Origin of the sequence: Vibrio sp. 2-2(8) (assembly GCF_963888495.1) — a bacterium.
Classification (GTDB): domain Bacteria; phylum Pseudomonadota; class Gammaproteobacteria; order Enterobacterales; family Vibrionaceae; genus Vibrio; species Vibrio anguillarum.
Genome location: NZ_CAWPJM010000022.1, coordinates 115,343 through 346,028, shown reverse-complemented (window position 1 = coordinate 346,028; position 230,686 = coordinate 115,343). Strand labels below are relative to the sequence as shown.

Annotated in this window: 202 protein-coding genes, 1 tRNA gene, 2 pseudogenes, 2 riboswitches and 2 other annotated features (1 of these 209 only partly in view); of the genes and pseudogenes, 113 read left to right on the top strand and 92 right to left on the bottom strand. The window is 44.8% G+C overall.

Translation table 11 applies throughout. The annotated features are described in order from the left end of the window. The 3 genes from dnaX to recR all read left to right on the top strand — a co-directional run. A protein-coding gene (gene dnaX / locus AACV12_RS07975) for a DNA polymerase III subunit gamma/tau (protein ID WP_170900144.1) crosses the window boundary here: on the top strand, positions 1-964 show its 3' portion. The gene continues 1,181 nt to the left of window position 1, outside the view; the window shows 964 of its 2,145 coding nt (coding positions 1,182-2,145); the start codon falls outside the window, past its left edge; it ends in the stop codon at positions 962-964. An 82-nt stretch (positions 965-1,046) separates the two neighbouring features. Continuing rightward, on the top strand, positions 1,047-1,376 hold the full coding sequence (locus tag AACV12_RS07970; protein WP_013857237.1) for a YbaB/EbfC family nucleoid-associated protein: 330 nt from the start codon (positions 1,047-1,049) through the stop codon (positions 1,374-1,376). A 35-nt stretch (positions 1,377-1,411) separates the two neighbouring features. Beyond that, a complete protein-coding gene (gene recR, locus AACV12_RS07965; RefSeq protein ID WP_013857236.1) occupies positions 1,412-2,011 on the top strand; it encodes a recombination mediator RecR in 600 nt (199 codons plus the stop codon). A 77-nt stretch (positions 2,012-2,088) separates the two neighbouring features. Here recR and AACV12_RS07960 read toward each other — a convergent pair whose 3' ends face one another. After that, positions 2,089-2,337, bottom strand: a complete 249-nt coding sequence (locus tag AACV12_RS07960) for a YkgJ family cysteine cluster protein (RefSeq protein ID WP_013857235.1) — start codon at positions 2,335-2,337, stop codon at positions 2,089-2,091. A 159-nt stretch (positions 2,338-2,496) separates the two neighbouring features. Between AACV12_RS07960 and AACV12_RS07955 the strand changes: the two genes are divergently transcribed. Continuing rightward, positions 2,497-2,937, top strand: coding sequence for a YcgN family cysteine cluster protein (locus AACV12_RS07955; protein ID WP_010317229.1), 441 nt, complete (start codon positions 2,497-2,499; stop codon positions 2,935-2,937). Positions 2,938-2,959: 22 nt separating this feature from the next. On the opposite strand, the gene AACV12_RS07950 is transcribed toward AACV12_RS07955, so the two are convergent. The 5 genes from AACV12_RS07950 to gap form a co-directional block, all read right to left on the bottom strand. Further along, complete coding sequence (locus AACV12_RS07950; RefSeq protein ID WP_017044563.1) at positions 2,960-3,310, bottom strand: hypothetical protein; 351 nt, start codon at positions 3,308-3,310, stop codon at positions 2,960-2,962. A gap of 150 nt (positions 3,311-3,460) precedes the next feature. Beyond that, on the bottom strand, positions 3,461-4,384 hold the full coding sequence (locus tag AACV12_RS07945; RefSeq protein ID WP_249371321.1) for a ChaN family lipoprotein: 924 nt from the start codon (positions 4,382-4,384) through the stop codon (positions 3,461-3,463). A gap of 70 nt (positions 4,385-4,454) precedes the next feature. Beyond that, positions 4,455-5,276 carry a 23S rRNA (guanine(745)-N(1))-methyltransferase gene (gene rlmA, locus AACV12_RS07940; RefSeq protein ID WP_017047803.1) on the bottom strand — a complete coding sequence of 274 codons (822 nt, stop codon included), beginning with the start codon at positions 5,274-5,276 and terminating at the stop codon, positions 4,455-4,457. A 118-nt stretch (positions 5,277-5,394) separates the two neighbouring features. Beyond that, positions 5,395-6,279 carry a D-hexose-6-phosphate mutarotase gene (locus tag AACV12_RS07935; protein WP_170900142.1) on the bottom strand — a complete coding sequence of 295 codons (885 nt, stop codon included), beginning with the start codon at positions 6,277-6,279 and terminating at the stop codon, positions 5,395-5,397. Positions 6,280-6,434: 155 nt separating this feature from the next. After that, complete coding sequence (gene gap / locus AACV12_RS07930; RefSeq protein WP_010317219.1) at positions 6,435-7,430, bottom strand: type I glyceraldehyde-3-phosphate dehydrogenase; 996 nt, start codon at positions 7,428-7,430, stop codon at positions 6,435-6,437. Between the two features lie 337 nt (positions 7,431-7,767). Here gap and msrB point away from each other — a divergent pair, with 337 nt between their 5' ends. Continuing rightward, entirely contained in the window at positions 7,768-8,172 is a 405-nt protein-coding gene (msrB, locus tag AACV12_RS07925) for a peptide-methionine (R)-S-oxide reductase MsrB (protein WP_094163341.1), read from the top strand. 47 nt (positions 8,173-8,219) lie between these two features. On the opposite strand, the gene AACV12_RS07920 is transcribed toward msrB, so the two are convergent. After that, a complete protein-coding gene (locus tag AACV12_RS07920; protein ID WP_170900141.1) occupies positions 8,220-9,044 on the bottom strand; it encodes a DUF2989 domain-containing protein in 825 nt (274 codons plus the stop codon). Between the two features lie 101 nt (positions 9,045-9,145). Between AACV12_RS07920 and AACV12_RS07915 the strand changes: the two genes are divergently transcribed. Further along, positions 9,146-9,430, top strand: coding sequence for a YeaC family protein (locus tag AACV12_RS07915; protein WP_013857226.1), 285 nt, complete (start codon positions 9,146-9,148; stop codon positions 9,428-9,430). Positions 9,431-9,522: 92 nt separating this feature from the next. Here the strand turns inward: AACV12_RS07915 and ansA are convergent, their stop codons facing one another. Then, positions 9,523-10,536 carry an asparaginase gene (gene ansA, locus AACV12_RS07910; protein WP_013857225.1) on the bottom strand — a complete coding sequence of 338 codons (1,014 nt, stop codon included), beginning with the start codon at positions 10,534-10,536 and terminating at the stop codon, positions 9,523-9,525. 120 nt (positions 10,537-10,656) lie between these two features. Beyond that, positions 10,657-12,507 (bottom strand): signal peptide peptidase SppA, encoded by a 1,851-nt coding sequence (sppA, locus tag AACV12_RS07905; RefSeq protein ID WP_170900140.1) that lies wholly within the window; start codon positions 12,505-12,507, stop codon positions 10,657-10,659. Between the two features lie 212 nt (positions 12,508-12,719). On the opposite strand from sppA, the gene AACV12_RS07900 reads away from it, so the two are divergent. Next, positions 12,720-14,723 carry an NADPH-dependent 2,4-dienoyl-CoA reductase gene (locus tag AACV12_RS07900; protein ID WP_019282282.1) on the top strand — a complete coding sequence of 668 codons (2,004 nt, stop codon included), beginning with the start codon at positions 12,720-12,722 and terminating at the stop codon, positions 14,721-14,723. Between the two features lie 125 nt (positions 14,724-14,848). Here AACV12_RS07900 and purU read toward each other — a convergent pair whose 3' ends face one another. Continuing rightward, positions 14,849-15,682 carry a formyltetrahydrofolate deformylase gene (gene purU, locus AACV12_RS07895; protein WP_010317194.1) on the bottom strand — a complete coding sequence of 278 codons (834 nt, stop codon included), beginning with the start codon at positions 15,680-15,682 and terminating at the stop codon, positions 14,849-14,851. A 187-nt stretch (positions 15,683-15,869) separates the two neighbouring features. Between purU and AACV12_RS07890 the strand changes: the two genes are divergently transcribed. From AACV12_RS07890 to rnd, 8 genes are all read left to right on the top strand, one after another. Then, positions 15,870-16,070: a hypothetical protein gene (locus AACV12_RS07890; protein ID WP_013857222.1), complete on the top strand. Its 201-nt coding sequence runs from the start codon at positions 15,870-15,872 to the stop codon at positions 16,068-16,070. A 94-nt stretch (positions 16,071-16,164) separates the two neighbouring features. After that, positions 16,165-18,108: an ATP-dependent DNA helicase gene (locus AACV12_RS07885; RefSeq protein ID WP_038148369.1), complete on the top strand. Its 1,944-nt coding sequence runs from the start codon at positions 16,165-16,167 to the stop codon at positions 18,106-18,108. An 8-nt stretch (positions 18,109-18,116) separates the two neighbouring features. Beyond that, positions 18,117-18,818, top strand: a complete 702-nt coding sequence (gene tsaB / locus AACV12_RS07880; protein ID WP_017047797.1) for a tRNA (adenosine(37)-N6)-threonylcarbamoyltransferase complex dimerization subunit type 1 TsaB — start codon at positions 18,117-18,119, stop codon at positions 18,816-18,818. Between the two features lie 53 nt (positions 18,819-18,871). Further along, complete coding sequence (locus AACV12_RS07875; RefSeq protein WP_026028052.1) at positions 18,872-19,177, top strand: hypothetical protein; 306 nt, start codon at positions 18,872-18,874, stop codon at positions 19,175-19,177. A 15-nt stretch (positions 19,178-19,192) separates the two neighbouring features. After that, positions 19,193-19,756, top strand: a complete 564-nt coding sequence (locus tag AACV12_RS07870; protein ID WP_017044575.1) for a Slp family lipoprotein — start codon at positions 19,193-19,195, stop codon at positions 19,754-19,756. A gap of 2 nt (positions 19,757-19,758) precedes the next feature. Continuing rightward, a complete protein-coding gene (locus tag AACV12_RS07865; protein ID WP_170900139.1) occupies positions 19,759-20,613 on the top strand; it encodes an alpha/beta fold hydrolase in 855 nt (284 codons plus the stop codon). Between the two features lie 102 nt (positions 20,614-20,715). Then, positions 20,716-22,410 (top strand): long-chain-fatty-acid--CoA ligase FadD, encoded by a 1,695-nt coding sequence (gene fadD, locus AACV12_RS07860; protein ID WP_026028639.1) that lies wholly within the window; start codon positions 20,716-20,718, stop codon positions 22,408-22,410. A gap of 97 nt (positions 22,411-22,507) precedes the next feature. Next, positions 22,508-23,626: a ribonuclease D gene (rnd, locus tag AACV12_RS07855; protein WP_170900138.1), complete on the top strand. Its 1,119-nt coding sequence runs from the start codon at positions 22,508-22,510 to the stop codon at positions 23,624-23,626. A gap of 56 nt (positions 23,627-23,682) precedes the next feature. Here rnd and minE read toward each other — a convergent pair whose 3' ends face one another. Genes minE through minC form a run of 3 tightly spaced genes read right to left on the bottom strand, consistent with a single transcriptional unit; the run spans position 23,683 to position 25,448 of the window. Then, positions 23,683-23,949 carry a cell division topological specificity factor MinE gene (gene minE, locus AACV12_RS07850; RefSeq protein WP_010317176.1) on the bottom strand — a complete coding sequence of 89 codons (267 nt, stop codon included), beginning with the start codon at positions 23,947-23,949 and terminating at the stop codon, positions 23,683-23,685. Positions 23,950-23,953: 4 nt separating this feature from the next. Beyond that, positions 23,954-24,766, bottom strand: a complete 813-nt coding sequence (gene minD, locus AACV12_RS07845; protein ID WP_013857214.1) for a septum site-determining protein MinD — start codon at positions 24,764-24,766, stop codon at positions 23,954-23,956. 19 nt (positions 24,767-24,785) lie between these two features. After that, entirely contained in the window at positions 24,786-25,448 is a 663-nt protein-coding gene (gene minC / locus AACV12_RS07840) for a septum site-determining protein MinC (RefSeq protein WP_013857213.1), read from the bottom strand. Positions 25,449-25,647: 199 nt separating this feature from the next. On the opposite strand from minC, the gene AACV12_RS07835 reads away from it, so the two are divergent. The 4 genes from AACV12_RS07835 (at position 25,648) to AACV12_RS07820 (ending at position 29,354) form a co-directional block, all read left to right on the top strand. Beyond that, the gene (locus AACV12_RS07835; RefSeq protein WP_017044579.1) at positions 25,648-25,929 is read left to right on the top strand and encodes a YcgL domain-containing protein; all 282 of its coding nucleotides are present in this window, start codon (positions 25,648-25,650) and stop codon (positions 25,927-25,929) included. A 23-nt stretch (positions 25,930-25,952) separates the two neighbouring features. Beyond that, positions 25,953-26,921 carry a lytic murein transglycosylase gene (locus tag AACV12_RS07830; RefSeq protein WP_170900137.1) on the top strand — a complete coding sequence of 323 codons (969 nt, stop codon included), beginning with the start codon at positions 25,953-25,955 and terminating at the stop codon, positions 26,919-26,921. Between the two features lie 61 nt (positions 26,922-26,982). Continuing rightward, a complete protein-coding gene (locus AACV12_RS07825) occupies positions 26,983-27,930 on the top strand; it encodes a LysR substrate-binding domain-containing protein (protein ID WP_170900136.1) in 948 nt (315 codons plus the stop codon). Between the two features lie 218 nt (positions 27,931-28,148). Beyond that, positions 28,149-29,354 (top strand): NupC/NupG family nucleoside CNT transporter, encoded by a 1,206-nt coding sequence (locus AACV12_RS07820; protein ID WP_170900135.1) that lies wholly within the window; start codon positions 28,149-28,151, stop codon positions 29,352-29,354. 179 nt (positions 29,355-29,533) lie between these two features. On the opposite strand, the gene folD is transcribed toward AACV12_RS07820, so the two are convergent. Further along, entirely contained in the window at positions 29,534-30,394 is an 861-nt protein-coding gene (folD, locus tag AACV12_RS07815; RefSeq protein ID WP_010317168.1) for a bifunctional methylenetetrahydrofolate dehydrogenase/methenyltetrahydrofolate cyclohydrolase FolD, read from the bottom strand. Between the two features lie 201 nt (positions 30,395-30,595). Here folD and AACV12_RS07810 point away from each other — a divergent pair. From AACV12_RS07810 to AACV12_RS07780, 7 genes are all read left to right on the top strand, one after another. Continuing rightward, positions 30,596-30,672: transfer RNA gene (locus AACV12_RS07810), tRNA-Arg, on the top strand. Positions 30,673-30,897: 225 nt separating this feature from the next. Continuing rightward, positions 30,898-32,613: a class I SAM-dependent DNA methyltransferase gene (locus AACV12_RS07805; protein ID WP_170900134.1), complete on the top strand. Its 1,716-nt coding sequence runs from the start codon at positions 30,898-30,900 to the stop codon at positions 32,611-32,613. Further along, positions 32,603-33,889, top strand: a complete 1,287-nt coding sequence (locus AACV12_RS07800) for a restriction endonuclease subunit S (RefSeq protein WP_170900133.1) — start codon at positions 32,603-32,605, stop codon at positions 33,887-33,889. The genes AACV12_RS07805 and AACV12_RS07800 overlap by 11 nt, the downstream gene beginning before the upstream one ends. Then, complete coding sequence (locus AACV12_RS07795; protein ID WP_170900132.1) at positions 33,886-34,908, top strand: DNA-binding protein; 1,023 nt, start codon at positions 33,886-33,888, stop codon at positions 34,906-34,908. Before AACV12_RS07800 ends, AACV12_RS07795 begins: the two co-directional genes overlap by 4 nt. Continuing rightward, the gene (locus tag AACV12_RS07790) at positions 34,908-35,357 is read left to right on the top strand and encodes a type II toxin-antitoxin system death-on-curing family toxin (RefSeq protein ID WP_010317163.1); all 450 of its coding nucleotides are present in this window, start codon (positions 34,908-34,910) and stop codon (positions 35,355-35,357) included. Before AACV12_RS07795 ends, AACV12_RS07790 begins: the two co-directional genes overlap by 1 nt. A 188-nt stretch (positions 35,358-35,545) precedes the next feature. Then, on the top strand, positions 35,546-36,562 hold the full coding sequence (locus AACV12_RS07785; RefSeq protein WP_170900131.1) for a Fic family protein: 1,017 nt from the start codon (positions 35,546-35,548) through the stop codon (positions 36,560-36,562). After that, positions 36,559-39,804 (top strand): type I restriction endonuclease subunit R, encoded by a 3,246-nt coding sequence (locus tag AACV12_RS07780; RefSeq protein ID WP_170900130.1) that lies wholly within the window; start codon positions 36,559-36,561, stop codon positions 39,802-39,804. The genes AACV12_RS07785 and AACV12_RS07780 overlap by 4 nt, the downstream gene beginning before the upstream one ends. A 116-nt stretch (positions 39,805-39,920) precedes the next feature. Here the strand turns inward: AACV12_RS07780 and AACV12_RS07775 are convergent, their stop codons facing one another. Together AACV12_RS07775 and AACV12_RS07770 are read right to left on the bottom strand one after the other, a co-directional pair. Beyond that, positions 39,921-40,460 (bottom strand): DUF3332 family protein, encoded by a 540-nt coding sequence (locus AACV12_RS07775; RefSeq protein ID WP_170900129.1) that lies wholly within the window; start codon positions 40,458-40,460, stop codon positions 39,921-39,923. 408 nt (positions 40,461-40,868) lie between these two features. Then, on the bottom strand, positions 40,869-41,282 hold the full coding sequence (locus AACV12_RS07770; RefSeq protein WP_013857204.1) for a VF530 family protein: 414 nt from the start codon (positions 41,280-41,282) through the stop codon (positions 40,869-40,871). 331 nt (positions 41,283-41,613) lie between these two features. Here AACV12_RS07770 and AACV12_RS07765 point away from each other — a divergent pair, with 331 nt between their 5' ends. The 3 genes from AACV12_RS07765 to AACV12_RS07755 all read left to right on the top strand — a co-directional run bounded on the left by AACV12_RS07765 (position 41,614) and on the right by AACV12_RS07755 (position 45,581). Then, positions 41,614-42,945, top strand: coding sequence for a ferredoxin reductase family protein (locus AACV12_RS07765; RefSeq protein ID WP_170900128.1), 1,332 nt, complete (start codon positions 41,614-41,616; stop codon positions 42,943-42,945). Positions 42,946-43,159: 214 nt separating this feature from the next. Next, positions 43,160-44,059, top strand: a complete 900-nt coding sequence (locus AACV12_RS07760; RefSeq protein WP_017044584.1) for a homocysteine S-methyltransferase family protein — start codon at positions 43,160-43,162, stop codon at positions 44,057-44,059. Continuing rightward, positions 44,046-45,581: a BCCT family transporter gene (locus AACV12_RS07755; RefSeq protein ID WP_170900127.1), complete on the top strand. Its 1,536-nt coding sequence runs from the start codon at positions 44,046-44,048 to the stop codon at positions 45,579-45,581. Before AACV12_RS07760 ends, AACV12_RS07755 begins: the two co-directional genes overlap by 14 nt. A 97-nt stretch (positions 45,582-45,678) precedes the next feature. Here AACV12_RS07755 and AACV12_RS07750 read toward each other — a convergent pair whose 3' ends face one another. After that, a complete protein-coding gene (locus tag AACV12_RS07750; RefSeq protein ID WP_170900126.1) occupies positions 45,679-47,460 on the bottom strand; it encodes an alpha-amylase family protein in 1,782 nt (593 codons plus the stop codon). Between the two features lie 197 nt (positions 47,461-47,657). Next, positions 47,658-48,896, bottom strand: coding sequence for a DEAD/DEAH box helicase (locus AACV12_RS07745; RefSeq protein WP_026028635.1), 1,239 nt, complete (start codon positions 48,894-48,896; stop codon positions 47,658-47,660). A 324-nt stretch (positions 48,897-49,220) separates the two neighbouring features. Between AACV12_RS07745 and AACV12_RS07740 the strand changes: the two genes are divergently transcribed. Then, positions 49,221-49,994 carry a hypothetical protein gene (locus AACV12_RS07740; protein WP_019282010.1) on the top strand — a complete coding sequence of 258 codons (774 nt, stop codon included), beginning with the start codon at positions 49,221-49,223 and terminating at the stop codon, positions 49,992-49,994. 47 nt (positions 49,995-50,041) lie between these two features. Here the strand turns inward: AACV12_RS07740 and AACV12_RS07735 are convergent, their stop codons facing one another. Continuing rightward, positions 50,042-51,409 (bottom strand): L-serine ammonia-lyase, encoded by a 1,368-nt coding sequence (locus AACV12_RS07735; protein ID WP_026028818.1) that lies wholly within the window; start codon positions 51,407-51,409, stop codon positions 50,042-50,044. Positions 51,410-51,532: 123 nt separating this feature from the next. Here AACV12_RS07735 and AACV12_RS07730 point away from each other — a divergent pair, with 123 nt between their 5' ends. The 7 genes from AACV12_RS07730 (at position 51,533) to AACV12_RS07700 (ending at position 60,352) form a co-directional block, all read left to right on the top strand. Beyond that, positions 51,533-53,002 carry a protein adenylyltransferase SelO family protein gene (locus AACV12_RS07730; protein WP_170900125.1) on the top strand — a complete coding sequence of 490 codons (1,470 nt, stop codon included), beginning with the start codon at positions 51,533-51,535 and terminating at the stop codon, positions 53,000-53,002. Between the two features lie 117 nt (positions 53,003-53,119). Beyond that, positions 53,120-53,848, top strand: coding sequence for a response regulator (locus tag AACV12_RS07725; RefSeq protein ID WP_026028047.1), 729 nt, complete (start codon positions 53,120-53,122; stop codon positions 53,846-53,848). A gap of 2 nt (positions 53,849-53,850) precedes the next feature. Further along, positions 53,851-55,305 carry an ATP-binding protein gene (locus AACV12_RS07720; RefSeq protein WP_170888657.1) on the top strand — a complete coding sequence of 485 codons (1,455 nt, stop codon included), beginning with the start codon at positions 53,851-53,853 and terminating at the stop codon, positions 55,303-55,305. Between the two features lie 147 nt (positions 55,306-55,452). Beyond that, on the top strand, positions 55,453-56,706 hold the full coding sequence (locus AACV12_RS07715) for an ABC transporter substrate-binding protein (RefSeq protein ID WP_026027514.1): 1,254 nt from the start codon (positions 55,453-55,455) through the stop codon (positions 56,704-56,706). Positions 56,707-57,171: 465 nt separating this feature from the next. Then, the gene (locus tag AACV12_RS07710) at positions 57,172-58,167 is read left to right on the top strand and encodes a TRAP transporter substrate-binding protein (protein ID WP_064624926.1); all 996 of its coding nucleotides are present in this window, start codon (positions 57,172-57,174) and stop codon (positions 58,165-58,167) included. A gap of 133 nt (positions 58,168-58,300) precedes the next feature. Further along, positions 58,301-58,987 (top strand): TRAP transporter small permease, encoded by a 687-nt coding sequence (locus tag AACV12_RS07705; protein WP_094165740.1) that lies wholly within the window; start codon positions 58,301-58,303, stop codon positions 58,985-58,987. Between the two features lie 3 nt (positions 58,988-58,990). Beyond that, on the top strand, positions 58,991-60,352 hold the full coding sequence (locus AACV12_RS07700; RefSeq protein ID WP_013857190.1) for a TRAP transporter large permease: 1,362 nt from the start codon (positions 58,991-58,993) through the stop codon (positions 60,350-60,352). Between the two features lie 49 nt (positions 60,353-60,401). Here the strand turns inward: AACV12_RS07700 and AACV12_RS07695 are convergent, their stop codons facing one another. Both AACV12_RS07695 and AACV12_RS07690 read right to left on the bottom strand, forming a co-directional pair. Further along, positions 60,402-61,742, bottom strand: a complete 1,341-nt coding sequence (locus AACV12_RS07695) for a sigma-54-dependent transcriptional regulator (RefSeq protein WP_013857189.1) — start codon at positions 61,740-61,742, stop codon at positions 60,402-60,404. A gap of 49 nt (positions 61,743-61,791) precedes the next feature. After that, positions 61,792-63,579: a sensor histidine kinase gene (locus AACV12_RS07690; RefSeq protein WP_170894782.1), complete on the bottom strand. Its 1,788-nt coding sequence runs from the start codon at positions 63,577-63,579 to the stop codon at positions 61,792-61,794. A gap of 581 nt (positions 63,580-64,160) precedes the next feature. Here AACV12_RS07690 and tig point away from each other — a divergent pair. The 13 genes from tig (at position 64,161) to pyrF (ending at position 78,319) form a co-directional block, all read left to right on the top strand. Next, complete coding sequence (tig, locus tag AACV12_RS07685; RefSeq protein ID WP_013857186.1) at positions 64,161-65,462, top strand: trigger factor; 1,302 nt, start codon at positions 64,161-64,163, stop codon at positions 65,460-65,462. A 105-nt stretch (positions 65,463-65,567) separates the two neighbouring features. Then, positions 65,568-66,194, top strand: coding sequence for an ATP-dependent Clp endopeptidase proteolytic subunit ClpP (gene clpP, locus AACV12_RS07680; RefSeq protein ID WP_010317461.1), 627 nt, complete (start codon positions 65,568-65,570; stop codon positions 66,192-66,194). 83 nt (positions 66,195-66,277) lie between these two features. After that, the gene (clpX, locus tag AACV12_RS07675; RefSeq protein WP_013857185.1) at positions 66,278-67,558 is read left to right on the top strand and encodes an ATP-dependent protease ATP-binding subunit ClpX; all 1,281 of its coding nucleotides are present in this window, start codon (positions 66,278-66,280) and stop codon (positions 67,556-67,558) included. A 120-nt stretch (positions 67,559-67,678) separates the two neighbouring features. Next, positions 67,679-70,030: an endopeptidase La gene (lon, locus tag AACV12_RS07670; RefSeq protein ID WP_013857184.1), complete on the top strand. Its 2,352-nt coding sequence runs from the start codon at positions 67,679-67,681 to the stop codon at positions 70,028-70,030. A gap of 195 nt (positions 70,031-70,225) precedes the next feature. After that, complete coding sequence (locus AACV12_RS07665) at positions 70,226-70,498, top strand: HU family DNA-binding protein (protein ID WP_026027116.1); 273 nt, start codon at positions 70,226-70,228, stop codon at positions 70,496-70,498. A 157-nt stretch (positions 70,499-70,655) separates the two neighbouring features. Next, complete coding sequence (gene ppiD, locus AACV12_RS07660; protein WP_170900124.1) at positions 70,656-72,515, top strand: peptidylprolyl isomerase; 1,860 nt, start codon at positions 70,656-70,658, stop codon at positions 72,513-72,515. A 136-nt stretch (positions 72,516-72,651) separates the two neighbouring features. Beyond that, positions 72,652-72,951, top strand: coding sequence for a ComEA family DNA-binding protein (locus AACV12_RS07655; RefSeq protein ID WP_017044597.1), 300 nt, complete (start codon positions 72,652-72,654; stop codon positions 72,949-72,951). Between the two features lie 163 nt (positions 72,952-73,114). After that, positions 73,115-73,795 (top strand): (d)CMP kinase, encoded by a 681-nt coding sequence (gene cmk / locus AACV12_RS07650; RefSeq protein WP_013857180.1) that lies wholly within the window; start codon positions 73,115-73,117, stop codon positions 73,793-73,795. A 103-nt stretch (positions 73,796-73,898) separates the two neighbouring features. Beyond that, positions 73,899-75,569 carry a 30S ribosomal protein S1 gene (rpsA, locus tag AACV12_RS07645; protein WP_013857179.1) on the top strand — a complete coding sequence of 557 codons (1,671 nt, stop codon included), beginning with the start codon at positions 73,899-73,901 and terminating at the stop codon, positions 75,567-75,569. A 76-nt stretch (positions 75,570-75,645) separates the two neighbouring features. Next, a complete protein-coding gene (gene ihfB, locus AACV12_RS07640; RefSeq protein ID WP_010317449.1) occupies positions 75,646-75,930 on the top strand; it encodes an integration host factor subunit beta in 285 nt (94 codons plus the stop codon). Positions 75,931-76,071: 141 nt separating this feature from the next. After that, complete coding sequence (locus AACV12_RS07635; protein ID WP_017044598.1) at positions 76,072-76,347, top strand: LapA family protein; 276 nt, start codon at positions 76,072-76,074, stop codon at positions 76,345-76,347. A gap of 19 nt (positions 76,348-76,366) precedes the next feature. Then, on the top strand, positions 76,367-77,536 hold the full coding sequence (gene lapB / locus AACV12_RS07630; protein ID WP_026028046.1) for a lipopolysaccharide assembly protein LapB: 1,170 nt from the start codon (positions 76,367-76,369) through the stop codon (positions 77,534-77,536). Between the two features lie 87 nt (positions 77,537-77,623). Next, a complete protein-coding gene (pyrF, locus tag AACV12_RS07625) occupies positions 77,624-78,319 on the top strand; it encodes an orotidine-5'-phosphate decarboxylase (protein ID WP_038170096.1) in 696 nt (231 codons plus the stop codon). 80 nt (positions 78,320-78,399) lie between these two features. Here pyrF and AACV12_RS07620 read toward each other — a convergent pair whose 3' ends face one another. After that, positions 78,400-79,164 carry a hypothetical protein gene (locus AACV12_RS07620; RefSeq protein ID WP_013857174.1) on the bottom strand — a complete coding sequence of 255 codons (765 nt, stop codon included), beginning with the start codon at positions 79,162-79,164 and terminating at the stop codon, positions 78,400-78,402. Between the two features lie 299 nt (positions 79,165-79,463). On the opposite strand from AACV12_RS07620, the gene cysB reads away from it, so the two are divergent. Both cysB and AACV12_RS07610 read left to right on the top strand, forming a co-directional pair. Continuing rightward, complete coding sequence (gene cysB / locus AACV12_RS07615; protein WP_010317444.1) at positions 79,464-80,438, top strand: HTH-type transcriptional regulator CysB; 975 nt, start codon at positions 79,464-79,466, stop codon at positions 80,436-80,438. Positions 80,439-80,517: 79 nt separating this feature from the next. Next, positions 80,518-81,714 (top strand): methyltransferase, encoded by a 1,197-nt coding sequence (locus AACV12_RS07610; protein WP_170900123.1) that lies wholly within the window; start codon positions 80,518-80,520, stop codon positions 81,712-81,714. A gap of 59 nt (positions 81,715-81,773) precedes the next feature. Here the strand turns inward: AACV12_RS07610 and ald are convergent, their stop codons facing one another. Next, the gene (gene ald / locus AACV12_RS07605) at positions 81,774-82,898 is read right to left on the bottom strand and encodes an alanine dehydrogenase (protein ID WP_170900122.1); all 1,125 of its coding nucleotides are present in this window, start codon (positions 82,896-82,898) and stop codon (positions 81,774-81,776) included. 156 nt (positions 82,899-83,054) lie between these two features. On the opposite strand from ald, the gene lrp reads away from it, so the two are divergent. Both lrp and AACV12_RS07595 read left to right on the top strand, forming a co-directional pair. Further along, positions 83,055-83,549, top strand: coding sequence for a leucine-responsive transcriptional regulator Lrp (gene lrp, locus AACV12_RS07600; protein WP_010317439.1), 495 nt, complete (start codon positions 83,055-83,057; stop codon positions 83,547-83,549). 187 nt (positions 83,550-83,736) lie between these two features. Further along, positions 83,737-86,622, top strand: coding sequence for a DNA translocase FtsK (locus AACV12_RS07595; protein WP_170900121.1), 2,886 nt, complete (start codon positions 83,737-83,739; stop codon positions 86,620-86,622). Positions 86,623-86,727: 105 nt separating this feature from the next. On the opposite strand, the gene AACV12_RS07590 is transcribed toward AACV12_RS07595, so the two are convergent. Next, complete coding sequence (locus AACV12_RS07590; protein ID WP_170900120.1) at positions 86,728-86,895, bottom strand: hypothetical protein; 168 nt, start codon at positions 86,893-86,895, stop codon at positions 86,728-86,730. A gap of 306 nt (positions 86,896-87,201) precedes the next feature. On the opposite strand from AACV12_RS07590, the gene htpX reads away from it, so the two are divergent. The 9 genes from htpX to AACV12_RS07545 all read left to right on the top strand — a co-directional run bounded on the left by htpX (position 87,202) and on the right by AACV12_RS07545 (position 94,351). Further along, complete coding sequence (gene htpX, locus AACV12_RS07585) at positions 87,202-88,065, top strand: protease HtpX (RefSeq protein ID WP_013857168.1); 864 nt, start codon at positions 87,202-87,204, stop codon at positions 88,063-88,065. 220 nt (positions 88,066-88,285) lie between these two features. Next, entirely contained in the window at positions 88,286-88,705 is a 420-nt protein-coding gene (locus AACV12_RS07580; RefSeq protein WP_170900119.1) for a nuclear transport factor 2 family protein, read from the top strand. Beyond that, a complete protein-coding gene (locus tag AACV12_RS07575; protein ID WP_013857166.1) occupies positions 88,702-89,424 on the top strand; it encodes an SDR family NAD(P)-dependent oxidoreductase in 723 nt (240 codons plus the stop codon). The genes AACV12_RS07580 and AACV12_RS07575 overlap by 4 nt, the downstream gene beginning before the upstream one ends. A 30-nt stretch (positions 89,425-89,454) precedes the next feature. Further along, the gene (locus AACV12_RS07570) at positions 89,455-90,729 is read left to right on the top strand and encodes an NAD(P)/FAD-dependent oxidoreductase (protein WP_040122962.1); all 1,275 of its coding nucleotides are present in this window, start codon (positions 89,455-89,457) and stop codon (positions 90,727-90,729) included. Then, positions 90,729-91,469: a DUF1365 domain-containing protein gene (locus AACV12_RS07565; protein ID WP_047690805.1), complete on the top strand. Its 741-nt coding sequence runs from the start codon at positions 90,729-90,731 to the stop codon at positions 91,467-91,469. Before AACV12_RS07570 ends, AACV12_RS07565 begins: the two co-directional genes overlap by 1 nt. Before the next feature lie 57 nt (positions 91,470-91,526). After that, complete coding sequence (locus AACV12_RS07560; protein WP_170900118.1) at positions 91,527-92,774, top strand: SAM-dependent methyltransferase; 1,248 nt, start codon at positions 91,527-91,529, stop codon at positions 92,772-92,774. Further along, positions 92,774-93,271: a DUF2878 domain-containing protein gene (locus tag AACV12_RS07555; RefSeq protein WP_170900117.1), complete on the top strand. Its 498-nt coding sequence runs from the start codon at positions 92,774-92,776 to the stop codon at positions 93,269-93,271. Before AACV12_RS07560 ends, AACV12_RS07555 begins: the two co-directional genes overlap by 1 nt. Continuing rightward, positions 93,249-93,827, top strand: a complete 579-nt coding sequence (locus AACV12_RS07550; protein ID WP_094147159.1) for a chalcone isomerase family protein — start codon at positions 93,249-93,251, stop codon at positions 93,825-93,827. The genes AACV12_RS07555 and AACV12_RS07550 overlap by 23 nt, the downstream gene beginning before the upstream one ends. Next, entirely contained in the window at positions 93,824-94,351 is a 528-nt protein-coding gene (locus tag AACV12_RS07545; RefSeq protein WP_017049908.1) for a DUF3833 domain-containing protein, read from the top strand. The genes AACV12_RS07550 and AACV12_RS07545 overlap by 4 nt, the downstream gene beginning before the upstream one ends. Before the next feature lie 44 nt (positions 94,352-94,395). Here AACV12_RS07545 and AACV12_RS07540 read toward each other — a convergent pair whose 3' ends face one another. After that, positions 94,396-96,690 carry a YgiQ family radical SAM protein gene (locus AACV12_RS07540; protein ID WP_170900116.1) on the bottom strand — a complete coding sequence of 765 codons (2,295 nt, stop codon included), beginning with the start codon at positions 96,688-96,690 and terminating at the stop codon, positions 94,396-94,398. Between the two features lie 213 nt (positions 96,691-96,903). Next, the gene (locus AACV12_RS07535; protein ID WP_249371319.1) at positions 96,904-98,541 is read right to left on the bottom strand and encodes a S1 family peptidase; all 1,638 of its coding nucleotides are present in this window, start codon (positions 98,539-98,541) and stop codon (positions 96,904-96,906) included. Between the two features lie 380 nt (positions 98,542-98,921). Here AACV12_RS07535 and AACV12_RS07530 point away from each other — a divergent pair, with 380 nt between their 5' ends. The 3 genes from AACV12_RS07530 to AACV12_RS07520 all read left to right on the top strand — a co-directional run bounded on the left by AACV12_RS07530 (position 98,922) and on the right by AACV12_RS07520 (position 102,417). Further along, positions 98,922-101,396: a sensor domain-containing phosphodiesterase gene (locus AACV12_RS07530; RefSeq protein ID WP_170900115.1), complete on the top strand. Its 2,475-nt coding sequence runs from the start codon at positions 98,922-98,924 to the stop codon at positions 101,394-101,396. A gap of 70 nt (positions 101,397-101,466) precedes the next feature. Next, positions 101,467-102,147 carry a hypothetical protein gene (locus tag AACV12_RS07525; protein ID WP_017047761.1) on the top strand — a complete coding sequence of 227 codons (681 nt, stop codon included), beginning with the start codon at positions 101,467-101,469 and terminating at the stop codon, positions 102,145-102,147. 69 nt (positions 102,148-102,216) lie between these two features. Next, the gene (locus AACV12_RS07520) at positions 102,217-102,417 is read left to right on the top strand and encodes a DUF4250 domain-containing protein (protein WP_010316942.1); all 201 of its coding nucleotides are present in this window, start codon (positions 102,217-102,219) and stop codon (positions 102,415-102,417) included. Between the two features lie 73 nt (positions 102,418-102,490). Here the strand turns inward: AACV12_RS07520 and metR are convergent, their stop codons facing one another. After that, positions 102,491-103,402 (bottom strand): HTH-type transcriptional regulator MetR, encoded by a 912-nt coding sequence (metR, locus tag AACV12_RS07515; protein ID WP_170900208.1) that lies wholly within the window; start codon positions 103,400-103,402, stop codon positions 102,491-102,493. Positions 103,403-103,712: 310 nt separating this feature from the next. On the opposite strand from metR, the gene metE reads away from it, so the two are divergent. Then, complete coding sequence (gene metE / locus AACV12_RS07510; protein WP_170900114.1) at positions 103,713-106,007, top strand: 5-methyltetrahydropteroyltriglutamate--homocysteine S-methyltransferase; 2,295 nt, start codon at positions 103,713-103,715, stop codon at positions 106,005-106,007. Positions 106,008-106,090: 83 nt separating this feature from the next. On the opposite strand, the gene AACV12_RS07505 is transcribed toward metE, so the two are convergent. The 13 genes from AACV12_RS07505 to AACV12_RS07445 all read right to left on the bottom strand — a co-directional run bounded on the left by AACV12_RS07505 (position 106,091) and on the right by AACV12_RS07445 (position 117,172). After that, entirely contained in the window at positions 106,091-106,480 is a 390-nt protein-coding gene (locus AACV12_RS07505) for a GspS/AspS pilotin family protein (protein ID WP_013857154.1), read from the bottom strand. Position 106,481: 1 nt separating this feature from the next. Next, entirely contained in the window at positions 106,482-106,778 is a 297-nt protein-coding gene (locus AACV12_RS07500; protein ID WP_170900113.1) for a YciI family protein, read from the bottom strand. A 90-nt stretch (positions 106,779-106,868) separates the two neighbouring features. Further along, positions 106,869-107,270, bottom strand: coding sequence for an acyl-CoA thioester hydrolase YciA (yciA, locus tag AACV12_RS07495; RefSeq protein WP_013857152.1), 402 nt, complete (start codon positions 107,268-107,270; stop codon positions 106,869-106,871). A 131-nt stretch (positions 107,271-107,401) separates the two neighbouring features. Continuing rightward, the gene (locus AACV12_RS07490) at positions 107,402-107,968 is read right to left on the bottom strand and encodes a septation protein A (protein WP_017042013.1); all 567 of its coding nucleotides are present in this window, start codon (positions 107,966-107,968) and stop codon (positions 107,402-107,404) included. A 102-nt stretch (positions 107,969-108,070) separates the two neighbouring features. Then, positions 108,071-108,322, bottom strand: a complete 252-nt coding sequence (locus AACV12_RS07485) for a hypothetical protein (RefSeq protein ID WP_017044617.1) — start codon at positions 108,320-108,322, stop codon at positions 108,071-108,073. Positions 108,323-108,550: 228 nt separating this feature from the next. Continuing rightward, positions 108,551-109,810: a dicarboxylate/amino acid:cation symporter gene (locus AACV12_RS07480; protein ID WP_038148379.1), complete on the bottom strand. Its 1,260-nt coding sequence runs from the start codon at positions 109,808-109,810 to the stop codon at positions 108,551-108,553. A gap of 327 nt (positions 109,811-110,137) precedes the next feature. Next, positions 110,138-110,944 carry a tryptophan synthase subunit alpha gene (gene trpA / locus AACV12_RS07475; RefSeq protein ID WP_017044619.1) on the bottom strand — a complete coding sequence of 269 codons (807 nt, stop codon included), beginning with the start codon at positions 110,942-110,944 and terminating at the stop codon, positions 110,138-110,140. After that, positions 110,944-112,134 (bottom strand): tryptophan synthase subunit beta, encoded by a 1,191-nt coding sequence (gene trpB / locus AACV12_RS07470; protein ID WP_013857145.1) that lies wholly within the window; start codon positions 112,132-112,134, stop codon positions 110,944-110,946. The genes trpA and trpB overlap by 1 nt, the downstream gene beginning before the upstream one ends. A gap of 131 nt (positions 112,135-112,265) precedes the next feature. Further along, positions 112,266-113,675: a bifunctional indole-3-glycerol-phosphate synthase TrpC/phosphoribosylanthranilate isomerase TrpF gene (trpCF, locus tag AACV12_RS07465; protein ID WP_170900112.1), complete on the bottom strand. Its 1,410-nt coding sequence runs from the start codon at positions 113,673-113,675 to the stop codon at positions 112,266-112,268. A 5-nt stretch (positions 113,676-113,680) separates the two neighbouring features. Next, positions 113,681-114,679, bottom strand: a complete 999-nt coding sequence (trpD, locus tag AACV12_RS07460) for an anthranilate phosphoribosyltransferase (RefSeq protein ID WP_013857143.1) — start codon at positions 114,677-114,679, stop codon at positions 113,681-113,683. 20 nt (positions 114,680-114,699) lie between these two features. Further along, complete coding sequence (locus AACV12_RS07455) at positions 114,700-115,290, bottom strand: aminodeoxychorismate/anthranilate synthase component II (RefSeq protein ID WP_013857142.1); 591 nt, start codon at positions 115,288-115,290, stop codon at positions 114,700-114,702. A 5-nt stretch (positions 115,291-115,295) separates the two neighbouring features. Next, positions 115,296-116,861, bottom strand: coding sequence for an anthranilate synthase component 1 (locus AACV12_RS07450; protein ID WP_088721136.1), 1,566 nt, complete (start codon positions 116,859-116,861; stop codon positions 115,296-115,298). 124 nt (positions 116,862-116,985) lie between these two features. Beyond that, positions 116,986-117,088, bottom strand: a sequence feature (Trp leader region). Next, positions 117,035-117,172: a hypothetical protein gene (locus AACV12_RS07445; protein ID WP_010318233.1), complete on the bottom strand. Its 138-nt coding sequence runs from the start codon at positions 117,170-117,172 to the stop codon at positions 117,035-117,037. (Overlaps the previous feature by 54 nt.) A gap of 64 nt (positions 117,173-117,236) precedes the next feature. Between AACV12_RS07445 and rnm the strand changes: the two genes are divergently transcribed. The 4 genes from rnm (at position 117,237) to AACV12_RS07425 (ending at position 121,654) form a co-directional block, all read left to right on the top strand. Then, positions 117,237-118,106: an RNase RNM gene (rnm, locus tag AACV12_RS07440; RefSeq protein ID WP_017042022.1), complete on the top strand. Its 870-nt coding sequence runs from the start codon at positions 117,237-117,239 to the stop codon at positions 118,104-118,106. Next, positions 118,103-118,723 (top strand): L-threonylcarbamoyladenylate synthase, encoded by a 621-nt coding sequence (locus AACV12_RS07435; RefSeq protein WP_013857139.1) that lies wholly within the window; start codon positions 118,103-118,105, stop codon positions 118,721-118,723. The genes rnm and AACV12_RS07435 overlap by 4 nt, the downstream gene beginning before the upstream one ends. A gap of 121 nt (positions 118,724-118,844) precedes the next feature. Beyond that, positions 118,845-119,888, top strand: coding sequence for a 23S rRNA pseudouridine(2605) synthase RluB (gene rluB, locus AACV12_RS07430; protein ID WP_013857138.1), 1,044 nt, complete (start codon positions 118,845-118,847; stop codon positions 119,886-119,888). Between the two features lie 275 nt (positions 119,889-120,163). Then, positions 120,164-121,654 (top strand): putative bifunctional diguanylate cyclase/phosphodiesterase, encoded by a 1,491-nt coding sequence (locus tag AACV12_RS07425; RefSeq protein WP_170900111.1) that lies wholly within the window; start codon positions 120,164-120,166, stop codon positions 121,652-121,654. A 230-nt stretch (positions 121,655-121,884) separates the two neighbouring features. Here AACV12_RS07425 and cydC read toward each other — a convergent pair whose 3' ends face one another. From cydC to AACV12_RS07405, 4 genes are all read right to left on the bottom strand, one after another. Then, positions 121,885-123,606, bottom strand: coding sequence for a heme ABC transporter ATP-binding protein/permease CydC (cydC, locus tag AACV12_RS07420; protein WP_170900110.1), 1,722 nt, complete (start codon positions 123,604-123,606; stop codon positions 121,885-121,887). Beyond that, the gene (gene cydD, locus AACV12_RS07415; protein ID WP_088732223.1) at positions 123,599-125,386 is read right to left on the bottom strand and encodes a heme ABC transporter permease/ATP-binding protein CydD; all 1,788 of its coding nucleotides are present in this window, start codon (positions 125,384-125,386) and stop codon (positions 123,599-123,601) included. The genes cydC and cydD overlap by 8 nt, the downstream gene beginning before the upstream one ends. Before the next feature lie 137 nt (positions 125,387-125,523). Next, the gene (gene trxB, locus AACV12_RS07410; RefSeq protein WP_026027123.1) at positions 125,524-126,483 is read right to left on the bottom strand and encodes a thioredoxin-disulfide reductase; all 960 of its coding nucleotides are present in this window, start codon (positions 126,481-126,483) and stop codon (positions 125,524-125,526) included. 133 nt (positions 126,484-126,616) lie between these two features. After that, complete coding sequence (locus AACV12_RS07405) at positions 126,617-128,647, bottom strand: GGDEF domain-containing protein (protein ID WP_170899146.1); 2,031 nt, start codon at positions 128,645-128,647, stop codon at positions 126,617-126,619. 520 nt (positions 128,648-129,167) lie between these two features. Between AACV12_RS07405 and AACV12_RS07400 the strand changes: the two genes are divergently transcribed. Together AACV12_RS07400 and AACV12_RS07395 are read left to right on the top strand one after the other, a co-directional pair. Further along, positions 129,168-129,824: a 2OG-Fe dioxygenase family protein gene (locus tag AACV12_RS07400; RefSeq protein WP_026028039.1), complete on the top strand. Its 657-nt coding sequence runs from the start codon at positions 129,168-129,170 to the stop codon at positions 129,822-129,824. Then, positions 129,799-131,037 carry a cysteine desulfurase-like protein gene (locus AACV12_RS07395; RefSeq protein WP_170900109.1) on the top strand — a complete coding sequence of 413 codons (1,239 nt, stop codon included), beginning with the start codon at positions 129,799-129,801 and terminating at the stop codon, positions 131,035-131,037. The genes AACV12_RS07400 and AACV12_RS07395 overlap by 26 nt, the downstream gene beginning before the upstream one ends. A 55-nt stretch (positions 131,038-131,092) precedes the next feature. On the opposite strand, the gene AACV12_RS07390 is transcribed toward AACV12_RS07395, so the two are convergent. The 3 genes from AACV12_RS07390 to AACV12_RS07380 form a co-directional block, all read right to left on the bottom strand. Continuing rightward, on the bottom strand, positions 131,093-131,842 hold the full coding sequence (locus tag AACV12_RS07390) for a SanA/YdcF family protein (RefSeq protein ID WP_026028037.1): 750 nt from the start codon (positions 131,840-131,842) through the stop codon (positions 131,093-131,095). Further along, positions 131,815-132,138 (bottom strand): DUF3392 domain-containing protein, encoded by a 324-nt coding sequence (locus AACV12_RS07385; protein WP_017042030.1) that lies wholly within the window; start codon positions 132,136-132,138, stop codon positions 131,815-131,817. The genes AACV12_RS07390 and AACV12_RS07385 overlap by 28 nt, the downstream gene beginning before the upstream one ends. A gap of 62 nt (positions 132,139-132,200) precedes the next feature. After that, positions 132,201-133,889, bottom strand: a complete 1,689-nt coding sequence (locus tag AACV12_RS07380; protein ID WP_170900108.1) for an NAD-dependent malic enzyme — start codon at positions 133,887-133,889, stop codon at positions 132,201-132,203. A 438-nt stretch (positions 133,890-134,327) separates the two neighbouring features. Between AACV12_RS07380 and AACV12_RS07375 the strand changes: the two genes are divergently transcribed. Beyond that, on the top strand, positions 134,328-134,705 hold the full coding sequence (locus AACV12_RS07375) for a hypothetical protein (RefSeq protein ID WP_026028577.1): 378 nt from the start codon (positions 134,328-134,330) through the stop codon (positions 134,703-134,705). A gap of 52 nt (positions 134,706-134,757) precedes the next feature. Here the strand turns inward: AACV12_RS07375 and AACV12_RS07370 are convergent, their stop codons facing one another. The 3 genes from AACV12_RS07370 to AACV12_RS07360 all read right to left on the bottom strand — a co-directional run bounded on the left by AACV12_RS07370 (position 134,758) and on the right by AACV12_RS07360 (position 138,298). Beyond that, positions 134,758-135,861, bottom strand: a complete 1,104-nt coding sequence (locus AACV12_RS07370) for a phosphoribosylaminoimidazolesuccinocarboxamide synthase (protein ID WP_170900107.1) — start codon at positions 135,859-135,861, stop codon at positions 134,758-134,760. Between the two features lie 302 nt (positions 135,862-136,163). Then, complete coding sequence (locus AACV12_RS07365) at positions 136,164-137,846, bottom strand: aspartate:alanine antiporter (RefSeq protein ID WP_013857120.1); 1,683 nt, start codon at positions 137,844-137,846, stop codon at positions 136,164-136,166. Positions 137,847-138,031: 185 nt separating this feature from the next. Next, the gene (locus AACV12_RS07360; protein WP_010320195.1) at positions 138,032-138,298 is read right to left on the bottom strand and encodes a GrxA family glutaredoxin; all 267 of its coding nucleotides are present in this window, start codon (positions 138,296-138,298) and stop codon (positions 138,032-138,034) included. A gap of 294 nt (positions 138,299-138,592) precedes the next feature. On the opposite strand from AACV12_RS07360, the gene AACV12_RS07355 reads away from it, so the two are divergent. Then, positions 138,593-139,834 carry an iron-containing alcohol dehydrogenase gene (locus AACV12_RS07355; protein WP_069211934.1) on the top strand — a complete coding sequence of 414 codons (1,242 nt, stop codon included), beginning with the start codon at positions 138,593-138,595 and terminating at the stop codon, positions 139,832-139,834. A 57-nt stretch (positions 139,835-139,891) separates the two neighbouring features. On the opposite strand, the gene AACV12_RS07350 is transcribed toward AACV12_RS07355, so the two are convergent. The 5 genes from AACV12_RS07350 to AACV12_RS07330 form a co-directional block, all read right to left on the bottom strand. Continuing rightward, on the bottom strand, positions 139,892-140,746 hold the full coding sequence (locus tag AACV12_RS07350) for a MurR/RpiR family transcriptional regulator (protein ID WP_010320194.1): 855 nt from the start codon (positions 140,744-140,746) through the stop codon (positions 139,892-139,894). Positions 140,747-141,057: 311 nt separating this feature from the next. Further along, on the bottom strand, positions 141,058-142,701 hold the full coding sequence (gene panP, locus AACV12_RS07345; protein WP_088721145.1) for a pyridoxal-dependent aspartate 1-decarboxylase PanP: 1,644 nt from the start codon (positions 142,699-142,701) through the stop codon (positions 141,058-141,060). Positions 142,702-142,800: 99 nt separating this feature from the next. Then, complete coding sequence (locus tag AACV12_RS07340; protein ID WP_017044636.1) at positions 142,801-143,313, bottom strand: hypothetical protein; 513 nt, start codon at positions 143,311-143,313, stop codon at positions 142,801-142,803. A gap of 86 nt (positions 143,314-143,399) precedes the next feature. Further along, entirely contained in the window at positions 143,400-144,305 is a 906-nt protein-coding gene (locus AACV12_RS07335) for a lysine exporter LysO family protein (protein WP_017044637.1), read from the bottom strand. A 23-nt stretch (positions 144,306-144,328) separates the two neighbouring features. After that, positions 144,329-145,249, bottom strand: a complete 921-nt coding sequence (locus tag AACV12_RS07330) for an HDOD domain-containing protein (protein WP_026028035.1) — start codon at positions 145,247-145,249, stop codon at positions 144,329-144,331. Positions 145,250-145,619: 370 nt separating this feature from the next. Here AACV12_RS07330 and AACV12_RS07325 point away from each other — a divergent pair, with 370 nt between their 5' ends. After that, positions 145,620-146,213 carry a TfoX/Sxy family DNA transformation protein gene (locus tag AACV12_RS07325; RefSeq protein ID WP_013857112.1) on the top strand — a complete coding sequence of 198 codons (594 nt, stop codon included), beginning with the start codon at positions 145,620-145,622 and terminating at the stop codon, positions 146,211-146,213. Between the two features lie 88 nt (positions 146,214-146,301). Here AACV12_RS07325 and AACV12_RS07320 read toward each other — a convergent pair whose 3' ends face one another. The 3 genes from AACV12_RS07320 to AACV12_RS07310 form a co-directional block, all read right to left on the bottom strand. Next, positions 146,302-146,850, bottom strand: a complete 549-nt coding sequence (locus AACV12_RS07320; RefSeq protein ID WP_170900106.1) for a hypothetical protein — start codon at positions 146,848-146,850, stop codon at positions 146,302-146,304. A gap of 182 nt (positions 146,851-147,032) precedes the next feature. Then, positions 147,033-147,530 carry a response regulator gene (locus AACV12_RS07315; protein ID WP_026028033.1) on the bottom strand — a complete coding sequence of 166 codons (498 nt, stop codon included), beginning with the start codon at positions 147,528-147,530 and terminating at the stop codon, positions 147,033-147,035. Positions 147,531-147,560: 30 nt separating this feature from the next. Next, positions 147,561-149,486 (bottom strand): ATP-binding protein, encoded by a 1,926-nt coding sequence (locus tag AACV12_RS07310; RefSeq protein WP_170900105.1) that lies wholly within the window; start codon positions 149,484-149,486, stop codon positions 147,561-147,563. Between the two features lie 174 nt (positions 149,487-149,660). Between AACV12_RS07310 and AACV12_RS07305 the strand changes: the two genes are divergently transcribed. Then, the gene (locus AACV12_RS07305; protein ID WP_170900104.1) at positions 149,661-150,920 is read left to right on the top strand and encodes a DUF945 family protein; all 1,260 of its coding nucleotides are present in this window, start codon (positions 149,661-149,663) and stop codon (positions 150,918-150,920) included. Between the two features lie 143 nt (positions 150,921-151,063). Then, a complete protein-coding gene (serC, locus tag AACV12_RS07300; RefSeq protein ID WP_170900103.1) occupies positions 151,064-152,161 on the top strand; it encodes a 3-phosphoserine/phosphohydroxythreonine transaminase in 1,098 nt (365 codons plus the stop codon). A 100-nt stretch (positions 152,162-152,261) separates the two neighbouring features. Here serC and purB read toward each other — a convergent pair whose 3' ends face one another. Genes purB through mnmA form a run of 3 tightly spaced genes read right to left on the bottom strand, consistent with a single transcriptional unit; the run spans position 152,262 to position 155,446 of the window. Next, on the bottom strand, positions 152,262-153,632 hold the full coding sequence (gene purB / locus AACV12_RS07295; protein ID WP_013857106.1) for an adenylosuccinate lyase: 1,371 nt from the start codon (positions 153,630-153,632) through the stop codon (positions 152,262-152,264). A 54-nt stretch (positions 153,633-153,686) separates the two neighbouring features. Further along, positions 153,687-154,304 carry a high frequency lysogenization protein HflD gene (gene hflD / locus AACV12_RS07290; RefSeq protein WP_013857105.1) on the bottom strand — a complete coding sequence of 206 codons (618 nt, stop codon included), beginning with the start codon at positions 154,302-154,304 and terminating at the stop codon, positions 153,687-153,689. Between the two features lie 20 nt (positions 154,305-154,324). Beyond that, positions 154,325-155,446: a tRNA 2-thiouridine(34) synthase MnmA gene (gene mnmA, locus AACV12_RS07285; protein WP_013857104.1), complete on the bottom strand. Its 1,122-nt coding sequence runs from the start codon at positions 155,444-155,446 to the stop codon at positions 154,325-154,327. 199 nt (positions 155,447-155,645) lie between these two features. Here mnmA and AACV12_RS07280 point away from each other — a divergent pair, with 199 nt between their 5' ends. Then, on the top strand, positions 155,646-155,915 hold the full coding sequence (locus AACV12_RS07280; protein ID WP_013857103.1) for a hypothetical protein: 270 nt from the start codon (positions 155,646-155,648) through the stop codon (positions 155,913-155,915). Positions 155,916-156,017: 102 nt separating this feature from the next. Continuing rightward, positions 156,018-157,322 carry an inosine/guanosine kinase gene (locus tag AACV12_RS07275; protein WP_013857102.1) on the top strand — a complete coding sequence of 435 codons (1,305 nt, stop codon included), beginning with the start codon at positions 156,018-156,020 and terminating at the stop codon, positions 157,320-157,322. A gap of 56 nt (positions 157,323-157,378) precedes the next feature. Here the strand turns inward: AACV12_RS07275 and AACV12_RS07270 are convergent, their stop codons facing one another. Then, a complete protein-coding gene (locus AACV12_RS07270) occupies positions 157,379-157,792 on the bottom strand; it encodes an H-NS histone family protein (protein WP_017043902.1) in 414 nt (137 codons plus the stop codon). A gap of 418 nt (positions 157,793-158,210) precedes the next feature. Beyond that, positions 158,211-158,394, top strand: a riboswitch (Lysine riboswitch). Between the two features lie 116 nt (positions 158,395-158,510). Here AACV12_RS07270 and AACV12_RS07265 point away from each other — a divergent pair. The 9 genes from AACV12_RS07265 to hisIE all read left to right on the top strand — a co-directional run bounded on the left by AACV12_RS07265 (position 158,511) and on the right by hisIE (position 167,690). After that, positions 158,511-160,112, top strand: coding sequence for a Na+/H+ antiporter NhaC family protein (locus AACV12_RS07265; protein WP_026028031.1), 1,602 nt, complete (start codon positions 158,511-158,513; stop codon positions 160,110-160,112). 193 nt (positions 160,113-160,305) lie between these two features. Continuing rightward, positions 160,306-160,442 (top strand) — a sequence feature (His leader region). A gap of 53 nt (positions 160,443-160,495) precedes the next feature. Continuing rightward, the gene (hisG, locus tag AACV12_RS07260; RefSeq protein WP_026027608.1) at positions 160,496-161,392 is read left to right on the top strand and encodes an ATP phosphoribosyltransferase; all 897 of its coding nucleotides are present in this window, start codon (positions 160,496-160,498) and stop codon (positions 161,390-161,392) included. Positions 161,393-161,397: 5 nt separating this feature from the next. Beyond that, on the top strand, positions 161,398-162,696 hold the full coding sequence (gene hisD, locus AACV12_RS07255; RefSeq protein WP_013857097.1) for a histidinol dehydrogenase: 1,299 nt from the start codon (positions 161,398-161,400) through the stop codon (positions 162,694-162,696). Continuing rightward, the gene (gene hisC / locus AACV12_RS07250) at positions 162,696-163,736 is read left to right on the top strand and encodes a histidinol-phosphate transaminase (protein WP_017043905.1); all 1,041 of its coding nucleotides are present in this window, start codon (positions 162,696-162,698) and stop codon (positions 163,734-163,736) included. The genes hisD and hisC overlap by 1 nt, the downstream gene beginning before the upstream one ends. An 80-nt stretch (positions 163,737-163,816) precedes the next feature. Further along, the gene (hisB, locus tag AACV12_RS07245) at positions 163,817-164,890 is read left to right on the top strand and encodes a bifunctional histidinol-phosphatase/imidazoleglycerol-phosphate dehydratase HisB (protein WP_013857094.1); all 1,074 of its coding nucleotides are present in this window, start codon (positions 163,817-163,819) and stop codon (positions 164,888-164,890) included. Further along, the gene (gene hisH / locus AACV12_RS07240) at positions 164,890-165,552 is read left to right on the top strand and encodes an imidazole glycerol phosphate synthase subunit HisH (RefSeq protein WP_170900102.1); all 663 of its coding nucleotides are present in this window, start codon (positions 164,890-164,892) and stop codon (positions 165,550-165,552) included. The genes hisB and hisH overlap by 1 nt, the downstream gene beginning before the upstream one ends. A 13-nt stretch (positions 165,553-165,565) precedes the next feature. Then, positions 165,566-166,303: a 1-(5-phosphoribosyl)-5-[(5-phosphoribosylamino)methylideneamino]imidazole-4-carboxamide isomerase gene (gene hisA, locus AACV12_RS07235; RefSeq protein ID WP_013857092.1), complete on the top strand. Its 738-nt coding sequence runs from the start codon at positions 165,566-165,568 to the stop codon at positions 166,301-166,303. Further along, entirely contained in the window at positions 166,285-167,058 is a 774-nt protein-coding gene (gene hisF, locus AACV12_RS07230) for an imidazole glycerol phosphate synthase subunit HisF (RefSeq protein WP_017044649.1), read from the top strand. The genes hisA and hisF overlap by 19 nt, the downstream gene beginning before the upstream one ends. Continuing rightward, the gene (hisIE, locus tag AACV12_RS07225; RefSeq protein ID WP_017043909.1) at positions 167,055-167,690 is read left to right on the top strand and encodes a bifunctional phosphoribosyl-AMP cyclohydrolase/phosphoribosyl-ATP diphosphatase HisIE; all 636 of its coding nucleotides are present in this window, start codon (positions 167,055-167,057) and stop codon (positions 167,688-167,690) included. Before hisF ends, hisIE begins: the two co-directional genes overlap by 4 nt. 50 nt (positions 167,691-167,740) lie before the next feature. On the opposite strand, the gene AACV12_RS07220 is transcribed toward hisIE, so the two are convergent. Continuing rightward, entirely contained in the window at positions 167,741-168,424 is a 684-nt protein-coding gene (locus tag AACV12_RS07220) for a pseudouridine synthase (protein ID WP_208871742.1), read from the bottom strand. Positions 168,425-168,785: 361 nt separating this feature from the next. Here AACV12_RS07220 and AACV12_RS07215 point away from each other — a divergent pair, with 361 nt between their 5' ends. Beyond that, on the top strand, positions 168,786-171,011 hold the full coding sequence (locus tag AACV12_RS07215; RefSeq protein ID WP_170900101.1) for an NADP-dependent isocitrate dehydrogenase: 2,226 nt from the start codon (positions 168,786-168,788) through the stop codon (positions 171,009-171,011). Between the two features lie 79 nt (positions 171,012-171,090). On the opposite strand, the gene cspD is transcribed toward AACV12_RS07215, so the two are convergent. Beyond that, a complete protein-coding gene (gene cspD / locus AACV12_RS07210) occupies positions 171,091-171,312 on the bottom strand; it encodes a cold shock domain-containing protein CspD (protein ID WP_013857087.1) in 222 nt (73 codons plus the stop codon). Positions 171,313-171,785: 473 nt separating this feature from the next. On the opposite strand from cspD, the gene clpS reads away from it, so the two are divergent. Continuing rightward, on the top strand, positions 171,786-172,106 hold the full coding sequence (clpS, locus tag AACV12_RS07205; protein ID WP_010319243.1) for an ATP-dependent Clp protease adapter ClpS: 321 nt from the start codon (positions 171,786-171,788) through the stop codon (positions 172,104-172,106). Between the two features lie 42 nt (positions 172,107-172,148). Continuing rightward, the gene (gene clpA / locus AACV12_RS07200) at positions 172,149-174,419 is read left to right on the top strand and encodes an ATP-dependent Clp protease ATP-binding subunit ClpA (RefSeq protein ID WP_013857086.1); all 2,271 of its coding nucleotides are present in this window, start codon (positions 172,149-172,151) and stop codon (positions 174,417-174,419) included. Positions 174,420-174,561: 142 nt separating this feature from the next. On the opposite strand, the gene infA is transcribed toward clpA, so the two are convergent. The 3 genes from infA to aat all read right to left on the bottom strand — a co-directional run bounded on the left by infA (position 174,562) and on the right by aat (position 176,279). Further along, the gene (infA, locus tag AACV12_RS07195; protein ID WP_006075347.1) at positions 174,562-174,780 is read right to left on the bottom strand and encodes a translation initiation factor IF-1; all 219 of its coding nucleotides are present in this window, start codon (positions 174,778-174,780) and stop codon (positions 174,562-174,564) included. Positions 174,781-174,861: 81 nt separating this feature from the next. Beyond that, positions 174,862-175,560 (bottom strand): arginyltransferase, encoded by a 699-nt coding sequence (locus AACV12_RS07190; protein WP_017049881.1) that lies wholly within the window; start codon positions 175,558-175,560, stop codon positions 174,862-174,864. Between the two features lie 2 nt (positions 175,561-175,562). Further along, entirely contained in the window at positions 175,563-176,279 is a 717-nt protein-coding gene (aat, locus tag AACV12_RS07185; protein ID WP_170900100.1) for a leucyl/phenylalanyl-tRNA--protein transferase, read from the bottom strand. Positions 176,280-176,484: 205 nt separating this feature from the next. Between aat and aroA the strand changes: the two genes are divergently transcribed. After that, a complete protein-coding gene (aroA, locus tag AACV12_RS07180) occupies positions 176,485-177,765 on the top strand; it encodes a 3-phosphoshikimate 1-carboxyvinyltransferase (RefSeq protein WP_047690889.1) in 1,281 nt (426 codons plus the stop codon). Between the two features lie 60 nt (positions 177,766-177,825). On the opposite strand, the gene AACV12_RS07175 is transcribed toward aroA, so the two are convergent. Then, positions 177,826-178,077, bottom strand: a complete 252-nt coding sequence (locus AACV12_RS07175; protein WP_013857082.1) for a YciN family protein — start codon at positions 178,075-178,077, stop codon at positions 177,826-177,828. A 520-nt stretch (positions 178,078-178,597) separates the two neighbouring features. Between AACV12_RS07175 and topA the strand changes: the two genes are divergently transcribed. The 4 genes from topA (at position 178,598) to AACV12_RS07155 (ending at position 185,493) form a co-directional block, all read left to right on the top strand. After that, complete coding sequence (gene topA / locus AACV12_RS07170; protein WP_017044653.1) at positions 178,598-181,228, top strand: type I DNA topoisomerase; 2,631 nt, start codon at positions 178,598-178,600, stop codon at positions 181,226-181,228. 657 nt (positions 181,229-181,885) lie between these two features. Next, positions 181,886-183,103 carry a glucose-1-phosphate adenylyltransferase gene (gene glgC / locus AACV12_RS07165; protein WP_013857078.1) on the top strand — a complete coding sequence of 406 codons (1,218 nt, stop codon included), beginning with the start codon at positions 181,886-181,888 and terminating at the stop codon, positions 183,101-183,103. 1 nt (position 183,104) lies between these two features. After that, positions 183,105-184,559, top strand: a complete 1,455-nt coding sequence (gene glgA, locus AACV12_RS07160) for a glycogen synthase GlgA (protein WP_094147381.1) — start codon at positions 183,105-183,107, stop codon at positions 184,557-184,559. Between the two features lie 133 nt (positions 184,560-184,692). Next, positions 184,693-185,493 carry an alpha/beta fold hydrolase gene (locus tag AACV12_RS07155; RefSeq protein ID WP_017049877.1) on the top strand — a complete coding sequence of 267 codons (801 nt, stop codon included), beginning with the start codon at positions 184,693-184,695 and terminating at the stop codon, positions 185,491-185,493. Here AACV12_RS07155 and AACV12_RS07150 read toward each other — a convergent pair. From AACV12_RS07150 to torD, 5 genes are all read right to left on the bottom strand, one after another. Further along, positions 185,490-185,807 (bottom strand): putative signal transducing protein, encoded by a 318-nt coding sequence (locus tag AACV12_RS07150; RefSeq protein WP_013857075.1) that lies wholly within the window; start codon positions 185,805-185,807, stop codon positions 185,490-185,492. The two genes, AACV12_RS07155 and AACV12_RS07150, sit on opposite strands and share 4 nt — an antisense overlap. A gap of 8 nt (positions 185,808-185,815) precedes the next feature. Then, complete coding sequence (locus tag AACV12_RS07145) at positions 185,816-186,496, bottom strand: TVP38/TMEM64 family protein (protein WP_094129361.1); 681 nt, start codon at positions 186,494-186,496, stop codon at positions 185,816-185,818. Positions 186,497-186,644: 148 nt separating this feature from the next. Further along, positions 186,645-187,232, bottom strand: coding sequence for a TfoX/Sxy family DNA transformation protein (locus AACV12_RS07140; protein ID WP_013857073.1), 588 nt, complete (start codon positions 187,230-187,232; stop codon positions 186,645-186,647). A 114-nt stretch (positions 187,233-187,346) separates the two neighbouring features. Continuing rightward, positions 187,347-187,432, bottom strand: a riboswitch (cyclic di-GMP riboswitch). A gap of 161 nt (positions 187,433-187,593) precedes the next feature. Beyond that, positions 187,594-188,601, bottom strand: coding sequence for an HTH-type transcriptional repressor PurR (gene purR, locus AACV12_RS07135; protein WP_026028025.1), 1,008 nt, complete (start codon positions 188,599-188,601; stop codon positions 187,594-187,596). A gap of 272 nt (positions 188,602-188,873) precedes the next feature. Beyond that, positions 188,874-189,518, bottom strand: coding sequence for a molecular chaperone TorD (torD, locus tag AACV12_RS07130; protein ID WP_017044658.1), 645 nt, complete (start codon positions 189,516-189,518; stop codon positions 188,874-188,876). A 287-nt stretch (positions 189,519-189,805) separates the two neighbouring features. On the opposite strand from torD, the gene torR reads away from it, so the two are divergent. Next, on the top strand, positions 189,806-190,519 hold the full coding sequence (gene torR / locus AACV12_RS07125) for a two-component system response regulator TorR (protein WP_013857070.1): 714 nt from the start codon (positions 189,806-189,808) through the stop codon (positions 190,517-190,519). Between the two features lie 125 nt (positions 190,520-190,644). Here the strand turns inward: torR and elyC are convergent, their stop codons facing one another. Further along, a complete protein-coding gene (gene elyC / locus AACV12_RS07120; RefSeq protein WP_013857069.1) occupies positions 190,645-191,469 on the bottom strand; it encodes an envelope biogenesis factor ElyC in 825 nt (274 codons plus the stop codon). Positions 191,470-191,557: 88 nt separating this feature from the next. Here elyC and cmoM point away from each other — a divergent pair, with 88 nt between their 5' ends. The 4 genes from cmoM to mukB are packed head-to-tail and all read left to right on the top strand — an operon-like array spanning position 191,558 to position 198,855. Further along, positions 191,558-192,349, top strand: a complete 792-nt coding sequence (gene cmoM / locus AACV12_RS07115; RefSeq protein WP_017044660.1) for a tRNA uridine 5-oxyacetic acid(34) methyltransferase CmoM — start codon at positions 191,558-191,560, stop codon at positions 192,347-192,349. 2 nt (positions 192,350-192,351) lie between these two features. Then, positions 192,352-193,689: a chromosome partition protein MukF gene (gene mukF / locus AACV12_RS07110; RefSeq protein ID WP_017047723.1), complete on the top strand. Its 1,338-nt coding sequence runs from the start codon at positions 192,352-192,354 to the stop codon at positions 193,687-193,689. Then, the gene (gene mukE, locus AACV12_RS07105; RefSeq protein WP_017044662.1) at positions 193,670-194,401 is read left to right on the top strand and encodes a chromosome partition protein MukE; all 732 of its coding nucleotides are present in this window, start codon (positions 193,670-193,672) and stop codon (positions 194,399-194,401) included. The genes mukF and mukE overlap by 20 nt, the downstream gene beginning before the upstream one ends. Continuing rightward, positions 194,398-198,855, top strand: a complete 4,458-nt coding sequence (mukB, locus tag AACV12_RS07100) for a chromosome partition protein MukB (RefSeq protein ID WP_170900099.1) — start codon at positions 194,398-194,400, stop codon at positions 198,853-198,855. The genes mukE and mukB overlap by 4 nt, the downstream gene beginning before the upstream one ends. Positions 198,856-198,934: 79 nt before the next feature. Here mukB and AACV12_RS07095 read toward each other — a convergent pair whose 3' ends face one another. From AACV12_RS07095 to cmoA, 6 genes and pseudogenes are all read right to left on the bottom strand, one after another. Further along, on the bottom strand, positions 198,935-199,912 hold the full coding sequence (locus AACV12_RS07095; RefSeq protein ID WP_019280854.1) for an alpha-L-glutamate ligase-like protein: 978 nt from the start codon (positions 199,910-199,912) through the stop codon (positions 198,935-198,937). A gap of 2 nt (positions 199,913-199,914) precedes the next feature. Next, complete coding sequence (locus tag AACV12_RS07090) at positions 199,915-201,420, bottom strand: inactive transglutaminase family protein (RefSeq protein WP_013857063.1); 1,506 nt, start codon at positions 201,418-201,420, stop codon at positions 199,915-199,917. Between the two features lie 14 nt (positions 201,421-201,434). Beyond that, a pseudogene (locus AACV12_RS18095) lies at positions 201,435-201,866 on the bottom strand (ATP-dependent zinc protease family protein); the annotation flags it as partial. A gap of 125 nt (positions 201,867-201,991) precedes the next feature. Next, positions 201,992-202,187, bottom strand: a pseudogene (locus tag AACV12_RS18090) (ATP-dependent Zn protease); the annotation flags it as partial. Positions 202,188-202,316: 129 nt separating this feature from the next. Beyond that, entirely contained in the window at positions 202,317-203,288 is a 972-nt protein-coding gene (gene cmoB / locus AACV12_RS07080; RefSeq protein WP_170900097.1) for a tRNA 5-methoxyuridine(34)/uridine 5-oxyacetic acid(34) synthase CmoB, read from the bottom strand. 94 nt (positions 203,289-203,382) lie between these two features. Then, positions 203,383-204,114: a carboxy-S-adenosyl-L-methionine synthase CmoA gene (gene cmoA / locus AACV12_RS07075; RefSeq protein WP_170900096.1), complete on the bottom strand. Its 732-nt coding sequence runs from the start codon at positions 204,112-204,114 to the stop codon at positions 203,383-203,385. A gap of 326 nt (positions 204,115-204,440) precedes the next feature. Between cmoA and AACV12_RS07070 the strand changes: the two genes are divergently transcribed. After that, positions 204,441-206,075, top strand: coding sequence for an inositol phosphate phosphatase SopB (locus AACV12_RS07070; RefSeq protein WP_013857058.1), 1,635 nt, complete (start codon positions 204,441-204,443; stop codon positions 206,073-206,075). A 134-nt stretch (positions 206,076-206,209) separates the two neighbouring features. On the opposite strand, the gene AACV12_RS07065 is transcribed toward AACV12_RS07070, so the two are convergent. Further along, positions 206,210-207,076 (bottom strand): DUF72 domain-containing protein, encoded by an 867-nt coding sequence (locus AACV12_RS07065; protein WP_170900095.1) that lies wholly within the window; start codon positions 207,074-207,076, stop codon positions 206,210-206,212. Positions 207,077-207,352: 276 nt separating this feature from the next. Between AACV12_RS07065 and aspS the strand changes: the two genes are divergently transcribed. Together aspS and AACV12_RS07055 are read left to right on the top strand one after the other, a co-directional pair. Continuing rightward, a complete protein-coding gene (aspS, locus tag AACV12_RS07060) occupies positions 207,353-209,128 on the top strand; it encodes an aspartate--tRNA ligase (protein WP_019282187.1) in 1,776 nt (591 codons plus the stop codon). Between the two features lie 120 nt (positions 209,129-209,248). After that, positions 209,249-209,827 carry a thymidine kinase gene (locus tag AACV12_RS07055; RefSeq protein ID WP_026027614.1) on the top strand — a complete coding sequence of 193 codons (579 nt, stop codon included), beginning with the start codon at positions 209,249-209,251 and terminating at the stop codon, positions 209,825-209,827. A 100-nt stretch (positions 209,828-209,927) separates the two neighbouring features. On the opposite strand, the gene AACV12_RS07050 is transcribed toward AACV12_RS07055, so the two are convergent. The 3 genes from AACV12_RS07050 to AACV12_RS07040 are packed head-to-tail and all read right to left on the bottom strand — an operon-like array spanning position 209,928 to position 212,306. Next, positions 209,928-210,560, bottom strand: a complete 633-nt coding sequence (locus AACV12_RS07050) for a YdcF family protein (protein ID WP_170900094.1) — start codon at positions 210,558-210,560, stop codon at positions 209,928-209,930. Continuing rightward, positions 210,553-211,383, bottom strand: coding sequence for an NAD(P)H-binding protein (locus tag AACV12_RS07045; protein ID WP_170900093.1), 831 nt, complete (start codon positions 211,381-211,383; stop codon positions 210,553-210,555). The genes AACV12_RS07050 and AACV12_RS07045 overlap by 8 nt, the downstream gene beginning before the upstream one ends. Before the next feature lie 32 nt (positions 211,384-211,415). Beyond that, a complete protein-coding gene (locus tag AACV12_RS07040) occupies positions 211,416-212,306 on the bottom strand; it encodes a LysR family transcriptional regulator (protein ID WP_010318618.1) in 891 nt (296 codons plus the stop codon). Positions 212,307-212,402: 96 nt separating this feature from the next. Between AACV12_RS07040 and AACV12_RS07035 the strand changes: the two genes are divergently transcribed. Next, positions 212,403-212,846 (top strand): PACE efflux transporter, encoded by a 444-nt coding sequence (locus AACV12_RS07035; protein ID WP_094147084.1) that lies wholly within the window; start codon positions 212,403-212,405, stop codon positions 212,844-212,846. 63 nt (positions 212,847-212,909) lie between these two features. On the opposite strand, the gene AACV12_RS07030 is transcribed toward AACV12_RS07035, so the two are convergent. Further along, complete coding sequence (locus AACV12_RS07030) at positions 212,910-213,143, bottom strand: TIGR02647 family protein (protein WP_010318620.1); 234 nt, start codon at positions 213,141-213,143, stop codon at positions 212,910-212,912. A 302-nt stretch (positions 213,144-213,445) separates the two neighbouring features. Between AACV12_RS07030 and focA the strand changes: the two genes are divergently transcribed. From focA to AACV12_RS06995, 7 genes are all read left to right on the top strand, one after another. Next, a complete protein-coding gene (focA, locus tag AACV12_RS07025; protein WP_170900092.1) occupies positions 213,446-214,300 on the top strand; it encodes a formate transporter FocA in 855 nt (284 codons plus the stop codon). Between the two features lie 641 nt (positions 214,301-214,941). Next, the gene (torE, locus tag AACV12_RS07020) at positions 214,942-215,118 is read left to right on the top strand and encodes a trimethylamine N-oxide reductase system protein TorE (protein ID WP_010318622.1); all 177 of its coding nucleotides are present in this window, start codon (positions 214,942-214,944) and stop codon (positions 215,116-215,118) included. Between the two features lie 51 nt (positions 215,119-215,169). After that, a complete protein-coding gene (gene torC, locus AACV12_RS07015; RefSeq protein WP_170900091.1) occupies positions 215,170-216,354 on the top strand; it encodes a pentaheme c-type cytochrome TorC in 1,185 nt (394 codons plus the stop codon). Between the two features lie 24 nt (positions 216,355-216,378). Beyond that, positions 216,379-218,841, top strand: coding sequence for a trimethylamine-N-oxide reductase TorA (torA, locus tag AACV12_RS07010; RefSeq protein ID WP_170900090.1), 2,463 nt, complete (start codon positions 216,379-216,381; stop codon positions 218,839-218,841). 205 nt (positions 218,842-219,046) lie between these two features. After that, on the top strand, positions 219,047-220,783 hold the full coding sequence (locus tag AACV12_RS07005) for a glycoside hydrolase family 36 protein (RefSeq protein WP_170900089.1): 1,737 nt from the start codon (positions 219,047-219,049) through the stop codon (positions 220,781-220,783). A gap of 210 nt (positions 220,784-220,993) precedes the next feature. Continuing rightward, entirely contained in the window at positions 220,994-221,899 is a 906-nt protein-coding gene (locus tag AACV12_RS07000) for a manganese-dependent inorganic pyrophosphatase (protein ID WP_170900088.1), read from the top strand. Between the two features lie 100 nt (positions 221,900-221,999). After that, positions 222,000-222,392, top strand: a complete 393-nt coding sequence (locus tag AACV12_RS06995) for a DUF2750 domain-containing protein (protein WP_017047713.1) — start codon at positions 222,000-222,002, stop codon at positions 222,390-222,392. A gap of 72 nt (positions 222,393-222,464) precedes the next feature. Here AACV12_RS06995 and AACV12_RS06990 read toward each other — a convergent pair whose 3' ends face one another. The 7 genes from AACV12_RS06990 to pspF all read right to left on the bottom strand — a co-directional run bounded on the left by AACV12_RS06990 (position 222,465) and on the right by pspF (position 230,643). Continuing rightward, positions 222,465-223,904 (bottom strand): hypothetical protein, encoded by a 1,440-nt coding sequence (locus AACV12_RS06990; RefSeq protein ID WP_170900087.1) that lies wholly within the window; start codon positions 223,902-223,904, stop codon positions 222,465-222,467. 399 nt (positions 223,905-224,303) lie between these two features. Then, positions 224,304-225,092: a peptide ABC transporter ATP-binding protein gene (locus tag AACV12_RS06985; protein ID WP_013857043.1), complete on the bottom strand. Its 789-nt coding sequence runs from the start codon at positions 225,090-225,092 to the stop codon at positions 224,304-224,306. Then, positions 225,089-226,084, bottom strand: coding sequence for a peptide ABC transporter ATP-binding protein (locus AACV12_RS06980; RefSeq protein WP_010320232.1), 996 nt, complete (start codon positions 226,082-226,084; stop codon positions 225,089-225,091). The genes AACV12_RS06985 and AACV12_RS06980 overlap by 4 nt, the downstream gene beginning before the upstream one ends. Continuing rightward, positions 226,084-226,971, bottom strand: coding sequence for an ABC transporter permease subunit (locus AACV12_RS06975; RefSeq protein ID WP_013857042.1), 888 nt, complete (start codon positions 226,969-226,971; stop codon positions 226,084-226,086). The genes AACV12_RS06980 and AACV12_RS06975 overlap by 1 nt, the downstream gene beginning before the upstream one ends. Then, positions 226,958-227,920, bottom strand: a complete 963-nt coding sequence (locus AACV12_RS06970; protein ID WP_013857041.1) for an ABC transporter permease — start codon at positions 227,918-227,920, stop codon at positions 226,958-226,960. Before AACV12_RS06970 ends, AACV12_RS06975 begins: the two co-directional genes overlap by 14 nt. Then, complete coding sequence (gene sapA, locus AACV12_RS06965) at positions 227,920-229,539, bottom strand: ABC transporter substrate-binding protein SapA (protein ID WP_038149069.1); 1,620 nt, start codon at positions 229,537-229,539, stop codon at positions 227,920-227,922. The genes AACV12_RS06970 and sapA overlap by 1 nt, the downstream gene beginning before the upstream one ends. A gap of 96 nt (positions 229,540-229,635) precedes the next feature. Next, a complete protein-coding gene (gene pspF, locus AACV12_RS06960) occupies positions 229,636-230,643 on the bottom strand; it encodes a phage shock protein operon transcriptional activator (protein WP_026028021.1) in 1,008 nt (335 codons plus the stop codon). Positions 230,644-230,686: the final 43 nt, after the last annotated feature.

Sequence of the window (230,686 nt, the reverse complement as noted above, 5' to 3'; positions counted from 1 at the left end):
GCCTCTAACTGAACCTAAGCAAACGTCGGCGGCTCCCGTATCGGACAGTCAGGTTAATGAGCCACAAAGGCATGAGGATACTCAGCCTGATTATGGCATCGTTCAAGATTACGATAACCGCTATGCGGATATGAATGATGACATGTCCAGTGCAATGGAATATGCCCCAGAATCGTATGAGCCTGCACCAGTTCCTCAACCATCGGCACCTTCTTCAGCTCCACGTCCCTCACCGATTGCAGGGCTGCGACACCAGTTGCGTTCACAGCGCCAAGGGGTTGCTCTGCCAGCAAAAGGAGTGAATGAAACAAAGAGCAACGGGACAAAAAAGCCTAATGCGGCATCGACTAAATCTGAATCTGTGCTTGAGCGTGTTGCCTCGCATGGAAAATCAGCTCGAGTGTCGCCTTTGTCAACATCCGCTCCTGAAGCTGTCCCAACTTTGGACAACGAGCCTTATCAGTGGCGTCCAACGCTGCAACCTGTGGTGGTTGAACAACAAAAAACAGAGCTGACACCGACACAAATTAAGCAAGCGCTAGAACATATTAAAACGCCAGAGATGGCAGAAAAGTTACTTGCAGAATCGATAGAACAAGATGAGTGGGCAGCTCTGATCCACCAGCTCGATATTGCCAAGTTAGTGGAACAATTAGCACTTAATTCTGTCTACCACAAATCGGGCTCATCAATTGAGCTAGTGCTGCGGCCAAGTCAGGCCCATCTTAATACCGATAAAGCACAAAGCGAGTTGTTAGAAGCGCTCAATGAGACATTAGCTGAAGAGTGCCACCTTAGCGTGACAATTGGTGAGCAAGGTGAGACGCCATTGGAGCTTAGAGAGCGTCTTTACCAACTCAAATTAGAGCAAGCATTGAATAGCTTGGAGGCCGACCCTCACGTAATGTTCTTCAAGCGACGTTTTGATGCGGAACTGGATCGTGACAGTGTGCGGCCGATTTAATCAATTAAGCGAGTGTGGGGTTGAATCTATATGTTATGACCCCACCTTATGTGAAACACTCAATTCAACCAGAGAGATAAACATGTTTGGTAAAGGCGGTATGGGCAACCTAATGAAGCAAGCCCAACAAATGCAAGAGCGCATGCAAAAGCTACAAGAAGAAATTGCGAATATGGAAGTGGTTGGTGAGTCTGGTGCTGGTCTGGTAAAAGTGACCATTACTGGTAGCCACAGCGTACGCCGTGTAGAGATTGATGAAAGCTTAATGGAAGACGACAAAGAGATGCTAGAAGATCTGATTGCCGCCGCTTTCAATGATGCTGCGCGCCGCGTGGAAGAGACTCAAAAAGAAAAAATGGCTTCTGTCACTGGCGGTATGCAATTACCACCAGGTATGAAGATGCCGTTTTAACGAACGACCTTTTTAACAAACAAAATAGGTTACTAATGCGTACCAGTCATATGCTGGAGCATTTGATGGAGGCCTTACGTTGTCTGCCTGGGGTGGGTCCCAAGTCAGCACAGCGTATGGCCTTTCATTTGTTACAGCGCGATAGAAAAGGCGGCTTACAGCTCGCCGATGCTTTAAGCCAAGCCATGACAGAAATTGGACATTGCAGTGAATGCCGAACTTTCACTGAAGAAGAAACTTGTCATATTTGTAGCAACCCTAAGCGGCAGGATAACGGCCAACTCTGTGTAGTCGAAAGCCCTGCTGATATTGCGGCCATTGAAGCTACAGGCCAATATTCTGGACGTTATTTTGTGCTGATGGGGCACTTATCACCTTTAGATGGTATCGGCCCGAGTGATATTGGTTTAGATACGCTGGATTACCGTTTGCAACGTGGTGGCATTGCCGAAGTCATTCTTGCCACTAACCCAACCGTTGAAGGGGAAGCGACCGCGCACTACATTGCGGAATTATGTCGCGCCCATCAAGTCTCTGCGAGCCGTATTGCTCATGGTGTGCCTGTTGGCGGTGAGCTTGAGCTTGTTGATGGCACGACGCTATCACACTCTTTGCTTGGCAGACAAAAGCTGTAGTACCTTTCGAATCATTGCCCTAGCTGCTGGGGCAATTTTGAGTGACGCCATCAATTAAGGCAAACAAAGCAGTGCCATCAAGTGATTTTTTCGAGTTCGGTAATGTTGCTCAAAGCTTCTTGGTTCGTGTTGCCACAGACCATCGGGCAAGGCTTAAATTCGTGGCATACTTTTGGACGTTCAGGCTTACCAAATAACTTGCACAAATTAGCGTCATTAAGTTGAATGCAACGTACACCTGCTGGCTTTCCTTGCTCCATACCCGGGATGGAGGAAGAAATACTAGGGGCGATACAACACGCACCACAACCAAGTCTGCATTCCATAATTGAGTACCAGTAAAAAGAAAAGGGTGACGATCCTAGCAGATGTGACCGAAGTGTACAGCAATAGCTTCCTAAATTAACAAGCCGTTTTTATCCTTGAACTTTGGTTGGTGTGGAGGTATAACACGCACCCCATTCGTTAAGTAAGTATAGAGACTCATGAGCACACCATTCTGGCAAAATAAGAAATTAGAACAAATGACGGAATCGGAGTGGGAGTCGCTTTGTGATGGATGCGGTAAGTGCTGCTTACACAAGTTAATGGATGAAGATAGTGATGAGGTCTATTACACCAATGTCGCTTGCAGTTGGTTAAACAGCGATACCTGCTCATGCAAGGATTATCCAAACCGTTTCAATTCTGGTGAGGAGTGCTTAAAACTGACGCGTGATAAAATTGATGAATTTAACTGGTTGCCGGATACGTGCGCCTATCGTGTACTGTCAGAAGGCAAAACATTGCCGCAATGGCATCCTTTGATTACCGGCTCCAAAGAGGCGATGCACGCCGCGCAAGAAAGTGTTCGCAACAAAGTCGTTTATGAGATTGATGTTATCGACTGGGAGGACCACATCATCAACCATCCAAACCGCAATTAATATCCAATAGAAATCTAAAAGACTAGAGAAGCAGTAACAAACCTCCTACTGTTGCCGCGGCGGAAAAATATTTCCCTGCGGAATAGGAGCTATCATCTTCTTCTGGTTTTTTATCTGGATGATCTAATCCCAAAGCACCATGAGCAAATGATTCCACTTTGCCAGTCACAGTTTTCTCTTTGTTTTCTAACTTACTCTCTTTGTCGAGTTGTTGCAGCGCTGCGAGCAAGGCTTTGCCTTCATCAGACAAAGTGACGGTATTCTGCTCCACTTTGAGCGGGGCAGAGGGGGGGGATGCCGCTGTAGAATTTGCTTGAGCCTTAACTTGCTGGAGTGAATGCAGTTGCGCTGAGCTTGTCCCTACCGGTGTCATACTTCTCTCCTATAAATGCCATCAGTTAATGTATCGACAGATTTATGAAAAACTTGTGCAAAAAATTCGCAATTTGTATGAAGTATGTACAAGCAAAAAACGCGCCTACTTTATATGAAAAGAATAAGCAGGCCCGTTATTCGCCGCTAATTAGTCGCAAGTGAGATCTGTGTTGCGATTCTTTATCTGTTGATAGGCTTGCATACGATGCTCTGCTTGAACATAGGCGGTGGGAATTGGCAGTACAGTGAGTTGGAAATCCGGATACGACGCCTGGGTATCCTCTACGGGCGTGATGATGGCAACCTTTAAATCAGGATTTCGACGAAGGATAGAATGCGCCGTGCCTAAACCCTGCTCGGTGTGGAACTTGCCTGCGATGTGCATCACCTGAGCTGTCGGGTGGTTTTGTAAATAATCCACCATGCTTTCTGCCATCGTTTCATCCCAAGCGACCTGAGCTGCGTACTGTTTTTCAGTTTGCTCTTTTGAACCGTGGTGCATTGATTCCATGAACTTCGCTTTGTATGGAGAGGCTGAGGTGTCAATTTGGTGTGCAACCTGAGCCCGCTCTACTGGCGTTAATTTATCAAGGTATTTGATCCCTACTTTGCCGATACAACGTACGAAAGGTTTAGGCGCATTAGCGGCAATGACATCCAACTGCTGTGATTTTGCAAATTCAACCAGTGGGCGGTAGTCACTTTGGTAGTTTGGCCACGCTCTGGTCTGAGAAATAAGGTATTGTTCGCCGATTTCTCCTGCTAGATAGCGGTTCAGTATCTCTTGCTCATCGCGTGAAAATTGTTCCATAGACAAGGCAACATGGGTGTTTTCGCGGCTGAGTTGTGCCAATAGCTCGGTTTGGAAGCGATGAATGGCTGGGTGTGTATGCCACTCACCGACTAAAATGATATCGGCATTTTTTATCTCATTCGGCAGCGAATTGAGACTCAATGGTTTGCCGCTAGAGGTGGATAATTGGTAATCATAAAAGTGAGCAATGGGCTTCGGCTGGTGCGAAGCACAGCCAAAAAGTGGTAATAGTAGAGCCAGAGAAGTAACTAAGCGCATGAATGTCTCCATTTTGAATTTGGCATAATAATGGAGACACTATGGATTTGCAATATAATGAGAATTATTATCAACTAACTTTGCGGTAAACGCTGATCATAAAATCGGCCTCACAATTAAATTGCTCAGCTTGCTTTAATTGCGCTCTTAGCTCATCACTGGCCCGCCATGCAAACGGCGTCATCTGTAATAAATCAAAAGCATCGTTACCACTTAATGCCATGGTGTAGTGCAGTTTTTGTTGCTCTACTAGTGTAAACCCAGCTATCTCTTCTGCGGTTTCATCATGCAGTTGAACATTAGGATAGATCCCTTCTTTTAACTGATAGAGGTGCCTTGCCGCGGGTGTAACGGTAATCACCACTCCTTGGTTTTGAATGCAGCGGTAAAGCTCTTGCGCTTTACAGGGCGCATAAATTCGTAATATACCGGCTAGGGAAGCATCGTCAAAGGGCAAGCGGTGGCTGGAGGCAACGACAAAGTTGACCATAGGGTAGCGCTTTGCTGCATAACGGACGGCGATTTTAGAGATATCTAACCCATAGGTGACCGATTGTGTCGAGTGTTGTGCAAGCGTTTGAGCGACAAATTGGGTGTAGTAACCTTCGCCGCAGCCGATGTCTAAAAACTGATAAGAAGAATCTTGCAGATACTTACTGCACAACTGAGCGACCGTCTGACGCATCAGATCGTAATGTCCACCTTCAAGAAAACGGCGACGAGCTTGCATCATCTCTTTATTATCACCCGGATCTTTTGAGCGTTTATGATGTGCAGGCATCAAATTGACGTAGCCCTCTTTGGCTATATCAAATTGATGATTATTTTCACATTTCAATATTTGCTGCTGTTGCAACAGAGGTTGCTGGCAAAGGGGGCACAGATACGCCATGAAGATCTCGCTTGAAAAACAAAGGTGCCAGTTTAGCGTCTGCGGCTAGAAATAAAAAGGACAGCGTGATTTCACTGCCCTCAGCATGAGTATGATGACGGAAAATTCGCCAAAAAGCTTAGTTGGAAAAAACCGTCGTGACGAGCTGATGGCTTTCACCTGGTTGCAAGGTTTTTCCAGCGGATAAGCAAGGGGCATGCAGTGTAGATTCAACACACAGCATCGTTTGATAACCATCGTCAGGCATATCTGCCATTGATTGAGCGCCTTGAGCCCATGGATTCCACAAGACGGCAGAGTTGTGCCCAGAGTTTTCAACCACTAACGTGCGATTCAAAACAGGATCTTGGACCTGAATTTGTGCTTCAGGTGCGGTATAGACGCGATCAATCGTATCGGTGAGGACCAGTGTTGAACCACCTTGACACATTTTTGCATCTTGTAAGCTGTCTATATATTCAACGCCCATACCTGTAGTAGTGGTCTGGGTAATATTACCAACCTTGAGGTAGCTGTGCAGCGCTGCAGAAAACGTCCATGCTTTCTCATCCGTATTGGTCGTTTCTAAAGTGACTTTTAACTTGTCACCGATTTCAACATAAAGACGGGTTTGGAATTGAAATGGCCAAATAGTCAGTGTTTGGGGCGAATGGTCGAGCCCTAGCACGATAATGACGCCCTGCTCGTTTTCTCTATGTTCAATCAATGCCCATTCACTGGTGCGTGCGAAACCATGGGCTGGTGCAGCAATACGGCCAAACCATGGCCAACAAACAGGGATCCCGCCTCTTAGAGCGGCTTTACCGTCAAAAATGGCCGTGTCACTCATCCAAATGAGCTCATCTTGTCCTTTAGGAGTGAATGAGATGACATGGCCGCCATGCAGTGTAATTCCGGCGGTTGCTTTGTCATGAATAACGCGAACAATTTTAACGCCCTCTTTCTCAACGATAGTGACGTTGTCAGAAAGATAAGTCAGGGTAGGGAGAGATTGCAGATCCATAAATTCGATACCTCATGCCATTCCTACCGGATAATTGAGTAAGGAATGGCTCGGATTGTCTAACGCAGTCCCATTAATGAAAGGGACAGATACTAAAAAGGCGACACAATGGCCGCCTTTTTGTTCTCAACGAATTTCTTCGCTAAACACTACGATTATTTAGAAACGTGAGCGATTAGGTCTAGAACTTTGTTTGAGTAACCGATTTCGTTGTCGTACCAAGATACAACTTTAACGAATTTGTCAGTTAGTGCGATACCAGCTTTAGCATCGAATACAGATGTGTTGATTTCGCCGATGAAGTCTTGAGAAACAACTGCATCTTCAGTGTAGCCTAGAACGCCAGCGAATTCGTTTTCAGAAGCGCGCTTCATTTCAGCACAAATTTCTGCGTAAGATGCTGGGTTTTGTAGGTTAACAGTTAGGTCAACTACAGAAACGTTCGCTGTAGGTACGCGGAAAGCCATACCAGTCAGTTTGCCGTTTAGTTCTGGGATTACAACGCCAACCGCTTTAGCTGCGCCAGTTGAAGATGGGATGATGTTTTGAGAAGCACCACGACCACCACGCCAGTCTTTCGCAGAAGGACCATCTACAGTTTTTTGAGTCGCTGTAGTTGCGTGAACAGTAGTCATAAGACCAGACTCGATGCCCCACTTGTCGTTAAGAACTTTAGCGATAGGTGCTAGGCAGTTTGTAGTACAAGAAGCGTTAGAAACGATGTCTTGGCCAGCGTAAGAAGCGTGGTTAACACCCATTACGAACATTGGAGTCGCGTCTTTTGAAGGACCAGTTAGAACAACTTTTTTCGCGCCAGCAGTGATGTGCTTACGAGCGGTTGCATCGTCTAGGAATAGACCTGTTGCTTCAGCAACCACGTCAACACCGATTGCATCCCATTTTAGATCTTCTGGGTTACGCTCAGCTGTTACACGTACAGTTTTGCCGTTTACAACTAGGTTGCCAGCTTCAACTTCAACAGTACCGTTGAAACGGCCATGAGTTGAGTCATACTTTAACATGTATGCCATATAATCTACGTCGATAAGGTCGTTAATACCTACAACTTCGATGTCGTTGCGCTCTTGCGCTGCACGGAATACGAAACGACCGATACGGCCAAAACCGTTAATACCTACTTTGATAGTCATTATAGTTGCTCCACAACTTAATTTCTGATTAAAGATAACTGGTAGTAAAATTACAGAATCCAGTAAATGTCTGCAACAGATAATCGGACTTAACTTGTTTAAAGTCAAAAAAAAGCGACGCTTTTTTTCACAATTAATCGTAAGTGATTAAATTTTAAACTTTATACCGCTTCTGTTTACTTTCAGTTGGCGTAAAATACTTTAGCCTTCTAAGGCAGTTAGAAATTACATACCTACCATTTCATGGTGAGAAAGTATGTGCTACAAAGAGTGGAGTATGCAAGTTTTTGACATAAAAAGTACCAGTTCAATATTGAGAAGAAGGGAAGTTTTGTAAGTGAAATCGAAGATTGATAATAATGTTAAGCCTGATGAATACTGGCGTGAAAGACTAACGGATGATGAGTTTTATGTTTGCCGTCAACGCGGTACAGAAGCCCCGTTTAGTGGCAAGTTATTACATAATCGTGACACAGGTGTGTACGCGTGTACCTGTTGCAGCAGCCCGTTATTTGTCTCCAACAATAAGTATGATTCGGGGTGTGGTTGGCCAAGTTTTGATGCACCGATCAATGATACTGCAATCCGCTATCTTGAAGATTTAACGCATGGAATGATTCGAACTGAGATCCGTTGTGCGGTGTGTGATAGCCATCTAGGGCATGTTTTTCCCGATGGACCTCAAACAACAGGTGAACGATTTTGTGTTAATTCAGTGTCGTTAATTTTCAACAAAAAGTGAAAAAGCGGTGAACTTATCACCGCTCTTTGTTTTATGATTACATTTTGTTAGTTGGCAAAGTCGAGAGAAATGAGCTCTGGTTTAAACTGTCCATTTTTGATAGCGTCAACGATTTGTTCGGCGATATCGTCGAGTGCATCAAATTTTTCTTGATCAAACCCGTACAGCAATTTGAGTTCTGTCTCTGAAGCAACCGGCACATTGAATGTTTTTCCTACCATCGCCCAAATGTAAGCTTTTTCTTTCTGTTTGAGAATTTGGTTGGTACTGGCAAGAGATTTGATAGCATCAAGGTTGATACTGCCTTTTGGGCTGAGTCCTAAGGTTCGATGGAGCAAATAGATTGCTTTTTCTCGATCCCGTTGAACATAAAAAGTAGCGAGTGCATACTGCATTTCGGCGTTTTCAAGCTCAGGTTTGCCTTCCAACTGGAGGAATTCCCGGCGAGCTTGCTTGTCCCCAATTTGGCTCCAAAGAAAATAGAGTGTCTCTGGTGAGCGAGATTTGTGAAGCTCATCGACAATAGTCTCTAAATCATGTCCAGCGTTGACCAATGCTTCGAAGCGACGCTGTTTCAATTCGGTTTGATCGATCGCTTGTATTTGAGAAGCAAGCTCTAGACATTTTCGGTAAGCTTGAACTAATCCGTATTCTTTAATCTTGTTGCTATCGCTTGGATTTTTAAGTACTTCAAATCGATGCCAGATGAGGTCCGTGCGTGGAACTCTACATTGCCCATCATTTATATTGAGCCTTTCACAGCGCAAATTAGGATTATCTGCACATAGCTTGTCGGTATCTCTGTTATTCTCAAAGCAGCCACTTATAAGAAGTGATAGGCTGAGAATCATGGGCACTTTTATCAAATTCATAATATTAGCTTGTGATCAAATACACTTATTTATTGGGCTTGTCTTGACTCAATATCATGGCAAGTTATGTTTGTGACGAATTCGTTAATTAAGGATAGACCATGGATGCCGATCAACTCATTAACGCCATCACCCCCGAAGCTTACAAGCGATTAATGCACGCTGTTGAAACGGGTAAGTGGCCTGAAGGTACACCACTTTCACAAACACAGCGAGATTCATGCATGCAAGCTGTGATGTTGTATCAATCTAAGCATAATGTAGAAGCGGACCATATGACAGTTGCCGCTGGTGGAGAAATCAGTTTTAAGTCAAAAAATGAGCTTAAAAAGCGCTTTCAAAACGGACAAGACGATATTGTTCGAGTCAATCCAAACCACGAATGAGTCTATTTGACTTGTACAGAATACAAAAATCCCCAATTCATTGAGTTGGGGATTTTGTTAATGATGGGAAAATATATTGTGGGTGTTTAAAGCTATAAGCTCATTTCACCACGTAATACTTCCTGCATTTTCTGCTTCACTTCTTCATAAGAAAGATTCTGGCTCAGTAAATAGTGAAGCTTGGCTAAAGCGGCTTCGGGTGTCATGTCGTAGCCGCTGATCACGCCTGCTTCTGCAAGTGCACAGCCAGTTGCGTAACCGCCCATGTTGACTTTACCTGCTAAGCATTGAGTTAAGTTCATGACGATCACGCCACGTTCTGAGGCTTCTTTTAAATGCGCTAATAGTTGCGCATTTTGAGGTGCATTTCCCACACCAAAAGTCAGCAAAATCATCGCGTTGACTGGCTGTAATAAGGTATTGCGGATCACTTCGTGAGAGATGCCAGGGTACATGGTAATCACACCGATCGGTTGTGGTGTAATGTTATGAACTCGGAAGGCTCCTTGCGGCTGTTCGCCAACTTTAACGTTACTGCTGATTTGAATATTGATCCCAGCTTCTAACAGCGGAGGAAGGTTCGGCGAGGTAAACGCATTAAAACCATCGGCGTGTGATTTGACACTGCGGTTACCCCGCATCAACTGATTATTGAAGAATAACGTCACTTCATTGATGGGGTAATTAGCGGCGATGTGCAATGCATTAAGTAAATTCGCTTGTCCGTCAGAGCGCAATTCGGCCAACGGAATTTGTGAGCCTGTCACAATGACGGGTTTACCCAAGTTTTCCAACATGAAAGAGAGTGCCGATGCCGTGTAAGCCATGGTATCCGTACCATGTAAAATCACAAAGCCATCGTATTTATCATAATTATCTCGAATATCGTTGGCGATTTGTTGCCAATCTTCAGGCGTCATGTCTGAGGAGTCAATCAGAGGGTCATATTCATGAATGGTGAACTCAGGCATTTCAGGGCGCTGAAACTCAGGCATACCTGCGAGTTGTTTTTCCATGAAGCCCGCAATAGGGACATAACCATGGTCGGATTTTAGCATGCCGATAGTACCGCCAGTGTAGGCGATGTAGATATGTTTTCTTGCCATAGCTAGAAATCACTCGTGTAGGGGAACAGAGCGGGGGATTATAGCGTATTCACTTAATATAAAAAGGGGCGCTCAACACAAAGCGCCCCAATGGTTTTTAGTCATTACAGATTGATATTGCTACTGAACTTGGCAGTTTAGGCAGAACGCATATTGCCCTTTCGGATCATTAAAATGGTTGAGTAAGCTGGCATCTTGCACCCATTGTTTTGCTACAGGTTGCAGCGACGCTGGCACTAGTGTTGATACATCAAAACCGAAGCGAACTTGCACTTGATTCATGATGTCTTGCAAGAATTGCTCAGCGGGTGAAAGGGGTTCTTCTACCCAATAAATATTGTAGGTCTCTAATTTTGCCAGTTGTGCTGCGAGCTTAATGGCATCATCAAAGTCACCTATTTGATCGACTAAACCATGATCCATCGCATCTTGTCCTGTCCATACGCGGCCTTGCGCGACCTGATCGACTTGTGCCAATGAAAGGCCACGGTTCTCTCCCACCAAACTGATGAAACGCTGGTAACCATGGTTAATGCCCAGTTGCAGTGCGTCGGCCACGCCTTTTGTTAGCCCTGTGGTGACACCGACACCAGAAAAAGGTGAGGTTCCTACGCCATCGGTATAAACCCCCAATTTATTGAGTCCTTTTTCGAATGTGGTGATGACACTAAAAATACCAATCGAACCGGTTAACGTGGTTGGCTGCGCGATAATTTTATCCGCACTCATTGAAATCCAATAACCGCCAGACGCTGCAAGGCTCGACATTGAGACGACAACCGGTTTGCCTGCGTCTTTTAACGCTTGAATTTCATTACGAATAACTTCGGAGGCAAAGGCGCTGCCTCCTGGGCTGTCCACACGCAATACGACGGCTTTGACTTTATCATCGTTACGCGCTTGGCGAAGTAATGCGGCGGTGGTATCACCACCGACTGTGCCTCGTGGGTGATCTCCATCCATGATGGTACCACTAGCCACGATTACGGCTACATCGTCCATATCAGCGTTAAACTGTGGCCTAATGGTGGCTTGATATTCGTAGTAATCTACGGCGTTGTAGCTATCTTCTCCATTGCTGCCAAATGTTTCGGCGAGCGATAGGCGCATTTGTTGGCGAGTGGCCAATTCATCCACTAACCCTAATTTTAATGATAAAGCAGCGAGATCACCCTCGGTCGCTTTTAATTGCGTCAGAAATTCATCCATTGATGGGTTTAACGTTTTCCCGTCAATCTTACGGTTGGTCGCTACGTCATCAACGTACGCTCCCCACAACTGCGTTAACCAGCGAGAGGCGGACTCTTTTGCCGCGTCGGACATATCGTCACGAATAAATGGCTCAATGGCTGATTTATAAGTGCCGACACGGAAAACGTGCGTATTGACATCCAGCTTTTCCAACAAAGTTTTGTAGTACATTGAATAGGCACTGTAGCCTTTCAGCATCACTGCGCCATCCGGTGCCAAATAGACTTTATCGGCGTAGCTTGCCAAATAATATTGGCTTTGATTATAGAAATCTCCCACCGCGTAGATGGGTTTGCCCGTGGCTTTAAATTCGTTCAACGCTTTAGCAATGTAACGTAGCTTAGTGAGGTTGGTTTCAGGCATTTCTCCGAGAGCGAGCACAATGCCTGTGATTTTCGCATCGTCTTTCGCATGGCGAATGGTCTCTACTACATCAAATAATACATTTTCTTTGGGTAAGTCTTTGCCAAAAAATGAACCAGTCATTGAATCCATCGGATTGATGTAAGAACTCTGTTCAACAATCGGTCCCGATAAGTTCATTACTAATGCGGACTCTTTTTCTATGGTAGGCAGGGGAGAATCGGCATGCACATACAAGAAATAAATCAGTGCAATACTGAGCAAAAAGAACAGGTTGGTTAAGGCTAAACGAATAAAGGTAATGATTTTCCAAAAACCTTTAAATATCAAACCGATAAATCGAAATAGTGATTTCATTGTTTCTCCACTGCGGCTATTCGCAAGCGTGTTTAAATGAATCAAGGGATTAACCTTGAGATATTAATGGCTTACATCCTACGTGATCTAGTATACCCAAACAACCGCAAGATTGATCGGTGTTACAAAAATGTAAACACTTGTTTGATTTTTTTTGTGGGCAATAATATTCTGGTCAGACCATAACGCATAATTATAAAAGTGAAGTCGCCATGTACCCACATCTGTTAGAGCCTTTGGATTTAGGATTTACTCAGTTACGCAACCGTGTATTGATGGGATCAATGCACACGGGATTAGAAGAGCACAAGGAAGGGCTCCATAAGCTGGCCGCTTTTTATGAAGAGCGTGCAAAAGGTGGGGTTGGGCTGATTGTGACGGGCGGGTTTTCGCCTAATTTGCGCGGTCGACTGCACCCTTTCAGTGCTGAATTTAGCAAGGCAAAACATGCGCGTGCACACCAAGTTGTGACTGAGGCAGTGCATCGCCAAGGTGGAAAAATCGCCTTGCAATTGCTGCACGCAGGCCGATACGCAATGCACCCTTTTGCCCAAAGTGCTTCGGCGATTAAAGCACCTATTGCGCGTTTTGCACCGAGTGAAATGAGTGCTCGTCAGATAAAAAAAACCATTGATGCCTTTGCCAGTAGTGCTGAATTAGCTCACCTTGCAGGATACGATGGTGTGGAAGTGATGGGCTCGGAAGGGTATTTGATCAACCAATTCATCTGTAAACGTACCAACATGCGTTACGACGATTGGGGCGGTAGTTACGAAAATCGTATCCGTTTACCCATTGAGATAGTGAAAGCGATTCGCGCAGTGGTTGGTAAAGAGTTCATCATCATTTTCCGTCTTTCAATGCTGGATTTAGTCGAAGAGGGCAGCACTTTTGAAGAGGTTTTAATGCTCGCTAAGGCACTTGAACAAGCTGGCGTGACCATTATCAATACGGGCATCGGTTGGCATGAAGCGCGCGTTCCAACGATAGCGACTCAAGTACCCCGTGCTGCTTTTACTTGGGTAACGGAAAAGATCCGCCCACATCTCTCTGTGCCCGTCGTGACCTGTAATCGCATCAACACTCCAGAAGAAGCAGAAAAAATATTAGCAACGGGTCAAGCGGATATGGTGTCGATGGCGCGCCCGTTTCTTGCCGATCCAGAATTTGTTGCCAAAGCCGAGCAAGGAAAAGCCGCGCTGATCAATACGTGTATCGGCTGTAACCAAGCCTGTTTAGATAACGTATTTAAAGGCAAACGGGCCAGTTGCCTCGTTAACCCGCGGGCCTGCTATGAAACGGAAATGGTTATTCGCCCTGCGGCTCAGCCGAAAAAAATGGCGGTGATTGGCGCAGGTCCGGCGGGGCTTGCTTGCGCGACTACCTTGGCTGAGCGTGGGCATCATGTTGATCTGTTTGAAAAAAATGATCGCATTGGTGGCCAGTTCCGTTTGGCGATGCAAATTCCCGGCAAAGAAGAGTTTCGAGAAACCATTCGCTACTTTGCAAATCGTATTGATCAAACCGGTGTGCATCTGCATTTAGATACTGACGTCAATTTTGAGATGCTCGAACCGTACGATGAAGTAGTGATGGCGTCGGGTGTCGAGCCGAGAAAAGTAAAAATTGATGGTATTGATAACCTAGAAAAGGTGGTGGATTACCAAACGCTGATCCGTGAAAAAACACCCGTTGGTGAAAAAGTCGCGATTGTTGGTGCTGGTGGAATTGGTGTCGACGTCGCCACTATGTTGACTGAGCCGACAGAGCATACGCTTGATGATTGGCTGCATGATTGGGGCATCGATAAAGAGATTGCTTATCCCGGAGGTTTGTACCCATTTCCCGATTGTATGAGTGAGAAAACGGTATGGCTATTGCAGCGTCGCAAAGGACGAGTAGGTAAAGGCCCCGGTAAGACCACAGGTTGGATCCATAAACGCACCTTAGAAAAGCGTGGAGTGAATCTACTGGGTGGTGTCGGTTATGAAAAAATTGCCGCTGACGGTTTACATATCACGCTTGACGGTAATCCTTTGCTGTTAGACGCCGATAAAATTGTGATTTGTGCCGGGCAAGAATCGGTACGTCCTTTTGAAGATAAATGGGCATCATTGGGTGAGAAGATGCATGTGATTGGTGGTGCCGATTATGCTGGTGAGCTTGATGCTGTGCGTGCGATTCGTCAGGGGGTCGAGCTGGCGATTAAGTTATAATCTATGGTCCAAGCTAGCCGGTGGTGCTATCACTTGGAGTGATCAGCCAGCAATCGTAAAACAACAAAAGGCGCAAATCGCGCCTTTTGTCTTTCCTATGTTCGTGAAGAACACTCTTCGCTTTGCTATAAAATGACCGTTTTGTTGCCATAAACAAAAACGTGATCGTTGATGACTTTGTTCAAGGCTTTACTCAGCACATTTTTCTCAACATCCCGTCCAGCTTGCGCCATGTTTTGCGCGCTGAATGTGTGATCAACCGGGATCACATCTTGCTTAATAATCGGGCCTTCATCTAAATCATTAGTGACAAAGTGCGCCGTCGCACCAATGATTTTCACACCGCGCTCGTACGCTTGCTGGTAAGGTTTTGCACCAATGAATGCCGGTAAAAAGCTGTGGTGAATATTAATAATTTTGTGATGGTACTTATCGACAAAACCAGGAGTGAGTACCCGCATGTATTTGGCGAGGACCAAATAGTCGGCGTGATATTGGTCCAGCACTTCTAATAATTTCTGCTCATGTTCCTCGCGGTTTAGCCCTTCATGAGAAACATGGTGATACGGGATATCAAACTTTTCGGTCAGATTTTGCAGCGTATCGTAATTGCCAATCACTGCAGCAATATCGACATCCAAGCTGCCATCATAATTCTTAATCAAAATATCGCCCAAGCAATGTGCTTCTTTAGTCACCAAAATAACGATGCGTTTGCGCGAAGAATCAATCAGTTTACGCTTTGCGTGTGCAGGCAAGGCTTGGTCAAGGTCGGCTAGAAGGGTGGTGTCGTTAAAGTAGCCTTCCAATTCAGTACGCATAAAAAAGTGACCACTAATGTTATCAACATACTCATTGTTATGAATAATATTGAGTTGATGTTTATAACAAATGTTCGTGATTTTAGAGATAAGTCCGGGCGCATCACTACAATGAGTGAGCAGTGTTTTTCTTTCCATTATTAATTACTTCCGTGCATGATTTTTTTCGTTCTAAAAACTAATTCGTGAGCGTGTGAACGGTGAGGCGCCCCGCAATATAAGGGCTATAATTAATCTATTATTAAGTTGGTTTCAATATATAAACGGGTTCACCGTTAGGCTTTTACTAATTTTCTTCCTCACAGAGTGTCTTAAGGCGGTATTTATGGATAGAGAACTCCTCGCACGAAAGCTGTATATGGAAAGAGTGAGTGCATTGATGGGAGACCATCAAATTGACGAAATCATTTTGGAAGACATGTGGGAGAACCGAGCGTCACCCGCCGAGGCGGCAAAAGCAATGACCCAAACGGAGAATGGGTACGAAGGACCAGCTTGGTTATCTCGTTACCTCAATCGCAAATAGAACACACCTAACTGGCGCGGGTTGCACTTGGATTCGCGCCAGCTCATCAAACCTGACATAATGCCCCGCAACGAACACTTACCCCCACTTTTTGATGATTGCAAAAACCTTCTCTTCACAAGGCGCATTAGGCAAGGCCATTGCCGGTTTTCAAGCTCGACAAGCGCAAATTGACATGGCTGAAGCGGTCGCTAAGGCGATTGCCCAACAATCGCAATTAGTGGTTGAAGCAGGGACTGGTACAGGCAAAACCTTTGCGTATCTGGTGCCTGCGCTGCTCAGTGGTAAAAAAGTCATTATCAGTACGGGTTCTAAAAACCTACAAGAGCAGCTTTTTCATCGTGATTTACCCTTGATGATTGATGCGCTCGGTTTCTATGGCAATGTTGCGCTATTAAAAGGCCGAGCAAACTATCTGTGCCTTGATAGGCTAAGCCGCCAAATGGTGGAAAGCCACACCAACCAATCTGATCCACAGCTATTGACTCAATTAGTGAAAGTGCGTCGTTGGTCATCGGAAACCAAAAGCGGTGATTTAGGTGAATGTGAAGAGTTGCCTGAGGACAGTGCGGTCATTCCAACCATCACTTCAACCAACGACAATTGCCTTGGCAAAGAGTGCCCAAGTTACGTCGACTGTTTTGTCTCTAAAGCACGCAAAAAGGCGATGGATGCCGACGTTGTCGTGGTCAACCATCACCTTTTTCTAGCCGATCTGGCGATCAAAGAAACTGGGTTTGGTGAGTTGATCCCCGAAGCCGAGGTCTTTATCTTCGACGAAGCGCATCAGTTACCGGATATCGCCAGCCAATATTTTGGTCAATCGGTCTCCAGTCGCCAAGTCCAAGAGCTGGCGAAAGATATTGAAATCGGCTATCGCACTGAAGCAAAAGATATGCGCCAATTGCAGAAAGTGGGCGATAAACTGGTGCAATCAGCGATGGATTTACGCATTGTGTTGGGTGAACCCAGTTTTCGAGGCAACTGGCGTGAGGCGTTAGCTTCACCATCGATTTCGCGAGAATTAGCGCGTTTGCGAGACAGCTTAGATTTTGCTATCGATGTGTTAAAACTCGCGTTAGGTCGCAGCCAGTTATTGGATACCGCATTTGAGCGCGCTAACTTAATCAAAGGACGAATTGATCGAGTGTGTGATGTCTCTATTACCGGTTATTCCTATTGGTATGACACCACGCCGCGTCATTTTAGTTTACACATCACCCCACTTTCGGTGGCCGATAAATTTCACGAACAGGTGCAACAAAAGCAGGGCGCATGGATTTTCACCTCCGCAACTTTGGCCGTAAACGACGATTTTAGCCATTTCACTCAGCGTTTAGGACTAAAGCCCCAAGCTCAGTTTTCATTACCAAGCCCGTTTGACTATCAGCAGCAGGCGCGGCTGTGTGTGCCACGCTATTTACCTGAACCCAATAGCCCAGGCCTTGCCGATAAATTGGTGCGTATTTTGTCGCCAGTGATTGAGCAAAACCAAGGCCGCTGCTTCTTTTTGTGTACTTCCCACAGCATGATGCGCGAGTTAGGTGAACGTTTTCGAGAAGTGTTAACCGTGCCAGTGCTGATGCAAGGGGAGACGAGTAAACAAAAAACGTTGGCCGAATTTATGGAATTAGGTAATGCCTTATTGGTCGCGACAGGGGCATTTTGGGAAGGGATAGATGTTAGAGGTGACGCATTAAGCTGTGTTATTATCGACAAACTTCCATTTACCGCACCGGATGATCCGTTGTTGAAAGCGCGAATTGAAGATTGCCGAATGCGCGGTGGAGATCCATTTGCGCAAGTACAACTACCCGATGCCGTCATCACCTTGAAACAAGGGGTCGGGCGTTTGATCCGCGATAAACATGACAAAGGTGTACTGATCATTTGTGATAACCGTTTAGTCACCCGTGACTACGGTGGGCTATTTCTTGCCAGTTTACCGCCCATTCCACGTACGCGGGATTTGGACAAAGTAAAAGATTTCTTAAGTCAAATTTCAGTCACGACACCCGTAACTATTAACAACAATTAGAGACAGTAATGAGCGCAAAGATCCTTGCCTTAGACACAGCAACAGAGAACTGTTCTGTTGCTTTAATGATGAACGGCAAACTGTACGTTCGCAGTGAAGTTGCCCCTCGCGATCACACCAAGAAAATTCTACCCATGGTGGATTCCGTCCTCAAAGAAGCGGGCATCACCTTACAGGAACTAGACGCGCTAGCCTTTGGCCGTGGTCCGGGCAGTTTTACCGGAGTACGGATTGGCATTGGAATTGCACAAGGTTTAGCATTCGGCGCTGATTTACCTATGATAGGTATTTCGACCCTGGCAGCGATGGCGCAAGGCAGCTATCGTTTACAGGGTTACCAGCAGGTGGCGTGTGCAATTGACGCCAGAATGAGTGAGATTTACTGGGGTCGTTATACACGTCAAGAAGATGGCTCTTGGCAAGAGATAGATGCAGAGTGCGTCATTGCTCCTAATACTCTTGCTGAGCAAATCAAAGCTGACAGCATCACTTGGGGCTGCGCTGGAACGGGTTGGGCGGCTTATAAAGAAGAGTTAGATACGTTGCCTATCTCGTGTCAAATGGGGGAAGTATTGTACCCAGATGCACAGGATATGGTGTTTCTTGCTCAGTACGAGTTTGCCAAAGGAAACACGCTAACGGTGGAAGAGTCGAGCCCTGTTTACCTGCGTGATAACGTGGCTTGGAAGAAGTTACCGGGCCGAGAATAATCAGTGAAAGGCAAGGCGTTGCATTCGTCTTGCTCTAATTGAATAGGAACAGTATGGTTTCAATTAATGGTTTACCTCCTGCGATAGTGCCCGGTAGCAATAGGGCTAATCGCGCAAATAAGAACAATGGGGTAAAGAAAGGCGATGCCAAAACCGGAGTAGGCCAACCTACTAAGGTGGCGAATGCTGTTTCTCATTCAATTCGTCATGTCGATCCATCAGAGATTCATCGGGCTAATCTGGAATACGATCTTCCTGAAGGTCGATCAAGAAAGGCGATGGAAGAGTACATGGACGTGATGAACCAAGCAAAAAAAGAGGAACTTGCTCAACTGCTTGGAGTCGATATCTACATCTAATCCAACAAGGTCATTATGATGCGATCTTTTTCCACTTCTAAAACGCTACTATTGTTATCGTCCACATTGCTGCTTGGTGCATGCTCAAGCTTACCGGATGATCTTCGTGCCAGTAGTGATGCCGTGATCACCGATTACGCCACTTGGGTCAATACGCCAACCAATGAGCAAGATGAAGTCCGGCTGGGCGGCGTCATCGCCAGTGTGACTAATTTGGCGGATAAAACACGGATTGAAATAGTCAATTTGCCGATTAGCTCATCAGGCCGACCTGATATCGACCGTGAACCGCAAGGGCGTTTTGTTGGCTATGTTGACGGGTTTGTTGACCCAGTGGCTTATGCGAAAGATCGTTTGGTGACGCTAGTGGGAACCAGCCTTGCTCCAGAAAAGGCCAAAGTGGGTGAGTTTGAATACACTTTCCCAACCATGGTCGTAAAAGGACTACATTTGTGGCGAGTTGAAGAAAGAGTGGTCGTGAATGATCTCGGTACTTATATGTACCCTTGCCACAGCTTATATTGTCGTCAAATGTACATTGGTGCTCGTGAAGGGCGCGTGGTACAAGAAGTGAAATAGCGATGCAACAAAAACAGTACTCTCTTGCGCAAGGAATGATTGCGACTCAAGAGGTGGGAAACGCACAAACGGCCGACTTATCGGTCGTTTTTTTGCATGGTTGGTTAGATAATTCATCCAGTTTTCTTACCGTTATCAAAGCGTTAAGTCACCTTAATCCACAGTTACACCTTTGCGCAATCGATTTACCGGGACATGGCCTTTCAAGCCATAAAGCCGACGGTCATTTTTACCCATTTCATGACTATATTGATGATATTTACTCATTTTTGCTCAACTTATCACCAAACAGGTTAGTGATCGTAGGGCATTCCCTTGGTGCTTTAATCGCAAGTTGCTATAGTGCCGCCTTTCCTGAGCAAGTCGCAGGATTAGTTCAAATCGAAGGAATGGCTCCATTGGCTGAATCGCCACTAGAGAGTGTGGCCAGGCTGCGCAATGGCGTACTCAGCCGCCAGCGGATCCGGCGTAAGCCTCGTCGTAGGTTACCGAACTTAGAATACGCTGTTGCTCGCCGAGCCGAAGTCAACCAGTTAGAAGCAGCCTTGATCCAACCCATCGTTATTCGAGGGGTTGAGCGGCGTAATGACGAGTGGTATTGGCGTCATGACCCACAGTTAAACAGCGATTCCTTGTATCGCATGTCGTATGAGCATGCTCAGCACATAATGGCGCACATCCAATGCCCACAACGTGTGATTCTCGGTACACACGGTTTTTCTGAGTTACGAGCCGCTCGAGGCTATTTCGCCGATGATCGGCAAGAGATGTTCACTATTTCTGGTGGTCATCATTGCCATCTTGAGCAACCTTCGCAAGTCGCCGAACTAATTTTTGGCTTAGTTAACAAAATTTAAACAAGTGTTTGAGTGTTTCGTGCTCAAGCGCTTTGGCTGTGCTGTAATAGCGCACATAAAAATATCGCCGTAGAGCAGCCGCCAATAACGAGGAGTATTACCGTGGAGAAACCTTGGCTTTCACGCTATCCAACTGATGTACCTGAATTCATCAACCCTGATCAGTACCTCTCTTTGGTCGAAATGTTTGAGCAATCGGTTCATAAATATGCCGATCAACCAGCCTTTATGAATATGGGTTCGGTCATGACTTTTCGTAAACTGGAAGAGCGCAGCCGAGCATTTGCCGCCTATTTGCAAAATGAGCTGAAGCTGAAAAAAGGTGATCGTGTCGCCTTAATGATGCCCAACCTATTGCAGTATCCGGTCGCGTTATTTGGCGTATTACGAGCCGGGTTGATTGCGGTGAATGTTAACCCGTTGTACACCCCGCGAGAGCTTGAACATCAACTGAATGACGCCGATGCAAAGGCGATCGTCATCGTCTCGAATTTTGCCAATACCTTAGAGCAAATTGTTGAAAATACCTCGGTAAAACATGTGGTATTGACCAGCCTTGGACAGATGTTACCTAGAGCAAAAGGGACGTTGGTTGATTTCGTTGTGAAATATGTGAAAGGGATGGTGCCAAAATATGACTTACCAGGTGCCATTTCCATGCGTAAGGCGTTGCACAAAGGTCGCCGTTTACAGTATGTGAAGCCTTTTATGTCTGGCGACGACATTGCATTTTTGCAATATACCGGTGGTACAACCGGTGTGGCAAAAGGGGCAATTCTGACCCACCGCAACATGATTGCGAATGTGCTCCAAGCAAAAGGGGCATATGGCCCAGTATTGGCCGAAGGCCGCGAACTGGTTGTGACGGCATTACCGCTTTATCACGTATTTGCACTGACCGTAAACTGTTTACTGTTCGTCGAAATGGGTGGGCGTAACCTATTGATTACTAATCCACGCGATATTCCAGGCTTTGTCAAAGAGCTGCAAAAGTACCCATTTACTGCCATTACGGGGGTGAATACGCTGTTTAATGCGTTGGTCAACAACGAAGATTTCCATGAACTTGATTTCAAAAATCTTAAGCTTTCTGTTGGTGGTGGTATGGCGGTACAGCGCGCGGTGGCCGATCAGTGGAAAAAAGTGACGGGTATCCACCTGCTTGAAGGTTACGGTTTGACTGAATGTGCACCACTGGTGACAGGTAATCCTTATGATTTAAGTGATTATTCGGGAGCCATTGGTTTACCCGTACCTTCAACCGAAGTGCGTATCGTTGATGATGAAGGCAAAGTGTTGGCTTATGATCAAGTCGGTGAGTTGCAAGTGCGTGGCCCACAAGTGATGCAAGGTTATTGGCAAAGACCGGAAGCGACGAAAGAAGTGATTGATGCCGATGGTTGGCTCTCTACAGGCGATATCGTTAAGTTTGATGAGCAAGGAATGGTCTATATTGTCGATCGCAAGAAAGACATGATTTTAGTCTCTGGATTCAACGTCTATCCTAATGAGATTGAAGATGTGGTTGCACTGCATGGCAAAGTATTAGAAGTGGCCGCTATCGGCCAGCCTCATGAAGTGTCTGGTGAAATCGTCAAGATTTATGTGGTTAAGCGTGATCCGAGCTTAACCAAAGATGAAATCATTGCCCATTGCCGTAAACATTTGACTGGCTATAAAGTGCCTAAGTTGATTGAGTTTAGGGAAGATTTACCAAAAAGTAATGTGGGTAAAATTTTACGCCGCGTACTTCGTGAAGAAAATGATGCGGCAATTGAACAAACAAAACGTGCCTAAGCATCAAGTCAGTATGAAAAAATAGTGCTAGAATGCCGACTCAAACCGTCGGCATTTTTATGTCCCCTCTAGTAGGGTTGCCCAAAGTGAGCCATTAGTGAACTACCAAATAATTACCCAGCCTAACGACCTACAACATGTATGCCTTGCCGCGCGAGATGCCGATGTGGTGATGCTCGATACCGAGTTTGTCCGAGTGCGTACCTTTTACCCACAGCTCGGATTGATCCAGCTTTATGATGGTGAAAACCTCTCTTTAATCGACCCACTTGCCTTTGATGACATGGCCCCTTTTGTCGAGCTACTGCAAGACACCTCCGTGCTCAAAGTGCTGCATGCGTGTGGTGAAGATCTCGAAGTGTTTCATAATGCATTTGGCTGCACACCGTTTCCAATGGTCGACACACAAGTAATGGCGGCCTTTCTCGGTCATGGACTGTCTACCGGATTTGCCGCATTGGTCAATGAATTCTTAGGGATTGAAATTGATAAAAGTGAATCGCGTACTGATTGGTTAGCAAGGCCTTTATCGCAAAAGCAGTTGGATTACGCTGCCGCCGATGTGTTTTATTTGCTGCCGATTTACGAGAAATTACTCGATAAAGTGACGCAGGCGGGCTGGTGGCAAGCGGCGCAGCAAGAATCTGAACTATTGAGCGTCAAACGCATTAAACAGACTAATCCCGATTTGGCCTATTTGGATATCAAAGGGGCATGGCAACTAACACCGCAAGAATTAGCGATTCTCAAACCCTTAGCTACTTGGCGCTACGAAGAGGCGGTACGCCGTGATTTGGCGCTCAATTTTGTGGTCAAAGAGACAGATTTGCTGAGTATCGCTCGTTTGGGATTGACGAGTGCAAGCCGTATGATTGATGAAGGGGCCGATCCGAGATCGATTCAACGTCACAGTGCCAAAATCATTGCATTGGTGAAAGCGGGTCAGCAGACTCCGGCTGATCAATACCCACCTAAAATCGACCCTTTGATGGACTATCCCGGCTATAAACAGTTGTTTAAACGGTTGAAAGATGAAGTTAAATCAGTGTCTCAAACCACGGGTTTAGCGACTGAATTTTTAGCCTCTAAAAAACAGCTCAACCAGCTATTGAGTTGGGTGTGGAAGAAAGAGAGAGATCCCGCGCAATTGCCGGATGTGATGCAGAGTTGGCGCTTACCTATTCTCGGTGAACGGCTCAACAAATTGGTTGAGTAAAATTGGTTAGTAAAGAGAAAGAGCCTGCAATTTTGCAGGCTCTTTTATCATAAGGATTACTTTTCTTCGTCTGGCAGTTTCACGTTCAATTCCAGCACAGAGATATCATCATCTTTGTGCTCAAAAGAGACTTCAACCATCGAAGGGTCAACCGCGACGTATTTGGCGATCACCTTGAGAATGTCTTCTTTCAATTGAGGCAAATAGGTCGGTGCAGGGTCATTTTCACTACGACGTTCGGCGACGATAATTTGCAAACGCTCTTTGGCAAGGCTTGCTGAGGTCGTTTTCTTTTGTGGTCGGAAAAACTCAAGTAGAGACATAATATTAACCCCCGAAAAGTCGTTTAAAGATGCCCTTTTTTTGCTCCGTTAGAAAACGAAACTCGACTTCTTGCCCTAATAAGCGCTCGACAGCGTCAGCATAAGCTTGGCCTGCGTCTGATTGATCGTCAAAAATAACCGGAACACCTTTGTTGGAGGCATTAAGCACCGCTTGGCTTTCTGGGATCACGCCAAGTAAAGAGATATGTAAAATCTCTTCAACATCTTCCACGCTCAACATTTCACCTTGTGTCACGCGAGTAGGGTTATAACGAGTCAATAAAAGGTGCTGTTTAACAGGCTCTAACCCTTGCTCTGAGCGCATTGATTTGGAATCCAAAATCCCTAAAATGCGGTCCGAGTCGCGCACGGAAGAGACTTCAGGGTTCGTCGTTACAATCGCTTCATCAGCAAAGTACAAAGCCATCAACGCGCCTTGCTCAATACCTGCTGGTGAGTCGCAAATGACGAAATCAAAGCCCATCGTATCGAGTTCATCCAAAACGCGCTTTACGCCCTCTTTGGTGAGCGCATCTTTATCACGGGTTTGTGAGGCAGGCAGAATAAACAAGTTTTCGGTGCGTTTATCTTTGATCATCGCTTGGTTAAGTGTCGCCTCACCGTTGATGACGTTAACAAAGTCGTACACCACGCGGCGCTCACAACCCATGATTAAGTCAAGGTTACGCAGACCGATATCAAAATCGATGACCGCTGTCTTTTTACCTTTTAAAGCCAAGCCAGAAGCAATTGCTGCGCTTGAGGTTGTTTTACCAACGCCGCCTTTTCCTGACGTTACAACAATAATGCGTGCCATTATGTTTTCCTTGTTAATTTTAAATCGTGAGCGTTTCAAAATGCAGTGAATCATCAACCATGCTGAGCATCACTTTCTTCTGCCAAAACTCACTTTCAATTTGATCGCTAAGCCAATAATTTCCAGCAATGGAGACCAGCTCTGCTTGTAAATCGTGACAAATAATTTTTGCTTCCGTTTGGCCGCTGGCACCGGCAATGGCCCTTCCGCGCAGTGAACCATGAATGTGAATTGAACCATCGGCGATCACTTCGGCCCCCGCGCTGACGTGATTGAGGATCACTAAATCGCTATCTTTGGCATACACTTGCTGGCCAGAGCGAATGGGCGTGCGAATCACCTTGGTTGGCGCGATTTGAGCGGGTGCTTGAGAAGGCGACTTGCTTGCTGCCATCACGGCAAAGCCAGCTTCTGAGGCTAAGTTTTGGCTGCGTTTATCACGGCAACCTGTCACACCGACCGGGATCATTCCCGCTTCAGTGATGCCTTGTTTAAGTATCGCAAAATCAATATCGCCAATCACTTTAGCAATATTGATCACCACAGGTGCAGAGGCAAAAAAAGCAGGAGCTTGGGCGACTTTTTCCTTGAGAAACTCAACGGTATTGGCAACTTCACTGTCGCAAAGGTGTAACACTGACAAAGTAAAACTGCTACCTTTTAGGTCAGGAGTATTCGACATCTTATATTGACCTCAATAACTAATGGCTTCACTAGAAAGGGCGTTGCCTGAAACTAGGGTTGTCATGTTATATTCCCTGACTTAGCTCAGCAAGTTATCTTGCGGTCAAATGTTTGTTTTAATCTCAAATTTGGTAAAAGTTTAACGTTTCTAACTTAATTGGCTCGAAAAGCCAGTTTATTACAATAAAAGGTTTGTCATGCTTTGCTCTATCTACAAAAGCTCTAAAAAAGAAGGTACCTATCTCTATATCCCCAAAAAGGATGACTTTTCACAGGTTCCTGACACATTAATGGCGATGTTCGGTAAACCTACTTTAGTCATGGTAGTGAAACTGGAAGGGCGTACACTTGCCCAAGTGAACATTGAAAAAGTAAAAGAGTCTCTAGAAAATGAGGGCTTTTTCCTACAGTTACCGCCACCGCCACAAAATTTATTAGAACAATATAAGCAGCAAAAGGCTCAGCAAAAAGATAGCTAAGTTTTCAGCTCAAGGAGGACGATTTGAGAAAGTTATTGTCAGTCGTATTGGGATTAAGCCTCTCCACGCCATTGATGGCGAATGAGGTTAGTTTTGAACACTATGTCGAAGGCTTGAAGCAGCAAGCACGAAATGAAGGCATTTCAGAGCAAATTTTAATCGATGCGTTTAAAAATGTGGAGTACAAGCCACGTGCTGTGACGGCCGATCGCAATCAACCAGAAAAGAAACTGACGCTGGATGAATATATCCCACGCGCGGTTCCAGAATGGAAAGTGAACCAAGCAAAGGCGCTGTATGAAAAGCACTATGCAGAGCTTAGCCGCATTGGCGAACAATATGGCGTGCAACCGCGCTTTATCGTGGCTTTGTGGGGCGTAGAAAGTAATTTTGGTGCGTTGACCGGTGGTTTTAGTGTTATTGATGCGCTGACGACTATGGCTTATGACGGTCGTCGAGAAGCATTTTTCCGCAAGGAGACGATGGCCGCGTTGCAAATTCTACAGCAAGGTCATATCCAAGCTGATGAGATGAAAGGGTCTTGGGCTGGCGCGATGGGACAATGCCAGTTTATGCCGAGTTCGTTTTTGGCGTTCGCTTCCGATGGTAATGGCGATGGCAAAAAAGACATTTGGCGCTCAAAGGAAGATGTATTCGCGTCGACGGCCAATTATCTCAGCCAATCGGGATGGGATGATAAATACACTTGGGGCCGTCAAGTTAAAGTTCCGCATGGGTTTGACCGCACTTTAGAAGGGCGACAGCCCGAAAAAGGGAAATCACTGAGAGAGTGGAACAAGCTCGGTATTACCCGTTACGAAGGTAAACCACTGCCTAATTTAGACAACGTTCAAGCTTGGCTTATCATGCCAGATGATGAAAATGGCCGCGTTTACTTGGTATACAACAACTATAATGTGTTGATGAAGTGGAACCGTTCATATTATTTCGCCCTCGCGGTGAGCCATTTGGCGGATAGAATTACCTATTGATTTGAACCTTAATTGAACGCAAAGGGCTCATCATGAGCCCTTTGCTATTTCTGGAGAGCGTGTGCTAGTTGAACGTGCAGGGCAAATGGTGATATTTGCTGCGTTAATCAAACATCGAGGCTTTACCGCTGCGGCCAAAAGCTTAGGCGTATCAGTATCGCATGTTAGTAAGCAGTTGGCCTTACTGGAAGCCTCGCTCGGGGTGAAGCTCGTTCAGCGAACCACTCGCAGCTTCACCAAAACCGAGGCTGGAGAGGCTTTTTATCGCCATTGTATTGCGGTCGTTGGGTTGATGGATGCTGCGCAGTCTGAAATGGAAAGCCAGCGTGATGAGGTGTCTGGGCTGATTAAGCTTGGTCTTTCACAGTCGTTTGGTTCTTTGCACATTTTGCCAGCACTGGAGGCGCTTCGTCAGCGTTATCCAAAACTGCAAGTGGAAGTGCATTTGTTCGATTATCGAGTCGATATGCTCGAAGAAGGGCTTGATTTGTGGGTGACCAACAACGAACATTTGCCGGAAGGGTACGTGGCGCAGCGTCTCGCCGATTGCCAATTTGTGCTGGCGGCGTCACCGGAATACTTATTAAACCATTCACCCCCTAAGACACCCGGTGATCTGTTAGGTCACAACTGTCTTATCTACCGCAGTTGGGAGCGAGATTACACCAGCTGGTCGTTTGCCAATCCAGAGCAAAAGGTCAACATCAATGTGTCGGGTAACTATTCGGTGGATTTAGCCGAAGCCGTGCGTGACGCCGCCGTGGCAGGGTGGGGTGTTGCTTACTTGGCGACTTATTTAATTCGAGATGAATTTCGAACTGGTAAACTGATCCAGTTGTTGCCAGATTGGCACGCAAATCAAAGTATGCCTTTTTATGCGGTTTACCCGAGCCGACAACATATGCCGAAGAAAACCTCAGCCGTGATTGAATTTATCAAGGCTTTAATCGGTACACCTTGCTACTGGGATACTCAGTTAGAGCCTTACATCCGTTTGACAAAAGTGTAATGAGCACGGTTTATTATTTCCCAACTCAGAAACATCTTTTCTATATGGAAAAGATAAGCCTAAGCAATCGTTTAGCTTGTTACAAATCAACAGCTTGAAATAAGAGGCTTAAGGCTGCTATTTTTAAGCACACCTCTGTAACATTTGCGACTTGCGCATTCGTTTTCGCACGATAGAATGCGCGCCTTTCCTATCCCCGTTATCTGGATTGACAGCAAATGAACTCATTACTTGGCGTCGTCGCCATCTTATTTACGGCTTGGCTACTTTCTACCAATAGAAAAAACATCCAATTTAGAACCGTGTCGCTCGCTTTTTTATTGCAAGTAGGCTTTGCACTATTGGTTCTGTATGTCCCTATGGGGAAAGAAGTGCTCAACAGTGTCACGGGTGCGGTATCGAATTTGATCAATTATGGGCAAGAGGGAATTGGCTTTCTCTTTGGCGGTTTAGCCAATGGTAGCGTTGGTTTTGTGTTTGCGATTAATGTGCTTGGCATCATCATTTTCTTCTCCGCTTTGATCTCCGGTTTGTACCACATTGGTTTGATGCCTAAAGTGATTAATTTGATTGGCGGTGGTTTGCAAAAATTATTGGGTACGGGGCGTGCAGAGTCACTGTCAGCCACGGCGAACATTTTTGTCGGCATGATTGAAGCGCCGTTAGTCGTTAAGCCTTATTTAAAGTACATGAGTGATTCGCAATTTTTTGCGGTGATGACGTGTGGCTTAGCCTCGGTTGCGGGTGGAACGTTAGTTGGCTATGCCTCACTGGGCGTTAACCTTAACTATCTTATTGCGGCGGCATTTATGTCAGCTCCAGCCGGTTTGTTGATGGCGAAAATTTTGCTGCCGGAAACCGAAGCGCAAAGTCAGCAGGTGGCCAATGAAGAGGTTGAGATACCAAAAGCAACCAATGTGGTTGAAGCCGTAGCTGATGGTGCAATGTCTGGGCTTCGTATCGCGGTTGCGGTTGGGGCAACGTTACTGGCCTTTATCAGTGTGATTGCGCTACTCAACGGCCTATTGGGCTGGGTGGGCGGTCTGTTTGGCTTAACCCTTAGTTTTGAATTGATTTTAGGCTACCTATTTGCTCCAGTTGCGTGGCTGGTGGGCATTCCATGGAGCGAAGCGATGACGGCAGGCTCACTGATTGGTAATAAAATTGTCGTGAACGAGTTTGTCGCTTTTATCCAATTGATGGACGTAAAAGATTCGCTCAGTGAACATTCTCAAGCGATTGTAACTTTTGCTCTGTGCGGCTTTGCCAATATTTCGACCATGGCAGTATTGATCGGTGGTTTGGGCAGTTTGGTGCCAGAGCGTCGCAGCTTCATCTCTCAATATGGTTTTCGAGCGATCAGCGCTGGCGTGCTGGCTAACTTGATGAGTGCTGCACTTGCTGGGGTTATTTTGTCGCTATAAACGTAGCGTTTCTATTCATCGTTAAAAACTGGCTCGTTAAACATCAGCTCGTTAAACATTAGCTCGTTAAAAAACCCCAGCGCAGTGCTGGGGTTCTTTTTTGGCTCGCTGATCATAGCTATCAATAACCACTAGCAATAATCAATAACAAGAACCACTAGCAATAATCAATAACAAGATCAGTTATTGGGGTGAAATTGCTCGCACGCCAACAGGGTGTTTTCAATCAAACTGGCCACCGTCATTGGCCCGACACCACCCGGAACAGGGGTGATCAAGCTTGCTTTAGTGCGCGCTACATCGTACTCGACATCGCCAATCAGCTTGCCTGACTCCAAGCGGTTGATGCCCACATCAATCACTACGGCACCTTCTTTAATCCATGCGCCGGGAATAAAATTGGGTTTACCAACGGCCACCACCAACAAATCAGCTTGGCGAACATGGTGCTCTAAATCTTTAGTGAAGCGGTGGCATGTGGTTGTGGTGCAACCAGCCAGTAGCAGCTCTAACGTCATTGGTCGGCCGACAATATTGGATGCGCCCACAATCACCGCATGCTTACCACGCAGTTGAACGTTATAGCGCTCAAGCAAAGTGATGATCCCTTTGGGCGTGCAAGAGCGCAGTTTAGGAATGCGTTGGGCTAAACGGCCCACATTGTAAGGGTGAAAACCATCGACATCTTTTTCAGGAACAATGCGTTCAAGCACATGGGTTGTGTCAATCCCAGCAGGTAAGGGCAGTTGCACTAAAATGCCGTCAATTTCAGGGTCGGCATTGAGCTTATCGATTAACGCCAGTAGCTCCTCTTCGCCAGCAGTGGCCGGAAGATCATAGGATTTAGAAACAAAACCCACCTCTTCACAAGCACGACGTTTGCTGCCGACATACACTTGTGACGCAGGATCTTCTCCCACCAGCACCACCGCTAGCCCCGGAGCTCGAAGACCCACTTGAGTGCGAGCTTTTACCCGCGCCGCTACTTCAGAGCGAACCGTCTGGGAGATGAGTGTCCCATCAATATTTTGAGCAGTCATGGCTTTCCTTACACATTGGTCGCAAATATTTTTGGGCGCATTGTCGCAGATATTTAAAGTAACATCTATAAGCAAACGTTTGCCTTGTTCTGTTTTTCGACACTCGGCTACCGAATGGCAGTTTTTTAGGCATTTGAAACCGAATCTTAGAGAAAGCGATTGATTTACGGAGTTCAACTCGTATAATCCTGTCCCTGTAGCGCGCCCTTAGCTCAGCTGGATAGAGCACGTCCCTTCTAAGGATGTGGTCGTAGGTTCGAATCCTACAGGGCGCGCCATTTATTTCAGGGCGCAGCAAGCTAATACTTGCTGCGCCCTTTTTGTTGCGCGATAGCTAGTTGTTGCGCGATAGCTAGCCGCAAAGCAAACGGATTATTCGTTCTTGATTACTCACAAGGCGCTCTCTATCTCATAAAACCACACTTAACTCAGTCATAAAGCGAGGATTTTTGTGCTTCCACTGGTATCATATCGGCAATTTTCCATGTTTTAAGAAATCTGCAATGAACCACCAAGAACAACAATACCTCAAAGCGCTAGAAAGCAAACTCTGGACGGCGGCCGATAAACTGCGCGCCGCGTTGGATGCGTCACAATACAAACATGCGGTGCTGGGGCTGATTTTCGTCAAATACGTTTCGGATGCGTTTAGCTTGCGCCAGCAGGAAATCAAAGCTGAATTGACCAACCCAGAGCACGAATACTATTTAGACCCGCAAGATTTCACCCCAGAAGAATTAGCCGAAGAGATCGCGATAGAGCTAGAGCAGCGCGATTTCTACCAAGAGAAAAACGTGTTCTGGCTACCGCCGGAATCCCGTTGGTCGTTCCTGCAAGATAACGCACCGCGTGTGATTGGCGGCGCAGAGCTGCTGATTGAGGGCGCAAACCAACAAAAAATCACCAAAAAAATCACCTCAGTCGGCCATTTAATTGATAACGCACTGGAAGGGATTGAGCGCGATAACCCCAAACTCAAGGGTGTACTCAACAAACACTATTCAGGCCTTAAAATCGACCAAGCCAAGCTCAATGAACTGATCAACCTGATTGCGACCATTCCGTTTAATCACCAGTCGCTCAGCAGCAAAGACATTCTTGGCCATATCTATGAATACTTTTTAGGTCAGTTTGCGCTGGCTGAAGGCAAAAAAGGCGGCCAGTTTTATACGCCTGCCTCCATCGTTACCTTGATTGTAGAGATGATTGAGCCATTTGAAGGCCGTGTCTATGACCCAGCAATGGGCAGCGGCGGCTTCTTTGTCCAATCGGATAAATTTATTGAGCGCTATGCCAACCAAAAAGAGATCGACCCGCTGACGCAAAAGCAGAAAATCTCGATTTACGGGCAAGAATACAACTACACCACTTGGCAGCTTGCTGGGATGAATATGGCGATTCGAGGGCTAGAGTGTCAATTCGGTCAGCCTGCCAGTACCTATACCAACGACCAGCATCCTGATTTACGAGCTGACTTCATCATGGCGAATCCGCCGTTCAACATGAAAGAGTGGAACATCGGCGTTGATGATAACGATCCGCGCTGGGTATATGGCACTCCACCATCAGGGAACGCCAACTTCGCGTGGATGCAGCATATGCTTTACCACCTTGCGCCGGATGGCTCGCAAGCTTTACTGCTGGCTAATGGTTCGATGAGTTCATCCACCAATAACGAAGGCGAAATTCGCGCCGCCTTGGTCGAGAATGATTTGGTCGAGTGTATGGTGGCGCTGCCGGGGCAACTGTTTACCAACACGCAAATTCCGGCCTGTATCTGGTTTTTAACCAAAAATAAAAAAGCGCGCACCGATAAAGCAGGCCGTAAACTGCGCGATCGCAAAGGCGAAGTGCTGTTTATTGATGCGCGCAACCTTGGCTATATGAAAGATCGGGTACTGCGTGATTTTAGACCAGAGGATATTCAGAAAGTCGCTGACCTGTTCCATGCTTGGAAAACGGGCGAAGAAGTCAATGGCGTCACGTATCAAGACCAAGCCGGTTTTTGTAAATCCGCAACCTTAGCAGAGATTAAGAAACACGATTTTGTGCTCACTCCGGGACGTTACGTTGGCGCGACTGAAGAACTGGACGATGGTGTTCCCTTTGCTGAGAAAATGGCAACGCTAACCGCGAAATTGAGTGAGCAATTTGCAGAGTCAGAAATGCTAGAGGCTGAGATCAAAAAGAACTTAGCGGGGTTGGGTTATGAACTGTAATTGGTCAGTTAAGAAACTTGGCGACCTCGTTAAATTCACCTCAGGGGGAACGCCATCTAAGAGTAATGAAGCATATTGGGGCGGAGATATACCTTGGATAAGTGCATCATCAATGGATAGCACACGGTACTCTGAATCAGATCTAAAGGTTACAACTGAGGGTTCTAAGAATGGAACTCGTTTAGTTCCCAAAGACACCGTATTGTTGTTAGTCCGTGGTGGGGCGCTGCACAATAAAATTCCGGTAGGAATAACAACGAGAGAAGTTACCTTTAACCAAGATGTAAAAGCGTTAGTACCTAAAACTGACGAGATCACACCTTGGTATCTTCTGTTCTGGCTAATTTCTATAAAGAAGACCTTATTGGCTAAGGTGGAAAATACGGGAATTGGTGCTGGTAAATTGGATACAAAAATACTTCAAGAGTTAGAGGTTCCTTTACCACCCAAACCTGAGCTAAAGAGATTAGAAAAGTTCTGTAAAGCTCTTGATGATAAGATCATCTTGAACACTGACACCAACCAAACCCTAGAAGAAATGGCGCAAGCCATCTTCAAGTCATGGTTTGTCGATTTCGATCCGGTGAAAGCTAAGATGAACGGCGAGCAACCAGAGGGTATGGATTCTGCCACTGCCTCGCTATTCCCCGAAAAGCTCGTTGAAAGTGAGTTGGGTTTGATACCAGAGGGATGGGATGCTAGTTCTATGGGGGAGCACTTCAACATCACTATGGGACAGTCACCAAAAGGCGAAACTTACAATGAAGATGGCGAGGGAATTGCGTTCTTCCAAGGGCGTAGAGATTTTGGTTTCCGTTATCCTGATGTTCGCGTCTATACAACAGATCCTAAGCGATATGCTAAAGCTGGTGATACGCTAATTAGTGTTCGTGCACCTGTAGGCGATAAGAATATGGCGGCTATCGATTGCTGCATTGGTCGTGGTGTCGCTGCTATTAAGCACAGGAGTCAATCTCGTTCATTTACGTATGCGTTTGTGAGTCATATTGAGAAGAAGCTTGGTGACAGTGGTTCTTCCGGAACAGTGTTCAGTTCTATAAACCAGAATGAACTTAAGAAAGTTTCATTTGTTGCTCCTCCTCAAGAGCTAATCGAAGCTTTCCATAAATTTGTTGACCCGATAGATCAAAAAATTGAGGTTCTTTCAGGAGAGATTAAGAGCCTTTCAGCAATGCGAGACACACTGCTTCCTAAATTGCTTTCCGGCGAAATCGAGTTAGAAAAAGTCAATCTAGCATCGGGAGATTTATTATGAATCTTGAACTGACTACATCTATGGTCGCAAGACAAAATATCTTAAATAACCAGTATGCATTAACGCAATTGGAAGAACATTTAGATCTTTCTGGACTTGTTCTAGAAGGAAAGATTGTATTTACAAAAACACAAGTTGCTAACTTATTAGCCATTGATGAGCGTACTGTTGAACGTTATTTAGCTAAAGATGATGGTGAGTTAAAGGCAAGTGGCTATCAAATTGTTAAAGGAAAAACTCTTAAAAACATGAAGTTACGCTATGCGGGTGACACTGATGTCGGTCGGATGATTGATCCAAAAGCATCTAGTTTAGGGTTGTTCGATTTTAAAGCATTTCTAAACTTGACTATGTTAGTCACTGAAAGTGAAAGAGCAAAAGCCATACGAAGTCGAATTTTGGACATTGTGATTGATGTTATTGCTCAGAAAGCAGGGGGGCATACTAAGTATGTCAACCAAAGAGATCAGGATTACTTGCCGTCATCATTTCAAGAAGAAAGCTACAGAAAGCAATTCACTAATGCGCTTCGAGATTATTTAGAAATGGGCAATCACAAATATGCGATTTATACCGATAAAATATATCAAGTTGTCTTTTTGGGTAATGCTGCTGAGTATAAGCAAGTTTTGAAACTCGCCGACAAGGATAAGACACGTGACACCATGTACAGTGAAGTGCTTAATGTTATCGCAAGTTTTGAGCATGGTCTCGCGGAGGAAATGGAGCAAGAATATCAAGAAAAAGGCCGGAAGCTATTACCTGTCGAACTTGACTCTATCATCGAAAAAGCGAGTAGAACTCCTTATTTGAAACCTCAGATCGAAGATGCAAGAACTAAAATGGCGAGCAGAGATCTAGGGTTCCGTTCGGCTTTACATCAACGTTTAGAACATTATGTACAGTCAGTGCCTCAAAGTGATTTTGATAAATTTCTTGGAGACAAAAGTCGTTCTTTGGAAGAGCAGTTGAAAGATACGAGAACACTAGATGTTCTCAAGCGCTTGAAGGATCGCTAATGACTTTACCTCTCTTTTATTTTGATGTTGAGCACGCAGTAAAAACTCATGATTGGATCATTGATCACAGTGGTGGGCTGTCGGGGACTAAGAATGTTGGGCAGTTAGAAAGTGTGCTTGATCATATTCAGAATGACCTTTATTACCCGAATCTTGAAGAAAAGCTCACACATTTGGTTTTCTCCATAAATAAGTTTCACGCGTTTAATGATGGGAATAAACGTTCAAGCTTAGTTTTAGGGGCTTACTTTTTAGAGGTTAACGGTTATGACTATTGCCTCAAGAAGTTTGTTTTTGAAATGGAAAATATTGTTGTGTGGGTTGCTGAAAATAAGATAGATAAAGTGTTGTTACAAGAGATCATTACTTCAATCATCATGGATGATGACTACCCAGAAGCATTGAAGCTCAAGATAATTATTGCCACTGAGGAAAACAACGATGAATGAAGCTTTTCCTAAATTGCTTTCCGGCGAAATCGAGTTAGAGACACAGTGGGGGTAATCATGACCTTAGCCAATAAGCCTGATTTTGAATATGACCCAATTGTCCAACCAGCGGTTGGACATGTTCCTTGGCACCTAACTTCGTTAACTCAGAAACGTCAAAAATCAGCGAACCGTTGGTGGAAAAACTAATGCAGCCTCCATTTACCATCAATAACCCAATACTAAAGCTAGTCGCTGACATCAGTGAACGGTTGGGTAAGATCTCTGTGACTCACTCACAAGGCATTGACCTACGTTTAAGGCGCATAAACCAAGTCCGTACTATTCACGGAACATTGGCTATTGAAGGTAACGAGCTAACGGAAGCGCAAGTCACCGCTATACTCGCTGGTAAACGGGTACTGGCACCCGTAAAAGAGGTTCAAGAAGCAAAGAATGCGATTGCGGTGTACGAGAAGCTACCGAATTGGCATCCTGAAACTGAATCTCATTTACTGGCCGCACACAAGTGCTTAATGATGGGGATGATTGATTCGGCAGGGCAATATCGAAACAGTGGTGTTGGCGTGATGAAGGATGGTCAAGTGATCCATATGGCGCCTCCTGCTGATCGCACTCCAACGCTTATGCGTGACTTGTTCGCTTGGTTAAAAGCCAGTGATGATCATCCACTCATTAAAAGCTGTGTATTCCATTACGAGTTTGAGTTTATTCATCCCTTCTCTGACGGTAACGGCCGAATGGGCAGACTTTGGCAAACGTTGATACTGAGCCATTGGCAACCACTATTTGCAGTTTTACCCGTAGAGAATTTAATTTATCAGCATCAGCAGGAATACTACCAAGCCATTAATCAAAGCACGGCTGAAACAGACAGCCGTGCCTTTATCGAGTTTATGTTGGGGATGATAAAGCAAGCTTTGTTTGAGCTAGAGCAAGCCAAGACGAAGAACACCCCTCAAGTAAGCCCCCATGATACCCCCCAAGTTAGTTTGCTGCTTAGTCACATCGATGGGGAGATGAGCCGCGAGCAATTGCAGAGCGCATGTCTGTTGAAAGACCGTAAATCATTTACAGCTAGATACCTAAAACCAGCCTTGGAAGCTGGATATATAGAAATGACCGAGCCTAGTAAGCCAAGAAGCCGATCGCAGCGTTACCGACTCACCGATTTAGGTAATGAGCTGAAACGAGGACAACAATGAAAATTACAGAAGACCAACTAGAACAGCTCTGCCTTGATTGGTTTAAAGCGCTTGGCTACCAATACCAAAATGGCTATGACATCGCACCGGATGGCGCGGTTCATCCAGCCACAGGCGTTCCCGAGCGTGAAAACTATCAGCAAGTTACACTGCAAGCGCGGTTAGTGTCGACATTGGAAACCTTAAACCCTACTGTACCGAGTGACACCTTAATCGAAGTGGCGAAAACCGTTGCCACGCCGCCAACGCCTGTACTGATTAAAAACAACAAACTCTTTCACCAATATTTAATCGAAGGTGTGCCTGTTGAATACTCGGTAATGGAGCAAGAACAATGGGTGACCAAGCATACTCATGTTCGCTTAATTGATTTTGACAACCGTGAGAATAACGAATTCTTAGTGGTCAATCAGTTCACCATTACGGGCAGCAAAGGCAATCGCCGTCCAGATCTCGTAGTATTTATTAATGGATTACCCATCGCTGTCATCGAACTGAAAAACCCCGCCGATGATCACGCCGATATTTGGAATGCCTACAATCAAATTCAAACCTACAAACAAGAGATCGCCGACCTCTTTGCATTCAATGAAGCGCTGGTGATTTCTGATGGCTGGACGGCGCGAGTCGGCTCATTGACCGCGAACAAAGAGCGCTTCCTGCCATGGAAGACGATAGAGAGTGAAGACGATAAGCCGCTACTCGAATTCCAATTAGAAACCATGGTGCGTGGCTTCTTTAAGCCAGAATTGCTGCTCGATTACATTCGCTACTTTGTGTTGTTTGAAACCGATAACGACAAAGTCATCAAAAAAATCGCCGGTTATCATCAATTCCATGCTGTACGTGCTGCGGTGAAAGCGACGGTCATTGCGGCCACCACCGCTGATCAAATCACTGAACCCCGAGCCAATTACGCCAATGTCGTGGTGCCGGGAAGTAAAAAAGCCGGCGTGGTTTGGCATACCCAAGGCAGCGGCAAAAGCATTTCGATGGTCTGCTACGCCAGTAAGTTGCTGCAACAACCAGAGATGAATAACCCAACCTTAGTGGTGGTGACTGACCGTAATGACTTAGACGGCCAGCTATTTAACACCTTCACCATGGCGCAAGACACCTTAAAGCAAATCCCGCAACAAGCCACTGACCGCGATGCATTGCGCGAGTTACTGCTCAACCGTCAGTCTGGTGGCATCATCTTCACGACGGTACAAAAATTTGCGCTGCTCGATGAAGAAACCGCGCATCCTATTCTCTCTGAACGCTCGAATATCGTGGTGGTGTCTGATGAGGCGCACCGCAGTCAATATGGCAATAAAGCGCGCCTTGTTGATGTCAAAGACGAGGATGGCAATGTGGTCGGCCAGCGTTATGTGTATGGTTACTCCAAATACATGCGTGACGCACTGCCCAATGCCGCGTTTATTGGTTTTACCGGCACACCCATATCGCTAGATGACAAAGATACTCGCGGGGTGTTTGGTGATTATGTCTCTATTTACGATATTCAAGATGCGGTCGATGATGGTGCCACCGTGCCGATTTACTACGAATCGCGCCTCGCCAAGCTCGATATTAATCAAGATGAAATCGAAGCGCTTAACGATCAAGTTGAGGAAGAAATTGGCGAAGACGAAGAAACGGAAAGTCGCGAGAAAATAAAATCACAATGGTCAGCACTGGAAAAACTGGTCGGTGCCGAGCCACGCATCCAACAGGTCGCGAAAGATCTCGTCGAGCATTTTACCACCCGCTGTGAAACCTTTCCGGGTAAGGCGATGATTGTCGCCATGAGCCGTGAGATTTGTGTCGATTTATACGATGCGATTGTGGCGATTAAACCTGAGTGGCATAACGATGATCCCGCTAAAGGCGCAATCAAAATTGTCATGACCGGCAGCGCCGCTGATAAGGCCCAAATGCAGCCGCATATTCATGATAAGAAAACCAAGAAGCTGTTTGAGAAACGGTATAAAAATACCGATGACGAACTGCAATTGGTGATTGTGCGCGATATGTGGCTAACGGGCTTTGATGCGCCATGTTGCCATACCATGTATATCGACAAACCGATGAAAGGGCATAACCTGATGCAGGCAATTGCCCGGGTAAATCGCGTGTTTAAGGATAAACCCGGCGGTTTGGTGGTCGATTATATTGGCATTGCCAATGAGCTTAAAAACGCCCTCAAGACTTACACCAACAGCCAAGGCAAAGGCAAACCGACCGTTGATACCGCCGAAGCTTTTGCTGTCTTCATGGAAAAAATCGATATTATCCGCGGCATGTTTGCCACGCCAGTGGATGGTGAGGTGTTTCACTATCGCCCTGATTTTGAAACTCGGCCGCTGCAATTGCTGCCGGGGGCAGTCAACCATATCTCAGGGCTTTGCCACCGGAACAGCAAAGGTGAGCAAGTTCGCGATGGTAAACGTCGTTTCCTTGATGTGATGGCGGCGATGATGAAAGCCTTCTCATTGTGCAGTACGTTGGATGAAGTGAATGGCTATCGCCATGAAATCGCCTTCTATGGTGCAATCAAAACTGCTTTTTTGAAGCACTCGACGGTCGATAAAAAGCGCAGTGATGAGCTGCGAAACTCTGCCCTGCGCCAGATCCTCAATAACGCGATAGTGGCCGATGGCGTCGATGATATCTTTAAAACCGTAGGGCTGGATAAGCCAAACATTGGTTTGCTCTCCGAAGAGTTTCTTGAAGATGTGAAGCACATGAAAGAGAAGAACTTGGCGGTGGAGTTACTGGAAAAACTACTGCGTGATGAAGTGAAAGCGCGGATGAAAAACGATGTGGTGCAAGAGAAGAAGTACTCAGAGCGCATCATGTCGACTCTGCAAAAGTACCATAACCGCAGTATTGAAACCGCGCAGGTGATTGAAGAGCTAATCCAGTGGGCAAAAGAAATGCAAGCCGATGCTGAGATGATGGCTAAGCTTAATCTCTCCCCCGATGAAATTGCCTTTTACCGCGCGCTGATCGCCAATGAAGCCTCAGTACGCACCTTAGGCGATGATAACTTACGCAAACTGGCGATTGAACTGACTCACCAACTGCGTAATTCTGCTACGGTAGACTGGCAGAAACGTGAAAGCGTGCGGGCGCGGATGCGCAACTTAGTGCGTCGTTTACTACGCCGCTGGAAGTACCCACCCGATGCCGCAGAAGAGGCGATTAAGCTGGTGCTAGAGCAAGCCGAAGTGCTTGCTGATGGTTGGTATCAATAGCGCTCACAGAAGTGCATTATTGGTTCGATAATGGTGTTTTTCGGTAAACACCGTTTGCCGACACAAAATAAAACAGGTACTCAATGAGTACCTGTTTTATATCGCATCAAACTCGATTAAGCGCGAGCAGCTACGTAGGCAGCAAGTTCGTCGATGGAGGTCTCAGCAACTACTTCACCATCAATGGAGTAAGTTACGACATCACCTTCACGAACGCCAACCAATGTTGCCGTTTCACCGGTCTGGTAGGTAATTCCCATCTGTACCGTATTCTCGTCCACTTGGAACATCTCACCGCTTTGAATGATACGGTTCTGAGTGATAGGGCCTACCGGTGCTTCTGTTAAAGAGGGATCAAGCTTGTGGTTGATGTCTAGATAAGTCTCTGTCTTGATATCAAAGATATGCGGAGCCCCAGTGAGTGGGTTGCTACCAGTCCAGAACTCTAGTGAGTTGAATATTACGTAATCAGCAGCAATCGTTAGACCGTAAACAGGCGCAAGCAGCATGTTCAAGCCACCTCGAGCGTAACGGTTATCAACGGCCTTAATGTTGAATTTCATTAGGTAGCCCGTTACTGCGTTGCTACCCACACAACCAGATAAAGCAACAGATACCACGGCTAATGCTACTACTTTTGAAATGGTTCTTTTCATTGTTGTCTCGATATTTTAATTTGACTGCCAAAATGGCGCTGAATAATACCAGCAAACTCAGTGGCAAATATCTAGGTTAAGTCAATAAATCGTTAGAAATAATATAAAAAGAAAACGTATTGTCATCAACTCGGTGACAATACGAACGGCTTTGTCACCGGCTTGCTCTTTAACACTGGCTTTGCAAGGCGCGGTAAATTTATAAATGAGTATCGCCGTGTAGGTGCAAAATGACGATTGAGTGTGCTGGATAAATGTCTTCGCCTACTCACATATCCCCTTGCTACTTGAAGCTGCAGGGGTGTTGGCTACGTTCGTTCCCCCCAATCATAGAGTCTATCTATGCTCATGGGGACTCACTCACTTGCCGCCTACCTGCAGCTCCACGTTGTTTGGGTATATCGCTTTTTAACGACGAAACGAACGGTTACGTGCGGAACGCTCTTTATGGGCAGAAGCCGCTTTAGCCTGTGAGTTTAAAATGGAATCAACCGTCAGCTCCATTGGCTCTTTAGGTTTGAGGCCATGTGGGAAAGTGCGCGCGCGCGGTGGCAGATCATATTCTTCAGCTGAAGCGCGTGGCATACGTTTAAAGCGATATAGGTAGAAGTTTTCTACTTTCTCTCTCGCCCAATCGGTTTTATTGAGATATTTCACGCTGCTGGCAACCGATGGGTTGGTATGGAAGCAGTTAAAACGCATTGCCGTATCGAGAATATCCCAACCGTAAAAATCCACTAGTTCTTGCAGTAATGTTTCTAACTTAAGACCGTGTAATGGGTTATTTCTTTGTAATTCAATTCTTTCTTCTTCAGTCATCATAACGAGTTCCTAAGTAGTTCACTAACCGAGGCCAGCAGGGGTGTATGGTTTTCGTTGGTTTTTTATTCAAACAACGTGGCATCACGAATGATCATCTCTTAACACGCTAGTTGAAGGGGCCGCATTCTAACAGAATTCAGTGACCCTCCCTAAGATTATCGTGCGGAAGATCAGCGTTGTTTGATTGGTCAGATTTTTCTGCGTTCAATAAAAAGGATAAGCGCTTAAAGAGCTTGGATTGCCGTCTTTACACAGATTTACTTGTTACTTCATCTACTTTACGTTGTGATTGTTACTCTTATATAACCTTTCTATTTTAGTGGTTATTGTGATGAACAGAGCAAGCAAAATGGTTTTAATGATTATGGCCGTGGTTTCGGTACTCTGGATACAGGCCGAGCCAACGTTTTTTGTGTCTCAAAACCTGTTTCAATGGCGATCGGCTTTTATCCAGTGGTCAGGCATTTTGGCCATTGTGGCGATGTCATTGGCTATGGTACTGGCGCTTCGTTTGCCCCTTGTTGAACAGTGGACACAAGGAATCGATAAAGGTTATCGGATACACAAATGGCTGGGCATTTCGGCTACGTTGCTTGGTTTATTTCACTGGCTTTGTTACCAGATACCGAAATGGATGATCGCACTTGAGCTCCTGACTAAACCTAATCGGCTCAATGGCTCTGGCCCACAGGGGAACTTGTCGGGTTTTGCGCTTTGGGTAAAAGAGATGCGCCCGATTGGGTTAGCCATTGGCGAGTGGGGGTTCTACTCATTATTGCTGCTGGTGGGGGTATCACTGTGGCTAACCATTAAATACAAACCGTTTCGTTTATCGCACCGTTTGATGACGGTGGTGTACCTTTTGTTGGCTGGGCATTCGGTATTTTTTTTGAAAAAGGCGTATTGGGGCTGGCCGATTTATTGGTTAGTGTTGATGTTTATTGCGCTTGGCTCGGCGGCAGCAATCTACAGTTTGCTTGGATTTGTGGGCCGAAATGCACGTTATTCAGCGAAGATTAGCGCATGCCACTACTGTGCAGCGAACCAAACGTTAGATTTAAGAATTAAGATGGAGAAACCTTGGCCCGGACATAAAGCAGGGCAGTTTGCTTATTTGAGTTTTGTTGGCGAAGAGCCACATCCGTTTACTATTGCTTCGTACAATAAGGCTAATGAGCTGCGATTTTTGATTAAAGAGCTTGGCGATTTTACCACTGGCCTTCACAAGAGAATTACCGTGGGTGAGCCGATTGAGGTCGAAGGTCCATATGGACGATTTGAGTTTTATAGTGATAGGCCACAAGTCTGGATTGGTGGCGGTGTCGGCATCGCTCCATTTATGGCTGGGTTAGATTATTTACACACGGTAAAAGCGCATCCGGCTACTTATCTGTTCTGCTGCTGCCATCATGCAGAGCAAGCCCTGTGTGATGAGCTTAAGCAGAAAGCATTGCGTGCAGGTGTCTCCCTCACAGTGATTGATTCAAGCATTGCGCCGCATTTGTCTGCCGAGACTATTGCTCGCCAGTGTGGTGATTTAAGTGGTTTTGAGTTTTTCTTTTGTGGCCCTGTTGCGTTTTCACGGACTTTAAAACAGGCGTTGAAGCCTTACCATGTAGACGTTGAAACTCAGTTCCATGAAGAGTTGTTTATGATGCGTTGAGTATTTGTTGTGAAATGACCAAGCCCCATGTTTTCTAAGAATTACAGCACGAATGACAGCATGAACAACAGATAGTGACCTTGCGAAAAAGAATAGATAAATCAAGTCACTTACTTGAATAAAATTCATATTGCACTTCAATGTTATTCACTATGATCTTGCTCACAGTATGCTTCAATGGCACTGACCAATAAAGCATTATGGATACGATATTATGAGCAAATTAACCCTTCTTGATGGTGGCATGGGGCGTGAATTAAAAAGAATTGGCGCTCCTTTTTCTCAGCCACTTTGGAGCGCGCAAGCGCTGATTGAATCTCCACAACATGTTCGTTTAGCTCACCAAGGATTTATTGATAGCGGTGCCGACATCATCACGGTGAATAGCTATGCGTGTGTCCCTTTTCACTTGGGCGAGTCACTATATCAAACCGATGGTGCAAGGTTAGCGAACTTAGCCGCGCAGATTGCTGCGGAAGTAGCACAACAGTCAGAACGTCCGATTTTAGTGGCGGGTTCTATGCCACCGGCGATGGGAAGCTATCGGCCTGATCTCTTTCAAGCCGAAGTCGCGCGAGCGATTTCACTCACTTTGTATCAAGCACAAGATCCTTATGTGGACGTCTGGTTAGCGGAGACGATTGCCAGTTTAGAAGAGTTGAGCATGATCCAATCGGTGTTTGCCTCATCAACCAAGCCTTGCTATTACGCACTGACTCTGAAAGATGACTCTAATATCGCACAATTGCGTTCTGGGCAGTCAGTGTCTGAAGCTGCAGAACAAATCTATTCTGCGGGTGGGGCGGGTATTTTCTTTAACTGCTCAATACCCGAGGTGATGGCTGATGCCATTCAACAGGCGAAAATGGTGTTGGAAGGCCGAGCGCAAAAGATTGAAATCGGCGTTTATGCAAACAGTTTTACGCCGATTAAATCGGATCACGCTGCTAACGAAACCGTACAAGCCATGCGTGAGTTTAGTGCAGAAGATTATCTCGCATTTGCCAAGCAGTGGTATGCCCTCGGTGCAACCGTGATCGGCGGATGTTGTGGCATCACCCCTCGCCATATTCAAGCACTTTATGAATGGAGGCGCAGTTTTGAAAAATCTTAATTATGGATTGGCTTTTCCTGCGATTGCGTTAGTGCTTGTTTTGTTAACGGTATCTGCGCTTTATCCAGTCACCTCTCAAGCGATGGCGGCGCAAGCTATGGGCTGGGTGAGCCACTGGTTTGGCTGGTTAGTACAGATGGCAAGTTTGGCGTTAGTGGTTTTTTTACTGTGGCTGGCGTGTTCGAAATACGGCCGCATTCGTTTAGGTGAAGAAAAAACCGAATACAGTAATTTTTCTTACGGCGGGATGATTTTTACCGCTGGCGTCGGGGCGTCACTCATTTACTGGGCGATAGGTGAACCGATGTATTACTTACAATCACCGCCGTTATTTGCCGAGCCTAATAGTTATCCTGCTGCGGCATGGGCCGTTACCTACTCTATTTTTCATTGGGGCATTACAGGCTGGGCGATTTACTGCTTTCCAGCGATTCCGTTTGCTTACGCATTTTATGTACAAAAAAAACGCACGTTAAAAGTTTCCAGTTTGTGTTCTTCGGTAGTGGGTGACCATCCTTTGGTGGCAAAAAGTATCGATCTATTGTCTATTTTTGGTACGTTGGCCGCGTTTGCTAGCTCGCTAGCCTTAACTGTGACTTTGGTCAGCGCTGGTGTGGCAGATCTGTTACAGATTGAGAATAGCCTTGGCTTACAAGGTGCAATTATTGTGCTTTTTGTGGCTGCGTTAGTGGTTGTGATGGGGGTTGGTTTTAATCAAGGCATCAACATGATTTCTAACTGGACAGTCAGCATGGCGGTGTTGTTTGCCCTGTTTGTATTATTGGCGACTCAACCTTCTTTCATTCTTAATAGTTTCACTGACTCACTGGGCGTGATGTTGGATAATTTCTTTAGAATGTCATTGTGGACAGACCCTGTTCAGCAAAGTGGTTTTGCACAAGGTTGGACTCAGTACTATTGGTTTTGGTATTACGCGTACTTGATTATGATGGGCCTATTCATCACGCGAATTTCTCGTGGACGAACGATTCGTGAAGTGGTTTTGTACACCATCTCGATGGGCGCTTTGGGTTGTGCATTTTTTATCTCCATTTTTGGTGGCTATGCGGTGTGGGCTCAAATGCTGGGCGGTTTACCCGTTCAGGGCTGGATGGCAGAAGGTGGCTTAACCTACGCAGTGGTTTCATTGATAAAAACCTTGCCTGGGGGAAATGGGGTGCTTGGGCTATTTCTGCTCATTCAGTTTTTATTGATGCTGACCACTATGTCCAGTGCGAGTGTTGCGACGGCGATGCTCACCACCAATGAATTGGCTTTGAATGGTGATCCCGATAACCGAGTAAAATTGCTTTGGGCCTGTGCGATTGGGCTGATCAGTTTAAGTGTATTTTTGGCTGGGGGAGGGATTGAAACCATTAAGTCGCTTTGTGTGGTCGCAGGCCTTCCTATGATGTTCATTTACGCCATCATGCTCAAAACCTTTTTACATACTTTAGGCATTTTGCCCAATCAGCATGAGCGGGAATCTGATCAAGAACCCGTGTTAATGAAAGTCACTTAAAGCAAGCCTTAACCTTATAGCCTTTAGCAAAACAAGCCAGCACGATGAAGATGCTGGCTTGTTGTATTGAAAGAAGACCAATGACTCTCTTTGAGGTTTAAATATTATTGAGAACCATGAAATGGGTCGAAAGTGGGGTGAAGTCGATCATCACATAGCTCTCTTGTTCGTTGACGAAGAGCGTCAGCGTTTGTTGATTTAGCGGGTCGAATAGAGTGTGCTCACCACAGGTTAACTGCCAATAAGTGGTCAATGCTTTAGGTAAATGCAGTTTTACGGTTTTGCCACTTGTGGCACTGAAGTTCGCTGCGATGATCAGCTTTTGTGACGGGTTAGAGCGAGCAAAGGCAAATAAGTAATCTTGTTGGTCGGAGAAGTGTTCAACATTGGCGGCGTACAGATCATGATATTCACCGGTCAGTGCGGGGCTCTGTTTGACTAAATTCAGTAATGTTGAGTAGAAATGGCGCAGCTGCTTCTCGCTCTCGTTTAATTGGCCACCATCAAATGCGCCGTTATTCATCCATTTTTGGTGTTGTGGAACACCGATATAGTCAAAAATAGAGGTGCGAGAAGGCTGGCCAAAGCCGGCATGTTCCGCTCCAGGTTCGCCCACTTCTTGCCCAAAATAAAGCAAGGTTGGTGAGCTGGATAAACAGGCTGAAATCAACATGGCTGGGCGTGCTTTATGTGCTTCCCCTGCAAATTCAGGCGAGGCAATTCTCTGCTCGTCATGGTTTTCCAAGAAATGCAGCATGTGATGCTCAATGTCGCGCAGTTGATATTCAATACGACCAATCTCTTTGGTAGAGCCGTGTCCTTGCATGATGGCTTTGAGACTATCGTAAAGGTCGACTTTGTCGTACAGATAGTCCATTTTCCCGAGCTGGATATAATCGCGGTATAAATCTGGCTGATACACCTCTGCCATTAAAAAAGCATCGGGGGTGTGTAGCTTAATTGCCGAGTTGAGATAGCTCCAAAATTCAATCGGTACCATTTCGGCCATATCATAACGAAAGCCATCCACGCCTTTATCGAGCCAATAAAGAGCGATATCCCTAAATTTACGCCATGAATCCGGGACACTTTTGTCTTGCCAGAAAATGGCGTGTTCAAGGTGAGATAGGAAACGGTATTGCTGCGGAAGCTCGGCAAAATCTTTGCCTCCATCAGGTTTGATGCCGTAGTTTATTTTGACGGTTTCATACCAATCATCGATGTTCGGCTTGGCTAAACGAGATCCATTGCCTGTCCATTTTGCGGGGTGTTCGTAAAACGGGGTGGCTAAATCTGGGTGGCATTCACCGCCCAACGGTAGCAATGAGGTGGGCATATCTGGCAGTTTAAAGGAGGTGTCGGGTAGGTAATAGAAGTTATTGTCCCTGGCGTATTGCACACTGGTATCATCATTTTCACCAAAATCATTGACTCCGACAGGGTTATTGAGCCCTTGATATTGGCGCGCCACGTGGTTAGGGACAATGTCGATGATGACTTTCATGCCCGCTTGGTGTGTACGCTTAATCAAGGCTTCAAATTCGTGATTACGCTGAGCTGGGTCGTCGGCTAAATCAGGGTTTATCGAATAGTAGTCTTTAATGGCGTAAGGCGAGCCCGCTCTACCTTTGACAACACTTGGGTGATCATTCTCTATTCCCCATGCACGGTAATCACCCACCAGTGCGTGATGTAAAACACCGGTATACCAAATATGAGTGATCCCAAGTTGATGAATTGCATTGAGTGCATCGTCAGTGAAGTCACTTAATTTACCGACGCCATTTTGTTCTTTCGTTGCCCAAGGTGTGTAGCAACAGTTTGTATTACCGAATAAGCGCGTGAAAACTTGATAGATAGTGTATTTGTTGTAAGCCATAACGTGTCAACCTAAGCGATGATGGGATGCGAGAAATAGGAGATGAGTTGCAGGCTAATAGAAGTTGATGAAGACAGAATCATCCTTGAGTAGTGATTTTGGGGCGTAGAGAGAAAGAAGGCGTAAAAGTGTGATGCGGGAATGGTTTAGTCAACAAAATCCCACCGGGCGGTGGGATTTGTAAAGAAGCATTATGCTTATGAGCGTTTTTCTTGTTTAGGGCGAGGGCTACGACGCGGTGCACTTGAGTGCTCGTTATCACGCTTTTTCAAGTGGTAATTTAAAATGGAAATAGGCACGTCTTTTTTCGGTGTGAAACCTTCAATTTCTTTACGCACAAGCAAATGTCCTAAGCGGCTTTCAATCATGCACAAGTTTTTAAAATCATCGCGTGATACGAGAGAAATTGCTTCACCGGTTGCACCAGCACGACCGGTTCGTCCAATACGGTGAATGTAGTTCTCCGCAGGATAAGGCAAGTCGTAATTCACCACTCTTTCTAAGTTATCAATATCAATACCGCGCGCGGCAACGCCCGTTGCAATCAAAAATTGCAGTTTACCTGCTTTGAAATCGGCTAATAATTTTTCACGAACTTCTTGGCTACGGCCACTGTGAAACGCCTCTGCCGCAATGCCACGCTTTTCCAGTTGGCTCGCCAGCTTTGCCGCACCGTGTTTGGTTTCGATGAAAATCATCGCTTGTTGCCATTGGTTTTCAGTAATCAAATGGCTCAGTAGTGCAGATTTTTGATCTTTATCGACAGTGATAATCCACTGCTCGATTTGATTTGGCGTGCGGTTGTAACCAGCGACATCAATTTCAATCGGATCATTAATGGCTGATTTGGCCAACTCACGCACTGGACGAGAAAGGGTCGCCGAAAACAGTAAGTTCTGACGGTTTAGTGGCAGGCGATCAACAATTTTATTGATGTCTTCAATGAAACCCATGTCGAGCATGCGGTCAGCTTCATCCATCACCAACACTTCAAGCTCATCAAAATGAACGGCGCGTTGGCCATACATATCAAGCAAGCGCCCCGGCGTGGCGATCAAAATATCCACCCCTTCAATCAAGCGTTGTTTTTGTTTTTGCGAATCGACACCGCCGTACATCGCAAGGCAGGTTAAGGGCAGATACTTGGCGTATTGAGTGACGTTCTCTTCCACTTGCAGAGCCAATTCGCGAGTGGGCGCTAAAATTAATGCGCGAACACGTTTGGCGCGCTGAGTTGTTCCTTGACTAAGCATCTGCAAAATGGGCAGTACAAAGCTAGCGGTTTTACCCGTGCCGGTTTGCGCTGCCGCAATGACATTTTTACCCGTCAAAATGGCAGGGATTGCCTGTTCTTGAATCGGTGTTGGGGCAGAATAGCCGAGTTCGTGAACGGCTTTTAAGATTGGATCGCTCAATCCTAGGTTGGAAAATGGCATGCGGGCTCTCAGAGTTAAAAAGTCAAAACAGTTAGCAAGCGATGGCTTTCTCATCGTAAGGCGCTACGCCCTAATACTTTGAGTGCAACTCATCGCAAATTCGGCGCATTCTAGCATGAACTCTTCAAATGCGGTGAGATACCTCAGTGTCAGCGATCGTCTCTTTATTCAGAATAGCGCCTCGTTGCCGAGTCACTAATATGAGATACCAATAAGATTGTTATCAATGAGTGCAGGGAGTTGGATTGGCATCACAGAGCTTTTAGAACAAGTGGGATCTATTTTCGATATATTAACCTTACTTATTTGTCAGGGAATAGATTCATGGAATATCAGCAGCTACCGATTCAGTATACTGTGGTGAGTGCGTTAAAATTAGTCCAAAAAAATTGGCTGACTCTCATGCTGCAATCTTCACCTTTTTTGGTAGTGAATCTCTATTTCACGATTGGTGTTGTTGACTTTGATGATCCACAACAGTTGTTCACATTAACGAATGTCATTGTTTATGTGCTTTATACGGTAACGGCGGCGATGGCGACAGTGCGCTTGCATCGTTTGGTTCTGTTGGGTGAAAAATCTTGCCGTTTGAGCACGATTTTTTACTTAAGTTCGCGTGAATTGCGCTTTATTGGATGGTGGGCTGCGTTAGGCGCTATGCTGTTTGCCATTCTAATCATACCCATGTTTATCATTGGCTCGCTGGCAAATATAGTGACTATGCCAATGTGGTTAATCCAGCTTTGTACCTATGCAGCAATGCTGCCTATTGGCTGGTTTATCTCCCGCTGGTCATTAGTTTTGCCAGCAACAGCACTAGATCATCAACCTAGAGGTTTGAGTGTCGCGTGGCAAATGTCAAAGCCCCACGCCAAAGCACTATTTGTGCTGATAGGTGTGATCCCCATGCTTATCAACGCACTACTACAGCCCTTGTTTAATCTGCATTTTCTGCCATTGACATTACTATTGTCACTCGTCTGGTTAGTGGTTTGTGCGGTTGAGATTTGTGTGTTGTCGCTCAGCTTTCAGTGGATTGTGCAGCGAGAAGCGATTACCCAGAACCAAGAGTTACGCATTCCTGAATTTACCGCTTAAATAAGCCCTGTATTCACACAGGGCTTGATGAGGATTGAACGGTATTACTATTCACAAGGTGGTGATAGGTGGATTAACGCTAAGCCGCCTAACGAGGTTTCTCGATATTTCCGATTCATATCTTTCCCCGTCTGGTACATGGTCTCAATCACTTTATCTAGAGAAATTAAGCATTTGCTGGTCCGTTTTAGGGCCATGCGTGAAGCGTTAATCGCTTTCACGGCTCCCATTGCATTGCGTTCGATGCAAGGGACTTGAACTAAGCCACCCATTGGGTCGCATGTCATACCCAATGAATGCTCCATGGCAATTTCAGCCGCCATGCAAATTTGTTCGTTGCTGCCACCTCTTAGCGCGGTCAACCCTGCCGCTGCCATTGAGGAAGAGACTCCAATCTCCCCTTGACAGCCTACTTCGGCCCCCGAAATAGAAGCATTGGTTTTGTACAAAATACCAATAGCGCCAGCCACGGCGAGAAAATCTTTCAACTGCTTAGTGTCAAGCTCTCGGATAAAGCGGTGGTAATACATTAATACGGCGGGTATCACTCCTGCCGCGCCATTGGTTGGCGAGGTGACCACTTGCCCTCCCGCTGCATTTTCTTCACTGACCGCGAAAGCAAACAGGTTAATCCAGTCCATGATCTCCATTGGGTCACTTTCAATCGCCGCGTTAGCTTCCAGCTTTTTGAGCAGTGCTGGTGCGCGGCGCGTGACATGCAACCCACCTTCGAGAATGCCTTCCGTTTCAAAGCCGCGCTGCATGCAGAGCGACATCACTTTCCAGATTTGATCGGCTTTGTGGTTAATCGTTTCAAGGTCATGAAATGCTATTTCATTGCGCAAAACGAGACTGCCTAAACTTAAGCCATGTTTTTCGGCTTTAAAGAGTAATTCATCAGCAGAAGTAAAAGGAAATTCGACCTCCACGGGTGCATTTGCACTACCGTGTTCCAACTCTTTGGCGGTAGCAACAAAACCGCCTCCCACCGAGTAGTAAGTTTCAAAGGCTAACGTTTCTCCTTGCGCTCCCAAAGCGGTAATCGTCATACCATTTTCATGTAAGGGAAGATTAGTATTTTGGAAGAGGAGGTCTGTTTTTAGCTGGAATGGAATGAGCTTTTTTCCCGCTAAATTAAGCTCACCGTGTTCAATAGCATGCGCTAGCGCTTGATTGGCGCTGGTGATTTTGATGGTGTCAGGCTTATTGCCCAGCAGACCTAATATCACGGCGCGATCAGTGTGGTGGCCACGTCCTGTAAGTGATAATGAACCGTAAAGGTCAATCTGCACTCTTGCCACTTGCGTTAAATCAGCAATGATTTGGCTAAATTGATAGCCTGCAATCATTGGCCCATTGGTGTGTGAGCTAGAAGGGCCCACACCAATTTTAAAAATATCAAAAATGGATAACATCGACTTCACCTTGAATGTGACCTGTAATAGGTGACAACTTTGCCTAATAATACCCTAGTCTAGAGCTCAAGTATTTGCTAACGTGCAAAAGTCTAACCAAAAACCATATTATGAGGACTTCGCATGTCGATTTGGGATCAAGTAACACTGCACACTCGCTATGGTGAATTACCCTCGGTTTTTTATTCTCAAGTGAACCCAGCGCCTTTAGACAATGTGCGTTGGGTTGCTTGGAATGCCTCACTGGCTGGCGATTTGTCTTTACCAACACAACCTAATGATGAGCTACTGCACAGCCTGTCTGGCCAAGTTATTCCCACGCAATTTAAGCCATTAGCGATGAAATACGCGGGCCATCAATTTGGTATTTATAACCCTGATTTAGGTGATGGCCGTGGGTTACTGTTGGCCGAAATCGAGAGTAAAACGGGGGAAGTGTATGATCTGCATTTGAAAGGTGCAGGGCTTACGCCTTATTCGCGTATGGGGGATGGCCGCGCCGTACTGCGCTCCACTATTCGTGAATACTTGTGTAGTGAGGCGATGGCGGGTCTTGGGATTGCGACCACAAGAGCATTAGCGATGATGAGCAGTGACACGCCTGTTTATCGAGAAAAACAAGAGCGAGGTGCGCTGCTGGTACGTGTAGCGCAGAGCCATATTCGCTTTGGCCATTTTGAACATTTTTTCTATACCAACCAATTAGCAGAGCAAAAGCAACTGGCTGATAAAGTGATTGAGTGGCATTACCCTGATTGCCTTACACAAGAAAAACCTTATGCGGCCATGTTTAGTCACATTGTTGAGCGTACTGCTAAGATGATTGCCGATTGGCAAGCGGTTGGATTTGCCCATGGTGTGATGAATACCGACAACATGTCTATCCTCGGTCAAACCTTTGACTACGGTCCTTTTGCTTTTCTCGACGATTATGAACCGACTTATATTGGCAATCACTCCGATTATCAAGGCCGCTACGCGTTTGATCAGCAGCCGCGTGTGGCGTTGTGGAACCTGTCCGCTTTAGCACATGCATTGTCCCCGTTAGTGGAAAGAAGCGATCTGGAAGCGGCACTCGCTCAGTTTGAAGCGCAGCTAGGCCGTTATTTTAGCCAGCAAATGCGTCGTAAATTGGGGTTGTTGACCTCTCTGCCCGGTGATTCTGTGTTGTTTGAGCAAATGTTTGAGTTATTAACCAAAAATCACACCGACTACACTCGCTTTTTCCGGCAACTATCCAACTTGGATCGAGAAGGGGAGCAACCTGTATTGGATCTCTTCATTGACCGCGCTGCCGCTCAGTCTTGGCTTGAACAGTACCTGGCTCGTTGTGAGCGAGAAATCGACAGTTCGGGGAACGCGATTTCGATTGAGCAGCGCTGCGCAGAGATGAGAAAAGTGAATCCGAAATATATTTTGCGTAATTATTTGGCTCAACAAGCGATTGATAAAGCAGAACAGGGTGATTACCAACAAGTGCACCAATTAGCACAATTGTTAGCCAACCCTTATGCCGAGCAGCCGGAAAAGAGTCATTTTGCCCAGCTTCCTCCTGAATGGGGGAAAAAAATGGAAATCAGTTGTTCCTCATAAGTAACGCATTTTGTGATCTCTATCTAGACAGAATTCAAACTTTACATAAATATCAATAATCAAAAAAATGACCTATAGCTACACTGGGCCGATCAGTTGAAAATATGGATAGTGGACATGCAGGCAAGAACGCGCATTCTAGTCGTGGATGATGACGAAGAGATTCGGCAATTATTAGATGAGTATTTGACGAAGTCTGGTTTTGATATCGTCACCACCGCGGATGGCATCGAGCTATTAGCCTATTTGGAACGTAACAGTTATCCCGATCTTATTTTGTTGGATGTGATGATGCCCGGAGACGATGGTTTTACTTTATGCCAAAAAATCCGTCGTCATTCGAACGTTCCTATCATTATGTTGACCGCGGTTTCTGATGAAACTGACCAAATCATTGGTTTAGAAATTGGCGCGGATGATTATGTGGCGAAACCTTTTAACCCGCGTCAGTTAATGGCGCGCATCAAGGCTTTGCTGCGCCGGGTACAAGTCAATGATGAAAAAACAACCGATGCGTTGCCCAAACAAATTACGTTTGGTGATTGGCAACTCGATACCTTGTCACACCGAATTACACATCTAGAGCGTGCCGATGAGCATGACTTGTCGGGCAGTGATTTTGCACTACTGATGCTGTTTTTAACCCGGCCTAAGGAAGTGCTTGATCGCGATACCATCTCATTTGCTACTCGTGGACGTGAAGCGCTCCCTTTTGAGCGAGGTATCGACGTGCAACTTAGCCGTTTACGTCAGCGATTGGGTGATAGTGCAAAATACCCTCACTACATTAAAACTATGCGTGGCAACGGCTATATTCTGGCCGTTCCGGTCAGTTACGGCCATTAAAAATGACGCTAAGACGTCTCTTTTCACGCTTAAAACCCAACTCTCTTGTCTCACGAACACTGCTGCTGACTTTGTTGGCGGTGGTGATAGCGCAGGGCATTGCAACGGCGATTTGGTACAGCCAATCTAAACAAAAAGAGTTGGAAGGGATCAGTTCCGTTTCTTCTAGCATGGCAGGTATGTTTGCTTCCACCGTGACCTTTTTTCAATCACTACCCGTCAAGTATCGGCATATCGTGCTGGATCAAATTCGCAATATGGGGGGAACCCGTTTTTTTGTCTCATTCAATAAAGAGCCATTGACTGTGGAGCCGATTATCGATACGCCGCTCAAGCGAGCTTCAGTCGATGCAGTGAGGGAAGTGTTGCAACAAAAGCTCAATAACGTTGAGAGTATTCAAGTTGAATTTACCAAACCAGAACATTTGCGGTTACTAAAAAACGATATTTTTCTCAGCGACTTACCCAAGTCGTGGGCCTATCATACACTCACACTTGAACCGCTAAACCCGCCAGTGCTGGTGGTGCAAATCGAACTATCAAGCCATGAATGGGTTTACGTGGCGGCGCTACTTCCCGCCCCATACGTGAAACTGGATGACACTCTATTAAGAAAAGAGCAGATCTTATTTCTCTTTTTTTCCACCACCATTTTGTTAGCGTTGACCTACTTGCTTATGCGCCGCCAAGTTCGACCACTGAGAAATTTAGCCAAAGCGGCGAATGAGATGAGTATGGATATTGCCCAGCGTCCCTTGCGTGAAGAGGGGGCGACAGAATTGATCACAGCGACCCGCGCATTCAATCGTATGCAGCAACGAATTCGACGTTACGTGGCCGATAGAGAGCATCTGTTTTCGGCCATCTCTCATGATTTAAAAACACCCATCACCCGCTTACGCCTAAGGGCTGAATTGCTCGAAAGCGATGTTAAGCGCGAAAAATTTAACCGCGATCTCGATGAGCTAGAGATGATGGTTAAAGGGGCATTGCAGTGCGTGCGAGATACCGATTTACACGAAAATAACAGCAGTATTGATCTCAATGAGATGATTCAGACGATTGCTGAAGGGTACAACTTAACTCGCCAAGTGGTCCATTTTACGCCTACACAGCTTGAACCGATAATCGCTAAGCCTTTAGCTATTCAACGAGTATTGACAAACTTGATTGGCAATGGCGTGAAGTATGGTCAGCAAGTGTGGGTGAAGTTGGAAGAAAATCCAGAGTGGGTGATTATCACCATCCAAGACCAAGGCCCGGGGATCCCGATAGATAAATTAGAAGCGGTCTTTGAGCCCTATTTTCGCCTTGCCGATGATGACCAAGGCCACGGTCTTGGCCTTGGAATATGCCGAAGTATTTTACATGGACACGGCGGAGATCTCATTTTACGCAATCCAGCTCATGGTGGTCTGGAAGCACAAGTCTTTATCCCACCTACGTTAGCGGTGTAGTGTAACGCTTTCGTTACGTTAAAATTACGGTTTGTTTCAACGAAAAAAATTTTCTTTGATTAGACTAGTAGGTAAACGATCAGCACTTTAATGGTTAATAAAAGTTTGCGAATCAGGTTTGCCGAATCAAAACCAAGGAAGATGATGATGAAATTTCATAACACTCTGCTTGCTTTATCTTTCCTCTCTGTCTCTTTCATCCCTTCGACTCACGCTGGTGAAGTGGAAGTACTCCATTGGTGGACTTCCGGTGGCGAAGCCAAGTCGATAGCTGTGCTCACCGAAATGTTGGAGCAGCAAGGCCATAGTTGGAAAGATTTCGCTGTCGCAGGTGGTGGTGGTGAAAGTGCCATGACGGTATTGAAAACGCGCGCGGTGTCGGGTAACCCACCGTCGGCGGCTCAAATTAAAGGACACGATATTCAAGAATGGGCGGGGCTTGGTTTTCTCACAAATCTTAATGATGTAGCCAAACAGGGTGGTTGGGATGAAGTCGTACCACCGATGATCACCAATGTCATGAAGTGGAATGGCCAGTATGTGGCCGTGCCAGTTAACGTGCATCGCGTCAACTGGTTGTGGGTTAACCCTGCGGTACTGGCTAAAGTGGGTGCTAAAGTGCCAACTACGTTAGACGAGTTTTTTGTTGCGGGCGATAAGATCAAAGCCGCGGGTTATGTGCCACTGGCGCACGGTGGTCAACCTTGGCAAGACGCGACGGTTTTTGAAACGGTGGCGTTGAGCGTTCTTGGCTCACAAGATTACGTGAAAGCGTTTGTTGAGCTTGATATGGCTGTGCTCGCGGGCGACAAAATGGTTGACGTGTTTAGCCAGTTTAAAAAAGTTCATGACTACATTGATGTTAACTCTCCAGGCCGTGATTGGAACGTTGCGACTTCAATGGTGATAAATGGTGAAGCGGCGATGCAGATCATGGGCGACTGGGCAAAAGGTGAGTTTACCGCAGCGGGCAAAGTTGCGGGTAAAGATTACCTGTGCGTGGCCGCGCCAGGTACGGCCGATCAATTTATCCATAATGTCGATAGTTTTGTCTTTTTTGAGCTAACTGATGCAGACAATAAGCAGGCGCAAAAAGCGCTAGCCGCCACGATCCTAGATCCTAAATTCCAAGAGGTATTTAACCTCAACAAAGGCTCGATCCCGGTACGCACAGATATGAATATGTCAAAATTTGACCAGTGCGCGTTGGACTCAATGGCGGCCTTTAAAGCGACGGCTAAGTCCAACAACCTTGTGCCCAGTATTGCCCATGGTATGTCGACAACCAGCTATGCCCAAGGCGCGATTTTTGATGTCGTAACGAACTTCTTCAATGATCCGAAAGCGGATCCAAAACAAGCAGCACAAAAACTAGCGAAAGCGGTGAAAGCTGCGATGTAGCCCTAACCCCCAGAGTGGGTAGGTTTTTTAGCCTGCCTGCTCACCTTCTTCTTCTTTTTTGTAGCACACCACTTTCTGTGTGCTACTAACATAATCTGTCGGTTCTAACCAATTAGCGCGCTCTCCGATAAAGAGCTCGGGGGGAGTGCCCAAACTAGGCTTGCTGTTTGGGCGGAGGGTGCGCTTCCTTCCTGTTTCACATTTTTTCGTCATTCTCATCGCCACCCTCTGATGGATTTAGCTGGGTGTCATTTCCCACCCAAAATTCATATTCCTTGGGTCATTTTCTACCCATTTTTGCTTTCTATCATAAGATTCTATGGGTTGTTGTTAACCGAATAGCTGGTGACACCTTATGGTTACTGGCTTGTTAATGAAATGTGTCATGTTGGCTTGTTAATTGCCTTATAGAAAACAACCAGCACCCATTGATGGGGCTGATATGTTCAATCAAGGAGAATAATAATGTTAAAGCCACTGACTTTGCTGACCGCTTCCATTCTTGCTGTAACCAGTTTTAATGCGGCCGCAAATTGCGACCCCGGCGAAATCGTCATTAAGTTTAGCCACGTCACGAATACAGATAAGCACCCTAAAGGTATTGCGGCTTCGCTGCTTGAAGAGCGTGTTAATAAGGAGATGAATGGTAAGGCTTGCCTACAAGTTTTCCCTAATTCAACCTTATACGATGACGATAAAGTATTGGAAGCCATGCTAAACGGCGATGTGCAGCTAGCGGCGCCTTCATTATCAAAATTTGAAAAATTCACCAAAAAATTCCGTATTTTTGACCTGCCATTCCTATTTGAGGATGTGGACGCAGTTGACCGTTTCCAAAACTCGGCTGACGGTGAAAAACTGAAAAATTCAATGACACGTCGTGGTGTGAAAGGGTTGGAGTTTTGGCATAACGGTATGAAACAGATGTCAGCCAATAAACCTCTACTCGTTCCGGCGGATGCAAAAGGATTAAAGTTCCGCGTGCAAGCATCTGATGTACTGGTGGCTCAGTTTGAGCAGCTTGGTGCAAACCCGCAAAAAATGTCTTTTGCAGAAGTGTATGGCGGTTTGCAAACCAAAGTTATTGATGGTCAAGAAAATACATGGTCCAACATTTACGGTAAGAAATTCTTTGAAGTGCAAGATGGCATTACCGAAACCGATCACGGCATTTTGGACTACCTAGTGGTGACATCGAGCAAGTGGTGGGACAGCCTACCAGTCGACGTGCGTGACCAGTTCGCGACCATTTTAAAAGAAGTCACTGAAGCGCGTAATGCGGAATCAAATAAAGTCGAGCTCCAAAATAGACAATATGTATTGGAAGCCGGAGGCGTGATCCGCACTCTCACACCTGAACAGCGCCAGCAATGGGTTACAACGCTGAAGCCTGTGTGGCAGAAATTTGAAAAAGACATCGGTTCAGATTTGATTGAGGCAGCGCTGGCTTCAAACAAATAATCAGCCTCCAACCCCACCTTGCGTGGTGGGGTTGGACTCAACGCGTTTATTGCTCGTCTCATTGATAACTAACCTGAAGCCGTGCGGTGACCTTGAGTCAATTCCGATAATTACTATGAGAGCGATGTATCACATGGAACACTCTTTTTTCTCTAAAGTCGGCCGATTTACCGATGCGATTGAAGAAATGCTGATTGCATTCTTCTTGGGCTCGATGACCTTATTAACGTTCGTTAACGTTGTTTATCGCTATGTTTTTAACGGCAACATTTTATGGGCATTGGAATTAACCGTGTTCATGTTTGCATGGATGGTACTGGTTGGTGCGTCCTATGGGGTAAAGAAACACTTTCACATCGGAGTTGATGTGGTTATTAACATGGTGCCTGCAACCATGCGAAAAGTGTCTGCACTGGTCGCGGTGGCTTGTTGTTTAACCTTTTCTATTTTACTGCTCATCGGTTCGTGGAATTACTGGTATCCGTTTGCGACTGAGCGTGCTTGGTATGAAACCGACGATATTCCTATGCCGGAAATGCTGCAATTTCTCTCCGATTGGCTCAATGAAGGGGAGCGCTATGAAAAAATGCCGCGCTTTATTCCATACATGGCATTGCCTATCGGAATGGGATTACTCACTTTTCGCTTTTTACAAATCGCCTATCAAATTCTCAGCGGTAAGTTAGACAGAATGATTTCTGGCCATGAAGCCGAGGAAGATCTTGAAGCGCTGAAAGCGGAAATGGCACAAGTGAGCGAGACCATATTAGAGCCGAACCGCGAAGCGACCCCGCCTATTGATTCTCGCAAGGAGCGTTAATTCATGGATATTTTACTGCTGTTTGTTATGGTCATCGGCTTTATGTTAGTCGGTGTACCCATTGCTATCTCGCTCGGATTATCCAGCGTTCTGTTCCTACTTTGGCACTCCGATACTTCTTTAGCGTCAGTGGCTCAAACCTTGTTTAACGCTTTTGAAGGCCATTACACTTTGCTTGCGATTCCATTTTTTATTTTGGCTTCCAGCTTTATGTCAACCGGAGGTGTGGCAAAACGCATTATCCGTTTCGCTATCGCTATGGTGGGTTGGTTTCGGGGAGGGCTGGCGATTGCTTCGGTAGTGGCCTGTATGATGTTTGCAGCGCTGTCAGGTTCTTCACCGGCGACAGTGGTGGCGATCGGCAGTATTGTTATTGCTGGAATGGTCAAAAATGGCTACAGCAAAGAGTTTGCCGCTGGGGTTATTTGTAATGCTGGCACATTGGGCATCTTGATCCCACCTTCGATTGTGATGGTCGTGTACGCCGCTGCTACTGATGTATCGGTAGGGCGCATGTTTTTAGGCGGTGTGATCCCAGGTTTATTAGCGGGTTTGATGCTGATTGTTGCTATCTACATTTTTGCACGAATTAAAAACCTACCGAAACAACCTTTTGTGGGTTGGAAAGAAGCGATCTTCGCCGCCAAAGATGCCAGCTGGGGTTTGTTGCTGGTGGTGATCATTCTCGGCGGGATTTACGGTGGTATCTTTACGCCAACCGAAGCGGCTGCGGTGGCAGCGGTATACGCTTTCTTGATTGCCAATTTTGTTTACAAAGATATGGGGCCGTTCGCCGACAAAGAAAATACCAAACCAGCCTTGGTCAAAATTGTGCAAGCCTTTTTCCATAAAGATACGCAAGCGACTTTGTTTGATGCAGGCAAACTGACCATCATGCTGCTGTTTATTATCGCCAATGCATTGATATTGAAACATGTTCTGACCGAAGAGCGCATTCCGCAAATTATTGCCGAATCGATGCTTTCCGCCGGTCTCGGGCCTATAACATTTTTGATTGTAGTCAACATATTACTACTACTTGGTGGTCAGTTTATGGAGCCATCAGGGCTGCTGATCATTGTTGCTCCATTGGTCTTCCCCATCGCCATCGCACTCGGTATTGACCCCATTCACCTTGGGATCATGATGGTGGTGAACATGGAAATAGGGATGATCACACCGCCCGTCGGGTTAAACTTGTTTGTCACCGCAGGGGTAGCCAAAATGTCGATGATGAATGTGGTGAAAGCGGCGCTACCGTGGGTGGCGATCATGTTCCTATTTTTGATGATTGTGACCTACGTGCCTTGGATTTCCACTTGGTTACCAACCACCTTAATGGGGCCGGAAATCATCACTAAGTAACCAAAATGCTGACCTGAAATTTCTATGGCTGCGGCATGTTATTAGAGCTCTATATTTTATAGAGCTCTTTGTCTAATCCGTAACGCTGCATTTTGTCGTACAACGTTTTACGCGGTACGTTGAGTCTTTCCATTGTTTCATTGATACGCCCACCACACTCAATCAATGCTTGTTCAATCACTGATTTTTCAAATTCGGCCACTTGTTCGACTAAATGGGTGGGTAATTTTTGTGATGGCTCGTTGTCGCCTAACTGAGCCAGTTTCCCCAATAGCACATAGCGCTCTGCGGCGTTGCGTAGTTCGCGCACGTTTCCCGGCCAGTCATGGCTGATTAAGCGCTGCATTTCAGGTTGAGAGAGTGCGGTTGCCGCTTTACCGTAACGAGCCGCGGCCACTAACAAAAAGTGATGGAAAAGCGCAGGAATATCCTCTTTACGTTGGCGAAGTGGTGGAATATCTAATGTGACAATGTTTAAGCGATAGTAGAGATCTTGACGAAAGGTGCCTGCTTGAGCTGCTTGCTTTAAATCGACTTTTGTTGCGGCGATGACTCGAATATCAAGAGGAATCAAGGTGTTGGACCCGACACGTTCAATGACTCTTTCTTGCAATACGCGTAATAAACGAATTTGTGCCTGCATTGGCATTGATTCAATCTCGTCCAGAAATAAGGTGCCGCCTTGTGCATGTTCAAATTTGCCAATGCGTTTGGTTTCTGCGCCAGTAAAGGCGCCTTTTTCATGGCCGTAAAGTTCACTTTCTATCAAGTTCTCAGGCACTGCGCCGCAGTTCAGTGCGACGAAATTGAGCTCGCGGCGAGAACTCTGCTCATGTAACGAGCGAGCAACTAGCTCTTTTCCTGTGCCAGTTTCGCCAAACAGTAGAATATCAGCCTGAGTGTCGGCGACATGAGTGATGGTGTCCCTTAACGCTTGGATGTTGCCAGTATTACCGATAATGCGTGGTCCAAGAGTTTGGCTCGCTTTTAAGCTGCGTTTTAGCTGTTGATTTTCTAACGTTAAGTGGCGTTTTTCTATCGCGCGGTGGATGGTTTCTATCAAGCGTTCAGTAGCAAAAGGTTTTTCGATAAAATCGTATGCGCCATCGTGCATCGCTTGTACGGCCATCGAAATATCGCCATGTCCTGTGATCAAAATAACAGGGACCTCAGCATCTTGATGATGAATCGAGTTGAGTAAGCTCTGGCCACTGAGGCCAGGTAAGCAAATATCGCTCACCACCACAAGAGGCAGCCCGTCGGCTTTGGCCGCCAGTAAGGCTTCTTCCGCACTGGAAAATAACCGCGCTGTGAGGTCGGCGAGCTCGAAACTTTGCGCAATGGCGATACGGATATCCGCCTCATCATCGATAAAAAATACATCACACATTGGTTGTCCTTAACTGCTTTTTATCTTTAAACCATACTTTGTCTGTAAATCACACGCTTGGCGTAACGATCGGTAGAGAGACTGAAAATCGTGCCCCACACTGCGGTGAACTGGTCATCGTTAACTCACCGTCCATGCTTTGTATTATCTGCTGTGAAATCGACAAGCCTAAGCCTAAGCCATTTTTTTTCGTGGTGAAAAACGGTTCGAAAAGATGGGCTATTTTTTCTTGTGTAATTCCCGGGCCGTTATCATCAATATGGATCAACACTTGAGAGGCCTTGCACTCAGTGCTCAAACGAACGCATTTTTGATGTTGTTCCTCAAGGGCCTGCATCGCGTTGGTTAGCAAGTTAATCAAGACTTGTTCTAGTTGGATTGGATTGACACGCACCCAAAGATCCATCGCGGGTAATTCCATTTCAAATTGAATCAAATTCGATTTAAATTGCGGTTGCATCAACTCTTTTGTCGACAAAATGATCGGTAATAATTGCGCGTTCACTTTTTCATCGGTGTTACTTTTTCGCGCAAACGATTTGAGCTGTTCACTGATTTTAGCCATGCGTTCGGTGAGCGCTGAAATGCGAGTCAAGTTGTCATCGGTCCGTTCCGGCTTACCATTGGCTAAAAAACGCCGCCCATTGTCGGCAAAACTGCGGATAGCGGCCAGTGGATTATTCAGCTCGTGACTAATACTGGCGGACATTTGCCCAAGCACAGCCAGTTTCGCAGCTTGGATCAATTCATCTTGAGTTTGGCGTAACATGCTCTCTGTTTTACTTCGCTCCGCAATTTCCGCGTGCAGTGCAGAGGTTCGCTCCATCACCAGAAACTCTAATTTTTGTTTTGCTTCAGACTGTAACTGTTCGATTTGGCGCTGTTTGAGTTGGCGGTGATGAACCAGTAATAGCCCTAAGTAGACGATGGCAAACAGCATGCTGTTGATCAGAGTAAATCCAAAGCTATCCCAGAAAATGTTTATTTTGGGCGATAAAACCCGAATGTTGAGCCCGATACTGGGCAGCGGTTTGGTTGAAACGATGAAATCGCCTTTAATCCAAGTTTGATAAGGATTTTCCCATTCGGCAACGGATGCATTGAAATCGCCGATCAATCCGAGTGAGCGAATAGAGGTATCAAGATATTGGCGGCTATTTTGAACCGCAATTCGATCGCTTTCGCTCAGCATGGCAACACTTTTAAACAGCCACTCCGGTTGGCTGGACATGAAAATAATGTTGTTGTTGTCGGTGGCGACAAAATAGCTTTGTTTGCTCTGCCAGTTTTCCTCAATCGCGGAAAGATCCATCTTCACTACCACTACGCCAATGACATCCGCGGCATAAACGATAGGGTAGGAGTAGTAATATCCTCGTTGCCCCGATGTTGATCCTAACGCAAAATATTGGCTCTCTTGTCCAGTTATGGCCGTTTTAAAGTAAGGCCGCCAAGCGAAGTTTCGGCCAATAAATGAATGAGTGAGGTGCCAGTTACTTGCTGCGATCGTGTTGCCATATTGGTCGATGAGGTAGGTGTCAGCGGCTTGAATCACTTCATTGACCTGTTCTAAATAGCGATTAGTGATTTCAATTTGGGCGCTATTGCTGGGGCTGTGTAAAGCGTCAATGAGTTCTTTATCTTTGGCTAGCAATCTTGGGATATGTGCATATTTATCAAGTTTTGTGGTGATGTGGCTAGAGAATCGCTCTAGCTGAGCTTGATGTTCAATCAATAAACTTTGGTAGTTGTGCCGCCAAACAAAATGCGCCCCAGCCGCGGTAGACAAAAGGAATAACGTTACAAAAATAAGGTTTACTCGGCGAATATGTAGCATCCTTTCTCCATGTTCAGCGGCGCGACAAGGGCAGTTCTTTTGCGAGAGATATCCATTTTTGCAAGTGATAATGCTCCCAGCATTGACTCATAATTCTACTGGTTTTCCTTTGGGTGATGTTTAAAAAGAGCGCAATTGTGGGGTGCAAAACAGGAGCAAGATCTCTTTTTACGCTTTTGGGGTAAAAAAAGCCTCGATTCCCTTGAAAAAGCCTTTATTGTCCCCATTTCAAAACTGTGCTTTTTCACGTTGGTGGAATTTTTAGCACTTAGAAAGCAATTTAGGGTACGGAATCATCTCTCTGCGGTGATTGGCTCGACAGCACTGATTCTGGTCGGTAGAATGTCGCGTCTAAATTTTCTGTCCTGAGACTAATCAGAGATACCTTTTGTGATGCATTAGAGTCTCTAAAGATATCGCTTATTAGTCCAATATTGGGTCTTTTGGCCAATGTTGATGCTGGTTTTAATATAAGTGTTCGGATAGAGCACAACACAAGGATGCAGCCAAGCACAAGGCATCGCCTAAGTTGCGGCTCATATTGCTCAGAAATACTGGGCCAGTTTTGAGGTTTATAAATAATGCAAGTTACTGTTGAAACGCTAGAAGGCCTAGAGCGCCGTCTGAATATTACTGTTCCTGCTGCTAACATCGAAGATGCAGTTACAAAAGAGCTACGCAATATCGCTAAGAATCGTCGTTTCGATGGTTTCCGCAAAGGCAAAGTGCCTTTGAAAATGGTTGCGCAAATGTACGGTAAAGCGGTACGTCAAGACGTCATGGGCGAAGTGATGCAACGCCACTTCATTGAAGCTATCGTAAAAGAGAAAATCAACCCAGCAGGCGCACCAACATTCGCACCAGTTTCTATCGAAGAAGGCCAAGACCTTGTTTTCAATGCAACTTTTGAAGTATATCCAGAAGTTGAGTTAAAAGGTCTAGAAAACATCACTGTTGAAAAACCAGCGGTTGAAGTGAAGGAAGAAGACGTTGCTGAGATGCTAGAAACGTTACGCAAGCAACAAGCAACGTGGAAAGAAGTAGACGCAGCTGCGGAAGCGGGTTCGCGCGCGACGATCGATTTCGTTGGTTCTATTGATGGCGTTGAGTTTGAAGGCGGTAAAGCTGAAAACTTCCCTCTAGAAATGGGTGCAGGTCGCATGATCCCTGGTTTTGAAGACGGTATCGTTGGCAAAACCAAAGGTATGGAATTTGAAATCGACGTTAACTTCCCTGAAGATTACCACGCGGAAAATCTAAAAGGTAAAGCGGCGAAATTCGCAATTAAAATCAACAAAGTTGAAGTGCGTGAATTACCAGAGTTAAACGACGAGTTCGTTGCCAAATTCGGTGTCGCTGAAGGTGGCGTTGAAGCGCTGAAAGCTGAAGTTCGCAAGAATATGGAACGTGAACTTAAGCAAGCAGTAAAAAACCGCATTAAAGAGCAAGCGATTGAAGGTCTAGTAAAAGAGAACGATATCAATGTTCCTTCTGCACTGATCGATCAAGAGATCGACGTACTGCGTCAACAAGCTGCACAACGCTTTGGCGGTAACCCAGAAGCGGCCGCTCAACTACCACGTGAATTGTTCGAAGAACAAGCAAAACGTCGCGTAGTGGTTGGCCTACTTCTTGGTGAAGTGATCAAGTCTGAAGAGCTAAAAGCTGACGAAGATAAAGTGAAAGCATTGATCGAAGAGATGGCAACAGCGTACGAAGATCCAGCTGAAGTAATGGCATACTATTCTCAAAATCAGCAAATGATGAACAACATGCGTAACCTTGCTCTAGAAGAGCAAGCAATCGACGCGATCATTGCTAAAGCACAGGTTTCTGAAAAGGCTGTTAGCTTCAATGAGCTAATGAACCAGCAACCTGCTTAATAAGCAATATGTAGCGTAGGTGGTTGACTACAGGTTAACTATTCTGCTAACAATGGTCCGTGTGATACCCATCATTCGGGCCATTTATTTTAGGGACATAACAATATGAGCTACCAAGAAAAAAACGCAATGTCGCCAATTTTTGACGCGCTAGTACCCATGGTGGTTGAGCAGACTTCCCGCGGTGAGCGCTCATACGATATTTATTCTCGCCTACTCAAAGAACGAGTGATTTTCTTAACGGGTCAAGTTGAAGATCACATGGCTAACCTTGTTGTAGCGCAGCTGTTGTTTTTAGAATCGGAAAACCCTGATAAAGATATTTTCCTCTACATCAACTCGCCAGGAGGTAGTGTGACTGCAGGTATGTCAATTTATGACACCATGCAGTTCATCAAGCCGAATGTTAGCACTGTTTGTATGGGCCAAGCTTGTTCAATGGGAGCATTCCTATTGGCTGGTGGCGCTCCGGGGAAACGTTATGTGTTGCCTAACTCACGCGTGATGATTCATCAGCCGTTAGGTGGTTTCCAAGGCCAAGCTTCGGATATCCAGATCCATGCTCAAGAGATCCTTACCATCAAGCAAAAACTCAACAAATTGCTTGCTGAGCATACAGGCCAACCGCTTGAAGTTATCGAGCGTGATACCGACCGTGATAACTTTATGTCTGCTGACCAAGCTGTGGAATACGGTTTAGTCGATGCAGTCTTGCGTCACCGCGGCGAATAACAGTTCTCAGAATTGTTTAACGCATTTTGGCGTAATTTGAGTTACACTCAGACGATTAAAAGTAAAGGCTAAGAGGTTAGCGAATGACAGACAAAAGCAAAGAGAGCGGTAGTAGTAAACTGTTGTATTGCTCTTTCTGTGGCAAAAGCCAGCACGAAGTTCGCAAGCTGATCGCCGGTCCTTCTGTTTACATCTGTGATGAATGCGTTGATTTATGTAACGACATCATTCGTGAAGAGATTAAGGATGTTCTGCCAAAAAAGGAATCTGAGGCGTTACCTACGCCGCATAAGATCCGTGAACATCTTGATGACTATGTGATTGGCCAGGAACATGCAAAAAAAGTGCTCGCAGTGGCCGTATATAATCACTACAAGCGTTTACGAAACGGTGATAAAACGAGCGATGGGGTTGAGTTAGGTAAGAGTAATATTCTTCTTATTGGCCCAACAGGTAGTGGTAAAACACTGCTTGCCGAAACATTAGCTCGTTTCCTAGACGTACCTTTCACAATGGCAGACGCCACCACATTAACTGAAGCAGGTTATGTCGGCGAAGATGTTGAAAACATCATCCAAAAGCTGCTGCAAAAATGTGATTATGACGTTGCAAAAGCGGAACGTGGTATCGTCTACATCGATGAAATTGATAAGATTTCTCGTAAAGCAGAAAATCCTTCAATTACCCGAGATGTCTCAGGTGAAGGGGTTCAGCAAGCGCTGTTGAAATTGGTGGAAGGCACTATCGCTTCGGTTCCGCCGCAAGGTGGCCGTAAGCATCCACAACAAGAGTTTTTACAGGTAGACACATCCAAAATCCTCTTTATCTGTGGTGGTGCATTTGCGGGCCTAGATAAAGTGATTGAACAACGTGTTGCGACAGGTTCAGGTATTGGCTTTGGTGCGGAAGTTCGCTCTAAAGATGAAACCAAAACTATCGGTGAGTTGTTCAATCAAGTAGAGCCTGAAGATTTGGTAAAATATGGGTTGATCCCTGAATTTATCGGTCGTCTTCCCGTAACGGCTACCTTGACAGAGCTGGATGAAGAAGCACTGATTCAAATCCTGTGTGAGCCGAAAAACGCGCTGACGAAACAGTACGCAGCCTTGTTTGAGTTAGAGAACGTTGACCTAGAGTTTCGTGAAGACGCATTGCGCGCCATTGCAAAAAAAGCAATGAACCGCAAAACGGGCGCACGTGGTTTACGCTCAATATTGGAAGGTGTACTACTCGAAACCATGTATGAACTGCCATCGGTAAACGATGTCAGCAAAGTGGTTATCGATGAATCAGTCATTAATGGTGAATCACAACCGCTACTAATTTACAGCGGAAATGAGAGCCAAGCGGCTGGCGCAGAGTAAATCTCAATCAGAAATATTTAAAGGAGGTAGCAAATACCTCCTTTTTTTTATTCTGTTATTGAATCCAGTGAGTTAGCCCCCATATACTCGGTAATCAGTTGAAGCGGAAGAGAGAATAATATGAACTTGGAACGTTCCGAGCGTATCGAGATCCCCGTACTACCTCTACGTGACGTGGTGGTTTATCCTCACATGGTCATTCCTTTGTTTGTTGGCAGAGAAAAATCCATCCAATGCCTTGAAGCGGCGATGGATAACAACAAGCAAGTGTTACTTGTGGCACAAAAGCAAGCGGAAACCGACGAACCGAAAATTGAAGATCTTTTTGAAGTCGGGACAGTTGCAACGATTTTACAACTTCTGAAATTACCTGACGGTACCGTGAAAGTGTTGGTTGAAGGCCAACAGCGAGCGAAAATTGATCGCTTCATCGAGCGTGAATTTTTCTCCGCAGAAGCGCAGTATCTTGTCACTCCTGAGTTGGATGATAAAGAGCAGGAAGTCGTCGTTCGCAGCGCAATCAACCAATTTGATGGTTTTATCAAACTCAATAAGAAAATCCCGCCTGAAGTATTAACGTCGTTAAATGGGATTGATGAAGCAGCGCGTTTGGCTGATACCATCGCCGCTCACATGCCATTGAAATTGATTGAAAAACAAAAAGTTCTCGAAATTGTTGATGTCAGTGAGCGTTTGGAATTTTTAATGGGACAAATGGAAGCGGAGATCGACCTATTACAGGTTGAAAAACGAATTCGTGGTCGTGTTAAAAAGCAGATGGAAAAATCTCAGCGTGAGTATTACCTCAACGAGCAGATGAAAGCGATTCAGAAAGAATTAGGTGAGATGGATGACGCACCTGATGAATTTGAAATGCTGAAGAAGAAGATTGACGATTCCAAAATGCCGCAGGAAGCGCGCCAAAAAACGGAACAAGAGCTGCAGAAATTGAAGATGATGTCCCCAATGTCTGCAGAAGCAACCGTTGTGCGTAGCTATATTGATTGGATGGTCAATGTTCCTTGGGCAAAACGTTCAAAAGTTAAGAAAGATTTGGCAAAAGCTGAAGAGATTTTAAATGCCGATCATTACGGTTTAGATCGTGTCAAAGAGCGTATTTTAGAATATCTCGCGGTACAAAGTCGTATCAACAAGCTGAAAGGGCCAATTTTGTGTCTTGTTGGTCCCCCGGGCGTTGGTAAAACGTCTCTTGGCCGCTCGATAGCGGCGGCAACAGGTCGACAATATACCCGTATGGCGTTAGGTGGAGTGCGTGATGAAGCAGAAATTCGTGGTCACCGCCGTACTTATATCGGTTCTCTTCCGGGTAAGTTGATTCAAAAAATGGCGAAAGTTGGCGTGAAAAACCCACTGTTCCTGCTTGATGAAATCGACAAAATGTCTTCAGATATGCGTGGAGACCCATCTTCCGCATTGTTGGAGGTGCTTGACCCTGAACAAAATAGCACCTTTAACGATCACTATTTAGAAGTGGACTATGACTTGTCTGATGTCATGTTTGTTGCGACATCAAACTCAATGAACATCCCAGGTCCGCTGCTTGACCGTATGGAAGTTATCCGCCTTTCCGGATATACAGAAGACGAAAAGCTGAATATTGCTAAACGCCATCTAGTGACTAAGCAAGTTGAGCGGAATGGTTTGAAGCCTCATGAAATTGTTATCGAAGATTCAGCCATTATTGGTATTATCCGTTATTACACACGTGAGGCGGGCGTACGAAGCTTAGAGCGAGAGATTTCAAAAATTTGCCGTAAAGCGGTGAAGAAAATCTTGTTGAATAAAGACATAAAAACCGTGGTAGCCAACCAAGAGAATTTAAAAGAGTTTCTAGGTGTGCAACGTTGTGATTTTGGCAAAGCCGACGACAGTAACCAAATTGGCCAAGTTACGGGTTTAGCATGGACAGAAGTAGGCGGTGATTTGCTGACTATTGAAACCGAATCAATGCCTGGCAAAGGCAAGTTGACGCAAACTGGTTCTCTGGGCGAGGTGATGCAAGAATCCATTCAAGCTGCGATGACTGTGGTTCGCGCACGCGCCGAGAAATTAGGGATTAACGCTGATTTCTATGAAAAGCGTGACATTCACGTTCACGTGCCAGAAGGCGCAACACCAAAAGATGGCCCAAGCGCGGGTATTGCTATGTGTACGGCGCTTGTCTCTAGCTTGACGGGTAATCCTGTGAAAGCGGAAGTCGCGATGACGGGTGAGATAACGTTGCGTGGTGAAGTATTACCTATCGGTGGTTTGAAAGAAAAACTGCTCGCAGCACATCGTGGTGGTATCACCACCGTATTGATCCCAAAAGAGAATGAGCGTGATTTGGAAGAGATCCCTGCAAATGTGATTGCTGATCTAAAAGTCATTCCCGTTCAATGGATTGATGAAGTTTTGAAGATCGCACTTGAACGAGACCCTTCTGGGGTTGAATTTGAAGCTAAAAAATAGTGATGTGCAGCAAAAATAAGTAAAAGATCACGCTGATAGGCTTAAAAAGGCTTGTCAGCGTTTTTTTTGGGCGCTAACGTAAGCCCCTATAGCTTGCAGCCCAGATGTAATAAGGCTTCAAGCTAGTTTGGGAACTTAATGGAACGAAAAGTCACCGTTAAAAAATAATAATGGGTGACGCAAAGGGGAATCACAGTGAATAAAACACAATTAGTAGAAAAAATCGCAGAAAACGCTGACATCTCTAAAGCATCGGCAGGCCGTGCTCTTGATGCATTCATCGAAGCCGTTAGTGGCACTCTTCAATCTGGCGATCAAGTAGCGCTTGTTGGCTTTGGTACATTTAGCGTTCGCACTCGTGCAGCGCGCACGGGTCGTAACCCTAAAACGGGTGAAGAGATCCAAATCGCAGAAGCAAAAGTACCTGCTTTCAAAGCAGGCAAAGCGCTTAAAGACGCTTGCAACTAATCAAAATCGTTATTTTTTGCGGCTTAAGCGCAAAATTAATTCGAACCTTTTGAAATTATGCGCATCCTACTGATGCGCATTTCTTTTTCTGATATTATCGCGCTATTCAATTTTTAGGCTGAAGTGTGAAGCTTCTTATCCGGAGAGCAGTTAGATTATGATGGATCGATTACGCGAAGGCGTGAACAGCATCGCGGTGAAAATTATTCTAGGAATGATTATCTTATCATTCGTATTCGCAGGTGTCGGTAGCTACTTGGTCAGCGGTGGCAGTAATGCTGCGGCTAAAGTTGGCAATAGTGAGATTGGCCGTGGTGAATTTGAACAAGCGTACCAGAACGAGCGCAATCGCATGCAATCCCAATTAGGGGATTATTTTGCTAACTTGCTCGCTGATCCTCAGTATGTCGAGTCATTTCGTAAGTCAGTGCTTGATCGTATGGTTAACGATTTATTGTTGGAGCAGCATGCACAATCACTAGGTTTACGAGTGAGCGATGATCAGGTTCGTAAAATGATTTTAGACATGCCCCAATTCCAGACTGGCGGTAAGTTTGACCAAGAAATCTATCAAGCGGCTCTTCGCCGTGCAGGTTTCTCTGCTGAAAGCTTTGCAGAATATCTACGTCGTGATCTTATCCGTAACCAGTTACTTAGTGCTATCCAAGGTAGTGAATTTACGTTGCAGGGTGAAGTTAATCAGCAAAGTGAACTGATCTCTCAAACCCGTGATATCCGTGCGCTCACATTGTCACTCAGCGACTTTGCTAAAAATGTTGAGTTGAGTGATGAAGAAATTACTCAATATTATCAACAAAATGCAGAGCGCTATACCCGTCCAGAGCAGGTTAAAGTGGCTTATATCGAGCTTTCTGCCCAACAATTGAAAGACCAAATTGTAGTGTCTGATGAACAGGCCGAGCAGTACTACCAAGAGCATTTAGACAAATACTCCACTCAAGCACAACGTAAAGTAAGCCATATTTTGGTTCAAGGTGATGATAAAACTAAAGCGCAGGCGATTCTCGATGAACTGAATGCTGGCGCTGATTTCGCGACTTTAGCGAAAGAAAAATCAGAAGACGTAGGAAGCGCAGAAGAGGATGGTTCGCTAGGTTGGATTGAACATGATGTGATGGACCCAGCTTTTGAACAAGCAGCCTTTGCTATCGAACAGATAGGGGATATCACAGGGTTGGTCAAATCTGAATTTGGCTATCACATTATCCGTCTTGATGATGTTAAAGCCCCTATCGCACAGCCCTACGCACAGGTTGCCTCTGAAATCAAAGCTGAAATGGTAGACCAAAAGGCCGCTGATCAGTTTTATGAGTTGCAGACTAAGCTAGAAAAAGTGGCATTTGAATCACCTGACTCTCTGGATGAAGCAGCAAACGCTATCTCAGCTAAGATTCAGAAGACCGATTTTATTTCTCAGCAAGATGCGCCTGAAATTCTTAAAAATCCAGCTGTTCTTCAAGCTATTCTAAGCCCAGAGGTAAAAGAAGATAGGCTCAATTCTGAGGTATTAGAAGTTGCCCCAGAACACGTTATCGTTGTTCGTGTTGATGATGCTCGGGAACAAATAGTTCTTCCTTTGGCTGAAGTGAAAGAGCAAGTGGTTACTCAGCTTTCTAAAGTCAAAGGCGAACAACAAGCGATTGAGTTAGCCACAAAATTGATTGATACCCTAAAGCAAGGTGACCAATCCTTATTGGAACAGCGTGGGTTAAAATTTGCTGAGTTGGAAATGATTGATCGTAGCTCTCCATTGGCGAGTACGGTGTTTTCTCTCCCTAAACCCGCTACAGATAGTGTGGTTTACGGTCAAGCGAAAGCAATGAACGGTGATATTGTTCTTGTTGAACTACATAAGGTTGAGGCTAAAGTCACACCTCAGTACAACGATCAAATTACGGCTCAGTTAGAGCGCATCGGTAGCCAACGTGATTTGGCTGCGATACTTACAACTTTGCGTAAAAATACAGACATTGAATATTATGTTGTGAGCCAATAAAGGCTAGTAATGTAATTGATATGAAACTCAAAATGGGCTGCTTATGCAGCCCATTTCAATTTCTACCTTTTTGATTCCCTCTCATTTCCAAGCTCAATTAATATTGGTACCCATTAATAAACAAGGAAATGTTCATATGAAATTGAAAACAAAACTCGGGTTGTTACTTCTAAGTATCGTATTGCCTCTTTCACCGACATTAGCAGAAGAAAAGGTGGTAGAAACGCACCAAGGCATTGAAATTACGGTTAATATAAATCAGGCTTCCGCTGAGGAAATTGCTACTTTGTTGAAAGGTATTGGACTTAAAAAAGCACAAGCGATTGTTGAATATCGTCAACAAAATGGCGATTTTAAAACCAAAGAAGATCTGAGCTTGGTGAAAGGCATTGGTGCCGCTACTGTCAGGCAAAACGCTGAGCGTATCATTTTATAAAAGTCTCTATCAAAAGCGTCGCCCCCTAAAAGCGACGCTTGTATCACTGTGAAATTTCAGTCATATCACCATTCCTTCCTAGCGCCTGTAACGGATAAGCACTATAATTTGTCGCCGACAAAAGCGAGCAAGCAAGCCGCATAAAAACTAAGTGGAGTAAATCATGTCCTCTCACACTCCGGTAATTACCGTAGATGGACCAAGTGGTGCAGGTAAAGGCACTCTTTGTATGTTGTTGGCTAAGAAATTAGGCTTTCATTTGCTCGATTCTGGAGCTATTTACCGCGTTCTTGCATTGGCGGCGATTCACCACGGTGTGGATACGGAGTCGGAAGAAGCGCTTGTTCCTCTGGCGACACATTTAGATGTCCAATTTATCGCAGAAGGCGACTTGGTTAGAGTGATTCTTGAAGGTGAGGACGTATCGAAAGAATTGCGCAAAGAAGAGACAGGAATGGCGGCATCAAAAGTAGCGGCATTGCCTAGAGTTCGTGAGGCATTATTACGTCGCCAACGAGCCTTTGCGAAAGGGCAGGGACTGGTTGCTGATGGACGTGATATGGGCACAGTTGTGTTTCCTCAAGCAGAAGTGAAAATATTCCTCGATGCCAGTGCGCAAGAGCGAGCCCAACGTCGCTTTAAGCAGTTGCAACTCAAAGGGCTAGATGTTAAATTTGACGCCCTTTTAAGCGAGATCCAAGAGCGTGACGACCGAGATCGTAACCGCCCAGTGGCCCCATTACGCCCTGCAGAGGATGCGCTATTGCTTGACTCAACCTCAATGTCTATCGACGAAGTTGTAGAAGAAGCATTACAATATGTAGAATCTAAGCTGGCAGAGTAGTTCTGCTAGGTAAGAGCGTCGGTCGCAAGGATGATGACTGGCGAATTTAATAACCCCATGCGGTAGGATACCCATGGAAGTTTAATTATTGAAGATTAAATAAATGACTGAATCTTTTGCTCAACTCTTTGAAGAGTTTTTAAACGAAACACAATTTCAACAAGGTACAATCGTTAAAGGTACTGTAGTCGCTATCGAGAATGGTTTCGTTCTTGTTGACGCTGGTCTTAAGTCTGAGTCTGCTATCCCTGCTGAACAGTTCAAGAACGCTGCTGGCGAACTTGAAGTTGAAGTTGGTTCTGAAGTAGACGTTGCTCTAGACGCTGTTGAAGATGGTTTCGGTGAAACTCAACTTTCTCGTGAGAAAGCTAAGCGTCATGAAGCTTGGATCGTTCTTGAGAAAGCTTACGAAGAAGCTGAAACTGTTATTGGTATTATCAATGGTAAAGTTAAAGGTGGCTTCACTGTTGAACTAAACGGTATCCGTGCTTTCCTTCCAGGCTCTCTTGTTGACGTGCGTCCTATCCGTGACACTACTCACCTAGAAAACAAAGAGCTAGAGTTCAAAGTTATCAAACTAGACCAGAAACGTAACAACGTTGTTGTTTCTCGTCGTGCTGTTATCGAATCAGAAAGCAGCGTTGAACGTGACGAACTTCTTGAAACTCTACAAGAAGGCACTGAAGTTAAAGGTATCGTTAAGAACCTTACTGACTACGGCGCATTCGTTGACCTTGGTGGTGTTGATGGTCTTCTACATATCACAGATATGGCTTGGAAACGCGTTAAACACCCATCAGAAATCGTTAACGTTGGTGACGAAATCCTAGTTAAAGTTCTTAAGTTTGATCGTGATCGTACTCGCGTATCACTAGGTCTTAAGCAACTTGGCGAAGATCCATGGGTAGCTATCGCTAAGCGTTACCCAGAAGGTCATAAACTATCTGGCCGTGTAACAAATCTAACTGACTACGGCTGCTTCGTTGAAATCGAAGAAGGCGTTGAAGGTCTAGTACACGTTTCTGAAATGGATTGGACTAACAAGAACATCCACCCATCTAAAGTTGTTAATGTTGGCGACGAAGTTGAGGTTATGGTTCTTGATATCGACGAAGAGCGTCGTCGTATCTCTCTAGGTCTTAAACAGTGTAAAGCTAACCCATGGCAGTCATTCGCTGAAGCGCAAGCTAAAGGCGACAAAGTTACTGGTAAGATCAAGTCTATCACTGACTTCGGTATCTTCATCGGTCTAGACGGCGGCATCGACGGTCTAGTTCACCTATCTGACATCTCTTGGAACGTTCCTGGAGAAGAAGCGGTACGTGATTACAAGAAAGGCGATGAAATCTCTGCAGTTGTTCTAGCAGTAGATGCAGAGCGTGAGCGTATTTCTCTTGGCGTTAAGCAAATGGAAAACGACCCGTTCAACGCATATGTTGCTGATAACAAAAAAGGTACTCTAGTTAACGGTACTGTTACTGCAGTTGACGCGAAAGGTGCTACAATTGAACTTGTAGACGGCGTTGAAGGTTACATCCGTGCTTCTGAAGCATCTCGTGACCGTATTGAAGATGCGTCTCTAGTCCTAAGCGTTGGTGACAGCGTTGAAGCGAAATTTACTGGTGTAGACCGTAAAAACCGCGTAATCAACCTATCTATCAAAGCTAAAGATGAAGCTGATGAGCAAGAAGCAATGGCTACACTGAACAAAGCTGATGAAGGTGCGTTTGGTAATGCTATGGCTGATGCATTCAAGGCTGCTAAAGGCGAATAATCTAACTCGCTAAAAGGGGCCGTAAGGCTCCTTTTTTTTCAGTTAGTGCCTACTTTGATAAGTAATGAGGGAAACTATGACTAAGTCTGAATTGATAGAAAGACTCTGTGCTGAGAAAACGCACCTATCTGCTAAAGAAATTGAAGACGCTGTGAAAGATATTCTTGAACATATGGCATCAACTTTAGAAAGCGGAGAGCGAATCGAAATTCGCGGATTTGGTAGTTTCTCTTTGCACTATCGTGAGCCTAGAGTAGGTCGTAATCCTAAAACCGGTGATAAAGTGGTGTTGGATGGCAAATTCGTCCCTCATTTCAAGCCAGGTAAAGAGTTACGTGAGCGAGTTAATGAGAATATCTAAAGCGATTTAGAGAGTATTCTAAAAAACGGCATACAGTTTAAGTATGCCGTTTTTTTAAGAAAGGAATCCATAATAGACATGGTTTGTAAGGCCATTTTCCTGCATAATCAGACCAGATCAATACTGGATAGGTAGTGGCATATGAAAATTATAAAAATCGTTCTAATTCTTGCACTTTTTTTGATTGCTTTAGCATTAGGGGCTCAAAATCAAGCAGTTGTGACGTTTAACTATTTGATCGCTCAAGGCGAATTTCACCTGTCTACTTTACTTGGCACTGTCTTTGTCTCTGGTTTTTTACTTGCTTGTTTGCTTGGCAGTAGCTTCTACTTCAAGTCTCAGTTGCAAGTTAGAAAGTTGAATAAGCAACTGAAAAAGCAAACAGCAGAGAACAGCTCTGTAACAAGTAAAGCGTAGTGAAATAAAGGCTGACTTGATGTTAGAAATTCTCTTCTTGCTATTACCGATTGCCGCCGCCTACGGCTGGTATATGGGAAATCGCAGTGCTCAGCAAGATAAGCAGAAACACTCTCACCAAATTTCTCGTCAGTATGTGACGGGTCTTAACTTGCTGCTTTCTGATCAATCAGATAAGGCCGTTGACCATTTTATCGAGCTACTCCAAGTAGACAATGAAACGATTGATACCCACTTAGCGCTGGGCAACTTATTCCGTTCAAGAGGAGAGGTTGATCGTGCTATCCGCATCCATCAAAATCTCATATCTCGTTCAAGTCTTACTATTGACCAAAAAAATCTCGCCTTACAACAATTGGCAAAAGATTATATGGTGGCAGGCTTTCTCGACCGCGCTGAAAAAATATTTGAACAACTGATTGAAGAGCCTGAACACAAAGAAGCGGCGTTGCAACAATTGGTTTCTATTTACCAACAGACTCGAGAGTGGCATAAAGCTATCGATTACGCTTATGCGTTGGTCAAATTAGGCAGAAAAAGGATGCACAGTGTTATAGCCCATTTTTGGTGTGAACTTGCAATGCAAGAGAAGGCTGAAGGACGCGATAGCAAAGCGATTCAATATCTTAAAAAAGCGCTGTCTGAAGATCCGAAGTGTGTACGCGCAACGATCTCTTTAGGTAAGCTGTATCTTGAAAATGATGACTACCGTCATACAATCCAGTATATGCAGATGGTCTTGGAGCAGGACATTGATTTTATCGGCGAGGTATTGCCGACGCTTGCTGAGTGCTATCACCATATTGGGAAAGAGGGTGAACTTGTTGAGTTTTTACGCGAGTGCATTATCAATGAAGCTGGAGTGTCAGCTGAACTGATGCTCGCACAGTTGGTGGCACAACATGATGGTGCTGGAGCAGCACAGGAACTTTTGACACGGCAATTGGTTAAAAATCCGACCATGAAGGGCTTCTACCGTTTAATTGACTACCATCTCATCGAAGCAGAGGAAGGTCGAGCGAAAGAGAGCTTGTCGACCTTGCAAAAATTGGTAGGTGAGCAACTAAAAGTAAAACCTCACTACCGATGTAGAAAGTGTGGTTTCTCAACCCATTCTCTCTACTGGCACTGCCCATCATGTAAGAATTGGGGTTCAATTAAACCTATCCGTGGTTTGGATGGTGAATAGAGTTCATGTACTGGAGTTACTGATCGACTCGAAAACTGCAGCTTATGAAAGCTGCATTTTTTTAGCTTAATTATTTTAGGAGTGAAAATGAAAGACCAGAGAGTAATTGTCGCGTTGGATTATGAGCAACAAGCGGAAGCGTTAGCTTTTGTTGATAAAATTGACCCCAACAGCTGTCGATTAAAAGTGGGCAAGGAGATGTTTACCCTGTTTGGTCCCGATTTTGTGCGTGAGCTACACAAAAGAGGTTTTTCGGTATTCTTAGACCTAAAGTTTCATGATATTCCCAACACGTGCTCTAAAGCCGTACGTGCGGCGGCTGAGCTTGGCGTATGGATGGTGAATGTTCATGCCAGTGGTGGGGAGAGAATGATGTCGGCGTCTCGCCAGATTCTTGAACCTTATGGTAACGATAGACCACTACTTATTGCTGTCACAGTACTAACCAGTATGGAACAATCGGATCTTCGTGGTATTGGCATCGATGTTGCGCCTAAAGAGCATGTAATGCGTCTGGCTAGCCTAACTCAAAATGCAGGGTTAGATGGAGTGGTATGCTCAGCTCAAGAAGCGCACATGCTTAAGAGCCATCTTGGTCAAGAGTTTAAATTAGTTACGCCAGGGATTCGTCCTATTGGTTCTGAAACAGGAGACCAAAGACGTATTATGACTCCGAGTGAGGCCATAAAAGCTGGTTCAGATTATCTAGTCATCGGTCGCCCAATTACTCAGGCAACAAGACCGGATGAAGTCCTAAAAGCGATAAATGATACGTTAATTTAAATTAATGTTTTCTTTACGTTGTTGTATGAAAAAGGTCGCTTATGCGACCTTAAAAATACTTCCTAATCAAAAATAATGGGCTACCATTTTTTCTTTTCACCAAACAGTGCTTCCATATCACTATTTCTCTCGTTATCTTCAATTTGTTGAAGATCCGTTGCACTTTTTGTTTGGCGTCGTTTTTCTAAGTCATCATACATTGACTGAAGTTTTTCACGAGCTTGATTGGAATAAGCATCATTTTTTGAGCTAAGAACATCGATCCCTTTACGCAATAGCTGAATCGCAGTTCCGGGTTGCCCACGAACGATCGAATCATTTGCCCGCTTAACAACATTTTCAATGTTGATTCGAATTTGTATTGTTTCTAGACGCGCATTTTCAGCGACGTAAGATTGTGTTTCAAAACGTCCTTTATTGTGCTCACTACGAATCGTGTCTCTTAAACGTTTCACTAGTTTAAGCATAATCAAAGCTTGTTTATCGCTGGTGGGTACTTTAAACGTTGTACTGTCACCACCTGGGTGGTTTTCTTGTAAATGCTTAATTTGCCCTTTCATATGCTCAATGCGTTGTGCCAACTGCTTATTTTTCGGGTCAAGCTCATACATACTAAGTAGGGCATCAAGGATACGGGTATTTAAACACACTAAGAGTTCTTTACTAAACGGCATGTGGTGTGCGTTGCCGATAAGGTCTTCTGTCGCATCAATAATGGCGATATATCGAGTCGACTCCTGCTTTTTAGCTGACTCGACCTTTACTTTGTATTGAAGCATGATGTTATAGCCAAGGACTAACACCAGCAAAACTGCTACAAGAGCAATGATTAAACCTATATTCATATAATCCGTATCTTTATTAGAATTCAGTGGCTAGCAATTAAGAATACACGATCCTTAGTTATCACTACACCTTCAAATTGACTATTTTTATTATTCCTGTTTTGACCCCTAAAAACTGCCTTTTATTGCTTAGATTGGGCGATAGTTGGCAAAAATTTAGTCAGCTACGCAAAATACTTACTTTTTTCTTCGCTCTTGAATCATCAAGCTTTGAATTGAGAGTGTTAAGCGTTATAACTAATAATTATAAACTATGATTGAAAGATCTGGATCTTTGATAATGGATTACGGGGCCAATAATGAAGTTACAGCAGTTAAAATATATTGTTGAAGTGGTTAATCACAACCTGAATGTCTCAGCAACTGCGGAAAGCCTTTATACCTCTCAGCCAGGCATTAGTAAACAGGTTCGTTTACTCGAAGATGAATTGGGTATTCAAATTTTTGAGCGTAGCGGTAAGCACCTGACACAAGTCACGGGTGCAGGTGAAGATATTATTCGTATCTCACAAGAGATCCTTTCACGTGTGGAAAGCATTAAGGCCGTGGCTGGGGAGCATACGCACCCTGAGATGGGTACGCTGAATATTTCAACGACTCATACACAAGCTCGCTACGCGTTACCTGATGTAATCAAAGGATTCACTGCGCGTTATCCGAAAGTGTCGTTACACATGCACCAAGGTACTCCAAGTCAGATGTCGGAAGCTGTTGCAAAAGGCACCGCTAATTTTGCGATAGCAACAGAAGCGCTTCATCTGTACCAAGATGCCATCATGCTACCTTGTTATCATTGGAACCGTTCTATTGTTGTGCCTAAAGATCATGCTCTTGCAAAAAAAGAACGGGTAACGATTGAGGATTTAGCCGCGTATCCATTGGTCACTTACGTGTTTGGTTTTACTGGTCGTTCAGAGTTAGACACTGCATTTAATCGCGTAGGGTTAACGCCGCGAGTTGTCTTCACCGCCACCGATGCGGATGTGATAAAAACTTATGTCCGAATGGGAATTGGGGTGGGTGTTATCGCAAGTATGGCGATAGATAAATCACGCGACACCGATCTTATCGCGATTGATGCCAGCCATCTTTTTGGTGCTAGCACGACTAGCATTGGGTTTCGCCGAGGCACATTCCTGCGCTCTTATATGTTTGACTTTATGGAACGTTTCGCGCCTCATCTTACTCGCCCTGTCGTCGAACGGGCTACCTCGTTAAAATCGAATATCGAAATAGAAGAGATGTTTAAAGACATTGAATTGCCAGTTCGTTAAGCAAATTTTGATCATTTAAAACGAAACACTTCCTAATTAAACCATCACCTCCTAGAATTGGCCTTTCTAGGGGGGATGTATGCGCGCGCTTTTCAAACATATCGATGCTTTTTTAATTGAAAATCAACGTTTTTGGCGATTTGAGCCCTTTCATCATAGTGGCTTAGACAGTTCACCTTGGAAACATTCAGACCATAGGCTGGATCAGTGGTTGCAAACGCTATCTTTGGACAGTATCGATAGCTTAAAGTCATCGCCGCAAGTGCTCATTGAGCAACTTAATCCGTATATCGAGGGGTTAAAAGAAGCGGATATCATGATTAGGCTTCAAGATGCCCCTCGTAATACTCAGCAAGCACTCAGCCCTTACTTAGAGAAGGGGATCCCTGGCAGAAAGCTAGAACAAATTCGTTTAATGAGCGAATCACTCCTCTCTAGGCATTCAGGAACGGAATGGCTAGAGTGGTGCGCGGGTAAAGGCTTTTTAGGTCGAATTATCGCAGCGCAGTCAAAACAAAAAGTCACTAGTTTTGAATATCAGTCGCAGCTCTGTCATGCAGGACAAGCTTGCGCCGATGAACATGATCTTCCGATGCAATTTATTCAAGGGGACGCTTTTGAGCCGCAAGCGTTTGGCGTTTTCAATACCAATCAGCATGCCGTCGCTTTACATGCCTGTGGTGATCTCCATGTTCGCCTACTCGAATATTCCGTTGCTCATCGCTTGCCTGCGATTACGTTTTCACCATGTTGCTACCATTTAATCAAAGCCGATAGCTACCAACCCATGTCCAGCTACGGTCGTACTTCTTCTCTTGCCCTGTCCAAAGAAGAGCTACGTATTCCGTTGCAAGAAACCGTTACGGGGGGAGAGCGGGTTCGCCGTCATCGTTTGCAAGAAATGACGTTTCGTTTGGGTTTTGATTTGTTGCTAAGATCTGAGATTGGGCATCATCAATATTGCCCAATTCCGAGCCTCAAAAAATCACAACTAGCCGAAGGATTTTTAGCTTTTTGTTATTGGGCGGCGGCACAAAAAGGCATCGCATTACCAGAAGTGGATTGGCCTGCTTATGAACGTAAAGGCGAGCAGCGTTTTTGGCAGATGGAAAGGATAAGCTTAGTGCAACAGGCATTTCGCCGCATGATTGAGCTTTGGTTGGTATTGGATAAGGCACTTTATCTTCAAGAGCAAGGCTATGAGGTGCAGATTGAGCAGTTTTGCGCTAGGAAAGTAACGCCACGCAATATATTGGTTCACGCTTTTAAAAAATGAAAGCCAAGCGCATGACGCACTTGGCTAAGAATTGAGAGCTTTACCACAAATTGTTATCGTTAGTTAAACAGAGCGATAGCTTCAGATGGGTCAAGATATTCAAGGTTGAAACTCTCGGCGACCTCTTTACAGGTGACTTTACCGTGTATCACGTTTAAACCTTCTAGGAATCCTTTATCCTCTAATAATGCACGTTGATAACCTTTATTGGCCAGTTTAACAATGTAAGGCAACGTAGCGTTATTCAAGGCGAAAGTTGATGTGCGAGCCACTGCGCCTGGCATGTTTGCGACGCAGTAATGGACGACGTCATCAACGATATAGGTCGGGTCATCATGAGTGGTAGCATGTGAGGTTTCAAAGCAGCCGCCTTGGTCAATTGCCACATCAACGACCGCAGAGCCAGGTTTCATTCTAGAAATCAGATCTTTAGTTACGAGTTTAGGAGCTGCTGCTCCGGGGATCAGTACTGCGCCTATTATTAAATCGGCTTCGAGGACGTATTTTTCAATCGCATCCTTTGTTGAATACACGACTTTAGCGTGACCTTGGAATTCTTCATCGAGTTTACGCAGCATATCAACACTTCGGTCGAGAATCGTCACATCAGCACGCATTCCGACAGCAATTCTGGCTGCGTTAGCACCGACTACACCACCACCAATCACCACCACTTTTGCTGGTGCGACTCCGGGTACACCACCCAGTAACAAACCACAGCCCGCGTGTGATTTTTCTAAACACTGCGCACCTGATTGAATAGACATTCGACCAGCGACTTCAGACATTGGTGCTAATAGTGGCAAGCGACCCATATTATCTGTTACAGTCTCGTAGGCTATACAGACAGCTTTGCTCTTGATTAGCTCCTCAGTTTGTGGAAAATCTGGAGCTAGATGTAAATAGGTAAATAAAATTTGGCCTTCGCGGAGCATTGCTCGTTCAGCAGCCTGAGGTTCTTTGACCTTAACAATCATTTCTGCTTTCGCAAAAATGTTAGAAGCAGTAGGAAGAATGGATGCGCCTACAGCGATGTAATCATCGTCTGAAAAGCCGATGCCGGAACCGGCATTTGTTTCAACATAAACTTGGTGACCGTGTGAGACAAGTTCGCGCACGCTTGCGGGAATCATGCCCACACGATATTCGTGGTTTTTGATTTCTTTAGGAACTCCAATGATCATCCTGACTCCTTAGGTTTTTTTGGTTGTTATAACTATATGTAGGGTTGTTGTTTCGAATTTGTGACTAGTATAGATGTGAATGTGTAAAATTTGATACTGAATATTAAAAAGTTGTAGTATATATTTTTGCAAGGAAGTAATAAGGTGGAATAAAAAATGGCAGACAACTATAAAAGGCCGTCCAAGGATTTAGACCGTATCGATCGCAATATTTTGAATGAATTGCAGAAAGATGGTCGTATTTCGAATGTAGAATTATCAAAACGAGTGGGTTTATCTCCAACCCCCTGTTTAGAGCGTGTACGTCGTTTAGAGCGTCAAGGTTTCATTACCGGTTATACCGCGTTGTTGAATCCACAATATCTTGATGCTTCGCTGTTGGTATTTGTGGAAATTACATTGAATCGCGGTGCACCTGATGTGTTTGAACAGTTTAATACTGCGGTTCAAAAACTGGATGACATTCAAGAATGCCATCTTGTTTCGGGTGATTTTGACTATCTTCTCAAAACTCGAGTCTCTGACATGGGGGCGTATCGTAAATTGTTGGGTGATACGCTATTGCGTTTGCCCGGAGTCAATGACACTCGCACTTATGTTGTGATGGAAGAAGTGAAGCAAAGTAACCAGTTGGTTATCAAAACTCGATAACGCCAGATTGTCTGAATAGTGGTACTTCTTTCCACATTCTGACGTTCGCCAATTGGGTTTTTAACCTTGATGTGGTTAAATCACACAACAAACCGAGCGGCTTTTGCCGCTCGGACTGTTTTCACCCAAACCAACGCATCAAGCCGCAATAAACCTTGAGTGTTGGCGTTAATCAGAATCTAGGTTTATGTTCAAAGAGAACCAAAATAAAGTTGAGACCATTATTAAGACCAGCGAAGAGCCTCAGTCTTCACGCCTCAATGGATCGCAACGTCTGAAAGAGTGCGGGCTTATTGTCGCTGTGCTTGCCTCTGTGCTTCTTTCCATCGCTTTATTAACATTTAGTCCCGCCGATCCTTCATGGTCGCAAACCGCGTGGGGAGGCGATATTGAAAATGCAGGCGGTATTATTGGCGCATGGATTGCCGATACCTTGTTCTTTATTTTTGGATCGCTGGCCTACCCAATACCGCTCATGATTACTGTGCTAGCATGGGTTTTTCTGCGTAAAAGAGAAGAGAATGAACCCCTTGATTTTGTGCTGTGGGGAACGCGTTTACTCGGCTTAACCATCTTGATTTTGACCAGTTGTGGCCTTGCGGATATTAACTTTGACGATATTTGGTATTTTTCATCTGGTGGTGTGATTGGGGATGTCTTAACCAGTTTGGCGCTGCCAACGCTTAATTTACTAGGCTCAACCTTAGTATTGCTCTTTTTATGGGGCGCTGGTTTTACGCTGCTAACGGGTATCTCCTGGCTAAGCATCGTGGAATGGTTAGGCACGATGAGTATTTCTCTTGGCGTTGCGTTGATCAATCGATTACGTGGTGAGAAAGATGAAGATATTGCGCCCGTTTTGTCGCCAATGGAGTTGTCGCCGCTTGAATCATCATCCGCAGACTTAGCCGTTGTTGAGTCTAGTTCGCCAAATGAAGAATATGTCAAATCAGCCCTCGATGCGTTTGGGGCCGAGCAATACACGCCTGCGGTAGAGGTTGAAGAAGAGCTGGAACAGACTCACTCGCCAAGACGTTTTAATATTCACATGCCAGCGGCCAAAACTCAGGCTAATACTTCTCCTGAATTCAGTGAAACTCACTCAGATGAAGCGCCATTTGATCGCAGCAAGCAACTTAGTGCAACGATTGAAGAGTTAGAATCTGTTGCGTTGGAAGAGGATGACCTTGCTCTTTCATCGGCAGACTGGGTAGATGAAAGAGCTAATGAGCATCAAGCATTAGCCAGTGCCGACCTCGATGCCAGTCAAGAAGCTCAGCAATATGCATGGGTAGAGGACGAAGAGGTGAGCGATCCGTCGCTTACGATGACAGAAGTTGATCTTGAAGTGTCGCGTGTTGAACCGGTTATTTCCAATTTGGATGTGCTGGATGAAGATGAATCAGATCAAGCGTTGGCTGCTGATCTTGATGTGATGTCAGAAGATGACGAGCCACCGTTAGGCCAGCAAGATAGCGATGTGACGGCTTTTCAGAACATGGTGTCTTCGGCTCAGGCCAATATGGCGGCCAAGCAAAACCCATTTTTAATGCAAAAAGAGACTAACCTGCCTAAACCGACGGAGCCACTACCGACGTTAGAGCTTCTGTATCACCCAGAAAAGCGTGAACACTTTATTGACCGAGAGGCATTAGAGGAGGTTGCTCGTTTGGTTGAATCTAAACTCGCGGATTACAAAATCCAAGCGCAAGTGGTTGATATCTTTCCGGGGCCGGTTATCACTCGTTTTGAATTAGATTTAGCTCCAGGCGTAAAAGTGAGCCGTATTTCTAGCCTATCGATGGATTTGGCGCGTTCTTTATCGGCAATGGCGGTGAGGGTGGTTGAAGTGATCCCCGGTAAACCTTATGTTGGTCTTGAACTGCCAAACATGAGTCGTCAAACCGTCTATTTGTCAGATGTTATAAAAAGCCGTCAATTCCAAGAAGCGAAATCACCCACGACCATCGTTTTAGGGCAAGACATTGCAGGCGAAGCATTGGTCGCGGATTTAGCCAAAATGCCGCACGTGTTGGTGGCTGGTACAACAGGCTCAGGTAAGTCGGTTGGGGTCAACGTGATGATCCTCAGCATGCTTTATAAAGCGAGCCCAGAAGACGTTCGCTTTATTATGATTGACCCGAAAATGTTAGAGTTATCGATCTACGAGGGTATTCCTCACCTGTTAGCTGAAGTCGTGACTGACATGAAAGACGCATCAAATGCTTTACGTTGGTGTGTGGGTGAAATGGAACGTCGTTATAAATTAATGTCTGTGCTTGGTGTGCGTAACATCAAAGGCTTCAATGATAAGCTAAAAATGGCTGCTGCTGCTGGCCACCCCATCCACGATCCTTTGTGGAGAGAAGGGGACAGTATGGAGAGTGAACCGCCACTGCTGGAAAAACTGCCTTACATTGTCGTGGTTGTTGATGAATTTGCTGATCTGATGATGGTGGTGGGTAAAAAAGTAGAAGAGTTGATCGCGCGTTTGGCACAAAAGGCTCGTGCTGCGGGTATTCACCTTATTTTGGCCACTCAGCGCCCATCGGTTGATGTGATCACCGGTTTAATCAAAGCGAATATTCCGACCCGCGTTGCGTTTACCGTTTCGACTAAAACCGACTCAAGAACTATTTTGGACCAAAGTGGTGCGGAATCACTGCTCGGTATGGGCGATATGCTCTATCTACCACCGGGTTCTAGCCACACGATCCGGGTTCACGGTGCGTTTGCCTCGGATGAAGATGTGCATGCGGTGGTAAACAACTGGAAAGCACGCGGTAAGCCGAACTACATAGAAGAGATCACTTATGGTGACCAAGGACCAGAAGCCTTGCTACCCGGTGAGAAGATGGAAAGTGATGAAGAAGTGGATCCGCTATTTGATCAAGTGGTTGAACATGTAGTGGAAACGCGTCGAGGTTCAGTTTCAGGAGTGCAACGCCGATTTAAAATCGGTTACAACCGCGCTGCAAGAATTGTAGAGCAGCTGGAAGCACAAGGTATTGTGAGCGCTCCCGGCCATAATGGTAATCGCGAAGTACTATCGCCAGCGCCGCCGCGAGATTAATCACGGTCATTGTAGGCAACACAAACAAAACAGCGCCACCCATGATGCCATGAGCGGCGCTGTTTCAATTTAGCTAGCATAAACTCTCGCCAGCCTTGCTAACGGCTATTTTTCTTGCATCAGCCCCACCAGTGCTTGTTGCGTGTCAGATATTTGCTGCTGCGCGGATAGTGTACTGCCAATTCCCAATTGTTGTTTAGCTTCATCTTCAGAGAGACCTAAGTGGCAACACAGTAAATCAATCGCCATTTGATAGTTGCTCGTTTCAGCCATGATGCTGTCCTTTGTCCGTCGAAAATGTCTGTTTCCCATGCAATGTAGTCACTTTAGCTGGGACTCTCAATACGACCAAAGTCTTATGCGTTCAATTGCCTACGGCGTGCTGTAAGGGTAGGTTAACCATCTTGCTGTTCAATAACAGATTTTAGAAAACTCGGCGTCAGACATTAAATGTTTCAATTTATCGCTTAACCTTGTTTTTCAAATCTTAGACTATATGTATATGAAAAATTGTGTAGGTTCATGCTAGCGTCGCTTGCAGCCTACACTCATAATAAGCTTTTCATTCGGAGATAAGTAATGAAGCGAGTCATGTTATTTCTAGCAACCAACCTTGCGGTGGTTCTGGTTCTTAGCCTTGTATTAAATATTGTTTATGCTGTGACGGGGATGCAGCCGGGCAGTTTATCTGGCTTGCTCGTCATGGCCGCGTTGTTTGGTTTTGGCGGCTCATTTATTTCATTATTGATGTCAAAGAGCATGGCTCTGCGCTCGGTAGGTGGAATGGTGATTGAAAGTCCACGTAACGAAACTGAGCATTGGCTAGTGCAAACGGTGCGTCGTCAAGCTCAGCAAGCGGGTATTGGTATGCCAACGGTAGCAATTTATGATTCGCCGGACATCAACGCTTTTGCAACAGGCGCTAAACGTGATGATTCTCTCGTCGCTGTTTCAACGGGGCTATTGCACAGCATGACGCGTGACGAGGCCGAAGCGGTATTGGCGCATGAAGTGAGCCACATTGCCAATGGCGATATGGTCACGATGACTTTAATGCAAGGAGTGGTTAATACCTTCGTTATTTTCTTATCGCGCTTTATCGCAAACATCGTGTCGTCTCGTGATTCAGAAGAGGGTGGCGGTAGCAATATGATGGTTTATTTTGGCATCTCTATGGTGCTGGAATTGGTATTTGGCTTCCTCGCGAGCTTTATTACGATGTGGTATAGCCGTCATCGCGAATTCCACGCCGACGCAGGTGCAGCAAAGCTTGTGGGTAAACACAAGATGATTGCGGCGTTAGAGCGTTTAAAAATGGGGCAAGAATCTCAATTGGAAGGTTCCATGATGGCTTTTGGTATCAACGGTAAACGTTCAATGACGGAATTATTGATGAGTCACCCACCGCTTGATAAACGCATCGCCGCTTTGCGCAATAGTTAATCTAAGCTAACTAAAAAGAGAAGGCCAGCGAATTATGCTGGCCTTTTTGATCGTCGTAACTATTGGAATTTTAGTCTTTATTTTCTTTTTTGATCTTAATTCCTTGCAACCACGTATGCATTGAAAAGATACAAAGTTATACAAGAAATATTTTGTATAACTAAGTGACTTGTACTATTTTGTACATGTGAAGTTTTTGTATAACTTATGGAAACGTACAATGGATGTCGAATCGGTTGCTCAAGTTTATCGTCAACTCAACAAAGAGAACTTGCCTTTATTACGTCAGGTTTATCACGACAATGTCCTTTTTGAGGATGCCGCTCATCGAATAGAAGGTTGGCGTGCGCTATCGGATTATTTTGCTCGTTTGTATCAGAACGTAGAGCGTTGTGATTTTACCATCCATGATCACCAGCAAGTCGGTGACTGCGGCTTTCTCACATGGACTATGTCTTTGCAGCATCCTCGGCTAGCTCGTGGAAAACTTATACATGTGCAAGGGATGAGCCATCTCAAGTTTCAAGACAACCAAGTCATTTATCACCGTGATTACTTCGACTTGGGAGAAATGCTCTATGAACACATTCCGCTGCTGGGAAGTGTTATTCGTTCGATCAAACAGAGGCTAGGGCAATGAAGAGTGTACTTATCACGGGAGCCACTTCTGGTATTGGTTATCAGCTAGCTGTTGATTATGCAAAAACGGGTTGGCAAGTTATTGCTTGTGGGCGTAACCAAGCCAAGCTTAATCAAATGCATCAAGAGTATCCGCAGATCCAAGGTATTGCGTTTGATATTACCGATTTTGAGCAAACGAAATCGGCTTTATCGCAACTGCCTTTTACTCCTTCACTGTGGATCCTCAACGCTGGCGATTGCGAATACATCGATCATGGTCAAATGGATTCACTTCGGTTTAAGCGTGTGTTTGACGTAAACGTTTTGGGTTTAGCTCATTGCATTGAGGCGATACAGCATCACTTTGTTGCTAACCACCGTGTGGCGATCGTTGGTTCCATCGCCAGTGAAATCGCGCTGCCAAGAGCAGAAGCCTATGGCGCTTCTAAAGCGGCGGTTAGTTACCTAGCACGCTCGCTCATGCAAGATTGGCGAGCGCAAGGTGTTGCTGTGACGATGATCTATCCTGGGTTTGTTGCCACGCCTTTGACTGATAAAAATAGTTTTTCGATGCCAATGATGGTCAGTGCCGAGTATGCATCGCAGGCGATTCGCCGTGGGTTGGAAAAAGGCAAAACCACCCTCTATTTTCCGGCCCGTTTTACGAGCCTATTACGTTTGATTGGCAGCTTACCTTACGCATGGCAAGGCAAATTAGTTGCGGCATTACTTAAATAACGAGCTGTTTTGTAATTAAAGGAATTGAGTATGAAAATCGCCATTATTGGTAGCGGTATTTCCGGGTTAACATGCGGTTATTATTTGCATAAACATCATGATGTTACCGTGTTTGAAGCCAATCATTACATTGGTGGGCATACCGCCACCGTCGATATCGAGCTCGATGGTCAAAATCATGCAGTTGATACTGGTTTTATCGTGTACAACGACCGGACCTACCCAAATTTCATCGCAATGATGAATGAAATTGGCGTAAAAGGCATTCCGACTCAAATGAGCTTCAGTGTGCGTAATGATGCGAATGGGCTGGAATATAACGGTCATACCGCAACTACGTTGTTTGCACAAAAGCGGAACTGGTTAAACCCTGTCTTTTATCGCTTTATTTTTGAAATCATTCGCTTCAATCGGTTAGCGAAACAGCAAGCAGAACAAGCGCATCAATCGATGCAAACCTTAGGTGATTTCTTATTTGAGCACCAATTTTCTGACTATTTTTGTGAAAATTATATTTTACCGATGGGAGCGGCAATTTGGTCATCTTCCTTGGCTGATATGCGGGTTTTTCCGTTAAGTTTCTTTTTGCGTTTCTTCCTCAACCATGGCCTGCTAGAGATCACTAACCGACCACAATGGTATGTGGTTGAAGGCGGATCGCGTGCGTACATCGAACCCTTAACGCAAGGTTTTAAAGATAAGATTCATCTTGATAGCCCAGTTACACAAGTCAAACGCGGCTCGGCAGGTGTCGAGCTCATTGTTAATGGGCAATCACACCACTTTGATCATGTAATTTTTGCATGTCACAGCGATCAGGCATTAGGTATGTTAGAGCAACCGACAGAGGCTGAACAAGAGGTGCTCGGCGTAATGCACTATCAAGCCAATGAAGTCACTTTACATACCGACACATCACTGCTACCTAAGCGAAAAGCCGCTTGGGCAGCTTGGAACTATTGGCTTGATGGCAGTCCAGATCAAGAGTCGCGTTTACCAGCGCTGACCTACAATATGAATATCTTGCAGCATATTAAAGGCGCTCATACTTTTTGTGTATCGCTCAACAGCGGTGACCGCATTTCTGATGAGAAAGTTTTACGACAGTTTACTTATCACCACCCGGTATTCACCACGCAATCTATCGCGGCTCAGCAACGCAAGCCTGAAGTTAACGGTGTGAATAACACTTGGTACTGTGGCGCTTATTGGCGCAATGGTTTTCATGAAGATGGCGTGACCAGTGCGCTGGATGTGGTGACACAACTTGAAGCGCAAGCGCAGCAGTTAAAAGGCGCGGCGTGATGGAGACTGAGCCCAACAGTTGTTTGATGGTTGGCATGGTACGTCATCGACGCTTTACACCGATTGAACATGCGCTCAATTATCCATTGTTTATGCCGTGTATTGATCTCGATGAACTGGAGCAGCTGAGTGATTCAGTTTGGGGGTTTGGCGAAAAATGGTGGCACTGGGCGCGTTTTCAGCGCGCCGATTATCTTGGTGAAGGGGATTTAAAACAGTGCATACAAGATAAAGTTCATGAGCTGACGGGCGACCGCTGTTCCGGAAAGGTGATGGCAGTATGTCACCTTCGTTATTTAGGAATCTATTTTAGCCCGGTTAATTTCTACTATCTTTATGATCAACAAGGTGAATGGCAATACTTGCTGGCCGAAGTGAGTAATACACCTTGGAATCAACGGCACTACTACGCGGTGAAAGCACAAGCGGGAGAAGAGCAGCAACAGTGGCGTCATCAAAAGGCGTTTCATGTTTCTCCCTTCAATCCTATTGATCAGCAATATCATTGGAAGTTGAAGCCGCTTGGTTCGTCATTGAGTGTACATTTGGAATGCCATAAAGAAGGTAAAGTTTTCGATGCGACTTTATCGATGAAGGCACAACCATTTAATTCAAAAAATTTACTCAAGTTATTGATCAAAACACCCGTGATGGCCGTAAAAGTGACAATAGGTATTTACTGGCATGCTTTAAAGCTGTGGCTTAAAGGAGCACCTTTCTACTCCAATCCACATTCATAAATACGCAAGATCTACACAGAGACAGTGTCTAAATAACAATAACAAGGAGAACGCTCAATGCTTAATTCACAAACTCTCGCGTTGCCCAAGCAACTGACAGGGTTGCAAAAGAGTGCAAGAAGCTTCATTTTTCGCTGTCTACAGCGTTTAGACGTCGGCACTTTAACCATCATTGAAACCTTTTCCAATGAAGGCGCGTCCAGTCAGGAGACTTTTGGCGTACTTAAAGAGCATCAACCCCATGCAACTATTGAAATACATCACCCTCATTTTTATGCTCGTTTATTAAAAGGGGGTAGTATTGCAGCGGGTGAAGCTTACATGGATGGTTGGTGGGATAGCCCGAATTTGACCAGCCTAATGGAACTGATGGCTCGTAATGTCAGTGCATTAGATGGCATTGAAGCTCGCAGTAGTGTGTTGACCAAACTTTTTTATAAAGTAAGCCATTGGCTCAACCGAAATTCAATCGATAAAGCCAAAGAGAATATTCATGCCCACTACGATCTAGGCAATGATCTCTACCACACCTTTTTAGACAGTAATATGCTCTATTCCAGCGCGTTGTTTCTGCATCAGGATGAAACGTTAGAGCAGGCGCAAATTAATAAAATGGAACGTTTGTGCCAGCAGTTGCAACTCAAAGCAAGCGACCACGTGATTGAGATTGGCACCGGTTGGGGTGCGATGGCGATTTACATGGCCAAAACTTACGGCTGTCAGGTCACGACGACGACCATTTCTGAAGAGCAGCATTACTACACCGCACAGCAAATAGAGCGGCAGGGGCTGGAGAGTCAAATCACCTTGCTTAAGCAAGATTACCGCCTGCTACAAGGTCAGTACGATAAATTAGTCTCGATAGAGATGATCGAAGCGGTCGGTAAAGAGTACCTCGCCTCTTATATTGAAAAGTGCCAGTCACTACTAAAACCCAATGGTTTGATGGCGATTCAAGCCATTACCATTGCTGATCAACGTTATGATTATTACAGCAATAATGTCGATTTCATTCAGAAATACATTTTCCCCGGCGGTTTTTTACCCTCAATTACTGCATTGACAACGGCGGCGACACAGCACAGTGATTTAGTGGTTCGCAACCTGTTTGATCTTGGTCCTGACTATGCGCATACGCTTGCTCATTGGCGTCACCGTTTTGAGCTTGCAAAACATCAGGTTTCACAACTTGGGTATGATGAGCGATTCACGCGTATGTGGCGTTACTATTTCTGCTACTGCGAGGGTGGATTTTTAGCAAAATCCATCAGCACTGTACATATGACTTTGCAAAGACCGATGTAATGAAAACGCTGTTTGCTGTCTCTCTTTGGTTTCAAGCGATCTGGTTTGTTGCTGTGTTGGGGACAGAACGTTTGCAGTGGTTGGCATTGGCCATGATGTTAGCCGCATTGATTTTTTCCTTGCGGCACTTCTCTTACTCTTTGGAAAGGGTAATTGCCTTAACCATTGTGGGTATTGTTATCGATGCCCTTAATCAGTATTTCGGGTTATTACGCTTTGCTACCAATGACTTTCCCATTTGGTTAATGGTGTTGTGGGGCGCTTTTTCTTGGTATGTCTCCCATTTAGTGGTGCTGATGAAACGTTATCCATCCAAACTCATTTGTTTGATGGTCGGCGTGTTAGGCAGTTTAAGTTATTGGGCGGCAGAACGTTTAGGCGCTGTACATTTTGATTGGCCATTGGGTTTGACTATGGCCATCTTGTGGTTGCAGTGGATGATGATCGGTGCATTGATACTTAGGGTATTTAGCGATGATGTTAGCAAAGAGAAATAGGCTAAGAAAATTCAACCTGTTAGTTATAGTGATTGCCTTTCACAGCTTGGTGAATAACGCTTTTGCGGCGGTGGCAGACGATAAACTGGCCGAGTGGCAAACTTGGCCAGTGATTGGCCAAGCGAATTTAAGCTGGTTATGGCTAGATATTTATTCCTCGCAGCTTCGTACTCCTTCAGGGCAGTACGAGCAAGGAAGCGATTTATCACCTCATCCCTTGGCGCTTGAAATTGAATATCAGCGCGACATCAGTAGTAAACAGCTGGTGGAATCGACCGCAGAGCAGTGGCAAAAACTCAAATTAACCGAGCAACAAATTGCACCGTGGCTGGTGCACCTATCGTCCATTTTTCCCAGCGTTACTGAGGGCGACCGCTTGATTTACACTTCCGATGGGCAGCAGGGCGCTTTTATTTTTCATCCAAAGAACGGTGTTCAAGCGCAGGTTGGTACAGTAGTCGACGAAGCGTTAAATGACGCCTTTCTCGCGATATGGCTGTCGCCACAGACGCAATACCCACACTTACGCAAACAATTGATAGGAATGCAACCATGAAAGCGATAGCCAGACGCAGTTATCTGTTACTTCTACTTTGGTTAGTGGGGTGCAGCGCTGATCTCACTCAATACCAATCCACGCAACCTAAGTTTGATCTATTTGAATACTTCTCTGGTCGAACGTTCGCATGGGGGATGGTGCAAGATTATACGGGGATGCAAACGCGTCGTTTCGAGGTTGCCATCGACGGAACAGTTGAGGGGAATAAACTCACTTTGGTTGAAGACTTCAATTTTGATGATGGTGAAAAAAGCCAAAGAGTATGGGTGATTGAACGTTTTGCTGATGGAAAATATATCGGTCAAGCGGATGATGTATTAGGCCAAGCCCAAGGGGAAGAAGTGGGTAACGCTTTGCGTTGGCAATATGACTTTTCCTTACCTTATGGTGATTCTACGCTAACCGTTACCTTTGACGACTGGCTTTATCGGCAAGATGAAAAGCGGGTGTTTAACCTGACTAAAATTAAAAAATTTGGTATCGAGGTCGGTAAACTAACGCTGTTCTTTGAAAAACAATAAGGCTCCGTAAGGAGCCTTATTGTGCTGATCATATGGCTTTGGAATTATCGCTGTTCTGCGCGTGGCGCTCTTGGCTTAGAGGCTTGAGTAAACGGTTTGCCTTTACTTGTCGGGCGAGAGTGTGCAGGTTTAGATGCGCCGCCTTGGTTTTTCTTACCGTTGTCTGTCGCGCTGCTAGCGCGTGATTTGCTTGGTGAAGTAGCGCTCTCTTTACGCGGGTTAAGAGCATCAAAGCCCGGCTGAGTTTTGGTGTGTTTGGTCGCAAAACGGTTCGCTCCGTGACGGCCAGATTTACGACGCTGCGCAGGCGTGAGTGCATCGACATCATTCGCAGGCACTAAGCAGTTAGGTTTATCACCAATCAAATGCTTTTTACCCATGTTGATCAAGGCTTCACGGATAATCGGCCAGTTTAATGGGTCATGATAGCGTAACAGCGCTTTGTGCAGCCTGCGTTGACGCTCTCCCTTCGCGACAGTCACTTCTTCACGTTTTTTGTATTTCACCCGTTTGAGCGGGTTAGTCTCTGAGTAATACATCGCGGTTGCATTACACATTGGCGATGGATAGAAGTTCTGCACCTGATCACACTCAAAATTGTTTGATTTTAGCCACAGTGCCAAATTGAGCATATCTTCATCTTCCGTACCGGGATGCGCGGAAATAAAGTACGGGATGAGGTACTGTTTCTTACCTGCTTCAGCGCTGTACTTCTCAAACATCTCTTTGAAGCGATTATAGGTGCCCATGCCCGGTTTCATCATCAGATCGAGCGGATTCTTCTCGGTATGTTCTGGGGCGATCTTGAGATAGCCTCCTACGTGATGCGTGACCAATTCACGTACATATTCAGGAGATTCAATCGCCAAGTCATAACGCACACCAGAGGCGATCATCACTTTTTTAATGCCTTTGACTTTGCGCGCTTCACGATAGAGATCAATCGTATGTTTGTGGTCGGTATTGAGCTTATGGCAAATTCCGGGGAAAACACACGATGGGCGGCGGCAGTTCATCTCAGCTTTAGGATCACTACAACCTAAACGGTACATGTTCGCCGTTGGCCCACCCAAATCCGAAATGGTTCCAGTAAAGCCGGGAACTTTATCGCGGATCTCTTCCATCTCATTCAAAATCGACTCTTTTGAACGGTTTTGGATAATGCGCCCTTCATGTTCGGTAATCGAGCAGAATGAACAACCACCAAAGCAGCCGCGCATGATATTAACCGAGGTTTTGATCATGTCATAAGCAGGAATTTTACTTTTGCCATACATAGGGTGAGGCACGCGTGCGTAGCTCAGGCCAAACACGTAATCCATCTCTTCTGTGGTGAGTGGGATCGGGGCTTGGTTGACCCACAACTCACGGTCGCCATGGCGCTGGATCAGCGCCCGGCCAGAGTAGGGGTTGGTTTCTAAATGCAGTACACGGCTTGCATGCGCGTATAAAATCCGGTCATTATTTAGCTTTTCAAAAGCAGGCAAACGAACCGCTGTTGTCGCGGCATCATGGCGAGAAGGACGAATGGTGATTGGCTTCGCTTCGGCTTCTTTTTCTTGATTAGTTTCACACTGCGTTTCCACCGCGTAAGGGTTCACAGGAACAAACGCTTTACCCGGTTTCTCAATGCGTGATGAGTCAATGATGGTGTAATGCTCAGGCTCAGCGGCCAGGTTCACGGCCGTGCCGCGAATATTGGTCATATCAGCGATGTTATCGCCATTGGCTAAGCGGTGCGCTACTTCAACCAATGCGCGCTCTGCGTTACCAAACAGCAGTATGTCGGCTTTGGCATCAAACAGCACAGAACGGCGTACTTTGTCTGACCAATAGTCATAATGGGCAACGCGGCGCAAACTGGCTTCAATACCACCGAGCACCAGTGGCACATCTTTATAAGCCTCACGACAACGCTGCGAATAGACAAGTGTGGCGCGATCTGGACGTTTGCCCCCTTCATTATTGGGTGTGTACGCATCATCATGACGTAATTTTTTGTCAGAGGTGTAGCGGTTGATCATCGAATCCATGTTGCCGGCTGTGATGCCAAAAAACAGGTTAGGTTTTCCCAGCGCCATGAAGGCATCTTTATTTTGCCATTGCGGCTGGGCAATGATCCCAACGCGAAAGCCTTGCGCTTCGAGTAAACGGCCAATGATCGCCATACCAAAACTGGGGTGATCCACATAAGCGTCACCCGTGACAATCACGATGTCACAGCTGTCCCATCCTAGGGCATCCATCTCCTTTTTACTGGTTGGCAGGAAAGGTGCGGTTCCAAAGCACTCTGCCCAGTATTTTTTATATTGATGAATAGGAGTGACGTTGCTGTGCATATTTTGACCTCTGATTAATGAGCCGCGCATTATAACGACTTGCACTGGTAGTATCTAGCGGAACATTGGCTTTGCGTTCTATTTATAAAGAAAATTATTAATAAAGTGAGTGGTAAGTGTGTCGGAGAGATACTAAGTGATATGTGATAAGAAGGATGCAGCAATAGTAAAAAGGTCAACCAGTAATAAAACGGGTTGACCTTTAGACAAGAGTTAGTGGCTCATGTAACGACGTCGAATCAATAAGGCTGCCAGCATTGACAATAAAGTCATTCCACCAGTACTACCGCCGCCTGAACCTCCTGAAACTGGGGGTAAGGTAAAGGAGTAAGGCTTTTCATATTTCAAATTTTTGATATAAGCCGCATCATTGCCAGTTGCTGTATTTGATGTCTTTACATATTCAAAGCGTATATCGTTGACTTCATCATTCAAATATAACGTTCTGTTGCCACTACGTTCACCATCTTCGATTATGTAAGTGCTACCGTTCACTTTCACAATTAAGGAATCATAAAGAAAAGTAGAGGAGACTTGGAAATCAAAGCTTACTTTTCCTCTAGGGACGTTTTCAAGAAACAAAACCGATCTCGCTTTATCGTTCATAACGGCAGAACGTAGCCAACCACCTTCTTCTAGCCAAGGGTTTACATTCACACTAATACTGCTATTGGGTATGGTAATTAACCCCTCTAGTGATTTTGCAGCAGGTTGTAGAACCGTATTGAGCTTTAGTGATGAGGTGACGGTTCCTAAATTTAGTGGGCTGTTAGTGTCAATCTCTAAGCGCACATCAGCAGGTGTCATTGAATCAATGGTATAAGAAACATCAACATAACATTGGCTACTCGGAGCCAAGCCTTGTGAACAGTTTTCGGCTGTGATATTTGCAGAAGCTGGAGACAGTGTGACGTTGTTTGCGGTAATAGTCTCATCAGAGCCGTTTACAAAATTAAAGCGATGGGTATGAAGCCCATATTTAATCTCGTTTTTGTGTTGAGATTGTCGGAAAGAAACCTTTGATGTTCTTTGAGTCAGCCAATCATTAAAATGGTCGACTTTGGTATAAACGCCAGCCGCGTCTTGTAAGCCGCAACCACGCCCCCAACTAACGACACCATATTGAATAAAATTACCGCCGTCATTGATAAAAACAGGGCCACCGCTATCACCTTGACAGGTATCTTGCGGGTAACTGGTTGCACAAAAAGCGTCATTTCTTATACGAGGGTAGTTACTACCACCTAAAGCTTGACACGTTGGGGTATCCATTAACGATATTTCTGCTTTACGTAATACTTGAGAAGGATTGCTCGATTTATTCAACAGTTGATTGTAACTCGTTGTACCAAAGCCAATGGTCTCTAGAACCGTGTCAGCGGCTAGCGTATCAAGTGCACCAGTATTAGGTCGAGTGACTGCTTGTATTGGTAATGACGTTTCTAATTCAAGGATCGCGATGTCGTTGAATCTTTCGTTATAGTCAGCATGAGTTTCATCATCATAAGCTTCATGATAATAGATTTGTTTGACTTTCACCCGACGACCGGCATTAGTACGTAAGTCATACGCTCCAACCGTCACTTCAATATCCTCTGCATTGAGCGGATTTTTTCCTGTTACGCAGTGAGCAGCGGTAAGTACATACTTATCACCCAAGTAGCTGCCACCACAAAAAGAGCTTTGAAGAGTTGAATAGTGTAAGGCAACCATAAAGGGAAAGTTACCCGCGTCAGCAGGGGTTCCATTGATGATTCTAGTTGATATTCCAGATTCCGTTCCAGAAGCACTGAACTCAAAAGATGTAAACAGAAGCGCTCCTAGCGCGACTGAAAAAAGGGGTTTGTTCATTAGTACCTCGGATTAGTTTTTCCAGCACCTCTTGGGTGTGGGAACGGTACCATATAGGGGCTAATGAATCTCGTCAATCAATGATAATTATCATATCGACAATATATATTAATCAGATAAGGCAAGTTAATGTATTTCAGTAGTTTACAAAATGAACCAATTGGTCATTTTGTATCCATTTTTTTCTTTCGATTACGATAGTTCTAGGCTACTCCTTTTGAGGTGTATTGATGTTCGGCGTTTTTTATATGGCTTGTCTGGCCTAAAATAATAAATAAGCAACTGCATTTACATCATTAGTGCTAACTCACGGCTTGTGATTAAGTTTTGCTCTATGCTGTGCCATTAATGGTAAATCATTTGAATGAGTTGGAGTCTATATGACACAGGTGAAGTCTCAAGAGCTACGAGAAAAGGCAGTGCTTCGAGAACGGCCAGTGGCTCGATATGATGCGATTGATTGGTCGTTTAACCTGACGACTTCCGAGTTTATTTGTGATCTGAAAGCAGCGAATGCGTTATTTCATTCCAGTGTTTCGATAGCCAATATCCAAGAACTCTTGCTCTATATGACGCCGAGCAAAGCTGCAGAGATGAAGCGCTGCTTCAAGTATGTGATTGAAAGTGGCAAAAGCCATGCTTTAAATTGCAACCTTGTTATTTCGGATCAGGCGTTAACTTATGTGGAAATTTTTATCGAGCGTACTTCTCTCACGCAGTTGCAAGGTACGATTCGACCGCTGCTCAAACTGGAATCATTGCAAGAGGTGGCCAAGCTTTTTGAAGGAGTGTTTGATAATACACATCATGGTTTGATCCTAACCGACGATCAAACGCGGGTTTTGGCTTGTAACCACTATTTTGAGCAGCATTCAGGTTTCAAACAAAATGAGCTACTTGGATTAAAAGCCAACCTATTTAATGCAGGCAAGCATTCCAAAGAGTTTTACCAATCGATGTGGCATGACATCAACACCAAAGATCATTGGAGCGGTGTCATTCTCAATCGTCGGGCATCTGGGCTGGTTGCACCACAAGAATTAACTATTCAAAAAATCGTACTGCAAGATGGCAGAGTGTTCTTTGTAGGGATGACGCTTGATTTAGCCGATAATCTTCACCGCGTAGCTGATACGGCACTTGGGGATATCGATCTTTTGACGCAACTGCCTACCGAACAAAAGTTTAAAGCCTTGCTCGAAACATATTGCGTGGAGAACCCCCAAGGCCAAACACAAATTGTTTTGGCTTTTCAACCTGCGTTTGAATCAGATCGACACCATATAGAAACTTTAATGCTTTCCAGTTTTTTGGCGCGCTGTAAAGAAGCTAAGTTGGTGGGCTATGTGGGAAAAGATATTTATTTAGTGAGTTTGAGCTGTTCAGAGTGCCAAAAAAACACAGATTTTCGTCTCATCCAGCATGCGATCCGGCGCTTTATGAAAGAGTTAAAGAACGAATCCAGCTCACATACCGCGATTATTAATGGCCGAATTGGTGTGTCTGTTTTAGGGTTCGATGCAAAAACGCCAGCTCGAATGGTGACGCATGCGATGCAAGCAATGCTTGAACAACATGCAGGGGAAGCGCGTAACATCAGTTTCTATCACAGTGAAATACATCAACAAGTGAAACGTAGAAAAAACTTGGAAGACAGAGTCGCCAAAGCGATTGCGCAGAAGGAATTGGAAATACACTACCAACCGATTGTCGATACTAAAACATGGAACATTGCGAAATTTGAAGCGTTATGCCGTTTTAAGCCTGTGCCCGATTTACCTTTTACCACGCAAGAAATGATTAATATAGCGGAAGAGTTAGATTTGATTGCCGAGCTTGATCGTTGTGTCAGTATTTTGTCTTTGCAAGATTTACCAAAGATAAAAACCTTGTTTGGCCAAGGTGTTGGGGTAACGATCAACCGCTCTTTAAATACCAAAATGGATGCGACGCAGATTTTAGCCAATACCATGGAGATCATTGATCGCTACACGGATACGCCTCAGTCAGTCACCATTGAGCTAACCGAAAGCGCCTATTTTGATAGCCAATCTCATCAGGTAGATGCCCTCAATGCTCTTCGATCGCGCGGCGTAACGGTTGCGATTGATGATTTTGGTACGGGTTATTCCTCTTTTACCTACCTCAGCGATTGCAATTTTGATTATTTAAAAATAGATCGCGAGTTTGTCACGGACATTCAGGTCAACAGCAATAAATACAGTATTGTTAAAATGATCACTGAGCTATCGCACACACTCGGCGTGAAAGTGGTTGCCGAGGGAGTAGAAACAGAGCATGAGGTTTGGGTGCTTAAATCATTGGGCATTGACTACATACAAGGCTATATTTTTTCAAAACCACTACCGCTTAAGGAACTGGTTCGGGCCAAGGAGTATCGTAACCGTTTTGCGTATTCAGGCGCTAAAGTGGAACAAGAGCGAAAGACCAACTGTTTGCTCAATCTGTTCAAAGAGGGGAAACCACATTTGGATCCCAGTGAGCCAATCTCTCTTGCTTATCAGTATATTAAAGCGACTAAAGTTGATGTGTTGCCAGTCGTCAATCAAGGAGAGTGTGTCGGCATCGTCGATGTAGCCTCACTCAATTTATATCTGACGCCGAACATGGGGACCGATCTTGAAACCACGCGTGAAGCGGCCGTATGGCGTAAGCCCGTGAATCAGATCATGAAATTTCATTTCACTCAGCTTGACGCGTACACCGAGCTGAATCAAGTGGTGAATTTGATCGAAAAAGGACATGCGTTTCCATGGGTACTGGTCGATAACACTCGTTACAAAGGCTTATTGACTCAAGCGGACGTGCTGAGGTATTTGGCCGAAAGTCAGTAACCTTCTCTGGGCATCCGCGCTTACTCTTTGCTATTATCGCGCCCAGATGTTTCCAGATGATGTTTAGATTATGATTCAAACCTTACTTTCTGTTTTTTCACCCATGCTGCTCGGTGCGCAAATCTTACTGACGTTAGTGCTGGTCAAAGGGGATATTTGTCCTGGACAACGTGGCCGTATTCATCGCGTCTTGCCAGCCATTGGTGTGCTTTGGTTGGCAGTGGCTTCACTAAAAATTGAAGCCTTTTTGGTCGTCTTTTCCATCTTCTATTTCTATTCACAAGTTCAAACCAAGAAAACTCGAGATGAAGGCCCGTTATGGGCACTGTATTTGGCGAATGGCCTTGCCTTGGCTTATGTCGCGATTCAGATATCAGAGCAGGGTCATTGGTCAGCTTCTATCGCCATGTTGCTGTTGGTTGGTTTGTTGGGCGCGAGTTTCTCGCACCTTCTACTAACGATAGCGCGCTCGCGTTTACAAGCTTTCCATCGAGTTCTACCCGTTGTGGGCATTCTCTGCTCGATGGGCATCGCTTTATGCGTTGTGCCGCACGCGTACGGGTTAGATGACGAAACGTTGGCTCAAGCAACATTGCCGTTACTAACGACATTCGGTTTCATGATTGCAGGTATTATCGTGTGGTGCTGGCATATCCTGTTTGCCAAAAGCGCTGAGAAAATTCAATTAACGGCAGCCTTGTTATTGATGTTGGCAGCCAGTATTTGTTTTCAAGGTTTGTTTAATCTCTAGACCTGGGTCACTCTTTAGTGCGAATTTTACCGCTAGTCTTTAGTGGTCTCTTTGCTATAGGAGTGAGCCATGGATTTGAGTAACGTCAGCCGTTTTGATAGCAATATATTACTTGGCATCGTCAATGAGAAGCTACGCTTAGAGTGTGACAGCTTCGAAGAGCTTGCCAGTATGTATGAAATGGATAGAGAAAATGTAGTCGGTAAGCTGGATGTTTTAGGTTACCAATACGACCCACTGACCAACCAATTTAAAGCGAACCAACGCTAGTGCTAAGCAGCGTGCAGTGACAGTTAACCAACCGCACTGTCATTCAAATAGCCATGTCGACACGACGAATAGTTTAAGCCATCTTGATCCCGTCAAGGTGGCTTTTGCATTGTTGGCGCGCGGTGGCAAAAAAAGCTTGTAAATAGTGGCGATCTTTTTCGCTGTGGCGTGTTGCGGCAAATAGTCGACGCCATAAACCTTTCCCTAGTGGCTTGCTGGTAATAAGCCCCTGCCTAGAGAACTCGCTGATGGCCCAATTTGGCAGTGCTGCCACACCTAATCCAGCAGAGACCATTTGTACTAGCATCAAAGTGTTGTCGGCTTGTTTCCACTTCGCGGGTTCAACACTAGCAGGTTGTAGAAAGTGTTTCACCACATCCAAACGCTGCTTTTGTACGGGGTAAGTGAGCATCGTTTGTGAGGCGAGATCCTCTGGTTCAATCACCGATTTTCCTGCAAGTGGGTGAGTTGTAGAGGTGATAAGGCGCATTTCAAAATCAAAGAGTGGTTCGTAATGTACCTCTGAGCGAGGCAAAATATCGGAAGTGATGACCAAATCAAGTTCGCCGGCCAGCAATGCGGGTAAAGGTTCAAAGCCAAAGCCGGACGAAAAATCTAACGTCACACTTGGCCAAGCAAGCTGGTATTCGCGCAGCGCTGGCATCAACCATTGAAAGCAAGAGTGACATTCAATCGCCATGTGTAAGCGCCCATTGACGTCTTCTTTCAAACTGGCCAAGCCATTTTCAGCTCTGGCCAGCTTTGGCAGGATCTCGTCAGCCAGTTTCAGTAGGATCTCTCCTTCTGAGGTAAATTTCACTGGGCGAGTTTTACGTAGAAACAGTGGCCCGCCAATGCGTGTTTCGAGATCTTTAATCTGATGTGAAAGGGCCGATTGCGTCAAATGGAGCGCGGTAGCGGTTGAGGTGAGTGAGCCACTGTCCCTTAAAGAAACTAAAGTCTTCAGATGCTTAAGTTCAATCATTGCCATTATTTTCCTTCATTCCTTTGAGAGAACGCTGGTTAATACCATATCGTGGGTTGCATCAACACGGTGACCATTCTGCTGTTCTGAGCTAAGTTACGCTTTTAATATGGAGCTGTAAACATCTAGACGTCTATTTATCTTGATGTCAATTAAAGCTCTCTGCAATCAACATGAATTTTTTTAATAAACAAGTTGAATAATTGCACCTTGTCTGTGGGTCAGTTTCGATAGATAGTCTAGCCATCCAGACATCTTTATCTCATGCGATAAAGAATCAGACACGATCAACAGCAAAAGGACTAGGGACATGACAACGACGACTCACATCTTAGGTTATCCACGCATTGGTGAAAAACGCGAACTGAAATTTGCGTTAGAAAAATATTGGCGTGGCGAAAGCGATCAAGCGCAGTTACTGCAAGTGGGACATGACATTCGTCAGAAAAACTGGGCTGAGCAGCAACAAGCGGGTCTGAGTTTTTCAACCGTAGGCGATTTCGCTTGGTATGATCACGTACTCACAACCACATTGCTCCTTGGACACGTTCCTAAACGTCATAAAAACGGCTTTCCTGATTTAGATACACTCTTTCGCGTTGGACGTGGTCAATCACAAGCGGGTTGCGGCTGTAGCGGAAGTGCAGCTTCTGATATGACTAAATGGTTTAATACCAATTATCACTACCTTGTGCCGGAGTTCAGCCAAGACGATACGTTCGAAGTCAGCTGGCCTCAACTGTTTGAGGAAGTCAATGAAGCGTCGAAAGCAGGCCACCAAGTTAAGCCTGTACTGCTTGGCCCGCTGAGCTACCTCTACTTGGGTAAAGAGGTCGAAGAGGGATTTGATCGCCTGACCTTACTGCCTCGTTTATTGACCGCTTATCAAGCAATTTTAGCTAAGCTTGCTAAACAAGGAGTGGAATGGGTACAAATCGATGAGCCTATTTTAGCGTTAGAGCTAGAACCAAAGTGGCAAGATGCATTTAAGTTGGCTTATCAAGTGATCGCTGGTGATGTAAAACTGTTACTGACTACTTATTTTGATTCGGTGCTTGATACGCTCGATAAAATCATTGAGCTACCAGTAAATGGATTGCACATCGATCTCTCCGCTTCTGCCGATCAATTGAACGCGGTACTAGAGAAATTGCCAAAAAATTGGGTACTTTCGGTAGGTGTGGTCAATGGACGCAATGTGTGGCGCGCCGATCTTGCGACGTTATTGGCTCGTTTACAGCCAGTGAAGCAGCAACTTGGGGATCGTCTGTGGATTGCGAGCTCGTGTTCACTCTTGCATAGCCCGGTCGATTTAGATCTTGAGCAGCAGCTCAGTGATGAAGTACAAAGTTGGTTTGCATTTGCCAAACAAAAAGTGACAGAAGTTGCTTTACTTGGTAAGGCACTGGACGGTGATGACGCGGCGATTCTGGCCTGTGAAACTTATAGCCAACCGATACTTGCACGTAAAACGGCAACTCACGTTAATAAACCGCATGTACAGGCGAGAGTCAACAGCATAACGGCGGCACTCTCTGAGCGCAGTGCACCTTATTCAGAGCGCGCTCATCACCAAGCTGAAGTGTTAGGGTTGCCATTTTTGCCAACGACAACCATAGGCTCATTCCCTCAAACGAGTGAGATCCGTCATCAGCGCAGTGCTTACCGTCAAGGTAAACTGGCATACGCTGATTATATCAATGCATTGAAAGGGCACATTGCCGATGCAGTAAAACGTCAAGAGGCACTTGATCTCGATGTGTTAGTGCACGGTGAAGCTGAGCGTAACGACATGGTGGAGTACTTTGCCGAAAACTTAGCCGGTTTCCAGACTACACAATTTGGCTGGGTGCAAAGTTACGGCTCACGCTGCGTAAAACCGGCTATCGTGGTGGCCGATATTGAACGTGAAAAACCGATAACGGTGGAGTGGTCTACTTATGCTCAATCATTGACTGCGAAGCAAATGAAAGGAATGTTGACTGGGCCTGTAACGATTTTATGCTGGACGTTTCCTCGTGAAGATGTTTCTCGTCAAACCATCACACAGCAATTGGCTTTCGCTTTGCGTGATGAAGTGGCAGACCTGCAGCAAGCGGGCATTAACATCATCCAAATTGATGAACCTGCGATTCGTGAAGGATTGCCATTGAAGAAGCGTGACCATCAAGCATATCTGGCGTGGGCAGTTGAGGCATTTAAAATTGCGGCGGCGAGTGCGAAACCCGAAACGCAGATCCACACTCACATGTGTTACAGCGAATTTAATGAAATCATTGACTCAGTAGCGGCACTGGATGCCGATGTGATTACGATTGAAACTTCTCGCTCGAATATGGAACTGCTCAAAGCGTTTGAAGAGTTTAACTACCCGAATGAAATTGGCCCAGGTGTGTACGATATTCACTCGCCAAACATTCCCTCTCAAGAGTGGATTGAAGGTTTGTTGCGTAAAGCGGCGGAAAAAATTCCAGCAGAGAGATTATGGGTTAACCCTGATTGCGGCTTAAAAACGCGCAATTGGAATGAAGTGGAGGCAGCACTGACCAACTTAGTGTCAGCAGCTAAAGCGCTGCGCAAAGAGCTTAAACCCCAGCAAAGTTAAGCCACATTAATCTTGACAGAGGCCTCAAATGAAGCCTCTGTTTTTTACGAATAAAGTGGTGGTCATCACTAATAAGGGGAGGACTATTGTGCCGAACAAGTTGCTTTACTAATGAATTGGTCTACAACAAGTTGGCCCCGCGTATTGCGCATTTTAATTCGATAAGTTAAGCCGAGGTCGAGGTTAGCGCGTGTGGTTGAATCCGAGCAGTAGGTATTGATGCTGGTTTTCAACACTTGATCAATCGGCTTTGCTCCTTTTTGATCCTCATTGTAAATCATCATAATTTCCACCGTACTGCCTTTAGCACTGGCACGCATCACGGACAAAGGGCCAAACTCTAAGGGTAACTCAGCGCTAATCACATTCGCGCGATTACTGGCTACGGCTTCCAAATATTTTTGCTGATCACCATTCGAGCTACAACCCACCAGTACCAGCGTTGTAAACAGAGCACAGAGAATGACTTTCATCTTAAAACACTTTCTTGAAGGGTTTAACGATAACATGTTGATACACACCGGCAGCAACATAAGGATCGGCATCCGACCATGCTTGAGCTTGTCTTAAAGAATCAAACTCAGCGATGACTGTTGACCCCGTAAACCCAGCTTCTGCTGGATTCTCCGAATCAATTGCTGGCATTGGCCCTGCGGTTAATAGACGACCTTCATCTTGCAAGGTTTGTAAGCGCTCTAAATGTTGTGGCCGGACACTCATGCGTTTTTCCAACGAGTTTTCTACGTCTTGAGAGAAAATAACGTACCACATATTGATATCCTTATTGTTTGATAATGAAGTCGAGGCCTTACTGTACTGAAACTGGCGCGTATTGAAAGCAACCAAACTGAATTTCTGTGATCAGTTGCTAGGCTTAATCGGTCGAGGGCGGCCATCGGTATCAATGGCGACATAATTGAAGGTTGCTTCACATACTTGGAAACGATCTCCCACGCTGTCGTATTTGATGGGTTTTACCCATACTTCAAGATTGACTGACATTGAAGTGCGGCCAATTTTGGTGCATTCACCATAACAACACACCACATCACCTACCTTGACGGGTTTTTTAAACGTAATGCTAGAAACAGACACAGTGACAACGCGGCCAAATGAGATCTCTTTGGCTAAAATTGCGCCAGCCAAGTCGAGTTGAGACATGATCCAACCGCCGAAAATGTCACCGTTGGCGTTAGTATCTGCTGGCATGGCTAAGGTGCGTAGCAATAATTGGCCTCTTGGGGCGCTATTTTCCTGATTCATTTTTCGACATCCACAACAACAAAACAGCGACCAAAGTGGTCGCTGAAAAATAGGGACGGATTATACCAAAGACAGCCTGTTTTGCACTCAAAGAGTCCTCTGAATGAATTCTAGCGAGAAGGTTAGTGTAATCAGTGCTCGTGCGAGGAGGGTTTGCTCTCGGAAACTTGCTTCTCTTTTGGCAGGTGTTTGTAGATAAAAACGCCTGTTAATAAGGTATAAACAAAAGTTGCGGCTAATAAGCCAAATACTTTGAAGTTGACCCAAACATCCAATGGCAGTTGATATGCAATGTAGATGTTTAGTACAGCGCAAACGCTGAAAAAGAAAACCCACGCCCAGTTGATTTTTGCCCATACGTGTTCAGGTAAGGTTAGCTCTTTGCCAAGCATTCCTTTAATGGCTGATTTGCCCATGATGTGGCTGATGGTCAAGCCCAAGGCAAAAACAACGTAAACAATGGTGACTTTCCATTTAATGAAATTGTCATCGTGAAAGAAAATCGTCATACCACCGAAGATAGTCACCATCAAAAACGTGATGATCTGCATTTTTTCAACTTTCTTATACAGTGCGTAGGTCAGGGCAATCTGTACCGCACTGGCCACGATAAGTGCCCCTGTGGCGACATAGATGTCGTACATCTTGAAAAGGGCAAAAAAGATGATAAGTGGTATAAAATCAATAAGTTGCTTCATTCGTATTTATGCTTCCGATTTAAACGTTGCGCACAGTCTAACCAAAACCGTGTCAGAGCTAAATAGAAAGAGACAATTCGAAACAAATTAACTAGAAATGCATCAGCGTTCCCAGCCGCTGGTTTCAAGTTGTGGTATTGCTCGTTTCATATCTTCTAAATAGCCTTCACTTTTTAAATTGGCGACAGCTATCTGCAATTCTTCATCTGTCATTGAAAAACAGGAATCTTTGCCAGTAATTAAGCCTAGATATTGGTGGTATTCAAATTCACTGAAATGGCCAATCCGATCGATAACCAATTCTCGGATCCCGTGGTGAATCAAACCATAATAAGTATCACGATGAATATCCATTACTCATACTCCAAGTCGATTCGTGCTAACGCCAAAAGTTTGCCGCTGCTATGTGGTACGAAAGAGGTGTCGTTTATTATAGCAATCGCAATGCCAACTTTATCGTCAGTCATAGGGCGCTTTAATGATTAACTTTAGTATGAGAACTGTTTTTTTTGCAAATTGCGATGCAAAAAGAAAGCCGCATAGGATGCGGCTTGTATTGGATCAATGATGCTCTGTGATGAGTTAGGCTTTTTGCTGCTTCAATGAGGCCTCAGTGGCTTCTTCTTCAATCAAAGCATCAACAATAACGGCACACGCGGCATCCCCTGTGATGTTGAGCGCGGTACGGATCATGTCGAAGATACGGTCAAGGGCGAACAGTAGTGGCAAACCTTCAATTGGAATCCCAGCCGCTAGCAAAACGGCCACTACAAGGAAAGAAGGACCAGGAACACCTGCTTGACCGACGGCGCCCAGTGTCGCTGTTACGATGATGGCAATGTAAGCGCCCATCGAGAGATCAATATTGAATAGCTGGGCGAAGAAAATCGCAACTAAACCGTAATAGATGGCGTTGCCAGACATGTTGATGGTGGCACCTAACGGCAGAACAAAGGCGGCAGTTGAGTTGCGTACGCCAAGGTCGTGTTCTACGGTATCCATAGTGACAGGGAGTGTCGCCATTGATGACGCGGTTGAAAGGGCTACGGCTTGAGGCTTTTTCATCGCAAGGATAAATTTCTTAGCCGACGTCTTGGTTAAGACCTGAATCATCAGCGGGTAAGCAATAAAGCCGAAAATTAAAATGGCCGCGACATAAACCAAAAAGAGTTTAAACACCACCATCAGTGCACCAAAACCAAACGTGCCGACGGCTTCAGCCATCAAACCGAATACACCGATAGGCGCGATGATCATCACTTTGTTGATCATCCACACCATGGCATCAACAATGGTGTTTACGCCATTGATGATCGGGTCACGTTTTTCTTTGCTCTGTTTAGAAATGGCAATGCCAAAGAACAAGCAAAAAACAAGGATTTGTAGAATGTTGGCATTATTCAGTGACTGGAAAACGTTGGTTGGGATCATACCCGTAATGGTTGCCCAAAAAGTAGGTAGTTCACCTTTTGCTGCGTATTCGGCAGAAAACATACCTTCAACGCCCGAAATATCGACGCCGATACCCGGTTGGAAGACTTCGCCCATTACCAGTGCTAGCGTCACGGCGAGTGCGGAAGTGACCGCAAAAAAGCTGAGTGTGACAAAACCGACTTTACCCGCCGCGTGGCTATTACCAAGGCCCGCAGCACCGGAAATAAGCGCAACGGCCACCAGTGGGATCACCAGCATCTTAATTAGGTTGATAAAAATGACACCCAGTGGCGAAAAGACGGCCGCATCGTGTCCCATCATGGCACCAACGGCAGTACCAATGATCATTGCAATGACGACTTGCACGCCAATGTTGCTTAACAAACTCTTTTTGTTTAACACTTCCATAACCTCTGTGCTAATTAATTGTAAATTCCTAGTGTTACCCACTACATAAATATCAATCGGTGGATAAATATTTCGACTAGCTTTTTACACGGATATTTTACATTTAGCAATATGGTAACAAGGTAAATTGACAAGATTATTGATAGTTCATTGACATGAAACGTGGTTTTTTCAAAAAGAAAACGTTTGCTATTTGTTTTGTCAATTTAATGAGTGGTTGGTTTGTGTTTTGTGAATGAATTTGGCGAGGCGTAAATGTTAAAAAAAAAGATCGATTTCTTGGTTTGACTCAGAAATCGATCGGGTTGGTTTTTGCTGTAAACCAATTTATTCCAACGTCGCTGCTTTCATGCTGGAAACGAAATGGCTGAGAGTCGTTAACATTTCATCTGGCTGATTAAGTCGTTGTTCAATAATTTTCACCACTGCGGATCCCGATATTGCGCCAGCGGCACCGGCGGTGATGGCCTGTTTGACTTGCTCAGGTTCTGATATTCCAAACCCAAGCAATGCGGGTGGGGCATCAAATTGGTTCAGTCTTTCCAACAAGGCATGTACTGGCATATTGGCTTTTGTTTCTGCTCCTGTCACACCGGATCGAGACAGTAGATAAGTATAGCCACGGCCAAGTTTGGCGACCGCGGCTAGGGTCTCATCACTGGCGGTGGGTGGTGCGATGAAAATGGGTTGAATCCCGTATTTGTCTGCCGCCGCGACAAATTCACGGCTTTCATTAGTCGGAACATCGGCGATCAATACTGAATCTACACCCGCATTTTTACAGCGTTGGTAGAAGTTTTCGATGCCGCGTGAATAAACTAGGTTGGCATACATGAGTAGTCCGATAGGCAGGTCGGGATATTGCGCGCGAATTTTGGTGATCAACTCAAAGCAGATATCTGGAGTCGTCCCTGCATCCAGTGCACGAATATTAGCCCCTTGGATGGTTGGGCCATCAGCGAGCGGATCAGAGAAAGGGATACCGAGTTCTAATGCGTCTGCTCCTGCTTCCACTAGCGTTTGCATGATGCGCAGTGATTGCTCTGGATCTGGGTCCCCGATGGTCACAAATGGAACAAACGCACCTTGATTGTTGTCAGCTAAACGCTGAAATAGGGTTTGATAGCGATCCATTACAGCGCTCCTTTCTCTTCTAATAGTTTATGGACGGTGAAAATATCTTTATCGCCGCGACCGGATAGATTCACGACCAATAACTGCTCTTTTTCTGGCTCGGCATACGCCATCTTCACGGCGTAAGCAACCGCATGTGATGATTCCAGCGCGGGAATAATGCCTTCGTTACGTGCGATCGATTGGAAAGCATCGAGTGCTTCGTCATCGGTAATGCTTTCGTACTCAGCGCGGCCTGTCGCATAAAGATGAGCGTGCTGAGGGCCAACAGAAGGGAAATCAAGCCCAGCGGACACCGAGTAAGACTCTTCTACTTGCCCGTTTTCATCTTGCATCAAAGGTGATTTCATGCCGAAGAAAATACCTGTCTTGCCGTGCTTCAATGGCGCGCCATGCTGGTGGGTATGAATGCCTTTTCCTGCTGGCTCAATGCCAATCAAACGGACATTCTTTTCTTCAATAAAGTCAGCAAACATGCCAATCGCGTTCGAACCGCCGCCGACACAAGCAAGCACCGCATCTGGTAAACGACCTTCGCGAGCCAAAATTTGCAGTTTCGTTTCTTCGCCAATCATGCGTTGAAATTCACGGACTATGGTTGGAAATGGGTGAGGCCCCGCTGCAGTACCTAATAAATAGTGGGTGGTTTCATAGGTGGCAGACCAGTCACGTAGCGCTTCATTGCACGCATCTTTAAGTGTTGCTGATCCTGAATGAACGGGGATCACTTCTGCGCCCATTAGCTTCATACGAAACACGTTGGGGCTTTGGCGTTCAACATCTTTTGCACCCATATAAACGCGACATTTTAGCCCCAGTAGTGCGCAGGCCAACGCTGTTGCAACACCATGTTGCCCTGCGCCTGTTTCGGCAATAATTTCATGTTTACCCATACGCTTAGCAAGCAGTGCCTGACCAAGTACTTGGTTAGTTTTGTGTGCGCCACCGTGCAATAAGTCTTCACGTTTTAAGTACAATTTGGTTTTTGTGCCTTTCGTGAGGTTTCGCGTCAAAGTTAGCGCCGTTGGCCGACCTGCATACTCTTGTAGTAACGTCATGAATTCAGCACGAAATTCAGGATCTTCCTGCGCATCAATAAAAGCTTGTTCCAATTGGTCAAGCGCTGGTACTAAAATTTGTGGAACGTATTGACCACCGTATTCGCCAAAATAGGCATCGAGTTTTGCCATGATTCGTATCCTTAGTCTCTGTGTTACTGCTGAGTGATTCAGCGGTAATGAATCTGTTGTTATCCCTTGCTACTTGACCTTGCGGCTGGGTGAGTCACTCGCTTTTCAAGCCAATGGGAATCGATTTAGTGTTAGTACTGCCGAATAGCGTCGAACGCTAGGGTTAGCTTGTGTAAGTCTTTTTTCCCCGGTTCGCTCTCAACACCTGAATTGAGATCGAGCCCTAAACAACCGATGTTTGCTGCTTGCTGAGCATTTTCAGGGGATAAGCCACCCGCCAACATGACATCGTTTACCTCGGTTAGTAATTGCCAGTCAAAACGTTGGCCAGTGCCGCCAGATTGCGTTCCTACTTTTGCATCGAATAAGTGACGGTCAATGTGGCGCTCAAGCTTGGTCGGTAGGCAGTCGTTCACGCCATAAGCTTTCCAGATTTCAATCTGGCTAGGTAAGTGAGCTCTCAATTGGTCAACATAGGCTTGATCTTCTTCGCCATGCAGTTGCACCGCAAAGAGTTTTAACGTCGTAGCAATCTGCGTAATGGCTTCAATGGTGTGATTTTGAAACACGCCCACGTAGCGCAGCGGTGCGCCGCTCATCGTCAAACGTGCATTGTCCAAGTCGACATAGCGTTTGGATTGCGGCACAAAAATTAAGCCACCAAACACGGCTCCAGCTTGATAGGCTTTGGCCGCATCGTCAGCATGAGTTAAGCCGCACACTTTGTTTTCGCCGAGCGTCACTTTACGTACCGCTAGCTCTAAATTTTCTTCGGCCATTAACGAGCTGCCGATTAAAAATCCATTGGCGTATTGCGAAAGTTCACGCACTTGTTGGTGAGTATAAATACCAGACTCCGAGATGATCATGGTTCCTTCTGGGAGTAAAGGTGCCAGCTGTTTAGTGCGATTTAGATCGGTTGAGAGATCGCGCAAGTTGCGGTTATTAATGCCAATAACTTTTGCTTGCAAGGCGACTGCCCGGTGCAGCTCTTCCTCATTGCTCACTTCGGTTAAAATACCCATACCCAATTGGTGAGCCACATTGGCTAGCGTTTGATAGTGTTGATCATCAAGGACGGACAGCATCAATAAAATGGCATCTGCACTGTAGTGACGAGCCAAATAAACCTGATAAACATCAACCATAAAGTCTTTGCAAATCACAGGTTGGCTTACTTGCGCGCGAACGCGTGGCAGAAATTCGAGGTTGCCTTGGAAATATTTTTCATCAGTCAAAACTGAAATGGCGTCTGCATATTGATGGTAAACCGAAGCGATATAATCCAAATCAAAATCTTGGCGAATGAGCCCTTTGGAAGGTGAGGCTTTTTTACACTCCAAAATAAAAGCGGTTTTACCCGTATTTAACGCATCATAAAACGAGCGATCCGATGCGGTTAATAAGTGTTCGAAGCTGCCCAATGGTTGCTGCGTTTTACGCTGCTCGACCCATTCATATTTGTCATTGACGATTTTGGCCAACACTTCAGCCATTTGAGTATGCTGGGTTGAAATGTGGTCAGAAAGTTGCTCAGGCATGGGGCTTAACCTCTTTGTGCCAGTTGTTGGACAAGCTGATAGGCTTTGCCCGAGTTCATTACACTAATGGCCTGTTGTGTATTGGCTTTGAGATCTTCTTGGCCAAAAAGACGCAGCAGCAGCGCCACATTGACAGCGACGGCAGCCAGTTGCGCTGGCGTGCCTTTCCCAGTCAGCAGGTTGGTGATAATGGCGCGATTCTCCGCAGGCTCACCACCTTGAATGGCTTCGAGTGGGTAGCTTTCAACACCAAAATCTTTAGGTGTTAAGGTGTATTCGATGATGTGTCCATCACGAATTTCAGCCACTAAGGTTTCACCATGAATCGCCACTTCATCTAAACCACTGCCATGAACGACCGCTGCACGTTTCAATCCCATTTGTAACATGGTTTGGGCAATAGGCAGAACCAGTTCTTTACTGTAAACACCCATCAGTTCAATGTTGGGGCGAGCAGGGTTAATTAGCGGTCCTAATATATTGAAGATAGTGCGCGTTTTCATGGTTTGGCGCACGGGCATCGCATGACGCACGCCACCATGATATTGCGGCGCAAATAGGAAAGCGACGCCCAAATCATCGATGGCTTGGCGAGTATTTTCAGCGCTCATCGCAAGGTTAATACCAAATGAATCCAGTAGATCAGAAGAGCCTGATTTGCTCGATACTCCACGATTACCATGTTTGGCAATTTTTACGCCACAGGCAGCAGCAACAAATGCTGCGGTGGTTGAAATATTAAAAGTATTTGAGCCATCACCACCAGTGCCGACTATGTCTGCAAAATCATAGTCTGGCCTTGGAAACGGGGCCGCGTTAGCCAATAATGCTTTGGCTGCGCCAGCAATTTCATCGGGTGTTTCACCTTTGATTTTCAGTGCCGTCAATACCGCTGCCATCAAAATAGAGTCGAGTTCACCACGGATGATGACATCAAACAGTTGCTGGCTTTCTGCTTGCGAGAGCGACTGCTGCGCGTAAAGTTTATTAATGATGTTTTCCATAAAATATCCCTATAAATCCGTTAGTGGGTGCTTTTTTCTAAAGCCCAATCGATCGCATTGGCAAGCAATGCTGCGCCATGAGTAGTCATGATGGACTCTGGATGAAATTGAAAGCCGCACACTTTATCTTGCTCTTGCACCACGGACATCACGAGCCCATCAACCTCAGCCGTGATGGTTAAACTATCTGGAACCTCAGTAGCCACTAGGGAATGATAACGAGCAATGGCTAGTGGTGACGGTAGCTGTTGGTAAATACGATGATGTTGGTGTTCCATCATCGAGATTTTGCCATGGATAATTTCGCCAGCACCCGCGACAGTGCCGCCGTAAGCTTCAACAATCGCTTGGTGACCTAAACAGATGCCAATGATCGGCACTTTGCCCTTAAGGCGTTGGATTAATTGTGGCATGCATCCCGCGTCTGCGGGCGCGCCCGGTCCGGGGGAGAGTAGCAGCAGCGGTTCATCCAATTGAAAGACCGCTTGTTCAATGCTCTGTGCGGCGATGTTGTTGCGATAAACTGTCACCGTATGGCCGAGTGAGCGGAATTGATCAACAAGGTTGTAGGTAAAGGAATCAAAGTTATCGATAAAAATAATGTTGGCCATGTCTGCTACTCCTGATGCGCGGCTTGAATTGCAGAGATCACGGCTTGTGCTTTACCACGTGTCTCATCGGCTTCCGATTGAGGGTCGGAATCATAAACGACCCCAGCGCCCGCTTGAACTTGCGCAATACCCTGTTCTACATAAGCCGAGCGGATCACGATGCAAGTATCTAAATCGCCTTCCCCGGTAAGGTAGCCAACCGCGCCACCGTAACTGCCACGGCGGGCTTTTTCCACGTTACGGATAAGCTGCATGGCGCGAATTTTCGGCGCACCAGTGAGTGTGCCCATATTCATGCAGGCTTGGTAAGCGTGCAGTGCATCGAGATCGCTTCGGAGTTGACCCACCACGCGAGAAACCAAATGCATAACGTGACTGTAGCGATCCACTTTCAATAAATCAGCGACGTGGCGCGTTCCTGCTTGTGCAATACGCGCGACATCGTTGCGCGCAAGGTCGACCAACATCATGTGTTCAGCGTTCTCTTTTTTGTCGCAACGTAGTTCAAGTTCAATGCGGCTATCTAAATCAAAATCAATTGAACCATCGGCGCGTTTACCACGGCGGCGAGTCCCTGCGATAGGGTAAATCTCAATCTGGTTGGTTTCGGTGGCGTATTTCAATGCGCTTTCAGGAGAAGCGCCAAACAGAGTAAAGCGTTCGTCTTGCATATAAAACATGTAAGGGCTTGGATTGCTCTCTTTCAGTTTTTTATAAGCAGCAAGTGGTGAAGGGCAAGGCAGGGTAAATCGGCGAGAAGGGACCACCTGAAAAACATCGCCTTTCACGACAAATTCTTTTAACGCTTGAACGGTCTTGCAAAACTCTTGGTCAGAAATATTCGTTGTCACGCTTACGTTAGCTACGGTTTTGGCTTGCGGTAGTAATTTGGGTGCGGCACATTGCTGCGCGATCTCTTGTAAACGAGTAATTAATGTTTCGCGCATTGTTGGCGTGGGGTTAAAAACACTGGCTTGCAACTGACAATGCTCAGTTTTATGGTCAATCACCAACAAGGTTTCTGCGATATAAAAAACGTAGTCTGGACACTGATTAGTCGTATCGGCATTTCCTAGCGGTTCGAAGTTGGCCACCAAATCGTAGGCAAATAAACCGCCTAGAAAGAGGGCATGTTTATCGTGATGACGAAGATCGAAACTGTGCTGCACGAGGCGTAGTGCATCAAAAGAAGAGGCTTCGCGTAGGCGAGAATCTTCGTCTAGCGTGTCGCATGGTGCTTGAAATTGAAGCGTTAAGGTATTTTGTTGTAACTGATGTTCAATATCCGCTTTAATATTACGCTGTAGATGTTCGATGAGCTGTTGACCATTGTCTGTCAATGCGTGAAAAGTGACAACGTGACCAAAGCAAGTGATGCGCACGGCTGCATCAACCAATAATAGACTTTTGAGATCCTGTTTTGAGTCGATCTCGGCGGATTCTAATAGCAAACAATCTGTTTTTGACTCACATAGCGTATGAAATAGACGTGTTGGATCTTGGGTATAAGGCACGGACATATTGATTACGTCAATTTGGCCTAAGTTTTTAATTTCAATGGTCTTATTCACAAGACCTCCTTGATGAATTTTAATGTTCCTGTCGTCCATACTCGCATAATCCTCTTAGAGACCCAATCTTCACTTTGGGGGTTTCGCTGTTTTATTGCGCAATGTAATGTGAGCTATTCGACAAAATAAAAAGCCCGCTCATTGAGGCGGGCTTTGTGAATTCGTGTTCTATTTTAAAAGTACACGGTTGCCCACCAAGAACTTGTCCAAGTGTGCCACCAATTGAGCTCAGATGAAGCTGCGCTTAAATTGTGATTATGGTTTTGGTTAAATTCTTGTAACATGGTCAACCTCAAATACGTGCCTTGCATTTGTGTACTAGTTAACTAGTGCGAGAGTAAAAAGTCAAGCCTAAAAGATGGCCAAAATAAAATTATGAGAATTGATCTACATAGCCACACCACTTCTTCAGATGGCAGGTTATCGCCGCAAGCGTTAATCGATAGGGCGCTAAGCTTTGATATTGAGGTATTGGCGATCACTGATCACGATACGACTGATGCATTAACTATTGCTCATGACTATATTAATCAGCAACAATTACCCATCACCTTGATCGATGGCATCGAGATTTCCACGGTTTGGCAAAATAAAGATATTCATATTGTTGGGCTCAACATCGACTCAAACGCTCAAGCTCTGCAGCAGTTAATTGAGCAGCAAAAGGCACATCGTGTGCAGCGCGCACAATTGATTGCACAACGATTGCAAAAAGTGACACGTGAAGGGGTGTTAGAAGAGGTGCAAGCCATCGCCGGAGAGGCACCGATTACTCGTGCGCATTTCGCAAAATGGCTGGTTGAACAAGGTTTTGCGAAGAACATGCAGCAGGTGTTCAAAAAGTTTCTCACCCGCGATAATCCCGGGTATGTACCACCAAGTTGGTGCTCGATGACCGATGCCGTTGAAGCAATACACGCCGCTGGTGGCCAAGCGGTATTAGCGCATCCTGGACGATATGACTTGACGACCAAGTGGCTCAAGCGCTTAATAACGGCGTTTGTAGAAGCGGGTGGTGACGCTATGGAAGTGGCACAGCCACAACAAGCGCCACAAGAAAGACGTAATTTGGCCGATTATGCCATACAATACAATCTATTAGCTTCTCAAGGCAGTGACTTTCATTACCCCTCACCTTGGATGGAACTGGGGCGAAATCTTTGGTTGCCTTCTGGCGTCGATCCTGTCTGGAAAGATTGGGGTTTAAGCCCCGTAGATAGACTCAATAATGAGGAATTACAATGAGCCAGTTTTTTTACGTACATCCAGAAAACCCGCAGACTCGCTTGATTACTCAAGCGGTTGCCATTATCCGCAATGGCGGAGTTGTTGTGTACCCAACGGATTCTGGTTATGCACTAGGCTGCCAGCTAGAAAACAAACAAGCATTAGAGCGTATTTGCCAAATTCGCCGCCTTGATGATAAGCATAATTTTACCTTGCTGTGCCGTGATTTGTCAGAGCTCTCTTTTTATGCGCGTGTAGATAATACCGCTTTTCGCTTGCTAAAGAATAACACACCTGGCCCTTATACGTTTATTTTCAAAGGGACCAAAGAAGTGCCACGTCGGTTGATGAATGCGAAGCGTAAGACGATAGGTATCCGTGTGCCTAATAACCGTATTGCACTTGATTTACTTGAAGCGTTAGGTGAACCGCTAATGTCCACTTCACTTATTTTGCCCGGCAACACCCATACAGAATCGGATCCAGAAGAGATTCGGGATCGCCTTGAGCACGCCGTGGATGTCATTTTAAACGGGGGTTATTTAGGTGAACAGCCGACGACAGTGATTGATTTCAGTGAAGATGAGATGGTGGTTGCTCGCGTGGGAGCGGGCGATCCAACACCTTTTGAATAGCTTTTGAGTAGGCCATCAAAACGAGTGCTTTTTGGCGTAGAATTTGAGATACTATGCGGCCGCGATTTTGGGGTCGCATTTTTTCATTCGACGTCTGTGAAGACGACACATAGGTAGATAAATGAGCGAAAAGTTACAAAAAGTTTTAGCACGAGCTGGTCATGGTTCTCGTCGTGAGTTAGAAGCTTTGATTAGAGCAGGACGTGTCAGTGTTAATGGCAAGGTAGCTATGTTGGGCGAGCGTCTAGAAGATGATAACGCAGTTGTGCGTATTGATGGACATGCTGTTTCCGTTAAAGCGCCAGAAGAGGTTATTTGTCGAGTGCTTGCTTACTACAAACCGGAAGGTGAGCTTTGTACACGTCATGATCCAGAAGGTCGTCGGACGGTATTTGATCGTCTACCTAAAATTCGTGGTTCGCGTTGGATTTCAGTTGGCCGCTTAGATGCCAACACCTCAGGCTTACTTCTCTTTACTACCGATGGTGAATTGGCTAATCGCCTTATGCACCCAAGCCGTCAAGTAGAACGCGAATATTTAGTGCGTGTTTTTGGCGAAGTGAACGAGCAGAAAGTGCGTAACCTCGTTAAAGGGGTTGAGCTAGAAGATGGCTTGGCACGCTTTGAAGATATCGTTTACGCTGGTGGTGAAGGTATGAACCATACTTTCTACGTCGCGATTAACGAGGGCCGTAATCGTGAAGTTCGTCGTCTTTGGGAATCTCAAGATACCACAGTGAGCCGTTTGAAACGCGTTCGTTATGGCGAGATCTATTTGGACAAAAAACTGCCACGCGGCGGTTGGATGGAACTGGATCTTAAAGATGTAAACTATTTACGTGAATTGGTTGAACTGCGTCCTGAAAAAGAGACGATGCTAGATTTGAGCAAAGACAACACTTCACGTACTCGTGAGCGTGCGCGTAGCCAAAAAATTCGCCGTGCCGTTAAGCGCCATGAAGAGCGCGTAACGACGACAGGCAAGCCTAAAAGTCGTACGACCAATGGTACAACGACGAATGGTAAAAAAACTAACGGTACGACAACCAATGGCACAACGACTGGCCGTCGCAAGCCTGCTTCAAGTACCCGTAACAGTGGTGCCGATGGTAGCCGCGGCACTGGTCGGCCTCAAACTGGTAAAGCGAAAGCGCCACGTCGATAAGCGAAACTTTCTCGTTGCCTGTTAATTGATATTTAAATCCCGAGCTAAGCTCGGGATTTTTTCGTTTAAGACATTGATAATAAAATAAAAATTAAAACAATAGAGTTGGTATTGAGCACTTGTGCATGATTGACATCCCTATGTTCATATTTTCTGGTATTAAGTGAGTAGAGTGAAGAAACAGGCTACATGTGGCATGTATGGTATGGTTGACTAAATTTTAGTGATGCTACAATGTTACGATCATAAGCGGGTACATTTGGAGTCAGTTAAACATGGATAGAGCAGGCATCTCAGCCGTTAAAGTGGCACTTATCTACGCAACATTTGCCGTGCTCTGGATATTATTCTCGGATATGACAGTCGAATTATTGCTAGATAACGCCCAGTTGCGCGCTCTCGCTCAAACCTATAAGGGGTTGATGTTTGTCATTATTACCGCCTTACTTTTGCTCATGTTGGTGCTTAGAGGGAATCGCTTACTAGAAAAGGCCAATGATATGGACAGCCTCACTGGGCTGCACAGTCTTAGTATGTTTGTGCGTACTCTCAATATCACGATCAAAAAATTAAAGTCTAATGAGCGATTTATTCTTTGTTACCTCGATGTCGACGATTTTAAAAGTATCAACGAAACTCTGGGGTTTGAGCGTGCAGATGCATTTTTGCAGGATTTAGCTCACGATATTAACGAAATGACTTTGCCCGGCTCATTAGTATCGCGCTTACATGCCGATCAGTTTGCCAGTTTTGTAAAGTTGAGTGACGCTGTAGATATGGATTCTCATGTTCGGAGCGTCCAACGTCTGTATACCCATCGGGCCAAGCAACACAATATTGAAACAACTTGCTGCATAGGTGTTGCCATTTACCCAGCCGATGGTATCAGCGCCAGAGAACTGATGGTTTCCGCGACTGAGGCTCTTAATGTTGCAAAGAAACAAAAGAATGCCATTCAGTATCATGACAAAACATTAACAGAAAAAGCGATGCAGCGCCGGCAAATGGTCCTCGACCTGCGCTTAGCGATCGACGACGATAGCTTAACGGTTGTATATCAACCTAAATATGACCTAAAAACATTAACAGTCAACGGTGTCGAAGTACTGATTCGTTGGAACCATCCTGTTAAAGGCGCTATCCCGCCTGATGTTTTTATCCCATTAGCCGAGGACAATGGCTTGACGGGCGCTATCTCCAAATTTGTGGTTGGAAAAGTATCACAGGAGCTGGGGCGTTCAGGAATATTGGGGACACAAATTAAACACGTTGCTGTTAATGTCTCCGCGACTGAGTTCAATAATGCTGATGAGATGTATGAACTCACGCGATTTATTCAGCAGCATGAGAATTTGAACTCATACATACGCATTGAAATTACGGAAACAGCAACGCTTACCGATATGAAAAAGAGTGTTGAAATTATTTCTAATCTGCAATCTAACGGGATTACTTTTTCCATCGATGATTTTGGCACGGGTTATACGTCACTTGCCATGCTCAAAGATCTTACTGTAGATGAAATCAAAATTGACCGCAGTTTCGTCTCTGAAGTAGAACATGATGATCGCTCAAGAACGATAGTGAATGCCATTATTGCTATGGCGCAAAGTTTTGACATCAATATTGTGGCAGAAGGCGTAGAGACAGCCAACCAATTGAAAATTTTGCAGACAATGGGCTGTCAACAAGTGCAGGGCTACTACCTAGGACACCCAATGCCAGTGGAAGATCTTATTAACCATCTATCTTTGAATATTAATTAAAAATCTCACCTATAAAATGAGTAGTACGCTCAGTACTTATTAAGCTGATGAGGTACGTATTTAGCGAGTTTGGTTGACTGCCGCTTCTTTGCAAGGCCGCTTCTTCACCCTCATGCACTGACTCTCAAAGCAAGAGGGCGAAGATTTTTCATACCAAGCTTCAGTTACCTAATTCAGCATAGTGTTCCTAAAAAAGATAAGTCTCATAACGAGCAAATGACAAACGATGGCTACAAGGTTTGCTGTAGTTGGAAATAGCGGCCTTGTTTGGTCAATAACGCTTGGTGGCTACCGTATTCCACGATTTCACCTTGTTCAATCAGGCAAATAGCATCCATTGTTTCTAACTCGACCAAGCGGTGAGTAATAAAGAGGACCGTTTTATGCGCAAAATGCTGTTGAAACAGAGCCAGAATTTGCTGCTCTGTTTGTTTATCCAAGCCTTCCGTGGGTTCATCGAGTAATAAAATTGAACCGTTGTGTAGCAGCGCGCGCGCGATACCGATGCGGCGTTTCTCTCCACCAGAGAGCTGACGGCCGCCGTCACCCAGCCATGCGTCCAAACCTAGATCATCCAATAGAGTATGTAAACCGACTTGCGTTAAGGCGTGAGCCAACTGTTGATCGTTTGCGCCTGGATTGGCCATCGCGAGGTTGTCTCGCAGCGTGCCATTGAGTACATCTACACGTTGGCTAACCACACTGATGATTTGGCGAAGTTCGCTCTCATTCCATGCTGTTAAGTGGGTACCTGCAATGGAGACGCTACCTTGCTGTGGATCCCAATAGCGTGACAGCAGTTGCATTAAGGTTGATTTGCCAGAGCCTGTTTGTCCCACTATTGCAACGCGATGCCCTGCGGGAATATGGAGGTTGACACCGCGTAGCACATCTTGGCTGCTGTCAGGATAGTGAAAGGTTACGTCTGAAAATTCAATATCGAATTGACCTGAGTGCTGAGTTGAAGCGGTAGGAAATTGGACTTCAGGCTCAGCCAGAATAATATCGTTGAGGCGGCGAGCAGAAGTGAGTGTTTGTCCTAAATGTTGAAATGCACCAGCAATCGGCATCAGCAGTTCAAAACTTGCCATAGTTGCAAAAGCCACCAGTGCAATCATCGGGTCGGGTTGATTACCTGCCACACCATCGGCGGCAAGCCAGATCACTAACACAAGCGTCCAGCCATTAGCGAGCATGAGCAGTGCTTGTGCAAGGCCAGAAAAATGAGCGTTAGCCAATTGATTGACCAGCAATTTTTGCTGCGCGCTAAGAATCGCTTCACGGTAACGGTTTTCTGCACCAAACAGGGTCAGTTCACTGTAGCCTTGCAACCAGTCAAGCGTTGCAATACGCAAATCCGCCTTGTGCTGGGTGAGCTCGGCACCATTACGCTGACCCAGTTTATAAAAGAGGACTGGCCACACGAGTAGTAGCGTTAGAAGAATTGCACCAAGGGTTAAGCCAATGGCAGGGTCGAACCAACATAAGAATGCCGTTAACGCACTAATGCCCAGTACACCCACGGTTACTGGGCTGATTAAGCGTAAATAGACGTGATCCATAGCATCGATATCTGCCACTAGACGGTTGAGTAAATCAGCGTCTCTGAGGTTTGACACACGACCTGGGATCAGTGGCGCGAGTTTTTGGAAGAAGAAAATACGCAGATCCGTCAGCAGCTTGAATGTAGCATTATGGCTGACAACACGCTCACCCCAACGTCCTGCAGTGCGTCCCATGGCAAACCCACGTACAAACGCGCCCGGTAGCATGTAGTTGAATGTTTCACGAGCAATGGTTAAGCCAGCAATGGCCGCTGCGGATAAAAACCAGCCGGATAAGGTCAGTAGGCCAATCGAGGCAAACAGGGTTAAAAAGGCCAGCAGCATGCCGAGAGATAAACCAAACCAGTGCTTTTTATACAATTTAAGGTAAGGGATGAGATCACGCATCAAGGTTCCCCTTATTGGCTTCATCAAGCGCTTGATTAGCTTGTAACATATCTGAAAACAGACCCTTTTGCTGGCTGAGTGTGTTGTAATCGCCTGTTTGAACTATCGCCCCATTTTGCATCACCAAAATCTGTTGCACCGATTTTAATGGTGCTAATTGGTGCGTCACGATTAAAGCGGTGTGGTGTTGAATTTGGCGGTTCAAACCTTGCATCACTAACTGTTCGCTGCGGGCATCTAAGCTGGCGGTTGGTTCATCAAGTAGCCAAAAATTGCCGTTTTGTAGCAGCGCGCGAGCAAGTGCAATTCGCTGAGCTTGTCCGACAGATAATCCACCGGATCGATCGGTGATGGCGTAATCCAAACCATGTTTGTCGACAAATTCAGCCGCATAGGCATTGTCTAAAGCCGAATGAAGCGCTTCGTCACTCATGTCATGCTTGCCGAGGCTGATATTCTCAATGATGGTTCCGTGTACCAATAGTGGGTTTTGCCCAACCCAACTGATCTGCTTACGCCAGCTGGTATGCTCAAGATCGCTCAGTTCAATACCATTGATTTTCAAACTGCCTTGGTAAGGCATGAAGCCTAAAATGGCGTTTACTAAGCTGGTTTTACCTGCACCGCTTGGCCCGACAAGCGCAGTGGTTGAATGGTTATCTAACGTAAATGAAATTGGACCGACCAAGCGTTTTCCTTCTGGACTAAACACTTCGAGATCTTGCGCTACAATGCCAATCTGCTGTGCACCGTCGAGCGAGATAGATCCTGATTTCACCTTGCTGATGTCTGTTTCCAAAAACTCGACAATGCTTTCAGCCGCGCCGACAGCTTGTTGTTTGGCGTGATAAAAGGTGCCCAAATCACGTAATGGTTGATAAAACTCAGGCGCAAGGATCAAGATAAATAGGCCGGAAAATAGAGTTACGGCTGTACCGTAGTAGCCGAAATTCAACTCGCCAATAAAGCTAAAACCAAAGTAAACGGCGGTGATGGCGATCGATATCGAGGTGAAAAATTCTAACACTGCTGATGATAGAAAGGCGATTTTCAATACATCCATTGTGCGAGTGCGAAAGACTTCAGAAGCGCCTTTAAGCTGATCGGCTTCGGCTTGTGTACGGTTGAATAGGCGTATTGTAGTCATCGACTGCAGGCGATCATAAAAGTGACCAGATAACCGCTGCAGAGCTTTGAAATTTTTACGATTAGCATCGGCTGCTTTCATACCGACTAAGGCCATAAACAGCGGCACTAAGGGTGCGGTGATTAAGAAAATCAAACCCGCCGCCCAGTTGACGGGAAAGACCACAATCAAAATCATAAACGGGATCAACACAGATAATGACATCTGCGGTAAATAGCGCGCAAAAAAGTCCTGCATGTTTTCGACTTGTTCAAGCAGTAATGTTGCCCATGCACCGGCAGGCTTACCTTTAATGTAAGCAGGGCCCAACTCGCGAACTTTATCCAGTATTAACTGACGGATATAAATGCGGATCTGCTCTCCGCAGCGAAAACCCGCAATTTCACGCCCCCATGCGCACGCGGCACGTGCGGCAATCGTCACCACCAAACCAAGAAAATAGGGAATGAGCTCTGCTTTATCAACTTGTTCAATAATCAGTTGATGCAGAATGGAGGCGAGGAGTGCGGCCTGAGCCAGCAAAAACACACTTGATAATACGCCAAGGCCAACAGCAATCATTAACCAGCGTTTTGCCAGTTTACTTTGCTGTTTGAGCCAATTATTCAAGCTACGTTGCTTTTTCTTATCCATTTCGAAGGCTTAATGAGAATTATTATGTAAACGGAAGGGCGGTAGTATACAAAATAAAGCCCGATGGATATACCACCGGGCTGTAGGGTTTTGTTATAAAACTGGAAAATAACCTTTTGCTTACTTGTCGTTCATGCCTACTTATCGTTCAAGCTATCTAGGTAACGTTCCGCATCTAAGGCGGCCATACAACCCGTTCCTGCCGAAGTGATCGCTTGGCGATAGTTGTGATCCATCACATCACCAGCAGCAAACACACCTTCAATACTAGTTTGAGTTGCATTACCATCAAGGCCAGATCTGACCACGATATAGCCCTCTTTCATCTCTAGCTTACCAGCAAACATGTCGGTATTCGGTTTGTGACCAATCGCGATAAAGACGCCCATCACGTCCAGATCTTCTGTCGTTTCTGATTGGGTGTGTTTCATACGAACACCCGTCACGCCAGTCTCATCACCTAAGACTTCCTCTAAGGTACGGTCAGTGTGTAGCACTATATTGCCGCTTGCGACTTTATCCATCAGACGGTTAATCAGAATTTTTTCTGCGCGGAACGAATCACGGCGGTGGATGAGGTGAACTTGTGCCGCAATATTAGATAGATAAAGCGCTTCTTCCACAGCGGTATTGCCGCCACCTACAACGGCCACTTTTTGGTTACGATAGAAAAAACCATCGCAAGTAGCACAAGCGGAAACTCCTCGTCCTTTAAAGGCTTCTTCTGAATCTAAACCTAGGTAACGTGCGGATGCACCTGTTGAAATGATCAGAGCATCGCAGCTATATTCTGCACTATCGCCTTTAAGGCGGAATGGCCGCTGTGAAAAATCAACTTCATTAATATGATCAAACACAATCTCAGTTTCGAAGCGCTCTGCATGCTCTTTCATTCGCTCCATTAAAGCAGGGCCCGTGAGGCCTTCGGCGTCTCCTGGCCAGTTTTCTACTTCTGTAGTGGTCGTTAACTGACCACCTTGCTGCATACCGGTAACGAGAACTGGATTAAGGTTAGCGCGAGCTGCGTAAACGGCTGCCGTATAACCAGCCGGGCCTGAACCAAGAATAAGAAGTTTGCAATGTTTCACGTTGCTCATGGGGACTCCAGTATCGAAAATGCTCGAAAATTTAACACGATTGTAGGGAATATCTCGAGTCAATTAAAGCGATTACATGGGCTAGCTTAGAAATAATCGTTATATAGCCAAACTAAGCAATGATGGGACTTGGCTAATAAGTCAGCCAACGTGTTTTTAAGCAATTTCGGCCGCTGGCTTTAGCCGCATAAAGCAGTTGGTCGACTTCTTCACACAATGCTTGGAGGTCTAAATCCGTATTCGTTGCGGTCAACACGCCAAAACTCGAAGTGACGGATACCGATTCTCGTGATTCGGTTACAAAATGGTGATCTTCAATTTTTCGGCGCAAGGTTTCGGCAATTTCGCTAGCGATGCTTAAGTCAGTGTCGGGTAGTAAGATGAGAAACTCTTCCCCACCGTAGCGAGCGACAACATCGGAAGAGCGTACCGATGACTTAAAGATAGCCGCAATTTCCACTAATACTTGATCGCCGAAGGCGTGACCATAAGTGTCATTAATGACTTTAAAATAATCAATATCGGTCAAAATAAGGCTAATCGGTTTTGCATCTTCATTATGTTGGATTTGTTCGTCTAATTGCGCTGAGTCGAATGGTTCGGCGTTTTTTTTAGGTGAAGATTGACCTTTGAACCAAGTTTGTTGCCACATCAAAATCCGTTGTGCGAGTTTAATAAGCGCTTCGCTACTATTTTGGTAAGATTTGGATTGATGTTTTGCAAATCGTTCTTCCATGTAGCGTCGATTATACAAGCCAGTCAAGGTGTCCGTTTTGGCAAGCATGCCCATTTTGATGCGAGAGCGGTTGGCCCAGATAAATATGACCAATAATCCGATTAATGCAAGAGCAAGGAAAAAGACAATTTCACCTAATAGATGAAACGTTTTCTGATGGTTTTCAATTTCTAGCTTTTGAAGCACGTTGTTCCAGTTTAGATCCTGATTTTCATATTGTAGACGCTCAAGATCAAACAACATTTGTTGTCTCTGTAAGTTCTCTATCTGTTCAACATTGCGAAGTGTGAGCGATCGTAAATGATAAAAATCATAAGTTTCATAGGCTTGTTTGTAGTTATTTTGCCCAGCATAAGCCTGTGCTGCCACTTTTAACAACTCTATCTGTTGAATAAGTAGATTTGATCTTTGTTTGATATGCGCAATGAGTGGTTCTACAAATTCAATCACTTCACCGTAGCGTTTTTGTTCCAATAGATCTTGTGTTTGTAATAGCTGAAAAGTGGCAAGGTAGCCTGGTTGGCTTTCTCTGTACTGCAGTTCCTCTGCTTTTTTCAAGAAAAAGCGCATTTGATCTCGGTTGTTAGTATCTCGATAAAGCCGTGCAAGTTCGATGTTAATACGAAAGCGATGTCGCCCGTCACCCAGTATTTGTGCCAGCTTGAGTGCGGTTTTATAGGTTTCGATCGCCGCCGTGATTTGATTACGTGACTCTTGCAACTTAGAGATGTCGAGTAAGCTAACCAATTGGCTATAAGACATTTTACGCTGCTTGAAGTAACTGTAGGAATTTTCAAGTAACAGTTGTGAACGATCAAAATCTTGTAGCTGAACCAGTATTTGACCTAGACCGTGAGATATTCTCTCCATTAACTCTTTGTTATCAATGGATTTTGCTGTATCAATTGAGGTCATTATTGCGGCGTACGATTTTTTAAACTCGCCTTGTTCTTGGTAATAGAGACTTTTAGCTAGTAATACTTCTGATTCGATTTGTGCATTGTGATCGTTTCCTGCTTCAACTAACAGTGCGTCAAGTTTCGGCAACACGTCGACTTTTTGGTGCCGTAAAGCTTGAATCTCTCTTAGTTTGAGAGTGAGCGTTTCAACGTTGGTGTGTTCTGTTCGCTTTAATCCTAATTGTGCCGCTTCTAAGCTCCTATCATATTCCTCTAGTAGCCCATATACAGTGGCTTTGGCCAAATAGTAACGTACAACGAGAGCGGAAGGCTGTGACAATATGATGTAGTCTTCTTCTAGTTCACTAATTTGTGCTTTTGCCTTGATCGGTAGTGAATAGGTGATCTGCTCAATGCCCTCCAATGCTTGGAGAAATTTATCTTTAGGATCCATAGCCGCATAGGCATTGATTACACTGAAACCTAATGCGATGAAAGTCCACAGTGTGACTTTAATACTAGAGTTCACGAGTTGAGGATCTCCTTATCAGCTGAGCGATGTTTCAACTAAGTCTTAATAGTCAAATATATCAATTAGTTTGATGATCTAGTATTAACTTTAGTCTAATTTTTGGCATGGCTTACTACTTAAATGGTGCTAATTTCGAGTTAATGAGATGCTATATGGCTCATGGATTAATACTTGCTAAATTTAGTCGAATCGAGCTGATAAATTAGTTACTGATATTTCCTTTAAACCCGCCCATGGTCTACATACCATTCCTACATCATCCTAATGTTGGTAATTCATTGTTTTTAAAAGCTTATTAACCTTGAAGTAGTGAGCTTGTCTAAAAATCGCTATGTGTCATGCTCGCTATTGGATGTTAATTCTTATTTTTGTGATTATTTAAGTATTAAATTTTATATTACTAGTCACATACAGATATAACATTCATTTTTACTTGAATGTGCAATATTAGTGCGTATCCTTAATATAAATTAATTGTTAACTTAATGTGTCCAATCATTTAATTAAGGAGCTGGTGATGTTAGCTGTACACGAAAACACTTTACAGATTACGCAATTAAGTCAAAAAGCGATTCAACAACTTGCTCCCTCCTTTGCGCAATTACCACATACGGAGCATGCTGATGGTCAGTATCGTTTACGGCGCTACTCTGTGGTTCAATTTAACAAAGGGAAAGTCGAGGCGTTGGACAAGCATGACTTTATGCAAACCGATCAAATCAATCATTTTCAAGGCAACATTAAGCGTCATTTCGATCCTATTTTACCCTCTACGTTACAAAGTGAGGGGATGAGAGAAGTGTGCGAGGTGTTTGTGAGTACGAATGGTCTGCCTAATGGGCAAGAGATTGAAATCCATCAGATCCGAATTGCTGCTGTGTTTGATGAGACGCAAGTCGCGCCAGAAGGTGTCCATCAAGATGGTTTTGATCATATTGCGTTGGTGGGGGTGAATCGCCACAACATCGTCGGCGGTGAAATTATGCTGTATCAAGACTGCCATGAAGCCCCTTTCTTTCGGAAAGTGTTAGAAAATGGTGAGATTGCGATGCTCGCGGACAGTAAGTTATGGCATAACGCTTGTCCTATTCGCTCAATTGAGCATGGGCAAGAAGGTCATATGGATGTTTTTGTATTAACCGCTAAGGATGGCCGAAATGATCTTCACTCCTGAAAAAGCGCGTACCCAGTTTAGTGCTTTGTCGCAAAAATATCATGGTAAGTCAGTGAGTTTCTTAGATGGTCCAGGTGGCTCGCAAGTACCTAAGTCGGTAATAGAAAAAATGAGTGAATATCTGGGCCATTTTAACTCTAATTTGGGCGGACACTATTTTTCAAGCCAAATCACCACTGATTTAATGCAGCAGGCTCGTGAGTCGGTGCAAGCGCTTCTGAACGCTGAGTCATCAGGAAATATTGTATTTGGCGCGAATATGACCTCGTTGACTTTTCAGCTAAGTCGAGCCATTAGCCGAGATTGGCAAGCGGGCGATGAAGTGATTGTTACTGCGCTTGACCATTACTCCAATGTCTCCAGTTGGCAGCAAGCGGCGCAGGATAAGCACGTTACAGTGCACCAGGTAAAGGTGAACCAACAAGATTGTACTTTGGATATTGAGCACTTACTGTCATTGCTCAATCCTAAAACAAAGCTGGTCGCGGTCACTTATGCTTCGAATACCACAGGATCTATTGTCGATGTTAAACGCATTGTGGATGCGGCGCATCAAGTCGGCGCGATGGTGTATGTGGATGCCGTTCACTATGCTCCGCACCATTTAATTGATGTACAAGAATTGGGCTGTGATTTTTTAACCTGTTCGGCATATAAGTTTTTTGGTCCACACGTTGGTATCGCTTATATCGCTTCGCAGTGGTTACATGCACTTAAACCCTACAAAGTTGAACCTGCAACCAATATTGGTCCGGGACGTTTTGAAACCGGTACGCAGAGTTTTGAAGGTTTGGCAGGCGTGATTGCTGCAGTGGAATATTTGGCGCAATGGGGAGACGCGAGTGGCTCATTAAGAGAGCGTTTGATCGATAGTTTCATTCAATACAACCAGCATGAACGCCAATTGAGTGAGTATTTTCTGTATAAACTTAAAGGATTGAGTTCGGCTAAGCTCTATGGCCTGACCAAGGCTAACAGTGAGCTACGCACACCGACCTTTGCCATTCGCTTAGCTAATCACCACCCAGAATTTGTGGCCAAAACATTGGGTGAGCATAATATTTGTGTGTGGAATGGGCATTTCTATGCGCTTGGTTTAGTGCGTCAGTTAGATCTTGAAAACAGTGGTGGAGTTGTCCGTATCGGTTTTATGCACTACAACACGCGCAGTGAAATTGACGCTTTGTTTGATGTCTTATCCACATTAGCGTAACCAAAGTGGCCCGGAAATCTGTCGAAGGAAAGGTTTCTGGGGCGCAGTGCCTCTTTTAGCTTTCATCTTCGGTTGGCTCTAAGGGTAACTCTTCGATCACAATTGGCTCTTTGGGACCTAAAAATTTAGGTTGAGTATTCGTGATATAGAGATCTAAAAATGCTTTCGTACGAGCAAAGACCTCACGCAGCCTCACTTTAAAACCAGAACGAGTTGTTGGCCCTGCAACCGCTAAACACTGAGCATTAATGTTATGGTAGTTGGCAATAAAGAGTGCTCGCTCACAATGAAATTGTTGAGAAATGATCAAAAAATTGTCGGTTTCGAAGATGCGTTTTGCGCGAACAATGGAGTCCAAAGTACGAAACCCTGCATAATCTAAGTAAATATGTTCGCTCGGGATCCCAGCGCGCAGCAGATCGCGTTTCATCGTCCACGGTTCATTGTACGAACGGTGAGCATTATCACCACTGAGTAAAAACCCTTTTACCTTGCCTTGCTCATACAAAGCGATCGCGGCTTCAATTCGGTGGGTATAGTAGTCATTGAGCGTTTTACCCAAGTACTTACTGGTTCCAAGTACAACAGCGACTTGGAATTGACCGACTTGATTTTGCTCGGTGACGATTTGTTTTTCGGCTTGCCAACTGACCCAGCGATCAATGCCAAGCACAAAAAGGCTTGAAATGAACAACAGTACAGACACGTAGCGAAGCAGCGTGTGAACCCGCTTTTTCCAAACAGGGCGAGAGTGATTTGAAGATGAAAATTTTAACACTAAATTTGACGGTTCCTTTGTGCCCAGATCCCGATAGCAATAAAGCAGAGCATAATAATGCTAAACATCATGCCTGATTCTAACTGCGAAAGTGTCCGAGCAAGGTAAGGGCTCGCTTTGATGATCACCAAACCGTAGCCGAAAGCGTTAATCAATATAAACGTAAATGTGCGAACGACAAAGTGTTGGTTGCGCATTAGCTTGCGCATCGCGGCGTTAATCTCTCCACCGAGCATCACGAGCAAACAAGCGATCAATGCAGTTGATATCTCCGTTAAATACGGTGATAAGTAATGCCCTGCGGGCGCTAAAAAGTTCATCATATTGACTCACAGAAAAAGCCCCTAAACATCAGCCGAAGCTTAGGGGACAGCAGAGTAGTAGCTTAGAAAGCAGTGCGTTTGTAGCGGCGGTATACTGGCTGCCAAAAATGCTGCTCAATAGCGGTTTCTAACACATCATCTGGGATCTCCAGTGCAACGCCTTGCTCAATTGCTTTTTTCGCTACCGCAAACGCAATTTTCTTGGAAACGGAGTGAATGGCTTCCAGTGGTGGAAGTAACGCACCATGCCCATTAAGCGCCAGAGGTGAACAGTTGGCGAGTGCGCGGCTTGATTCCATCAGCATCTCATCAGTAACTCGACGCGCATTGACCGCCAGTACGCCTAAGCCGATACCAGGGAAAATATAGCTATTGTTGCATTGTGCAATTGGGTAGGTTTTACCGTTATGCAACACGGGAGCGAACGGGCTGCCTGTGGCGACGAGTGCTTCACCGTTGGTCCAACGGATAATGTCATTGGGCGTCGCTTCAACACGGCTGGTTGGGTTCGATAGTGGGAAAATAATCGGGCGTGGGCAGTGTTTATGCATCTCAGTGATAATCTCTTCACTGAATAATCCCGGAGCCCCAGAAACACCGACCAACACCGTTGGCTTGCCATTTTTCATTACTTCCAATAATGAGAAACCATTACCTTCTGTGTTCCAATCATGCGTGTCTTTGTTTTTTTGCACGAGGCGCTGTTGGAAATCAAGTAGGTTAGGCATTCCTTCTTGCAGCAGACCCCAGCGGTCAACCATATAGACTTGAGAACGAGCTTGAGTATCTGAAATACCTTCTGACACCATTTGCGCGATGATTGCTTCGGCAATACCACAGCCTGCAGAGCCCGCACCAAGAAAAGCGATACGCTGCTCGGAGAGTTGACTGCCCGCGGCTTTGCATGCGGCCAATAGCGAACCTACAGTCACCGCCGCAGTGCCTTGAATGTCATCGTTAAAACAACAAATACGGTTTTTATAACGCTCTAATAGTGGCATTGCGTTCTTTTGTGCAAAATCTTCAAATTGGATCAGTGCATCAGGCCAGCGACGTTGCACCGCTTGGATGAACTCTTCTACAAATGCATCATATTCAGCCCCGGTAATCCGAGGGTGACGCCAGCCCATGTACATCGGGTCAGCCAAGCGCTGTGGGTTATTGGTTCCAACATCGAGCACGACCGGTAAAGTATAAGCAGGGCTAATACCACCACATGCGGTATAAAGTGCCAGTTTGCCGATAGGAATACCCATGCCACCAATTCCTTGGTCACCCAAGCCGAGAATGCGTTCACCATCGGTCACTACGATAACTTTTACGTTATGGTTCGCTGCATTATTAAGTAAGTCATCGATGCGATCTCGATTCGGAAAGGAAATGAACAGACCGCGGCCGCGACGATAAATATTTGAAAAGTTTTCACACGCGGCACCCACCGTTGGCGTGTAGATGATGGGCATCATCTCAGTGATGTGGTTTTGTACTAAACGATAGAATAGGGTTTCGTTGGTATCTTGAATATTACGCAGATAGATATGCTTATCCATATCACTTTCAAAGCTGCAGTATTGTTGGTATGCGCGAACAACTTGTTCTTGTATCGTTTCCGTTGTTTCAGGAAGCAGGCCTTCTAAGTTGAAGGAACTGCGCTCTTCAGCACAAAATGCACTGCCTTTATTGAGCAAAGGCGTGCTGAGTAGAGCGGGGCCCGCATAGGGAATATAAAGAGGGCGTTTATCATTATTCATTGTCGGCCTATTTTAGGGTAGAAGGGAACTCAAAAATGATAACGGTTTACTCATGAGATTGTAAATAGACGAGCGGCGACACATGGCACAGAATACTGAAGAATGCCGATAAAAACGGTAGAATTCTCCGTGTTAATTGCTGAGGGCACCAATGTACACATTTTTGTCTATTGGTCTCCTTAAGCAGAGATTTCAAAAGTAGTGTTGAGCGATGATCACTTTAAGTGATAAAGCGACTTTTTGTTCACGGTTTGAAATATTAATCAATCAGACACATATGTCAGTAAGTCTGTTTATGCCTTGTTACAAACCTGGTTTTGATATAGCCAATCCATTCGGTTTTAAGGCATAAAAGACTGTTTTTTTATATCCTATTGCTATATGAACAATCATGGATGATATTGAGTACAGTGTGCTGCCAATTTGTCGGGGGACAAAATGAATACACAAGAAAGGAGACGGGTGGTGTTTGATTACACTACATTTCTTGGCGCGTCATGTAATAAGAAATGGACATTCCTCGAAGCCATGACGTCATTTGCACCGATTTTTGGTACGGTATGGAAAGACAGCATTAAAGAATTATCAAGCCCAGAGGATCGCCTATGGGAAATGGCGTTGAAGTCGTTATCAACACGCCGTAGTGATGAAGCGAATTTAATTTCACTGGTGAGATTGGCGAAATTAGAGGGGATTGAAGAGCTAAAATTAGTGATGCCGTATGCGTTGGATTCTGAACAGATCCAATTGATTCAAAATAAAAGCCAATCTTTGATAAAAAATACAAAACCAGACGAATTTATTATCACCCTGTAAGGGGATAAACAGATAACGGGGCATATTTAATGTCCCGTTATTGTTTTGAGTACTAGTCAATCAAGCCATATTGAGAACGCAGGATCGTAATGATCTCTTGCTTTGGGTTTTGGCTTAATACGATCGGTTGGCCAACAATTTTCTCTGCAATCGCAAGATAGGTGTTGGAAATATCCATTAATGCAGCCAAAGGCAGCGCATTATCACGTGCAAGCGCTTCTCGCTCAGCCATCCGTTCTTTGTTGAGTAAAATATCTGGGTCAGAGAAGTAGTTGAGCAAGAATTGACGAAAACCCTCTTTCGAATTTTCCACAATACGTCCTTGCTGATAGGAAGCGCTGTCCCAGATGCGAGAAGAGTCCGGCGTACCCACTTCATCCATATAAATGAGTTTCTCAACGCCGTTGGCATCGGTGACATAACCAAACTCAAACTTGGTATCGACGAAAATTTGCTCTACTTGGCAGAGTGCATGGCTAATGACGCTGAAGCCTTCTTTTAATAGCTTTTCGTACAAGGCAATATCTTCGACACGACTGAAGTTAAAAGCGGCAAAATTCTCTTCAATATTATGACGTGAGATATTGACATCATCGGCTTCTGGAACACCGGGAATGCCTTTTAAGATGCCTTTGGTTGATGGTGTAATGAGCAGTTCTGGCAGTTTTTTATCTTTCTGCAAGCTTTCTGGTAATTGAATACCACAAAAATCTCGTTCACCTTTTTCGTAAGCACGCCACATTGAACCGGTAATATACTGGCGACAAATCGCTTCAATTTTGATTGGCTTGGCTTTTTGCACAATCCATACAAAAGGATGGGGAATATCTAAAATATGGCTATCGGCTAACCCGCTCTCTTGAAATAGCTTAAACCAGTGGTTTGAAATCGCGTTCAATGCCGCGCCCTTACCCGGTACACCTTTGATGCCACCTTCGGCATGCCAGATACAATCAAAAGCAGAAATACGGTCACTGATTACCATAATGGCTAAAGGTGCATCAGGAGCAACGTTGTAACCTTTTTCTTTGATCAAACGCTGGCTATCTTCTGGAGTTAGCCAATAAACAGAGCGAACTTTGCCGCTATGAACAGGTTGGTGAGTGCGAATTGGGAGGTCGTCATTGACGGCAAGGATTTGATCAGCAAGGCTCATTTAGACATTCCTATCTTTTTCAAACGTCATACAGAGAAGATATCGCTTAGCTCAACGCTAGTAAGGATATCGATAAACTGTGCGCATCATACCAGAACTATTTTCTGCTGCCAGATAAAAAGCAAACGATTGCCTTTCGTTTGGAAAATTAAGCAGTGGTGAGTTGAATTCAGGAGAAAAGATGCAGTTCTGAGCCGATAAAGCGGCAAACATTGAGATAAAAGCGAAGTAAATAGAGGGGCGATGGCTCGCCAAAAGCCACACATGTGACTTTGGGCGAGTAGCACTGAGGATTATTAGGTTTAGCTGAGTAAAATTAAAATAGTTCCTGTCAGTGTCATCAGTATATTGGCGATAGCATAGGTGCCGGCATAACCCAATGCGGGAATGGTCGATTTTGCGTAGTCGTTAACGATATCCATCGCTGGTGCGCAAGTTCGTGCACCGATAATCGCACCAAATAGAAGCGCGCGGTTCATTTTCAAAATGTACGCACCGACCAAATAGGCAAAGACGACTGGCACCACGCTGACTAAAAATGCAAGGCCGATCACTTGTACGCCCACTTCTGAGAGGTGCTGGAACATTTTCCCGCCAGCACTTAAGCCAATGCCTACCATAAAGAACATCAAACCTAGGTCTTTCACCATATTTAATGCCCCTTGCGGTACATAGCCGAAAGTGGGGTGATTGGCTCGTAAAAAGCCAAGCATAATACCAGAAAGCAGTAGCCCAACCGCGTTGCCTAAACCGAAGGAGACTTGTCCAAAGGTCATGGTGATCAAACCAAACAAAATGCCGAGAATAAAGAAGCTACAAAAGGCGAGTAAATCGGCCATTTGACTATGGATAGAGATGAAACCGATTTTATCGGCCAAGCCTTGAACACGGCTTTTTTCACCACTGACTTGCAATACATCGCCTTTGGCAAGCACAATGTCTAAGTCCATTGGCATTTCAATTTGTGCGCGTATCACTCGGTTCAGGAAACAACCATATTCGGATAAATTCAGATCCGATAGGCGTTTACCGGCAATACTGTCACTTTTTACGACGATTTCCTCTTCAGAGATGCGCAAATCAAGTAAGTTGCGATCAAACACCTCTTTGCCATTTCGAAAGCTAGGGTCTAGCCTTGCATGGCTGTCAGGGAAGCCAACCAGTGCAATTTCATCCCCTTCTTGCAAGATGGCGTCACCGTCAGGATGGGCAAGAATACCATTCCGTCGAATGCGTTCAATATAACAACCCGTTTGACGATAAATACCAAGCTCACGTAAATTGCGCCCATCAATCCAGTTGATCAACTCTTGACCAACACGATAGGCACGGATGATGGGTAAATAGACTTTGCGTTGACCGCTGCCACCCAAACCACGCTCTTGAGCAATCTGTTGAGCAGAATCAGAGAGGTTTTGTTTTTGCAACTTAGGCAGTAACTTGGCAAACATGATCATACTGATAAGACCAATTAAATAAGCCATCGCATAACCCACCGAAACATTATCTAAAATAAGGGATAAATCCATATTTCTTGGAATGGTGGCTAGCCCGGAGTTTAACGCATCTTGTGCGCCTACTAATACGGGGGTGGAGGTTAATGCGCCTGCCATCATACCAGCAGCTAAGCCAAAATCGAGGCCGAGATAATAACTGCCAAAATAGGTGATCCAAGTGGCGGTAATGAGCACCACTAAACTTAAGATGAGATAATGTTTTCCGTCACGGAAAAATATGCCAAAAAAGTTAGGGCCAGCTTCAATGCCGACACAATAGATGAACAGCATGAAACCTATGGTTAAGGCTTCAGCATTGAAGGAAAAACCAAGGTGCCCCATGATGAGTGATGTAATTAACACCCCAATAGAGTTGCCCAGTTGTAAGCTACCAAAACGAATTTTGCCAAAACCAAGGCCAATCGCTAAGACAACAAAAATAAGAAGAATAGGGTTCTGATCAAGCAAAAGTACGACGTCGATATTCACGGCTCAACTCGTTATGTGTGCCAAGTGGGGTAGGTAAAGTGTGGGAATTGTATCTGAATATTGCAAAAAGATAAGTGAAATTTGTGACAATTGACATTTCATTGACCTAATTTGAGAGAAAGAGCCATTTATCTATAAATAGCAAAAACCCGCTAAAAATCAGCGGGTTTTTATGTTTCTTGGTTTTATTCGTCGAATAAGCCTAAATGTTCTTTCGCATAAGCTTCAAAATCAGTGCAACCACCGATGTGTTCTTGATCAATAAAGATTTGTGGCACAGTTTCAACTGGTTTACCCACTGTCTTTTCTAAATCAGCTTTGCTGATGCCTTCCGCGTGAATATCGACATAACGATAGTTAAAATCATCGCGTTTTAATTTCAATGTTTCAGCGTGTTCTTTTGCGCGAACACAGTAGGGGCAACCAGGGCGGCCAAAAATAACAACGAACATAGCTTTCTCCTTCATTCTTGTTGCATGCAACTATGCCCGATTCAAGGTCGGAAATAAAGTGGCATTCACCAGTTACTTCAATAGGTAAAAGCTATTGCTTATTCCTTAATCAAAGCAAGCTTACCTCTCGATGGTGTTGGGAATAGATCAATAATGGCTTGGCTGTGACATGCCGCATAAACTTGTGTTTTTTATGTGGTTATTTGCTCCACATTGCACTGCATCAAAAAATTTTTTTAACGATAGGTGCACTCTAAACAGAGCTAATCTAGATGAGAGAAAAGGGAGTTATTCATGTTCCAATTTATGACGGCGACACGGATCATTTTTGGAGAAGGAGCGTTATTGAATTCACTTTCTGTTCTCAACCAATATGGTTATAGCGTACTGCTGGTTTCGGGAAAAGAACAACAACGAGCTTCCCCTATTGTTCAATACCTGAAAATGCAGAATATGCGCTATCAGCATGTAGCTATTGTTGGTGAACCTAATATTACCATGGTGGAGGAAACGGCCATTTTAGGCCGACGTTTTCAACCGGACATGGTCGTTGCTATTGGTGGCGGTAGTGTGATTGATATGGGCAAGGCACTCGCGGCAATCATTCCTAACCAAGGTAACGTTTATGATTATGTGGAAGTGGTTGGCCGAAATGTGCCGTTAAAGACAAAACCGCTGCCATTTATTGCTATTCCAACCACCGCCAGTACTGGATCCGAAGTCACGCGTAATGCTGTGTTGAAATCGGGACAAGACAAAGTAAAAGTAAGCTTGCGCAGCCCAGATATGCTGGCAGATGTTGCGATTGTTGACCCCACGTTGACCTATGGTACCGACAGTTACACATCTGGCAGAGGCGCAATGGATGCTTTTACGCATTTAATGGAAGCCTATGTGTGTGGTGAACCCAATCCACTCACCGATATGGTGTGTGAAGAGGGGCTGCGCAAACTCAGTCGTTCTATATTGCCAGCGTGTCGAAAAGATGATCATAAAGCGCGAGCGGATCTCTCTTTTGCAGCAATGCTTGGAGGAATGGCAATTACCAATGCAAAGCTTGGCGCTGCACATGGCTTGGCATCGGCATTGGGAGGGAAACTTGATGCTCCACACAGCGTGATCACGGCGCGTTTGGCCCCTCATGTTATGCGAGAAAACATTCGATCAGCGCAAAAAGCAGGGCGAAATGATGTACTTACACGTTATAAAAAAATCGCTCAAATCGTGACTGGCAGAACAAATGTTCACGTTGAAGATGGCGTGCTGTGGGTGAAAATGATGTTAGATAAGTTGCAACTGCCTAAACTCAACCAGTTTGGTGTGTGCAATACCTCGTTTGATCGCGTGGCGTTAGATGCTTTAAAGTCGGTCGCGATTAAAGGTAACCCTTTGCCTTTAACACAAGAAAGGTTAATCCATATATTAAATCAAGTTTGCGAGTGCCAAGGTGAGTGTGAGGAGTGGCAACCGAATTCATCCAATCAGGTAGAAGTTAGGCATGATCCAGTCGCGCCTGAAAGTAGCAAGCAAAGTTGATAAAAAAACGGAGCAATTGAGCTCCGTTCTAACGATTATTTTAGGATCGCGATTATCTTAGAACTGTGACAGCTTATCGTAGCGCGAGTCTTTTAGTACATCCTTGACGCGTTTAAGATTTTCACGAAAACCAGAGCCACGGCGCAGGGTGAAACCAGTAGCCAGTACATCAATTACCGTCATTTGCACCACACGGCTTGCCATGGGCATATAGACGTCAGTATCTTCAGGTACGTCAAGAGAGATCGACAACGAGCTTGCTTTGTCCAGCGGTGAATCTTTTGCCGTAATCGCAATGACAGTCGCACCATTTTCGCGCGCAAGATTGGCGATTTCCACTTGGCTTTTAGTACGACCTGTATGCGAAATTAAAACAATTACGTCATTATCGGTACAGTTGATACAACTCATGCGTTGCATCACGATATCTTCAAAGCAAGTGATCGGAATGTTAAAGCGAATAAATTTGTTTTGGGCATCTTTTGCTACAGCAGAAGATGCTCCTAAACCGAAGAAAGAGATCCGTTTTGCTTGTGTGAGTAAGTCAACTGCACGGTTAATTTGCATTGGATCCAAGCTGTTTTTAGCCACATCCAAACACGCCATAGTCGATTCGAAAATCTTATGGGTGTAGGCGTCTGGACCATCATCTTCTTCAACATTTCGGTTTACATACGGAGTTCCGTTAGCAAGGCTTTGCGCTAAATGAAGCTTAAAGTCGGGAAAGCCTTTGGTGTCGAGTCGTCGACAAAAGCGGTTTACCGTTGGTTCACTGACATCGGCCATTTTGGCGAGCGTCGCAATACTTGAGTGAATCGCGGTTTGGGGCGAAGCCATAATTACTTCGGCGACTTTACGTTCCGACTTGCTAAAGTTTTCCAGATTTTTTTGAATTTTTTCTAATGTATTCATAGTGTTCACGCGGGCGAAGAGAACAACTCGTTGGTTTTACCCGGTCGCCCTTTGGGGGGATTGGAAATAACACATTTCCAAAAAGGTAAGTTAAACCAACGCCATGCAATGAGTATAAACCTAGGATGTAGATTTCCGTAACAATTCAAGTTAACAATTGATGAGAACATGACAAGCCTCAAACAAAATTTCATGAAAACTACAGAATTTAGATTTAAATCGATGATTAATGGAAATTTCTAGCTCATTAATGATGTATTAGTTACAGCAAAAAGAAATAAATTTTCAATTCGCTGTAACTTATAGGGATTCTAGCTGATGATTCTTTGAGCAAGCCGCTCAATTTTGGCCATCAAATTAGGGGCTAGCGTGGCAATATGTCGTTGCTCATCTAATATCGAATGCAAGATAGCATGTGTCGTTAGCGGGTTGGCTAGTACCACGCGGAATACGATGGTATCAAGCTTGTCCCAGCGTTCTGGGTTTAAACGGGTTCGAGAGACAAATGAACGCCCCGTTTCCCTTTGTTTTTTCTGCACAAACTGGGTGATTTCATTTAGCAACTCGTTCAGTTCTGCTTTTTGATTGGGCAAGGCTTGTTGCAGTGCTTGGCGAACAAAAGCAGGAATATAACGATAAGTTAAAAGACACAGTTCGGGTTCAGAAATCAGCTCAAAGTCGTCTTGTTCTTTAATTAGATCGGCGAAATAGCGAGCTTTAGCTAGGCTTTGGTCAATCAATAATTCGTAGCCAGGGCGACTAATAATGTGCATGCTAGCGTACACCAACATGGCCATACCTGAACGAGAACCTTCTAACGTATGGCTGCCTAGATCTTTTGAACCTTTCCGCAAAATATACTGCGCATGGTGCTCAATTGAATGCATAGCATCAGGCTTTTTGAATAGTACCATGCCTGCACCCATAGGGATGTAGAGCTGTTTATGTGCATCAATTGTGACGGAGTCAGCCAACTCAATACCATTGAGTAAGTGTCGGTGATTATTCGACATTAATGTTGCACCGCCCCAAGCGGCGTCTACGTGAAAATGACAACCTTCTTGCTGGCAAATATTGGCGATATCTCTTAAGGGATCAATGTTGCCCGTTTCTGTTGTTCCGGCGACGCCAACAACCGCAAAAGGTTTAATTTTCTGGCTTTTTAGGTGTGCCATTTTGGCTTTCAAATCTTGTGGGCATAAGCGGTTGTTGTGGTCGGTTTTTACACAAACCAAGCCTTCTTGGCCGATACCCAATACGTCAGCGGCTTTCTTTAAAGAGTAATGGCCACGATCAGACACTAAAATGGCTAACCCGTGGTAACCATAATGACGCATGGCTTTAAACAGCCCCTCTTTTTCGACGCCTTGAAAATCACCATCGGCTTTCAAAGCATTATTACGAGCCACCCACAATGCCGTGATATTGGCAATTGTTCCGCCAGAGCAAAATGCACCGAGCGAATGATTAGCGCTATGCATCCATTGGCTGTAAAAAGCGTCGTTTTTTTGATAGATCAAACGATGCAACATACCCAAAACCTGCCGTTCTAGCGGTGTAAACGCTTTTGACGTTTCAATTTTGACTAAGTTTTGATTCAGCGCAATCATGATCTTTGATAACGGCATCAAGAAATATGGCAGTGCAGATGTCATATGACCAATAAAGCTAGGAGCCGAGGTATGCACTGAATGAGCGACTAAATTATCCAACAAATGCTGAGTATGTTCTGAAACGAACTCCGGTGACTCTGGAATTTGCGGATTAGAGAAATCTTTTTCGATCTCTTTGAGTGGTTTTTCTTCAGCGACAATATGTTCACGCAAGAAGAGGTTCAAATTGCGCGATAGCTCTTGGTCTATTTTTGTCAGTGTTGAGTCGGGGCCTTCGGGCACAGTGAAGATCCGTAACAAGCTCTCGAAACTCACATTTGCAGTTTTTTGTTCTGATACCATACAGCTTCGTTATTTTGATTTTATGGAATGCGAGCGGCACAATCTAAACGAAAACGGGACAGTTGTCCCGTCTTAATTCGGCTAGAGTAGAGGCGGCGACTAGTTACAGACTTTCTTTTCGATCAAGGCGATGGCATCGTTATATTTATTCAACGCAGCTTCGATCTGCTTCGGATGACTGAGCAATTCGGCTAAAGCTGAACGTAATTCATAGTTTTTTTCGTTAGGCTTTGCTTGGCGATCTTCATAGGTGATTTTAGCAATGTGGCCGAGATCATCACTGCGTGAGGCCAATACTTTAATGTCGTGCTGTTCTAGTTTTAACCAAGCTTCTACAGGTTGCGAGGTGGCGACTTTAGAAGGATCGTTGCTCAGGTAATAGTGGACTGCCGCACGGCTTAATTCAAAGTGATGCTGGCGTCCTTGCAGAAACCATTGGCTAACTTCAGTAAGTTCAGGATATTGCGCGGTCGTTAAGTCTGCGAGATCACTATACCAATGGAGAGACGCGTCGACATAAGCGTCATATTTTTCGGATAAGCATTGGTTATCAGCAGCGAGAGCAACATTCGCTGAAGTTGAGAGTAGTAGGGCAACGATAACACGTTTCATAAATCTTCCTTTGGGCTTTGTTATTGTGTGGGAGTTTTCTACTCCCTATTGTTAGTTTAAATGAAGGCTAAAGTGATTCCTGAGATCTAGCCTGCAAGTGATACAAAGAACAGCATAAGAATAGGCACCAGTAGGCTGAGAATAAACCCACTGACAATCGCGATCGGTACGCAACGAACCCCGCCAGTTGTCTGGATCACGGGCAAGGTGAAATCCATCGCGGTTGCCCCAGCATAGCCGATGGCAGAGCAAGGTTTGGTTCGGATTAGCATGGGGATCATCACTAAAGCAACCAGTTCTCTAAGTAGCTCTATCATGAAAGAGGCACCACCATAGACGGGGCCGAAAGCATCACCCATTAAAATCCCGGCAAGTGAATACCATCCAAAACCGGAAGCCATGGCTAGTCCTCGATAAATTGGGATATCAAGAATCATGGCCGCAATGATCCCCCCAATCCAAGAGGTCAATATAATGACTAATGCGATGACCATTCCGTATTTATTGAGCAAAATTTGTCGTAGAGTTAAACCACTATTTCTCAACTGAATACCAATAAAGAAAAGTAATACGAACAAGATCCATTCACTGGCGGTGCTCACCCAACTTAAATCGAATCCTAATACAACCCCAAGCGCCAATCCTCCACCGACAACCACAATCAGCTTTACGGATTCTAACGCCATGCTAGATAGTGGTAGTTTTGAATGGTTCGCATCGGTTTTTATGGGTAGAAATTTGTCAATAAAAGGCAAGACCAATAAGTTGCAAGAACCAATCATCAAGAAAAATACGGTGGTAAATTTGAGTATCAACTGTAGGTTACTGCCCAAGTTATCGAGGGCTGCCAAGCTTAAACCCATCAGAAACAGAATGACGTAAACTAACCAAGACGTGGCTTTATTTAATGCTGCTAGCCACTGTTGATTGGCAATAGAAAATAGGTACCCCACTATTAGTGGGGCAAAAATAAATAACATCCCTGAGAACATCTCATCCTCTGATTATTTTGGGTTTAGAAGCCGCTTGCGTTGATCACATCATTGAGTTTTGATTTGAATTCAAGCTCACTAAGGTTACTTAAGTTGTATAGCACCTCAGCTCCGGTCGCATTTATTTCGACGTCATGCTCTTCAATCTCTTCATCTTGACGACGAAACAGTAAAAGATGGTGAGCAATACGTGCCACATCAAGGTAACTGACTTCGTGAGAAGATGCGACTAAAGATTGATTTCCTGCTACTTCAAGGAAATCTGAGTCGAACCCCCAACTTCTTAACACAAGCTGACTGGTTTTTGAACATCGCGACTGAAAAATCTGTAGGGCGATGTCTTGATCGAGATAGTTGCCTTTCTCAAGATATAAATGATATTCGTGTACCAGACAAAACAAGCCAATATCCGCAAGTAGACCGACAAGTAAGGCTTTTTCCTGCTCTAAATGTTGATATCGGCTTGGTTCAAGTTGTTTAAATGCGTGAGTTACCATCACCATGGTTGCGCCAAGCTCCCGCGATATGGTGGCGCTATTAACCAATATTTTATTGCATTCTTTGCTTAAGTTTACAGAGTGCTTTAACTGCTCAATCGCTTGGGCTGTTACAATGTCGCGTACTCGTAGTATGCCTAAGCGTGATACAGCCGTGACTAAATCCGTACAGGTAATATTTCGACGATTAAAGACAACAGAGTTTGCTACGCGTACTACAATTGCAGTCAGTCCGGGATCTTCAAGTAGACAATCGGCGACATCTGAAATTTCTGTAGATTCTAATGTGCATAAGCGCTGTATTTTTAGAACAACATCAGGAATAGGAGGAAGTGAAATTTTTCCTGTGCTGAGTGAGTGTTCAACCAATTGAGAAAATTCACTTTCTAACCCTTGGATGAGCATTTGATGATGATCTGGAAGCCAGTAAAAAGATAGATGATTCATAAATTTGTGCTCAATCTGTACTGAAGGCATTTTACCGTCTGCTAACCCAAATAAGCAATCAATTCACCATCAATCGCATTAATTTGTTTTCTTGATGCATTAATCTTAATACGTTAATGGAAAGCGTATGTGTCAAAAAAATTTATTCATAAACACAATGATGTGATTTCTATCTCATAACTCTGCTGAGATATGTCTATTGATGTGATGTATGCCCAGACTTATTTTGTATCGTTAACTATGATAGTACCCATATTAAGCAAGCTAATACTAAACTACTACAAGCTTGTTGCTAACTTACTCTTTTTATTCGCAAAAATACGCTGCTATCTGGTGATCACTATTAATCGGGGAACTTGATTAAGGATCAATGGATATGATTGAGCATGCATTTTTCAATTACGTTATTAAATTTGGCGCATTTCAAAAGCGTTCAATGTTTGGCGGTGTTGGGCTTTTCCAAAAAGAAGCGATGTATTCACTGATTAGTGAAGAGTCTGTTTTTATTCGTGGAGGTGAAGAGCTCGATGATGCACTCACAAAATTAGGCTGCGAAAAATACAAACACGTTAAAAAGCAGACCACAGCAACCGTTAATTATTATGATATTACTGAGCTTTTTGTGAGCAATCATGAGAGCCTAGATACGATCATTGAACGTTCCATCCGCTATTCTGTTGAGCAACGTAGCTTTCAAAAATCCTCTGCAAGCCGTCGACTACGTGATTTACCAAACATGCAGTTAACGTTAGAGCGTATGGTTAAAAAAGCGGGCATTAATGATGTGGAAACGTTCATGCGCTTAGGTGCTCCTACGATATTTTCTAAAGTGAGAAAAACGTACGGTAGTGACGTCGATGTAAAACTACTGTGGAAGTTTGCTGGTGCGATCGAAGGTATTCATTGGAAATTGCTGCAAGAGCCTCGCAAGCGTCAATTATTAGAAAGCTGCTCATTACGCTGACAGTTTTGTAGCACAGTTATCAAATAAATAGTTATCAAATAAAAAGCCGAGTCTTACGTCTCGGCTTTTTATTGTATTTAGCTTACACCTAGAACTTAAAACGAGTCGTAAACATCAGTTGATCGCCGTAAGCATCATTGATGCGAGCCTCGGCACCGAGAGAGAAAAGTTCTGTAGAATGAAAACGGGCATAAACAGACGCAATCCAGTCATCATTGTCATCGATAGAAACAAAGCCACCTTTGCCACCAACTTCTAACTGTGGTCCAAGCCATTGACGTACGCCAAGGTTTAATTCCATTCCGGTATCGGTGCTTTTATTATCGCGGGTATCTACGACGCGTAATAGCATTTCACCCGTGAAGTCAGCCCAGTTGTTAATAGGAGCATGAAAGCCAAAACCTGCGGCTGCGTCAAAATCACCTTCAAACTCAGAGTCTATACGACCAATAATATGTGCATTTGGGTGAATTGATTTGCTCATCGCAGCACCAAAGGTGACTGGACTTGCTCCAATACGAGCTTCGATATAGTCATAACTAAAATTGCTCATAACGGATGGGCTATTTCGGTCTATTTCTGCCAGTGTTTGGCCTGAGGCTAGCAGCAAAGCGGCTGCAATGATTGTTTTACGCATAGTCACTATAAACCTATATTTTTAGTTTATTTCCATGGTCAGTCGCGGAATACCCGCGGTGACATTAAAGAATTTAGACATCATAGTGCATAGATTGACATTGTCGCCATTAAAAAGTGTCATTCTTTTGTTGTCTTCGCAAAAAATAAGCAAAGAGAGTGCCATTTCTTCGTTAGGATATTTTATTCACCAAAACTGATGCGGTTTTGTGCGATCGCATTGAAGATTTTCTCGGCATCCAAGACTCTAGCCCAAGGCATTAAATCTGATTCGTTTTCAATCATATATTGTGTTAATTGATCTTTGATAACATCGCGAAGTTTGTTCCCATCCCAAGGTTTGGCTACATAAAAATGTAGGCTGGCATGATTCACCGCTTCTACGGTGTCTTCTAGCCCTGCTTGGCCTGTTAGTAGTACTTTGCGTGTATGTTGCGTCTCTTCATTGCGGCTTAATTCAATTAAGAAACTAATGCCTGTTTGTTCGGGCATAATGTGATCGCACAAAATTAAAGCCAGCTTGATATTTTGAGCTTGGTGATCGGCAATCACTTCTTTTGCCTCTGCAACAGATTCTGCGGCTTCTAAGATAAAAAACTCTTCAAATTCGTCGAGGTCTTGTATGACGCTGTCCAATACTTCACGTTCATCGTCCACGCATAAGATCAAAAATTTGTTCATGATATTCTCCTTAATCATCAGCACGACAAGTTATCGATTAACTGGCAGCCATACCGTCATTGTCGTGTATTTATCCTGTTCAGATTGAACATCGATCCAACCTTGATGCTGGTGGACTATTTGTTGGCAGACAGAAAGCCCAATACCGAGTCCAAAGTTACCTTCTTTTTTCGTCGTGTAATTTAATGTGAAGATACGCTCTTTCTGCTCGTACGGGATCCCACAACCATTATCCGTGAAACTGATGGTTACAAAAGATTGATTACCCTGTTTTGCTAATGTGGTTGCAATGTGCAGTACGCCATTGGCTGGGAAGGCATCAATAGCGTTGGAAATGAGGTTTGTCCATACTTGTTGTAATGCAATCGGCTGACAGGTAATCAAAGGTAAGTCGGCATACTCTTTTTCGACTTTGTGGCGCTTAAGACGATTTTCGAAAATAACCAGAGTGTCTTCAATACCTTCATGAATATTGACCTTGTGCAGCGCTTCATCATCAGGGCGAGCATACCCTTTAAGGCTTCGTACCATATCGGCGATGCGTTGTGCACAAACATTGATAGAACGAAGTGTACTACCTGTTAGGAAATAGTTTTCTAATTGTTCCAGTGTTTCTAACGTTTTCTCAGGATCGTGCTTAGCCGATTGTCGGAGCGCAAGATCATCATCTAGATTGAGTTTGACCAATTTTTTCGCGATCAAACGATGATGAATTTCATTTTCTATGGCTTTAGCGCGTGCCCGCTCTTCTGATGTAGAAGTAGGTTTGGCTGAAAGTGCATTCCTTAATAGTTGGCTGCCTTTATGTTGCAGATTTTTATGTTCAGTCTCTTGGACTAAGTGCTCAATCTTGTCTGACAATGTTTCGGTTCCACGTAAAATTGCGGCGACAGGATTGTTTAGTTCATGAGCGACGCCTGCAACAAGCTGACCGAGCATGGCCATTTTTTCCCGCTCGATTAATTGCTGATGAGCTGACTCAAGTGATTCGAGCGTTTTTTGTAGTTGCAATTTAGTGTTAATACTGCGTTGTAAGCGGCGGTTAAAATGGCGGAGCAGCAAGTTAGTAAATAGGGGCAATAGCCGAGTATCCGAATGCATGACTTTTGCAAACACATCTCGGTCTAGTTTAATCACATCGGTTTTAGTCAGGGTGACGGCAGTAGAAAAAGATTTCTCACCAGTCACAAAAGACATACCACCGACAATGTTGCCTTTTTTGTGGCGAACCACTTCTCTTTGTTGCCCTAAATCATCTTTTTTATACAGGGCCACTTCACCTTCAGTGATGAACCAAAGAAAGCGGTTCTCTTCTCCCTCTTTGGTAAGAAAGTGATTAGTGGAGTATGTACGGCAGGCGCGAGTTTCATCTTCATTTTCAAAAAATTGGTGTAAAGCACCAATTACTTGTTCAGCCAGTTCTGTATCAGAAAGCTTGTGGTAATCGGAGATAAAACCATCTCGATAACTGCGCATCTTATTATCGATGTGCGCGCGTAAGATGCGCTGTTGATCAAGTACGGTGCTGTAGTTGAGAATGTTGTCTTTATCGTGATCTAAGATGTAGGTCGTGAGCTCTTTTTGGACGGTTTTATAGAGCACGTTATTTTGTAGTGGCTTAGTGAGGCAGTGATCTAATCGCCCCTCATTGACGGCGGTGAGAATGGCTTGAATATCTTGTCCGCAGCTTATCAGCACTTTCCGCGCTGAACGCGTGTGGATTGATTTATCGAGTTGAGTCAAAAAATCCGCACCATCAAACTGCTCATGGTGACTGGCAATGACCAATGCAATCGTTTGTTGCTGTTCGTGCAAATATTCTAGGGCTTGCTCAGCTTCATCTATGGTGTCCGCTGTATGAAGATCAAATTTAGTGGCGAACGGAGCTAACTCAGCTCGCAACTGTTCTGTGCTGATTGGGTTATTGTCTAAACAAAGTAGTGCGTAATGGTTCACACAAGCCTCTACTGTCATCGCTGTTTTGACTACTGTAGCAAGTATTACGCAGTGGGTTTGAGAGCTAGGTTTTAGAATTTCTCATCACATCTTAGCAATACTCTGACCTAACTCCATGTTTTGGTTTTCAATTGTTTACGGTAGACTGGGTAAAATCTTCAGGAATGGAACACTATGAAACAGTTAAAAATCATTGGTGCGGTTGGTGGTGCTATCGTCTTAGCAGCATGTTGGCCGTTGGCTGTCGGGCAAATCGGTGAAAAGGTGATCACTAACGGTATTGCAAATATCTCTTCAGGTTCAATCGAGGCGGACATTGTCAGTTATAAGCGTGGTTACCTTTCATCAACCGTGCAAACCCGCTATCAGATTGCAGATAAAACGCTCAAACAACAGTTTGTTGCCGATGGTTTACCGACCCAAGTTTTAGTCAATAGCGAAGTTAAGCATGGCCTGTTGAGTTTAACAGCAACATCCGTTATTGCTGATCAAGAAAATCTACCATTGACGATGACCAGTATCACGCAGTTGAATGGCAATACTCAATACACTGTGGCGCTAGACAGTTGGCACTACCAAAGTGAAGATGGCGAGATGACGTTCTCGACAACGCCCGCCACATTGAAAGGTGATATTTCTGTACTAGGTGAAATCACTTATCAACTGAATATTCCTTCTGTTGAGTTGGATTTTACCAGTGGTGAAAAAATGATGCTTTCACAGCTAACTGGTCAAGGTATAGGTAAACAAGATAAAGGCTTCTGGCTAGGACAGCAGTCATTGGCGTTAGCAAAAATTAATCTTGTCGATGGCCTAGGTGAAAATACGCTGAGTATGGACAACATGCGTTATTCCTTTGATTCGGTATTAAAAGGAGAGCCTTCTCGTTTTGATAGTAATCACTTGATTGAGATGGATAAATTAACTTATAGCGAAGGCGAGGTGAAGGACCTCAATCTTGATTTTACCTTGGGTGATTTAGATGGTGACGCTTTTGAGAAGCTCTCAACGCTTTACCAAAACAGCCCAGAACTTTCTGATGAGGACATTCAGCAAGCACTACCTTATGTGCAATCATTATTCGAGAAAGGTTTTTATCTATCGATGAATAAAATGGCGCTAAAAGTTGGCCAAGGTGAGTTTGAATCAAACTGGAAGATAGCGGTTCCTGAAGGGACAAATAATGTGGTGCAAGATCCGAGTACCATTTTACCAGCCTTAACCGGCCACATTGATACCTTCATTTCTAACCAGCTGGTTGAAGATTTTCCTTTTATCCAGCAGGGTATTGATGAGCTTGTTGTGATGGAAATTATGCAGCAAACCGATCAAGGATATCGACTCCAAGCTGAACTGAAACAGGGCAACTTGGAATTTGAAAATGGCAATCAAATGCCGCTATTGACACTATTACTTCCGGCATTGATGCGATAGCGAACGGCGCTCAAGCAAACGATTTCGCGAGTTTTAGCAATCAGTAAGAGAAAAGAGCCGATAGAAGCTCTTTTCTCGCTTTTTATCCACATCAAAAAGTGGTATTAATCACATTAATTGTCGATAGCAGGAGCAAGGAACTCATGGAATCAAATCAAGCGGGCCCAGTCTATAATTTCAGCGCAGGCCCAGCAGCCTTACCTAAAGCCGTGATGGAAAAAGCGCAAGCCGAGTTTATTAACTGGAACGAGCTTGGCACGTCCGTTATGGAAATTAGTCATCGCAGTAAACCTTTTATTCGCGTTGCTCAAGAAGCGGAGCAAGATCTGCGAGATTTGCTTAATATACCGAGTAATTACAAAGTATTATTTTGTCAGGGTGGAGCGCGCGCTCAGTTTGCGGCGGTGCCTTTAAACTTATTAGGCGATGCGACTAAAGCGACCTATATTGATGCGGGTTACTGGGCTGAAAGTGCGGTCAAAGAAGCGAAGAAATATTGTGAAATCGATGTTTTCAACGCCAAAGTGACCAAAGAGGGCAAAACAGCGGTATTACCAGCCAGCGAATGGAAAATCGATCCTGAGTCAGCTTACGTGCATTTTTGTCCGAATGAAACGATAGATGGTATTGAGATTAATGATTTACCAGATACAGACAAACCGATTGTAGCTGATATGTCATCTACGATTTTGTCGCGCCAAATAGACATCTCAAAGTACGGGGTCATTTATGCGGGAGCGCAGAAAAACATTGGGCCAGCGGGGATCTGTATTGCGATTGTTCGTGATGATTTGCTTGATTTAGCCAGTGATGTGCTACCGACTATCTTGAATTATAAAGTGCAAGTTGAACAAGATTCTATGTTCAACACGCCGCCTACATTTGCGTGGTATTTGTCGGGTCTCGTGTTCAAGTGGCTAAAAGGGCAGGGTGGTGTCGCGGCGATTGAGAAAATCAACCGCGAGAAAGCAGCGCTACTTTATAACGCAATTGATGAGTCACCTTTCTATCGCAATACCATTCACCCAGACAACCGTTCACTGATGAATGTGCCTTTCCAATTAGTGAAACCAGAGTTGGATAGTACGTTTTTAGAGTTGGCTGAAGCGCGTGGTTTAGTCTCGCTGCAAGGTCACCGAGTCGCGGGTGGTATGCGTGCCTCGATTTACAATGCGATGACACTGGAAGGCGTTCAAGCCTTAGTTGATTTTATGCAAGAGTTTGAACAGCAGTACGCCTAACGTCTTTTATGGTATCAAAAACGATATAACATAAAATACGACCTTAAAAAACAAAGCCCACTAAGTGGGCTTTGTCATTAATCGGCTAGATTGAAGAGCATTACAATTTGTCGGTTAACTCAATTGCTTGGCCAATGTAGTTGGCTGGTGTCATCTCTTTCAAGCGTGCTTTTTCCGCTTCAGGTAGCGCAAGGCCATCAATAAAGTGGCGCATCGCTTCACCATCGACTCGCTTACCGCGCGTGAGTTCTTTCAATTTTTCGTACGGTTTTTCGATGCCGTAGCGGCGCATAACCGTTTGCACTGGTTCAGCAAGGACTTCCCAGTTTTTATCGAGCTCAGCAAGCAGCGCATCACGGTTCACTTCCAGTTTACTGATCCCTTTTAGCGTTGAAGTGTAGGCGATGATCGCATAACCAACACCCACACCAAGGTTACGCAGCACGGTTGAATCTGTTAAGTCACGTTGCCAGCGAGAAATAGGCAGCTTTTGTGCTAGGTGATTGAACACGGCATTAGCAAGGCCTAGGTTGCCTTCTGAGTTTTCAAAATCGATCGGGTTGACTTTATGTGGCATTGTCGATGAACCAATTTCACCCGCAATGGTTCTTTGTCTGAAGTGGCCCAAAGCGATATAGCCCCAAATGTCACGATCGAAGTCGATCAGAATAGTATTGAAGCGGGCAACGGCATCAAATAGCTCTGCGATGTAATCATGTGGCTCAATTTGTGTGGTATAAGGGTTCCACGCCACACCTAGCGATTCAGTGATAAACTCTTCACTAAAGGTATGCCAGTCGAGTTCTGGATAGGCTGAAAGGTGAGCGTTGTAGTTACCTACTGCGCCGTTTACTTTTGCGAGAATCTCGATATTGGCAATCTGCTTATATTGGCGTTCCATACGGTACGCTACGTTAGCCATCTCTTTACCCATAGTACTTGGTGATGCTGGCTGTCCGTGGGTACGAGACAATAACGGAATATCGCGATACTCTTCTGCTAAGTGACGAATCGCATCAATAATGTTGCGCATTTCAGGAAGAAGCACGGTATCGCGCGCTTCTTTGAGCATTAGCGCGTGAGATGTGTTGTTGATATCTTCTGAAGTACAAGCAAAGTGAATGAATTCATTAACGGCGTGCAGCTCAGGAACACCCGCTACTTTTTCTTTTAAGAAATACTCTACAGCCTTAACATCATGGTTCGTTGTGCGTTCAATTTCTTTAATACGAGCGGCATCTTCTTCGCTAAAATTGTCTGCTATCGCATTAAGAAATTGATTGGCTTCATCACTGAATGCTGGAACTTCGGCAATTCCAGCAGTGGCTGAAAGCTTCTGTAACCAACGAATTTCAACAATGGTCCGATACTTGAGGAGACCAAACTCACTAAAGATACTGCGTAACGCAATCGTTTTACTTCCGTAGCGGCCGTCTACCGGTGAAACAGCAGTCAAGGCTGACAGTTCCATGTTTTTCTCCTGAATTTTGAGGTTAAGTGTGAGAGTGAATTCTTTGCGTCAATATTAGACTCGAGCTAATAAAATCTGAGCTTGTTCGATCATTTTCTTACGACCGAAGATCAGATGGCGACGCTTTCCTCCAACCTGACGCCACAAGACAGCGCAACGAATTCCTGAAAGGAGTAAGGCGCGCACTTTGTGCTGGGTTGAAGTTTGTTGAAGTATGGTAGGGGTTCCAGTGACTTGGATTCTCGGGCCAATAGGGCTGATAACATCCAAGTAGATACTGGCAAGGTTGCTGATCATCTGATCATCAAGCAAGTCAAAGTGGTTGACTTGACGTTCAATCGTTTGAATACGATCGCCCAGCTGTGACATCGCATCACGACGAGCGCTTAATTTACGCTCTAATGCCATCAGGCTAATGATATAGCGAGTGATTTCACTCCCTGATGGCGTGCTATCAATACCTTTCACCAAACATTCGAGGCCAATTTTTAAGTTGGCCTCAGAGCCGAAGACATCAAGTGTATTGTTTGGATTAGTACTTAAGATAGCCGTTAGAGAAGTTTCAAACGCGTCTGAATCACAGTGACCATTTTTTGCTACGTGTTGCACTAAAGCGACAGCTTGGCAGATACCCGCAAAAGCGATGGTACGGTCATAAAGGGTGTTAGCCACGTTTATTACTCCTAAGTTGTTTAAATTCGCTGCTCAATAATTCCACCGCCAAGACACACATCGCCTTGATAGAAAACCGCGGATTGACCAGGCGTGACGGCCACTTGTGGCTCATCAAAAATGACTTTAATGTTTTCATCATCAATAGGGATGATGGTACACGCTATATCCGTTTGACGGTAACGTGTTTTTACCGTGCAGCTTAGCGTTGCTTGGATTGGTGTACGATCAACCCAGTGTAATTGGGAAGCGATCAAGCCATGAGATTTCAATAATGGGTGATCAGCGCCTTGGACTGCAATCAAAACGTTACGTTTAAGATCTTTATCAGCGACATACCATGGGTCTTCGTTACCGCCACCGCCTTTTTGGCCACCAATGTGTAACCCTTTGCGTTGACCTAAAGTGTGGTACATCAGGCCTTGATGTTCACCAATAACGAGACCTTCTGGTGTTTCAATTTTACCCGGTTGTGCTGGTAAATAGCGAGACAAGAAGTCGGTAAATTTGCGCTCGCCGATGAAACAGATACCAGTTGAATCTTTTTTCTTCGCCGTCACCAAACCTTGTTCTTCCGCAATGCGTCGAACTTCGGGTTTTTCTAAATCACCGACAGGAAATAAGCTACGAGCCACTTGTTCATGGCTTAATGTATAGAGGAAGTAGCTTTGGTCTTTGTTGTTGTCCAAGCCGCGCAGCATTTGTGGTTTGTCATTACCTTCAGGGAAGGTGCGCCGAACATAGTGGCCCATGGCGATATAATCGGCATCTAGCACTTCATCTGCAAACTCTAAAAAGGCTTTAAACTTGATTTCTTTGTTACAAAGAATGTCTGGGTTGGGAGTTCGCCCTGCTTTATATTCCTCAAGGAAATATTCAAATACGTTGTCCCAATATTCGGCGGCAAAATTAATGGTATGAAGAGGGATGTCTAACTTATCGCACACGGCTTGTGCATCGGCTAAATCTTCCGCCGCTGTACAATATTCCTCGTTATCATCTTCTTCCCAGTTCTTCATGAACAGGCCTTCGACTTGATAACCTTGCTCTTTGAGAAGATACGCCGAAACGGAGGAGTCAACACCACCGGACATGCCGACGATGACTTTCTTTTGGCTGTTTGCGCTGCGGTTGTCTGACATTACTTAATACCACTCAATTGACTTGGTCGCAGATTCTAGCAGAAAGATTTTCGTCGCGACAGATCCGAGACAGCAATCACACTTCTATCTGGTTTAATTGGCGTCGTATCTGTCAATGTCAGCAGAAATTAGTTTTAGAATTCTACAATGGCTTATGGCATAGTGCGTGCCATTTTAAAGCGTAATAAAAGGCCACAAAATGCAAGATGACAATCAGATTATGGATGACGCGTTCCTCATCGAAACAGTAGAGAATCAACTCGCGGACGGAAATCCGTTAAAGGTCAAAGAAACCTTGATGCGCTTGATGATGACAGGTCACTCAAGGGAGGATGCTGTTGCCTCTATTGCTTGTGCGCTTGCAATTGAGATTTTTGATGTGATGAAAAACGAAGGGCAATTTGACCTAAAACGCTATTCAGAGCATTTAGATAGGTTACCTGATCTCAGCTTTATGGAAGGTGAATAAAAATAATCAAGAGCAAACGTTTGCTATAATTGCCTTAGTTGCCGCGCTAATGGGTGCGCGGTAGAATCGCGCATCTTTTTCTCCTCTACTCAGACTGACGTTATGAAATTTCCTGGCCAACGCAAATCAAAGCATTACTTTCCTGTTCATGCACGTGACCCACTTGTTATCCAAGCACAAGAAAATAAAAAAATGTCACGTACACATATTATTGGTATTGACCAGACCTTGGTGGATATAGAAGCGAAAGTAAATACTGACCTCATCGAAAAATATGAGCTTAGTAAAGGCCATTCGTTAGTGATTGACGATCAGAAGGCCGAAGCTTTGTACACTGAGCTCAAACAAAATGGTCTGATTACTAACGAATATGCTGGGGGAACGATTGGCAACACATTACACAATTATTCGGTGCTGGCAGATGATCGCTCAACGTTGTTAGGTGTGATGAGCCAAGATATCAAAATTGGTAGCTACGGTTATCGTTATTTATGTAATACATCAAGTCGGATGGATCTGAATTATTTACAAGCGGTCGATGGAGCGATTGGGCGCTGCTTTGCCTTGATCACAGAGGATGGAGAAAGAACCTTTGCTATTAGTGAAGGGCAAATGAACCAACTTCGCGCAGAAAGTGTTCCAGAAAAAATATTTAAAAGTGCTTCAGCCTTAGTATTGACTGCTTATTTAATTCGCTGCAAAACTGGTGATCCAATGCCAGAGGCAACAATGAGAGCGATTGAATATGCTAAGAAATATGATGTACCTGTTGTTTTAACCTTAGGTACTAAATTTGTTATTCAAGATGACCCTCAATTTTGGCAAAATTTTTTGCGTGATCATGTCACTGTTGTTGCCATGAATGAAGATGAAGCCGAAGCATTAACCGGGGAAAGTGATCCTCTTGCAGCGTCAAATAAAGCTTTAGATTGGGTCGATCTTGTATTATGCACCGCAGGACCAGTCGGTTTATTTATGGCAGGATATACTGAAGATGCAGCGAAACGTGAAACATCGTTGCCACTATTACCTGGTTCTATTGCTGAATTCAATCGTTATGAATTTAGTCGCCCAGCATCAAAAATAAGTTGTGAAAATCCGATACGTGTTTATTCTCATATTTCACCGTATATGGGTGGGCCTGAGAAAATTAAAAATACTAATGGTGCGGGAGATGCGGCGTTGTCGGCATTGCTGCATGATATGGCAGCCAATAAATATCATAAAGAGAACGTCCCTAATTCGAGCAAGCATCAGAATAACTTTTTAACCTATTCATCCTTCTCGCAAGTTTGCAAATATTCCAACCGTGCCAGTTATGAGGTGCTAGCCCAGCATTCACCTCGTCTGTCACGTGGTTTACCTGAACGTGAAGACAGCTTAGAAGAAGCGTATTGGGAAAGATAAAAGATTAAAATAATAAAAAGGCTCCGTTAGGAGCCTTTTTATTTGCTAAAGAGTTATTAAATCTCGAATTCTTCTAGAGATTTACCTGCATCAAGTTGCTCTTGAATTGCAGAAGGTGTGCGACCTTGACCTGTCCATGTTTTTTCTTGGCCATTGGCATCAAGATATTTGTATTTTGCTGGACGAGGTGCGCGTTTGCCTTGAACTTTAACTTTGTTCTTAGTTTCACCAGAAAGTGCAGAAATTAATGCGCTTACATCAATACCGTCTTTGGCAATCTGTTCTGCAATCGCAGCCAGCTTCGCTTCTTGTTCTGCGCGAGCAGAGCGTTCTTCTTCTTCCGCTTCTCTGCGTTCTTGAACAACGATCGTTAATTTATCTAGTGCTTCTTCAAGCTGCTCTAGAGTGAGTTCACGGGAAAAAGCGCGTAGGCTACGAATATTAAGTAGAGTTTTTGTTAATTCAGACATGACTATTCCTATTTGATTTAATTTAGTCGACACAGCAATAATAAACTGCTGAATTGGTACTTACAATATTAGATTCAAATATTAATGAAAATTTTATAGATAAATAAAAATCAAAAAAATATGAACTTGTTAGTGATGAGCTAATTTCATACATAAGTAGTAGTATCAAGAAGATCATCAATGATTTTTAGATAGACTTATAATTAATGTTTTTTATTATAATCTTCGTGATATTCATTGCACCACATTATGAAAGAAGTCTCAATGTTTCTTAATGAATGTGACCAATAATTGATGCACTTTGATGACATGATCGGTTGCAATGCATTCGTTGTTAAGTACAATGTCATTTACCTAAAGCGAAGTAAGACATTTATCATTGTTAAAATGACTTAATAACGGTGATTTATTGTACTTTCTTTGACGTAGAGGTGCGGTAAAAAATAGTAACTTCTGTTGGGGTAATGCCAATGAACAAAAGTGAAAGGTTTTATCGCCGAAGTAAGTATGCACATTAAAGCAGCTTGCTGGGGTTGTATTCGAATAGGAACAACACTGCCATAGTCTATTCTTTTTTTAAACTATGGAGCGCTACTGTAGGGTTGGGTGAAGTGTTCGCTTCCCTTTCGCTTAGTTCAACATGAATTACGTGGTTATCTTAGCTCGTAATTTGTCTGCAGTAGATCTCTAACCATTTACTTACTGGTTTTTGAAGATCATGAATTTAATCGATTTTGCATCATCTCCTCTGTCGCTGTTACCGCCTCTGGTAGCATTAAGTTTGGCTGTTCTTACACGCAGAGTACTTGTTTCATTAGGTGTCGGTATTGTATTAGGCGCGGTATTACTCGCGGATTATTCTTTTGGTAGTGCATTCAGTTATGTTGCTACTAAGGTATCAAGCGTCTTTGTTGCTGATGGCGGCATTAACACTTGGAATATGAGTATCGTCGGGTTTTTGCTTTTATTAGGTATGATGACCGCGCTATTAACTTTGTCTGGCGGTACTCGTGCTTTTGCCGAATGGGCACAAGTCCGCGTAAAAAGTAAACGTGGCTCAAAACTGCTGGCGGCATTTTTGGGTGTGTTTATTTTCGTTGATGATTATTTTAACAGTTTAGCCGTAGGTTCTATTTCTCGTCCTGTGACTGACCGCTTTTATGTATCTCGCGCTAAACTTGCCTATATCCTTGATTCAACTGCAGCACCAATGTGCGTTGTGATGCCAGCTTCTAGTTGGGGCGCGTACATTATGACGATTATTGGCGGTATTCTCGTTTCTCACGGGATTACCGAATATTCGGCATTGGGCGCATACATGCGTTTAGTACCAATGAATTTTTATGCCATTTTTGCATTACTGATGGTGTTTGCGGTGGTGTGGTTCCAATTAGATATTGGTCAAATGCGCCAGCATGAAATTAATGCCTCCCAAGGCCGTGGATTTGACGACGCAAATGAAAACGATAGCCAAGACGCACATGAGTTAAATGAAGAGCTTGATATCAAAGAGAGCGAACATGGCAAAGTGTTGGATCTGGTTCTGCCTATCGTATTACTCATCATTGCAACGGTTTCAGCCATGTTATTTACGGGTGGTCAATCTTTAGCCGCAGACGGTAAAGCATTTGATCTACTGGGTGCGTTTGAAAACACCAATGTCGGCGCTTCATTGATTTACGGCGGGCTAGTTGGCTTGGCGATGGCTCTGTTTACTGTGTTTAAGCAAAAGCTGCCAATGAATGACATCAGTAATACATTGTGGATCGGTGCTAAATCGATGTTTGGTGCGATTTTGATCCTGATTTTTGCGTGGACAATTGGCTCTGTTATTGGGGACATGAAAACCGGTGCGTACATGTCATCTTTGGTTCAAGGTAATATTGATCCGCATTGGCTACCGGTCATCTTATTCTTACTATCGGGCGTGATGGCGTTTTCAACCGGCACTTCTTGGGGAACGTTTGGCATCATGTTGCCCATTGCTGGAGATATGGCCGCGGCGACCGATATCGCTCTAATACTCCCTATGCTGAGCGCGGTGCTCGCTGGTTCCGTTTTTGGTGACCACTGTTCTCCTATTTCTGACACCACCATTTTATCGTCGACAGGCGCGCGTTGTAACCATATCGATCACGTTGCGACACAATTGCCGTATGCACTGGCTACGGCCTTGGTTTCGAGTGTCGGTTTTGTTGTTTTAGGAATGACAGCGTCAGTGCTGATCTCGTTGGCTTGTGCCTCTGTTGCATTTATCATTGTGTGCATGATTATGGCCGCTATGGCGAAATCAAAAATGACACATTGCGAGACGTTGTAGCTGTATTTTGGTTAAATAGAGTTGATGAAAGGGAAACGAAAGTTTCCCTTTTTTATTACTGGCGCACGACGGCGAAAAAAGATTTTAAAAAAGCAAAATTTTTAGTTGAAAAAGAACATCAGCTTGGTTAGTGTGGAGTCAAGACAGCAAACCAATAAGAGCTGATAAGTATGCGTAATTTTGTAATGAACATTCATCATCACCATCACCCTAAATAATCTTTCGGGGAGATGTACGCATACCCGGGAGGCAGGAAACTCCCGGTGGTTAAGTCAAAGCATTTAGATTAAAACCCTCGGGAGAACGCAAATCTCCCGAGGGTTTTTTCATTTTGCTTTAACTCAATTCCAAATACATTCAATACATTGCACAGGGAAATTGTCATGCAAACACAACGCCTAAGAATTGCCATCCAGAAGAAAGGCCGCTTGAGCTCAGAGTGCCAAGACTTACTTAAAAAATGCGGCGTGAAATTCAATATCATGGGTGAGCGTCTTGTCGTTCACTCTCTCAATATGCCGATCGACCTACTGCTAGTGCGTGATGACGACATACCCGGTCTGGTGATGGACGGTGTGGTTGATCTCGGTTTCATTGGTGAGAATGAACTGGAAGAGGTGCGTTTAGAACGCTTGTCGCAAAATAAGAAAAGTGAGTTTGTTTCACTGCGCCGTCTTGATTTTGGTGGTTGCCGCTTATCCATCGCGATCAATAAAGATCAGCAATACAACGGCCCTCAAGATTTGGCGGGTAAACGCATCGCCACAACTTATCCGCAGCTACTCAAAGCGTACATGGATGAAAAGGGCATTGATTTTAGCACTTGTGTGCTCACAGGTTCTGTTGAGGTTGCGCCACGAGCTGGCTTAGCTGATGCGATTGCTGACCTTGTTTCTACCGGCGCAACATTAGAAGCAAATGGCCTCAAAGAGGCTGAAGTTATCTTCCAATCCAAAGCAACACTCATTCAGCGTCAAGGTGAATTCAGTGAAGATAAGCAAGCATTGATTGCTCGTTTATTGACGCGTATGCAAGGCGTGATTCAAGCCAAAGAGTCCAAATACATCATGCTGCATGCCCCGGTTGATCAATTAGAAGCGATTAAAGACTTACTTCCGGGAGCGGAAGACCCAACAGTGCTGCCTTTATCGGCGGAGAAAAATCGTGTTGCAGTACATGTGGTCAGCACCGAGAACCTATTTTGGGAAACCATGGAGCGCCTAAAAGCATTAGGGGCGAGTTCTATTTTGGTTTTACCTATCGATAAAATGATGGAGTAACGGCGATGAGAACTGTCGTTTGGCAATCGTTGAGTGAAACTCAGCAAGATTCAATTTTAGAACGCCCGGCCATTACTGAAGGAGCCAATGTCACTGCTGCCGTGAGCGCCGTGATTGCGCAGGTGAAAGCGCAAGGTGACCAAGCTTTAATTGAGTTAACTGAAAAATTTGACCGCGTGAAACCGGATTCAATTCGCGTTTCAAGTGGTGAGATTGATGCGGCGTGCGAGCGTCTTTCTGACAAGATGAAACAAGCGCTTCAACAAGCTTATGAGAACATTACTAAGTTCCATAAAGCACAAAAGCTGCAACCGATCAAAGTGGAAACGCAGCCGGGAGTGGTGTGTGAACAAGTCACGCGTCCAATTAATACGGTGGGCTTGTACATTCCCGGAGGCAGTGCGCCTTTACCTTCTACCGTATTAATGTTGGGTGTTCCTGCACAAATTGCAGGGTGTCGTAAAGTGGTGCTCTGCTCACCGCCACCGATTGCGGACGAAATCCTCTACGTGGCCAAGCTGTGTAACATTGATGAGGTGTACAACATTGGTGGTGGTCAAGCGATTGCAGCAATGGCTTATGGGACTAAATCCGTTGCTAAAGTAGACAAAATCTTCGGCCCCGGTAATGCCTACGTGACAGAAGCAAAACGTCAAGTGAGTAATGATTTTCGCGGTGCAGCGATTGATATGCCAGCGGGTCCTTCGGAAGTGTTGGTGATTGCTGATGATACGGCTGATGCCGATTTTATCGCGGCTGATCTGCTTAGCCAAGCTGAGCACGGACCTGATTCACAAGTTGTGTTAGTGACCCCTTCAGCGGTGATTGCCGATCAAGTAACAGATGCAGTGCAAAAGCAGCTAAAAAGCTTATCTCGCGCCGCCATTGCAGAAAAGGCCTTGGCTTCTAGTTTGATTATCATCGCTGAGTCTTTGACCCAAGCGGTTTCTATCTCGAACTACTACGGTCCTGAGCACTTAATTGTGCAAACGCGGAACCCTCGTGAGCTGTTGCCGTTACTTGATAACGCTGGCTCAATTTTCTTAGGTGAGTGGTCACCAGAATCAGCCGGTGACTACGCTTCGGGTACCAACCACGTTTTGCCAACATACGGTTACACGCGTACTTATTCTAGCCTTGGTTTAGCTGATTTTAGTAAGCGCATGACGGTGCAAGAACTCAGCGCAGAGGGCTTACAAGGGTTAGCGCCAACCGTGGTCACAATGGCAGAAGCTGAAGGATTGGATGCACACAAACGTGCGGTCACCATTCGAGTCGAAAAATTGCAAAAGGCGAAAAAATGATGGAAAAACTGGCTCGTAAGCAAATTCAAGCACTAAAACCTTACTTATCGGCTCGCCGTATTGGCGGCAGTGGTGATGTGTGGCTCAATGCCAACGAATCGCCATTCAATAATGAGTACAAAACCGATTTTGTACGTTTGAACCGTTACAGTGATTGCCAACCCAAAGCTATGATCGATGCGTATGCGGCTTATGCCAAGGTACAGCCAGAGCAGGTGTTGACCTCACGTGGTGCCGATGAAGGGATTGAACTTTTGATCCGCGCATTTTGTGAGCCCAATCAAGACGCTATTTTATACTGTCCACCGACTTATGGTATGTACGCGATTAGCGCTGAAACGTTCGGTGTCGAGCGTAAAGTTGTGCCATTAACAGCGGATTGGCAGCTCGACCTGTCAGCCATTCGTGCCAATTTGGACAGCGTGAAGTTGATCTTCGTTTGTAGTCCTAATAATCCAACCGGCAATTTGGTTAAGCGCCAAGATATTATTGCTTTGCTGGAAATGACTAAAGACCGCGCTATTGTCGTGATGGATGAAGCCTACATTGATTTCTGTCCAGAAGCCTCAACCGTTGATTTATTAGCGCAATATCCGAATTTGGCGATTTTACGCACCTTATCCAAAGCGTTTGCGCTTGCAGGTTTGCGCTGCGGTTTTACCTTGGCCAATAAAGAGCTGATTGATGTGCTGCAGAAGGTAATTGCACCTTATCCCGTGCCAATTCCGGTAGCAGACATTGCCGTGCAAGCGTTATCGGAAGCTGGGCTGGCTCGTACCAAATTCCAAGTGTTGGATCTCAATGCAAACCGTGCTTACTTACAAGCAGGGTTGTATATGGTGCCCAATTTAACTGTGTTTGAAGGGTGGGGAAACTACCTATTAGTGAAATTTCCCGATGGTGATGCGCTGTTTAAAGCCGCTTGGGATCACGGCATTATTTTACGCAATTCTCCGATTGAAAATTGCGTGAGGATCAGTATCGGTAATCGCGAAGAGTGTGAAAAAACACTCGCTTTTATTCGCAATTATTATCAGTAATCAAGCACCATAAATAGCCCAAAATGAATAAGAGCCAGTCGTTTAAGTGACGTTACTGGCCAATAGAAAAGGATATTCCAGTGAGCAAACAGCAAAAAATTCTCTTTATTGATCGTGACGGAACCTTAATTGTTGAGCCTCCGGTCGATTTCCAAGTTGATCGTTTAGACAAACTGAAACTAGAGCCGTATGTGATCCCAAGCCTACTGGCTTTGCAGGCTGCGGGTTATCGGCTGGTAATGGTCACCAACCAAGATGGGCTGGGGACGGATAGCTATCCTCAAGCGGATTTCGATGCCCCTCATGCGATGATGATGGACATTTTTCAGTCCCAAGGAGTGATCTTTGATGATGTGCTGATTTGCCCGCACTTTGAAAAAGATAATTGCTCTTGCCGCAAACCCAAACTGGGGATGGTTAAAGAGTATCTGCAAGGAGGCAAAGTCGATTTTCAGCAATCAGTGGTGATTGGCGATCGAATGACCGACCTGCAACTGGCTGAAAATATGGCGATCCGTGGTATTCAGTATCATCCGAAAAGTATGGGATGGCGTGAAATAGTTAAAGACTTAACCGTGAAAGCGCGCAGCGCCGAAGTGGTAAGAACCACTAAAGAGACCGACATTAAAGTTGCGGTCAATTTGGATGAAACGGGTGGTAATCAGATTACAACGGGGTTAGGTTTTTTTGACCACATGCTTGACCAAATCGCAACCCATGGTGGTTTTCAATTGAAGTTGAGCGTCAATGGTGATCTGCACATTGATGATCACCACACCATTGAAGATACCGCATTAGCACTCGGGCAAGCCTTAAAAGAGGCATTAGGCGATAAGCGTGGCATTGGTCGTTTTGGTTTTTCGTTGCCGATGGACGAGTGTTTAGCACAATGCGCACTCGATCTATCGGGTCGCCCTTATCTGAAATTTGAGGCCACCTTTACACGTGAGCAAGTGGGCGATCTCTCCACTGAAATGGTATATCACTTCTTCCGTTCATTAACCGACACTTTGGCCTGTACGCTACATCTCTCATCCAGTGGCGAGAATGATCACCATATTATTGAAAGTTTGTTTAAGGCTTTTGGCCGCACATTGCGCCAAGCCATTAAAGTGGAAGGCAATGAACTACCTAGCAGCAAAGGAGTACTGTAATGTCGTCAGTCCGCGAAGCGATGAGTGATAACAGCAGCCAGCCGCAAAAGGTCGTCATCATTGATACAGGCTGCGCTAATGTTTCTTCCGTGAAATTTGCCATCGAACGCTTGGGGTACCCAGTCACTATTTCAAAAGATCCTGATGTGGTGTTGACGGCAGATAAGCTGTTTTTACCCGGTGTCGGTACGGCAAGTGAGGCGATGAAAAATCTGCAACAGCGCGATTTAATCACGCTGGTGAAACAGGTTGAAAAGCCACTGCTCGGCATCTGCTTAGGCATGCAACTGTTAGGTCAGCTGTCAGAAGAAAAAGGACAGCAAGCTAACGATCAAGCTAATGACATTGTTGAATGCTTGGGGTTATGTGACGGCGAGGTTCGCCTGATGGATACAGGCGATTTACCACTGCCACATATGGGTTGGAACACGGTCAATGCCGAAAGAGGCCATCCTCTGTTTAAAGGCATTGAGCAAGGCGAATATTTCTATTTTGTCCATAGCTACGCCATGCCCGTCGGTGAATACACGATTGCTGAATGTGAATACGGTAAGCCTTTCACCTCGGCGCTGCAAAGCGGTAATTACTATGGTGTCCAATTTCACCCAGAGCGCTCATCCAAAGCTGGCTCAGCACTGATCAAGAACTTCTTGGAATTATAAAAGGGAATTAGTAATGATTATTCCAGCATTAGATTTAATTGATGGCCAAGTGGTTCGCTTATTTCAAGGCGATTATGGTCAAGTTACCGAATACAAAGTGGATCCTGCAGAGCAGTTTCGCCTCTATCATCAGGCTGGAGCTAACTGGTTGCACCTTGTCGATTTAACGGGTGCAAAAGATACCTCAGCCCGACAGCTTGATCTGATTGCCAAACTGCTTGCCAGTACCCCTGCCAATATTCAAATTGGTGGCGGTGTGCGTAGTGAGCAAGATGTGGTGGATTTATTAAATGCGGGTGCGCAGCGCGTGGTTGTCGGTTCTACGGCCGTAAAACAGCCTGAATTAGTCAAAGGATGGATGGAAAAGTATGGCGCAGAAAAAATTGTGCTAGCGCTCGACATCAACATTGATCAAGACGGCACACGTAAAGTGGCCATTTCCGGTTGGCAAGAAGATTCAGGTGTAACGATAGAAGCCTTGATTGATGATTACCTAACGGTCGGTTTGACGCACGTATTGTGCACTGATATTTCCCGCGATGGTACACTAGCCGGTTCTAACGTTGAGTTGTATATCGATTTATGCAAACAGTACCCACAAGTACAGTTTCAATCCTCAGGTGGTATCGGTAGCTTAGCGGACATCAAAGCCTTAACAGGCAGTGGCGTCGCAGGTGTGATTGTCGGTCGTGCCTTATTAGATGGTAAGTTCACCGCTCAGGAGGCATTCGAATGTTGGCAAAACGCATAATCCCTTGTTTGGATGTCCGCGATGGACAAGTAGTGAAAGGGGTGCAGTTTCGCAACCACGAAATCATTGGTGATATCGTACCGCTTGCAAAACGCTACGCCGAAGAGGGTGCGGATGAGTTGGTATTTTATGACATTACCGCGTCGAGTGATGGCCGAGTGGTTGATAAAAGTTGGGTGGCGCGTGTCGCGGCAGTGATTGATATTCCATTTTGCGTCGCGGGCGGTATTAAATCTGCCGAAGATGCTGCGCGAATTTTAGAATTTGGTGCAGATAAAGTCTCCATTAACTCTCCAGCGCTCGCTAACCCACAGTTGATTACTGACTTGGCGGATAAATTTGGCGTGCAATGTATTGTGGTCGGCATTGACTCTTACTTCGATCAAGAAACGGGTCAGTATCAGGTCTATCAATTTACTGGCGATGAGACGCGCACTAAAGCAACGCAGTGGCAAACTTGCGATTGGGTACAAGAGGTACAAAAACGTGGTGCGGGTGAAATCGTATTGAATATGATGAACCAAGACGGCGTGCGCAATGGTTATGATCTACAGCAACTCCAGAAGGTACGTGCTGTGTGTCGCGTGCCACTTATCGCTTCTGGCGGGGCGGGAACGATGGAGCACTTTGCGCAAGCTTACCAACAAGCTCATGTCGATGGCGCGTTGGCGGCATCGGTTTTTCACAAGCAGATCATCAATATCGGCGAATTAAAACAATATTTACAAGCAGAAGGTGTAGAGGTAAGACGATGAGTTTTCAAGTATCGAGTGCGGTTGCACTTTCTGAGCGTATTGATTGGAACAAAGTTGATGGCCTTGTTCCGGCGATAGTGCAAGATTTTCAATCAAGTCAAGTGCTTATGATGGGTTACATGAACCAAGATGCGTTGCAAAAAACCGCGCAAACAGGCCAAGTGACGTTCTTTTCTCGCAGCAAACAGCGCCTTTGGACCAAAGGAGAGACCTCTGGTCATGTGTTACAGTTGAAAAACATGGCGCTCGATTGTGATAATGACACTTTATTGGTCAAAGTGAATCCCATTGGGCCAACGTGCCATACTGGAACCACAACCTGTTGGGATAACGATGCACAAGAAGAGTCTCAAATGGTGTGGCTTCATCAGCTTGAGCAGCTATTGGCTGCCCGCAAGAGTGCCGACCCTGATTCCTCTTACACCGCTAGCCTTTATGCCCGTGGAACAAAGCGTATTTCGCAGAAAGTGGGCGAAGAGGGCGTTGAAGTTGCGCTTGCGGCGACGTCGGGCGATAAGGCGGAGTTAGTGTGTGAGTCTGCTGATTTGATTTATCACTTATTGGTGCTATTGCAAGACCAAGGATTAGCGTTGAGTGATGTGATTGATAAGCTTAAAGAACGCCATAAATAAACACAGTGAAGCCTCTTAAATAAAGAGGCTTCCGTTTTTTGAGAACGGTGTTAGAGGGTAATTTCTTTCCACTCACCGGGTTGTAGATCGCCTAAAACAATGTCGCCCATCGCGTAGCGCACTAAGCGCAGTGTTGGAAAGCCAATATGCGCAGTCATACGTCGTACTTGCCGGTTTTTACCTTCAGTAATGGTAATCGCAAGCCATGTGGTTGGGATTTGTGCGCGAAAACGAACCGGTGGATTACGTTCCCACAAGGTAGGCGGTTGCAAAATCTCAACCTTGGCAGGCAGCGTCATGCCATCTTTTAACTCTACACCTTGGCGCAATTTATCTAAATCGTTTTGAGCGGGTTCTCCTTCTACTTGAACCCAATACGTTTTTGGTAATTTTGACTGCGGCTGCGTTAGTCTCGCTTGCAAGATGCCGTCATTGGTGAGCACCATCAAACCTTCGCTGTCTCTGTCCAAGCGACCTGCGGCATACACCTCTTTTACGGGAATAAAATCAGCGAGAGTTTTGCGCCCATCACCATCAGTAAACTGGCTTAGTGTATCAAAAGGCTTATTAAAGATGATGACTTTTCGATCAGCAAGTGATATTCGTTTTTTTACCTCTTCTGCAGATGAAGAGGAGCGGGCGGTTGAGCGCTGATGTGGATCGCGCCGTTTAAAATGAGAAGAGCCAGAGGGTTTTGATACTGATGAAGAATCACGACGCAAGCGGGATGACATGTTAACTACCTTGCAAAAATGTAAATGAAGTGTGTTTGAAAGTTTTCTGAACTTTGGATTTAAGCTATGATTTGCGCGCCCAGAAACAGGATTGACGCACAAGATAATAGACTATTATCCTAGTTTTGTTTAATTATACTCAACCCATGCTATTTGGATTCAGTATCAATAAAGGGTTTGGGTGTATACGTATTTTCACTCAATGACTAAAATCGGATAACGCTCAACGACATTCGATTCAGTTTTTGAAAGAGTGACGCTATCGTGTTCAAGTCGCGAGGATGCTAACCCACTTGACACGGACAATCACACAGCGCTGTTTCATCCAATGGTGCTGCTAGAACAAATAGGGAAATTTTTCATGCCTACAGAAAAACCTACAATTATTTATACCATCACAGACGAAGCACCAGCACTGGCCACTTATTCTTTATTGCCGATTATCCAATCCTTTACCGCCTCGTCAGGTATTAGCGTTGAAACCCGCGATATTTCACTGGCTGCGCGTATCCTTGCCAGCTTCCCAGAACATTTAAAAGAAAATCAACGTGTAAGTGATGCGCTTGCCGAATTAGGTGAACTGGCGACCAAACCAGAAGCGAATATTATTAAACTGCCTAACGTTTCGGCATCGGTCCCACAATTGAAAGCCGCGATTAAAGAGTTGCAGGAAAAAGGTTACGACCTACCAAATTATCCTGAAGAACCAAGTACCTACGAAGAAGAAGCGATTAAAGCGACTTACGATAAAATCAAAGGTAGTGCGGTTAACCCTGTGTTGCGTGAAGGAAACTCCGATCGCCGCGCACCACTATCAGTCAAGAATTATGCGAAGAAAAACCCACATTCAATGGGCGCATGGTCACCGCAATCCCGTTCACATGTTGCCAGCATGCAAGACAAAGATTTCTATGGAACAGAAAAGTCAGTCACCATTGAAGGTGACACTAAGGTCAAAATTGAGTTTGTCGGCCATGATGGCTCGACTAAAGTCTTAAAGAAAGAGTTTGCGCTGCTTGATAAAGAAATTATCGATGCTTCAGTTCTAAGCAAAAAAGCGTTAGTTGAGTTTTTCGAGCAACAAATCGCAGCAGCGAAACAGCAAGATGTGCTGCTTTCCTTGCACATGAAAGCAACCATGATGAAAGTGTCTGACCCAGTCATTTTCGGCCATGCCGTTAAAGTGTACTACAAGGACGTATTTGCGAAGTATGGCGCGTTGTTTGACTCATTAGGTGTTGATGTCAACAATGGCCTAGGCGATGTTTACGCGAAAATACAAGCATTGCCACAAGCACAGAAAGAAGAAATTGAAGCCGCGATTCAAGCGGTTTATAACACGCAGCCACCGCTTGCTATGGTCGATTCTGACCGAGGTATTACTAACCTACATGTCCCAAGCGATATCATTGTTGATGCGTCAATGCCAGCAATGCTGCGCGCTTCTGGTCAAATGTGGGGGCCAGATGGCAAGCAACAAGACACCAAAGCACTGATCCCCGATCGCTGCTACGCTGGCGTTTATCAAGCGGTGATTGATTTTTGTAAAAAGCACGGCGCATTTGATCCCACCACGATGGGCAGTGTGCCAAACGTGGGCCTTATGGCGCAAAAAGCTGAAGAATATGGATCGCACGATAAAACCTTTATCCTCGATGCAGCGGGTTCGGTACGTGTTGTGGATACCTCCGGCAAAGTATTGCTAGAGCAAGCTGTTGAAGCTGGTGATATTTTCCGCATGTGCCAAGTGAAAGATGCACCGATCCAAGACTGGGTGAAACTGGCCGTGACTCGCGCCAGAGCTACTGGCGTTCCTGCGATTTTCTGGTTAGACGATCAGCGTGCGCATGACCGTGAATTGATCAAAAAAGTCAACGTCTACCTTGCTGATCATGATACGGCTGGCTTAGATATTCAGATCCTATCACCCGTTGAAGCGACTCTGTTCACACTTGAGCGTCTCAAAGCGGGTAAAGATACCATCTCAGTTACGGGTAACGTACTGCGTGATTACCTCACGGATCTATTCCCCATTCTTGAGCTCGGTACTTCGGCTAAAATGTTGTCGATTGTTCCCTTGATGAATGGCGGTGGCTTGTTTGAAACAGGTGCTGGTGGCTCTGCGCCAAAACACGTTCAGCAGGTTGAGAAAGAAAACCACTTGCGTTGGGATTCGTTAGGCGAGTTTTTGGCGCTGGCGGCGTCTTTGGAACATTTGAGTGTTGTCACTGGAAATGTGAAAGCGAAAGTACTAGCCGATGCGCTTGATAAAGCCACAGGTAAGTTCCTTGATCTCAATAAATCACCATCGCGCAGAGTTGGTGAGCTTGATAACCGTGGCAGTCACTACTATCTTGCAACCTATTGGGCTGAGGCCTTAGCAGAGCAGACGGCGGATGCTGATTTAGCGGCGGAATTCGCACCGATTGCGAAACAGCTGCAAGAAAATGAACAGGTTATCGTCTCTGAGCTGAATCAGGCACAAGGTACTCCGGGTGATTTGGGTGGTTACTATGCGCCAGTGTTTGAAAAAGCATCAGCACTAATGCGTCCAAGCCAAACCTTGAACGCGATCATTGGCGCTTAACCTTCAGTTATTCACCTCTAAGCAATAAAAAAACCCGCCAGTTCGGCGGGTTTTTCATCAAATACACGTTTGGCAGCGATTATTTTGCAAGTTGACCTTCGATTGGAACAACAGCGCTAGCGTGATAACCTTTCGGCCCCTGTTCAATCTCGTAGGAAACTTGTTGGCCCGCTTTGAGTGTGCGGTAGCCTTCCATTTGAATGGTTGAATAGTGAGCAAAAATATCGGTATCCTCACCTTCTGGACAAATAAACCCAAATCCTTTGGCGTTGTTAAACCATTTTACTGTACCTGTAGCCATGCTTTACATCCCTCATTGCATTTTAGTTACTGATGTTGTTATCGAGAAACTTATCCTAAAAACGTTACCCGAATGTGAATATCAATTCAGCCGCTGCCAAATTTTTAGTCACTAATTGACCAATGTAGTCAATGATTCGGCGCAGTCAATAGGCAAAAGGTATGATACTCGACATATTTGCAAATAAATCACTTTTCAGGTTTACATTGTTGTAACGATTAAATAGGGCGTTAAGAATGAAATAGTTAAAGAAAGCAGTTGCTTTTGTTTTCTTTTTAATCAACTACGCCGTTGATAGTTCGGAATAGCAATGTTTTATTTGCAGCGATACAATTGCTGCATTAGTCTCTAAGTAAGGGTTGTTTTTCAACTGTGTCGGTAGCACTAATAACATTAATAGATTCCAACGACACAATGGTTACTGAGAGGCACACGGTTCCACTAGGTAGAGAAGCACTCTAAATACGGTCATCATGAGTAAACATTTTGAATGGGTGACTCCAGACTCAGATCTTCTGGAGAAAGAGAAGACAGCAATTAAACCACCAGCGATGTACAACGTAGTTCTCAATAACGATGACTACACGCCGATGGAGTTTGTGATTGAAATCCTTGAGCGATTCTTCTCGATGGATATCGACAAAGCAACACAGATAATGCTCAAGGTGCATTATGAAGGGAAAGCAATTTGTGGCACGTTCAGTGCTGAGATTGCAGAGACCAAAGTAGCTCAAGTTACTTTGTACTCAAGGGAAAATGAGCATCCACTGCTTTGTACTATGGAGCAAGCGTAGTCGCTTGCTGGAGCAACAAAGTGGTTCCTTAAGGAGGTACTTATGCTTAATAAAGAACTAGAGTCGAGTCTAAACGGCGCGTTCGCTCGAGCGCGAGACAAAAGACATGAATTCATGACCGTCGAGCACCTCCTACTTGCGTTATTAGAAAATGATGCAGCCAGAGAGGCCTTATTAGCCTGCCAAGCGGATTTGGATGCCTTACGCCAAGAGCTTGATATTTTTATTGATCAAACCACCCCTCTTATTCCTGAAAGTGACGAAACACGTGAAACGCAACCTACATTGAGTTTTCAACGTGTGCTGCAACGTGCTGTATTTCATGTGCAATCCTCTGGCCGCAATGAAGTCACAGGGGCGAATGTACTGGTTGCAATCTTTAGTGAGCAGGAGTCACACGCGGCTTACCTACTGAAAAAAAATGACATCAGTCGCTTAGATATCGTCAACTACATTTCACACGGCATCACTAAAGCTTCCAGCGCAAGTGATAATTCAGCCTCTTCCGACTCTTTTAGCAGCGAATCAGCTGATGAAGTCAGTTCTGATGAACGTTTGGAAAGCTTTGCCAGCAACCTCAACCAATTGGCAAAGCAAGGGTTGATTGACCCGCTAATTGGGCGTGATAAAGAACTAGAACGAACCATTCAAGTGTTGTGTCGTCGCCGTAAAAATAATCCGCTGTTAGTGGGAGAAGCGGGAGTCGGTAAAACGGCGATTGCGGAAGGGCTGGCGTGGCGTATTGTGGAAGGCCAAGTGCCTGAAATCATTCAAAATAGCGTTATTTATTCACTGGATATTGGCTCATTGCTCGCTGGAACTAAGTATCGTGGCGATTTTGAAAAGCGTTTTAAAACCATTTTGAAACAGCTTGAAAAAGAGCAGGACGCGATCCTATTTATTGATGAAATTCATACCATCATCGGTGCGGGTGCCGCTTCTGGTGGTCAGGTGGATGCGGCTAACTTAATCAAACCTCTGCTTAGCAGCGGTAAATTGCGCTGCATCGGCTCAACGACTTATCAAGAGTACAACAACATCTTTGAAAAAGAGCGCGCGCTGGCTCGTCGTTTTCAAAAAATCGATGTGGTCGAGCCATCGTTGGATGACACCACTAAAATACTTATGGGTCTGAAAACAAAATACGAGGCGCACCATGATGTGCGTTACACCAATAAAGCGTTACGTGCGGCCGTAGAGCTTTCTGCAAAATACATCAATGAACGTCATTTGCCAGATAAAGCGATTGATGTGATTGATGAAGCGGGAGCACGTTCAAGGTTGGCACCTGCAAGTCGCCGCAAGAAAACCGTTGGAGTGGCCGATATTGAAGCGATGGTTGCTAAAATGGCGCGTATTCCAGAAAAATCGGTATCTTCTTCCGATAAAGACATTTTGCAGCACCTTGATAGAAAAATGAAAATGTTGGTATTTGGACAAGATGACGCTATCGATGTATTGAGTGAGGCGATCAAACTCTCACGCGCTGGCTTAGGTGCTGACAATAAACCGGTGGGCTCATTCTTGTTTGCAGGGCCAACAGGCGTGGGTAAAACAGAAGTGACAGTGCAGTTATCGAAGCTACTTGGCATTGAGCTGCTGCGTTTTGATATGTCTGAGTATGGTGAACGTCACTCAGTGAGTCGTTTAATTGGTGCTCCTCCTGGTTATGTTGGGTATGACCAAGGTGGCTTGCTAACTGATGCTGTGATTAAACATCCACATTCAGTGGTGCTACTTGATGAGATTGAGAAAGCGCACCCTGATATTTTCAACTTGCTACTTCAAGTCATGGATAACGGCACTTTAACGGATAACAATGGACGAAAAGCGGATTTCCGTAACATCATTTTGGTGATGACAACCAACGCAGGTGTTGCAGAGACAGTGAAAAAATCGATTGGTCTTATCCAACAAGACAATAGTTTTGATGCGATGTCAGAGATTAAGAAAGTATTCACACCCGAATTTCGTAACCGTTTAGATAACATCATCTGGTTTAATCGTTTGGATGAGCGTGTAATCCATCAAGTGGTTGATAAGTTTATTGTTGAACTACAAGCTCAACTCGATGCGAGGGGTGTATCGTTAGAGGTTTCTGAGGATGCTCGTCATTGGCTTGCTGTGAAAGGCTACGATATTGAGATGGGTGCTCGTCCAATGGGCCGCGTGATTCAGGATAAGTTGAAAAAGCCATTAGCGAATGAGTTGTTGTTTGGCTCGTTGGTCGATGGTGGCACAGTGAAAGTGGATTTAGATGGCGAAGAGCTTAAGTTTAAGTACATTGGTTCTCGTGAAGAAGCGGTTCACTGATCGGTAATCCCGATGCTTATCACCTAATAACAAAAGCACGCTGAGGCGTGCTTTCTTCTATGCATTGCATTTAATCCAGTTCTATAAGTAACAAAAAACGGAGCATTTAGCTCCGTTTTTTGTTGCGTTCGAAAATCAGAGATTAACGAGCACGGAAGACGATGCGGCCTTTAGTTAGGTCGTATGGAGTCATCTCTACAGTTACTTTGTCACCAGTAAGAATACGAATGTAGTTCTTACGCATTTTACCAGAGATGTGAGCTGTTACTACGTGGCCGTTTTCTAGCTCAACACGGAACATTGTGTTTGGAAGAGTATCAAGGACAGTGCCTTGCATCTCAATTACGTCTTCTTTAGCCATTTAATCCTCTTTAGAAACTTGGCGATTTTTAACGGACGCATTCTGCCGCTAAAAGATAAATATGTAAAGTTGGGGCGTATTCTACCCTTGCCAACGTTGATTTACTAGCTTTTGATGGCGCTCAAAGCGTACTTTGTAGTTCATTGCTGGGCATTCATCAATTTGATAACCCAAATATAACCATTGTTTCTGTGTGGCTTGGCAATATTGCAGTTGAAATAAAACGCCAAGTGTCCCGAGTGACAGATCTGACTCTGGATCATAAAAGGTATAAAAGGCGCTGGCACTGTTTTGTAAAATATCCGTCACCGCAATCGCGACCAGTTGTCCGTTTTGATAAATATGCAGGTATTGAGTATCTAGCCAACGACAAGCGGAAAAGGTTGCAAACTCCTGCTCGTTGGGAGGGTACATGCTGCCCTCTTTATGTCGCGCTTCAATATAGCGGGCATAGAGTGCAAACCAACCCGAATCCATGGTTGGTTTCAACTGCCACTGAAAAGCGTGTGCCTTTTTGAGTAACCGCTTTTGACTGGTTGATAGCTTGACTTGGTCAACAAAAACACGCAATGCTTGGCAGGAGTTGCAATTGTCACAGTGAGGTTTGTAAATGGTATCCCCACTGCGTCGAAAACCATTTGCGAGTAGAATTTCATAATTCTCAGGCGATTGCATGGCGGAATCTAAAGTCACAGCGACACGTTCTTGCCTATCTTTTAAATAGCTACAAGGGTGGTTATTGGTTAAACCGATGCGTATTTGCTGTAAATCTGAGCTCATGGTTATCCTTCATTAGACAAGGTGATCCACTGGGGTGTAAAGCAGCGCTCATCGACAGAGCTATCTCTAAAAGATAGCAAGGATTTGAGAAAATCGTCGCGCTCTAATTCGAAAGCTCCCAATGATGCCAGATGCGGATTCATCACCTGACAATCAATCAACTGTCCACCGTGTGATTGAAAATGCTGGCAAAAATACCAAAGCGCAATTTTTGATGCATTGGCTTTGATACTAAACATCGACTCACCGCAAAACATTTGGCCCATTTGTATGCCATAGAGCCCGCCGATCAATTTATCTTCCTGCCACACCTCAACCGAATGACAAAGGCCAGAAGCCGCAAGGGCGAGGTAGGCGCTGCGCATCTCTTCATTTAGCCAAGTTTGATCTGCGGGTCTTACGTTGGCGCAACTTGTAATTACCTCTTTAGTTGCATTGTTAAGGCTTATTTTATATTGATGTTTTCGCTGGAATTTTTTAACGCTTTTAGCTGGAGAAAAAGTTTGTGGGTTAAACACAGCTCGTGGAGCGGGGCTCCACCAAAGAATAGGCTCTTGTGGGCCATACCAAGGAAAAATTCCGTGTCGATAAGCATTATAAATACGTTCTGGTTGTAAATCTCCACCAAACGCGAGTAGTCCATTTGGCTCTTCTAGCGCCTCATCAGCGGAAGGAAAAGAGAAATCATCAAGCGCAAGCTGAGGAAGGTAAATAGTCATGTTCGATCCGATCTGGGTTAACCATCAAGATAAGGCCACGGAATGAGGATAGTAGGGATTTTTCAATAGTTTGCCAATCATTACTATCAGGCCATATTTGTACTGGAGTTCGCTTTTATTTTTAGATAGGCTGCAAGTACGAAGAATTTTCATTTTCCTAGAGCAAACAGGAGCTCTTTGGAAGATGCAAGGAAACACAACTCGAATGGAAAGCCTCACGTTACAACCAATAAAAAAAATTAATGGGCAAGTCAATTTACCCGGTTCCAAAAGTGTCTCAAACCGAGCGCTACTGCTTGCCGCTCTGGCAAGTGGTACGACTAAGCTAACGAACTTGTTAGACAGTGACGACATTCGCCACATGCTCAACGCACTAGCAAAACTTGGTGTGGAGTATCGTTTGTCAGACGACAAAACGGTCTGTGAGATAAAAGGTTTGGGTCGGCCTTTTAGCATCGAGCAATCCGTTGAGCTGTTTTTAGGTAATGCAGGGACGGCAATGCGTCCACTTGCGGCAGCATTAGTCCTTGGACAGGGTGAGTTCATTTTGACTGGTGAGCCGAGGATGAAAGAACGTCCAATCGGTCATCTCGTTACAGCGTTACGTGAAGCGGGCGCTGATATTGAGTACCTTGAAAACGAAGACTTCCCGCCGTTAAAAATTACGGCAACCGGCCTTAAAGCTGGAATCGTGGCGATTGACGGTTCAATCTCGAGTCAATTTTTGACCGCCTTTTTAATGGCTGCGCCACTGTCTGATGGTGAAATGACGATCAACATCGTCGGTGACTTGGTCTCAAAGCCCTACATTGATATCACGTTACACATCATGGCGCAGTTTGGTGTAAAAGTGATCAACCATAACTACACTCAATTTGTGATCCCAGCTGGGCAATCGTATGTTTCTCCTGGGCAGTTTTTGGTGGAAGGGGATGCATCCTCTGCTTCTTACTTCCTCGCGGCGGCGGCTATCAAAGGTGGCGAAGTAAAAGTTACTGGTATTGGTAAAAACAGTATCCAAGGGGATATTCAATTTGCCGATGCGCTAGAAAAAATGGGCGCAGTCATCGAATGGGGGAATGATTATGTCATCGCTCGTCGTGGAGAGCTTAATGCGGTTGATCTCGATTTTAATCACATTCCTGATGCGGCTATGACCATTGCGACGACCGCATTATTTGCCAAAGGCACCACAGCCATTCGCAACGTATATAATTGGCGTGTTAAAGAAACTGATCGTTTAGCCGCAATGGCGACGGAGCTGCGTAAAGTGGGTGCAGAGGTTGAGGAAGGGGATGATTACATTATCATCACACCACCAACGTCATTACAGCATGCGGCAATCGACACTTATGACGATCATCGAATGGCGATGTGTTTTTCGCTGGTTGCACTGAGCGATACCGCAGTGACGATTAATGATCCTAAATGTACTTCGAAAACGTTTCCTGATTATTTTGAACAGCTTGCGCAACTAAGCCACTAGGCATTGAGCGTTTAAACCCAATAATGAAAAGCCTCGAATGAGGCTTTTTTTCATCAAGAATTACGATTGAACGAGAGTGAATTGCTTTGATAAATGCAAGGCAAGGTACTTGAACATGTTAAATACCGCAGTGGTATTAGGTGTTGGCAGCCCCTTGTCGTCTAAAAAGTAGTTGCCTTTAAAAACTAATACATCCTCTTTTTCTTCAACGCTATCGGCGCGCATGCCAACGATATAAGCGTCATGTTCTTGAATGATTTGGTTTGCAATAAGTAACAAATCAAATTCAGTAATAGATTGTTTTTCGCTCATCTTTTACGGTCCTATGAGTAGATGTGCGAGGATAGTGCCGTAAAAGGGTAGGTAATTTCAATGATTTCAAATAGAATTCGGCGCAAAATTCGATGGAGTGGATTCTCAAGCTTTGACCAAAGAGAGAAGTCACGTCTAAGCTTAATCAAGAAAGCCGATTTTTTATGCAATGAGAATGTGTGACTTACGGCATATTTCATTGGATTTATTTCGCGAACTGATAATACTCACTTTAGTATGAGCGCCAAAGCACGTTTAGTAGAGTGCTGCAGCAATGAAAGTCAAGCTCACAAGTACTACAGGATTCGATTTTAAACTTCTCAATTTAGGTTGGAAGGCTGGCGGAGAATAGGCCACTGAGCTCTGGTTGCATTTTGACCAATTATTGAGTGGTTGAATTTTATTTTTAAAAAACATGTTGATCTTCTTGTTAACTGGCTCGATAGTAAAAAAAGAAGCAATAATTTAGAACGTCATGCGATTTACTTTCGCGTAATGATTAAGGGCATTTGAGTCAATTATGGGTAAATCACTCGTTATAGTGGAATCGCCAGCCAAGGCTAAAACGATCAATAAATATCTTGGTAAAGATTTTATTGTTAAGTCGAGCGTAGGGCATGTTCGTGATCTTCCAACCGCAGGTCAAAGTACCGCTAAAAAAGCAACGCCTAGTTCTTCTTCAAAGAACCTTAGCGCTGAAGAGAAAGCACGCTTGAAAAGCGAGAAAGACCGCAGTTCGTTAATTAAGAAGATGGGCATCGACCCTTATCACGGCTGGGAAGCGAATTACCAAATTTTGCCGGGTAAAGAAAAAGTAGTGGCGGAATTGCAAAAGCTTGCCAAAGATGCCGACTGCATTTATCTCGCAACCGATTTGGACCGCGAAGGAGAGGCCATCGCTTGGCACCTTCGTGAGATCATCGGTGGCGATGAACAGCGATACAAACGAGTTGTATTTAACGAAATTACTAAAAATGCAATCCAACAAGCCTTCCAAACACCGGGTGAATTGAATATCGACGGTGTAAACGCCCAACAAGCGCGTCGTTTCATGGACCGTGTGGTGGGTTTTATGGTCTCTCCATTACTTTGGAAAAAAGTGGCGCGTGGCTTGTCTGCGGGTCGCGTCCAATCGGTGGCGGTGAAATTACTTGTTGAGCGTGAGCGTGAAATTAACGCGTTTGTCCCTGAAGAGTTCTGGGATATCCATGCTGATACGAAAACGCAAGATAAAACGGATTTCCGTCTGTTGGTTGCGCAAAAAAATGATGTAGCGTTTAAACCTGTCAACGAAGCGGAAGCTAAATCAGCGGTTTCGATTTTAGAAAAAGCTTCTTACGAAGTGTGTAAACGTGAAGACCGCCCAACCAGCAGTAAACCTTCCGCTCCTTTTATCACCTCGACGTTACAGCAAGCAGCCAGTACTCGCTTGGGTTACGGAGTGAAGAAAACGATGATGCTAGCTCAGCGCTTGTATGAGGCAGGTTACATCACTTATATGCGTACCGATTCAACCAACTTAAGTGCTGAAGCGGTTGAAGCGGTTCGCAGCTATATTGGTAGTGAGTTTGGACAAGCCTACTTACCTGAGAATCCGTTAGCTTATGGAAGTAAGCAGGGCGCTCAAGAAGCGCACGAAGCGATTCGTCCATCCAGTGTGGATGTTAAAGCCGATGATTTACAAGGTATGGAAGCGGATGCTCATAAGCTATACGCGCTAATCTGGAATCAGTTTGTTGCTTGCCAAATGACGCCAGCTCAATACGATTCGACCACTGTGAGCGTGAAAGCGGCAGAATTTACCCTTAAGGCTAAAGGTCGCATCCTTAAATTTGATGGTTGGACACGAGTTCAACGTCCAATGGGTAAGAATGAAGACCAAATTTTACCTCCAGTGAAAGTGGGCGAAACGTTGTTATTGCAAACGTTAGATCCAAAACAACATTTCACTAAGCCACCGGCACGTTATACGGAAGCTGCGCTGGTAAAAGAGCTTGAAAAGCGTGGTATAGGCCGACCATCGACGTATGCTTCTATCATCTCTACCATTCAAGATCGCGGCTATGTGAAAGTGGATCAGCGACGTTTTTATGCTGAGAAAATGGGTGAAATCGTCACCGATCGTCTGGATGACAGTTTCAATGACTTGATGAACTATGACTTCACCGCGCGAATGGAAGAAAAGCTGGACCAAATTGCAGCAGGATCTGCAAATTGGAAAGGAGTCTTGGACGATTTCTTTAAAGATTTCACTGCAGATTTAGAAACGGCTGAACTGGATGAAGAACAAGGTGGTATGAAACCCAACCACATCGTGATGACCGACATTCAATGTCCGACATGTTCACGTCCAATGGGAATTCGTACAGCCTCTACAGGGGTGTTCCTCGGTTGTTCTGGTTATGCACTACCACCTAAAGAGCGTTGTAAAACCACCATTAACCTAGGTGACGAAGAAGGCGTCATCAATGTCTTGGAAGAAGATGTTGAAACAGCTGCACTGCGCGCTAAAAAACGTTGTCCTATCTGTGAAACGGCGATGGATGCGTACCTAATCGATGACACACGTAAAATGCATGTGTGCGGGAACAATCCGAACTGCGAAGGTTACGTTGTAGAATTCGGTGAGTTTAAAGTTAAAGGCTATGATGGCCCAGTTGTCGAGTGTGACAAGTGTGGGTCAAACATGGTGCTGAAAAATGGCCGTTTTGGTAAGTACATGGATTGCACCAGCGATGACTGTAAAAATACGCGTAAGATCTTAAGAAGCGGCGAAGTTGCTCCACCAAAAGAAGATCCTATCCATTTCCCAGAATTGCCTTGTGAAAACTCGGATGCGTATTTTGTACTGCGTGATGGCGCTTCAGGTCTGTTTCTTGCAGCGAGCAATTTCCCGAAATCTCGTGAGACACGTGCGCCATTGGTTGAAGAATTGGCTCGTTTCAAAGAGCGCCTAGCACCAAAGTATCAATACTTAGCTGATGCGCCTGCACATGATCCTGATGGTGTGGCGGCGGTTGTACGCTTTAGTCGTAAGTCAAAAGAACACTATGTCCGCACTGAGATAGATGGTAAACCCTCAGGTTGGACGGCGTTGTACGATAATGGGCGGTGGGAAATTACCGATAAGCGTAAAAACGCTAAAAAATAGCCTTTAATGTGATCAATGCGAAAAGGTAGCCTTCGGGCTACTTTTTTTTTGGCTGGAGTTTGAGCAAGTTCAACTATTCATACTATTCATGGAAAATGTGTCGCCAATATTTTGACATTCCATGTGTAAGGCAGTATTGATTAACTATCCGTGAGCGGGCGGGGTGTCGGATGTTCAGAGTCTTGTGCACAGGAGATAGCCCTATTACACCAGCATGTTGTGAATTGTTCAGTCGGTTCAACAACTAAAATGGAGCTATTTGGTGTAATTAATATTTATGTCTTTAACCTAGTAAACATAGCGTCATAAATTCGTTGTATTTTTAATAAAAAGAGAGTGTATATAAAATTAAGAATGCATCAATAAAGTGAATAAAAATGATTAGTTAATACATTGTTATGTTTATATGTTACACCGAGCTGTAAATGTGAGCTAGGTTAGGAGTTAGCAAACTAAAGGGTTCAGACAAGTCAGAACAGCGTATTTAAAATTGTATTATTTCTTTAATTCGATAACGTATAAACAACCAATTGCATTTAGGGTGGTGAGGGAGTTTCATACAGCCCACTGCAAGTGGTCAATAAGGATAGCATCCATACATCCCCTGTAAATTAAGGTATGGAATGCAAATATAAGAATGAAATAAGGAGAATTAAAATGGCTGGTGTTTTAGGAATGATCCTTGCTGGTGGCGAAGGCTCGCGCTTGATGCCTTTAACGGAATCTCGTAGTAAACCTGCAGTGCCATTTGGTGGCAGTTATCGTTTAATCGATTTTGCTTTGAATAATTTTGTAAACGCGGATTTGATGCGTATCTACGTGCTTACACAATTTAAATCACAATCGTTGTATTTACATATGAAGAAAGGCTGGAACCTTTCGGGTATCACTGATCGGTTTATCGATTCAATCCCCGCACAGATGCGTGATGGCAAGCGCTGGTACGAAGGTACTGCGGATGCTATCTACCAGAACATTCGTTTTATTGAACTCTCTACCCCCGACCAAGTATGTATTTTTGGCTCTGATCATATCTATAAAATGGACATCCGCCAGATGCTCGATTTCCATAAACGTGTAGACGCAAAACTGACCGTTTCTGCGCTGAGAATGCCGCTGAAAGAAGCGTCTCAGTTTGGTGTGATTGAAGTTGATGAAGCCGGAAAAATGGTCGGTTTTGAAGAAAAACCTTGCAACCCTAAAGCGATCCCTGGGCACCCAGACCTTGCACTTGTTTCTATGGGTAACTACATATTCGATACAGATAAACTCTGTGCAGAACTGCGTCGTGATGCTGAAGATAATCACTCCAGCCATGATTTTGGCAAAGATATTATTCCTAAACTTTTCCCAGAAGGAGAGGTTTATGTCTATGATTTTTCAACCAATAAAATCAAAGGCGAAAAAGACACAACTTACTGGCGTGATGTTGGTACGATTGAGGCCTACTGGGCAGCGCACATGGATCTATTAGAGCATGATGCCGATTTCTCGTTGTATAACCGTAGCTGGCCTCTCCACACTTATTATCCACCGTTGCCACCTGCAACCTTTGTTGATTCACACGATCGTAAAGTACAGATCACCGACAGCTTGATCTCCGGCGGAAGCTACATTCAAGGTGCGAAAATTTATAAATCGGTACTAGGCTACCGCAGTAACATCGGAGCCAACACTTTAGTGAGTGAATCCGTGATCCTCGGTGATGTTAAAATTGGCGAAGGATGTACAATTAAGCGTACGATTATTGATAAAAATGTCGAAATAGCACCAGGTACTATCATTGGTGAAGATTTAGAACTCGATAGACAACGTTTCCATGTTTCTGATGAGGGCATCGTTGTTATCGCAAAAGGAACAAAAGTTGGATTCTAGAATGGAAAAAATCGATGTTTGGTTTACCGTTTCAGAAGCTCAAGGTTTGATCAAAAGTGGTGGTTTGGCCGATGTGGCCAAAGCACTGCCTAAAGCACTGCAAGAGTTAGGTCATCAGGTAGCTATTGTGCTACCTGCTTATCGTTCTATATTGGGCATTTCAGATGCTCCTGTTGTGCTAGAAACTGAGCTTACCCATTGGCCTCATACTGCATATCTGGTCCGCCAGATGGAGCTAGATGGAGTGGCCGTGTACTTAATTGAATGTGAACAATATTTTGGCCGAGCACAAATGTATGGTGAAAATAACCAAGCGTACGCTGATAATGGTGAGCGTTTTGGTTTCTTTTCAGCAGCTAGCCTAGATGTTTTACCTAAGCTCGGTAAAAAACCACAGATTATCCATGCAAATGATTGGCATACAGGGTTGGTTCCATTTTTGTTGAAAACGCGTTACCAGCATGACGCTTATTTTTCTGATATGAAAAGCGTATTGACCGTTCACAACGCGATTTTTAAAGGTATTTTTTCTTATCATCAATTAGAGATCATCCCAGAATTGAACTTATCTGGCATGGAATTTTTACGCTACGGACACGATCACGTCAGTATGCTAAGAGCAGGGATTGCCTTTGCTGACAAAATCAATGCCGTTAGCCCTAATTATGCTTCCGAGCTGCTAACACCGCTTGGCTCTCATGGGTTAGTAGATGATTTTGTTCATCGAGCTAGAGATTTGCACGGCATCGTTAATGGGTGTGATTATAGCGAGTGGGATCCACAAAACGATGAATTTCTTCCTCTTGGCTACTGTGATGAAGCTGAATCACTTCAAGCGGGCAAACGGGCGAGTAAGCGTATGTTGCAAGAGGAGCTGCAATTACCTCAGCGTGACTTGCCTTTGTTTGGGATGGTTTGTCGACTCACCCACCAAAAAGGTTTCCACTATATTTTACCTATACTAGAGTCGTTCTTACGCAATGATGCCCAGCTCATTATTGTTGGCACAGGAGAGCCTGAAGTTGCTGTTCAGCTACATAAAATGGCGGCGAAGCATGCTGATAAATTTGCGTTTGTTGAAGCTTATAGCAATCGTTTTGCACATTTGGTTGAAGCCGGTTCTGATTTCTTCTTAATGCCTTCAGAATTTGAAGCTTGCGGTTTGAATCAGATCTACAGCATGGCTTATGGCACGCTGCCCATCGTTCGTGAAGTTGGTGGTTTAAAAGACACCGTACGTGATTATGATAAGTTTCCTGAAGAAGCGACCGGCTTTGGTTTTCATGATCCTTCTCCAGAAGCACTGCTTATTGCAATGCAGCGAGCGATGCTGTTTTATCTTCAACATCCCGAAACTATGTTGGAGGTTCAGCAGAGGGCGATGCGACAAAATTTTAGCTGGCAGGATTCAGCGAAAGAGTACATCAAGATGTATCATCTCGCGTTTCATGACTGATGTTTTTATAACAAGTAAGGCGCTTTGGCGCCTTACTTGTTTAGCCGAACGAGCCCGCATGATTTTTTGCTATTCAGCCCCCGTTTTGTGGTAGTCTTGCGTTTCTCAAATTGAAGCTGATTAACGGTTTTGTATGTCTCATAGCCTACTTTTCCATAAGACCTACCTGCATCCCACCAGTGATGAATGGGTTGTTTTTGTGCATGGTGCAGGTGGAAGTTCATCCATCTGGTTTAAGCAAATCAAAGCGTACCGTGAGCATTTCAACCTGTTATTAGTTGATTTACGAGGTCATGGCAAGTCAAACCAACTGTTTAAAGAGTTGATGGCAAATCGTTACACGTTTAAATCCGTCACTCTTGATATTCTCAAAGTGCTCGATCATTTGAAAATTCAGTCTGCTCATTTTGTTGGAATGTCACTCGGCACCATTATTGTGCGTAATCTTGCTGAAATGGCGACTGGGCGAGTTTGCTCTATGGTTTTGGGGGGAGCGATAACCCGTTTGAATGTGCGCTCTCAAGTGCTCGTAAAGTTGGGTAATTTGAGTAAACACATCATTCCTTACATGTGGCTTTATCGTCTGTTTGCTTACATTGTGATGCCACAACGCAACCAAAAAGAGTCACGGCATCTTTTTATTCGAGAAGCGAAGAAGCTGTGCCAAAAAGAGTTTAAACGCTGGTTTATGCTGACTTCCGAAGTCAATCCTCTGATGAAATGCTTCAAAGAGAAAGAGCTGCCCATTCCCACTCTTTATCTTATGGGAGAGAGAGACTATATGTTCATTCAACCCGTTAAAGACATGGTGGCAATGCATAGACAAAGTGTGTTATTAGAGATCCCAGATTGCGGCCACGTGTGTAATGTTGAACAATCTGAGATGTTTAACCACCACTCAATTGAGTTCATCCGCCAGCATCAGACTCGTTAGTCTGAATCTAAACAACCGCAGTACCAGCAGGCTGCAAACTGCGGCCCATTTTCCTCGTTGCACTGTCCACAAACCCAGTTAGGTTCTTCGTTTATCTCTTCTATCTGATAGGCCAATAATTGTGCTTGAGCCTCGGCAATTTGAGTTTCATCCAACAGCCATATATAGGGCAAGGTTTCTTCTGAAAAAGGGAGCTCCCCACCTAAGCCGTATAAGTTATCGCCTCTCACTTCACAGCGAATATTGAATTGCTGTAAATACTGACAAACTATATATGCCTCTATCGGGTGGTTTGAAACACAAATTTTCATCATTATTCACTTCAGGCGGAAGTTGGGTTTTTGTTCAATCTGGCCATAATCCACTTGGTGAGAATAGGGAAAAGACCTAATAGAGCAAATGAAAGCAAAACCGAAGGAGATACAATACCGGATAAGCTTTCAATTTCAGCTAGTTGAGTACCAGCATTCAGATAAACGGCAGTGCCGGGCAACATACCGAGTTGGCTAATCAGGTAAAAGCGAGCGGTTGATATGGGTGTTAGGCCCATTAATAAATTAATCAAGAAAAAAGGGAAAACCGGAATTAAGCGCAGTGAGAATAGATAAAATGCCCCATCTTTTGCAACGCCTTGATTAATCGTTTGCAGCTTTTGACCAAATTTTGTTTGAATCCATTCACGCAGTAAGAAACGGCTACTCAAAAAGGCGATAGTTGCGCCTATGGTGCTGGCAAAGGAGACAAGCAGTAAGCTAGTCCAAAAACCAAACAGCGCAGCGCCCAGTAACGTGACGACCGCCGCTCCTGGGATAGAGAAAGCGGTGAGCACAATATAGAGTGAGAAATAGATCAAAGCAGCGCTGATCACGTTTTGGCTAATGTATTCGTTTAATAGCATTTGCTGTGCTTTGGCATTATCTAACGTTAGATAGTGGCCAAAATTTACAATCAAAAAGATAATAAAGGCAAATAAAGCCAAGCCTAAGAGAAGTTTTTTATTCATGGTATTCCTCAAAACGACATATTTTACTAGATATAGTGAAGAAGACAGAGGAAGTCGAATTTATATTTCAAAACGGGATTAAAAAAACGCCCGCATGGTGATGCGAGCGTATTTGATTATTTAATCGAGAGATTTATTTACTCTGAAGTTAAAGGCTTTTAGCTAATTCATCGCGTCGAGATTGTGGGATAACCGACCAATGCTTGCCTTCAATAGCACCTTCAAGGGCCCATAGCAATTCAAGACTGATTGAAGAAGAATGGGTTTGCTGAATCGCTTTATAGGCTTCCAAAGCCCCCTTTGTATGCAAATCCGTTACAGATTCTATCCCTGCTTTCTTAAGCATACGTTCGGTGGCGAGTCGAAGGTTCGGGAGATCTTTTAGGCGTTCTGGCTTTGTTTGGGCTTGAACTTCTCGTTCTTGTTTGGCGATTTCAAGTGCGACAGCAGCATCTCGTAAAATGAGCGAAGGGTTTTCCCAACAATTGTCAGGTAATGCGAAGTATTTTGTGACGACAGGGAAACCACGTTTTTTATAGATATAGGGCTCATAGCCTTGCTCTTTAAAGCGAGAGGTTGATAGATCGTCTGCGCGAATATGAAGTTTATCGTTTACGACCAAAGCAAACATGGTGTCATCGACAAAAATGCCGAAGCCGCCAAACATTGAACGAGACTTAACGCGTCCAAGTTGTTCGAAGAGTCGCATTGAATCTTTAAGTACTGGTTTATCCATGCTGTAAATTCTCGGTGTATGGGAAAAACGCCACCAAAATCAGGTCCGAGAGATTAGCAAACTTATGCAGAAAGAGTGTCAGTAAGGGGTAAACTTAACGTTTGCATATTTGCCATCGGCAACCCCGCTACCTACCGAATAGTCGGTTTAGGCCGGAGGCTTTGCGTCCCATCTTTTCAAATGGTTTGCCCTGTGCGTGACTTCTAATAGTAAGAATATATAAATTTTTGGATGAGCATCACATTTATTTATTATTTGCGTGATGCTCATTCCAAATTTACTATTATTTAATACGGCGTTCTGTCTCGAATATAGGAAAATCCATAAAATTGACATTTGTCGCTTGCTTTAAATAATGACACTATTTCGTTATGTTTTTTACTGTGTTGCGTTCAACAATCTCGGGATGCATCTCAAACACACGACGTTCATGCTCTTTGTCTTTAATGCGTTCCAATAGGATTTCAAAGGCGTTTTTCCCTACTCGTCGTTTTGGCTGGTGAACAGTGGTTAACGGTGGCGAGAAATATTCAGCAAGTTCAATATTGTCATAACCAATAACAGACATGTCATCAGGAATACGGATGCCTTTTTGTTGCAAGCGACTCATTAAACCGAGAGCCATTGTATCGTTAAAGCAAAAAACAGCCGTTGGGCGCTTGTCCATGGCGGCGATCTTGTCGGCGGCGAGCACCGCAGTATCACACTCGAAGTTACCTTCCAAAATCCAATCTTCATGAACGGTTAGGCTTGCTTCGGCAAGAGCACGCTTAAACCCTTGAATACGCTCTTGGCACGCCGCTTTTTCGAAGTGTCCACTTAAGCAAGCAATGTCAGTATGGCCATGATCAATAAGGTATTTGGTCGCGAGATATCCGCCTTCCTCTGAGTTATCAATAATTTTATCGGCTTGAGAACTTTCAGGGCCCCAGTCCATGATAACTTTCGGAATGTCTGAATGACGATCAAGCATCTCAAGCAGTTCTTGGGTGAGGTCCGAGCACATAACCAACATACCATCGACACGTTTTTCCGCTAGCATGCGGATGTAGTCACGTTGCTTCTCGTAAATACCACCGGTATTGCACAAAATAAGTGTGTAGCCTTGGCGGTAGCAGTAACTTTCAACACCATCGATAACCTCAGAAAAAAATAAGTTTGTCGATTGGGTCACTAACATACCAATGGTACGGGTGGTGTTGCATTTTAAGCTGCGAGCGACTGCACTTGGTGCATAGTTAAGCTCTGATACCGCTTCCATCACTCGTTCTTGGGTTGCTTCAGCCACAAAGCGAGTTTTATTGATTACATGCGATACCGTGGTGGTTGATACGCCCGCTAAGCGTGCAACGTCTTTAATCGTAGCCATAAATTCTCTGTCCTGTCGATAACTGCTGAAAGTGATAGTCACGAAGAGCAATTCAGCGGTATTAGGCCTATCGGTGTTATATTGAAGCCTAAAAGTAGTAAAAACACAAAAACCGCCTCTAATCAGCGGTTGCATCTTAAATTCATTTTTTATCGTTTGCGGTCAAGATTCTAGTCCGCAAATGTCCATCAAGCAACGAAAAATCCACCGAATAAATCGGTCAACAGTCACAATTGACCGATTTAGTAATAGGTATTAACTAGGTTATCTCATTAGTTTGATAAATAGTCGCGGTCTAAGTGAAGAAACGCGACCAACAATTCGCTTGCGGCACCGTAAAAACCAAATTGATCAATTTGTTGGCAGCGAAGATGGAATTGTGGGATCCAAGAGAGCAAATGTTGTTCAATAAAATCACACTGCTGCGTAAAGGCTTGTTCAAGGTGTGTCTCTTGTTCAAGCTCATTGGAGCGAATGATCAAGTTACCTAAGAAATCCAGTTCAATCGCAATGTGGTCGGCGGGTTCGTTGAGTGTATCGTTGACTGCAATGTGATGGGCTGCCATCAAATCCGACATTGCTCTGGCTGGTTCGTCATTGAGCAACCCTGATTTTCCAATGTAAATTGAGGCATAGGGTAGCGCGGACTCCTTATTGGATTTTAAAAAAAGATCACAGAAATCGGCTGCGAGCTCAAGCTGTGCGTCTTCTTTGTCTTGCAATCGGTTCAGTGCATCAACTAATTTATCAATGGCAGGTTTAAGTGTCGCGTTTTCTGCTAATCCTGAAAGAAATGTGCGAATAGCGGGCGTATAGTATTGCTCTAATTCATGCTCCGAAAGTTCTTTCACAAATAAGCTCGAAAGCCACCAATAAATCTCGGCACGCTGTTCATTAAAAGCTTTGATGTCTTGCATGGTATTGGCTCTCCAAGGGGGTGGTTTTGCGAAAATCGTTTTTAAAAAGTAATTGATCTAAGTGTAACTAATAAAAATGAATAGCAGTCGCTAAGAAAATGAAAAAATATGAGTGATTTTTTCATTAAGTTAATGGATGTCTGGAAGGTTGTTTTGAATCAATAAACTCTCATCTTTCTTAATTTTAAAAGTGATACGACTAGAATTATGACTATTTATGAATAGAATGGCTTTGTACAGAATCTCGAGCCGAGGTTTGAACATTTCTATAGAGTAAAGTGGTGTAAATGAGCTATCACGTATTAGTAGTTGAAGATGATGCAGTCACTCGCAGCAAGCTAGCTGGATACTTTCAAAGCGAAGGTTATATGGTAACGCAAGCGGAAAGCGGTACTCAGATGAGAGATGCTTTGAAAAACAGCGCGATAGATCTGATTATGCTAGACATTAATTTACCCGGTGAAGATGGTTTAATGTTAACGCGTGAGCTACGCAGCCAATCTGATATTGGCATCATATTAGTGACAGGGCGCACGGATAGCATTGATAAGATTGTTGGTCTTGAAATGGGGGCCGATGATTACGTAACGAAACCTTTTGAATTGCGCGAGTTGCTGGTGAGAGTGAAAAACTTGCTGTGGCGGATCTCGACCGCAAAAAACAAACTGAACGAAGAGAGCGGTGTATCTCACAATGCGAATTTAGTGCGCTTTAGCGAGTGGACCTTCGATATCCAGCGCCGAGCGTTGAGCCGTAATGGTGAGCCCGTAAAACTGACCAAAGCGGAATATGAGCTATTAGTTGCCTTGTCGTCATATCCGAATCAAGTCCTTAGCCGTGAACGTATTTTAAATATGATCAGCCATCGTGTGGATGCACCTAACGATCGAACGATTGATGTACTGATTCGACGCATGAGGGCGAAGATGGAGTTTGATCCCAAGAATCCGCAAATCTTTGTGACTGTGCACGGTGAAGGTTATATGTTCGCTGGTGATTAGCTGAGTGGTCGCGTGTGTAAAATTGGCGTTGGGCCGTGCCTTTTTATTCCCATGATTTTTTGTAGCCGCGATTATCAAGAAAAACGGAGCACATAAGTGGCTCCGTTTTGGGTTGAATACAATTGCTAATTGCTATTGATGTCTAACTCTGTATCGCCATGCCCGGAGGCCCAATCACGTAAGTCTTGCCACAGCAGCCCTAACGTTTCATACCAGTAACGCTCGGTTTGTTCTAAATAACGTGCTCGAGGAGCGTATTTTTCCCAAGGTTGCTCAATATTCGTTTGCGCTAAGAAATTGGTTGGCGCAGGTATTGGGTCAATACCTGCAGAATTAAACTCTTTTAACGCTCTTTCCATATGACTGGCTGACGTTACCAAAACCAGCCTACGCTGTTGAACAAAGGCGGCGGCTTGTCGTGCTTCTTCCCAAGTATCTTTAGCTGTTTCTAGCAAAATAATATCGGATTTATTCACTCCAAGCGCGAGTGCCACCACGGCTAGCATGCGCGCATGGCTAAATTCCGACCCGCCAGAGTAGCCTGATAAAATCAACTTTGATCCGGGGTACATACGCATGACACGTATGCCTTCGTTTAAGCGTACCAACGCAGTGCGGCTGAGTTCCGAGGTCGGCGGGATTTGGTCATCCACTACGTGGCCGCTACCTAAAACCATCACATAATCGATGGTGCCATCAACGGGGAGAAAAGCTGAGTATTGTCTTTCCAAAGGCATTAACATGCGCGTTGCAAAGGGTTGGAAAGAGATAAGAAATATCCCCACTAAAGAGAAGAGGACAAACATACAGCCAGTCTTACGTCTGACGGTGAACATTATGAGCATTAATCCGACAAAACCGAGGATTAGCATTGCCGGAAGAGGCATTAATAATGAGGAAATAACTTTTTTCAGCTCAAACATATACAAAATAGTCCGAAAAAACACCACTTGATAATAAAAAGGAACAAAGCCCCTTTATTCCTGCCATTCCTATGACAGAATAGCAGCACGATTCGCTATCATAACTCAAGCCACTGTGACTGAAGACCGGAATTTCGACGATATTGCCCACAAATTTGCAAAAAACATATACGGCTCTGACAAAGGTGAAATTCGTCAAGTCATTGTTTGGCAAGATCTTGAGCAACTGCTCGCTTTGTTGAGCAACCACCCAAAACCTTTGCAAGTGCTTGATGCTGGCGGCGGTTTGGCACAAATGTCACAAAAAATAGCCAAGCTTGGACACCAAATCACGCTGTGTGATTTATCCTCGGAAATGCTCCAGCTAGCCGAACAAGAGATCCGCAAAAATGGTCTGCTTGAGCAGTATCGGTTGGTACATTCCCCCGTGCAATCCATCCAATCGCACCTTAGTGCGCCAGTGGATGTGTTGTTGTTTCACGCGGTGATGGAATGGTTAGCCGAGCCAAAACCCGCATTGCAGAATTTGTTAGAGCAAGTTAGGCCAGGTGGTATGGCATCAATCATGTTCTATAACCATCATGGCTTGGTGTACAAAAACGTTGTCTGTGGCAACATTCCCCATGTATTGGAGGGCATGCCGCATCGCAAGCGGTTTAAGCTCCAGCCTCAGCAAGGGCTAAAACCTGAAGAAGTGTATCAATGGATCGAAGAATCAGGATTTGAGATTTGTGGAAAATCGGGCATCCGATCATTCAGTGACTATATTGGGAATGTGAAAAATATGGGTGACTACCAATATGAAGATGTACTGGCACTCGAACAACAATTATGTAGACAAGAGCCGTACCTCTCGCTAGGTCGATACATTCATGTATGGGCGAAAAAGAAAATAGAGCAGGAATAACAATGAGTGAGATGACTCAGAACGCTGCACAGCAACCTATTGATGAATTGGTTAGTTGGGTAAAGCAGCATGATTTCTCATTGAACCTGACGACAGAACGACTGGCGTTCCTTATTGCCATTGCAGTATTGAGTAACGAAAGGTTTGATGAAGAATTAGGTGAAGGTGAGTTACACGATGCGTTTGCCATCGTAACTCGCTTATTTGAAGAAACCGGTGAAGCCTCCGCGTTTCGTGCTAATAATGCGATCAATGAGTTGGTAAAACAGCGCTTAATGAGCCGCTTCACCAGCGAGATGACTGATGGCGTTAGCATTTACCGTTTGTCACCGTTGGCTATTGGTATTACGGACTATTACGTCCGCCATAGAGAGTTTTCCAAGCTGAAGCTCTCAATTCAGCTTTCTATGGTCGCCGATGAAATGGCCAAGGCGATTGAAGCCGCGAATAAAGGTGGTACTCCCGGGCATTGGAAAAAGAACGTTTACGGCGTATTAAAATACTCGGTAGGAGAAATTTTTGATCGTATCGATTTGAACCAACGTGTGATGGACGAGCAGCAGCAATCGGTCAAACTGCAAATCGCAGAGTTGCTGAATAAAGATTGGCGTGAAGCGATCAACAACTGTGAATCGTTACTGTCTGAAACCTCTTCAACGCTGCGTGAACTGCAAGACACTTTACAAGCGGCGGGGGATGAGCTGCAAACGCAAATTTTGGATATCCAAGAATTGGTTTATGGCGAAGCTGAACTCGAATTCATTGAAGAAATCCTGTTTGGATTACAGATGAAACTTGATCGCATCACCAGCTGGGGACAACAAGCGATCGATCTCTGGATTGGCTACGATCGCCATGTCCATAAATTCATTCGTACCGCCATTGATATGGACCAAAACCGAGCGTTTAGCCAGCGTTTACGTCAATCACTGAGCGACTATTTTGACGCGCCTTGGTATCTCACTTATGCCGATGCTGAGCGTTTAACCGACCTTCGTGATGAAGCTCTCGTGTTAAGAGATGATGAGGTGATGGGGCAAGTGCCTCCAGAAGTGGAGTACGAAGAGTTCCAGCAAGTCAATGATGAGCTCTCCTTGCGTATCGGCAGCATGCTCAAAGGTCATAAAGATCAAGGGATGCCAATTGATTTAGGACGAGTACTGAGAGACTACCTCGCCACTCATCCCCATACACATCATTTTGATTTAGCCCGAATTATTGTTGATCAAGCGGTGAGGCTTGGCTACTCAGAGCAAGATTACCAAGCCATCCAACCTGACTGGCAAGCGATCAACGATTTTGGTGCAAAGGTACAAGCAAATGTCATCGACAGATATTAATGAATACATGCCAGAAAATCTGGCTAAAGCGATTTCAAATCCTTTATTTCCTGCGCTAGATAGCCAGCTTCGAGCTGGGCGTCATGTTTCTAGTGATGATTTGGATAATCACACCTTTTTATTGGATTTTGAGCCCGATTTAGCGCTGTTTTACCAACGCTATAACACCGAATTAGTCAAAGCGCCGGAAGGCTTTTTTTACCTGCGTCCTCGCTCTACTGCTTTAATCAATCGTAGCGTGCTGTCTGAGTTGGATATGCTGGTCGGCAAAGTGCTCTGTTTTCTTTATTTGAGTCCTGAACGCCTTGCGCACGAAGGCATCTTTACTAATCAAGAATTGTACGAAGAGCTACTGTCTCTGGCCGATGAAAAAAAACTGATGAAGCTCGTCACCAACCGAGCCAGCGGTTCAGACTTAGACAAAGAAAAGCTGTTTGAAAAAGTGCGTACCTCATTGCGTCGTTTACGTCGTTTGGGGATGATCATCCATTTAGGTGATACCAATAAATTCCGCATTAGCGAAGCCGTATTTCGTTTTGGTGCCGATGTGCGTATTGGTGACGACATGCGTGAAGCACAACTGCGTTTGATCCGCGATGGTGAAGCGGTTGTCCACGCCCAAGAGCCGAATCAAGGCAGCTTGCTGGATAACGAAGACGAGATTGAAGAACAAAATGTTAACGAGCAAACAGAATGGGAAGGTGAAGCATGATTGAGAGAGGTAAATATCAATCGCTAACCATGATCAATTGGAACGGCTTTTTTGCTCGTACTTTTGATATTGATGGATTAGTTACCACCTTGTCAGGCGGTAACGGTGCGGGCAAATCGACCACCATGGCGGCATTTATCACCACCTTGATCCCAGATCAAAGTTTGCTCCATTTTAGAAACACCACCGAAGCGGGCAGCTCACAAGCGTCTCGCGATAAAGGCTTATACGGTAAACTGCAAGCGGGCGCATGTTACGCCGCGTTGGATGTAGTGAATTCACGCAAACAGCGTTTACTGTTTGGCGTTAAGCTACAACAGGTGGCGGGGCGCGATAAAAAAGTGGATATCAAACCGTTTGTGATTCAAGGCTTGCCAAGCCATGTTAAACCAACCGATGTGCTGATTGAAAACGTCTCAGACAACCACGCGCGCGTGCGTCAACTCAATGAAGTGAAAGAGATTGTCGCGAAAATTGAAGGGGCGCATTTTAAAGCGTTTAGCTCCATTGTCGATTATCACGCGCAGATGTTTGAATTTGGCGTGGTGCCGAAAAAACTGCGTAACAGTAGTGACCGTTCAAAATTCTATCGCTTGATTGAGGCTTCTTTATACGGCGGTATTTCCAGTGCCATTACTCGCTCGTTGCGTGATTATCTGTTGCCACAAAATGGTGGTGTGAAGAAAGCATTCCAAGATATGGAATCGGCGTTGCGTGAAAACCGCATGACGTTAGAAGCGATCAAAACCACGCAAGCGGATCGCGATCTCTTCAAGCACCTGATTACCGAATCGACAAATTACGTGGCCGCTGATTACATGCGCCACGCCAACGATCGCCACAATAAGCTAGAGCAAACGCTCGCGTTGCGTAATGAGTTGTTCGGCTCTCGCCATACATTGATTGAGCAAAATCGATTACTCAATCAAGTTCAAGAAGAGCTTGAACTGCTGTTAGAGCAAGAATCTACCTTAGAGCAAGATCACCAAGCCGCTTCTGATCACTTGCAACTGGTGCAAAACGCACTGCGTCAGCAAGAGAAAATTGAGCGCTATCAAGAGGATTTACAAGAGCTCACTATTCGCCTTGAAGAGCAGATGATGGTGGTGGAAGAGGCGCAAGAGCGCGTCATGATGGCTGAAGAGCAAGCGATTATTTCTGAAGATGAGGTCGATAGCTTAAAGAGTCAATTGGCCGATTACCAACAAGCATTAGATGTTCAACAAACGCGAGCCTTGCAATATCAACAAGCCGTACAGGCGCTCGATAAAGCCAAACAGTTGCTAAATGATGATCAGTTAACACCAGAGCGTGCCCAAGCGCAGGTTTCTGATCTCAAGCATCAGCAAGACGCTAACACTACCACCTTATTAGCGTTAAAGCATAAATTGGACATGTCTTCGGCCGCAGTCGAACAGTTTGAGCAGGCACTGCAACTGGTGCGTAGTGTAGTGGGTGAGGTGCCTCGTCACGATGCCGCTCAGCATGCAAAAGCCATCATGCAGCAAGCGCGTAACGCCCAGCAAATTAGCCAAAATGAAGCACAGTGGTATGCGCAGCAGCGAGATCTGGAACGTCGCTTAAATCAGCAGCAAGTGGCGCGTCAGTCCGTGGCTGAATACCAAAAACAACACCATATTGACTTGCACGATGAGCTAACACTAGAGCAAGAGCGCGAGCGCCACGCCGCTCTGATTGAATCGCTGGAATATGAACAAGAAGCGCTGCGTGAACAGCGCAGTGAGCAGCGCCGTACCGAGCAAGATAAACAGGCTGAAATTCAACGACTGGAATCGATCGCTCCGACTTGGATTGCTGCCAACGATGCATTGCATACTTTACGCGAACAAAGTGGTGCAACATTAGAAAATAGCCAAGCTGTGATGGCGCAGATGCAGCAAGTGCTTGAGCAAGAAAAAGCACAATCAATCGCTAAAGATAAGCTGGCAGAACGTCGCGCGCAGCTTGAAAATGAAATCGAGCGCTTGGCGTCTCCTGGTGGTTCAAATGATCCTCGCTTGAAAGGATTAGCGGATAGCTTAGGCGGCGTTTTACTGTCTGAAATTTACGATGACATCACGATTGACGATGCACCTTATTTCAGTGCCATGTACGGCCCAGCTCGCCATGCGATTGTAGTTTCGGATTTATCTGGCATCAAAGAGAAGCTGGTCGAGCTTGATGATTGCCCAGAAGATCTGTACATCATTGAAGGGGATGTCGATGCCTTTGATGATAGCTCGTTCAATGCTGACGAATTGGAAGGAGCGGTATGTGTTCAGCTCAATAACCGCCAAATGCGTTATTCTCGTTTACCTGAGATCCCACTCTTTGGCCGAGCTGCGCGCGAACAACGTTTAGAGTTACTGCGTAACGAGCGCGAAGAAGTGGTGGAAGAGCACGCGAAAGCGGCGTTTGATTCACAAAAACTGCAACGTCTATACCACAGCTTTAACCAATTTGTTGCTTCACACATCCAAGTCGCTTTTGAAGCGGATCCAGAACAAGCGTTGCAAGCGGCACGTGAGCAACGCAATCAACTGGTCCGTGTATTGGCTGAATTGGACGCAAAAGAGCAGCAGCAGCGCAACCAGTTACAGCTAAGCAAACAAGCGTTAACGATGCTCGATAAGCTGGCTCCTAACATGTTGCTCATTGAAGATGAGGCATTGCAAGCACGTTTCGATGAAGCCGAGCTGAACATTAATCAACTGGCGGAAGCGAAAGCGTTTTTAAGCTCGCACGGTAAAGCCATCGCGGAGTTAGAACAGCTTGCTTCAGCGCTTGAGGTTGACCCGCAGCAATTTGATGCACTCACTGCACAATATCAGCAAGCGGATCAAGCTCTTCAGACATTGAAAGTGCAGATCTTTGCACTCTCCGACGTGATTGAACGCCGCCACTATTTTAGCTATTCCGATTCGGTTGCTCTGCTCAGTAAAAGCAGCGAGCTAAGTGAGCAGCTCAAAAATAAATTGGTCGAGGCAGAAAGCGCCCGTACCCGTACTCGTGATGAGCTCAAACAGGCTCAAAGCCAAATGAACCAATATAACCAAGTGTTAGCGGCCTTAAAAAGCTCGCATCAAGCTAAGTTGGAAACGGTTCAAGAGTTCAAGCAGGAGCTACAAGAGTTTGGTGTGCATGCCGATGACGGTGCGCAAGAGCGTGCTGAACGTCGTCGTGATGAATTGCAACAGCGTTTGCATGCCTCACGTACCCGTAAGAGCGAGTACGAACGTACACTGACCGCAACTGATCTTGAAATGAAAGCGTTAGTTAAACGGTTGAAAAAGGTGCAGAAAGATTATCAAGATCTGCGCACATTTGTGGTGAATGCAAAAGCAGGGTGGTGCTCTGTATTACGTTTGGCGCGTGATCACGATGTTGAGCGCCGCTTGCATAAACGTGAGCTGGCGTATCTATCGGCCGATGAACTGCGTTCCATGTCGGATAAATCGTTGGGCGCGCTGCGTTTAGCAGTCGCAAGCAATGACGACCTACGCGATGCGCTGCGTTTGTCGGAAGATAACGCACATCCAGAACGCAAAGTTTTGTTCTACATCGCCGTGTATCAACATCTGCGTGAGCGTATTCGCCAGGACATCATTCGCACTGATGATCCTGTTGAAGCGATTGAAGAGATGGAAGTAGAGCTTGCGCGTCTAACTGAAGAGTTGACTCAACGTGAAAACCGTTTAGCGATCAGCTCTGAATCGGTGGCCAGCATCATCAAAAAAACCATTCAACGTGAGCAAAATCGTATTCGGATGCTCAACCAAGGTTTGTCTAACATTAACTTTGGTCAGGTGAAAGGCGTCCGCCTTAACGTGAAAGTACGCGAGAGCCATGAAATCCTACTCGCTGGATTATCTGAAAAACAGAGTCAGCATAAAGATCTGTTTGAGAGTACTCGTTATACCTTCTCTGAAGCGATGGCGAAATTGTTCCAGCGTGTTAACCCGCATATCGATATGGGGCAACGTTCACCGCAAGTATTGGGTGAAGAGCTATTGGATTACCGTAACTACTTAGAGTTGAGTGTTGAAGTAAATCGCGGATCCGATGGCTGGTTGCAAGCGGAATCGGGCGCGTTATCGACTGGTGAAGCGATTGGTACTGGGCAGTCTATTTTATTAATGGTGATTCAAAGTTGGGAAGAGGAATCTCGTCGTCTACGCAGTAAAGACATCGTTCCATGCCGTTTACTGTTTTTAGATGAAGCGGCGCGTTTGGATGCCAAATCCATTTCAACCTTGTTTGAACTGTGCGAGCGTCTGGATATGCAACTTTTAATTGCTGCGCCAGAGAACATTAGCCCTGAGAAAGGCACGACTTATAAATTAGTGCGCAAAGTGTTTAAAGATCACGAACACGTTCATGTGGTCGGTCTACGGGGTTTTGGTCAAACTGAAAAACCAAAATCAGAAGCACAGCAGATGGCCGAAATGCTGTAAGCATCGCCTCCATCGCTAATAAAAAAGCCCAATACTCCTGATAGAGATTGGGCTTTTTAGTGATTAAATTTGGTGAGAGTTACTCGCTTACCTCACCTGAACCGAATTGCTTTGCGGCATAAGCCACGCGTTCTTCGGGGCTGGGATAGATAAGTTGCGTACCTAAACTTTCAATATGCTGCAAGCGTGGCAACAGCCCTGCGCCATTGGCTATCTGGATAGCAAGCCCTGGGCGAGCGTTAAGCTCAAGTACCATCGGGCCTTCTTCTTTATCCAACACCATGTCGGTTCCCATATAACCAAGGCCAGTCATTTCCCAAGCGCTAGAGGCTAAGGTGAGTAGCTTTTTCCAATGTGGTACTTGCAGCGTTGAGAGCTCTTTGCCGGTATCTGGGTGCTCAGTGATGGGTAAATTAAACTGCACGGCTCGTACTGCTTTTCCTGTCGCAATATCAAGACCTACGCCAACAGCGCCTTGGTGTAAGTTGGCTTTACCATCAGAAGCCGAAGTCGAAAGGCGCATCATCGCCATGACGGGGTAACCTTTGAAGACAATAATGCGTACATCAGGCACACCTTCATAGCTAAAGCCTTCGAAACAATCGTCAAACTTAATTAGGTTTTCAACCACAGCAACATCATTTTTACCGCCTAGTGAAAATAGTCCGGCCAAGGCATTACTGATGTGGCGCTCAACATCTTGCTGGTTGATGGTCGCACCAGAAGGTTTAGTGTACACACCATCCTTGTGCGACATAATCACTAAAATTCCTTTACCACCGCTTCCGCGTGCAGGTTTTATCACAAAGCCCGGCCACTCTTTAACCATGGCATGGATCGACTTCACATCCGCTTGATTACTGATCACACCAATCAGTTTTGGCACAGTACAACCCGCACGCTGCGCAATCAATTTAGTTTGTAACTTATCATCAACCAATGGGTATTTTGAGCGATCGTTATAGCGACCAATGTAGCTATGGTTGCGCTTGTTCATGCCCATAATGCCTTTACGGCGTAGCTTAAATGGAGAAGTGTATTCGGATAATGAAAACATCTTTACTCCTCGGCTAACGGTTTAAAACGGCGAAGTTCAGTTAAACGGTATCCAGTATAGGTTCCCAATAGCAGAATGGCAGCTAATACGATCAGCTGTAAGCCAATAAAATTAAAGGTTAGGTGTTGGACATAAGAGTTAGTCATTGCTAAGTAGATTAAGATGGAAGTAAAGAGCGAGCCGCCACCTTGTAAAATCACCTCTTTTGCTCCTTCTTCTTCCCACAGAATCGACATACGTTCGATGGTCCAAGAGAGAATGATCATCGGGAAGAAGGTAATGGATAACCCTTCGGTCAGCCCGATCTTAAAGGCAACGACGGTAAAGACAGAGATGATGAGTATTACCGCAATGATGACCGCCGATATCCGTGCTACCAGTAGCAGGTTCAATTTCGATAAATAGCTACGAATGATCAAACCTGTTCCGACGATAAGCAGAAAGCCCACGATACCCGTCAGTAATTGAGTTTGAACAAACGCCACGGCGATAAGTACCGGCATGAAAGTACCTGAGGTCTTTAGCCCAATAATCACCCGCAAGAACACCACAATTAATGCGCCGATAGGAATCAACATGATGGTCTTGAACATCGCTTGCTCTTCAAGCGGCAAACTGTGAATAGAGAAGTTTAAGAGTTTGTCGGCCTCAATTTTATTATTGGTTGCCGTTTGAGGTGAAACATCTTGAGACAGCATAGTGAAGTGAACTTGGCTGTTTTGCCCACCCGTGACATCCAGCAGTGAAACGTTGGATTCATCCCAAACCAGTAGGTTAGGGTGGTTGGGCTGCGTGCCCGTTTCAGGGTTAAAAAGTACCCACTGATCACCATTCCATATTTCGTTCATGTGTTGAATCGTTTGACGGCGGCGACCATCTTCGAGCTGAATAACACCAACGACTTTATTGGGAATTTGAGAGTATGACAGCAGTTTTTGTGTGGCGTCCACTTTGCTCATTTTATTAAGCAGCAAAGAGGCGTTTTGGCTATCGGCGTCATTGAGATTTTTAATCAGTTCGCGGGTAAAAGTGATGTTATCCGCCGAGCGTTGATTCGCTCGTTCAATTAATGCGATAGCCGCTGCTTCTTCTGGGCCATCAAAGGTTGGCTTAACCACATCACCCATCGGGGGGATAGGGTCCGCTTTCGCTTGAGGATCGACTAAAAATTGGCTTTTGTAGTAAATCGTTTGTGGGCCAGTTGCTTTGCGGATTGACCACTCAACACGTTTGCCCGTGTCAGTAGTAACGTAAGCTACGCCATAACCTGGTGATGATGACGATTCATTGATCAAAGTATATCCATCTTGAGTATGAGGCGCAGCTAAAGAGACTTTGGCTTCTTTGCCTAACGCATTGAATTCAACACGTGCTTCAATATCCCAAATTTGGCGAGTTTCCCCGGGTGTCCATGGCACCCCATAAGTTTGGTGGCGAACTACACTCAATGTAATGCCAGCCGCTATCAGTAACAAGACTGATAGATAAAATGGAACTCGTGACGTCATAAATATCCTTGCTGTTATTTGGTTTCGGTGTGGATGTATTTGCGACTGACATCGACTAGGGCGATATCACGAATAAATTCGCGTCCTAAGAGGATAGGATGGCTCATTTGAGAGCGATCAGCCAAGGTGAACTGTGCTTTTTCGTGAATACTGCCTAATTTTACCCACAGCTCAACAACGGCTCTGCGTTCCATTTCTTCATTGGTCGATTGGCGAATTTTAACGTAGCGAATAATAGGGGATTCTATCCAGTTCGTTTCATCTGTTGCTTTCTCACCATCGGAAAGGTGGAAACGCACCCAGTTCTTTCCGTTACGCTCAAATTCTTCAATATCAATGGCATTAAGCGAAGAAGTTGCGGCTCCTGTGTCAACACGCGCGTCAAATGTTTGTTTGATCGAATCAATCGTTACCTTTTCAACTTCACCTAAAATAACGTCATAACGAGATCTTGGCATCGATGGAGTCGCAGCCGGAACGATAAGGTCATCGCCGGTTGTTGCTTCTGTATGTGACTTTTGGGCGTTAGCGGCAATCACCTTGAGTTTAGAGAGCTTTTGATCGAGCTTTAACATCTGATTTTCAAGGTTTTCAATGTAATCATTCTGGTTACTCAACTGAAGTTCCAGATTGGTCATTGTATTGTTGAGGTTCGATTCCGAAGTCTGAATCGCTGCTAGGGTAGCTTGGTGGTATTGTTCACCATTTGTTAGGGTGCAGCCTGACAGTAAAGCAATTGCAACAACGGATGCTATTGACTTAAACATTTGCGACCTTATGTATTTGTGATGGATAACTACTGATAAACCGAAGTTTAGCTGATAAAAAAGGATGCGTGTAGCATCCTCCGATAAGGGTAATATTATACGCAGAATCAAGCGTTAAAACTGTGTCAATTATAGTTTTTTTGCCACCAAAATAGCGCGTCTTGGTGCCGGATAACCTTCTAAGGTTTTGCTTGGGTCGCTTGGGTCAAGATAGTCAGGTAACGAATTGTGCGTCATCCATTGTGTGGTACGTTGTTCACCAACGGAGGTGACACTCTCATCAACGATACGTACGTCACCAAAACCACATTTCTCAAGCCACACTTTGAGCGCTTTTGCGGAAGGGAAAAAGTAGACGTTGCGCATTTGTGCGTAGCGGTCGACAGGGACCAACACCGCATTTTCGTCGCCTTCAATAACCAGCGTCTCAAGAATCAATTCGCCCCCTGTGACCAACTGATTTTTCAATTGGATCAGATGATCTAGCGGTGAGCGGCGATGGTATAGGACACCCATGCTAAATACGGTGTCAAAGGCGTTCAATTCAGGTAATTGTTCAATGCCTAGTGGCAGAAGATGAGCACGTTGGTCATCACCCAATAGTTTACGCACCGCTTCAAACTGCACTAAAAACAGGTGCGAAGGGTCGATACCCACACACAGGCGAGCACCTTCGCCAAGCATACGCCACATGTGATAACCATTACCACAGCCAACATCCAGCACGGAACGGTCTTTCAGCGGTGAAATGTGGGGCAATACGCGATCCCATTTCCAATCGGATCGCCACTCAGTGTCGATATGGATACCGTGTAAGTGATAGGGTCCTTTGCGCCAAGGATGAAAAGTTTTAAGCAAACTTTCCAATTTCTTCTGTTCGCCTAACGCCAGCGGTGTGCTATTTGAGAGAGTGACTGACTGTTTGAGCTCAATCAGATCAGGTGTACCCGAGGGGATTTTATTTAACGCACGAACCCAGCGGTCAAAGTCGCCATGCTCTGCATTTTGCCAGTCCGTCAACTGTTGTGGCAAAACGTTTAGCCAAGGTTGGAGACGGGTATCTTGAGCGATCAGTTGATAAAAATTGGCAAAGTTAAACATGCAAAGCGTATTCCTAGATTAGGTAAAAAGACCCTAGACAAATGGCAAATCAGGTTTTGGCCCTTCTAGGGAAAAAAGCCAAAACGGCATTCTATTATTTAATGGCGAACATTGAACCAAAGTTGAAACACTGGAACCACATTTCATAGCTTGAAAAGCCAATTTGTTTAAAGCGAGCTTTATGTGTTGTGATGGAATCTGGGCACATCACATTTTCAATCGCACTGCGTTTTTGACTGATCTCTAATTCGCTGTAGCCATTGGCTCGCTTGAAATCATGGTGGAGATCAATTAGCAGCTCATGCGCCGTTTCATCTTCAAAAATGTACTTTTCAGATAAAATTAGTATGCCACCGGGGCGAAGACCCACGTAGATTTTTTCAAGCAGTGCGAGCCTATCTTCTGGCGATAGAAATTGCAGCGTAAAATTGAGCACCACCACAGAGGCATCACGAATTTCAATCTCACGAATGTCGGCCTCAATCACCTCGACAGGCGTATCCGAACGATAGGCGTTAATGTGCAGCTTGCATCGTTCAACCATGGCGGACGAGTTATCAACCGCTACAATTTTACAACCTTCTTGGCGAATATGACGACGCATCGAAAGCGTAGCCGCGCCTAAAGAGCAACCCAAATCGTAAATGGTAGAGTGTGGTTTAACAAAGCGCTCAGCTAACATGCCAATGGCCGAAATAATATTGCTGTATCCCGGCACTGAGCGTTGGATCATATCAGGGAAGACTTCAGCAACACGTTCATCAAAGGTGAAATCACCAATCTTATCGATTGGGGCAGAAAAGATGATGTCTTTATGATTGCTCATGGTGTACCTCATAGCGGCGCGCAACAAGCAGTGCTGACGGCTGCACTACCTTAAAAAAGGCGCACATTTTAAGAGAAAAGCGTGCGCGTGTCATTAACCTCGCACGACTCTCGATGAGATTATATTAAAATTAAAACTGGTCCGGTCTTTAATGGGTTTTTAAGCTGATAACAACTCTATCATACGCTGACAGTGTCAAGACGTTTTTGATGAATAAAGATGAATCTAATAGCACGCGAAAGATTCACATCTTTGCATTTGAATTACTGAGCTAGTGAAAGAATAATTATTTGCATAAAGACATACATTTCTTATAGGTCAAAAAAATGATATATCCTTCTTTTCTATTTTCATCCTCTATTTCTGGAATTGGGTGTCAAGCTATTAAAAAAAATAATAACTCATTTTCTAAACAAGTTAAAAAAGTTAAACGGCTTAAGAAGAGAAAAAATAAAAATAGCTCACATGATTTTAGTAAACCATTTTATAGAACGTTTCTTATAGAAACCGCGATTAAAGCAATAAATGAAAGTCAAGGTATTTTAAAAAATAAAGAGAGACGCATAAAAATACTTCAAGAGTCTCTTCCTGAAGAGGAGCAGTGTCTACCTCTTGAAGAGGAAGCTGAAATGATAAAAGCTACAGAAAATAAAATAGAAAAAACATTGAAAATAGATAATTCCTTCAGAAATCGCTTAAGAAAAAAAGATGTTAAATTAATGAAGAAAAAATGGAAGAGAGAGAAGTTATCTATGCTAAATAAAACTAAGCATAGCTGGGTTATTTTAAAAAATAATATTACTACACCTACAGGTGAAACATATAATAATATTATGACGCCTGCAGGGAAAATGAAGCTAGGTGATAGTGATATATTCAGTCATAGTTACAATGATGAAGGTATTTCCAGTGGAAGTATATGTGAATCTGAACATGCGGTAAATCTATGGATGTCTGAGCTGACATCAACATCGGGAGATGTGCTTTTTAAAGGTATAAGGCATGGGGTTTTGTCACCGTATGGACTTGATAAAAATAGTCAAGAGCGCAAAGTCGGTAGAGTCAATCGAGGGAAAGAGGTTATATTGGCTGCCTTGTATGCTAATCAGGCGATCTTAGAGTCTGCTATACAAAACCCTGATGAAGTGGTGCCTTTACAATTAACATCAACCTCTCTAGTTACCGCTGGTAATGTTTGGTCTGTCACTGAAGGTGATCAATTAGAGGACCAAATATATTCATGGAATGAATTATCAAATAAAGTTATAGAATTAGAGGTGGTAGACAAATCTGGAAATTGTCAAAAAATTAAGGTTAAACCAGAGATCATTCCTTTTAATTTTGGAGTAAACGAGCTTTCTTTGAAATTTAAAATTGGTCAAAAGAAATCGGACAGTATAAACCTAGAGGGTTTAAAGATTCTGTTGGGGGATGGTTTTTGCAATAGTACTGATCCACAAGGTTGGGTCGGTAAATATTTGGCCGATAACCCTAAAAATAAATCGGTTGTTTTGCAATTGGTACAACAAATAAAAGAGATTTGGGAAGCTAAAGCACATAATACCGATGAGAGTGACCCATACAAAATGGCAAGATGCATTGTGTTATTAACGTATGAAATTGGGATTATTCCTGCTTGGAATTGCAAAAGTGGTAAAGATCGTACGGGTTTTCTTGACGGAGAAGTTAAGCGAGAAGTGATTAAATTACATCAGAATGAATCGGTTACTCCTTGGGGAGCACTTGGCAGTGAAGATCAGAAACTACTACAGAAGGTTTTACTCAACAGTGGTAACTTACAAATTCAGGAATCGAACACAGGAGGAGCTCAGGGGAATAAAGTGTGTACAAAAACACCTTGGATGCTGAGCTCAGCAGAACTGTCTCTAAAAAGAAAGAGAATTGGTGATAGAGACGCATGGAAAAAGATAAAAGGTTTGTCTAATTTTGTGAATTCATGAAACTGAATACCAAAAGATAGTGGCATTCATAAAAGCCTGATGGTTTGTTACCCCACATTTTTATGTGTTCGCATGAACTGGATTCCCCCTTTTGTTACACAATAGGGGGTGTGTATTAGTGGTGAGTTTTAGTATCAAAATAGGGTGATTTGGTGCTGGTCATCTTGGGCTGGAAATGTTGTCAATGTAGGTAATGTGAGTCGTTGTTGCAGCTGTTGGTATAGCTCGGCGGCTAATAATGGGGCTTCAATATTGTCTGGCGTGTGGACCATAAGATAAGGTTGTTTTCCTTGTTCGATCCAATGTGGCAGTTTGGTCATCCACGCTTCAAAAAAGGGGTAATTGGCCTCTAATTCTGGGTGGCCGATAAAACGGATCATCGGCGTTTGTGCCGTGGCAATGGCGTGAACAGGGACTTTAGGTTTCTTTTTCTGAGCATCAATGATGACGTCGGTCGTCGGTTTGGCCGAAAAGATAGGACGACTATCCATAATGATTCGGTCAACCGACGATTCAACTAACCATTGATTAAGCGCTTTTTCAGCTTCTCCCTTAGCAAAAAACTCAAGGTGCCGCACTTCAACACTCAGTGGAAAACCTGCGGGAAAATAGGCGCAGAATTTTTTCAACTGCTCTAAGTGCTGTGGGCCAAAAGTAGCTGGCAGTTGGATGGTCCATAATCCAACACGAGAGTGCAGAGGCTCCATGAGCATCATAAAATCTTTTAACTGATCTTGGCAGCCAGTGAGCTTATGTTCGTGGGTAATAGCTTTGGGCAGTTTGAACGTAAACCGAAAATCATCATGAGTGGCGGCGCGCCAGTTCTGCACTGTGTTCATGGAAGGTGACGCATAGAAAGTAGTGTTGCCTTCTACGGTATGAAAAACCCTCGCATACTTTTCAAGACGCTGCGCAGCAGGCGTTCCCGCGCCGTAAAACGTACTTTGCCAGCCTGGATGTGACCACATGGTAAGGCCGAGTCGCAGTGGTAAATTCATCATACTGACCTTTTATCCATTACTAAAAATAAATACTCTACGAGAGTTTTGATGATTTTGGTATTTTAACGCTATAATCAGCCGCAATTTCTCAGCGGTGTTGCTATTTTGGTTGATTATTGATTTAAAAAGCAGCAACCCTTGATAAAACACAACAAATTGTATTCTGGAAGGTCGATTTTGCACATCTTTCAGCGTATAAATGGAACTTTGCGCTGCTCAGATAATGACGCTGAGCGGCTTAGAATTGATAACTAATTAGAGATTGGGAAATTCATTATGCGTAGCCATTATTGTGGTCACCTGAACAAGTCCCTCGCAGGACAAACTGTGGAGTTGTGCGGCTGGGTTAATCGCCGTCGTGATTTAGGCGGTCTTATCTTTATTGATATGCGAGATCGTGAAGGCATCGTTCAGGTGGTGGTTGATCCAGATATGGCGGATGTATTTGCAGTAGCTAACCAACTGCGTAATGAATTCTGCATTAAGCTCACTGGTGAAGTACGCGCGCGTCCAGAAAGTCAAATCAATAAAGAGATGGCGACTGGCGAAGTAGAAATTCTCGCGAGTGGGATTTCGATTATCAATCGCAGTGATGTTTTGCCACTGGATTTCAACCAAAAGAACTCAGAAGAGCAACGTCTAAAATATCGTTACTTAGATCTACGCCGTCCAGAAATGAGTGATCGCATTAAATTGCGCGCTAAAGCGTCTAGCTTTGTACGCCGCTTCCTTGACGAACACGGTTTCCTCGATATTGAAACGCCAGTTTTGACGAAAGCAACGCCGGAAGGGGCTCGTGACTACTTAGTGCCAAGTCGTGTGCACAAAGGCAGTTTCTATGCACTTCCTCAATCGCCACAACTGTTTAAACAGTTGTTGATGATGTCAGGTTTTGACCGTTACTATCAAATCGTAAAATGTTTCCGTGATGAAGATTTACGTGCTGACCGTCAACCAGAATTTACTCAAATCGATATTGAAACGTCATTTATGACGGCAGATCAAGTGCGTGAAGTGACCGAAAAAATGGTTCGCAACATGTGGCTAGAACTACTAAACGTTGATCTAGGCGATTTCCCTGTGATGCCATACAGCGAAGCGATGCGTCGCTATGGTAGCGACAAGCCGGATCTGCGTAACCCACTGGAATTGGTTGATGTTGCAGACCTTGTAAAAGATGTGGATTTCAATGTTTTCTCTGGTCCCGCTAATGATGCTAAAGGACGCGTGGCGGTTATTCGTGTACCGGGTGGCGCGGCATTAACTCGTAAGCAAATTGATAGCTACGCTGAGTTTGTTGGTATTTATGGCGCGAAAGGTTTGGCGTGGATGAAAGTCAATGACCGCGCTGCTGGCTTAGAGGGCGTTCAATCTCCGGTCGCGAAATTCCTTTCGGCTGACATTGTGGAAGGCATTTTGGCGCGGACTCACGCTGAGTCTGGCGACATCATTTTGTTTGGTGCCGATAAAATAAAAGTGGTGACTGAAGCCTTGGGTGCGCTGCGTTTGAAATTGGGTAAAGATCTGGCGATCACCAATGAAAATTCATGGGCTCCACTATGGGTTGTTGATTTCCCGATGTTTGAGGAAGATGACGAAGGTAACTTGCATGCTATGCATCACCCATTTACCGCGCCACTTAACTTAACCGCGCAAGAGCTGCAAGCCAACCCCGCGGTTGCAAATTCAAATGCTTACGACATGGTATTAAACGGCTATGAAGTGGGCGGTGGCTCGGTGCGTATTCACAATGCTGAAATGCAATCTGTGGTGTTTGATATTTTAGGTATCGATGCGCAAGAGCAACAACTGAAATTTGGCTTCCTATTGGATGCGCTGAAATTTGGTACACCACCACACGCAGGTCTTGCATTCGGTCTTGACCGTTTGGTGATGCTGTTGTGTGGTACGGAAAATATTCGCGACGTGATCGCTTTCCCTAAAACAACCGCAGCCGCTTGTTTGCTAACGGATGCACCGAGTCTGGCTAACCCAGCGTCGCTCGAAGAGTTGGCGATTGCGGTGACGGTCGCAAAAGAAAAAGCGCAATAAACGCAACGGTAGCAGGGTGGCGAAAGTCACCCTCTTTTTTGCCCCCGCGTAGGGTTATCCTTTTTTATTTGAGTGAACCTTGTTCTCTCGCCAATTGACTTAGTGACAGGAATCTCTCTTTTGGCTCAAATGTATTTCTATTACTCTGCGATGAATGCAGGTAAATCAACCACTCTTCTACAATCTTCTTTCAACTATCAAGAGCGTGGTATGACGCCCGTGATCTATACCGCCGCCATCGACGACCGTTATGGTGTTGGTAAAGTAAGTTCAAGAATAGGATTGGAATCAGACGCCCAGCTTTTTACCGCTGAAACGAATTTGTATGATGAGATCAACGCACTGCACGAGCAACAAAAGCGTCACTGCATTTTGGTTGATGAGTGCCAATTCTTAACCAAAGAGCAAGTCTATCAATTGACTGAAGTGGTCGATAAAATCGGCATTCCGGTACTGTGCTATGGCTTGCGTACCGATTTTTTAGGTGAGCTATTTGAAGGGAGTAAATATCTACTTTCTTGGGCCGATAAGCTGGTGGAATTGAAAACAATTTGTCATTGTGGCCGTAAAGCGAACATGGTCATTCGCACCGATGAACATGGAGTGGCGATTGCCGAAGGTGATCAAGTCTCTATTGGTGGTAACGATAAATACGTGTCGGTATGTCGTCAGCACTATAAAGAAGCCTTGGGTAAGTAAATTCATTACTTCTGCGCCTTGAACAAATTATTCGATAGGGAGGTTTAAGCCTCCCTATCTATTTTGTATGCCCCACAACTTTGTATGCCCACAACTTGTGTTACCACTCAAATTGACTCAGAACTTGGTAAGCAAATGTCACATCGTCTGGGATCGGTTGCTCAATCTGAAATCCTTGTGCTGGGTAGTCGCGGACTCGCACAAAATCGTCTAATAGCGCACTCAATACAACATCAACGGTGAAATCCTCATCAAGATAATCGAAAAATGTCTCTCCGCTAGAGGTCACCATCAATGACTCAAATGGGGCGGGCCACTGCTTAACAAATGTGGCGTAGGCACGACGTTCCATGAAGGGTTTTTGAACCACAATAATACGTTGCGCAGTGATCGATTTTTCTGCCAATAGATGGTGACTAAATCGTACATTTTCTCCAGAGTGAGTCGCCTTTTTTTCCAGTAAAATCGCGTGGGTTGGGACGCCACAATCTTTGGCTATGTCAGCAAAGGTTTCTGCTTCGCTTTTAGCAAATTTACCCTCAGTAAAACGCCCTTGTCCGCCAGAGAAAAGAAGGTAGGGGGCCAAATTTTGTTGGTACAAATGTGCAGCATACTCAGCCACGCGCAAATCATTGCTACAAAACACCATAATGATATCGGCCGCGACGAGCTCATGCTTCATCTGCATGTACTGCCACAAGGTTTCAATGTGTTGGTAGAGATGTTTACTCATTCAGTGCCAGTGCCTCTAACGTGTGTGAATAATGAAATTGATAGCCCAATTGGCTCAGCTTGTTGCTTAAGATACGCTTGTCGGCAATATCGACAATTGGCGGCAATGGTGAGTCTAGCTCGGCGGCCGCCAACGCGGCTTGATAAAACTCAGCTTTACTCACGGTTTGTGGTGTGGTGGCGTTAACGACCTGTTTGGAGAGTTTTTCGCTGGCAAAAATCAGTGCACCAATGGCGTCTTTTTGATGCAACATATTAGCTGGTGCAAGCCGGCTGACTTGCGCCAAACGCGCTGCAAATCGTGAGGGATGACGGTTTGGTCCGATCAAGCCACTACAGCGTACAATGACATAATCTAGCCCTGAATCGATAACGTGTTGCTCGGCTTGTAACATAATTCGTGCTCCTTCACTGAAGTTTGAGTCATTTTGCGCCAGTGACAAGGAGGCATGCTGTTCACTCATTGGCTGTGCAATGTCAGGATAGACGCTGGTTGAGCTGACCATGACGATTTTACGCACATTAGCCAGCTTTGCTTGTGCGACTAAATGCTGCCACTGCTGCGCATACTCTTGCCCTCTTCCCTTGCGAAAACCGGGTGGAAAGCTGCCTATCACAATCTCACTTTTTTGAGCAATAAAATGCTGCGATAAGCTTTGGTCGCGCAGAGAAAGATCGCACACAAAGCCTGTGATGCCATGTTGCGTTAACTCAAGCATTCCTGCCGTTTGGGTGCGGCTGGCGTAGACCTGGTGGTTTTCGGTAAGAGCTTGCGCTAGAGGAAGGCCTAGCCAACCTGCGCCAATGAGGGTAATGGTGCTCATAAAATGTACATCCTGTATTGATTGTATGCCGATCAGGCATCGGTGAGTGGACTAAGCTGGCGCAACAACTGCCTGACCATTTTATGGATAGGATCGGCGCTCATGCGCTGGTGCTGAATGACATCAATATTGGTATACCAAGCCAGCTGTTCAAACTCAACAGGGACACGCACTAATTTCCCCATCGCTTGTTCACTTTCGGCTAAATAGCTTGGCAGCAAACACCATCCTAAACCGCTTAACGCCATCTCTAATAATAGATAGTAGTTATCGGCGTACCATATCTCGGGGCTAAAGGCTTGATGGAAACTGCTGGTTTTATGGCTGCGTGAGCGGATAACGAGTTGGCGATGCAATCTTAGCATATCGATATGGGGCGCTTGATGCTGAGCCAATTCATGCTCTGCGGCCACATAAACATCAAAACGGATTGAACCGACATTTTCAAAATCAAGGTTATTCGGTAAGGCCAATTCACTGAAGATGATCCCGCAGCTAGCGCGACCTTGTTCCACCATCTCAATCACATCGGTACTTGATGCACTTAAACATTCAATTTCAATGTGTGGAAACTGTGTGGCTAACTGTTTGAATAAATGGGTTAACCCTTGTAACGGGATCCCTTCATCCATCGCGAGCGAAAGCTGTTGATTGGGTGATGAAGCAAGCAGTTGTGCTTGTTGCGCTAAGCGTTGATGTTGCTGCAACGTCGCTTGCGCATACGGTAGAAGTCGCTCGCCTTGCGCGGTTAATCGTGGATAACGGCCGGAGCGATCAAACAGTTCTACGCCGCAATCAATTTCTAAATTGATGATGTGTTGGCTAACGGCTGATTGAACTTTGCCCAACTGTCTTGCCGCGCCGGAGAAAGAGCCACTCTCAACGGTTGCGGTGAAGGCTTGCAACTGATCAATACTCAACATATCTCATTTACCGATACTATCTAACTTTTTAGTATCTTCAATATAGATGAAAATGAGCCCATTCAACACCTCAGACGAAGAATAAAGAGGAGAAAAATGATGTCAATGAGAGAGCTGTCGATGAAAGAGCGCCTTTTCCATGCAATAACGTTTGAAGTGACCGCATTAGCGTTAATTATTCCAATCTCCGCATTGGTGACAGGGCAGGGAACGGGGGATTTAGCCATGATAGGTATTGGTTTGAGCCTATTTGCCGTAGCGTGGAACTATCTATACAACGTTTTGTTCGACCGAGTGTTTGGTACCAACCGATTAGCGCGTACGGTTAGCTTACGCTTGTTACACACGACTGGTTTTGAAGGTGGGCTCGTCTTTATTTCTATTCCGGTGATCGCTTGGGTTTTAGACGTATCGATGTGGGATGCATTGATTTTGGAAGCTGGGTTTCTGACCTTTTTCTTTATCTACACCACACTGTTTAACTGGGGATATGATCGAATTCAGCCCTATCAACGTTGGATTGAGCCAATGGCCAAATAAAGAAGGGCGGTTTTTAAGGGGACAAGGCAGCCAGCAGAGTCTCGGCTGCCTTTGCAGACTAGATTAAGAGTTCAAAACGCGCAGCACGCGCTCTGCATGCTCGGCCACTTCGATACCTTCATCCGTTAAATAGCCACCATCAGGTAATGTACACAGACCTTTTTCGTAAAGACGTTGAACGGCGGATTGCATGTCGTCAGACGCATCATTACGGACTTTAATGCCAGTCGCAGCGCTGCTTAAATCAAATTGGAGGAGTAGATTGAGCTCGGCGATATTTTGTTGAGTAAATTTCATCTCGACACCTATATAGTGAATGATTTTTTGTCACCATAGATGGCAGCGCTGTTGGCTGCAATCAGTTGTTGTAAGAAATGTTATCTGCAACCAAATTGGGGATATTTCACACAGTTATATTCATCATTGGTTTGCAAGAGAGTGGCTATCTATAGACGCTGGATATGGGCTATCAATAAATTTTTATGATTTTCATCACGCTAAACACATTTTTTGTAAACATAGAAAATAGCTCTTGAATTGTCATAGGAATGGAGCGATTATCCGCGCCTTATATAACTTGTTTCAAAATGTTACTTGCCATGAACTTAAACCAATTTGATTCCCTATTGCCACCGCAAATGGCAGAGCGCGCCGCAGAAACTGGCGTTGGAAAAGCGACGAAAGATCCGATGAAGTCTTTCCTTCTTGCCATTTCTGCTGGCATTCATATCGGTATTGCTTTCGTTTTTTACACTACAGTGACGACAGGAACTGGCGATATTGCTTGGGGTCTGAGCCGTTTTATCGGCGGCTTTGCGTTTAGCTTAGGTCTTATTCTGGTGGTGGTCACCGGTGGTGAGTTATTCACTAGTTCAGTGCTGACTTTGGTTGCACGTGCGAGTGGCAAAATTTCTTGGAGCATGCTGATTAAAAACTGGGTCATCGTCTATTTTGGCAACCTTGCTGGTGCGCTGATGCTTGTCGCCTGTATGCTCGTTTCCAAACAATATATGTTTGATGGTGGACAAGTTGGCCTCAATGCGATGGCCATTTCTCAGCATAAGTTGCACCACGAGTTTATGCAGGCAGTAGCGCTTGGCATTATGTGTAATGTGTTGGTGTGTGTGGCGGTCTGGATGACTTTCAGTGGTCGTACCTTGACTGACAAAATTATGGTGATGATTTTACCTGTCGCCATGTTTGTCGCCGCGGGTTTTGAGCACTGCATCGCTAATATGTTCCAAGTTCCGATGGCAATTGGTATCAAATATTTTGCACCCGCTGAGTTTTGGCAGATGACGGGTGCCAATATTGCCGACTACGCAGACCTTAACTTAATGGGTTTTTTGATCAATAACCTATTACCCGTGACGATTGGCAATATCATCGGTGGGGGTGTTTTTGTTGGCATTTGGTACTGGTTAATTTACCTTCGAGATGGATCTCACGAATAACTCCTTATTGAAGAGATGATTTTAGAAGCGGCTTTAAGGGCCGCTTTTTGTTGTCATTTCTAAACCATCGCCTTAGGTGGTGATTGACTGCTTCTGCTAGTGTTTGTTCACTATTTATACCTTTAAAACAGCTTATCCACATTTTCTGTGGATAAGCTGTTTTAAAGCCAGTGTGTAAGATGAATTCTATCAAGAAGTGCACAAAAACCCAGCAGTGGGCAGTGCATTATGCACTGAAGTGGGGCGAATATAACACCGATTCCTGAGCGGTGATCGACATCTAACCATTCCTCATCTTATTAACAATAGCGTTACACTTCGGTTGCCATTTGAGCGTTTTGCGGGAAGAAATTCGCACCTCAATCCTATCTTGCAATTCATTTTGTTTCTTTTTTGTTTCTTGTTTAACGTTTATGAAAAGAAATTAAATTGACACAACTACTCACATTTTTATACATAAATTCTTAATCAAACACAACTCCGTGCGAGCTCAAAAAAGTAGTGGATTCCTTGCTATATAAGGTAGGAATCGATTGAACCCTACAAAGAGTATGGTCTAACATTTCGTATCAGAAATGGTAATAAGCTGAGCTCTGTCGTCGAGCTGCTCAAAATGACTGAAATACAAAACAGGCAAATGTATGAGTGATGTTAATAAAATAGAGAGTAATGAGAAACGTTCGCTTGAGTGGAAGTCTTTCCTCTTAATCACAGTGGTTCTCTTTCCGATCTTAAGTATCGCCTTTGTCGGCGGTTATGGATTCATTGTTTGGATGCTGCAAGTGTTCCTCTTTGGTCCTCCTGGTGCGCACGGTTAATTCCACGGTTCACCCGTAATCCTTTTGATCGAAAATTTAAGAGAGCGAATCATGAAATCATTGTTAGTCAAAATTTGGCGCACTATGACTCGTCCAGCCGTGCACATCAGCCTTGGTGTGCTCACGATGGGCGGTTTTATCGCCGGTGTGATTTTCTGGGGCGGTTTTAATACTGCACTGGAAGCCACCAACACAGAAGCATTCTGTATCAGCTGCCACACAATGCGCGACAACGTTTATGTTGAGCTGCAAGAAACCGTGCACTGGAAAAACCATTCAGGCGTGCGTGCCACTTGCCCAGACTGCCACGTACCACACGAATGGACCGCTAAAATTGCGCGTAAGATGCAAGCCTCTAAGGAGGTATTTGCGCAAGTTTTTGGTGATTTAGGTACCCCTGAAAAATTCGAAGAGCGCCGTATTGAATTGGCCAAGCATGAGTGGGAGCGCTTTTCAGCCAACAACTCATTGGAATGTAAAAATTGCCACAATTACGATTCGATGGATTTCGAACAGATGTCGGCAACCGCGCGTATTCAGATGAAACAAGCAGCGGAAAAAGATCAAAGTTGCCTAGATTGCCATAAAGGGATCGCCCACAACCTGCCTAAAAATATGGATAGCTCAGGCGGACTGATTGGCGAACTAGAGCAGTTGGCATCTAAAACCGATTACTCGGTCGGCAAGCAAGTGGTGAGCGTTCGCTTCTCACCTATTTATGAAGATGCGCAAGCCAAAGTGGAAGCAGGCCTTCTGAACCCAGCATCGGCAGTCACGGTATTGGATGAGAAAGGAGAGATGATTCAAATCGAAATTGATGGTTGGCGCAAAGCAAAAGGCTTTGGTCGTGTGATCCAAGAAGATTTTGGTATGAACATCGCTGTGGGCTCCTTGATGAAAGAAGCGGCACAAAATGATGCAATCGTCACTGTTGGTGAAAAGCGTGTCGATGATCTCACCGGTCTACCTTGGGAAAAAGTAAACGCGAAAGTGTGGATGAAAAAACAAGCCATGCTCGATAGCGTGGATCCAATTTGGGAAAAAGCGGGTGAGGCCTATAAAACGAACTGCTCTGTCTGTCATAGCCAACCGGATGAAGCGCATTTTGATGCGAATACTTGGCCGGGCATGTTTAACGGCATGATGGCATTCGTCAACTTCGACACAGACAGCGAAGCGTTAGTCTTGAAGTATCTACAAAAACACTCTTCAGATTTTGCTGAAGGTCACCATTAATCCACGTCAAACGGAGTTTTAAATATGGCGATTACACGAAGAAGTTTTCTTAAAGGTGTAGCAACCACCAGTGCGGCGTCGGTTATTGGGCCAAGTTTATTGGTCTCGACATCGGCTAACGCGGCAGAAACAACAGGCAGTTGGAAAGTATCAGGCTCTCATTGGGGTGCATTTCGCGCACATGTGTATGGCGGAAAAGTACAATCGGTCAAGCCGCTAGAGTCAGACACGCACCCCACTGATATGCTCAACGGAATCAAAGGCATTATCTATAGCCCATCACGAGTGCGTTACCCAATGGTTCGCCTTGATTGGCTCAAAAAACATAAATACAGCGGCGAAACACGTGGCAACAACCGTTTTATCCGCGTCACTTGGGATGAAGCGTTGGATCTGTTTTATCGTGAACTTGAGCGCGTACAAAAAGAGTACGGCCCTTGGGCGCTGCATGCAGGACAAACGGGTTGGAACCAAACGGGGTCATTTCACAACTGTACAGCGATGATGCAACGCGCTGTAGGTATGCACGGTAACTTCATCACTAAAGTGGGTGATTACTCAACAGGTGCAGGCCAAACCATTCTTCCTTACGTGTTAGGTTCGACAGAAGTGTATGCCCAAGGAACCTCTTGGTCGGAAATTCTTGAGCATTCAGACAACATTGTTTTGTGGGCGACCGACCCGGTAAAAAACCTGCAAGTTGGCTGGAACTGTGAAACGCACCAATCCTTTCCTTATCTTGATCAGTTGAAAGAAAAAGTGGCAAAAGGAGAGATCAACGTTATTTCGGTTGATCCAGTCAAGAATAAAACCCAGCGCTTCTTAAACAGTGACCATTGGTACATTAACCCACAGACCGATGTGGCGTTTATGTTGGCGGTGGCGCATGTGTTGTATAACGAAGATCTGTATGACAAGGCGTTCATCAAAACCTATTGCTTAGGATTTGAACCTTTTATTCAGTACGTTCAAGGCGAAACGAAAGATAAGATTGTTAAGTCGCCAGAATGGGCCGCCGAGATTTGTGGCGTAACAGCCGATAAGATCCGCGAATTTGCACGTATGCTCGTTAATGGCCGAACTCAGTTACTGTTTGGTTGGTGTATTCAGCGTCAAGAGCATGGCGAACAGCCTTACTGGGCTGGTGCGGTTGTGGCGGCGATGGTTGGTCAAATTGGCCTGCCAGGCGGGGGGATCTCCTACGGACATCATTATTCTGGTATTGGGGTCCCATCAACCGGTTTTGCCTCGCCCGGCGGTTTTCCACGTAACCTAGATACGGGTTCAAAACCGAAATGGGACAACGAAGACTACAACGGCTACAGTAAAACGATTCCTGTTGCCCGTTGGGTCGATTGTTTGCTAGAGCCGGGTAAAGAGATCCGCTACAACGGTTCGAGCGTAAAACTACCTGATTACAAAATGATGGTGATTTCAGGCAACAACCCGTGGCATCATCACCAAGATCGTAACCGAATGAAGAAGGCGTTTCGCAAGCTTCAAACCGTCGTCACGATCGATTTTGCTTGGACGGCGACTTGCCGTTTCTCCGACATCGTTCTTCCTGCCTGTACTCAGTTTGAGCGCAATGATATCGATGTATACGGTTCTTATTCGGGCAAGGGTTTGATTGCCATGCACCGCTTGGTTGATCCTTTGTTCCAATCGCGTACTGACTTTGAGATTTTCACTGAATTGACGCGTCGCTTTGGTCGCCATGAAGAGTTCACTCGCGGCATGGATGAGATGGAGTGGGTCCGTTCGCTCTATGACGAGTGTAAAAAAGCCAACGCGGGTAAGTTTGATTTACCAGAATTTGAACAGTTTTGGCAGCAGAGCGTACTGGATTTTGGTGAAGGCCAACCTTGGGTTCGCCACGCTGATTTCCGTAAAGACCCTGAGATAAACGCACTGGGTACACCGTCTGGCTTTATCGAGATTACGTCACGTAAGATTGGGCGTTATGGCTATGAACATTGCCAAGATCACCCAATGTGGTTTGAAAAAACCGAGCGTTCGCACGGTGGCCCAGGTTCAGATAAGCATCCATATTGGTTACAATCTTGTCACCCAGATAAGCGTTTGCACTCACAAATGTGTGAGTCAGAAGAGTATCGCGCGACCTATGCTGTCAATGGCCGTGAGCCCGTGTATATCAACCCAATCGATGCGAAACAAAAAGGCATTAAAGCAGGGGATTTAGTTCGCGTATTTAATGATCGCGGCCAGCTATTAGCTGGTGCCGTCTTAAGCGATGGCTACCCGCGCGGCGTGATCCGTATCGAAGAGGGGGCGTGGTATGGCCCGTTGAATGAAAAAGAGGGAGCTATTTGCACCTATGGCGATCCAAATACACTCACACTCGATGTCGGCTCATCTGAGCTGGCGCAAGCCACTTCAGCCAATACTTGCATTGTCGATTTCGAGAAATTTACTGGTAAAGTACCACCAGTGACGTCATTCGGTGGACCAATCGAAGTGGCGTAATTCCGTCATTAGCTCAACGAAACGCCAGCAAACATGCTGGCGTTTTACTTGTCACATCCAAACTTGTACCTTGGGCGTTCTCATTGTTGAATAAAACAGCATACGGAGCCACGTCAAAGAGAAAACGTGATCAAAACAACTTACATGCAACGCGAATTCATTAGACACTGCCAGAACAACAATTTGTACTTTGTACTGAGGTGTTATGACAACGATCACTCTGCCATGTCATCGAGAAGTTGAGTTACTTCAACCGGATTTGATTGCCCAATTGCAAGGCGATGAGATCAGTTTTTCCTATTCAGGCATACATAACTCGCCCATTTCCGATCACTACTCGCTGCTTCGCACTCTATTTGACGTTGAATCGGACGCACGAGTGATTGGTGACGGTTTTCAAATGCTAGCGCAAACTGCAGGTTCGCCGCATCATCCGGTGGATGTGGGGCGTTGCCCTGACAATAGCTTGAGCTACCGGATATACCCGCTGCAAGACAGCCAACGTTATTACAACACGCTGGTGATTGAACAATCCACCGGATACCAACTGTTTGGTTTTACCTCTTGCCACCGTTTTGCTGGCTATTTTGAAATTCTTGAAGAAAGGACGGGCACCTATTTAGTCGCTTCCATTGACGGCGAGCAGACCCATCCACAAGATTGGACAAATAACAGTTTAGAATCCGTCGTTATTTTGCAAGGTGATTCATTATCAGGTTTGTATCAACAGTATGCGCAATATATTAGTTGTCACCATACGCCGCGTGCTGGTGTGGCACAACCTGCGCCCGTTGGATGGTGTTCATGGTATGCCTATTATGCCGATGTTAATGAACAGCACATCCTAACCAACCTTGCGGCAATGCAAGGAGAACTTTCGGGGCTAGAATGGGTGTTGCTGGATGATGGCTATCAGGCGTTTATGGGCGATTGGTTGACGCCGTCCGATAAGTTTTCTCGTGGTGTTAAAGCGCTGATCCAAGAGATCAAACAAGCGGGCAAAAAACCTGCAATTTGGCTCGCTCCCTTCATTGCACAAGCTGAATCTCAATTGTTTAAGCAACATCCAGATTGGTTTGTACAAAATGCTCAAAGACAGCCACTGAAAGCCGAAGAAGTAACCTACGGTGGCTGGCGTTGTACACCTTGGTATGTGCTGGATGGCTCTCATCCTGACGTGCAAGAATACTTAACCCATGTGATCAAAACCATGAAAGAAGAGTGGGGGGTTGAGCTGTTTAAGTTGGATGCGAACTATTGGGGAGCACTTAAAGGACGGCGTTATCAGTCGGGAGTGACGGGTGTTGAAGCGTACCGTTTAGGGATGCTGGCGATAGCAGAAGGCGCGGGAGAGGCATGGTTACTTGGATGTAACGCGCCGATGTGGCCGTCACTGGGTTTAGTAGATGCCATGCGTGTTTCGGACGATGTCGAGCGTTCGCCACAGCGCTTTGAACAAATCGCTAAAGAGACTTTTTATCGCAGTTGGCAGCACCGCAAGTTATGGCAAATTGATCCTGATTGCGCAACACTGACGTCGCTTGCGAATCAATCGACCGATCGCATCAGCTATGAATTTCATCGCAATGTATTGCTTGCGTGTGGTGGCTTATTGCTTTCAGGTGATCCACTCCCAGAATTGACCTCTTTTGCTAAGCAGAGCCTAAATAAGTTAATGATTAGGCGCAAACACAACCAAGATGCGGCTAAGCCAACTTCATTGGCTCTCAATCACCTATTTTTAAAGTTAACAGAACGCAATGATCTGCACTGCTTATTCAATTACCAAGGTGAGGCGTGTGACTATACCTTAACAGCGAGCCAGCCAGTGGATTGGTATGACTACTGGACAGGAGATAAGCTTTCGACAGAGCCAGTCAAAGTATTTGAAGTCTCCTTGGCAAGTGGTTTAACCAGCCGAGCAGTGATTACCTCTTGTTAGTGGAGTGCCCTTGTTAACAGAGTGCTCTTGTTAAGAGTGCTCAGGTTAACTGAATGATTCGGGGTAGCGGAATGTTGCGCTAAATTAGCCATAATTTCTTAACCACAAGTCATGACAAATTCTGAAAATCAGGTAAAGTATCGGCCTTTGTGAGCAATCTCGCCTATCACCTTCGATAGGCCATCAAATAGCATTAAAATAGGAAGAAAGATGATTTTCGTTGTCGGTCATAAAAACCCAGATAGTGATAGCATTTGTGGTGCATTAGTTGCTGCTGAATTACTTAAAGCACGTGGTCTAGAAGCAACGCCTGTTCGTCAGGGTGAAATTAACCGTGAAACTCAACACATTCTTGCAACAGCCGGTGTTGATCAACCTGAACTTCGTACTAGCGTCGCGGGCGAAAAGGTATGGCTTGTGGACTATACCGATCTTGCGCAAGCACCTGATGACATCAACCAAGCGGAAATTCTCGGTATTGTTGACCATCATCGCCTAGGCGACGTAATGACAGTGAATCCGCTAGAAGCGTGGATTTGGCCAGTTGGCTGTACCTGTACTATCTTGTTCAACCTATTCAAGATGGAAAATGCGCCAATCACACGTCCTTTAGCCATATTGATGATGTCTGCGATTTTGTCTGACACGGTCGGTTTTGCGTCTCCAACGTGCACACCAAAAGATAAAGAAGCTGTGCTGGCACTGGCTGAAATTGCTGAGGTTGAAGACCTTGATACCTTTATTAAAGCGCTTTTGATTGCGAAAACAGACATTGAAGGTTTATCTGCCGCTCAACTTGTTGAGAAAGATTTGAAAGCTTACCCATTCAACGGCCGTGATGTGGTGGTTGGTCAAGTGGAATTGGCAACGCTTGAACAAGTCGATGGCATGATTGACGCCATTCAAGCAGACCTAGTTCGTCGCTGTGAAGAGGAAGGCCTTGCGTTTGCCGCCGTGATGTTGACCGACATTACCACCGCGCAGACCCGTCTTCTTTATACTGGTGAATGGGCTGAAAAACTGGCCAAACACGAACAAGATGGCATGTTGATGATGGAAAATACCTTAAGCCGTAAGAAACAAGGTTGGCCTTGGCTGCAAGCTGAATTGGCTTAATCCTTTTTATCATCTTATTGTTTAAGATTCTAAATTTAACGCCTGCAGTGCTACACTGTAGGCGTTTTTATATTCCCCAACTTTTGCATGGAGCCGGGCTATGGCAGACGCATTAACCACAGAACAGATAGAAGCAATCAATCGCTATAATGAAGAAGAACGTTTTAAATACTGCATTAAAGCCATTGTTGCAAACCGTGAAGTTTGGATACTAAAAGATGAGCACGGTTGTGTCATGCTCAACACAGAAGAAGATGATTGTGTTCCTGTGTGGCCTAACCAAGAGTTTGCCAAGGCATGGGCAACAGGCGAGTGGCAAGCGTGTGAAGCGGAAGCGATCTCTTTGAACAAATGGCACAGCCGTTGGACTTCGGGCTTGGAAGAAGATGAACTGTCGGTGGTGGTGTTCCCCAATGAGAATGAAGAAGGCGTTGTGTTATTTCCCGACGAGTTTGATTTTGAATTGAAAAAGCAAGCCAGTAAAACGCGCTAACTCAAAGAGCTTCTGATAGAAGCTCTTTTCTGTTCTATTGGCGCGCTAATCCCGAAAGAAATAGGTTCCAGATTAACGAGTTATCTGGCTATCCGAATGTCTATTGATGGATAAAAAATCACGAATTTGAACGTCTGCTCGCATAGATGATAACTTATCGTTCAATGAATCCCACGCTTGTTTCTGGTCGAGATTTTGAGAGGGAGTGTTGTCGACATTTGGAGCAAATTTATACGTAATTGCTCGGCCGGTCGGCTCCCTGCCCACAACCATTTCGTCTATTTTATTTGTTAAACCGATATTTCCATAACTTTCGGCCATCTTCTTTACTCCTGCAACTAAAGGAGCTTTCCAAGGTTGCACATTATAATAAGGAAACTCGCCTTTGAAAGAAATATACTCGCTTAATGATTGATCACCGCTAGCCATACTAGATTTAGACAATAACATCAGGTCAAGAAATATATTCTTAGGTAACGATAACGTCAGTACAATGTTGACATTGCGCTTGCCTTTTCCATTTAGCTTAAATAAAGGCTTTAAATTGCCAGATTTAGAGTTAAGGTAAGAGATGCTAGCTTTTCCAAAAAGAGACGGGTTATCCAATCCCAACTCGGCAGATTTAATGCCAAACACTCCCTTAAGATCTTTGGGAATATTATTATCGTAACAACGAAAAACGATAATATAGTTGGAGTCAACCGAATCTCCTTTTGTATCAGTTAACGTATTAGAAATAAAAACTTGAGCACTCGTTACCTGTGTATTGTCACTAATGTAAGCAAGATGAATATTACTATCTCTCTGGATGTCTATATTATATCCATCCAAAAGTTTAGCTATTTCAGCATCGGCTCTGTCCTTTACTTTGTTGACAGTATCATTATCAACAGGTAAATAACCTATCGCCCCTTCTGCGAAGCCGAGTTTGTATGTTTGAACATCACTAAACCCTTTAGCATCGAGCATATCTTTACGCGCTTCCAACGATTGACTACATCTAGCCAGTAGATCCATTTCTTCTAAAAGAAGCACTTTTCCTTTCGCAAAGTTAAATCGTCCACACACATGATCAATTACCATCGATAATTTGTCTGTGGGCAATATCCCAACAGGACAGACAATAAAAATAGGATCAATGAACTCTTTTATGTCATGACTATTAGAGCTAGAGGATATATTTCGGTATTGGTCGATAGAAGAGCGATCTACATTGATAGGTATAATGGATGCTCGGCCTCCTTCCTCAACAACAATACGAGATATTCTATTTGCCAAGGTATGGTCACCCCCTCCTGACATATATGGATTGAGTATCACAACATCTCGTCCCTTGGTTGGCGCACTCGCCTCACTATGAACAGCTGCTGTGGGGGAAGTATCCAATAATGGTATGCATTGCACATGTTTGTGAGTAACTGACTTTACTGTTAACGGCAACTTATTTTCTGCGGTTGCCACAGGAGATGCTATACGATTACAAGCAGCAGATGATGGAATATTAGGGAACATATTCATTATTCCGAGGTCTAGGTTGATATGATTTTCATCATACAAAAACTAAAAGTAGCCGCTTACGGAAAATTTCTGTTTTTTTATGAATTCTACGAGGCGTTACGATTAATTAAACAAAAGTGGCGGGGAAAAGAAATGTAGCCTTCACCGAAAAACTGGTCGTTAGCAACTGGTTTTTTCCGTTTACACTGAAATGAAGCATCACAGATAGCCTTAGAAAAACTATTGCCACTGAAGTGTTAGGCGGTAGGAGGAGAGCTATTCGCTAACGAAAGCAATTCCCTCCCCTTTGAGGGGAGGGTTAGGGTGGGGTGAACACTGTCAATCCTCCCCCTAAAAGGGGGAGGAACAGTACAATATCGTCGATATTGTCTTCCGACCTTACATACAGAGCGGCTATTTAAAGCTGGGCGCTTTGTTGAAGTGGCTCTCAATCATTCTTTGAGTGATGGGATGAGTTGGATTAGACAATACTTCTTGTGTGTCACCCGATTCGACGACTTCGCCTTCGTGCATCACCATAATTTTATCAGTAATGTGTTTTACAATTCCAAGGTGTTGAGAGACATACACAAACGAGACACCCATCTCTTCTTGCAGTTCTAGAAATAAGTTAATCATCTGTGATCTCATTGCCATGTCTAACCCGTTTAATGCTTCATCAGCCACAATGATCGACGGTTGTAGAATCAGTGCTCGTGCCAAGCAAATCCGCTGTTTTTGCCCGGTGGCGAGCATTTGCGGGTAGAAGTAGGCGTGCTCTGGCAATAACCCAACGCGCAATAGCGTATCTTTCACGCGCTTCATGCGCGCTTCCGGTGGCATATTGGTGTTTCTTTTGAGCGGCCCTTCTAGAATACGACCAATTTGAATTCTTGGGTTGAGCGATGTGTTCGGATCTTGAAAAATCATTCGAATCAGCTTACAGCGCGTGGAGTAATCCTTGTGTTCCAATAACTCTCCATTAACGCGTATCTCGCCAGCAGAGGGTTCAACCATCCCCGCAAGCATTCGTGCCAATGTCGATTTACCAGAACCATTTTGGCCAATAAAACCAATGGTTTGTCCCGCTTCTAACGTAAAGCTAACCGGTTTGACTGCATGCTGAATTTTCTTGCGAAACAGACCTGAACGGGTAATGAAATCTTTAGTTAACCCGTTCACTTCTAATAATGACGCACTCATGACTGTTGCTCCATATTGAGTGGGAAATGGCAGGCAAACTTATGATTTTTAATACGTTGTGGATACGGTATTTCAACGCATTGGCGCTGAGCATAGGGGCAGCGAGGCCCCAATCTGCAACCAATCGGTAAATGTTGCAAGGGTGGAATGGAACCCGGTAAGGATTGCAATTTTTCTTTATGCGGGATCCAATCACTAAAATCGGGCATCGCTTTCAGTAGTGCGGCCGTATAAGGGTGTTTGGGTTCACTCAATATTTTCTGGGTATCGGCTGACTCAACAGACTGACCGCAGTACATCACTGTAATACGGTTAGCCCATTGGGTAATGGTGGTTAAGTCGTGGCCAATCAATAGAATCGTGGTGTTATTAACCTGGTTCATCCGGCTTAGCAGGCGCAATATCTGTGATTGGGTAATGGGGTCCAAATCGTTCGTTGGTTCATCAGCAATCAAAATTTTTGGTTTGGTTGCGATAGCCATCGCAATCATCACCTTTTGGCATTCACCATCAGTTAGCTCATAGGGGTAGCTACTCATGATGCGCGCGTGCTCTTTGATTCCTACTTTATGTAAAAGGGCAATGGCTTGTTTTTTACGCCATGTAAAACGCTGCCACCATTTGCCTTCAAATGTGCGCGATGGAATTGATTCAATCAGCTGTTTTCCCACTTCATCTGAAGGGTCTAAGCAGGTTGACGGTTCTTGAAAAATCATCGCGATGTCGCGGGCAATCACTCGCCGGCGTTCGCGCGGCGTCAGCTGAAGTAGATCAATGTTACCTAAGCGCATGCGGTCGGCGGTGATGGTCCAATTATCTTTGCATATTCCTACGATGGCTTTAGCCACCAAGCTTTTTCCTGATCCGGATTCTCCCACCAACCCGCGAATTTCGCCTTCGTTCATGGTTAAGCTCATGCGATCGACTGCTTTTACCATGCCTTGTGGCGTATCAATTTCGATGGTGAGATGGCGAATATCTAATAATGGCATTATTCCACCCCTGCATTCAGAGCTTGTCGTACACCTTCACCGACTAAGTTGATGATGATCACCGTAAACATAATCGCTAAACCGGGGAGAGTGACTGTCCACGGTGCGAGGTAAATCAGCTCAACTGAATCACCTAAGATGGTGCCCCATTCGGTGCTTGGTGCTTGAGCACCCAAACCAAGAAAGCCCAAAGCGGTGATGTCTAAGATGGCAATGGATAACGCGAGTGTTATTTCGTTGGCGATGACAGCAAGGACATTGGGTAAAATGGAGTTCCACAACAGATAAAAGTCATTGGCACCATCTAAACGTGCGGCGAGGATATAGTCTTTTTCTACTTCGTTGTGTACGGCAATATACACCGAACGAACAAAGCGAGGGATGAGTGCCAAACCAATCGCAAGCAAAATATTGAACTCGCCAAAACCGAGCAGTGCCACAAAAATAATGGCAAGCAGCAACGATGGAATCGACATGACCGTGTCGAGTAAGTGGTTCAATGTACTGGACAATAATCCTTTGGTCATGCCTGCCATAATGCCGATAAAACAGCCGATCACAGCCGCGATAGCGGTGATTAAAATAGCGGCAGCGAAGGTGTATTGGGTACCATCAATCAACCGTGACAAGATATCTCGGCCTAAATCGTCGGTACCTAAGAAAAATTCGACAGTACCCGCAGGATCCCAAGAAGGCGGTATTAATAGGTTGCTCGTTTGCAACTGCGGATCATGAGGGGCTATCCAAGGAGAGGTGAGGGTAATCAACACAATGAGTCCTAAGCACCACAAGCCAAACATCGCCAAACTGTTATTGCGATAGCTGCGCCAAAACCGCTCAAACTGAGTTGGAATATGCTCTTCCTGATAAATGTTATTTGTTAGCATACCATTCCTTTCTTACCAGCGGGTTAACCATAGCGCCAATCAAATCAGACAGAATGTTTGCTGTGAGAACGAGCGTACCAACTACGATCACGCCGGCTTGAATGGAGACATAATCTTGGTTAGATAAGGCATCGAGCAGCCAACGGCCGATTCCCGGCCAGTTGAAGATGGATTCAGTAATAATTGCTAGCGTTAACATACTCGATAACTGAACCCCGAATTTAGGAATAATAGGTGGAATTGCATTTCTCAGCACATGCTCGGTGACAATTTCGTAATCACTTAAACCCTTAATTCGAGCGGCGCGTATATAGTTCTGAGCCATTACATCGGCCACCGAAGAACGCATCAGGCTCACCACTTGCGTCGTCGGTGCTAGAGCCAGTACCAAGCAGGGTAAAATCATATGTTCAATAACACTTTGCAAAGCATGAGCACGGTAGTTGCCTTCAGCGAAAAAAGCATCGATCAGAGCGAAACCTGTCACGTGTTCCACTTGGTAGAGCAGATCATAACGTCCTGAAACAGGAAACAGCTCATAATGCAGTGAAAAGACCATGATCATTAACAAAGCTACCCAAAATAGCGGTGCTGAATAGCCGGACATTGACGTGAAGGAGATGACGGTATCAATCCATTTACCTTGCTTCATTCCTGCGAGCGTACCAATAGGGAGACCAATTAACAAAGAGAGAGTAAAAGCAATGAGGCATAACTCCAGCGTTGCTGGAAAGACCATCGCCAGTTCGTCCACAATCGGGACACCACTGTGATTGACGCCAAAATTCAGTTGCAGTAGTTGCCCTAAATAGGTTGACCAACCTGACCAAAATCCATGAGCAGTTAGAGGCGACTGTGGATCTAAGCGCAGCAGTGCAAACCCGACCATCGTCAAAATGAGTAACGTGATAATAAATAAGTTGAGTCTGCGTACCGTATATAAAAACACTATTCGATCCTCTCAACCGTATTGAATGGTTGTACATTAAATGGGCTGAGTTTAAAGCCCGTTAATGTTTTGCTGTACGCTTTAAATTGCATGCCGTGTGCCAATGGGATAACCGGGAACTCTTCGTTTAAAATATTTTGCGCTTGTTTGTATAAGTTAAGGCGATAGCGCGACTTGTCTACTTCCAAGGCCAAATCGAGTAGAAAATCGAAATCACTATTGCACCACATCGAGGCATTGAGCCCTGAGCGATCTGAATTACATGAGAGCAGTGGACGCAAAAAGTTATCTGGGTCTGCGGTATCGCCATTCCAGCCCGTTAAAATCAGATCAACGTTGGCGTGCTGGGTCAAATTTGAACGATCGAGGCGGTCTTCCGTGATGATATGCAATGTAATACCAATGTCGGCAAGGTTAGCGTTAATTAACTCGGCGGTTTTACGTGGGCTTGGATTATAGGCATGAGACTCTGCAGGAACAGACATCGTCAATTCCAAGTTGGCGTAATAGCCAGCCTCTTTAAGTAATGCGATCGCGTAGTTACGATCATAGCGAATTTGAATACTGTCCTTTTGATAGGCCCAAGAGGAGGGGGGAAGAATGTTATAAGCAATACTTCCTGTACCGTAATAGACCGAGTCCAAAATATTTTGGCGGTTGATCGCAAAATTAAGCGCTTTACGCACGCGAACATCACTGAGCGCAGGGTGAGAGGTATTCACAGCAATATAAGACACGTTCATCGCAGGCTTGGCATCAAGCTCTATTTCCGATTGCTGCTTGATAATAGGGATTTGGCTTGAAATAGGCGAGCTGAGCACATCGCATTCATGGCGTAGTAGTTTGGCGAGTGTCCCTGTACCTCGGTTGGAGACATCAAATACAACTTGTTCCATCTTCGCCACGCCATTCCAATAAGCGCCATGACGACGGAGGCGGATAAGGTCATTCACTTTAAATTCGTCTAGATAAAATGGTCCGGATCCAACAGGATGGCTGTCGATCATGCTTTTTTCATCTTCAATCACTAATTGATTAGCATACTCATAGGAGAGTATGACAGCGTGACTGGTGGCGATATTGGATAAAAAGGAGTTGTCGGGACGGCTGAGGGTAAATTTAACCGTGAGTTCATCCAGAGCTTGAACATCGATCAGCAAGTTTTTGAAATCAATACCAGCAAACCATGGGTAGACGCCACTATTGACGTAATGAAATGGGTTGGTTGGGTCAATGATTCGGCGAAAGCTGAAGACCACATCATCGGCATTAAGAGCGCGAGTCGGTGTAAACCAAGCGGTTGATTGAAATTGAACGCCATCGTTTAGCTTGAATGTATACTCTGTACCCTGTGGATTCACTGTCCAACTCGTGGCCAGACTGGGTATCGGTTGTAAGGTTTCTGAATCCAATTGCAACAGCGTGTCGTAAATCTGTGGGCTGAGAGCTTCAGACGTAATGCCGCTCTCAACCAATTGTGGGTTAAAAGTGGTGGGATTGCCGTGACCACAATATACGAATCCGCTCTGGCGAATTTTACTATGGTCAATTTGTTCGCTACAGCCTATCAGTAGGCTAAAGCTGCATATTCCTAGTGCGAATCGTATCAATGTTTTCATAAAGAGAAATAACTGTGAGAAGTAAGGCAAACAAAGCTAATCATTATGCCTCAAAATCCTGATAATCTACCATTTTTTGTTGATCTAAACCTAGGGTTAATCATCATTGCTGCCGACGAGTTGATATTTTCTCACCATACCTCTCAATTGGTGGTAGCTCAAGCCGAGTAATTCTGCAGCTTGTCTTTGATTAAACTTACTGGCATTGAGCGCGGCACTCAGTAGTTGTCTGTCCTGATCCTCCTGCCACATTTTGTAATCCATCGGAAATTCAAAGCCAGTGGTGTAAGTATGGCGATCTGTGGAGAGATTGCCAGTAAGGTCATCTGGTTTGTGCCACTCATTAGCAAAAGGGTTAAAAACCAAGTTTTCAATCGGATGGGAGGCCGTTCCGTGTTGATAGACAGCACGCTCCACGACATTTTTAAGTTCACGCACATTTCCCGGCCACAAGTAGTGTTGAAGCTGATCTGCCGCTTCTGCACTAAACCCGACAAAGAGCGCTAAGTTCAGTTCACGGCACATCTTAATCGCGTAATACTCAGCAAGTGGCATAATATCTTCTTTTCGCTCTCTTAGCGGTGGAAGCTGGATCACATCAAAGGCCAGTCGGTCGAGTAAGTCAGCTCGAAACTTTCCAATTTCAGCTAATTGTGGAAGATTAGCATTGGTCGCACAAACGATACGGACATTCGCATTAAGCCGTTGGCTACCGCCGACACGTTCGTAATGGCCATATTCAATCACTCGAAGTAGTTTCTCTTGTACAGCAAGCGGCGCGGTGGCGAGCTCGTCCAAAAAAAGAGTGCCACCTTCTGCCCGTTCAAATCGTCCTTGGTGACGTCCTTTGGCTCCGGTAAACGAGCCTGATTCATGACCAAAGAGCTCAGAGTCAATTAACCCTTCACTCAAGGTTGAACAGTTTAACGAAACCAGTGGTTGGTCCCAACGTTTGGAAAGATAGTGTAAGCGCTGAGCGATTAACTCTTTGCCTGTTCCCCGCTCGCCAATAATTAATACCGGCCTATCAATCGGTGCAAGCTTAGAGACTTTATCCAGTACCGATAAAAATTGAGGCGCTTCACCCAGTAAGTTTTGTTGCATGTTCACTCTCCACACTGTGATTGAAAGGGTGGTTAAATTCACC

Coding starts and splice junctions, on each gene's coding strand:
- AACV12_RS07785 (WP_170900131.1), top strand. CDS start 35,546: ATGCAGCCTCCATTTACCATCAATAACCCAATACTAAAGCTAGTCGCT.
- AACV12_RS07485 (WP_017044617.1), bottom strand. CDS start 108,322: ATGGATATTCATCGTGATACTTATTATGGTTTGATTCACCACGGGATC.
- AACV12_RS06985 (WP_013857043.1), bottom strand. CDS start 225,092: ATGAGTGCGTCATTATTAGAAGTGAACGGGTTAACTAAAGATTTCATT.
- torR (WP_013857070.1), top strand. CDS start 189,806: ATGAGCTATCACGTATTAGTAGTTGAAGATGATGCAGTCACTCGCAGC.
- tsaB (WP_017047797.1), top strand. CDS start 18,117: ATGAGCGCAAAGATCCTTGCCTTAGACACAGCAACAGAGAACTGTTCT.
- AACV12_RS07710 (WP_064624926.1), top strand. CDS start 57,172: ATGTTAAAGCCACTGACTTTGCTGACCGCTTCCATTCTTGCTGTAACC.
- mukE (WP_017044662.1), top strand. CDS start 193,670: ATGTCATCGACAGATATTAATGAATACATGCCAGAAAATCTGGCTAAA.
- AACV12_RS07590 (WP_170900120.1), bottom strand. CDS start 86,895: ATGGCTGAAACGAGCAACTATCAAATGGCGATTGATTTACTGTGTTGC.
- AACV12_RS07695 (WP_013857189.1), bottom strand. CDS start 61,742: ATGTGTGATGTATTTTTTATCGATGATGAGGCGGATATCCGTATCGCC.
- rnm (WP_017042022.1), top strand. CDS start 117,237: ATGAGAATTGATCTACATAGCCACACCACTTCTTCAGATGGCAGGTTA.
- AACV12_RS06990 (WP_170900087.1), bottom strand. CDS start 223,904: ATGTTCCCTAATATTCCATCATCTGCTGCTTGTAATCGTATAGCATCT.
- AACV12_RS07770 (WP_013857204.1), bottom strand. CDS start 41,282: ATGATGACTGAAGAAGAAAGAATTGAATTACAAAGAAATAACCCATTA.
- yciA (WP_013857152.1), bottom strand. CDS start 107,270: ATGAATCAGGAAAATAGCGCCCCAAGAGGCCAATTATTGCTACGCACC.
- trpCF (WP_170900112.1), bottom strand. CDS start 113,675: ATGCCTGAGCAACTTTCTGACCACATTTCAACCCAGCATACTCAAATG.
- hisH (WP_170900102.1), top strand. CDS start 164,890: ATGTCGTCAGTCCGCGAAGCGATGAGTGATAACAGCAGCCAGCCGCAA.
- pspF (WP_026028021.1), bottom strand. CDS start 230,643: ATGCAACAAAACTTACTGGGTGAAGCGCCTCAATTTTTATCGGTACTG.
- torC (WP_170900091.1), top strand. CDS start 215,170: ATGAAATCATTGTTAGTCAAAATTTGGCGCACTATGACTCGTCCAGCC.
- AACV12_RS07150 (WP_013857075.1), bottom strand. CDS start 185,807: ATGATGAAAATTTGTGTTTCAAACCACCCGATAGAGGCATATATAGTT.
- AACV12_RS07550 (WP_094147159.1), top strand. CDS start 93,249: ATGATGTTAGCAAAGAGAAATAGGCTAAGAAAATTCAACCTGTTAGTT.
- trxB (WP_026027123.1), bottom strand. CDS start 126,483: ATGAGCAACGTGAAACATTGCAAACTTCTTATTCTTGGTTCAGGCCCG.
- glgA (WP_094147381.1), top strand. CDS start 183,105: ATGGAAAAAATCGATGTTTGGTTTACCGTTTCAGAAGCTCAAGGTTTG.
- serC (WP_170900103.1), top strand. CDS start 151,064: ATGGAATCAAATCAAGCGGGCCCAGTCTATAATTTCAGCGCAGGCCCA.
- lon (WP_013857184.1), top strand. CDS start 67,679: ATGAACTTGGAACGTTCCGAGCGTATCGAGATCCCCGTACTACCTCTA.
- rluB (WP_013857138.1), top strand. CDS start 118,845: ATGAGCGAAAAGTTACAAAAAGTTTTAGCACGAGCTGGTCATGGTTCT.
- AACV12_RS07580 (WP_170900119.1), top strand. CDS start 88,286: ATGGATGTCGAATCGGTTGCTCAAGTTTATCGTCAACTCAACAAAGAG.
- recR (WP_013857236.1), top strand. CDS start 1,412: ATGCGTACCAGTCATATGCTGGAGCATTTGATGGAGGCCTTACGTTGT.
- AACV12_RS07395 (WP_170900109.1), top strand. CDS start 129,799: ATGGCCGAAATGATCTTCACTCCTGAAAAAGCGCGTACCCAGTTTAGT.
- aspS (WP_019282187.1), top strand. CDS start 207,353: ATGCGTAGCCATTATTGTGGTCACCTGAACAAGTCCCTCGCAGGACAA.
- AACV12_RS07560 (WP_170900118.1), top strand. CDS start 91,527: ATGCTTAATTCACAAACTCTCGCGTTGCCCAAGCAACTGACAGGGTTG.
- AACV12_RS07620 (WP_013857174.1), bottom strand. CDS start 79,164: ATGAATATAGGTTTAATCATTGCTCTTGTAGCAGTTTTGCTGGTGTTA.
- AACV12_RS07790 (WP_010317163.1), top strand. CDS start 34,908: ATGACTTTACCTCTCTTTTATTTTGATGTTGAGCACGCAGTAAAAACT.
- AACV12_RS07355 (WP_069211934.1), top strand. CDS start 138,593: ATGTTCCAATTTATGACGGCGACACGGATCATTTTTGGAGAAGGAGCG.
- AACV12_RS07565 (WP_047690805.1), top strand. CDS start 90,729: ATGGAGACTGAGCCCAACAGTTGTTTGATGGTTGGCATGGTACGTCAT.
- AACV12_RS07750 (WP_170900126.1), bottom strand. CDS start 47,460: ATGGCTTACAACAAATACACTATCTATCAAGTTTTCACGCGCTTATTC.
- trpA (WP_017044619.1), bottom strand. CDS start 110,944: ATGGATCGCTATCAAACCCTATTTCAGCGTTTAGCTGACAACAATCAA.
- AACV12_RS07275 (WP_013857102.1), top strand. CDS start 156,018: ATGAAATTTCCTGGCCAACGCAAATCAAAGCATTACTTTCCTGTTCAT.
- AACV12_RS07595 (WP_170900121.1), top strand. CDS start 83,737: ATGTTCAAAGAGAACCAAAATAAAGTTGAGACCATTATTAAGACCAGC.
- AACV12_RS07505 (WP_013857154.1), bottom strand. CDS start 106,480: ATGAAAGTCATTCTCTGTGCTCTGTTTACAACGCTGGTACTGGTGGGT.
- AACV12_RS07030 (WP_010318620.1), bottom strand. CDS start 213,143: ATGAAATTTACTCAACAAAATATCGCCGAGCTCAATCTACTCCTCCAA.
- aroA (WP_047690889.1), top strand. CDS start 176,485: ATGGAAAGCCTCACGTTACAACCAATAAAAAAAATTAATGGGCAAGTC.
- torA (WP_170900090.1), top strand. CDS start 216,379: ATGGCGATTACACGAAGAAGTTTTCTTAAAGGTGTAGCAACCACCAGT.
- hisD (WP_013857097.1), top strand. CDS start 161,398: ATGAGAACTGTCGTTTGGCAATCGTTGAGTGAAACTCAGCAAGATTCA.
- clpS (WP_010319243.1), top strand. CDS start 171,786: ATGAGTAAACATTTTGAATGGGTGACTCCAGACTCAGATCTTCTGGAG.
- AACV12_RS07715 (WP_026027514.1), top strand. CDS start 55,453: ATGAAATTTCATAACACTCTGCTTGCTTTATCTTTCCTCTCTGTCTCT.
- cysB (WP_010317444.1), top strand. CDS start 79,464: ATGAAGTTACAGCAGTTAAAATATATTGTTGAAGTGGTTAATCACAAC.
- AACV12_RS07900 (WP_019282282.1), top strand. CDS start 12,720: ATGTACCCACATCTGTTAGAGCCTTTGGATTTAGGATTTACTCAGTTA.
- mnmA (WP_013857104.1), bottom strand. CDS start 155,446: ATGTCAGACAACCGCAGCGCAAACAGCCAAAAGAAAGTCATCGTCGGC.
- cmk (WP_013857180.1), top strand. CDS start 73,115: ATGTCCTCTCACACTCCGGTAATTACCGTAGATGGACCAAGTGGTGCA.
- topA (WP_017044653.1), top strand. CDS start 178,598: ATGGGTAAATCACTCGTTATAGTGGAATCGCCAGCCAAGGCTAAAACG.
- AACV12_RS07400 (WP_026028039.1), top strand. CDS start 129,168: ATGTTAGCTGTACACGAAAACACTTTACAGATTACGCAATTAAGTCAA.
- AACV12_RS07455 (WP_013857142.1), bottom strand. CDS start 115,290: ATGGCCAACATTATTTTTATCGATAACTTTGATTCCTTTACCTACAAC.
- hisA (WP_013857092.1), top strand. CDS start 165,566: ATGATTATTCCAGCATTAGATTTAATTGATGGCCAAGTGGTTCGCTTA.
- AACV12_RS07745 (WP_026028635.1), bottom strand. CDS start 48,896: ATGCCATTTTCCAACCTAGGATTGAGCGATCCAATCTTAAAAGCCGTT.
- AACV12_RS07315 (WP_026028033.1), bottom strand. CDS start 147,530: ATGAACAAATTTTTGATCTTATGCGTGGACGATGAACGTGAAGTATTG.
- minE (WP_010317176.1), bottom strand. CDS start 23,949: ATGTCTCTACTTGAGTTTTTCCGACCACAAAAGAAAACGACCTCAGCA.
- AACV12_RS06975 (WP_013857042.1), bottom strand. CDS start 226,971: ATGCTAACAAATAACATTTATCAGGAAGAGCATATTCCAACTCAGTTT.
- AACV12_RS07325 (WP_013857112.1), top strand. CDS start 145,620: ATGGATATGATTGAGCATGCATTTTTCAATTACGTTATTAAATTTGGC.
- AACV12_RS06980 (WP_010320232.1), bottom strand. CDS start 226,084: ATGCCATTATTAGATATTCGCCATCTCACCATCGAAATTGATACGCCA.
- AACV12_RS07690 (WP_170894782.1), bottom strand. CDS start 63,579: ATGCTACATATTCGCCGAGTAAACCTTATTTTTGTAACGTTATTCCTT.
- AACV12_RS07155 (WP_017049877.1), top strand. CDS start 184,693: ATGTCTCATAGCCTACTTTTCCATAAGACCTACCTGCATCCCACCAGT.
- AACV12_RS07525 (WP_017047761.1), top strand. CDS start 101,467: ATGATTCAAACCTTACTTTCTGTTTTTTCACCCATGCTGCTCGGTGCG.
- pyrF (WP_038170096.1), top strand. CDS start 77,624: ATGAAAGACCAGAGAGTAATTGTCGCGTTGGATTATGAGCAACAAGCG.
- AACV12_RS07330 (WP_026028035.1), bottom strand. CDS start 145,249: ATGAATCATCTATCTTTTTACTGGCTTCCAGATCATCATCAAATGCTC.
- AACV12_RS07350 (WP_010320194.1), bottom strand. CDS start 140,746: ATGAATACATTAGAAAAAATTCAAAAAAATCTGGAAAACTTTAGCAAG.
- clpP (WP_010317461.1), top strand. CDS start 65,568: ATGAGCTACCAAGAAAAAAACGCAATGTCGCCAATTTTTGACGCGCTA.
- AACV12_RS07095 (WP_019280854.1), bottom strand. CDS start 199,912: ATGTTTTCATTATCCGAATACACTTCTCCATTTAAGCTACGCCGTAAA.
- focA (WP_170900092.1), top strand. CDS start 213,446: ATGAACTTAAACCAATTTGATTCCCTATTGCCACCGCAAATGGCAGAG.
- AACV12_RS07270 (WP_017043902.1), bottom strand. CDS start 157,792: ATGTCTGAATTAACAAAAACTCTACTTAATATTCGTAGCCTACGCGCT.
- trpB (WP_013857145.1), bottom strand. CDS start 112,134: ATGGCAAAACTCGATGCCTATTTTGGCGAATACGGTGGTCAATACGTT.
- AACV12_RS07540 (WP_170900116.1), bottom strand. CDS start 96,690: ATGCACAGCAACGTCACTCCTATTCATCAATATAAAAAATACTGGGCA.
- AACV12_RS07945 (WP_249371321.1), bottom strand. CDS start 4,384: ATGCGCTTAGTTACTTCTCTGGCTCTACTATTACCACTTTTTGGCTGT.
- ansA (WP_013857225.1), bottom strand. CDS start 10,536: ATGGCAAGAAAACATATCTACATCGCCTACACTGGCGGTACTATCGGC.
- AACV12_RS07530 (WP_170900115.1), top strand. CDS start 98,922: ATGACACAGGTGAAGTCTCAAGAGCTACGAGAAAAGGCAGTGCTTCGA.
- AACV12_RS07335 (WP_017044637.1), bottom strand. CDS start 144,305: ATGTTCTCAGGGATGTTATTTATTTTTGCCCCACTAATAGTGGGGTAC.
- AACV12_RS07305 (WP_170900104.1), top strand. CDS start 149,661: ATGAAACAGTTAAAAATCATTGGTGCGGTTGGTGGTGCTATCGTCTTA.
- glgC (WP_013857078.1), top strand. CDS start 181,886: ATGGCTGGTGTTTTAGGAATGATCCTTGCTGGTGGCGAAGGCTCGCGC.
- clpX (WP_013857185.1), top strand. CDS start 66,278: ATGACAGACAAAAGCAAAGAGAGCGGTAGTAGTAAACTGTTGTATTGC.
- minC (WP_013857213.1), bottom strand. CDS start 25,448: ATGTCGAATACTCCTGACCTAAAAGGTAGCAGTTTTACTTTGTCAGTG.
- AACV12_RS07190 (WP_017049881.1), bottom strand. CDS start 175,560: ATGAGCTCAGATTTACAGCAAATACGCATCGGTTTAACCAATAACCAC.
- ald (WP_170900122.1), bottom strand. CDS start 82,898: ATGATCATTGGAGTTCCTAAAGAAATCAAAAACCACGAATATCGTGTG.
- metE (WP_170900114.1), top strand. CDS start 103,713: ATGACAACGACGACTCACATCTTAGGTTATCCACGCATTGGTGAAAAA.
- AACV12_RS07635 (WP_017044598.1), top strand. CDS start 76,072: ATGAAAATTATAAAAATCGTTCTAATTCTTGCACTTTTTTTGATTGCT.
- AACV12_RS07545 (WP_017049908.1), top strand. CDS start 93,824: ATGAAAGCGATAGCCAGACGCAGTTATCTGTTACTTCTACTTTGGTTA.
- AACV12_RS07535 (WP_249371319.1), bottom strand. CDS start 98,541: ATGAACAAACCCCTTTTTTCAGTCGCGCTAGGAGCGCTTCTGTTTACA.
- hisIE (WP_017043909.1), top strand. CDS start 167,055: ATGAGTTTTCAAGTATCGAGTGCGGTTGCACTTTCTGAGCGTATTGAT.
- AACV12_RS07500 (WP_170900113.1), bottom strand. CDS start 106,778: ATGTGGTACGTTATTTTCTCTCAAGACGTAGAAAACTCGTTGGAAAAA.
- sppA (WP_170900140.1), bottom strand. CDS start 12,507: ATGAAATCACTATTTCGATTTATCGGTTTGATATTTAAAGGTTTTTGG.
- AACV12_RS07915 (WP_013857226.1), top strand. CDS start 9,146: ATGGATGCCGATCAACTCATTAACGCCATCACCCCCGAAGCTTACAAG.
- AACV12_RS07705 (WP_094165740.1), top strand. CDS start 58,301: ATGGAACACTCTTTTTTCTCTAAAGTCGGCCGATTTACCGATGCGATT.
- AACV12_RS07065 (WP_170900095.1), bottom strand. CDS start 207,076: ATGATGAATTTACCACTGCGACTCGGCCTTACCATGTGGTCACATCCA.
- hisC (WP_017043905.1), top strand. CDS start 162,696: ATGGAAAAACTGGCTCGTAAGCAAATTCAAGCACTAAAACCTTACTTA.
- purU (WP_010317194.1), bottom strand. CDS start 15,682: ATGGAAAGAAAAACACTGCTCACTCATTGTAGTGATGCGCCCGGACTT.
- sapA (WP_038149069.1), bottom strand. CDS start 229,539: ATGAAAACATTGATACGATTCGCACTAGGAATATGCAGCTTTAGCCTA.
- AACV12_RS07040 (WP_010318618.1), bottom strand. CDS start 212,306: ATGTTGAGTATTGATCAGTTGCAAGCCTTCACCGCAACCGTTGAGAGT.
- rpsA (WP_013857179.1), top strand. CDS start 73,899: ATGACTGAATCTTTTGCTCAACTCTTTGAAGAGTTTTTAAACGAAACA.
- cydD (WP_088732223.1), bottom strand. CDS start 125,386: ATGGATAAGAAAAAGCAACGTAGCTTGAATAATTGGCTCAAACAGCAA.
- AACV12_RS07960 (WP_013857235.1), bottom strand. CDS start 2,337: ATGGAATGCAGACTTGGTTGTGGTGCGTGTTGTATCGCCCCTAGTATT.
- hisF (WP_017044649.1), top strand. CDS start 166,285: ATGTTGGCAAAACGCATAATCCCTTGTTTGGATGTCCGCGATGGACAA.
- hisG (WP_026027608.1), top strand. CDS start 160,496: ATGCAAACACAACGCCTAAGAATTGCCATCCAGAAGAAAGGCCGCTTG.
- AACV12_RS07070 (WP_013857058.1), top strand. CDS start 204,441: ATGATATATCCTTCTTTTCTATTTTCATCCTCTATTTCTGGAATTGGG.
- cydC (WP_170900110.1), bottom strand. CDS start 123,606: ATGCGTGATCTCATCCCTTACCTTAAATTGTATAAAAAGCACTGGTTT.
- AACV12_RS07835 (WP_017044579.1), top strand. CDS start 25,648: ATGCTTTGCTCTATCTACAAAAGCTCTAAAAAAGAAGGTACCTATCTC.
- AACV12_RS07885 (WP_038148369.1), top strand. CDS start 16,165: ATGATTGCAAAAACCTTCTCTTCACAAGGCGCATTAGGCAAGGCCATT.
- AACV12_RS07820 (WP_170900135.1), top strand. CDS start 28,149: ATGAACTCATTACTTGGCGTCGTCGCCATCTTATTTACGGCTTGGCTA.
- AACV12_RS07935 (WP_170900142.1), bottom strand. CDS start 6,279: ATGGATCTGCAATCTCTCCCTACCCTGACTTATCTTTCTGACAACGTC.
- AACV12_RS07700 (WP_013857190.1), top strand. CDS start 58,991: ATGGATATTTTACTGCTGTTTGTTATGGTCATCGGCTTTATGTTAGTC.
- AACV12_RS07215 (WP_170900101.1), top strand. CDS start 168,786: ATGCCTACAGAAAAACCTACAATTATTTATACCATCACAGACGAAGCA.
- tig (WP_013857186.1), top strand. CDS start 64,161: ATGCAAGTTACTGTTGAAACGCTAGAAGGCCTAGAGCGCCGTCTGAAT.
- AACV12_RS07435 (WP_013857139.1), top strand. CDS start 118,103: ATGAGCCAGTTTTTTTACGTACATCCAGAAAACCCGCAGACTCGCTTG.
- AACV12_RS07555 (WP_170900117.1), top strand. CDS start 92,774: ATGAAAACGCTGTTTGCTGTCTCTCTTTGGTTTCAAGCGATCTGGTTT.
- AACV12_RS07725 (WP_026028047.1), top strand. CDS start 53,120: ATGCAGGCAAGAACGCGCATTCTAGTCGTGGATGATGACGAAGAGATT.
- mukF (WP_017047723.1), top strand. CDS start 192,352: ATGAGTGAGATGACTCAGAACGCTGCACAGCAACCTATTGATGAATTG.
- AACV12_RS07765 (WP_170900128.1), top strand. CDS start 41,614: ATGAACAGAGCAAGCAAAATGGTTTTAATGATTATGGCCGTGGTTTCG.
- AACV12_RS07720 (WP_170888657.1), top strand. CDS start 53,851: ATGACGCTAAGACGTCTCTTTTCACGCTTAAAACCCAACTCTCTTGTC.
- purR (WP_026028025.1), bottom strand. CDS start 188,601: ATGGCTACGATTAAAGACGTTGCACGCTTAGCGGGCGTATCAACCACC.
- cmoB (WP_170900097.1), bottom strand. CDS start 203,288: ATGTTTAACTTTGCCAATTTTTATCAACTGATCGCTCAAGATACCCGT.
- AACV12_RS07520 (WP_010316942.1), top strand. CDS start 102,217: ATGGATTTGAGTAACGTCAGCCGTTTTGATAGCAATATATTACTTGGC.
- AACV12_RS07970 (WP_013857237.1), top strand. CDS start 1,047: ATGTTTGGTAAAGGCGGTATGGGCAACCTAATGAAGCAAGCCCAACAA.
- htpX (WP_013857168.1), top strand. CDS start 87,202: ATGAAGCGAGTCATGTTATTTCTAGCAACCAACCTTGCGGTGGTTCTG.
- AACV12_RS07480 (WP_038148379.1), bottom strand. CDS start 109,810: ATGGAAGTGTTAAACAAAAAGAGTTTGTTAAGCAACATTGGCGTGCAA.
- AACV12_RS07380 (WP_170900108.1), bottom strand. CDS start 133,889: ATGAATAATGATAAACGCCCTCTTTATATTCCCTATGCGGGCCCCGCT.
- AACV12_RS07045 (WP_170900093.1), bottom strand. CDS start 211,383: ATGAGCACCATTACCCTCATTGGCGCAGGTTGGCTAGGCCTTCCTCTA.
- aat (WP_170900100.1), bottom strand. CDS start 176,279: ATGACTATTTACCTTCCTCAGCTTGCGCTTGATGATTTCTCTTTTCCT.
- AACV12_RS07795 (WP_170900132.1), top strand. CDS start 33,886: ATGAATCTTGAACTGACTACATCTATGGTCGCAAGACAAAATATCTTA.
- lapB (WP_026028046.1), top strand. CDS start 76,367: ATGTTAGAAATTCTCTTCTTGCTATTACCGATTGCCGCCGCCTACGGC.
- AACV12_RS07950 (WP_017044563.1), bottom strand. CDS start 3,310: ATGACACCGGTAGGGACAAGCTCAGCGCAACTGCATTCACTCCAGCAA.
- ihfB (WP_010317449.1), top strand. CDS start 75,646: ATGACTAAGTCTGAATTGATAGAAAGACTCTGTGCTGAGAAAACGCAC.
- AACV12_RS07140 (WP_013857073.1), bottom strand. CDS start 187,232: ATGGATAAACCAGTACTTAAAGATTCAATGCGACTCTTCGAACAACTT.
- AACV12_RS07050 (WP_170900094.1), bottom strand. CDS start 210,560: ATGAGTAAACATCTCTACCAACACATTGAAACCTTGTGGCAGTACATG.
- AACV12_RS07865 (WP_170900139.1), top strand. CDS start 19,759: ATGCAACAAAAACAGTACTCTCTTGCGCAAGGAATGATTGCGACTCAA.
- AACV12_RS07570 (WP_040122962.1), top strand. CDS start 89,455: ATGAAAATCGCCATTATTGGTAGCGGTATTTCCGGGTTAACATGCGGT.
- AACV12_RS07445 (WP_010318233.1), bottom strand. CDS start 117,172: ATGCAAGGCACGTATTTGAGGTTGACCATGTTACAAGAATTTAACCAA.
- folD (WP_010317168.1), bottom strand. CDS start 30,394: ATGACTGCTCAAAATATTGATGGGACACTCATCTCCCAGACGGTTCGC.
- minD (WP_013857214.1), bottom strand. CDS start 24,766: ATGGCACGCATTATTGTTGTAACGTCAGGAAAAGGCGGCGTTGGTAAA.
- AACV12_RS07870 (WP_017044575.1), top strand. CDS start 19,193: ATGATGCGATCTTTTTCCACTTCTAAAACGCTACTATTGTTATCGTCC.
- AACV12_RS07360 (WP_010320195.1), bottom strand. CDS start 138,298: ATGTTCGTTGTTATTTTTGGCCGCCCTGGTTGCCCCTACTGTGTTCGC.
- AACV12_RS07425 (WP_170900111.1), top strand. CDS start 120,164: ATGGATAGAGCAGGCATCTCAGCCGTTAAAGTGGCACTTATCTACGCA.
- cmoA (WP_170900096.1), bottom strand. CDS start 204,114: ATGAGCAATCATAAAGACATCATCTTTTCTGCCCCAATCGATAAGATT.
- AACV12_RS07280 (WP_013857103.1), top strand. CDS start 155,646: ATGCAAGATGACAATCAGATTATGGATGACGCGTTCCTCATCGAAACA.
- ppiD (WP_170900124.1), top strand. CDS start 70,656: ATGATGGATCGATTACGCGAAGGCGTGAACAGCATCGCGGTGAAAATT.
- metR (WP_170900208.1), bottom strand. CDS start 103,402: ATGATTGAACTTAAGCATCTGAAGACTTTAGTTTCTTTAAGGGACAGT.
- AACV12_RS07370 (WP_170900107.1), bottom strand. CDS start 135,861: ATGAGCCTTGCTGATCAAATCCTTGCCGTCAATGACGACCTCCCAATT.
- AACV12_RS07000 (WP_170900088.1), top strand. CDS start 220,994: ATGATTTTCGTTGTCGGTCATAAAAACCCAGATAGTGATAGCATTTGT.
- rlmA (WP_017047803.1), bottom strand. CDS start 5,276: ATGGCGTATCTGTGCCCCCTTTGCCAGCAACCTCTGTTGCAACAGCAG.
- AACV12_RS07005 (WP_170900089.1), top strand. CDS start 219,047: ATGACAACGATCACTCTGCCATGTCATCGAGAAGTTGAGTTACTTCAA.
- gap (WP_010317219.1), bottom strand. CDS start 7,430: ATGACTATCAAAGTAGGTATTAACGGTTTTGGCCGTATCGGTCGTTTC.
- torD (WP_017044658.1), bottom strand. CDS start 189,518: ATGCAAGACATCAAAGCTTTTAATGAACAGCGTGCCGAGATTTATTGG.
- AACV12_RS07775 (WP_170900129.1), bottom strand. CDS start 40,460: ATGAAAAGAACCATTTCAAAAGTAGTAGCATTAGCCGTGGTATCTGTT.
- lrp (WP_010317439.1), top strand. CDS start 83,055: ATGGCAGACAACTATAAAAGGCCGTCCAAGGATTTAGACCGTATCGAT.
- AACV12_RS07800 (WP_170900133.1), top strand. CDS start 32,603: ATGAACTGTAATTGGTCAGTTAAGAAACTTGGCGACCTCGTTAAATTC.
- torE (WP_010318622.1), top strand. CDS start 214,942: ATGAGTGATGTTAATAAAATAGAGAGTAATGAGAAACGTTCGCTTGAG.
- AACV12_RS07610 (WP_170900123.1), top strand. CDS start 80,518: ATGCGCGCGCTTTTCAAACATATCGATGCTTTTTTAATTGAAAATCAA.
- AACV12_RS07375 (WP_026028577.1), top strand. CDS start 134,328: ATGAATACACAAGAAAGGAGACGGGTGGTGTTTGATTACACTACATTT.
- AACV12_RS07890 (WP_013857222.1), top strand. CDS start 15,870: ATGGATAGAGAACTCCTCGCACGAAAGCTGTATATGGAAAGAGTGAGT.
- AACV12_RS07760 (WP_017044584.1), top strand. CDS start 43,160: ATGAGCAAATTAACCCTTCTTGATGGTGGCATGGGGCGTGAATTAAAA.
- cspD (WP_013857087.1), bottom strand. CDS start 171,312: ATGGCTACAGGTACAGTAAAATGGTTTAACAACGCCAAAGGATTTGGG.
- AACV12_RS07575 (WP_013857166.1), top strand. CDS start 88,702: ATGAAGAGTGTACTTATCACGGGAGCCACTTCTGGTATTGGTTATCAG.
- AACV12_RS07340 (WP_017044636.1), bottom strand. CDS start 143,313: ATGAAACGTGTTATCGTTGCCCTACTACTCTCAACTTCAGCGAATGTT.
- AACV12_RS07875 (WP_026028052.1), top strand. CDS start 18,872: ATGGTTTCAATTAATGGTTTACCTCCTGCGATAGTGCCCGGTAGCAAT.
- AACV12_RS07035 (WP_094147084.1), top strand. CDS start 212,403: ATGATGTCAATGAGAGAGCTGTCGATGAAAGAGCGCCTTTTCCATGCA.
- purB (WP_013857106.1), bottom strand. CDS start 153,632: ATGGAACTGTCAGCCTTGACTGCTGTTTCACCGGTAGACGGCCGCTAC.
- mukB (WP_170900099.1), top strand. CDS start 194,398: ATGATTGAGAGAGGTAAATATCAATCGCTAACCATGATCAATTGGAAC.
- infA (WP_006075347.1), bottom strand. CDS start 174,780: ATGGCTAAAGAAGACGTAATTGAGATGCAAGGCACTGTCCTTGATACT.
- AACV12_RS07490 (WP_017042013.1), bottom strand. CDS start 107,968: ATGAAGCAACTTATTGATTTTATACCACTTATCATCTTTTTTGCCCTT.
- AACV12_RS07805 (WP_170900134.1), top strand. CDS start 30,898: ATGAACCACCAAGAACAACAATACCTCAAAGCGCTAGAAAGCAAACTC.
- AACV12_RS07175 (WP_013857082.1), bottom strand. CDS start 178,077: ATGAGCGAAAAACAATCTATTACTGAATTTGATTTGTTACTTATTGCA.
- AACV12_RS07920 (WP_170900141.1), bottom strand. CDS start 9,044: ATGAATTTGATAAAAGTGCCCATGATTCTCAGCCTATCACTTCTTATA.
- AACV12_RS07320 (WP_170900106.1), bottom strand. CDS start 146,850: ATGCGTAAAACAATCATTGCAGCCGCTTTGCTGCTAGCCTCAGGCCAA.
- panP (WP_088721145.1), bottom strand. CDS start 142,701: ATGGTATCAGAACAAAAAACTGCAAATGTGAGTTTCGAGAGCTTGTTA.
- AACV12_RS07780 (WP_170900130.1), top strand. CDS start 36,559: ATGAAAATTACAGAAGACCAACTAGAACAGCTCTGCCTTGATTGGTTT.
- AACV12_RS07385 (WP_017042030.1), bottom strand. CDS start 132,138: ATGATGAACTTTTTAGCGCCCGCAGGGCATTACTTATCACCGTATTTA.
- AACV12_RS07730 (WP_170900125.1), top strand. CDS start 51,533: ATGTCGATTTGGGATCAAGTAACACTGCACACTCGCTATGGTGAATTA.
- AACV12_RS07655 (WP_017044597.1), top strand. CDS start 72,652: ATGAAATTGAAAACAAAACTCGGGTTGTTACTTCTAAGTATCGTATTG.
- AACV12_RS07145 (WP_094129361.1), bottom strand. CDS start 186,496: ATGAATAAAAAACTTCTCTTAGGCTTGGCTTTATTTGCCTTTATTATC.
- AACV12_RS07955 (WP_010317229.1), top strand. CDS start 2,497: ATGAGCACACCATTCTGGCAAAATAAGAAATTAGAACAAATGACGGAA.
- trpD (WP_013857143.1), bottom strand. CDS start 114,679: ATGGAAAACATCATTAATAAACTTTACGCGCAGCAGTCGCTCTCGCAA.
- AACV12_RS07220 (WP_208871742.1), bottom strand. CDS start 168,424: ATGTCATCCCGCTTGCGTCGTGATTCTTCATCAGTATCAAAACCCTCT.
- AACV12_RS06995 (WP_017047713.1), top strand. CDS start 222,000: ATGGCAGACGCATTAACCACAGAACAGATAGAAGCAATCAATCGCTAT.
- AACV12_RS07265 (WP_026028031.1), top strand. CDS start 158,511: ATGAATTTAATCGATTTTGCATCATCTCCTCTGTCGCTGTTACCGCCT.
- AACV12_RS07090 (WP_013857063.1), bottom strand. CDS start 201,420: ATGACGTCACGAGTTCCATTTTATCTATCAGTCTTGTTACTGATAGCG.
- clpA (WP_013857086.1), top strand. CDS start 172,149: ATGCTTAATAAAGAACTAGAGTCGAGTCTAAACGGCGCGTTCGCTCGA.
- AACV12_RS07740 (WP_019282010.1), top strand. CDS start 49,221: ATGGAATATCAGCAGCTACCGATTCAGTATACTGTGGTGAGTGCGTTA.
- AACV12_RS07735 (WP_026028818.1), bottom strand. CDS start 51,409: ATGTTATCCATTTTTGATATTTTTAAAATTGGTGTGGGCCCTTCTAGC.